The organism is Haladaptatus salinisoli (genome assembly GCF_020614375.1).
Taxonomy (GTDB): Archaea; Halobacteriota; Halobacteria; order Halobacteriales; family Haladaptataceae; genus Haladaptatus; species Haladaptatus salinisoli.
In genome coordinates this window covers 114788-345473 of record NZ_CP085329.1, presented here as the reverse complement: position 1 = coordinate 345473, position 230686 = coordinate 114788, and the positions used below count along the sequence as shown (strand labels likewise).

Here is a 230686-nt window from a genome sequence, read left to right as displayed (position 1 = left end):
ATAAATCGACTCCTACCGTTCGACACCGACTTCCCGAAGGTTGATACGGTCGCTCCCGATACGTAAAAACATGCCAAACTTTCGGCTGCGACGGAACGGATGGGCGACGATCGGTTTCGGGCTCTCCGTGGCATTCGCCGTTGTCGCATTCTCCTACTTCTCGTTCGCGGGGGCTCCGTTACGCGGCGCGTTACTAGGGCTCCTCATCTTGTTGGCTGGTGGATGGGAGTATCGACAGAAACTGCAGGATACCGTCATCGCCGAGTCGTACGAGGCGGAAGCAGAGGCACAGCAGCGAAAGAATCGCCGATAGTCGAGCCGACCTCCGTGCGTTCTCTCGTTCGAGCAACGATAAACCCGGTCGGCCTCCGGTGGTTTCATACCTCATTGATTGGTATCCTTTCGCATGACTGAGAACGACGACCCGATAGCGGCGATGGAATGGTTGCTCGACCGCTTCGAGGACGATGACGATGTCGCGTACGCCGAGGCGGGTGCCGTCTCGCAGACGAAGACGGACATCGTCGTGACCGAGGACGGTCCACGAGACGAACTCGTGTTCGACGAGACGGGCCTCTGGTGTCGCGTCTTCGCCAACGGCGCTGCCGACTATCGATACACGACGAATTTAAACGAGGAGGCGTTAGCCGACGTAGCGGACAGAGCGGTTCGCGGCGGCAAGTTCCTGGCGCAGGCTGACCCCGCCCGATTTGACCAGCTCACCACCCACAGAGCCGTCCACGACGGTTGGGCGAGCGATCGAATCGACGAGGTACCGCTAGAAACGAAACGTTCGACCATTGAAGCAGGTCTCACGGCGGCGGCAGATATCGATCTCGAACGACGGTGGGTCAACTACGCCGACGCGCACATCGAGGAAACCGCGGCGACGACGACCGGAAGCACCGTTCGAACGACGCTGGACCGCGCGAGCGTGGCGTTCACCTTCGCAGTCCGGAACGGGCCGACCATTCGACGCCACGCCGGGTCCACCCGAGGCGCAGCGTTCCTCGACGAGCTCCCAGACACGTTCGAGTCCGCAGCCGCCGACGCTCGGACGTTGACGCGAGCGGCGACGGCCGACGCGCCGACCGGCGAGACGACCGTCGTTCTAAGTCCGCGGGCGGCCGGGCAGTTGTTCGCGTTCGTCTCGCGATATCTCGAAGCGGACACGGTTGATATGGGATTAAGTCCGTACGACATCGGCGACGAACTCGGTCCCGAGTCGCTGTCGATAGAAGATACCGTTCACGCCGGCTCGTGGGCCGCTCGCAGCTATGACGCCGAACTCCGACCGACGACACCGGTGCAACTAGTCGAGAACGGAACCGTGACGAGATACCTCCACAACACCGTCACCGGAATCGAAGCGGACGAGTCCCCCGCCGGGAACGCCGTCCACAGTATCGGCTTCGGGCAGCCACCGCGAATCCATGCCCGCCATCTAGAGGTCGAACCCGGCGACACCGGCCGGGCGGCCCTCCGCGACGAGGCCGACGTACTCGTCGAGCGATTTGACGAACCGTGGCTTCGCGACGAGTTTGAACGCGTCCAGCGGTCGGGCGTCATGCCCGCCAGTGCCCTCTACGCGAGAGATATCGACCGAAAGGTCGATGATCGAACCGACCGAGGCTGCGCCGAGTTCCCCATCGCAGAGGGCTACCGACTTCGGAACAGCGAACGCGCCGGCCGCATCGAAGGGCTATCGCTAGCGTACGACCCCTCGACGCTCCGCAAGGTAACCGCCATCGGACGTGTTCGCGGAACTGTCACGGGCGTCGATAAGAAACACAAAACACAGATTCCGTACGCGGTGACCGCGCCCAGCGTTCGCCTCCGAACGAGGCTTCGCACTCGAGAGTAAGCCGCGGGGAGGAATTAGGCGGAGACTACGGAACTCGCTGTCGGTGACGATACGCAGCGAACGGAGCTTCCCGGAAATGCTTCCACCCGACGAACGTGTCGTCGACGACGGAATTCCCGATGGATTTACGATCCACCTCTACGGAGGTCTCAATTATCAGGATCGCCAGCGTCTCGATAACCAACGGGAGGCGCCAACCAACCGACTGACTAACGAAAATGACCAATTCACGACCAGCTACGTTTTGTCGGGATGCTGTAGAACGGCCGCGAGTTCGCCTCGCTACCCGACGGAAAATCGATCACGAAGGGCGGATTGCTCCCGTCGCATCGGCCGGATCACCCGGTCCGAACATCGGACCGCGACGCACGCCGGAAACATCGACTTACACGGATAGTCGCCGGAAAGACCCATGAAGCTTGGAACTGCAGAGTCGGACCCCGGCGAGGTTTCTACGGGCTATCTGTCCGTCACTGATTTGCCGACGGGGCAGCCCGAACACATTCCCGTCGTTATCGTCGAAGGAGAAAAACCCGGGCCGACGGTATGGGTGACCGGAACGATTCACGGCGACGAGCCGACCGGAATGGAGGCGATACACGAGTTTGTGGCCCGAATTCAGGACGAACCGCTCCGGGGAACCGTCGTCTGCGTTCCGGTGATGAACCCGTCTGGACTCCGAACGAATGCCCGAACGTCGTACTATCACGGTGACGACCCGAATCGGTACTTCGGCTTCGAGCGCGGAGACGGCGAGACGCCACCGAGCGTTCAGCAGTTGATCTGCGAGCGGCTGTACGAGGAGATCAGCGCGAGCGCGGATGTGGTCATCTCGCTTCACACGTCTTGGATCGCGACGTACCCGTACACGATTCGACCGCGCGTGAGCTACGGGGAAAATCGAGAGAAAGCCGAAGCCGTCGAGTTACGCGACCGTATCACCGAACTCGCCGACGCGTTCGGCCTCCCCGTGGTCAACCAGTTCAGTCACGAGGAAACCGAGCGACGGTCGCTCAAGCACACGTTGACCGGGACAGCCGTCGCAGACGGGATTCCGGCGTTCACTCCGGAACTCGGCGGTCGGTTCGTCGTGGAACAGGACGTCTGTGAGGCTGCTATCGTCGGGTTGTACAACGTGCTCCACGCCTCCGGGATGGTCACCGAATCGGCGTCGTTCCCGGTGGAGTTCGAGCTGTCCGCCGAGATCGACCTCAAACGGCTCGTCCACCCACACGCGGACACCGCTGGAATCGTTCAATATAGGGTGCAAGAGGGAGAGTGGGTCCAATCGGGACAGGTAGTTGCGGATATTGTCACACCCCACGGGGAGACGAAGACCCGAGTGAACGCGGATCACTCGGGGTACGTCCTCAGCCGTTACGAGCGCGTGGCAGTGTACGAAAACGATCCGCTCCTCGATATGGCCGTACCGGACGACGAACCGCTGCTACGAGAGCACCGAGACTGATTGGGTTCGCAGCGGTGCCCGGTGAGCGAGACGAAATGAATAGGTCAGTCGTCCGCCGGTGCCGACTCGGTATCGTCGCTCGCGGCGACTCCGTCCTCTCGACGTTCACCCGCTAACTCCTCGTAGGGGTTGTACCCCTCCGCGCTCTCGTAGAGGTGGCAGGCGATGTCCTGCTCTCCGTCGACGTCCGCCTTCTGTTCCAGCGGCGGGGTGACTTTGTCACAGACGTCGCCGATGTACTTCGGACAACGAGCCTTGAACCGACAGCCGGTCGGGATGTCGATGACGTCGCCCACTTCACCCTGTAGTTCGACTCGCTCACGTCCCACGCCCGGGTCGGGGACGGGAACCGCGTTGATGAGCGCCTGAGTGTAGGGATGCTGTGGATTCTCGATTACCTGGTCCGTCGGTCCCTTCTCGACGATTTTGCCCATGTACATGATCGCGAGGCGGTCGCACATGTGCCGGAGCAACGAGAGGTCGTGACTGATGTAGACGACCGAAAGTCCGAACTCGTCGGTCATCCGATCCAGCAGCGACAGAACTCCGGCCCGGAGACTAACGTCGAGCATCGACACCGGTTCGTCCGCGACGATAAAATCGGGATCGAGCACGAGGGCGCGCGCGATGGCGACGCGTTGGCGCTGACCCCCGGACAGCTCGTGGGGGTACTGATCGAAGTACTGCTCGGCCGGGAGGAGTTCCGCGAATTCTAGCGCGCGCTGGACCCGCGCAGTCTCGTTGCGGATGTCGTGGATGCGGAGCGGTTCGGCAACGGTGTCGTACACCGTCATCCGAGGATTCAGGCTCTCGAACGGGTCCTGGAATATCATCTGGGCGTTCTGCCGGAACTCTTCGAGTTCGTCGTCGCTGGCCTTCGAAAGCTCCTTGTCGTTGTAGATGATTTCACCGGCGGTCGGTTCGTGGAGCTTTACCAACGACATCCCCGTCGTGGTCTTGCCGCAGCCGGACTCGCCCGCCAGTCCGAGCGTTTCGCCCGCGTGAAGGTCGAAACTGACGCCGTCGACGGCGTGGACGTACTCCGGTTCCTCACCGGAGACCGACTGCATCAGACTTGCTATCCACCCCTGATCGACCTTGAAGTGTTTCTTGAGATCGTCGACTTTGAGGAGTACGTCGCTCATCTCAGTCACCTCCGACGTCTTGGGCTGCAACAGTCCGGTCCCACGTTCCTGCGTCGTCGGCGTACGGCCGTAGCTCCACGTCGATCTCGTCGGCGTAGTGGCAGTACGATCGCAGACTGTTGATGTACTGTGCTTCGGGTTCCTCCTCGCGACACCGGTCGGTTGCCATCGGACATCGCTCGGCGAAGCGACAGCCCTGAGGCGGGTCCACCAGTTCGGGTGGATACCCCGCTATGGACAGTAGGTCCTGGTCCGTCATCCGGATGTTCGGGAACGCCCGCTTCAGGCCGATAGTGTAGGGGTGATACGGTTGATCGAATATCTCTTCGACCGGCCCCTCTTCCGCCACTTTCCCGGCGTACATCACGAGGACACGGTCGCACGTCTCGGCGACAACGCTCACGTCGTGGGTGATGACCAGCATCGAGGAGTTGACCTCCTGTTGAATCGAGCTGATGCGTTTGAGGATCTGATCCTGCATGATGACATCCAGCGCCGTGGTCGGCTCATCGGCCAACATCAGCGACGGTTCGAGCACGAGCGCCATCGCGATCATGGCGCGCTGACGCATCCCGCCGGAGAACTGATGGGGATAATCGTCGGCCCGATCCGGGTCCAGTCCTACGAGTTCGAACATCTCAGTCACCATCTCGTCGGCCTCAACGCGTCCCGTGCCCGGTCGATGAGTCTCGACCGCCTCGACTATCTGTTCGCGGATGGTGTATACCGGGTCCAACGAGTTCATCGCCGACTGGGCGATCATCGATATCTCTTCCCACTTGAGGCGGCGGCGCTCGGGGCCTATCATTTCGGTGAGATCGTCGCCCTTGAACTCGATGCTGCCGCGGTTGACGTATCCAGCGTCGGGGAGGATGCCGATTATCGCCTTCGCGAGTGTGGTCTTCCCGCATCCCGACTCGCCGACGATGCCGAGGTTCTCTCCCTCTTCGAGTTCGAACGACACACCGTCGACCGCCTGTGCAGGACCGTCTTCGGTTTCGTAGTAGACTTCGAGGTCTTTGACTTTGAGTAGACTCATTGCAACTTGGGGTTAGTTATCTCTTCGTAGCCGCGGCCGATGAGGAAGCCGCTAATCACGAGTAGTCCGATACAGATGCCCGGCGGTACGAACCACCACCACGCACCGAACTGGAGCGCCGAGTACGCTCGCGATGCCTGGAGCATCGTACCCCACGAGACGGTGTTCGGATCGCCGAGACCGATGAACGAGACGCCCGCCTCGGCCAAGATCGCCCACGCGATGCCGAACGAACCGTACAGGAATGTTAGCGGCAGGACGTTGGGGGCGAGATGTCTACTGATGATATGCCAGTCGCCCGCACCCGCGACCTCCGCGGCCTTCACGAACGGCCGCTCGCGGAGCGAGAGCGCCTGCGATCGAATAACACGGGCGGTCGAACGCCACTGGAGGATGATCAACGCGAGGATGATGTTCCAGAGACTCGGCCCCAGCACTGCGACGAGGACGATGACGGTCGGCAACAACGGCATTCCGTACAGAAAGTCGACCAGCCGCATGAGCGCGTCGTCGACTTTCCCGCCGTAGTAGCCCGCGACAAGACCGACGAGCGTCCCTATTCCGGCGGTGAACACCGCTGCGATGAGCCCGACCATCAGCGCCGCACGCGTACCGTACACGAGTTGGCTGAAGATGTCGAACCCCTCTGCGGTCGTCCCGAGGATGTAGGAATTGTCGGCGCCGAGGAGCGACGGTTGTGCCCACTTTTGGATGATTATCTCGGCGTCACTCTGATACTGGCGCTGAAGGGGTTGATGGGTCGCGATGTACGGCGCGAATATGGCAACGAGTACGAACCCTGCCACGGTTATCAGCGAGAGCTTGACCGAGAGTTCACTGGTCAATTTTCCCCAGTGGTCGCGAAGCGTCTCGCGCCAGAGACGGGCCGTTCGTTGCCACTTGTTGATCTCGTGATCTGACGACTTGTCGTCGAGGTCGGTGAATATCGACCGACTGGTTTGTTCTTTTTGTGCCATCGTTCTAATCGTAGGTTACTCGCGGATCGAGATATCCGTACGCCAAATCGGCGATGAAGTTCAGAGTGATGATGGTTGCAGCGAGGACTATGAACGTCCCCTGTGCGACGGGGAAGTCCCGCCGGAGCACCGCTCGCACCATTTCCCGACCGAGACCGGGCCACGCGAACACCGTCTCGATGAGGACGCTCCCGCCGACGGCATAACCGAGGGCGATAGCCGCTGCGGTGACGATGGGCAGCAGCGCGTTCCGTGCGGCGTGTTTGAACATTATGGTCCGCTCTTTCAGGCCTTTCGCGCGGCAGACATCGATAAAGTCCTCCGAGAGCACTTCGAGCATACTGGAACGCATGATGAGCAGCGGGTAACCCATGAAATAGAATCCCAGCACCAGCGCCGGAGCGAGGAGGTGATGCAGGAAATCCAGGGAGAACACCATCTGCCAGAATCCCGTGCTTTGCGATCCCAGACTGGTCATCCCACTCATCGGGATGACGCCGAGGCCTGCGCCGAAAATCCACAGGACGATAAGGCCGACGTAGAACGTCGGAACGCTCCGAGCGGTCAGTGCGACGATGACCGCATTTTTCTCGAACCGGGAGCCGCGGTACCACCCCGATAAGATACCGAGCGTGATACCGATAGCGTAAGCCATGATGAACGCCGTCAGCATGAGCACGAGCGTGTTCGGTAGGTACGTCGCGATGACGTCCGTGACTGGTCGATCCGAGTGGAATGATTGACCGAAATTCAGCTGTATCAGATTCTCGAGGAACTTGATGTACTGAATGTGGAGCGGTTGGTCGAGGCCGTAGCTTGCGATAATCTTTCGACGCGCTTCCGGCGTCATTTGTGAGGAAACCACGTACGAGGTCGGGTCACCTGGCATGAGTCGAAACAGGCCGAATAGCACCGTCCCGACCGCCCAGAGTGTCACGACGAGTTGAAGCGTGCGTCTGATAACGAAACTCGCTTTTCCCATGATATTGTATTATATTAGTTTTCCGTTTTATTTAAGTGAGATCACGAACCGAAGTCGGTTCGTCCAGCTTAGTTACCGCTCGGCGCTTGAAGCATGTCGTTGTCATCCCACGTGTAGCCAGCCTCCTTGAGTCGACTTCGGGCGGCTTTTTTACTCTCCTTGTACTCGGTCACGTCATCGGTGTGGAGTTTCCCGAACGCCGACGAGATGACGTTGCTGCCGGGCTTCGGGAAGCCGTACAGGACCGATTCGACGATGGGCGTCCGAGGGATGGTCTCGACGAGCGCCTTCCGCAACTGTACATCGTCGAGGCCCTTTTGACGCTCGTTCGGTGTGAACATCCAAAACGTCGGCGCGGTCTGGAACTTCGTGCCGATGTTCTTGTGATTTTGGTTCTGGTCGAGACTGCGGTCGATGCGACCGAACGGCTCGTAATTGAGGTCGCCGTTCCTGAGGTTCTCCCACACTGTCGACGATTCGGGGATGACGCGCCAGAACCGCTTTTTGAAGGAAACGGGGGCGAAGTGCTTGTCGAACTTCTTCATTCCAAACTCGCTACCCTTCTCCCAGTAGTCGAACATCATGGGACCGCTACCGACCGGTTTCTGGATGTTTGCCTTACTCGGATTTTTCCTGTCGGCCCATTTGTGCTCGGGGATGATGGGAATGAGGTTCGCGACTGCGAGGTTGAACGGTCCCAGCGGTTTGGACATCTTGATTCGTACCGTCGACTCGTCGACGGCTTCGGCGCTCTTGAGGTACTCTATCTGCGTCGAGTACAGCGGTACCTCGTTCTCGATGATGTAGTTGTACGTGAACGCGACGTCCTTGGCGGTGAGGTCCTTGCCGTCGTGCCACGAGTGGTCGGTACGGATGGTGTATTCCATCGTGGTTTCATCGACCCGGTTCCAGTCCGTGGCGAGGCTGACCTTGGGGTCTGGTTCGGCTTTGTTATTGAGCTGAACCAGGAAGTCGTACATCATGTTGAACTGGTAGACGTGCTTGCTCTCGCCGTTGTGACCGAGCACGTTCATCGTCGAGAGCGTCTCGGGCCAATAGCCCTTGAGGGTGTCCTCGCCGCCCTTCATCTCCAGGTTTATCATCGTCCAGTAGGAGTTGAACCCGTTTGCGAGGTCCGCTTGCCAGTTGCCCACCTGGTTTTTGTTGTAGATGGCCGCCTGCGGCATTTGCGTGATCGGCATCATCGGCACTTCGTCCATCAGTGTCTTCTGTATCTGATGGGCCAGGTCGACTCGCTTGTCGGAATTCGGCTCGGCCAGATAGTTCTTCATTTTCTTGTCGAGATCAGGGTTCTTGTAGCCGGAGTAGTTACCCTGCCCCGGACCGGTGTTTTTAGAGTTGAAAAGAGTGTTCAGCTCCGTCACCGGTTCCGAGACGAAGAACGTGTGCCACGTTGCGAAACTGTAGTTGTACTCTTCGGACACTCGGCTGTACAAGGTACCCCATTCGAGCACGTCGACGTTCATGTCCAGTCCGAGGTTCTTGAACTGTTCCGCGATGATATTTATCGCGTCGTGTCTCGGTGGGTTGTAGCTTTTGGCGTTGTTAACGTAGGTGTAGGTCGAGAGGCCCTTGCCTGCGCTTGCATTGCCGTTCTTGCCGTCTTTTTTGTTATTAGAATTGCCACCAGAACAACCTGCTAAAGCCGTCATACCCGCGACACCTCCTGCAGTCGCCGCTTTTAGAAATTTCCGCCGCTCGACTTGGCTGTCATCCTCTGCCATGGGCACACCAACCCAAACCCACCTTAAAAATCTTTTTGACAGCGCTACTAGATTGAACTCTTTCGGTCGAGCGTGCGATCGGCGGGGCGGTCAGCACCGGCTGCGGTGAAAAAACTAAAAGCGGGTCTCCCTCACTGTGAGGAGCATTCGTGGGGGCCGGCCGTGATGCGTATGCGGTTACCGGTCTCGACGCCGAGCGAGAAGTCGCGCACGGAACAGCGCAACAGCGTCGCTACCCACCTCGCAGGCGCTCGTGGTCGGCGAGCTCGGTTCAATGCAGGTCGCATCGCGGCCGAGCTCGACGTCCATGATATCCTCGAAAGCGGGAAGTCGGGTCCGCTGCGCTGGCTCCGTCAAGATAACCAGTTGATCGCGTTCGCCAACCCGGAGAGTGACGAGGAGTCCGCGGATGAGGAAGTCGAGAACTGATGGCGTTCACACGTGATATCGAGAGTGCCGATGTGGCTGCGGTCGATAGTCTCCTTGTTCCGTCCGCCAGTGTTGTACTCAACGATACGCGCGAGTATCGCAGCGTCTTCGCTCATGCTATTTTAGCCTCACGTGGATGTCGAACTCATCATAGTTGACGACAGGGCGCTTCGACCGGCCCTCCTGAACGAACTCGAGGACATTCAGTTCCGTCAGCTCGTTCAGATTGCGACTGACGTCCTTGATGTCGCGCTCGACCAACCGCGCAGCTTCTCGCATACTCGTCGGGTTGTGCCGGCGAATCGTCCGCAACAGCTCGAGGTTCTTCTCGCCGAATAATCGCTGAAGGTCCGCCTCGTCCCGAAGACTGAGGACGTTGCGCTCCTCCGGTTCTTCGCCCCGTTCCAGTGCTTCGATTTCGGTCAGCGTGTCCTCGTGAAAGTCGTCAGTCGATTCAACCCGGATGTGGAGTGTTGTGCTCATTGCTTTGCCTTTGCCGTGTTTCTTTCACGACTCCGGACAGTGATGCGGACATGCCATTCCCGGTACCGGAACTACACGCTGACACGGCCCGGACTCGTCTCGACGCGGCCGCCCACAAATCGGTTCGCCGTGGTCGTTCCGCGGAGGGGCTTCGGATCTATTCATCCATCGTCCATCAAGACAGACATCCCGGATGGATCGGCATAAGTCTCGTGTTCTCGGCTCTCCGCTCTCCTCACTTCCACTCCGGACGGCCAGCGTTTCCCTCGACTGGCATCCACGCGAATCGCTAAGCGTTCTCCTCCCGTAGTAGACCTTGTACATGCGACCCACCGAACATGCCAGACAGACCGAGATCGTTCCGACTGTACTCGAATTTCGAATCCGTAGCGTCGTCTATTCGGAGAGGCCGGAAACTGACCGAAGCCGGACCACGGTAGGTTGAAATAAATGAGTAGTACCAACATCCATCCGTTCAGCATCGACATTCTCGAGAGTGAACTTGACGACCTAGACAACCGCTTAGAGTACCGATGACGGCGGACGTCCTTGACCGGCGGGCGCTCAACCGAGCCCTGCTGGAACGCCAACTGCTACTCCGACGCCGGAAACTGTCTGCCACAGAGGCGATCGAGCGACTCGTCGGAATGCAGGCTCAGAACCCCGACGACCCGTACATCGGGTTGTGGAGCAGACTAAACGATTTTCATCACGCCGAGTTAGCCGAGTTGATTACCGACCGACAGGCAGTGCGTGCGTCGATGATGCGCGCGACTATCCATCTACACACTGCACGCGATTATTTGAGACTGCGTCCCGTCGTGCAACCAGTTCTCGAACGCAGCGTGAACAATCACACCACGCGTCGGGAGTTCCTCGATGATGCGGATGTACCTGCCGTCTTGGCTACTGGACGGACTCTTCTGGAGTCCGAGCCTCGAACCCAAGCCGAATTGCGCGATTTACTGGAGCCACGGTGGCCGGACCACGACGCCGCGACGTTAGCCTATGCCGTCCGGACCCTGCTGCCGCTGGTGTACGTTCCACCCCGTGGCATCTGGGGGGAGAGCGGTCCGGTCGCAATGACGACGGCCGAGAACTGGCTCGGCGAGAGCGTGGATTCGGACCCCGAATTCGACGAGATTGCGGACGTGATCCGTCGGTACCTTGCTGCGTTCGGTCCGGCCACTGTCGCCGATGCACGGACGTGGTCGGGACTCACGGGTTTGCGCAGCGTGTTCGAACGACTCCGACCCGACTTGCGAACGTTCGTTGACGAAAACGGGAGGGAATTGTTCGACCTCCCCGAGGCAGCGTTGCCCGATCGAGATACCGACGCTCCGCCCCGGTTTCTCCCGGAGTTCGACAACGTGCTGCTTTCCCACGACGACCGCTCGCGAATTATTCCACCCGAGCATTACCAGCGGGTGATGGACGAATCCTACGCGAGAGGAGCCGTCCTCGTCGATGGTTTCGTAGCCGGATTCTGGAACGTTCGTCACCAGAGAGGCAACAACACCTTGCTCATTGACCCGTTCGAACCCTTGTCCGAACAAAATCGTGCCGCTCTAATTGACGAAGGAACTCGATTACTTACCTTCGCCGCAAACGACGCCAAGACACAAGGTATTGAATTTCAAGACTGAGGATTATCGTTTTTCGCTCAGCACTGCTGATTCCGCCACGATCATTTTGATGATTCGACCTTTAGCGCGATGGAGAGCACCGCTCACTGCCGACGAAGGCGTGGCTCCAGTCCTGAGAGAACGGACGATTCGCGCGAAGCCTAACGACGAACAACAGCTATCTCGTTGCCCGCCCTATAATACCTAAGGGTGCTTGACATGCAAGACGACGAGTCCGCTCGGTCCCGAAGACCGAACGATCAGATCACCGAGGTGGTCGCATCTTGGCCACACGTCGAATTGGGCGAAGGCCGGTTCAATTCAACGAGCTTCAACGTCGCTGGTAGCGAAATCGGTCATCTCCACCCGAGGCTGGCAGATATCGGGTATCCGAAGCCGCTTCGAGATCGGCTGATCGAGGAGGGTCAAACAAAGGAACACCATGTGGTTCCAAACTCGAATGCGACGACGTTCCATATCGAATCAGCTGATGACATCGACCACGTTGTCTGGCTGTTCCGACTCTCGTATCTCGCTCGACTGGCCGCCCTGCAACGGCGTGGGGAATTGGACTCGGACTTGGACATCCAACGTGAACTGGACGAACTCGCGCCGAGCGACGGGATTCGCGACGCCTTCGAGGCCGCCAATGCGGCGTAGCCGTCGTCTCCGAGAGGCTACTCGGGGTCGGACTTCAAACGAAATCCGCTTCCGAGGACGGCGACCCGTCGGATTTCACCCCCGATCGTCAAATATTTAAGCAGAGCTGCTGCCTCACGCTGTATCCGGGAGTAGTAAACAGAAAATTTGGCGTGATAATCTCGCCAGTCGAATCGGGAGACAACTCTTTACGAATCCGGGAGGTCGAGCATCGATTTCACGCTCGAAGTGGTTAAAATTCCGGTGGTTCTTCGATCCGTGGGACGCCGTCCACGGTAATCGTCTCACCGACTATATGGGACGACGAAGGACCTGCAAGGAACTGCGCAATATCAGCAATCTCTTCGGGGAGCGCAATCGAACGTTGAACGTCATTACGGTTGATCTCCGCCGCAGAAAATCCTAGCCCTGCTTCGACGGCTGGAGTGGCGACAAATCCTGGCGCGATGCAGTTGACGCGAACGTTATCACTCGCCCACTCGTAAGCGAGCGTCGTCGTGAGGTTGATAACGGCCGCCTTTGCGGCGCTGTAATGGCTCAAACCTGGAGTTCCGCGCTGACTAGCGGCGCTGGAAAGACCAATATTAATCACCGACCCACCTCCTTTCTTGAGATGTTCGCCTGCCGCCTGCGTGCAGTGGTACGTCCCGTGGAGATTAACGTCGATGACTGTCTTCCATTCGTCCTCCGAGATGGCATCGAAGTCGGTCATGAATCGCGTGCCCGCGTTGTTTATCAGTGTGTCCACCGAGCCGAACTCGTCAACTGTCGTGGTGACAAGCGCCTCCACCCCTTCGCGGTTAGTCACGTCACATTCGACAGCTACTGCTCTCCCTCCCGATTCCTCGATTTGCTCGGCGACGGAATCGACGTCGTTCTGTTCGCGCGAACAGATTACGACGTTGGCCCCGTCTTCCGCAAACCGCTTCGCGATTACTTCTCCGATTCCGCTCGATGCTCCCGTTACGATCGCCGTCGTTCCATCGAGACTGGATTTTAGGCTCGTCGTACGCTCTTCGCCGACGTTGTCATGCGTTTCGTCTCGGGTTTTCATTCTGAATACTCGTATTTGACGTGCGATTATCGTAGAATCACTCGGAAACCGGTTTCCGTGTTTAAGTATCAGGCGGTTAAGTTACAGTGACATGGCGCATCTACGGCTGAAACTTAACGCGGCGGCAACGGAGGATTGGTTGGCTACTCTCTCGACCGAATTTCCGGACACGACGTTCAACGTATCAGCAACGATTCCCACGGACAATGGCCTGCTCGGAATCGTTGAAGTACGGTTGCCAGACGGTGAAGGTATCGTGAGCGATATCAAGGCGATATCGGAGGTGGAGTCGTGCAAACTTCTCCACACGGACGATCAGATGGTAGTGTTCCAGTTCACGAGCCGAATGACGAAGTCATACAATGCATTAATATCATCGGAGATTGTGCCACAGTACCCCGTTCGCCTTCACGACGGGTGGTATTCGGCCCAATTAACGGCCTCACAAGAGCATCTATCGGGGTATTTGGACGAATTATCAGCGGTCGGCATACCGTACGAAATCGTCTCGCTGACTCACTCATACCATCCGAATGATGTACTCACGAAACGCCAATGGCAGGTCATCACCGAAGCAGTCGAATGCGGATACTACGAGGCGTCTCGTCGTTGTACGCTCGCCGAGTTAGCAGAGACGTTCGAGATTAACAAGTCGTCGATGAGTAAATTACTGCAACGGGCCGAAAAACGGATAGTCACGGAATTCGTCGCTGAAGCATCAACGTAGCAAGCGAAGTTCGGCAGCAGCGTTCGACCTAGTTAACAATCCTACTGACAAACGATCAAACGGGTAGCGCAAAAACAGAATACTCTCCCGAAATCATGACTCTTCCTGTCGTTCGAAGAAGAGTTGTGCTCACTAATCACGCTGGATGGTATCTCGAGTTAGTATTGGGAAATCCGATCTATGCGTCAGTGATACGGTGCTCTACTATTGCAGCAGATGAGTTCACGAGTTTTTCGCCAGTTCCAGCCATCGCCTCAGGCGTCACCGTAGTAAACGTACGCAATCAATCCGCCGACGAAGGCGGAAGTGAGACCGACTGCAAACGGTGGGAACACTGACTTGAAGATGGCAAAGAGCACGAGCGCGATCACCAACCCAAGGGCGAATTTTTTAATGGCGAGTACTGCATGCTTGTTATTCATTGCCATCCGTTCGCGCTTTCAGACCTTTAATCCATTGTTCGCGTGACTGTTCTAACTAATCGATACGTCAAACCAACGTACGCCATTATGGCGACACTCCCGAGGTGGTGAAGAAAAGATATCGAGCCCCTTTAGAACACGAGACTTGCAGCCATCCAGATGAGCACCAGGAGCCCGATCCAAGAGAGCAATTGAATCATCAACACCAGACGGAGGTACGCTGTTCGTTGAGTATCAGGCACGGTACCAATGAACACGGACGGCATATTAGTTATAATGCTCCGGATTCTCCGGCACACAGACACTACCCGTTATACTCTTCGTCTACGTCGATGGGCGTGGGCGATTAGAACCGGCGTGCATAAATTAGTACGATACCGCTTGACGGGTCTTCACCGGCACTTGTGGGTTCGATGTAGCGGGTGAAATCGACGGATATCACATACCACTCTTTAGGATCGAAACGGTACGAGAAATCTGCCCGGGACAATAAAGCGATGAGATGGTGACGCTGTGACCGGTGGGGTTCTTGGCGATGTAAGATCTGCTACCGTAGAAAAATCGATCTATAAGGTACGCGCCCTCTATTCAGTACGTTGTTTCTGCCAGTCACCGGGTGTGTTGGAGACGCCCACGGAAGACACACGCTCCGAACTTCTCATAAACACGGAGTCCATGTTCGTCGAGCCGTCTCCCACCCTAGTCGTTCCTTGACGGAGTTTCTCGCCCACGGTGGAAAGACGGATCACGCATCGTCAGTTGGCTCGTACGGGTGCGCGTCGTCGACCGACGGTGCCCCGATGGCGAGGATCCGCGTGGCCGTTTCGGCGGTTTCGGGATTGAACGCTCGCTGCGGGCTCCCAGGATCGACGAAGAGGACGTGATCGGATTCGACGACGTACGTCTCGTCGGGGGTTTCGACGTGAAGCGTCCCGTCGAGAACGTAGAATGCCTCGACTTGCTCGTCGTGGTAGTGGTAGCTCAGCCCGGACTGCTCACCGGGAGCGAGTTCGTAGACCCGAAGACCGAGCTTGGAGTTTTGATAGTCGTATCCTGCTGCAACGCTGAGCGATCGGACATCGGTCGGACGGTCGTCCCACTGGTCGAGATCGTTCGGGTCGATGAGATGGTAACCCATACCTATCGCTGTCGGTGACAGGTGATTAAATGCTCGGACTAGCAGCCTTCTACAGGCTGAACAGAGTGAGTGTCTCGGGGTCAAGTCCCGAGACGGTTCACTGAACGCCACGTACAACACTCCCGACGGTACCGTCACGGCTCACCGACAGCGGGAGGGAGCGATAGCTGGATATACGCTCTCCATATAGCACGTTAACTGCGAGCGTTAGGTTGGTGGTGCGGATGTCTCCCTGCGTGAGCGAATGTCCAGTTCGTGCCAGCTACTTTCGCCGTGACGAGTTGGTGCTGTTTCTTTTCGAGTATCGGATGAGGGCGAGCGGATCGTGATCGGCCAATCCGTGGTTTAACAGGGTCAGAGTGCCGCTAATCCATTCGAGTCCTGATCACCCGCCGTACTTCCGGCTTCTTCGTGCGAGTCTCACCCTCTTCGGTAAGCCCGTTCAAAACCCTATAGGCTGTCCGACGTGGCCACCCAAGGTTCTCTGCAATTTCACTCGTCATGGAGGGCTCCAGCGATTCCATGATCTCGGCATATCTGCTGGCTACCGTTCTTGAACGAACTCGCCTCCCTTTCGTCGCCATTTGGTACAGTTCTCATTGCCCTCACTCGTTCTACCGGATTCTGCTTTGATGATAAGCTAGTATCTTATACTAACGCCGAATCTCGCTGTTTCTGATTGCTCTCCCGAGCCCCCCGTCAATATGAGGGCCACCTATAGCTGAACGACCTCTTGGCGCTTTCCAACAATTACCGGAATATCGGTCGTGTATTCCTTTGCGGCAAACACGACTGTCACAGTCACGTGATTCGGTAGTTTTGTTACCAACTCTTTGCGTGTCATCGCCGGTCCGGTTGGAGACACAGTCACGTATGGCTGATCATCTTTGGATCCCAGTGCCGATGAAATGTCCTCGTCAGTGCCGAATTTGATTGGAATGTTCCGGTGGACTGTACGTGTTGCAATCGACCCCGCTTCGAATTCAGCCCACCATTCGAATGATCGTGTCGCAAACTCGACCGGACCATCAGCATTTCGTGCCGTTACAATACGAACCTCATCCGTGTCAGGCAGATACTCGACATCCCTGCTTGTAACTCGTTGACGGACAGTAAGCGGCTTTCCAGTCGCTCGGATCCCAGGGAGTGGCGATAGAACCGAGGTAATCCGTGCCTTTGTATATCCATCCGTTTGTGTGCCAACTAGGCCAACACCTACAGAAGCGCCGCCTACTGCGAGGAATTTCCGTCGCGAATAGCGAACCATACTAACTCATTCTTGCAGTTCTCATTAACTGTCTCGTACACTCAAATAGCGATTTAACCGATCACAGCGCTCAAGCACCGTCAACTGACGAAGAGCATCACCCTGTGGAAAGTCTCTACCGACTATTCTGACTGGAGTGCGCTCCACGCCAAGGCACCAAGCAGGACGGTAAGTCCTCCCGCGAAAAAGATGAGGCCTGGTGGTAGCCACAACAGAGGTTCTGGCTCGGTTGGTGCGCTTGTTGGACTTGCAAGGTTCAAGAACCCTGTCGAAACGGAACTAACGTCAAGCAATTCTTGCTTGGCCAACCATTCGACTACGAGACTGCCCACAACTAAGAGACCAACTCCGCCAAGAAGATCAGAGAGGCGGGAGCGTACTTTTTCGAGACGACTCTCCGAACCACTCACAATAATGAGTGGATCATCAGTTGCCGCATAGACGTTCATTTCGCTTCCTTTCGAGGAATACTCTGTATCAGCAACCTCAATCAACTCTGCCTCCATGAGTTTTTTGAGGTGATACTGTGCGTTCTGAATTGAGGTATCAACTTGGTCAGCAATTTCTGACGCAGTAGCGGTTGTATTCTGCAAATATAGATAAATCAACCGCGCTGTTTCCGACGACAGCACGCTGAAGACGCGTGCTCCAGAGTCCTCAGCGAGATTGCATAAGGTTCCCCGTTGTGTTGGTTGCGAGCGCGTTCCTGAAAGTTTCTGGATGAGGTCGTTCATTTGAAGGAATATACAGTGGCACTATCTTAAATAGCATATTGTTGTGGACGTTGCGTGTTATACTAATAGACGAAGGCAGTGAGCCAGGACGAAGCGCTGGCCCGTCCGACCATCCAATATGTACATTTTCACCCTTCTCGAAATCTACAATATACACTTCCACAAAGAAACTGTATGGAACTCGCCCGAGTCGAGGAGATTCACGTTGCTCCCGACAGCGGAGATCCGATGCAAGCGCGTAAGGACGTGGAAGCAGTCGCGGGACGAGGACTCCGTGGTGACCGGTACTTCGAGGAACGCGGCCTCTGGAACTTCCTTGACGAGGATCCGAATCGAGAAGTGAAGGAGGCGAGTGACGTTACTTTCATTGAAGCCGAGGCACTGGCAGCGGTCGAACGGGAGACAAGTATCGAAATCCCGTCGGGTGCGCATCGTCGAAACGTAACAACACGAAATGTACCACTCAATCACCTTGTGGGCCAAACATTCACCGTCGGCGAAGTCCTCTGTGAAGGTATCCAGCTCTGTGAACCATGTGGTTACATGCAGTCACTCGTCGGCGAAAAGGGACTTTCTGAAGCCCTTGTTCATCGTGGCGGGCTCAACGCGTCCGTTATTGAATCCGGACAGTTTGGTGTCGGCGATGAGGTGCGGTGGTAACAGTGGTAGTTATTGATTTGGATGAATCCTTGTCAGTCAAAATGACAACGGGGGCCTCGAAGCCATGCCGTTATACGGTTATCTATGAGGGAAAGGAAGTAGCCCAGTATGAGACGAGTGCGGATCCGCGAACGGCTGGTGGGCGTGTTGGTCTCCGAAATGTCGTCTGTAGACACGTGGAAGATTATGACAAGGGGATGGTTAATGAACAGCTCTCGACGGAAATCTCAGAGCACGCTGAGGCAGTAGCCAAAGAATTTGGATCGAGATAATATTTCCCGTTTACTCGATTTCTCACCGTACTACGTTCTCTGCAACACCTTCTGTAATCACATGGCTGCCGTCGAGAACGCGACCGACGGGACGCGCGTTCCCCTCGGAGGACAATAGAGCGAGGAGGAAGCTGAACCGGCCGAGTACGACCGTGACGGTCTCAACGGCTTCCCATCCTACGAGTGCGCGAAAACGGGTCGCAAAACGCTGCCGAACTAACCCCTCGCCCCTTCTCGGTGATGGCTTGTCGACAGAGCCGATGGAATAACAAAGTGAAATGTGCTGCGGGACTAGCCGCTGGTCGTGGCCGGTATTTCCATACGTTCGCCACCCATACCCTAGCGTGGCGATGACCACGAGACAAGCTGAAACGATTTGGCAAGGCGGAAAGGACGGGAGCGGTGACTTCGAGACCGAAAGCGGACAAATCGAAGGCACTTTCAAGTTTCCGACCCGGTTCGAAGACGAGCCTGGGACGAATCCCGAAGAGCTCATCGGTGCAGCCCACTCCGGCTGTTTCTCGATGCAACTAACGGCGTTCCTCGAAGACGAGGGATACACGCCCGATCGGCTCTCCACATCGGCAGATGTCCACCTCGAAAAAGCCGATGGCGGGGGATTCGAGATTCCGCGTATCGACTTGACGCTGGAGGCTGCGATTCCAGACATCGAACAGGACACTTTCGACGACCTCACCCAGCGTGCCAAGGAAAACTGTCCGGTTTCGAAGGCGTTGGCCGGGCCGGAAATCACACTAGACGCGACATTGGAGAGCTAAGCGAGAAGCATCGCTATTTTTCCACGGGCCTATCGTACTACTAGATGAAAACACGGCTGGGAGACTTCGGTTTAACGGTGCGCCACGAACGTGTTCGTGCACGGCAGTATCCTCGAGGCTGCAGGACTACTGTCGGAGCAAGAAAACGACCGCCGCTACTAATTCGATTCTAAACCGCCCTCGCTCACCCTAGCGACAGGCGGCGAGACGCGAACCATCACCGGCGGACTCGTGGATGCTGCGGCGCAGCGGGCGAAAAACGAGGATATCAACGTCCACATCGACCGGCATGGTATCGACGAGCTCGCAACCGCCCCGGAGTAGGTCCATCAGCACGTGGATGATTCCGTCAATCACCGAATCACGGCTCGTGAACTGAGTCTCACCACTCGAAGCAGGGGTCATCTTACAAGCTCTCGAACCCAGCCATCCCTGCTCACTCCGATGACGAACGACGACCCACATCGCAGATACCGGGGGCTTCGTCCGGTGTGGCGGTCCGGACAACGAAACGTATCATTTGGGGTGGAGCGCCCCGCCCCGCTTCACGTCGGTCGCGTGCATGCACTCGAAGCACCCGAATACCTTGTCGTCGTTGGTGCCGAACACACGCACGAAGTCTCGCGTAACGAATGCTCCGCAATTGCGACAGCGATGTTCGCCAGGATACGATCCGCTCGGGGTGTTCTGGGGGGTCTGTACCGTACTACCTCGCGCGATCATAGAGGTGGGCATGGTGGGAATCGGATGAATGCTCGGCGTTGCCGTGTTTCGATGCTAGCAAACTCCAATTAGAAAACCGATAGCAGGTAAAAAGTCGATTTTGACCAAGCTGTCAAAATGCTCCACTGGCATCGCTGTATACTACTTGTCTTCGCACCTGTTAGGGGTGGAATCCCGGAACCGCAGTAAAAATCACCGAGGGCACTGTCGGATTCTCCGTCTCGTGCTCATGTCTCTCGCTCCAAGTCCGCCTCCATGGCGCGATACGCCCGCACCCACAGGGCCTGTAACGGACCGATCAGCACTGGGGTCCAGTACGCCCACTGAAGGCTGACCAAGCTCACACCGATTGACAGGAGGAAGACCGCGGGAACGGTGAGACCTCGAATCGAGATCAGTTTAGCATGACGTGCGCTGATCTCGTCGGTCGTGAACCCGCGCCAGGCGGCATACCACCACGTCGCCGTCATGGTCACTCCGACGAATGCAAAGTTCGTCGCGTAGAGGGCCCACGCAAGTCGGGTCGAGTACGTGCCGATCAATTCGGTCGGAAACGGGAGGAATGAGATAGTGAGCAGAAAGAGGAGGTTCAGATAAAGCAGAATACGGTCGTGGCGTTCGATGGTCTGGAAGAGGTTCTGGTGGACGACCCAATACAGACCGACGGCGAAGAAACTCAGAAGATAGCTGAACAGCAGCGGTTGGAGCGCGAGCAGGCGGGGAAGCAAATTCGTCTCCGCTTGCTCTGAAGGGACGTCGGGAATTTCGAACTGAAGAACCAGCAGCGTGAGAACAATCGCAAATACGCCGTCGCTGATCGCCTCTAATCGATCGGTGCCCTCACCCTCCAACACCTGGGCGGCCATGTCGACTCGTTCAACACGCCGACAAGTAAGTGCACTCCTCGGTTTCTGGTCGGGTGACTGACGATTATCGGGAATACGTCGTCTCGATCGACGACGTGACAAAGGTGACCGATGGCCGACACCTCTCCGCAGTCCGGGTCTTCAGTTTGCGTGAAAGCGGTTCATAGTCGGGGATGTGCGAGGTAGACTAAAGACCGTTACAGGGCGATTTCCGATTCAGTTAGATCGTCTCGATTACGTACGAGTCGATCGTCTCGATTTTTGCGTCCTTCGCGTGTCCCTCGAATTTGAACACTTCGCAAAATGCGTGGGTTTCTCCACTCTCGGCGGTTATGACACCGGTCGCAGCTGCCATATCACCGTGGGTGATGATGTTGTCGACCGTTATCGTAGAGACACCGTCGAGGAAGAGATCCATCGAGTCCACGACGCTCTGTCTTCCGTCGAGCGTTTCCTCACCGATGATCGCCAACCGAACGTCGTCGGTGAGCATCGAAAGAATCGCCTCCTCGTCGCGCTCTGCGAACGCAACGTAAAAGTCCGAGAGGAACTGCGTTCTGGGCGAATTCCCACAGCTCTCTTCGATCGTGATTCCGGGCATGGCGCGTGTGGTTGTTCGATTCGGTTGGTCTTGATTTTTCGCAGCGTTCCAGTATGTGGTCGTCGCCGTACATCCATCTGACAAGCACCGAAACCACACATGGGATTGAAGACGTGATAGATCTGATCGAGTGTACCGCCTCGCTGAATGGAATCAGTCGCGCATACGTCGAATGACGTCCGAGAGCTTGACGGTTACGTCGTTGGCGTTCTCTTTCCCTTCGATGCCCTCTATCTCCACGAGTTTGGTGATCTACTCGATGTATAGGCCAATAATTGGAGAATCGAGTTAAGGTACCAATCGATTTTCCCGACTCTTCATCTTCGCCTTACTTGCTTGCGAGCGGTCTGCAGAAGATCTCCTCGGCCGTAATTCTTCGGTCGAACCCTTTCTCAAAGGACTCCTAAGTGGGGCGTGCGATCATATAGGATAACTTTCAAAACTATTTTTACCGTACCTATCTGCTACGGTAGAGATGACCGAAAATACGCCCAGAAACGTCACCGATGCTATCCGTTATCAAGGAAAGGCGATCGACGATCCGACATGGATACCTGAATTTCTCGCCGACCAAGAAACGGGTGTGCTCGGTCTCATAGATGGCGACATCCCTCATCTTGTGACACAGCTCTTCGTCTATAATCAAGATGAGGGTGTGATTTACCTCCACGGGGCACAGGCGGGACGTGCCCACGATCTCGTTGAGAGCGACGACCAGCCGCGCGCTTCCTTCACAACGAGTGAGAGAGGGCGGTATATTCCGGCTGACGAACCGGTAAACTTCACCGTCGAATACTCAAGCGTGGTCGCCTACGGAACCATTGATTTGCTCGCTGACAGAGAGGAAAAACGGGAGGTTCTTGAGCAGTTCATGGAGAAATTCGCACCGCAACTGACCGAAGGCGAGGATTATGAGCGAATCGCTCAGGAGTCCATCGATCGAACGGCCGTCTATCGTCTTGACGTCGAATCCTGGAGCGGCAAAGAGGGTTGGAAAGATCCTGATCACCCAGGCGCGTACAGTCTTGATTCCGCTCGGCAATCATAAAGTCCTCATCAAGGACTATGATTTGCATGAGTTACAAAAGATGCGTAAATCACTTCCAATTGGTCGACCGCACTTAGATTCGGTGCGTGCATCGTGATGTTCACCTAATACGTCTGCCGAGACGTTAGCACGCTCATCGGGTTTTCCTTAAGCCATTCTTCAGGCGATCTTACAGCCTTTCTCAGTCGTTACGACACTCTGGGCAGTAACCGTGCCCAAGTGTCATCAGTACTGGAGGGGTCACCAGATACTGATTTGATTCCAAATATCGATCGATTTCGGCTCTTGAGCGTGCGTCGCTTGCACCGAATGATTTGTTTCGATGTAATGTCCGATTGCTTGTACAGTCACCTCGTACTTTGACACTTTCTTCCTTGTACTTGCTCTCCAATCACATTTCGTACATCGAATCGTGTAGTCTTCCGGCATTTTTACAGCAATTACTCCTATTTGAAATAACAGAAATCGTTCGTCTCGGAAGGGCAGTCGACGCCCCGCAATTCGTGCGAGCGTGAGACTAGCGGTTCGTCAGTTCTATCGTCCATGATCATTTGGAGAGTGTTCCAATTCTTCTAATGCTGTCGCCGAGACTGTGACTGGATTTTCCCCCTCGATGACCACCCTGCATCCGCAGTATGTGAATTCTACGCGCTCCGGCGATATTGCTCGCCCGAGTTCATCTCGCTTGTATAGATCATTGAGCGCATCCGGCTCAATCACTTCGTAGAGTGGATCGAGGTCTATCGGGTTCGTGTCTTTTGTGGCAGCGACCGCCGTTATTACTCTCTCACTCATCACCGTCTCGTCCATCGAACGTTCGTCAACACCTAGACTTGCCATTGAATGGTCGTCCACATCTCCACTTGCCATCGAACTATCGAAGGGAACGTGAAGCTAAGGAAAGAACGGCTAATTAAATAAGCCACCGTCGAGATCCTGGTTATCTTTATCGGCCTTCCCTATCGAGTCGTCCTCTCCGCGATCCGCTAGTGCGTGATACCGACGAAAGAACGGTGGTTCAGCGAAATTTTACCGGATTCCGTTTTCGCCGATTAATCGATTAAGAGGAGATCGAGAATCTTGGATTGCGCCGTGCGAAGGTGTTCCGTTACGGTCGGCTGTGAGACGTCGAGAACCTCCGCAATGTCGCTTCCTGTGCTCTGGCGTGGCGAGGCGAAAAAGCCGCTGAAGTACGCAGTCTGTAATACCTCCAATTGCCGCTCGGTGAGCTGCTCCTCGAGTTTGGCTCGAACCCCTTGCCGTGTGTGCGCCGGGCGTTCGTGGCGACGTCGGGCCAGGAACTCTGTGCTTTCATATTCGGTCTGGAATTGTTCAATGAATCCTCGAATGTCCGCGTTCGATGGGAGAGCCACGACGACTCGGACTCCGTCCTCGGACACGGTGAGGGTTCGAAGCGATGCTCCGTGCTCTAAGAGCGTCAATGGGATAGTGGGACCCCCGACGACAGCCTCGAATAGGTGTCCATCATCCTGACTGGCGATCAACCGACTTGATTCAACTGTGACCGCCCGGTCGATCACTCCGCGAACGTCGTCTGGATTGGCGTCGTCGACTGTGAAAAACAACCGAGCTTGATTTCCCGACAACGGAACGGATCCCTCGAAGAAAATATCGCATTCGGCTTGCCTGGCGAGCCGCGAGAGGAAACTCATCGACTCGTCATAAAGACGGAACTCCAATTCCACCCACTCGTCGCTCACTAGCGACTGCCTCGTATCCACGGCATTCAACGTGTTGGCAATCGTCCCTCCTAGCTCGGCAAACACGGTTTGCTCCATTTCTTGGAACACCCCCGGCTGCTCGGCGTAGACTGTAAGGACGCCATGTGTCACCGACTCGTGCGTGAGTGGTATGCTAATAACCGACTGGAACTCCCGCATGAACGCTTCCTTCCGCCACCGACCACTTCGCAGATCGTCGGCGATGTTGGGGATGACCGTGACCTCGCCCGTTTGAGTGGTCCGAATCGCCGGGTCGGTCAGATTGTCACCCTCTGAAAGCAACACACTGTCGAGATACCCGTGGCCGTCTCCACTCCACGCCTCCGGGATAAGCCTTCCGTCGGCATCGTCAGTTCGCCCAATCCAGGCAAATCGGAATCGATCGCTATCGGTTAACCGCTCGCAGACGACGCGCTGAACTTCCTTGTGCGTCGTGGCCTGGATGAGCGCCTGATCCACTTCGCGAATAACCGTGTTGATCTGGTTCAACCGTTGGAGGCGCTGGTTGCGCTCCTGAAGGATCTCGTCGCGTTCGCGGAGGTTCATCTGGCTTTCAATGCGGTCGAACGCCGCCTCAGCGGTCGTCCCGATAAGTCCGGCGAGGTTCCGCGTTTGCTGGTCGAGTGTCTCTCCTCGGGTATTGACCATGACGAGTATCCCGCGGTTCCCCAACGGTATCGCTAGTAATTGTCTTTCGTCGAGCCTCGACGACAGCGTGATCGACATCGAAGATGCCTCGATAGTTTGGGGTTCACCGTCGACGAAGCTTTTCCAAATTGGGGAGTCATCCCCTACAGTGAGCGATTTTAGCTCGCTGTTATAGGAACTGAGCGGGAACGAGGCGCTCACTGGCTTGAGGTGATTCTCCGAGGTGTCGAAGAGGTAAACCAAGGCGTCGGCCAGCGCGAGATTCTCGGTGATGGCGTTGACGATTACGTCGCCTATCTCCTCCGGGGACTCGGTTTGAAGCAGGTCACGGGTGGACTCTTGCAAGGCAGTGAGCGTGCGTTCACGTTCCTTACGTCTGATCGCTGCGATAGTGTGACTGATCGTCTCCCCCATCTCGCTCAAGACCGCAATTTTTCGCTCGTCGAAAGCGGACTCATTTTCACCGTACACCGTCAGTATGCCGTACTCGACATCGTTGTGGACGAGCGGGATCATAATGGCCGACTCGAACCCCTCCGCGAGTGTTTCTTCATGCCACGCCTCGCTCGGGTTATTCTCGCGGATCCGACTAACGGACTGGATGCTCCGAGTGCGTAATGCGGTCGCACCTATCCCCCGCTCAGTCGGGTCTTCTAAGTTTACATCGGTGGTCTCGATGGCCTCAATATTCTCCTGGCTCAGGCCGGCCCGTGCCCCTAGGGTGACTTCTTCGTAATCTTCGTTGTACTCTCCGATCCACGCGGCCGAGTATGTATCCGAAGCCGCCAGACGCTCACAAACGGCCTGGCCGACCTCGCCCTGTGTCCTAGCGGTAACGAGGGCCTGATCGATGTCCCGAATGACCGTATTAATTTGGTTTAACTCGTTTAGCTCGTCACGCTGTTCGCGCAGGCGTTCCTCGTATTCGTGACGCTCGGTCATGTCCCGAGTGATTTTGGCGTAACCGCGGATATCACCATCGTCGTCGTGGAGGGCGGTGATGACAACGTTCGCCCAGAACGTGGTACCGTCCTTCCTGATGCGGATTCCCTCGTCTTCAACTCGTCCTTCCCTCGCGGCGTTGTCGAGATTCCGTTGAGGGATGCCGGCTTTCTGATCTTCCTCGGAGTAGAACGTCGAGAAGTGCTCGCCGAGTATCTCCTCTTCCGTATAACCCTTGATCTGCTTGGCCCCTTGGTTCCAGGATCGAACCGTCCCACTTGGCCCAAGCAAGAAGATCGCGTAGTCCTTGACTTCACTAATGAGCGCCTCGAAACGCTCTTTCTGCTTCATGAGGCGCTCTTCGTACATGTGGCGCTGGGTCATGTCGCGTGTTACCTTCACGAAGCCCTGCAAGTCGCCATCATCATTGTGGAGGGCGGTGATGACTACGTTCGCCCAGAACGTGGTACCGTCCTTCCTGATGCGGATTCCCTCGTCTTCAACTCGTCCTTCCCTCGCGGCGTTGTCGAGATTCCGTTGAGGGATGCCGGCTTTCTGATCTTCCTCGGAGTAGAACGTCGAGAAGTGCTCGCCGAGTATCTCCTCCTCCGTGTAACCCTTGATGCGCCTTGCGCCGGCGTTCCACGAACGGATACGGCCGTTGGCGTCGAGAACGAAGATAGCGTAATCAGTGACCGAATCGATGAATTCGTCGAGTTGCACTTGGTTGAGCGCGGATACGTCACTTCGTCCGACGGCCGTCGGCTCGGAGTTTGCTTGCCACCAGACTCGACCGCGCGCCCCTACTTTCTTGGTCTGGAGATCCCCCCTTTCCGCGAGTTCCTTGAGCTTCCCGTAGGCCGTCCTGCGGACACAGCCAAGCTCGTCGGCGACTTCGCTCGCTGTGAACGGTGTCCCGACATCGGCCGCCTCCTCGACCGCGCTCAGGGTATCGGCGAGTGTGACTCTCGACGTACTCTCTCCCATGCGCTCCCTTTGCCGCCCGTTCTCAATAAGCCATTCCCTTAACGGATCTCCTATTATGAGGTGTCCTCCTCGTTGGATCGCCCGTTTAGCCCTCAACGAAAACGCTGCTGGAGACTTCGAGCAGGGTAGTGAGCATCGCTAACTCCGAGGGCGGACGAGACAGTATCTCTCAAAGAAACCTTTATTACATTGTATTTACCAGTATATGATGCGAAAGTAATAAGGAATAAAAATGCTGCCACACTACGAATTGATCCCGTTCGTTGATTTTTTAGACCCTCTCGAATCGACGTTAAACAGCGACTATGTCGGTAATCCCAGCTGGCTTTTCCTTACTGTTGGAGCGCTCGCGGGGACAGCAATGGTCGTATGGAATTGGAGCCCTACTTCGCTCATTTCACCGCCGGAATCCGACCGGAATCCCGAGCGAAAAGAAACCCCTCCACTGGAGCAAGAACTTCCATCGGCGGATCGGAGCAGCCAACAAAATCCCCTGGAGTACATCTCCGACGATGTTCGGGTCCTCCAGCTCCTCGTGGCTAACGATGAAAAAATGTATCAAGGGGAGGTCGTTCAAGCAACGGGATGGTCAAAATCGAAGACGAGCCGCGTTCTCTCCGCGATGGAAGACGAAAAGCTCATCAGGAAGACGCAGATCGGACGGAAAAACATCATCACTATTGCCAAGAGGCCACTACAAAGGAAGACGTAAGCCGCCGGAAATCGGATACGTGCTCCTTAGTTCACCGGGAACCGAAGCAGTGCCCCGACACCACCGAAGGCAGTCGTAAACTGCGATCCGCGTTCGGTATCACTCGATATCACATAGCCCTCACCGCCCTGCTGTTCTACGGCCGTTTCCAACTCTTCGCGCTGGTCTCGTGATACTGGTGATGCAACGAGTACTGCCTCGACTGCCCCGAATTCGATCGCTCGCTCTACCTCCTCAACGCCGTACGCAACTCGATCACCGTCACGAAGCCGCGAGTAAAATTCATCGAGTCGTTCGCGTCCTTCGCGCTGTTCGGCATCGAAAAGTTGCTCCTCCGCTTTCTCGACAAGCTGGTGAAGGCCCTGAACGGTCGCATACTCGACTGAGTACGTTCCGAGTAGACGGTTGCGCAACCGATGATCAAGGTGGCCGTTGGAGACGAATCGCTTCGCAGTTGCAAGCGTGCCCCCAACGACAAGCCCGGTGACCGCCCCTTCGTCACCGGTGAATGCGTCAGTAGCGACGTTACTCACCTGTTGAAAGAACTCACGGACTTGCCGTTCACGGTCACGTTCGAACCGCTGGGCAGACTGCCCACCGGCTCTGGACTTTCCCATCACTTGACTTTCGAACGTCCTGATTGGGATGATCCGCTCCCCAACGAGTCGGCCGATGACGGCACCACCGCGTTCGATGACGATGAGTCCAAAGGTTTCGTCCGGAGTAACCGCTTCAGTCAATGGGGTGAGATCGAAGTGATCGTCACATCGGTACGTCGACTCGGCAACTGGAGTAGGCAAGTCGTCGAAGGCAGTCGAGATCAGGTCTCCGTCGACGATACCTGCGTAGACCACGAGTCCATTCTCCGGTGTGTCTTCGTATCGACGGAGGATCCGCTGGACGCGCTTGAGCGCTTGCTGGACGTGGTCTCGCGTCTGATCGGATTTGATGTTCTCCGCGCTGGCATATTCCTGGGCGATTCTTTCTCGAATCGAATTCAACGACTTACCGTTGGGGACGGTAACGGTGACGAGTTCAGTGCCGTCGCCCGCGAGCGGTTCGAGCTGCTCGATCTGTTCGCGGAGATCGTCTGTTTGTGACATCGTATACCGATGGCTTGTGAGTGGTCGATTGGCGATTCTGTGAGGCCGCTTTACCGACCCCTGCCACCAGCTATGAAAACAGAGAGATGCCGCTCATCGACTGCCCAGTCGTATTGATGCACGAATGCGAGCGGTGCATATCACATCGTAGGGTACGAGCAGCTAAAAGAATTCTGGAGAATTACGCCTCTGTATCGACCGACACTCGTTCGAATCCCATCGTTCGAAAATCACTGTCGACGCTAACGTACGCTCGACCGTGTACTCGTTCCCCGACGAACGCCCGACGCTCTTCTGTAGTGTGTGGTAAATATGCTTAGAAGATGTGGTTAAAAAACGAGGAGAAGTCGTTCCAAAGCTGATCGAAGAACGACGGTTCCGTATTCGTATTCTTCGGTGACTGTTGTTGGGTCGTCGTGGCTTTGCTATCGTTTTTATTCCGGGGCGTCTGCGCCGTCTGTCGTGTCGTCGTCTTCGATTGGCACGGTTTAGACGAGATCGTAATCGGTTTGCTCATGTCCAGTTTAGTGCGCGTAGGGTTACTCGCGTTTCCGGACAGGATTTGCCACAGTTTGATCTTCCCTTGGTTTTGACCCGATAGGATGGCCTGTTGGTTGAATTGGGGATGGATTGTGACCTCGAAATCGTTCCCGAGGCCGCGATAGACCATGCCGTCCGAGCGCCCTGCCGAATATGCCCAACTGATGCTGGCGGTCGCGGTCTTTTTTCCATTCCAGCTCCGGTGTGTCGAATAGTCCCATGTGTCCACGTTCGTCGAACCGTTGTAATCGTCGTCTTTGACGACGAATTTTCCATCAGCGGGGAGATTGGTGAGTCTAAACGTGACTGCGCCTCCGCTGCCCGCGTCAATTTTGTCGTGAATTGCGACGAGACTCAGCCCTTTTGGCCCCTTGTAGAGAAAGAGAATGCTAGTTTCCGACCGCTGAAGGTTTTCCGTTCCAAACGAGGCGTAATTGTACGAGCGTGGTTTCGTACTGGGCGTGCGATAGCCGTAAAACTGTTTGACGGGGAGTCCCGACATCGTGAGCGGCTCGATGGGAATGCATTTCCCATCCTGTATAACGGTGTACTGAGAGGAATTGGTGGACTGGCGGGCATCAACCGAAGAAACGCCGCCAAGCGCGGCAGTCGAAGTTAGAGTTGCCTGTACGAATCGACGACGACTGATGTCACGAAACTCTCCGGGCATGCTCTACTGAAGCTTCACACCCCATCCACCTTTGTTACAATGTGCCTGAATTACGCCAACCGATTGATAGCGCACCGATTAACAGATGCGAGTTTTTGAAACGCGCCGACCGGTAGAGCGCTCGGCACAGGTTCGTCACGGTCTGACTAAATCGTGGAGATCGAGGAACGCCTCGATGGAATCGGCATCGGATTCAGTTATCAGTCTCTTCCGTTACGGGCCGCTCGTGAGTTGAAGATGTGCCCGAGATCGCGTACATGCCAGCGCCGAGCAGCGTCCAAAAGAGAACGATACCCCATTCGAAGGGCCACGAGAGCGCCGAGGGTGCGCCCGGGAGGTACAACCCGACGAAGAAAACGGTCAAGAGGAACGCGAGTACGCCGAAAACACGGCCGTACGGGAGCGTGAGCGGACGGTCCAGATTTGGTTCGCGTCGACGCAATACGAAGAACGAAACGGTCACCAACACCCACGCGAGAACGAGACCAAGTCCGCTCGCGTTGACTATCCATACTAACATTTGCTCGCCGAACAGGGGCGCCAACACTGAGAGTCCGCCGATGAGAAGCAACGCGTTCTTGGGGGTGTTGTGCTCGGGATGAATTTCGCTCAGCGGCTCGGGCAGCATTCCGGACTCGGCGAGTGCGTACACGGCACGGCTGGCACCCATGAGGAACGAGTTCCAGCTCGTAAGAATTCCCGCGATACCAGCGATGGCCATGATACGTCCGATTAATAGACTATCGAACAGGCGTTCCATCGCAGCGGCGGCAGGTAGCGGACTTTCAACGAGCTGTGCGCCCGACATCGATTGTCCGGAGGCCCAGATGACGGCGATATAAAACAACGCCGCAACGCTGACGGCGACGGGAATGATGATTCCCAGCGTTCGGGGAGAGACGTCGGCCTCGCCAGCTGCTTGAGGGATTACGTCGAATCCGACGAACATGAACGGCGTCATAATAGCGACGGTAAACACGCCGCTCATTCCGACCCCACTCGATGGAGGCGTCGATGGAGAGGTGCCGTTCGTGACGGCTCCGATGACCAGCGTGATACCTGCAAGCCCGATAATAAGGGTGAGAATGGTCTGAAACTGCGCTGCAGGTCGGATACCGCGGTAATTCAGCGACGTCATCACGAGCGCACCGACACCGCCGACGAGCACCCAAGTGGCGTAAACCGGTTCGCCGGCGATCGTCCAGAGCTGAACCGCGTTGAACCCCGGGACGATGTACGCGAGCGCTGAAGGGAGCGCGACCACTTCGAAGACGACGACCCCGACGTAGCCCAATATCAGTGCCCACGTACAGACGAACGAGCCGAACGGACCGAGCGCACGGAGGCTATAGACGTGTTCACCGCCGACGTACGGCATCGCAGAGGCGAGCTCACCGTAGATGAGGCCGACGACGGATACCATGACACCGCCGAGGACGAACGCCAGTATCGCCCCGTCGACGCCCCCTTCGTCGATCCAGTACCCAGTTTGTATGATCCAGCCCCACCCTATCATCGCTCCGACGGCAAGGACGAACAGATCCCGCTTCGTCAGCACGCGGTCGAACTTATCCCGCGTTATCTCATCACTCATGCGTTCAACAACCAAACGCTATTATAAATATTAAGCGATCAAAACTCTCAATAACACGAATAATATCTTATATTAATCAATTCAGGCGACGATTAAGCTTGACAGAGCGTTTTCGAGAAATCGAAGCAAACGTGTGACGATTCGCTTCCGCGAGGGAACGGCAACACGCCCCCGACAACGATACTCGCCCGGTGCGCGAACGGTTCGAATCGTTATTCGCCCGAGATCGATGCGTTGAGGGTCCGAACCCACCGTTCGAGCTTCTCCGGTGCAGGCGGCCCGGACAGGATGCTAACGAAGACAAAGACGAAGACGCTGCTGAGAAGACCGAATATAATCGGCAAGTCCGAGGAGGTGCCGAGTAACAAAATAGTCGCGCCGACGACGCCCGCGCTGACGCAGATCGAAGAAAGGGCGCCTTGCCACGTCGCCCGCTTCCAAAAGAACGCCCCGAAGATCGGGACGAAGATACAACCGGTAAGTAGATCGTACGCCAGCGTGAGAGCGAGGACGACACTCCCGATTTCGATCGCCGCATACGTCATGATCGCCCCGAGTACGATAATAACGAGACGGGAGACGTTCGAATATGTCTCGTCCGACGCATCGGGATTGACGAATCGCGCGTAGATGTCTCGCGTAAGCAAGGTACTCGACGCGAGGAGTGCGGAGTCCGCCGTCGACATCATCGCGGAAACGAAGCCTGCGAGTATGATCCCCGAGAGACCCACCGGGACGATTTCGAGGACGAGGCGGGGTAAGGCGAGTTCTGAATCGCCAAGCGACGGGAGGAGGACGATCGCGATCATCCCGAGCAGCGCAGTCGCAATACCGTAGACGATCGCGTACACGCCGGCAGCGATGTTTCCGGTCCGGGCCGTTTCGGCGCTGTTCGCAGTAAATACGCGCTGCCAGATATCCTGTCCGATCATGATGCCGAGAACGTACAGGAGGAAGTAACTCGCGATCGTGTTCAACCCGATCGACGTAACGGAGAAATACGACGGGTCGAGTGATGCTGCGAGCCCCGAGATTCCGCCGACCGAGTCGAGACCGAGCGGGAGCGCGATACAGAAGATGCCGATGGTCATAATGCACCACTGAACGAAGTCGGTCATTGTCACCGTGAGCATGCCACCGAGGGCCGTGTAGGCGATGATGATGATTCCGGCGAGCAGAATCATCGTATTCTGCTCGAAGCCAAACAGAACGCTCAACACCTTCCCGACGGCGATGGTCTGCGTGATCGCGATGGTTAACGCGTAAATACCGGCGATCACGGCACCGATCGTGCCGGAGTACTTGTCGAACCGGCGTTCAAGCACCTCCCCCAGCGAGTACGCTTTGAGGTTCGCGAGGTTCGTCGAAATGAGGAACCCGAGCGCGATCGTTCCGATACCGAGCGTGACGACTAACCAAGCGCCGGAAATGCCGTATCTGTATCCCAGTCCCCCACCGCCGACGGTGGATGCACCGCCGAGGATGACGGCTGACATGACCGGGACGTACATCCACAGGGGGATGTTGCGACCGGCTACGAGGTAATCGTCTAACGTTTCCGACTTTTGGTATCCCCAGTAGCCGATACCGATCATACCGATTAAGTAGAGGACGAGTACGCCGGTGTCAATGGGTGACACAACCATGGCACTCCTTTGCCACCTTCGACACTAATAGATTACTGTTAATGATCCCTTCGATTGAGATAACGGGTACGCTTATCGGTCCACACCCTACTGTGGAAAATATGCCCGACCGCCTCAACGACCGGGAATACGATCTACTCCGTCTGATCGATGACTACGAACCCATCGGAAGTATCCGCCTCGTCGATCAACTCCGCCGCCGTGGCTACTCCATCAAGGGACGAACTGTTCGACTCCTCCTCTCAGAGTTGGACGAGGCCGGGCTGACGGAGAAGATACCGGGGAAAGGTCGCCGTTTGACCGAAAAAGGTCGTTCCGAATTGCGACTCGGCCACGTCAGTGGTCGACTCGAACAGGTCCGAGAACGAATTGCCGTTCTAACCGGGCAGGTGACGTACGATCCGTTCGAGGACACCGGCGAACTCGTCACCGCTTCTATCGATATCCCCGCTTCGATGGCGGAAGACGCTCTGGACGCGTTGAACGAATTAGACGATCTACCGCTCAATCCCATCCCCGTTGCAGTCGAGCACCCCTCGATCGAAACTGACGACGATGATTTCGTTCGCCTGTTCTTCCCGTCGAGTATCACCCTCGACGGAGTGTTGCTCTCACGGGGTATCAACGCTCAGTTGCAGGTTGCTGGAATCGTAGAGTATCATCCGAATCCAGCGTCGGTATCCGAACAGTTCGCTCACGAGGGGACGATTTCGAGCGAGCACGGCGGTGCCGTGCTCCGCTACACTGATGCCATCAGCGGGGAGGGGTCGACCGTCGACGTCGCGGATTTACTCATCGAGGCCGGGAGACCGTCGATCCGTCCGCTTCTCGACGGCGATGCTCCCGGCTTATTGGTCGTTGATAACCGAGAGCTACCCTTGATCCGATACGAGGAAGCGTTCGACATCGCCGGCGCGACCCGTGAGCAACTCGGAGGAGTTTTCGATCTTCGAAAACCACGGGAAAACGGGCCGTTCCCGTGTGGACAACCGGGATGGGACTTCGCTTCCTTAACCTACGGAGCGGTCGGTGAACTCGCCATCGCCTTCCTCGTCGAGGAGGGATTTAGTGACACGTGGGTAACGTTACACGGGTTGAAAGAACGGTCGGCATTTCAGCACGTAGCAATCGCGAGTCTCCCCGAAACGATCTGACGTTCGACGCTATTCGGCGAACCGTCGTTCGATGAGCGTGACGGCGAGGTACGCTCCGAGCGTCTGGGTCGATTCCGTTGGATCGTACTTCGGTGAGACTTCCATCAGATCGGCGGCACCGACGTCGTCGTGCGTTCCTAAAATCTCCATCACCCGCAACGCCTGGTGCGCGGTCAACCCGTCCGGTTCCGGCGTTCCGGTTCCGGGCGCAATACTCGGATCCACACCGTCGATATCGAAGGTCACGTAGACCGCGTCTGTGTCCGCTGCTGCGGCTTCGACGGCGTCTACGACCACATCAGCGATGCCTCGGTCGTGAACGTCGCGCATCGTGTAGAGATTGAGACCGGACTCCTCGACGAACTCGAAAAAGTTTGGACTCTCGTAGCCGCGGATGCCTACCTGGCTAACGTGCTCGAAATCGCTATACTGCGACTCGGCGATGAGTCGCGTGCTCGAGCCGTGATAGTGATTACCGAACGTGGTGCTCTCGGCGGCAGTGTCGGTGTGGGCATCGATCTGAACTAGTCCGACAGAGTCGACGTCCGCTCCTTCAGCGAACCCGCAAAACGCCGGGTACGTGCAGTAGTGATCGCCCCCAAACAGTAGCGGGAACGCTCGGTCGGCGATCGTTGCAACGTGCGCGCGGATGCTCTCTGCGGTCTGTTCGTAGTCCATCGGGAATACCGGGACATCACCGCAGTCAGCGACGCGGACGTCGGAGAAATCAACTTGCGCGCCAGTGTTCATGTTCGTAAGCCCTCCCTTATAGTTCGACAGGTAGGCCCACCATGCGCTTGCGCGACGTATCGCCTCGGGACCGTACCGAGCACCTGGTCGATTCGTGAGCGCACCGTCGTACGGTACACCGAGTACTCCGACGTCGATGTCATCGAGATCGTCGACATCGCGAGATTCTCCCTTCAGAAACGTGTTTCTGCCTGCGTACGCCATTTCCACGTCTGTACCCGCGTGCATCGCGCGGAACTCCGAAGCAGGAGTCGGATCGGATTCGCTCATCGACGGCTACCCGCTGGGTGCGTCGCTATTCTGTTCGTACGGAATGCATTCGAACGCATGTGTGGCAATGTATTGCCACCCAGATATTATACTAATTTCGGTCAGCCTCACAATCAGGATCGACGCTCCCGCTCTCGTCTTCGACATTCAGTACGCGGCGGGCTGGTTTGTGCCGAAGATCGCGAGAACGCGCTCAACATCGCCGATCGAAGTCGATCCGGCAACGTCGTCAGCTTGTCGAGTGGTGGCCGAATGCCTAAATCGGTCCGAGAGCACTCATCCCCTTCGTGGAAGGGGACAAATCGAATTTGAACGGCGATCTACGGAGTGACCGATTACTCGTATCGTACCGCTATTCGCCCTCGAACACTGCCGCTATCGATTCGTCGAGGGTGGTTATCGCCCGTTCGAGTTCGTCCTGGTTCGCGATGAGAGGCGGTGAGACTATAATCTGGAATCCCGGACGGCCACCGCCGAACAATACGCCTCGATCACGAGCTTCAGCGATTACGTTCGCGACCGGGTTTTCGTCATCGTCCACGCGCGGATCGTGAAACGCATCACCCGTCGCCGGATCCGCAAATTCGACTCCCCACAGGAATCCACGGCCGCGAACATCGCTCACGCAATCGTGGTTCGCGTCCACCTCCTCTAATGCTGATCGAAGGGTCCCTTCCCGCTCGGCGACGTTTTCAATCACGCCGTCCGAGTACGCGTCGAGGGCGGCGGAGCCCGCGGCGCAACTCACTGGGTGCCCGCCGAAGGTTTGGCCGATGTCGAAGCCGTTTGTCCGAACGAACGAGGCTACGTCGGGGGTTACAATGACCCCGGCCAGTGGAGCGTACGCGCTCGTAACCCCCTTTGCGAACGTGATCATATCGGGGTCAACGTTCTCAGTTTGCACTCCAAACCACTCCCCACACCGACCGAACCCGGTGATGACTTCGTCGGCGATGAGCAGTATATCGTATTCATTGCAGAGTTCCCTGACGCGGTCGAAGTATCCCGGCGGGGCGGGGAACGCCCCACTCGTTCCGGCGATCGGTTCCATCAGTATCGCCGCGATCGAATCCGGTCCTTCGTTTCGAATCACAAATTCGAGGTGGTCACCTGCTCGTCGCGCCAGTTCCTCGGGGTCGTCGGTATCGAACGCCTTCGGAATCGGCGGAAGGAATTTCGCGGCACCGGACGTCGCTGCGTGACGCTCGATCGTCGCCCGCGTCTCGGGGTCTCCTGTCAGGGCACCGGCTCCGTACGTCCCTCCGTGATAGGACCGCCATCGAGTGAGCACCGTTGGTGCATCTTGGCGTTCGCGGGCGAGTTGAACGGCGATCTCGTTGGCCTCACTTCCGGAAACTGAAAAGAACGTATGAGTAAGCGGCTCGGGTGCGATACGTGCGAGCTTCTCGGCGAGTCGGTCGCGAGCGGGCGATCGTTTTGCAGACGAGACGTACGGTATGGTTCGCGCCTGTTCTTCCATCGCCGTAATCACCGCGTCGTTACTGTGACCGAGGTTCGTACAGTACAACTGCGAACAGAAGTCGAGGTATTCGTTTCCGTCTTCGTCCCAAACGGTGATGCCGTCGCCTTTTGCGATGCTAATCGGCTCAGCGTCAGGATCGTACCAATGGTGAATCGAGATCGTTTTTCCGTTTCCAGCTTCCTGCCGGGACATATGTGGTGATTTTTCTCCAAAATAATAAACACTCGTTTGAGCATCGTTCGAATACGACTCTGAGCAGAGTTTCGTCGTGCACGGATGTACTCGATTCGATCGACGTCGCAGAGTACGTACGCGTCATGCTGGAGGAGAAAACGGCGGGCGGCCAGTCGCCGCGCGCACAGCAGGGAATCCCGCAGCGAGACCTCTTTACGGCGATCGAGATCTTTGCCGACCTCGATCGCGCGATGGCCGAGAAACTCGTCGAGCAACAGCGCCGGGACGGTGCTGTCGTGATCTACGCTTATCAGAATCCAGAGGATATCGTTCGGCTACCGGAGACGACCGAATGAGGGGGTATTTAGCATGAAAATCGCCTCCACGCTGAACGAACGCGACCAGTTGGAACTGTTCGTCCTCGTCGACGGCGAGGTCTACACCAGCAGACAGAACGGGACCGAAACGGAGTGGACCGAGTGGGACCGACTGGCGGGCGTCGACGGTGAATCCATCGCTGCCGGTCGTAACGGGGACGGCCGACCGACGAATCGTCGTCACCGACCCGGCGATGGACACGTACTGTAACCGCCGCGAAACCCCGCTGGCATCCGACGACGACGTGAGCGATTGGGAAGGCTGGCGACCGCTCGCGGAGGCTCCCCGGCCGGCCGAATCCGTCGCGGTCGCGTCCAACGGCGACGGCCGCCTCGAAGTCTTCGTCACCGATCCGGAAGCAGGTACGTTCCACGCGAGACAGACGTCGCGGAACAGTGCGGCGTGGTCAGACTGGAACCGGCGGGGAGACCAGATGGGCGACGAGATTCTCGTTAAACGACGGCGCGACGAACGCCTCCACGTCTTTTTCCTCAGATACGCCGATCAAACCGGGTCGACCAAGGCAGAACGAGAACTCACTGCGAGGGTTCACCACTTCTGGCAACTCGACCGCGATGGTGAGGCGTGGGGCGACTGGCATCGCCGGGGCAGAGTAGCCGGCCACTCGCTCGCCGTGGGGAACAACGAAGACGGCCGATTCGAAGCGTTCCTCGTCCGGGAGGACGACATGCCTGTTCACCTCCGACAGACTGGGTACGAGGACGCCGATTGGGACGAAACGTGGGACGAACTGAGCCATAAGGAGGATTTCGAGGTGTTCCACCGCCCGAAGGCGAAGTCCATGGCGGTCGGCCGGGACGCGACCGGTCGATTATCGGTCTTTATCACCGGTCGTCGGTTACACCGCCTTACGCAGACATCGCCGAACGGAGACTGGCCGCTATGGGAAAAGTTCGGGAACGTGCGTTGTTTCAGTCTCGATGTCGCGCGGACTACGGACGGCCGACTCGTCGTGTTCGGAATCGAAGACGCTACGAAGGGCGATCCGAAGATGCATCAGCGATGGGAGAAAACGACCGGTCGGTGGTCGAAGTGGTGGACTCGGAAGATATGACGTTCACCTCTCCTGACGACGGCCTCCATCGATTTCGAACGCATCGACGGTTCGACCGTAGATTACTGCCTGTCCATCTCTTTGTTATTTCTCGTTTCGCCCCTCAGCGTCCGTTGTGAAACCGATCTTGGCGTGCGTCCCGTCACAGAATGGTTTGGTCCCCGACCCACCACACCGACAGAGTGTCGCTTCTTCAAGTCGAGTAAGTTCTCCACCGTGTTGGAGTTCGAAAGCACCCTCGAGAATAATAGGCCCGTTCGGCGTCGGCGTCACGATTAACCGCCCGTCGGGTCGGTCGTCACCGCCTTCCTCATTGTTCACGTTCGCGGTGTCGCCTTCCTCAACGTCCCTGCCCTCAATATCTTCAGCAACGGTTGTATCTGCCGACTCGGCCCCATCTGCCTCGAAGACCCGCGCATGGTTGTTATCGCAGAGTGGCTCGTTCCTCGTATGCCCACAGCGACAGAGAGCGACTCGAGTATCCTCGAGGACGACTTCATCGTGTGATCGAATCACGATGTCACCGTGGAGATACAGCGGTCCATTAGCGGTGGCAGTGACTGTATTGCTAGAAGGAATGCGTTCAGGAGCGCCAGCGTCTGTTCGCTCGTAATGCAGAGCCCCTGTTGGGCACCGTTCGATCACCCTCGCCACCTCGTCAGCGTCAGCATTGTCGGCGTCGATCCACGGTCGCTTATTCGGATCAAAAACTCCGGGAAGCCCCTCGACACACTCCCGGACGTGAATGCATCGGTTGTGGTCGTAGCTAACTTCGATGTTCTTCCCGTGGTATTCGTGAAGATCTTCTTCCATGGCCCTCCTTAGCGAGGCACAGACTTACCAATTGAGATAGGTTGGTGGATGCCCCTCAACTCTCTCAATCCCATTAGACCGTCGTCCGAATGTCTGTGCGGGACCTACCACGTACCAACTTCAGTGCCGTCGTCCGTGAGCGATTCGAGGTGCTCGATCTGTTCGCGGAGATCGTCCGTTTGTGACGTTGTGCACTGGCTTGTGAGCGGTCGATTGGCGATTCCGTGAGGCCGATCCAGCGACCCTCACTTTGTGAGGAGTGAGCGTAATCAGACACGAAGACGATGACATGTACTCATTGAACTCCTACAATTCTGTGGTATTGAACGGGTTATCCGCCTATTTTCGTGCGATAGCCATTTATTCATGGAAGACCAATATCAATCACGGAGGTAATTCTATGTCAATGGGTACATTTGATGCGGAGGAGTACGAACGTCGCGAGAAGAAGATCAGCTCCGTCGACGCTGATTCGGACGATCGACGGACGACCTTCGAAGGTCGTATCGAATACACCGGCGACGACTCACTCGAAGAACTCCTCGCTCGACTTGAAGAATTGAAGGCAAAGTAGTCCACGACGTATTCGTTATTATCTCTGATCGTTGGGACAACACCGAATTGAGTAACATATCACTTTCCCAGCGGACAGCTCGTTTTTCGGCTGTTGGTTCCGCCCGCCTGTGTGCCGCCCTCTGCCGATACCGCAGTTAGAAGAATCGTAGCTGAAACCCCGTTCTCGCTCGATGTCTCCGACTGCCGGTGAGCGAACTCTTTTGGTGTCCTCTATGAATGGTAACACATGTCGGAACAAGAGTCCGAGTCCCTGAAGCAGACGCTGTTCGACACCATCGAAGCCGAACGCGGTCGACTGAAGACGATCGCACGAGATATCTGGGAGAATCCCGAGGTGGCGCTACAAGAGTCCGAATCAAGCGAACGGCTCCAATCTGCTCTCCGCGAAGAAGGATTCGAAGTAACGACTGGTGTTGGCGGCATCGAGACCGCCTTCGTTGCCCGATACGGAGAGGAAAACCCCGTCGTCGGCACTATGGGCGAATTCGACGCTCTGCCGGGGATGAGCCAGCAAGCGAAAGCCGAACGCGAACCGGTCGAGGTTGGTGCGCCTGGCCACGGATGTGGGCATAACCTCTTCGGCGTCGGCAGCCTCGCCGCAGCTATCGCCATCAAACGTTCGATAAGTCGCAATGACCTGTCCGGGTCGGTTGTCTTCTTCGGCACGCCAGCGGAGGAGGCCGGTGGCGGGAAGGTGTATATGGTTCGCGAGGGTGCCTTCGACGATGTGGACGCGGTCATCTCGTGGCATCCCGGCTGGTACAACGCGCCCGGAAAGGGGTCTTGTCTCGCTGTCGACGCTTTCGACTTTACTTTCCAGGGGGAGACCTCTCACGCCGCGGCCTCCCCTGAATCCGGACGGTCGGCGCTTGATGCGGTACAGCTTCTGAACACGGGCGTAGAGTTCATGCGCGAGCACATACCCGATGCCGCGCGCATCCACTACGTCATCCAAAACGGCGGCTCCGCAGCCAACGTCGTCCCGGGCGAGGCAAGTGTAGAGTACCTCGTGCGCGCTCCCGAGCGCGTGGAGGTCGAGCACATCTCCGAATGGGTCTGCGACATCGCTGCGGCAGCTGCCCAGATGAGTCGAACTGACCTTACCGCGACGAAAACCTCCGGAATGTATGGCGTCCTGCCGAACCACACCCTCGCCGACGCAATCCGTAAGAACATGGAGTATGCCGATTTTCCGCTCGACGACGAGCAGGCGACATTCGCCGCGGAGCTCCGCGAAACCCTCGGCGATATCGAAGATTCCCTCCAGTACATCCCCGAGTCCGAGCGCGAGGCCGCTCGCAAGGAGGCGATGTTCTCCCGACCCATCAATGCGCCTGACGAGGGACAGACTGGCTCCTATTCGACGGACTCAGGCGACGTCTCGTGGAATGTCCCGCTCGGCCGGTTCAGGGCTGCGACATGGCCTGTCGGGACACCCGCCCACTCCTGGCAAGCCGTGGCGGCTGGGAGGGATTTGGGAACCGTGGGGATGGAGTTCGCCGCAAAGACGATTGCGGCGACACTCGCAGATCTGCTCGAAGACTCCGAACTCCGCCGACAGGCCCGCGCGGAGTTCGGAGAGCGCTCGGCCAGCCATGAATACGAGAGCCCGCTTCCCGAAGGAGCTGACCCCTACGAACTCGTGAACCGCTAAGCGAGTCTCCGTACCTTTCCTCTGTTAAATAATTTGAAGCCCTTACGGCTGCCGAGACGGCACAGAAACGCGCACAGGCCGAACGATCCACCTTCGACGTCGAAGGGACCCGGACTCATCCAAGTCACCAACGAGAGCCACGAGAATCCCGCTGAGCACCGGTATACAGTCTCCATCGATGACGTGACCGAGGTATCGACCTATTCGACGAGCCGGAGACGAGTACTCGCCTCCTCTTCGTCTCCGTGATTGTCGTCGTAATCGTCGGCCTCCACCTCGTTTCTGGGGATCACTAACGGCGGCTCACCCGAGTGGGATTTGGCGAAGTCATCAGCCGTAGTCTTGGTGGATCTCGCGGCCCTCGTCGTTCAAAACGGGCCCAACTACCTCGCTGACGCCATCTAAGATTTCTGCGGAGCGGACTGAGGGTTCGCTTCTGGTGAAGGTCGCAATTTCATCACTTCCGACACTGTAGACGACGCGCCCGAAACCCGCAGTCGCCATCCCGCCAGCACACATCGGGCAGGGTTCGGTGCTCGTGTACATCACCATCTCAGCGCGCTCATCGGGGTCGTACTCTCGGCATGCACGGTACGCGAGGTGGAGTTCGGGATGTCGTCGAATATCTGATTCCGTTATTTCTCGGTTCGAATCGGTCATCACGACCGTATCGTCGTGGACGAGTACGGACCCGAACGGTTCATCGCCGCGGGCAGCAGCCTCACGCGCGAGTTCGAAGGCCTCGCGCATATGCGACTCGTGTTCGAAATTGTCGAATTGGGGAGTGGTCACGGCTGTATCTCGAGCTACGGGAACGGAGGAGTTAATTCTGGGTGCCGATTTATAACTCGATCGTAGTATCTTTGTTTCTTCCCGTCTCACTGATTTGTCGTACCATTATGATAGATGTATGCTGTAGGAAAAATTTACGTGGTTGGAGTAATATTACTAATATTATAGTACGGATATTATGGCCGAAGTTCGTACTCACGAATCCGGAACCCGTCGAACGATCAACAACCCGAAACGGACGACCTATGAGTTCAGAGGATATTCACGGAAGAGACGACACGAATCGCCTGCACGATACACTATCGCGACGCTCGGTACTACAAGGGATAGCCGCCGCCAGCCTTGGTACGTCGTTCGGAGCCGCAGCGGCCGACCAAGGAGCTGGGCCAGTTGGGGTCGATCCGGTATCGGCGGAGAAGCCCGTTGATTACGTCGACCCTTTCATCGGTACTGCGAGAGCAGAAGCCGCAGGATCCGGTGGCGGAGCCATGCCGTATCCTAACATGTTCCCAGGTTCGACGCGGCCGCACGGGATGGTTCAGCTCAGTCCCGACACAGGAAGGGGGAACATCGCCGGATATCACTACGAGGATGACGAGATTCTCGGCTTCAGCCACACACACGTCTCCGGAACGGGCTGTTTCGGCCTTGGGAACTTCCTAGCGACGCCGATGACTGCCCCGCTGGAGCGGTTTAAGAGTACGGCGTTGAATCCGACGGAGACGGTGTCGGCGTCGTTCTGGTTCAAAACGAACGGCGATATGCCCGGAGGGATTACGTCAGTCTTTCGCCATGATCGGCATATCACGCCACTCCAGCTCTGGGACGGGGGCGAAACGGGTACCCTCGTTTATTTCAGCGAGGATGCCGACGGCTTTCAGACGCTCTCGTTCGACTTTGGGACGTACGCTGATAATCAGTGGCACCACTACGCAATAACCTATGAAGCCGGCAGTCGAGCCGTTATCTACGTCGACGGTGATGAGGTCGCCGCAACCGCCGACAGCGTCGGGTCGTTGACGCCGAGTAGCCTCCCGTGGTCAATCGGAGCCGCTGTTGACAGAGGCGGAGAGTACTTCCAAGGGAATTTGGACGAGATCACGTTGTTCGACGCTGCCCTCACGGCCGACCAAGTGCAAATGCTCGCCAATGGGACAGCCGCTGCCAGCGAGAGTGCCATCTTCCAGTTCTCCTTCGAGGAGTCTGGCGTCGAACGAATTTCTGATCTCGCCGGTCACGATCATCCCGGCATCGTCCACGGTAATCCCACGTGGGAGAGCGGCGCGAGCGGAAAGTCACTCGCCTTTGACGGTGATGGCGACGCCGTCGGAGTCGAACTCCCGAGTGTGAGTTCAGCGTTCTCCCACGAGAGTGAGTCAGCTTCGCCGGGATATTACGCGGTCACGCTCGAGGACTACGATATCGACGTCGAACTCACCGCCACCGACCGAGTCGGCGTCCACCGGTACACGTTCCCAAGGACCGATACGGCGACCGTGGCGCTCGATGCATCGTATAATTTGGGTGATTCGGGGATCGACGATGCGAGCGTCGAAATTCGTGATGACCGGACTATCGTCGGAACGCAGACCGTCCCCGATCCGTTCTGTAGTGGTGCTGAGAGCTTCACGATACACTTCGCGGCCGCGTTCTCACGACCCTTCGACGAAGCGGGGACGTGGAGTGGATCGAGCGTTGACAACGGGTCGACCAGTGCCGCTGGCCAGGACGTCGGTGCGTACGCGAGATACGCGACCACGGCGGGTGACGAACTCATCGTGAAGGTCGGCATCTCGTACGTCAGCGTTGAGAACGCCCTTGCGAACATCGACGCCGAGGTGCCGAAGTGGGATTTCGAGGGTGTGCGCACGGATGCCAGTAAAACGTGGAACGAGCGCCTCTCGCGGATCCAAGTCGAGGGGGACGCCGAAAATAAGGTGAAATTCTACACATCTTTATATCACACCATGCTCGGCCCCACGATTTTCGAGGACGCTAACGGTGAGTACGTGGGAATGGACGATGCGGTGTACGTCGCCGAGCGGGAGGGTGAGCGTTACCACCACTATCAGATGTTTTCGTTGTGGGATACTTTCCGTGCTGAGCATCCGCTTCTAAACATCATCGAACCGGAGGTTCAGACCGACGCCATCCGCTCCTTGTTGGATATGTACGATCACGGCGGGTGGCTGCCGAAGTGGCAGTTCGTGAACCGGTACACGAACGTGATGATTGCCGACCACGCGACCTCTATCATCGCCGAATCCTACACGAAGGGGTTGCGGGACTACGACGTTGAAAAAGCCTATGAAGCGATGTACAAGAACTCCACGAAGATTCCCGGCGACGACACCTACTTCGTCGGTCGGCAGGGCCTACAACAGTACGGGGAACACGGCTATATCCCACACGACGATACCGGTGGTGCGTGGGGGTCGGTCTCAACGACGCTCGAGGACACCTACTGTGATTACGCCATCGCCCAAGTCGCAAAGGAGATGGACAAGACCGGCGACTACGAGCGGTTCATCGAGCGGGCCGGCTACTACAAGAACGTCTTCGACCCAGCGACGAAGTTCATGCGTCCGCGACTCTCCGACGGGTCATGGAAGACGCCATTCGATCCGGCGGACTGGGACGGATTCACCGAGGGGAATTCGTGGTCGTATACGTGGCACGTTCTTCAGGACATCGGCGGTCTCATCGACTTGATGGGCGAGGAGACGTTCATTGAGCGTCTCGACCACTATTTCTCGGAGTTCGTCTATCCGGGATGGGGCGAATCGTTCTCCCATTACTGGCAGGGGAACGAACCAGATCACCACTACCCCTACCTCTATAACTACGTTGGGCAGCCTTGGAAGACACAGGAAGTGGTACAGGATATCACGAACCAACTGTACACGACCGGTCCGGGCGGCATCCCTGGCAACGAAGATGTCGGGCAAATGTCGGCCTGGTTCGTACTGAGTGCGATGGGGTTCTACCCGGTCGCACCGGCGCAGGGAACGTACATTATCGGGAACCCACTTTTCGAGAGAATAGAGATCAACCTCCCCGAGTACCACTACGGTGGCGGGACGTTTACGGTGACGACCAACGGCCAAGATTTCAGCCACGACGATTACCGTTACATTGAGACCGCTCACTTGGATGGGAAACCGCATCGCGAAAGCTGGTTCACGCACGCGGATCTCGAAGATGGCGGCACACTCGAACTAACGATGGGTAGCGACCCCAATACGGACTGGGGTGTCGAGCCGCGCACGAGCGTCGACATGCCGCCGTCGATGAGCGACCGCTGACGAACCCGTCACTACTTCGGAATTACAACCGGCCTGTTTTCGCCAATCACCACTACTGACATTACGAAATATCCGCGCTCAGCCTTTCAAAATTTCTCACTCGTCACTTCCTCTCGGAATCGACTCGAACAAATCCACTGCAGTAATCGCCTCGGCATCACGCTTGGATGCTCGCATCGAGTTGGAACCATCGCCGACCTCAAGTGAGTAGACGCCTAAGCTGACTCGTCGGAGGTTTTCCGTACGTCGTGTCGTCGATCGTCCGCATCGGAACGGATCTCCGCTCTCCGTCTCGTTCTTCCGGTTTACCCCGTCGACTCATCGTTTCTGAGGCTGGTATCTCTTCGCTTCGTTATCCAACCCACGGATCGGTGCAGCTGATAGCGTCGGACCCGGCACATCGGCTACTCTTATTCCCTGAGGCGGAAAGTTACTTCCCTTCTTCGGGGTGGAGCAGGCGAATCGGGCGGATTTCTATGCAAGATCCGATATAGCCAAAAGATTAAAATCTAGACGATACGTCCGAAAAAATAAGGCGTGACGAATACCGATCTCCACTACGACGACTGGCGTGAACTGGACGTGATGGAACTGCTATCCGTCGTCTCTCCGAATCGGTGACTACATGAGAAAAAACGATCCTATACGGACCTCAGAACCTACGTTTGACGCACTTTTCGAGATTCTCGCTAACCAACAGCGTCGCCATTCCCTTTACCATCTCTCAAAATTGAACGGAGCAACAATCACGCTCTCGGCGCTCATTGACGTACTTCTGCAAAGCATCACTACAACTCGCACGCAACTTCGGTTGAATCTACACCACCGCCACCTGCCGAAGTTGGCCGATTACAACATTATCGAGTATGACCAGCGGAGTCAGACCATTCGTTATCACGGTAACGATCGACTTGAATCACTGTTGCGAGTCGGTCAGCAACACGAACGAGAGTGATCGCGTGGACGAGACACGGATTCTCCTTCCCCGGTGATCGATTTCGGTATTAAAAGGTATAACGTACCATAAGTTTTTTACTAATTGCTTCAGTTAGCCGAATCAGCAAGAGCGGTCACTTAAGAGGACCTTGCTATGGCAAAGTGACTGCTCTTAAGGAGAAACTGATGAAAATGGATTCACCCGGGATGGAGGATAGAACGGTAAGTAAAGGGACGTCGGATTTACTCACCGAACAAATTACCGCTATTATCGCGGAAACGGATGGTCAGTCGATATACGAACTCAAACCGTTGTACGATGTGATCGATCCTGAGGCACTTGATGCACTCTTTGCGCCTCACGTAGATGGCACATCGCGGCCAGTCGGTGAAGTCTCGTTTCACTATGAAGGGTACTGGGTAACGGTGTCGAGCGACGGTGTCGTTGAGCTCGAGACTGAAAATCGATAATTACGAGCTCGTTTTATAACGCGATAGCCGCCGGTTTCACTCGAAAACCAAGGTGGTTCTGGATGGTCGGAGGCTGAGCAATCGTTCGCGCTTGCGACCGGATCCGGTGCCGTTGTGTGGAGTCGGGAACTCACGGGGAAGATACTTGAGCGTCAGCGAGTCGATACCATCGGACGACATCACGCACTCGCGACGGTCAATTCAACGAACGGGGGTGGAATCGAACCACCGGGGCCACGAAGTGGCCGCCACCGACGGTGCAAGACCCGGCGTATATCGATGGTGCTTCTACCAACAAGCAACCCGTTCACGCCCCGGAAGTCCCCCTCGGAAAGCGGAACCGTGGGAAGCAGCAGCGGGGCATCCCACGTTACCAATGGATACGGCGTCAGACGTGACCAGACGTGCTTTTCTGTGCTCGAGCGTCCACCGTAAGGCACCGCGTTCAGTGCGACGCTCGCATTTGTCCCGTTGGCCGCCGCAGGCATTGTTATGCGGTGCCTGAAAATGAAAGAAAAGTAACGGGGAGGATCTAGCTGTCGTTGGTTAGCATCATGGTCTAACTTGTCCCTTACCCTGCGTTCAACGTGCTTCTTCTAACACGGTGCGACGCTGTAGTGAGTGACTAGCGGTTAGTCGCCTGATGGAGTGGGGACCGCGAAGAAGGGTGTACACCGGATCTTTCGTCCGGTTGGCGAGCGAGCGGATTTGGAGACCGATGGAGAGCAATAACACTCCAAATGAGCCTGTGACGCCCGCCCCAACAGCAGAATATGCCGTCTCCTAACGTTGCAAAAGTCACACCATAGACGAGCCCAATGAGTACCGAGGGAAACGCAGTTCCGAGGAGTACGGTCGCCATTTCGTCCCGAAGGGTGCGGACGGGGACGGTGAGCGAAAAGACGTCTACGGATGATGTCCCCTATCGCATACGTCGCGTCGTCGTTCGGCTTCCCGCGATTCGCTGGACAATCGACCACGATTCACCCGTCGCCGATAGCGCCTGTTCAGTCGCTGAGAAAGGAGGACTCGCCCCTCGTCTTTTTCTCGTCGGTTTGAGAGGAACCCTTCAACCAAGGACAGACGGACATCGCTAGGCGGGCGGTTTTCGATATCCAGGATGGGGATTCCGTCTTTCGTTGTATCACTGTAACGTGATCATCTATCTTCGCCAGTCGTTGCTCAACGTCTTCTTCAAAATGTGTCAGAGTATCTTGATCGATGTGCGGATTCTTTCGGAAGCGTTCCAAATCCGATCTAATACCGAGTAAAGTGCGCGCTCGGTCTTCTGGGTCTTGTATCGCCGCTCGATCCAACCGTCGTTTGACGTGATTAACTAAAGACTTCTTCATCGTTCCCCCACCCGGTGCTAATGCGGTGGCTAAGTGGTTAGCAGCAACCCGGTGCGACCGCATACCTGGTAAGCTACTATCCATTAAATTTCTACTGGTAGACTGGAGGGTTTTATCCTGATAGATGTGATTCTATATTCTCCAAAATTTCCGTGAGAACGATTACAACATATCTCCTACTCGCATTCTCATCGATACTAATTCTCTATTTTAACGATTTAACACGGTCTCACAATCGTTCATTCGATGCTGTCGCTCGTGTTTTCACTTTCAGCGGTTCGATTCTGGCACTACACGGTCGAATTATTCACGAGAAAAATATCCGAGATACATATATACGAAGTCATATGTGCGGGTATGGCTCACATTGTATTGAAATCGTTTTCTACTTTCCGCTGTTGACTCCGCGTACCACGCTAGAATTCGAGGAGCGATTCTTCGAATGACTCGTGAAAATCCTTATTCAATCATCGGATCTGTTTTTGTTGTCGGATTAGTCATCCAGCTCACCACAACGATCGTAATTGCCGCTATCGGCGCGGAAGCAATCACAGCATTCAGTTCGTATGGTTGTCCAAGAACCGTATCCCACAAAATCGTTATGATAAACCCGACGGACATACCAGTGACACCACCGATTTTAGTTAATCGGTCTCGCATGAGGAAGATCGCAAATAATGCTGGCGTGATTGTTGCTCCATATGCGGTATAGGCGAGGATTTGAATTGAGAGCACTGTTGGAAAATACTGTCCGAGAATAAACGCAAAGACGCCAAGTACGACAACGGTGATGCGTGTGAGCCAGAACACCTGCTTGTCCGATGCCTCTGGGTTGATGAATCCGCGATATAAATCCTGGGAGACATTTGTACTTGCAGAGAGAAGATAGGAGTTCCCAGTCGTAATGATGAATGCGGACGCCGCAGCAAGAAGTATTCCCCCTACCCAACGGGGAATCACAGTCGTCATCGAAATCATCGCCATTCCTGGATCAATATTTGGAAATCGAACGCGAGCGGCAAATGCGATTATCGGGATGACGATGCCGCCAACAGCAACACCAACGAACCATCCTATCATCCCTCGATTTGTTCCCTCGTCAGACCGGCCAGCGACGATCCGTTGGTACATATTCTGGTCTGCAAGAATTAAGAGAAGCACTGGCGCCCAGTAACCAAAGAATTGCAACGCAGTTAACGTTCCGAAGGGGTCCATTGCCGTTTGGGGGACTTGCGCCGTAATGGAGTCCCATCCCCCGACACTTCCAAGCACAAAGGGTAATCCGATGAAGAGACCAATGAGCATCAAAAATGCACTGATTGCATCGGTGTATGCAACAGACATCAGTCCTCCTAACATTGCGAGCCCGATAATCATGACGGCAGCAATGAGTGTTCCAGTCTCAACGGAGATCCCCGTGGTAACGTTCAGAATAAATCCGAAGCCAATGAACTGGTATGAAACGATACCAACGTACGCAACCGCGATAACAACAAGGCCGATAGCCTTGGCTTCTTTTCCAATTCCATCGTCTAAAATCTCTGGGATCGTATACGTGTCGTATCCTCGAATCTGTGACGCTAACACGCGTAGAACCCCGACCCCGATGAGTGCAGCAGTTCCAAGCAAAATCGCAGGCCAAATTCCAAATTGGTATGCGATTGAATTACCTCCACCTGTAATACTGCCCGAACCCATCCACGTCGCCAGTAGTGTCCCGGCAATGATTACGGATCCTAAACTTCTCCCCGCAAGAAGAAAATCATCGGCTGTATCTGCTTTCTCATAGGCCCAGATGCCAATTCCGCTCATAACTACCAAATATCCTATAACTGGATAGAGCAGTGTACTGTCTGGTTGAACAGGCATAAATCAATTCTCCATTGGAATTTCTTCTTCGTTGGGTTTTCCGTAGCATCTCTGTTCGATCATGTTTTTTCTGCTCACAGCATGCCATATCGCGGGGTTGAAAATAAGTTTACCGTGTCTCGTATCTTGCTCTCCGTATGGATAAACTCCGTATTTCTAAAGACGAGTACCAAGAACGAGTAGAATCACTGCTTACAACTGCGCACGGCGATGGCTACGATGGCGTTGTGTTGTTCAACGCACTAAACATCCAGTACGTGACTGGCATGTATCATCTCCCGACCGAGCGACCGTGCGCGGTCGGAGTGGTCGATGACCAGATCGAGATTGTCGTCCCGCGTTTAGAACAAGAGCACGCCGAGCGTGACGATTTCTTGATTGACGATGTTCACGTCTACTTCGATTATCCACAAGGTAATCCGATGGAACGGGTCGTCGAGATGTGTGATAATCTTGGGCTTACAGATGCGTTAATCGCTGTCGATAGCGATGGAAGCCCGAGTCGAAATGGCTATACTGGACCATCACTCTCGAGTCTCATTTCGGGTTCTGTTGGCGTCGAAGATTATGTGACGACAATGCGAGAGCGAAAGTCCGAGACTGAAATCGAACTCGTCCGTGAAGCAAGTACGTGGGCACACTATGGCCATCGATTGTTGCAAGAGAAGCTCGAGCCAGGAAGACGACCTGTTACGATCAGTGCTGAAGTCGAAGCCGAAGGCACCAAGGTACTGCTGGATACGCTCGGTGAGCGGTACGAGATGACAAGTTGGGCGAGTCCACTCCAATGCAACTTCACGACAGGCTCTGTTACTGCACGCCCTCACAGCGTCGATCAAACAACGCAGATTCAGGAGGGTGATAACATTGTCACCATCGTAAAACCAAATGTGGGTGGCTATACGACTGAACTCGAACGAACTCTCATCGTCGGCGAACCGTCGGATGACCAGCGAGATTATTTTGCAATTATGCGAGAGTCACAGGAAATCGCCATTGACACGATCGAACCTGGAATCGAATACAGTACCGTCGAAGAGGTCGTGATGAACTACTACGAGGAACAAGGCGTTCGGCAGTACACCCAGCACCATGTTGGGCATAACATCGGAATGGAGGGGCATGAACGTCCCTTCTTAGATCGCGAGTACGAGGGGACGATTTCGTCAGGTGAGCTGTATACTGTCGAACCTGGCTTTTATGTCCCGGAAATCGGTGGGTTTCGACACTCGGATACCGTTCTCGTAACTGATGACGGAACTGAAACCCTAACCTACTATCCCAGAGACATTGATGACCTGATTGTTTGAACAGCTCTAAAACGGAAATCGTTCTCTTCGGCTTCATTGATAATGCACTACGCGTAGCGAAACAAGCGTTAGGGAAGCACGGATCAGAGTTTGTCCGCTACGTTATCTCGGCGAATGCTCGGACGGGCATTGTGACGGTTTCGGCGGCTTTGATAGGAATCGCGTAGAACCGGAACCGACGATCACGGAGAGGCTTCAATCCACACAGGTTCTCCACGATGGGAATCTCCTCTTTGAGGAGAGTCGTGTGTGCGGGGCGGTCGGGATTCCGATCATCGTCGATGTTGATAGTATCGACCCCGACTAACGAAACGTCCTCGGCAACCAAGCGAGCAATCACCGACTCCGAGATGTACGGGTACTCGCGGTACTGATCGGTGCCCCAATGGGAGTCCCAACCGAACTCGAACAGCACAGCCTTTCCGGAGAGGTCAACATCGCGCGGGAGCACTGCTTCGTCGACCGGTTCGTACGGGTCCCGGTCGCGGACATCAACAACGACACCATCGGCGATAAGATCGGTCAAATCGAGTTCGGAGATGTCGCGTGCCTCGGGAAAACGGTGGCTGGGAGCATCGAGATACGTCCCGATCGAGGTCTGAAAGCGCATCTCGGTGATCTCAAATGAAGCCCGGCCATCGTACTTCGGACGGGTTTGCTCGTGTGTGAGAAACGGCTGGATCTCTGCGGTGAACTCAGTATAGCTTCCGTCTTCGTTCTGGAGCCTGAACCCCGGCATCCCGTCTCGAAACTCGTGAGTTAAGTCGACGTAGTCCGCCATTGGTAGGAATAGTGAAGCAAGAGAGCATAGCTCCATTGTTCTGCTCTATTGCAAACAGACGACGGCACGTCGATTGACCGTAATCAGAGGGGGACGATTCGGGACGCACGTCTAGATCACGTGCTGTGTCGATGAAACCGTCTAGCTTGATCAACTAATCAAGTATCCCTACAATTACTATGTCTCTATTTCGAAGGGAAATTCGTTCAAACTCTCCTCGTTCGATGTTGGAAGTAGATATTGTTTCCATTCCCGAGTGTTGGGGTCGCCGTAATCTCCAATGTCAGGATGCGGAGTGATATCATCATAGTCCTTCAACCGATCTCTGATGACCGAACGGGCATGCCGACCTTCCATCGTATCTCCACTGATATCATCAAGCGTTCTACGCGGCTGAATCGTTATTTCTAGTCCGTATGGCGTATACCTACTCTTGCGCTCCGTATAAAACGGAGCGCGGCCAACGATGAACATCGGTTCTCCAGCGAAGCAGAATTCCCACTCTGGATCGTTTGGATCCTCAGGGATGTCGCTAGGCCACGGTTCCGGATCTCGTTTGTTCAGGAATTCTATAACTTCCCAGAACTGATCACGATATTCCTGTTCGCTTTGATCCCTGTCCCCAGGCTTGAAAAATATCACTAAGGTCGTTCGTTTGGCTATTGACTGATACCGTTCGAGATATCGTCGTAATCCCTCTCTCACTTTAAAGAGAGCATCACGATCACGAGCGTCCCCGGCGAAGAGGTAACGAGCGGAATCGTTACGTTCAGCGTTCACTGCGAAATGACATGGATAACGAGTATCCCGCATCGTTTTCCTGAACTCGAGATATCTCTTTTTCTTCCACGCGATCAGCTCTCCCGTGTCTATCGCGTCTTGCAATTCGGATTGATCAAACAGTTGCCCTCCCCTATTCATGATTGAGATATGGTTGACGAATCACTCAATCCTCTAAGTGTTGCCCTGTGAGGAGTTCGCTCTTCTCGTACTCCTCGCGTGTCTCGGTTCCGCTGATCTCTGCGACCTCCTGGGGAACAGAAACGACCGAGTACCCGACGTCCCGTCCGATAGCGACGGTATCGATATCCGGAATAATCATCGTCTCGACGTTCGGATGGTCCTCGTAGACGTCCTCGATTAGCTTCCGGCGCTCCTGTGCGGTGAGTGGGTTCTTCTCGCTAAGTTCGGTGTCGCGGATAGCGATAATGACGTTCTTTCCGTTGTCAGCGGCTGAATCGATGATCGTCCGGTGGCCGTTGTGGAGCGGTTGCCAGCGACCGATGAAGATGTGGCTTGGGTTGAACTTGAGGTCCAGTTCTGCGTTAATCTCCTCAATACTCTTCTCCTTCGAGCGCGTCGCCGTTCGAACTTCGAGTTCGATATCTCCCTCTGGCTCCTCGAACGGCGCATCAATACCGGTAAAGCCCTCGATCTCGCCCTTACGAGCCTTCTCGTACATTCCCTTCACATCACGTTCCTCGCACACTTCGACGGGTGCGTTGACATAGATGAACGAGACATTCTCAATCTTCTCGGCGATCAGTTCTCGCTGGGAACGATACGGGGTGATGAACGACGCGACGACATCGAACCCCTGTTCGTTCAACGCTTGTGCAACTCCAGCGGCCCGTCTGAGGTTCTCAGTTCGATCCTCCTTCGAAAACCCGAGATCAGAGTTGAGGGTCTCCCGAAGATAATCTCCGTCCAAATGTACCGTACTCGGGCCGATTAATCCCTCGGCGAGCGTCGTCTTTCCAGAACATGGCAACCCGAAGAGCCATGTGGTTTCTCCCGGCATTAAGTTGCCCCCCCTGCGAGACAGGCGAGCCCACCTGCTTCTTTCCAAATCTCATCGACGGTGGTGATTTCGACATCACACGCCTCGGCCAGTTTCGACTCCGCATTCGGTGTGTCCTTGGGCATTAGTATCACCTCGTCAGCTATGATCGCGAAGTTCTTGTCGTCGATCTCCACGGTCGTCTTGACGTCGACGCGAGTCGTCCCGCTGCTGTCGTCCTTTGCTGCTTCGCTCAGATCCATTCCGATTCCTCCGTGTATTCCAGTTCCTCGACCACCTCGGTATACGTCTCGTCGGCTCGATTGAGTGCGCTCTTGACGAGGTCCTCCCTGTCTCGCCAGCGAGCGTGTCTCGGTTCCTTCGTCGTCATCACCTTATTGGGGTCCTCGACGTTCTCGGACAGCAGCGCCGACTCGCCGAGATCGGCGAACTCGACGATCTCTTTGATAGTGGAGCTGGTGTCGGTGAGAAGATCCTCGAACCGGACCCGAAGGACGTCCTCGAACGCGTCGCGGCCATCGAGGATATGGCGGTGGGCTTGGGCCCACTGGAGTAGGCAGACGTCGATGAGTTTCCCCTCGCTAACCCAGGCCGGCGGGAGATCGTAGCACCACAGCGAGCCGTTGTATCCTTCGAGATTAAGATCGCCTACGTTGTACGTCTGGAACCCCCTGTTCAGCCGCCACCCGTCGTAGAGACCGTTGATCGACGCTGCTGGATTCCGTGTGAGGTGAACGACTTTGACGTCAGTCTCGGGAAGTAGCTGCTCGCGTATCCATGGGAGTCGGTATGCATCGCCGCTCGCTTTCAAGACGAGCGTCCGCTCGAAGTCGTCCGCCGTGAGACCGCGCTTGTGACTGTGCGAGGAGACGAACGGTCGGTCCTCGATCGTTTCAGTTTCGAACGGACTGCTCGCGTCTTTCACCGCATATTCATCGTATTGCAGCGGTGGGATTCCGAACTCCTCGAGTATCTCATTGAGCGATTCTCCCGCGAGCAACCTTTCGTGTATCTGCTCGTATGGGAGCTCCCGATTGGGGAACTGCAACGGGAGCCGGACGAGCGCGTTATCCACACGATGCGTTCGGTCGCCGGATCGTTCGGTTGCACCGACTTCGGCGAGGAGATCCGTCAGGAGTTTTTCCCTATCGAACGACTCGAAGTCGGCCGGAAGGACGTCGGACTCGAACGCCGGATAACAGATCCCGTTCAGAGTGTACCATCGGTCGTGTTCGCCATCGAGGCTACATGTTCCTTCATGGTGTCGAAGGATATCGAAAAGAAGACTACTGCCCCCTCTCGGAGCCGTCACGATAAGCAGTACGCTATCAAAGTCGTCAACTTGGTACTTCGTCAGAATCGATTGTTTCCCCTCCGTGACAACCTCGTTTTTCACGTGTTCGTAGTTCTGCCTGGCCTGGTCTCGGAGATCGCTTGGCGGTTCTTCAAGACTCACTCACCATCACCTCCTAACGTGTTTACCGAATCAACCCGTAATCGGAACCGACGGTTCAGTTTCATCGATTGTGTTCTATCTGTCATGATTTGGTTATTCGTCGACCTTGACCCCCACAGCCTATAGACCGTGGAATTCGGTGTCCGGGTTTCGGCTATTCCGGCCTTCAAGGTTTTAACCCGCACCCGGAGGGAACCGGCGACACACCGGGGGGCTTTCGTTTCCCCCTCGTAGCACTGTGTCCCGGCCATTGAGGTCCCGTCGGAATCCGCGTTATCGCCGTGCGACAAACAGACCGCGTTCGTCGCCATCACCTGTTTATCCAGGGACGGACCCTCACCGACTCCATAGCAGTCTGAGTTACAGCGAGCCACACCAAAATGATTCTGGCAGGGAACGAGGCTCGATATCGCTTGACTCCGCCGACAGACGGGATACGCGCTTGAAATCCGCATCACCGTGGCAGCGACTGCAGCTTCCCATCGTGGGCTTCGGGGAGATCAAAGCTAGTGGGAACGAGCGATCAGTTGCGCGTCGAGTCAACGTACCATTGTTACCGTCCGCAATGCCGTTGATGGGACACTTCCGAGAAACGCCAAAGAACTCCGTAAGCTAATGGTGGTGGAATTCCAATACGGAGGCGGAAATTGACGAGCTATGGAAGGGTCTATCCATGCGGATTTGCATGTCCACACGACGAACTCGGACGGTGAACTCGCTCTCGATGAGATTCCGGCTGCAGCGACTGAGGTAGGCGTCGGCGCTGTCGCCGTCACCGACCACGATAAGATCCACCCCGAGTTGGACGCGCCGCTTTTGCAAATCGGGGGCATAGACGTTATCCACGGCATTGAACTTCGCGTCGAGGTGGAGTCGCTTTCCGAAAAAATCGACTTGCTCGGATACGGTGTGACGGAATCACCCGCACTCTGCGCCGAACTCGACCGCCTTCAGGCGAACCGTAAGACCCGTGGCGCACGCATCATCGAACTGGTCGAGCGTGAACTGGATATCGCGCTCGATATGGAGGCGCACGAGGGTATCGGTCGTCCACACATCGCCCGCGCGATTGACGCTCACTCTGAGACTGACTTTTCGTATCAGGACGCGTTCGACGAACTCATTGCCGACAATGGCCCTTGTCACGTGCCGCGTGAGGTTCCCTCGTTCGAGAGGGGCGTATCGCTCCTTTCTGAAGCATGCAGCGTAGTCAGCCTCGCACACCCTTACCGTTACAGCGATCCCGATGCAGTGCTCGAGCTGGCTACTCGACTCGACGCGGTGGAATATCGCTATCCGTATTCGGCCTCCAATACCGCCTACCGCTCCGATCGCGACGTACGAGCGGTCGAACGGCACGACCTCCTCATTACCGGCGGAAGCGACGCTCATAACAAGAACCTTGGACAGGCGGGGCTGACCAAGTCGGAGTACGAGCGATTCCTCGATGTGGGCGGATTCTGAGCATAAAATACCAGCACGTAAGATTCGGGAGAGAAACTTGAAAGAGAGCGACTCCCCGCAACTGCCGACTGGAGAGACAGCAGTTCCCGTACATCGATTTGGCCAGCGCTCCCCTCTCTCACAAAACCCAACGAACAAACCGCGCCTCAACCAAGTGACTCCATTGATGTCATCTCATGCGATGGCTCGTGTCGCTGCCCTCATTGATGACTATCTGTTGGTGTGGGTGCTGCTCTCGGTTGGTATTGGGTTAGCTCTTCCATCGATAGCTGCTCTCACACCTCTACCAACGCTGATTCTCGCAGTCATGATCGGCTCAGTTTCATTGGCGCTTGCACCCGACCGATTCCGTGACCTTGACGGGCGAGCGCTCGTCACGATTCTTATCGTTCAGACCGGGATGCCGCTGCTTGCGTTCGGTATCGCTCGGGGGCTTGGATTGTCGCCCGCACTCACGGCCGGATTCGTCGTTTTGGGTGCGGTAACGCCCGAACTCGTCACGCCGACGATGACCGAACTAAGCGGGGGTGATACGGTACTTGCGACGGTCGTCCTCATCGTTGTTGGTTTCGGGACGTTGGTGCTCGTCCCTGGAGTTGTCACCCTCTTCTTGGGTGCGTCCGTTGCAGTCGATCCAACAATCATCATCACACAACTGTTACTCGCCGTCGTGTTTCCTATGAGCCTCGCCGTCGCCGCTCGCTCTCAGTGGCCTGACCGCATTGGAGCGTATGACGAGATCTACCCGTCGATTGCGGGCCTGATGGTGATTATCATCATCGGAATCGTGACCGCGGCCAACGCGTCGCTCGTTCGCGATAGCGGCACGGTATTACTTCTCGTGATGGTCGGTGCATTCGTCCTCAACGGTATCGGTTACACTGGCGGTTGGCTCGTCAGTCGAAATTTCACTCGAGGTGAACGTATCGCTGCAACGCTGTCGGTCGGAATGCGTGACTTCGCCGTTGCCGCCGCCTTGCCCGTTGGTGCTGGTTTTCCGCCGTCAGCAACGCTTCCAGCGGTCGTCTTCGGCATTATTGAGATGACGACAAGCGCTGGCCTCGCGAAGTGGTTTCGTCGGCAGGCCTGACTACAGCTACGTCGTTTCCTGGTCCTCGACCCACTCGAGGAGTGGCTCTAACCGGTGACAGAGTTCCTCGCCAGTGTCCGTCAGTTCATACTCCACGCGAGGCGGGATTTCCGCGTACCGCTCTCGGGAGAGGTATTCCGCTTCGACTAATTCATCGAGTCGTGACGATAGCGTAGAGCTACTCACATCACCGAACGCGCCTTCGACCTCGTTGTATCTGACTGGCCCGATCGCGCCAACGGCGCAAATCAATTGCATCGCGTAGCGGCGACTGAGTAGCTCCATGACACCGCCTACGGGACAGTAACAAGTGGGTGCGTCGCGGGTCGAATCCGCTGTATTAGCGGGTATCTCTGGATTGTTCGCCATAACTGTTGTTCACCGCAGTTCGTTCGATACTTTGGACTTGACAGTATAATAACTTTGAGTCCCGAAGCAATGGTGGAGTATGACGAATTCACCCGAGACTGATAGCGACGAACGGCTCGACAAGCTACCGCTTGACGAATCGATCGACGGAGATTCGACGGCGATCACGTGTGCGCTCACGCCGGACCAAACCGAACAGCGAATGGCGTGGGTCAAGGAGAGTCTTCTCCCGCACCTTGAAAGCATTCAGGAACACGAAGACGGGTTCACATTCGTGTTTGACCGTAGCCCGGAGGCATATGCGGCCGTCGCGAAGGCGTCGTGGAAGGAGTCGCATTGCTGTGCGTGGGCGACGTCTGACGTCGAACTCCCGATGGGCGATGATAGTGTCAAGTGGCACGCTCGCTCCGACCGACGGGATGGTCTCGAGTTCTTTAGCGACGCTCTCCAAGAGACGCTTCAGAACTTCGAGAACGCACCGTCGTTGCGTTGAAGAAGTTTCCGCCGTGAGTCGATCCCTACTGGAAAATATTTTCATCGACGAGCGTCTAACGAAAACGGCCGAGGAAGGTACCGTCGTCAACGTCGGATTCGTCCGGGGACAAAGTTCAGCCTGACACGGGGTGCAATCGAAAGGCAGAGCAGCCCGAGTACGTCGGGTTTTGACCCCGACGCAGTTCACGGTCCGTCGGAGAGAACGGATGATTTAGTAACCAGTGCAATTCGTTCTTGTCGCGTTTTTGTTCGTACTGCTTTCCATTACGCTGCTGTGGCATCGGCGATGGTTCCTCGTCACCTACTGGCCACCGTCAGCGACTTCGCCGCCCCTCGTCGCGTCCTCGAAATCATCATCCGTCTCTTGGGTCGTCGGATCGATGTCAAGACCGGGCGTCAGTTCTTCACCGCGAAGTTGTGGGATAACGGTTTGGAGGAATTGGACGACGATGACCATTAGCAGCGGTCCAAGGAAGATGCCGTACCACCCGAACAAAATCGGACCGAGGAGATAGGCGAACATGACAAGCGAGAGATGGAACATCTTCCCCGACAGATAGGGCCGGATGTACGTTCGGACAACGTTATCGAACGCGAGCGTCATGAAGAGGAAAAACACGAGTGGGTACCAGAGTGCGGTTAGATCCTGTTGAATCGCCTCCACTGCGAGAACGGCGGCGATTGCAAGGTAGACGACGGATCGACCGACCAACGGCACCAGCGTAAAAATTCCCGTGATGACTGCCAGCAGTATCGTCACTGGAATGAGGAGGTTTCCCGGCGCGAAGAAATTGAATACGTTATAGATAATTGCGGTCAATATCATGATGACGAAGATGGTCAGCGTGTACCCGAAGTAGATCGAATTCAGGCCCTCATCGACTGCCGCGAGGTAGTCGATGGACAGCGCATCGTTCCCGAGAATTTGCTCTTTGCTCCACCGAGCCAGGCGCTCGTCGTTGACCAAGAGGAAAAATCCCAACAACAGCGACAGGAACATCATGAAAATGCTAGAGGCAACGGCACCAATGAAAGCCTGCACGCCAGTGAGCGCCGATTGTACCGAGGGGTCTTTGAGCGTTCTGCTCGCTGCGTTAAGCAACTGATTCGGATCGTTCGGTATCGTTTCGACGTTGATCGGTAACTGCTGTAGGAGTTGTGTTGCTGCGTTCGAGGTCGCGAAAGCGGCTAACTGGCTGATCGCGATCGAGAGGAATACTCCCAAGAAAAGGACAATCGGTACAACGATGAGAAGCAGGGAGATCGCCGCCGAAAGGTTTTCTCTCTTGACTCGGGTGCCAATACGTCGATTTATCGGACGTGCGACGTAGTAGATGAACAGCCCGAACACAATCCACGGTAAAAACGTAAACGCGACTCCGGCGATGATTCCGAACACAATCAGACCAGTGATCCACCATTTTAGCCCTGGTTGTACGATACGAATTCGTGTCGGTTCCGACCTCTCCCCACCCGTTGCCATACTGTGTAATAAACCCCCAATAGAGTTAGCGTTGCCGTCGGTATTCACGAGCTCACCCCCCGGAGAAAAACGGGTATCACAAACACACCGGGTCGCTCTGTTGCGGTAAATAACCGTGAAAGAGCTTCTGGAATGGGTGAAAACCTTCCTTCTCGAAACGAATTGCTAACAGATAAGTCGGTGCGAGTTATCTATAGTGGAGGCACCACAAAGGCACTGAAACCGTCGTCTTGTGGTCTCTATGGGGGAACAAGGGATGAGTCAATCGCTTCCAGAAGAATGGTTTATCAAAGATACACGAGTGAACGCGGTGATCGCGTGGGCTTTCGCAGTCATCTTCGTCGTACTTGCCATTGTAAGCTTCCTGAATATACTGCTTGTCGAAACGGTAATGGCCGCGATCGCAGCGTTCGTTGCCATCTCACCCGCTATCGCCTATCGGTCATGGACTTGGACGATTCCGTGGCCGCTACTGTTCGTCGCATCACTTCCGCTATTCGTTACGACAGCTCGGCCGGTATTCTACGATGAAATCGTGACCGGAATCAGCGTCGCGACCCTCGCGATGCTCGTTGTTGTCGCGCTCGAACTGACGACAGCAGTTCGGATGACACCACCGTTCGCTATTTTCTTCACCGTCATCGTGACGCTTGCGACCGCCGGGTTCTGGGCAGTGGGATCCGCAGCCTCGGCGGCGTATCTCGGAACGACGTTCCTCAAGACAAACACCGAGCTTATGACCATCTTCACCGCAACGCTCATCGCGGGCGCTATTGCTGGAGTGCTGTTCTGGTTGTACTTCCGGCGTCAGCTCGCTGCGAACGCCGAACGATCGGGGGAAATCAGCGCATGAGTTTTCACACACCCGTCCGCGTTTCGGCACGCCGAGAAGGGCAGCTAGTTCGACTCCTCCAGGGTGCGATGGTCGGCATCTTAGCGATCGGCATCTGGCAGGGAAACGCCGGTATCGCCGTAAATGCGAGCGTTGGCTTGCTCGTCACGTTTCTTCCTGCGTTTTTCGAGCGCAATTACCACATCACAATGAATGTGGGCATCGTCCTCTGGATCACCGTGGCGATGTTCCTGCACGCGTTCGGGACATTATCACTGCCCGAACTTGGTTTCCTTAGTCTATACAAGTCGACGTGGTGGTGGGATCACATAACTCACGCACTGTCCTCCTCACTCATCGCCGGCGTGGCATACGCCGTGACGCGAGCACTCGAAGAGCACACGGAGTACATCGTGATGCCACCGAAGTTCATGTTCGTCTATCTATTGCTATTCGTGATGGCATTCGGCGTCATCTGGGAGCTCATCGAATTCTACGTCGCTGTCGTGTCGAACTTCCTTGGCATCGGAAAGGTGCTCACCCAGTACGGCTTGGACGATACGATCCTCGACCTGTTCTACAATACGATCGGTGGAGTGCTCGTCGCAATCTTTGGAACCGCGCATTTGACCAATCTATCCGATCAGCTTCGAGTGCGAATGGAATCCGAGAATCGATAGCGGTTCCTGTTTGGATGTCTCTGGGATTGATTCCGTCGAGATCCGAGCGTGGCATATGGTGTCCCTTCGGAGTCCGAAACCGAATGCGTACTGACTGGAACTCTTCGTCGAACGACTATCGCTTGGGGTTTAACAATCCGCCTCGTCGTAGACCCGCATAGTGCGCACTTCGATAAAGAACGTCTTTTGGAACGCGGCGGACCGACGCCTGCGTCTCCCGTGGCGGTTCGTCGTCGCCGCAATCGCGTTCGGAATCGTCTCGCTCGCGGCGGCGTTTTCGCTTCGTCCGGTGTTAGCGTCCGTCTTCGTCGGATTCCAGTTCGCGTCGTTCGGACGTCTCGGCACGCTGCTGTTTCAAACGTCGCTCGAACTCGTCGTCGTGGTCCTGTTCACGTACCTCGTCGGGCGGTTCATCGACCGGCGTCGATTCGCCGACTTCGGCCTTCACCTGTCGCGGTCGTGGTGGCTTGATTTCGGGTTCGGTCTGGCCCTCGGCGCGGCGCTCATGACAGCGATTTTTCTGGTCGAACTCGCGCTCGGATGGATTCGCGTCACCGGAACCTTCCGGACGGTGTCGGGCCTATCGTTCGTCCTCGTCTTCTGCACGTCCGTCCTGCTCTTCCTCTTCGTCGGCATTAGCGAGGAGTTGTTGGTACGCGGTTACCTCCTCACGAACTTCGCCGAGGGATTCCGGTGGTTCCGATGGCTATCGGACGACGCGGCGGTTGCGGTTGCGACGCTCTGTTCGTCAGTTCTCTTCGGCATCGGGCACGTGTTCAACCCGAACGCGACGCTCACGAGCACGTTCGTCATCGTCCTCGCCGGAATCATGCTCGCCTCCGGCTACCTGCTGACCGGCGAACTGGGACTTTCCATCGGATTGCACGTCTCGTGGAACCTCTTTCAGACGAGCGTCTACGGCTTTTCGGTCAGCGGACTTCGTCTCCCCGTGACCATCGTCGCGACCGAACAGGTCGGTCCGCGCGCGTTTACCGGTGGACCGTTCGGCCCCGAAGCGGGTCTCCTCGGTGTCAGCGCTATCGTCGTCGGGACGGTCACCATCGCGTGGTGGGTCCGCTCCCGCGAAGCGCGGCTCTCGCTGTGTTCGTCCGTGTGGATCCCGGAACTCCGCTAACTACTGCTGAGTATCGCTGCTACAACGTCGACTTTTCTCGGGAGTTCCAGTATTGTCTTGAAGACTTGCATATACCGCATCCGATGCGGCTGAAGCGCTCGGTTCTGAGGACCGAGACATCATCACCGAAGAGAAGCTCGAACGCTCGTCTACTGACCCTAAGGAAAACGAGGTCACCGATCACGATACGGTATTCAACGCACGTCGACGAGAGCAATAATCTACGAACATCCTAAACGGATACGCTACGATTCTATCTCCGGCGGTCGGCTCCCCATATGTATCTCGGAACTCTTGGATTAGCTGGCCCGTATTGGCGTACCAGTCGTTGAGCATTCGTTGAAGTCCGTCCGCAATCGCGTCAGCGTCGTTGACTCTGTACACGTGGTGATAGCCACCGTGCTGACAGCTCTCTTGATCTTCCTTCACAACTCCCGTTTCTGGGTGTCCTTGTCGCCGAACGGTTCGGTGACAATGCAGAAATGGATACAATCTCTACGGAGCCCACTATCGACGAAGGGGCGCACGAGCAGTGAACGACCACCAAGCAGTCGAGTGGCATCGGACGCGAGCGACTCGTCGAGCCGACATATCGCCCGACTACATTCTGGCATTCGGCATCCGATGGAAGCGATATCTTAGGAAGGGTATCTCATTACGACCGCAAATTCACCCCCTCAGATAACACAGCCGTCTTCGTCCCTCTACCTCGTCGATCTCATCTATTCTCACTCCAGTGTCGGTAGCCGCGTCTGCACCGGTTCTGTTCCCCGTTCTCGCGCTTCGAGATTGAGCAACTGGCGCTTCGTGGCGACGCCGTCAGCAGCTGAATAGCCCCTGAGACCACCGTCGCTCCCAACGATGCGATGGCAAGGAACGATCAACGGAATAGGGTTGCGTGCGCATGCTTGTCCTATGGCGATGGGTGAGGTGTCGAGTTGATCAGCGATCTCACCATAGGTTCGAGTCTCTCCGTAAGGGATGTCGGTCATCGCGATCATTACCTCGCCGGTCACTCCCTCCGGAATGGTAACTGTCAGGTCGAACGTCTGGCGATCACCTCGCTCGTACTCGCGTATCTGCTCGCGAACGACAGTAGGTGATTCGGCGATGAGACCCTCGTCGATTTCGACGGTGGTTCCGAAAATGGTTATGTTCATACGTGGAAATCTCCTCTATCGGGTTAGCAGTCACTAGTACGCTACAAGAGCGTATAACGACCTTCCACAGAGTGAAACTGATCTCGGCGTTTCACGGGGTTTTCTGAATCTACTGTGAGCGTACCACCATCCACCGTACCTAATTCTACAGGGGTGAGTACAGGCGAGCGTGCGTACTACCTCCATGGCGATCTAGTGCGACTGAGCTGGGCACTCCAGTAGTTCGCTATGGGCTTGCTGATCGAGCGTGGCTATACACCTGTCCAATCCCCTTACTACCTGAACGAAGTACCGATGGAGGCCGTAGCAGAGTTAGACGACTTCCGAGAGCAACTTTACAAACTCAATCGGCATGACCGCTATCTGATCGCAACCTCAGAATAACCTCTTGCGGCCATCCAGTACGACGAGATCTTAGAGGCTGACAACCTCCCACTCGAGTACGCTGGATTCTCCACCAACTTCCGCCGCAAAGTCGGAAAGCACGGCACACAAACCCGCGGGATTTGGCGGGTACACCAGTTCGAGAAAACGAAACAGTTCATCTATACCGAGTCGGCAGACTCGTGGGAGCTTTATGATGAGCTACTGGAGAACGCTGAGGAGGTGATGCAAGCGCTTGAACTGCCGTATCGTGTGACCAATGTCTGCACTGGAGATATCGGCGATACGCCGGCTAAAAAGCCCAATATCGAGGTTTGGGGACAGACGCTTGGAGCGTACGGCGAGGTCGTCTCCGATGAGAGTGCAACGAACTGGTTGGAAAGTAGAAAACCATGCGGATACAACTAGAAAATATCCAAAAAAGGCCAATGGAGTATTATTCCTTGGAACTCATCGTCTCTCTATTAGCAGTAGACCGTCTGCATCAAAAATAAATAAAAATATTAATTTCAAATGGAAACGAGTAAAAAACCCATTATTGGTTTTGTCATAGCGGTGCTCATCCTTGCTGGAATTGGCTTTCTAACGATTAATAGTGGAGCGATACCAAAACCCTCCGCTGGCGTCCAGGATGTTGGTGACTGGGGAGCAGTCACCGAACAACACACAGAGATTATCACGACGTTCTGGACAAACAATCCCTATCCATTTGATTTCACAACTGGAAAAACACTCCACGTGCACTACTCACTCTCCCTCAATGGAATCACTGTTGCTGAAGGGACTCGAGACAGCGTCGATCTCCCACGTGGGAATACGACGCAGACTCAGTCTACATATCTCCAAAATAACCGGCTGAAGCTATGGTGGGTACAGTTCCTCAGAGCAAATGAGACAGTCCATGCAACTGCAGAAAGCCGCATTCGAATTACCACACCGATTAAGACTTGGAAGTACCAAGCGTCGAGGACCCATTCCCAGTTTGAAAATCAAACACCGATTCTCGACTCCCTCTCGCAGGCCACCGAGCAAACTGAAGGGAGATACGTCCGTACTCAAGATCTCAACATTGGCCCCATCCGCCGGAATGTCACGGTCGGGGCAGAGGTGCAGGACGCACGAGCGACATGGGGGCGCGTAAATCGGAACCAGACAACCGTGTTAGTTCGGTTCCGGATCCATAATCCAAGTGAGACGATCCCTATCATCGTTGACCCAACTGGCCTCAGGATGCGCGTTGACGTGAACGGTGTTCGAATGTTTCGCTCAGGACACGGTGTGCTTTCCGCAAACTCGACCGAACGGACACTTCTTCTCCCCGGCGAAACTCGGGAGATAGTCATCCCTGTCACGATGGACAACGACAAGGTCGACGATTGGTTCCGATCGCACGTTCAGAATGGTGAACACTCTACTATTGCTGTGTATACGCACCTCGTTGTTGATCCGCTTGGAAGTGGCACGCCAATTCGTGTTCCTAGTGGCGACGGTGTCACGTATCGATGCCACATGCAGACAGCGATTTTCGAAGATGATCAGACGGTAACAACAACATGTGGAAAACGTTAGTGATTGATCAGTGACTATTTATTGAGGAATATCTCCAACCGCAATTTGAACCTTGCCGAACAGACATTCCTTCAATCCACCGACGATCCTCTTGCAGAGGGAAATTTTGGGTCGCATTTCGATCACGCTGCGAACCGGTGGGATTCATTTTAGATATCGTGAAAAACGCCGATTGGGTGATCGACATCAGTCCGGAAGGTGGCAAACGTGGAGGCGAGATCGTCTTCGAAGGAACTCCAAGGCAACTCCTTGACGAAGAGCAATCGTTCACAGCAGAGTATTTGCGAAAAACGGTGCAATAACAGCCCGCTCCGCTCCCCTCGGTGCTGAAAGCCGCAGTGGGTGTGCGATCCGCTACAGAACGAGTAAATCACTAGTCCGACAGATAGACACAGGCAATACGAAGGTGGATTTCCGTTGTTCGTCGGGCGTGAGGGATCTATCTGCTCAACGTTAGGTCTTACGCACTTGGCTGCTTCTCGGTTGCTAGCTTGACTCCGAAGTCAATCAGTGCACTGCCGCTTAGAAATTTCGACCTCTTGTGAAGGGATTTTGCTTAGTCTTCTTCCGTCTCTGCCACCGTTGATGCCTTATCGCTTAGATCGAAAGTTCGCTTTCGAACGGCTCCACAACTGGGGCACAGATGCCGATAAAGGATTTGACTCCCGTTCGTCTTGGCTTTCCACTCGCCACCATTATCCTCGTATCCGCAGTCCGGACAGACCAGATCCTCGCCTTCCATATGCGACGTTAATCGTTCGAACGGGGTCGTTCCCTCGGCAGTGTGCGTCATATTCAAACAGATGTTGCGGAAGGATAAAAATGTACGGGGTTAAAATACGCAATACTTAATTTGACACCGAGCCTACTGCTGAATCAGTACCATCGATGGGGTGCCAGACTCTGGGAACAAGCTAGTACCACAACGTAATGAGGCGCATAGTGCCGAGTGAGTAGGGTGGGTAGTTTACCGAGAGCGAACACATTCGTGACGCAGTGAGCCGAAGTCGAGAATCTATTGATGGACTACCTCAGCAAACGACAGCATCACGTCGGCCTGCTCGGCACTGGCGACCGTCTCCCGACAGTATACCTCGGCTCAGTTCTGCTTCCAGAGTTGTGTGAGCCGAACGCGAACTCTCGCTGAATGTATTTACTTCCCCGTCTTGCTGGTATAACTGATTCGTCGGAGCCGACGATTCGCGGAGAAAAACCGATGACGAGCAGGGAGGCTGTTAAGACAGTCGGTTCGATGAATTCTATACTAATAGTTGCTTCTCTATAACTTATAGAATGCATTTGTAGTGGCATTAAGATGGTTGAACGTATCCATCTCGTATGGTACTTACTATGGTTTTAGCGCAAGCGGGGTCAATCCCACCAGTTACAACTAGCATGGTTGTTGTATTTGGTATCGTCCTTCTCGCGCTTGTTCTATTTATAACTGAACTATTACCAATTGATATCACAGCGATTCTCATAATGGTACTTCTTATGTTTCTAAATCCTTGGACACGAGTATCAGTTTCAGAAGGAATTTCGGGCTTTTCAAATACAGCCACTGTTGCCGTTCTCGCAATGCTTATTCTCTCGACAGGAATTAGCAAAACAGGACTTGTACAGATCATCGGACGAAAGATGGCTGCTTTCGCCGGCAACGACCCAACAAAACAACTCCTCGCGACGATAGGTGTTACTGGGCCTGTCTCCGGATTCATCAATAATACCCCAGTGGTTGCCATCCTCGTGCCAGTTATTTCTGATCTTGCTCATAAAGGGAATACGTCTCCCTCGAAACTACTTATCCCACTCTCGTATGCATCGATGTTTGGTGGGATGCTCACGCTTATCGGTACCTCGACGAACTTACTGGCATCCAGCGTTTCTGACCGACTGATCGGGCAGCCGTTTTCGATGTTCACCTTCACCGGTCTTGGCGTCATTGTGCTTTTTACAGGTACTATATATTTACTGACGGTCGGTCACAGACTTATTCCCAAACGCGTCCCAGCTCGAGAGGATTACATCGAGGAATACAATCTGCAGGGCTACGTGTTTGAAGTCATTGTTCGCGACGAATCGGGGATCGTTGGGAAAACTGTTCAATCTGCAATCGATGAATCACAGTTCGACGCGGACATTGTTCAACTCATTCGCGACGGTGAACAGTTTTTCGAGGGCATTGCAAGCAAACGAATCCGTCCAGATGACATCCTCACCGTACGCACAGATCGTAAGACGCTCGGAATACTCCGTGAACAGGAAGGACTTGATCTTGTTGGGACGCAACCTTCTAACTCGGAACTCGAACCGAGGGAGGAAAAGGCACAGACACTCGTTGAGATTGTCATCCAGTCTGGGTCTTCGTTGCTCGGTGAGACGATTTCCACGTCGTCGTTTCGTGAGCGATACGACGCAAGCGTGCTTGCGTTCCGATCCGGTGGGAAGACGATACGTAGTCGACTCAACGACATTGAACTACAGGTTGGTGACACGCTTCTCGTCCAAGCACCAAGTGATAGCATTGACCGACTCAGTCGCAACCCGGAATTCATCGTCGCTCACGAATCTGAATCGCCTGATTACCGTACGGAGAAAATCCCGTGGGCAGTGGGAATTCTCATCGGTGTTGTCGGTCTCGTCGGGATGCCGTGGGGTGCTCTCGCGAATGTTACTGGTGTCGGAGCACTCGCCGGTGTTGAATTTAGTATTGTCCAAACAGCGCTTGCAGGGGTCGTGCTGATGGTTGTTGCTGATGTAGTCAAACCTGGTGAGATATACGAAGGCGTCGATTGGAGTGTTATCTTCCTGCTTGCGGGAGTTATTCCACTGGGGGTTGCCTTGGAGCAGACGGGTGCGGCAAACCTCCTCGGCTCGCTTGTCGCTGCAACAGCGAGTTTTCTCCCGCTCATCGGCGTCCTTTGGGTGTTCTATATCGCAACGGGGCTTATCACGAGTATCATCAGCAACAATGCGAGCGTCGTCTTGATGATTCCTGTCGCTGTCGAAGCAGCCAAGGATATTGGTGCGAACCCGTTTGCATTCGTGCTCGCAGTGACGTTTGCAGCTTCGACGGCCTTTATTACACCTGTGGGGTATCAAACGAACCTATTTGTGTATGGCCCCGGGGGGTACAAATTCACGGATTATGCGAGAGTTGGTGCGCCGCTTCAGCTTCTTCTTTCAGTCGTGACCATCCTTGGGATCGCGTTCTTCTGGGGAGTTAGTGCGCCAGCGTGAACTCCTCTGTTCTGTTCGTACCTCCGGCACTCGCAGAGGAGAGGCGCTGAGCGCTTGCGTCCAGCTAATGCATGTGTGTTATTCGACGTCCATCGCATCGATCTGTTCTTTATAGCGATTGCGGATGGTGACCTCAGTCACCTGCGCATCCGACGCAATCACACGTTGAGTTTGTTGCTCATTGCATAGCAGTGAAGCGGCGTAAATCGCTGCAGCGGCGCAACTAGTGGGCGATTTTCCTGAAAGCAGTCCCTCTGCTATCGAGACATCGAGGATTTCGTTCGTTTTCGCTTTAACGGCATCACTGCTCCCGAGTTCAGAGCAAAATCGAGGGACGTATTGTTTCGGGTTAACCGGTTGTATTTCGAGATCGAGTTCCCGTCCAATATATGTGTATGATCGGCCGATTTCGGTTCGTCCCACACGCGATACATCCGAAACCTCTTCGAGACTTCGAGGGATATTCTCGCTGCGACACGCTGCATACAGACAACATGTGGCAATCCCCTCAATCGATCGGCCCTGGATCAGATTTTCATTCAGTGCACGGCGGTACATCACACAGGCAACTTCGCGAACAGTACGTGGGATGCCAAGTGCACTCGCCATCCGGTCGATCTCGCTGAGCGCAAACCGGAGGTTGCGCTCACCAGCATCCTTCGTTCGGATGCGCCCTTGCCATTTGCGCAGCCTATGTATCTGACTGCGTTTCTCGGCAGAAAGCGCGTTACCGGACGCATCCATATCTTTCCAATCGATGTTCGTGGTGAGGCCCTTATCATGCATCGTCTGGGTGATTGGCGCGCCGACCCGGGACTTGGTTTGTCGCTCTTGATGATTGAATGCCCGCCACTCAGGCCCCCGGTCGATAGTCTCTTCCTCAACAATTAACCCACAATCCTCACACGCGATTTCACTCCCGTCTTCGTTCGTGAGAAGAACACTTGATTCGCACTCAGGACAACTCTGTACGCCCTCTTGTTCATCCGAATTGTATTCCGTCTCAATATCGCGTTCTTGCCGACGGGTAGGACGTATCATTAGACATATAACATGTGCTATGCCAGAGCGGTTTAGCTCTCTGTCTGCTTTTCAGGTAGTACCGTCAAAAGCAGCGTTAGTTCCGTGTTCATCTCGACAGTACGTAATCTGATTCTCGTAATCGATATTTTGCACCCTCTTGAAGTGTAATATTCCACTCAATATATCACACCAGAGAAATACACGCCCTATTCGCCAGCGACCTCCTCTAATTGGTTTCGATGCCAGTACGTTGACGAAGTACTCTAGGAAGGTCACTGGCGAAGACGAGTACAAGGGCATCGAGTGTCGACAACGGAACACGCCGTCGTATATCGATAAGGCTCAGAAGGAACTCATTTGAGCGGTGGATGAATATCGCGACCCGGAAGCAGTTCGCGAGGAATTGCGGTCGTAGATTGGTCGACTTGAGCGTGGAGCGGTCGATCCGAGTGAGTACGTCCGGCCGTTGAATCTGGGATTCCCTCGGACTCATCAGGATTAGAGTGAATCATTGTCTTGGTCGGCCGGATCCTGCTGGTCGTCGACAGCCTGTGTAAACAAATTTTCAGCCAGCTCTTCGCTGGATTCGTCGCCTGTTTTCTGAGCTGACACACCGAGTGATAGAAGTTTTTCGATCGCTTGGTCTCGGTTCAGAAAATCACCCTGTTCGATAAGGCGGTCGATATCACTCTCAATACGGTCGGTCAATGCTACCTCGAACGTAACCATACACACTATTTTCTCTTTAGACATATTAGCACTCGGGCTATCCTCACAACGCATAGTAGCGCTATTCCACGGTTCTTGCTATTCTATGTTCTTCTCCATAAACAATTCCAAAATCGATGTCAACGAAAACTGTATAGGTCTATGTAACGGCCGAGACGGCATAGAGACACGTCCGATGGAAATACTTCATCGTCAACGTTGATGCCCCTAGAGTGATCGACGTCACCAATGGAAACCACGAGAAGCTTGTAGACCATTAGTACGTTGCCCCCATCGATGACGTGCTGACGAGCTAATGGCCTGCCTGTGTCCGCATCGCGTCCTCCGCACCCCGTACTGCAAACACATGGCTACTGTCGAAAACGCGACTGATGACGGGAAGCTCGATGCATTCCCCTCGAAGGACAACGAAGACAATCCCGAGATAGAGGCCTGTAACTGCGACGGCCTTGGTGGCTTCCCGTGCTGGCCGTGCGTTCGTGCGGGTCGCAAGGAACTGCCGAACTAATTTACGCTTCAGTCTTTTTATTCATGTTTCGTCAATTGCCGGTCTCGGATATCACCGACCAGCGACCGCTCACAGAGAGGATAGATGCAGCAACCGATGCTCACCCTGAGATACTGGCTCTGTCGAGTGATTGGTTGGGATGGCGAAGCGCGTATCACACTATTTCGTTGGTTCTATCTACTTAGTTCCCAACTGATCCCTGCCTTCTGACTGCTCGTAATCGAATGGTTAGTCGTACAATAATGATCGATTGCGATCACATTCAGTTTGTGCTGAGAATAGGTCGCTGAACTGGCGCTCCATGAACAGTCAACGCATTCGAGGACTTTCTCACCCTTCACACCTACGAGAAAACGCTAAAAGCAAATAAACCGGGATCTTTTTCCAGGTTTGATTCCACCCTAAAATGAAGGGTCGGCCGGTACGGAGTACTGAGTATTCGTCATAGTGGTTTCTCACAGGTGCCACTCTCCTACCGCAAACCAGGGGCATTAAACGAGCTAACGCTTATTCGTGTTGCGATTCAATCTCAGATCATGAGCTTGTTCAGTGGCGTCGGACGAAAAGTCGAGAAAACGAAACAGGCGTTCATCGACGGCAAGCAGGCGGAGTACGTCTGTGTGTCCTGTGAAGAACTGGTGGACGAAGACTACGAATACTGTCCCCACTGTGGCGAGAAGACAGTTGAGCCGGTTACGTGATTCTATCCGGGAATCTGTCCGTATCTGATCACCACGGAGGATTGTGGCAAATGGCGAACGAAACCGAAGTCAGCCCGTATCTCCAAGCACAGTATCCACCCCCTACAAGGCCCCCACACGGCAATGAGAAAGCATGGTAGATTTGATTTCCGTGGGCGGGTTGCTCCTCGCCTTCTTCCTCGTCGTCATGAACGGAGTATTTGTGGCCGCGGAATTCGCATTCGTCAAAGTCCGGCCGACCCGGGTGGACACACTCGTTGAACGAGGCAAGCCCGGTGCGACCCTAGTGAAGGATGCCATCGAGAACCTGGATGGCTATCTTGCAGTCAGTCAGCTTGGGATTACGCTCTCCTCACTTGGTCTCGGGTGGATCGGCGAACCCGCTGTGGCAGCGCTCATCGAACCCATTCTCGGCCAATTCCTCCCTACCGGAACGATTCATCTCGTCGCGTTCGCGCTGGGATTCGGCTTCATCACGTTCCTCCACGTCGTCTTTGGCGAACTCGCACCGAAGACGTTCGCCATCCAGGAAGCTGAACGAGTCGCACTCTTCGTTGCGCCGCTCATGAAGTTCTTCTACTACGTGTTCGTGCCAGGCATCATTGTCTTCAATGGCACTGCCAACTACTTCACCCGCCTCGCCGGTGTCTCGCCAGCAGCCGAAAGCGAGGAAACCCACTCCGAGGAAGAAATTCGGATGATCCTCACGCACTCGGAGGAGACAGGGCACATCGACCTCGACGAGGTCGAAATGATCGAGAGCGTCTTCGAACTCGGGGACACAATCGCCCGCGAAATCATGGTTCCCCGCCCGGACGTCGAAACCGTAGGTGCCTCGATGACCCTCTCGGAGCTTCGGTTCGTTGCTGCCAACGGAACCTACACCCGCTATATCGTGCTCGACGAGGATGGTGACAAACCGATTGGGTTTGTCCACGCGAAGGACATCCTTCGAGCGATTGAAACGGAGACGGATCACGACAGCTCGCTCACTGCTCGTGAGCTCGCACGGGACGTCCTTGTAATCCCAGAAACACGACGGATCGACGCAATCCTCGCCGAGTTTCAGACGCATGGTGGTGGACAGATAGCCGTCGTGATCGACGAATGGGGGGTGTTTGAAGGGATCGTGACCATCGAGGACATTCTTGAGGAGATCGTGGGCGACATTCGAGACGAATTCGACACGGCAACGCAGGATCCCTCGATCAAGAAACGAGACGACGGAGCGTACGTCGTCGACGGAGGGGTTTCAGTTCGAGAGGTGAATGATCGGCTCGGCGCCGAGTTCGAGACCGACGACGTCGAGACGATCGGTGGATTGGTCTTCAGTCGCCTCGGCAGAGTTCCTGAAGTGGGCGATCAGATCCAACAGAACGAGCACGACCTTCAGGTCGAGGCTGTCGATGACACCCGAATCGAACGGCTTGTGATTCAAGAGGCACAGGCAGTACGAGAGACGGACGACGAGTAGGGAATACCACTTACACCCTCCTAGCAGCCTCCAGTACCCGCGAACACGGACACCTGATAGAGACGGAGGTGTCCGTGGGGAAACCAGTCCTTTTCCCCCCGAGGTGTCTCCGTTCGGTGTGACGTTCTCTTCATCGCTTCTGGTCGTTCAGGGCTTGGCTTCGACGCCCGTGACGGCCGAGATGCTCGTCGTCTTCGCCCTCATTCTCCTCGCTCTCGTGTTCTTCGCGACTGAACAGTTCCCGATCGACGTCACCGCCATCTTTGTGATGGTGTTGTTGATGGTAGTTGAACCGTGGACGCAGATCTCTCAACGGGAGGAAATCTCGGGGTTTGCTAACCCGGCGACGATCACGGTGTTGGCAATGCCCATTCTGAGTACGGGGATCAACCGAACCGGCCTCGTCCAGTTGATCGGCCGGAAGATGACTATATTCGCCGGAGCTGACCGGCGCAAGCAACTCGCCACGACGGTCAACGTCACTGGGCCTGTCTCGGGATTCATCAATAACACGCGGTCGTCACGATTCTGGTCCCCGTCATCGCCGATCTCGCACACGAGGGGAAAACATCTCCCTCGAAGCTGCTGATGCCGCTATCGTTCGCTTCGATGCTCGGGGGGACGCTCACACTTGCAGTATCTTCATGAACACGGCCACGTTAGAAGGTTCACAGTTACATGCCTGAAAAGAAAGTTGCAGTAGTAACCGCTGCGGGAAGCGGTATCGGAGAAGCCTGTGCTCGGCGCCTAAACGAGGATGGATACGCGCCGGTTCTGTTATCACGGTCAGGGAGCGCCGTCGAAGTCGCGAAGGAACTCGGCGGAGACGGGTTCGAAGGGTCGGTGACGAATCCCGATGACTTGGCGGCGCTCGTCGAGACGACGTACGAACGCTACGGGCGTATCGACGCGGTGGTGAACAACACGGGGCACCCGGCGTCCGGCGACCTGCTCGAAATCTCGGACGAGGAGTGGCGCGAGGGGGTAGAGCTCGTGCTGTTGAATACGGTTCGGACGGCGCGACTCATCACGCCCATCATGGACGAACAGGGTGGCGGGGCGTTCGTGAACATCTCCACGTTCTCGGCGTTCGAGCCGTCGAGTGAGTTTCCGGTATCGTCGGTGCTTCGGGCGGGACTTGGAAGTTTCACCAAACTCTACGCCGACCAGTACGCAGCGAGCGGCATCCGGATGAACACGGTGCAGCCAGGATTCGTCGATAGTTACGAGATAGACGAGGAGACGAGAGCGCGAATCCCGATGGGACGACCGGCACAAACCGGGGAGATCGCGGACGCAGTGGCGTACCTGCTCTCCCCCGAGTCGAGTTACATCACCGGCCAGAACATCCGTGTCGATGGTGGTTTAACAGCGTCCATCTAGCCAGTACAGGCGCTTTTCTGTCCTATTTGTAGCCGTACCATCTAGCCATCCCATCTTCTCCACCGTGTATTATTTTCTCCCATCTGGTCAATCACAAATGAATCGGATATTAAATTACTACTATAGATATAATAATGTTTAACTCAGGCAATTGTGAGTTAACGATTGGCATAGGGCCACGGAACTCTACACATGAGTGAGACTAATCCGACCACTGACGATTCCACAGGACGCTCGACGCTCGACGTGACGCGTCGGACGTTCCTGACGACCGGTAGTATTGCACTCCTTCCCGGACTGAGCGACCGGGGGACGGCATCATCGACGACCTCGGAGATCGCGTCTATGACGCCCGGCGACGTTCCCCTTGACGAGTACATCGAGAACCCCGAGTTGGTCGAAGAGAACCAGGAGCCCGGGCACGTCCCCACGATTCCGTATCCCTCGGTTAAATCGGCGCTCAACCAGGACCGAGTGAACAAATCACCGCTCCAACGGTGGCGACAATCCCCGCATTTCAAGTCACTGAACGGTGACTGGAACTTCCACTGGGCGCTCAATCCAGCGAACGCGCCCAGCGAGTTCGACGGAGCGGACTTGTGGGACACCGTCACGGTTCCCCGAGTCTGGCAGGCCGACGGCTTCGGCCACGCGATGTACCGGAACATCACCCTCGACCTCTACCCGTACGACCCGCCGAACGTCCCCGACGACATCAACCCCGTCGGAACGTACCAACGGACGTTCACGGTGCCGGATAGCTGGGCGGAAGGCCGCCGGACGTTCCTCCGCTTCGACGGCGTGAAATCCGCGTACTTCGTGTGGATTAACGGCGAGTACGTCGGCTTCGACGAAGGGTCGATGACCGCCGCGGAGTTCGACGTAACTGACAACCTCAAGTCCGGCGAGAACGAAATCGGCGTACAGGTCTTCCGATGGTCCGACGGAAGCTACTTGGAGAATCAGGACATGTGGCACTTTGCGGGAATCTTCCGCGACGTCTCACTTTACTCGACGCCGAACGCTCACCTCCGCGATTACTTCCTCCAACCCGGTCTCGACAGTAACTACGAGAACGGGACGCTCCGCGTGGACGCCGAAGTCGCGAATTACGGCGACAACGCGGGAACGTACGAGCTTCGAACCCACCTCTTCGATCCCGACTATCACCGCGTGAAGACGACGTCGACCACCGTCGACGTACCGGCGGACGATAGCGCTGGCGTCTCCTTCTCGATCGACGTCGCATCGCCGATGAAATGGTCCGCAGAACACCCGAACCTGTACCGCATTGGGTTCGAACTCCGTCAGCCTAGATCGCGGTCGGCCATCGAAGCCCAGCTCGCGAAAGTCGGGTTCCGCGAGTACGAGATTCTCGACGGCCGGATCCACGTCAACGGCGAACCGGTCGACTTCAAGGGCGTCAATCACCACGAACACCATCCCAAACTCGGTCGCACCATGGCCGAGAACCTGCGGCGCGAGGAGTTTGAGCGTCTAAAGCAATTCAACGTCAACGCGCTCCGGAACTCGCATTATCCGCGCGGGCCCGAGTTCTACGAGTTCGCGGACGAACTCGGCTTTTACGTGTGTGACGAAGTCAACGCCGAGACCCACCAGAACCCCGAACTCGTCGACGAGTACCCGGCGTTCCACACGCAGTTCATGGATCGCTTCACGCGGATGATCCAGCAATGGAAGAACCAGGCCAGTATCTTCATGTGGAGTACGGGGAACGAAGCCGGCCTCGGCCCAGCGCACTTCGACATGGCCGAGTACGTCGATGGCGGCGATCCGGACGGCGATGGCGATACGGGCGCAGGCGTCGACCCGACCAGATTCTTGTACCATCAGGCGAACAACGGCGGCGTCGCCCCCTACGCGGACGTCATCGGCCCGCGATACGTCAGTCCGTCTGACTTCGTCGACATCGCCGAGGACGAAGACGAACAACGCCCGGCTGTCATGGGCGAGTACAATCATGCAATGGGTAACAGCCTCGGTCTCGTCGAGCGGTTCTGGGAGGTCATCGAGGAACACGACCAGTTGCAGGGTGGCTTCATATGGGATTGGGTGAACCAGCGGCTCGACGCGGAGTACACCGTCACGCCCGACGCCACCGAATACGGCAACGACGGCGTCTTCCACGGTAACCCGACGGTCGTCGACACGGACGCAGGTGACCCGGCAGTCGAGCTTTCGGGACTCGACGACTGGATCGAACTCTACCGGGATCCGAGCCTCGATATCACCGAACCGGGGCTAACGCTCGAGGTCGAGGTTCACCCCCGGCAGCCGTGGACTGGCTCGGACGCCTTCCTTACGAAGGGCGACTACCAGTACGCGTTGAAGATGAGCGACGAGTCGACGCTCCAGTTCTTCGTCTACGACCCTGAAGAGGAATGGATCACCGTCGAATCGACCGTCCCCGACGATTGGTACGGGAACTGGCATCACGTCGCTGGCGTTCACACCGGGAGTGAATTGCAGCTCTACGTGGACGGTACGCAGTTAGCCTCTACTCCACACGACGGCAGTATCGATCACAACCCACAACCGGTCAACGTCGGTCGGAACGCGGACAAACACCGGGCGAACTGGAACGGTTGGCTCTCGAACGCCCGGTATCGACGGGCGGCTATCCACGACCGCGGCCTCTCGGCCGCCGAACTCCGGTCGAACCGTTCCGCCCCCGGTGACGGTACCGTGCTCTGGCTCGACTTCGAGACGTTCGAAACCGACGGGACGTTCCGTTCGTACGGCGTCGACCCGTTCTGTTGTAACGGCCTCGTCGACGCGGATCGAGTCCCTCAGCCCGAACTCTGGCAATTGAAAAAAGCTCATCAGCCGGTTCGGTTGCGCGGGGCCGACCTTACCGCGGGCCTCGTAGAGGTCACGAATCGCTACAACTTCACGAACCTCTCCACACTCGACGCGCGCTGGGAGCTGCGCGAGGGCGGTGACGTTCTCCAACGGGGGTCGCTCGATGTCGCACTCGAACCGAACGACACGACCACGGTCGAAATTCCCTTCGACCGGCCGGAATTCGAACCCGGTGCGGACTACTGGCTCGTCGTCAGCTTCCACCTCGCCGAGGACACGTGGTACGCCGGTGCTGGCCACGAGGTCGCCTTCGAGCAGTTCGAAGTGCCGTTCGACGTTCCAGCTCCCGCACTTGAACAAGTCTCAGAGATGCCGACTATCTCGGTGAACGAATGACATCGCAGCCGACGATGAACGACACAGACAGCACACGGAGGAAGCCATGAGCGCAACAGACACGATTACGGTCAGTGGATCAGGATTCGAGTACACGTTCGACAAGGTGAAGGGGCGGCTCACGTCGATGAAACGCGACGAGGAGGAACTGCTCGCGAGCGGCCCCCGGTTGAATGTCTGGCGGACGCCGATCTCGAACGAGAACGTCAGCTGGGGGGCAGCCGAGGTCGAAGAGTGGCGTGATGCTGGACTCGACCGCCTCGAACAGACGGTCAATTCGGTTTCGGTCGAGTCGGTCGCCGACCAAGTGACGCGCATCCGGTTCGAGACGACGGTCTCCGCACCCGGCGAGGACGCGTCGTTCGCGACCGACTACCTCTATCACGTGCTCGGAACCGGCGACGTCCTGCTGGGAGTCCGTGCGACACCGAACGACGCCCTGAAGCAGGCGATTTCGAGCTGGATCGGTCGCGTGGGTGTTCAACTCGAGCTCCGGGATTCACTTCAACAGTTCAATTGGTACGGGCGTGGACCGCAGGAAACGTACCCCGATCGGAAGACCGGGACGAAAGTCGGCGTCCACGGTGGGACGGTTGCGGATCAGTACGTCCCCTACGTCCGTCCGCAGGACTACGGGAATAAGACGGACGTCCAGTGGGCGACCCTTACCGACGGGAGCGGTGGGCTCGCCGCGTTCGGACACCCGAGTCTGAACGTCAGCGCCCATCACATCTCTCCCGAGAATCTCGACCGCGCGTTGTTCGATTACCAAATCGAGGACGGGGACGCCGTGACGCTCAATCTCGACCACGCCGTCACTGGCGTGGGCGGAACGCCGATCCAGACGCTTCCCGAGTACCGAGTCGTTCCGGACGACTCGTTCTCGTTTGTGGTTGGTCTCCGTCCGCTAACTGATGAGGAGTCACCGATGGCGCTCTCGCGTCGCAATCTACCGTACGCGTTCGCAAGCGCGGATACGTTCGGCAACCTCACGGTCGACTTTGACGTAGACACCGGGCGGCTCGACGTGAGCGCGGTCGTTCGAAACACGGGCGGCGATCCGGCGGAAATCAACGCTCCGCTGAAAATCGACGGCGAGGTGGTCGCGACGGAGACGGTCTCGCTGCAACCCGGCACGAAAACCCGTGTCTCATTCGAGCGGAACATCGAAGTCGCCGGAATCTTCGAGGTGACCGTGGACGATCTCCCGCCGCGCTTGCTGACTATGCCACGGATTTCGCTCGCTGGCGAGTGGTTGTTCCATCGCAGTGACGATTTCTCGTGGAAAGCCCCGAGTCTCGACGACAGCGAGTGGGAGACGGTCACGCTGCCCGCTAACTGGGAAGACCACTCTGATTACACCGAGAATCCGGTCTACGGATGGTTCCGTAAGCACTTCACCGTGCCGGCGGAGTGGGAAGGGCACGCACTTAAAATTCCGGTCGGAAAGATCGATGACGCGGACGAGACGTTTCTCAACGGGGCGAAAATCGGGCAAACCGGGACGTTCCCGGAGAATGGTTACGAGACCGCTTGGTCGCAGGCCCGGCGCTACACGGTTCAGCCGGAGAACGTTAACTTCGGCGGCGAGAACGTGCTCGCGATTCGCGTCTACGACGGCGGCGGTGGGGGTGGCATCTACGGCGGCCCGCTCGGCCCGATAACTGCAGCGGACTGAGACCTGCCTCGAGAACGTGACAACGTACCACACATAATATTACTGTCTTTTGTCATCCACTGTCTCGAGGAGTGGAAGTAGTCGATTATACCATTGTAATAGAGGTGGATCACGAATGCGACCCACCTCCGTTTCGCTGAAAATGACGCACTCCACCGTAGCCAACCTAACTCGTACCACCATGGTTCACCGGCAGTGCAGTGTGAATCTCGTGTGGTGGTGCCGCCGAGTGGGGGTTCGGAGAACCCCCCGTGATTACAACGCTTTAATCACCGACCTCCGTTTTTCATCTCCGCGTTGGCTTCGTGGGCTCGCAGCTACCAGGCTAAGTCGAGATGTGCGCGATCGTGGTAAACGGTAGGGGCGTCAGCACCAAGCTGTAATGCAAACCTCGACAGTGGTTAGGCCTCTCTCACTGTGAAGATCGTTCGCGGGAAGTCGATCGCGATGCGAATACGGTTACCTGATCGGAAGTGTTCGCTAAGGAATTACTAACTGACCGCTTAATTTCGAACGATCGATAACTTATATGCTGATATTATTGTACTCGAGACGTTCGATCTGCATCGAGGTATGGAGCCACATCTACAACAGAGTTAGTTCTATGAGCCTCGTACGCAGCTTCAGTTAGCGCTACAACAATTCGACCAAATGATCCCGGTACCGTTGGCGGGTGCTCACCACGGACTGCTTCGATGAAATCCCGCAATTTTTTCGTGAGCAGCGTTTGGAAGTCAACTTTACCGTCGATCATTATTTCATCCGGCGATTCTCCGCGTTTGGTAACCGTCAATACGTCCTGTCCGTAGGTCAGGCGTCCTTTCGTGCCCCATATGTTTAATCCCTCATAGGTATTCGGGTCTTGGACACCATCCGCGGTGACGGTAACGCTAGCCGTTACCGGGCGTCCGTTACGCTCGAGTTGGAGCGCAAGCGAACTGTTTATATCGACACGGTGTTCTTGATAGTCCATCACAGCGGAGACAGAAACGGGTGTCGTTCCCGTCGTCCAGAGGAGAGTATCGAGAAGATGGGAACCGGAGTCGTACAGTTGACCACCCCCAGAGAGGGCAGGGTCGGTTCGCCATGCGTTAGGGAATTTCCGGATCCAGTTTTGCCCCATATAGCAGGAAACCGTATGGACTTCGCCAAGTTGTCCGCTATCGATCAGCTCTTTGATCTTAGAATAGGCCGGATGATAATGCCGTTGATAGCCCACAACAAGCACCCTGTTGCGTCGCTGTGCAGCAGTGACAAGAGTATGTGCCTCGTCGATATCCGTCACCAAAGGCTTTTCAAGAAAGACATGGAGGTCATTCTCCAAGCAAGCCATCGCCTGTTCGTAGTGAAGCGTGTGTGGGGTGACGATATTGACCGCATCTAGTTGCGAAGCGTGCTCTCTAAGCATCATCTCATAGCTGTCATAAGACGGTGCGTTGAATCGCGCCTCGAACTGGTCACGGCATTGGGGGGAAATATCCGCGCCGGCGATAATTTCAACTCCGTCCATCGAACGGTAGGTGTCTAATTCGTACATGCAGAGCTGTCCAAGCCCGATCGCAGCGAGCTTAACCGTCATGCAGTTTCACCCTCCAAGTTGGTGATCGTCGGGAGTTGTGTACTGTGGCGCTTGCAGTTGAGAAGCGCTTCTCCGGTTTCGGTCGCGAATATATGGACGCTTTCTTCCGGGAATTTGAGTGATACTTTTGCGCCCTCCTTGGCCTCGTATTCCCCCGAAACTGCCGCCGTCACTTCTTGTCCTCCGACAGTGAGATGAAGGAAGTTTTGATCACCCATCGGTTCAACCACTTGAATGGTACCGACGAAGGCGTTGAGATCGTCCGTTTCTATGATTTCGATATCCTCCGGGCGAATACCGAGTGTGACACGGCGATGATCCCCAACTGCTTCACGCATGCGATCAGAAAGGGCGTAATTAACTTCGTTTCCGATTAACTCGTCCCCGCTCACCTCGAGAGGGAACAAATTCATCGATGGTTCACCGATGAAGTTAGCTACGAACAGGTTCTCCGGTTCGTAGTAGCATTCCAGTGGAGTTCCTACCTGCTGTAGCTGACCGCCATCCAGAACGGCGATGCGGTCTCCCATCGTCATCGCTTCGGTCTGATCGTGAGTGACGTACACCGTTGTTATCCCGAGTTCTGACTGCAATTGTTGTATTTCAGTGCGCATCGTCGTACGGAGTTTGGCATCTAAATTCGATAGTGGTTCGTCCATCAAGAATACTTCAGGCTCGCGGACGATCGCGCGCCCGAGTGCTACTCGCTGCTGTTGTCCTCCTGAGAGTTCCTTCGGTTTATCGTCCAACAGATCCTCAATGTCGAGCATATTGGCGGTTTCTTGTACCCGTTTGTTTCGTTCCTCTTTTGAGAGCTTTGTCGTCATCTTTAATCCGAATCCGATATTTTGTTCTGCGGTCATATTGGGGTACAACGCATAGTTTTGGAACACCATCGCAATGTTGCGCTCTTCGGGAGTTTGATCGGTGACGTTTTCCCCGTCGAAATAGATCTGGCCTTTTGTCACTGATTCAAGCCCCGCCATACATCGGAGTGTGGTCGATTTGCCACACCCCGACGGGCCAACTAAGACGAGGAATTCTCCATCGGCGAGGTTGATATTCAGATCATCCACCGCAAGGATCCCATCATCGCTAGCATCTCGATACTTCTTCGTCAGGTGATCGATTTCTATCGTCGACATGTTTTCAGTTATCGTATGGTCCGGTTTTGCGATCGGTTTTCGAGTTTTTGCATCGCGCAAGAGTGATCGATTTGGGATTCATCCTTTGACTGCTCCCTCCACGAGGCCCTTGACGAAGTAGCGCTGTAAGCCGAGGAACATGATGAGAAGCGGCAACATTGCGATAACACTTGCTGCAGAAATAACTCTCCAGTCTGTCGAGTACTGACCTTGGAAGGAAAAGAGGCCGATAGAGACTGTATAGAGCTCCGACTCTCCGAGAACGGTAAATGCCATCACGAACTCCGCCCACGAAAAGACGAAGTTGAAGATGGCCACCACCGCGATACCGGGGCCCATCGATGGAAGGAGGATGTAAATCAGCGTTTGTAGCCTGTTGCAACCATCGACACGAGCAGCCTCATCGAGCCCGGATGGAATCGTATCGAAGTAGCTCTTCAAAAGCCATATCGAAAACGGCACTTGCAGACCGATGTACAACAGTATGAGTCCCACGTGTTTATTGAGTAGGTTCAACTCCGCCATCATATTGTAGAGCGGAATTACGATGACAACCGGTGAGATCATCTGGAACAGGAGAATCGCAAAGAGGGCGTGCTTTTTCCCCCTGAAATCGAATCGGGAAAATGCGTACGCTGCCGGCACTGCGATAAGGATGATACCGATCACCTCCAACACGGCAATTTTCAGCGAGTTAAAGATCCATGTCACCATCGCCGAGTCTTCTAGCACCTGCTGATACGGCTCGAACGTGATTTGCTGCGGAATCACTTGCACCGGGTAGGTAAGCACTTCACCGGGAAGGCGAACGCTCATCGAAATAACCCAGAAAACCGGGAACAGGAAGAAAATCATCCCGACAGCGAACACGATATAGGTGATCGTAGTGTAAGTCGATAATTCGTCAGCAGCCGAGCGTATTCGAGTTTCTGTGCTCATTTCAGAACTCCTCCTCGTCGATGAACAATCGCATATAGATGATCGTCATCACGACGTTTACCAGCAGCATCATAACTGCTACTGCAGCAGCCTGCCCCAGATTGAATCGATTGAAGCCTTCGAAATACATGAAGAGGGCGAGCACCTCGGTTGCGTGTCCGGGACCACCGCCCGTGAGGCTCATTATCATGTCAAAGGTGTTGAGCGTATAGATGGTGATGAGGACGAGATTGATGAACACAACCGGCTTTATTTGCGGCAGGGTAACGTACCGGAAGCGCTGTAGCGCTCTTGCCCCATCCACTCTGGCCGCGTCGTACAAATGTTGGGGCACTTGTTGGAGACCAGCGTATAGCATGATCATCGAAAATGCCGTCCCTCGCCACGTATTGGCAGCAATCGTCGAGAGGAGTGCCATTTGTGGATCTGAGAGGAATGAGACGACATGAAACCCGGATTGGACGAGAAAGTAATTCACGATCCCGTAATTCGTCTCGATGAGCATGATCTTCCAGAGGATACCGATTACGATACCCGGGATGACCCATGCAGAAAGCACCGCAACGCGAGTCGATACGCTTCCGTACAGATGCTTTTTAACGCCATAGTCAATCGCGAGGGCGAGTATCATTCCCAAAATAATCTGGAGAATGACGCTAATGGCAACGAAAATGACCGTCACCTTCGCCATCGTCCAAAACGACGGTGACGAAATCACCTGCTGAAAGGCCTCTAACCCGACGTATTGGTAATTATCTGGGTTCATGAGGCTCATATTCGTAAAGCTCATCCGAATCGCCTCGAGAAGCGGGTAGAGGCGGAAGGTCAGCAAGAACAATATCGCCGGGAGAATCCACGTAATTGGCGTATTTTGGATTGGCTCCAAACGTCCCATAATTGCTGATAATACATCGTGAGCACGTTCCGGGAGCCGTTTCGTCTGCACAGACATGAATCAGACCACTCTCCCTGGAGCGTTTGTACGGCCATTATCGGGTGATCGCCGCCATAAACCCAAATATTCTTTCAACATTGTTATGGTTATTGCTCCCTCTTAGCTGTTATATTGCGAATTGACGTTCCGGATCATCGTGTTCACCGCCTTTTCGGGAGATGCCTGTCCGGTGATGACTTTCCCGGCGGCAGTCTGCCATTCCGAAGAGATGGTGAGATAGATCGGATAACCAGGCCGAGCGCGGCCATTTTCGAGCAGTTTTTTATACACTTGCATATACGGATCTTCCGAGAAGAACTTGGTTCCCTCGTACACCGACTTTCGAGTCGGTAAATTACCCGCCGCTTTACAGTACGTTGCCATATTTTCCTTCTTGGCGTACAACCCAGCGAAGTCAGCAGCGGCTTTTCGTTCTTGTTCATTCGAAGTGAACACGCCCTCCGTCCATCCACCCGTTCCCGTGGAGGCCATATCCGCTCTCATCTGCGGGATTTTTGCAACCTTCCAGTTTTCCCAAGTCTTCTTATCCGTCTTCTGTTTCATCACTGCTATTTGCCAATTCCCCCCGAGGAACATCGCAGTTTCATCGTTCAATGCCGCTTGCCGGAGGAGCGCATAGTCGTTAATATTAGCGATGCGCTTCGGGGTTACTCCTGAGTCGATAGTTCGCTTGAAGAATTTAAAAACGTTGAGGAGTGCTTTTTTGTTTTTGCCATCTCCTAAAACAGGTTTTCCTTGGTCATTTACGAGGTCACCTCCTTGCGCCCAAAACATGGCTAAGTTATCGAAGGTGGTTGCCTCCCATTTTCCTCCGTTGTACATGTACCCGTTCATACCTTCCTTTTCTTTGATGGTTTTGCCTACGTTGATGAGTTCGTCCCACGTCTCTGGCGGCTTTCCATCATTGTACTTGTCTATCAGGTCTTGCCGATAGTACAACGCTCGGCAATCGGTGTTTTTCCAGACGGCTTTCCACTCTCCGCCTCGTACTACCACGTCTTTCACGAAGGGATACCAGTCGTCAGGATCTTCAATCGCGTCGGTCACCGGCTGGAGATCTTTGTAGAAGTTCGGCACCCAAAAGGAATCCACCTGTGACATTGACGGTGCGCCTCCTCTTGCGACTACTTGGAGCAATTTTGTTTTCATTTGCTCAAGATTCGTCTGGTACTCGATCTGCATGCCAGCATCCGAGTGATTCTTCGCCCACGTACGGAAGAATTTTTCAACGACTTTTGCTACTTTTTTGTTTTCTGTAGCAGTATGAGACTGATCGGGAAGCATCCAGTAGGTAAGTGACGTTTTAGCGTCACCCGATCCAATCTGATCTTTCGCCACTAACTTTCCGGATGACTTATCGGATTCACCGCCGAGACAACCGGCGAGACCGCCTAGAAGGGCACTCATCCCCGTGGCCGTACCTAGTTTTAATGCGCTTCGTCGTGTGAAATCATCGCTTGTGGCTTGTTTGCGCATGGCGTGAAGCTAGTTTCCAAATCTACATTATACTATATTAGTTTTTCCCCGGACTAATAACTCACCTAGTGAATTGATTCATTAGCCACTCTAAGAGTTAACCAGTTCCATCTTCACTGTAGTAGTAACCGATTTATTCACCGAATTGTTATTCCACGACACCAATGCAGCAGACGACACCCCTGCAGGCGCTACAGAATGCAGGTTTTACGCAGTATGAAGCGGAAGTTTATGTCGAAATTTTAAAACGTGGATCAGCCTCCGCTATCGAACTCGCTAACGCGAGCAACGTGCCAAAATCCCGCGTCTACGATGTCCTCAGGGGACTTGAATCCGACGGTCACATCGAGATTTACAAGCAAGATAACTTGCGGGCACGGGTTTTAGACCCTGATGCAGTCATTACAGATCTTCGCCAACGAGCCGAGTCATTTGCAGACACGGCTGATGAACTCGATGATCTGTGGGATGCACCCGAACTTACCGAGAACAATTTGACCGTGGTCAAACGACTTGAGACGGTAATTGAACGCGCTCAGCACTACATTCGGACCGCGGAAAATGAGGTGAGGTTAGCCGTCTTGCCCAAACAGTACCACGAACTCCGTCCCGTGCTCCACGAAGCTTATGATCGGGACATTTTTATTAAGCTCTCTCTTTCCCCGTCGAGAGATGGTTCTCTTCCCTCTGAACGTGAACTCGACTTCGAGAATACTACGTCAGAAGTGTGCTTTCGTGAGTTCCTTGCTCCGTTCGTTATCATCGTAGATCACTCGAAAGTTTGTTTTGCTCCACAACGCGGTGATGGAACTGAATTTGGTATCATCGCAGATAACAGATCGCTTACGTACGTTTTCCATTGGTACTACCAGACGACACTATGGGATTCCTTCGAAACGGTCTATTCCGTCCATGATACTTCGCCTCCGATCACGTATGTGAACATTCGGCAATGCGTTGCGGATATCGCACCACTGTTCCACGAAGGGGCGACTATTCAACTCTCCGCACAAGGATTTGATAGGATATCGGGCGAAAAGAGACGGATAGCTGGACAGATCACCGATGTAATTTTCTCTGGTCCTATTACTGACAACGCTTATCCGTCACTAAGCGAGGTTTCGGGCCAGGTTTCGATATTTGTTGATGATGGCGAGAACACTTACAGTATCGGTGGATGGCTTCCGCAAGTCGAGGATATTGAACTACAGCGGTTGACCATCGAATCGATCGAATTCTCTGAAGAAGCAGAATAGTTGTGGGACCGTTACCGTAATTCGCTCCGCAGATTCAGGCGGATGAAACCCCATAAGAATCCCAAAGATGGACATTATACTATATTAAGTGATTCCTGAGAAAATATTATATAGAAAGGGTTTTAACCATCAACTCGTCCACCATGGGAAAGAATCGATTTCTATCTTCACGAAGAGAGTTCATGAGGCAGAGCGTGACCGGAACGAGCGTTGCGACCTCTTTTGCATTACCACTGGTCGCCGGTAACGTCCGGGCGAGGGATTCAGCCGCAAAATCAGGCCATTCAAAGTCTGTAAGTCGATTAGAGAACGTTAACCGTGCGATAACCGCATACGATGCCCTTCAGCAGTACTTTTACGAGGAAGATTCCAAACTCTATTTAGAGGAGTATCCGAACCGAACCGATAATCCGTATAGCTACGTTTGGCCGTTCTCGCAAGCGATGGCGGGTACCATTGATTTATTTGGGATTCGGAATGGGAAAATCGGCGGGGACTACGCCGATGATGTGCAAGATCGTCTTGACGCATTAGAACTCTATTGGAACCCGAACAAAGATCCGAAAGGATATGATTCGTACGTCCGACCGCCCTACGGAGGTGGCGGGGACATCTTTTATGACGATAACGAGTGGATCGGTCTCGAGCTCATTCAGTTGTACCGAATGACGGATGACCGACGATTTCTGAAACGAGCGCGTCAAATTTTCGACTTAGTAGTCCACGGATGGGACGACGATCACTCGCATCCCAAGCCTGGCGGCGTATTCTGGACGCAGGCCGACTGGAGTGATGACCGTAACACCGTCTCGAACGCACCCGGAGCGGAACTTGGGTTGCATCTCTATCAATTATCGGATGATGACGAGCGGAAACAGTATTACTTGAGTTGGTCTAAGCGTATGTATAATTGGGTTAATGAACATCTACAGGCTCCGAATGGTCTGTATTGGGATCACGTCAATATGGACGGCACGATTACGAAGTGGATTTTCACTTATAACCAGGGAACGATGATCGGCGTAAACGTTCTTCTGTACGAAGTTACTAAAGATGAATATCATCTTGCTGAAGCCGAAAGGATTGCTGATCGAGCACTGGAATACTTCGGGAGAGAAAACCGTCTTTTTGAAGAAGACATGGCATTTAGCGCGATCTTTTTCAAGAATCTGCTTCTGCTACGGAACGTCAAAAACAATCCGAAATACCTCAAGGCCATGCAGAAATATGCTGATCAAATTTGGCAAACTGCTCGTGATCCAGCGACAAATCTGATTAAGCGGGGCGATGCTACGACCCATTTACTTCAACAATCTGCTTTCGTGCAGATTAACGCATCACTCGCCTGGGTCAGACCGGATTACGTCGACCTAGCATAAACTGTATTTTCGCTTTTTGTTTACTGTTGCCCCTTGTGGGTTTGGATGTGATCGTTGTGTAGTTGCGTGTAACCTGCTGAAGGCGACGGCTCGCAGGTGGGCGCCTGCCCCAGCTCAGCAGGGCGACTCGATGAAGATTGGGTTCGTGAGTGCTACCATATCTCCGCTTTGTTTACGGATCTCGACTCGTACGAAGTCGGTGGCTTTCGCGTTTGTGCTGTAGGTCGCTTTCTGTTGTTTGCTCTCTATCGGCACTATCTTCATAATGCTTTCTTGTGTGTGGAACGTCACTTCGGCGCCAGCGGCTCCGGTCACTTCAAGCGTTATTTCGACCGGCGTTTCCTGAGGTGTTTCAAGGGTCTCGCCAATCGAAGCCTCGCCGACCTTAGAATCGGCTGACAGTGTGACCGTTACATCGTCCGATTCGGCAATGTAGGCGTGGCCATCGGCAAGTGCAGTTATGATCCCGTCAGGCCCAAGTCGGTCTGCCCGCACGACCGTTTGTGGGAGGCCAACTACGTCGCCCGGATCGTGTGCATCGCTCGCACCGACAGCAGGGAGTGCTTGACCTTCACGAAGCATTCGATCCCAGGTTTGAACAGCAGCTTCGTCTTCCCAGGACCATGGTCCATTCCACACCTCGATTGCGTCCATGAGTTCATAGGTGAACCGCCAGTCACAGCCCTTGTACGGGCAGAATGGATGGTTAGCGACCGTGATGCCGCCGACATCGTGGACACTCTCGACGAATCGATCGAGGACGTCATCTTTCGGCTGATAGCGCCAATCGATCCATTGTCCGGGCTCCAAGCCGATAGCGTTGTAATGGCCCGCACGTGTCGTGACTTCCTCGCCATCGATAACGAGTGGTCGCTGGTCTGGACGGGTGTATTTTCCCCAAACCAGACTCGCAGTCGTCGTGCTGTGCTCGGTGGAAACAATGAAATCAAGCCCGCTGTCCCTCGCACCTTCGATGACGTCTTCTGGTGTATAATCGCCATCAGAATGAACGGTGTGAAGGTGAAGATCGCCTCGATACCATCCGGCGGTGTTGGTGAGTGGGTCGTTCGACGCAGGGGTTGGCTCGAACGTCGGCCCTGGTTCACCTTCCTTAAAGGTTATTTCAAGTGTATAGTCAATGCCTCCCGCACCAACGCGGTAGGGGCCGAGAATTACGTTCCAAGTGCCAGCATCAATTTCTCCGGGATAGTAGCCAGGTGTTGCCCCCGAGCGAGAGAGCATGAATTCGGTGCGCTCGCCGCCCGACCATCCGCGGAACCCGTCCGCATTGCCAAGGTCAAATCCACTCGGATCGAAGATACCGATGTCAAGCAAGTTCCTCTGGGACTTGTTATAATCGTAACTGACGTGAAGTTCGGTCACGCTCTCGGACACGTCGAATGGGACGTACACCCAATTTGGAGTATCAGGTTCGATGTGTCCTTTAATCCGCTTCTTGTGCTCGTTAGGTTTTGACGCAGTGACATCTTCGACGCTTACTGTTGCTAGGCTTAGTGCCCCAAGCCCACCCAGTGTCTGTAACATAGTTCGGCGTGTGTGCGAATTCTCACCAGGCATGTCTACTCTAAGTTTTTTATCCCCTTTAGTAATAATACTTTATAATATCTAAACATAGCAAACAAGTGTGGCGCTAAATACTGCTTTGGTACTACTGTGGTGCTGATAGGTGCGAGCCGCTGCATAGAGAGCGTTTATCCGATAGCGATGACTTGTGAGCGTAATCGGGTTGTCGTGATCAGGCGGATCACGCTCGTCTTGTGGCTTCCCACTTGAGAGTTTCGCGACGAATTTCATGGCTCGGTGCACGTGTTGCGATTCGTATTGAGCGCGTGTTCATCGATGGTGTTCCGAATTTGTGAAGACAAGCGTTCAACCCACAATCCAATTGACAAATGAAAACACCCGTCGAAATCTCGGATGTGGTCAGAGTGCGGTAGTCGCAAGCGCAGGAAGCCCAAAGCCCATCCATTCGAGGTAGACGATGCCGAAGACTTCGTACGTCGGTGGCACGGCAAGAAGATGGTGTCGACGGAGGCAGTCAACTAACTCCGCATCGGACAGTCGACCGGTCAGCGTCACCGTCTTCCCGAGACCCAACCGTTCAATTTGCAGAGTGGACGATCGAGACGATTGGGCAGTCACAATTAAGTCGTCGATTCAGTACGAGCAGTGACGGATGACAGAGTTCTACGAGTACATACGCTCGAAGCCAGCCTCTTCGCGGAATGCCATTGCTCGATCCATCAACTCGTGGCCGAAGCCTTGCCCGTGGAGTTCAGGTGCGAGGATGACCCAGTGACGGCGCGCCCTCCACATCGTCGGAGTGTCTCCCGTCGATCACGAGCGCTCCCATACTCTTCCGCTCGCCGGAGTTGTTGGGGATCACTCATCACCAACCAGAGCTGGCTGTCTGCGTTGTCGTATCGGCCGAGAACCTCTGCGAGTTCGCCAGCGACGTCACATGCGAATTCGTACCTACCGCCGAACGACTTTTCGTTCACCTGGTGATGATCCGTCGTACGCCGCCAGAGATCAGCGTAATCACGTGTACGAGCACAAGTGGAAACGTGAGACCGCCAGGACAGGCCAAGTACCTGGGCTCCCACTCTGGATCGAACTTTGCTTTATATGTGCGCAGCCCCCGATAGTTGTAGAAGTGTTCTCCATGTTGATACACTTGCGCACCGATCCGATCCCAAGCGGTCGTCGGCTGCCGGTTCGTGAACCCAGACAAGGGGGCCATTCCAAGGCTAAACCAGTCGTATCCGTTCTCAGATCCCCATAGCATGAGTTTCACGAAGAGGTAGTCCATAGTACGTCTAGGCGCATCGGAACCGTACCGCATGAGGTCAACCGACAATTCGTGTTTTCCGCCTCCTTCGAGGACATTCGCAAACGCAACGATATCACCGTTGCGTCGTATGATCGCAATCGGGAAGTTCTGCAAGTATCTCTCATCAAAGTAACCGAGCGAAAACCCAATCTCCCTGCCTCCTTTTATTTCCAACCACTCATCAGAAACGGCCCGTAGTCTGGGAAGGATGTTAGGAACGCTCTCACGTGGAATAATTTCGAACGTACAATCTTCCCCTTCGACCTTTCTGATCGTGCGCCTGAATTCCTTTCGTCGTTTTCCCTCAAGCGAAAACGGCAGTGGCACGCGGCCCTCTTCACCGAGCCTGAAAAACGACAATCCGAGATCCACCATGATTGGCAAATCATCATCACCGACCTGATAGAATACGGGCCGTCCCCCATTACGCGAAGCGAGTTCATGGAAGCGCCAGGCCAACTCTAAACGTTCCTCTTCTGGACCAACTGGTGGTCCCAGTGCAATCCAACTCCGCCCTTCGATGGCGTACATGATGAAAGCCGTCCCGTCGTCGTTGAACAGTAGCGATTTATCACCAAGAAGTGACAGATACGCATCAACTCGATGGGACTTCTCGGCGATCGAACGTGCACGTTCCAATTCCGTTTCGGTGGGTGGCAGTGGGTCGGGCATCGATGGGCTCAGAAGCCGCACTAGGGCGACAGCGAGGAGAACTACAGCCGTCCCGACAGATGCTCGCAGGAACCGTGGAGCATTGCCATCGAGCGAGAACTGCCACCAGAGTTGTTCTGAATACTCGAGATGCTGGAAGGCGAACAGCCCCAGCCAAACAGAGGTTCCGAAAACAATGAGGATCGTCGCGATCCAGCCGGTCGTAAACCACTCGCGCGTCAGTGATGCCCGGCGGTAAAAGAATCGGCGGGATGGGACGACGATCGCGAGCACCGCCGTGAGAACGAGCGCCTCTTCGACGTCGAACCCCTTTAATATTGACAGAACGATGCCGAGGAGGAGCATGGCGACAGTGAGGAGATACGCTGCGTCAAGCCGTAACTGGAGGCCGCGAGCGAGCACCAACAGTCCAACCCCGACGAGACTGGCGAGAAAGTGCGACAACTCAATGACCGAAAGCGGGAGGACGCGATTGAGCCAAACGAGCCGTGAGGAGTCGGCGGGAATAGCCCCAGTAATTAGAAGAGTTGCCCCTGCCAGTAGCGTGAGTACGGCGAGGACGGTTGGAACGAGTGGTGCAGCCCAGCGTTGTATCGTTTGTGCGGTAGTTCCCTCTTCCTCACGGTGTACAAGCGTTGTGCGGACGACGAGGACGGTCGCAGCCGCGAATAGAGGAAGCAGATAGTAGACGATGCGGTAAACGATGAGTGCTGCTGCGATCCCAGTCGTCGGAAGCATTCCGGAGAGGAGTACCAGGAACACACCCTCGAAGACACCCAACCCGCCAGGAATCTGGCTAGTAATCCCTGCCCACTGTGCGACGAAAAAGACGCCAAGGAATCCGATATATCCTATCTGGTTGCCAGTCGGCAAAAGGACATAGAGTACCACGCCAGCAACTGCCCAATCGAATATTCCCAAAGAGATCTGCGCGAATGAGAGTCGTAGCTCAGGTGTATCAATCGACCAGCCTCGAATCTCGATCGGCTTCCGTCGTAGGACACCCCAGAGGACGTACGCGACGACGCCGACAATAAGAATGACGCCGACGATCCTAACGGATACCGTGGGAATTCCGAGTGCCAAACTGAGAAGGGCAGGTTCGGCCACGAAGGCGAGACCGGAATCAACGACGAGGCCGAGCCAAATCGATAGTGTGCAGAAGCCAACGATTCGCGTCACGTCATCCGCTGTAACGCCCATCCCTGAGTAAAATCGGTATCTGACGGACCAACCGGTGAGCACCGAAACGCCGACGTTATTGCCGATTGCGTGCCCAACGAACGAGGACAAGGCGGTACGTCGGTACGGATCCGAGCGGTTGACGTATCGAAAGCCGAGCCAATCGTATCCCGTCATCAGTACGTACCCCAGTGCAGTCAACCCGGCGGCGAGAGCGATAGCCCATGGGGAGTACGCGTTGAGTTCTCCGATGATTTCGTGAATACTGAATTCATGCAGTTCTCGGTGGATAGCAAAGAGCGCGAGTGCGAAAACGACGCTTCCGAAAAGCGGCGTCAACTGCTTCAAGGTTAGTCGCTTCATACGAACCACGTCGGACTCGGTCTCAATTCTATCACAGCGGACTCGATCTCAGTTCTGTCGTTATTAATTGGCTCGTCTGTCTTTGGCATGAGTGGAGGCGGAGTGGAGAGTTAGGGCTTTACATCCACGGTTTTGCGTCCAATCTTAATATTCCACCGTATTATTTAGTTAACCATCATTGATCATCAGGATAGATACAAATTTTTCAAGTCTCTAGCCAAAATGGTTTAGGAACGTGACTCAAACTGTTTAGTGGGAGTGCTGATCGGCTCGGCTTCGACCAGCACACTGGTCGATATCATATCCCAGGACACCGACCCGTAACGCACTCTCAAGAGAGGTGGCGAACTGATAACTCTCCACTCCTCTCTTTGTGACGTGTCACGCTTACTATTTAGTGATAACTCTCGGCAGCGAGTTCGATTCGATTACGCGGTACCGACCACAGACACGGTGATAAGGACCACTTCACCCCCTCCCGCTGGTTAGTCGCCGATATACGCCAATACAACAACCATACGTACAAGAAATCGTTCGGTGTCAGTTCCGAAAGTGGTCGGAGAACACGATTATCCGCCCGAGATATACTTGACCAGATTTTTTGAAAAATAAACATCTACAGGAAATATTTTATGGCGTTGCTTGTAATCGGATAGCATGGCAGCAGACTTTGGAATCTTATCACTGGTACCGCCGCTGCTGGCAATCGCGCTGGCAATCGTCACACGTCGGGCGTTGCTGTCGTTGTTTATTGGTGTTTGGGTCGGAGGCATCATTTACTCCGGAAGCATCGGTATCGCACAGACGTTTACGTGGATTGTGAACTCAATCGGCAAGAGTACATTCAACGCGAAAATCCTCGTCTTCACACTTCTACTGGGTGCTGGGATTGCGCTCATCTGGCGGTTAGGTGGCGCGTTTGCGATCACCCGATTCGCTACCAGTCGGATCGACTCTCACCGCAAGGTTGGAACTGCGACGTGGCTGCTCGGAATCATCTGGAACTTCGACGATTACGCCAATAATGCAATCGTCGGGAGTTCGATGAAAGACCTTGCTGACGACATGAAGATGTCCCGTGAGAAGCTAGCGTATATTCTTGACTCGACTGCCGCGCCTGTGGCGACAATGGGAATCTCGAGTTGGGTTGCATTCGAGATTGGGCTGATTGCGAAACAGTATAAGGAACTCGGCATCACTGGGGAAACCCCCTCTGCCGCCGCGACGTTCCTCCATAGTATCCCCTACAATATGTATTCGCTGCTCGCAGTGGCGATGGTTGGAATCATCGTTCTATCGCAACGGGATTTTGGCGAAATGCTCGAGGCTGAAAATCGTGCCCAACGGACGGGAAACGTTATTCGTGAGGATGCTCGTCCACTGCAGAACATCAAGGAGGAGTTAGGTGAACCAGTACTTGATGACGCACCGCTTCGGATGTTTATTGCACCCGTGTCCGCGCTTGTCGTCGTTGTTGTCGGCGGGGCCGTGATGATGGGTTATGCCCCAGGACGAACAGCGGTAGAAATGGTCAATAATACAAATATCGCTACGGCACTCGTCTGGGGGTCGTTTGCGATGGTCGCGACAGCCATTGTACTCGCACTTATCGAGGACGCCATGACGCTTGGTGAGTCAATGGATACCGTAATCGATGGATTCGGCACGATGCTCACGGCCATTAGTATCCTCGTGCTGGCGTGGTCGATCGGCTCCGTTGCGTCTGCACTGGGCACCGGCTCGTACGTCACTTCATATGCGACGGGCGTCGTCTCGCCAACAGTACTTCCAATCGTTATTTTCCTCACCTCCGCGTTCATTTCCTTCGCCATCGGGACGTCTTGGGGAACGATGTCGATCATGACCCCGATCGTGATACCGTTGGCGTGGAACATCGGGGGTAGTTCACCGCAGTTCGTCTCACTCGCTATCGGTGCGATGTTCAGCGGTGCGATTTTCGGCGACAACTGTTCACCCATCTCCGATACGACCGTCCTCGCCTCAACGTTCGCAGGGTCAGATCACATCGATCATGTCCGTACCCAAATGTACTACGCTGTCACTGTCCTACTGGCAACAGCAGTCATGTATCTGCTGTATGGCCTCACAAACCTCAGCCCGCTCGTGCTGCTGCCCGGCGGCGTTTTGACACTGATCGTACTGGTGTACGTGTTTTCTGAGTGGGATGCAAAGCGCAAGAACCTCGCGGCAAAACCAACCTCGGGTCAGATGTCGAAAGCGAAGGCGAGCAGCGACGACTGATACCACGAAAACTTTCGGTTGTTTCACCGGATTCCAGGCGTACACGGCTAGTAGGGGGTTATCTCTCAACAACAGCAAGCCGAGTGTGCCAACGCGTAGTCTCCGCTATAGAGCGAGTACCCCCTGTAAGCGTGAAATCCACCATCCACTCGAACAGACTCCGGTAGGGGGTCCTCAGCGAGCGACTCCCACCGATAAGTTTTCAATTGACCAACGCGATAGAACCTCCATGACCCTAATCGACGAGCAGCACACGATTCGCGAAATCTTCCAGCCAAAACATTGCCAACATTTCAGTCCGACTGAAGATACCACCGATACCATCAGTATTCGGCTTTGTGAAGCCATGGGAACTGTTTTGGATACCGATCCCCGCACGCTTGATCCGCTCTACAACGTGATCAACCCCGAAGCTCTCAGCGAAATATTCACTCTTGATTCCGCTCACCGCTTTTCAACGGAAGTCATCTTCTCGTGGCATGATCACGTGATCCGAATTCAACAACCGGGTGACATCTACATCACCAACGAACCGCTCGTCCCAGAGCTCGACGCAGATCTTCCGTTGGCTACAGAATTCGCTGCCGCTCCGTTCGGCTCAACGGATGCAATCACATATGAGTATGCACCAACCGATGATCTCGGAACAGAGGTCGTTCTCGCAGTTACTCACGCTATCGGGATCGATTCTCAAGAGGTGACGGAACGACTCGCTGACCGGATCAATCCGGATGCGCTCAACGAGCTCTTTCAGCCATTGGCCGACGGCACACCACGGATCAATGGCTATGTTTCGTTCGGATTTGAGGGGTACTTCGTTACAGTATCAGGAAACGGCGTGATTACAATCCGTTCTGAACTTTCACAACTCAAGGAGAAGGGTGGGAACATTTTGATCGTTGGAGATGTTCCTAGTGAGATTTTCGACGCTGAACGGGCTTATCTCATGAAAGACTCCGATTCGACCCGCCACGATATACTTGCTTTACTCGATCGCTCTCCGACTGCGCTACAACGCCAAACAACACCAGCCCAGCCACTATCGGGCAACGTCGAAATCTTTGATTATCAAACAGCAGTACGATCAACGACTGCGGCAACAGGCAATCCACAAGAAAAAGCCCAGATCACTCCAATCAGTGGAACTCTGACCGATCTTCGAAATGCACTCGTTCAGTCGATAGCAATACAGGAAGAGTACATAAAGGATGATCGGTCGGTTGATGTTCAGCTCTACGTCGATACGCTTCAGCCGGTGATGAAAGCAGCATCGACAGACATTGGGACGTTTTTAGCCCCTATCTGTCGTGCTATCCGCGGTATTGAGGGACTCGGCTATTACACGCTTCCACAGGAGCGGGACTCGCTCTCGGTAAATGAAATCGAATCAGCGTTCGACGCAGTGATCGAGCTTCGTGTGAGTGAAAGCGGTCCTGAGCAACGGTGGGTCCTCCCAAAAACGAGATATACGACAGAGTGGTTCGCAATAATCGAGAGTAGGTAGCGAAACGAAAAGTACTCTATTCACCTGATTAGTCGCTGTTGTCTTCCTGTGCTTCGAGCGTGATTGCTATCGGACGGAGTAATTCGTCCTGGAATTCCTCTCTTAGTTCGTTATTCTCACGCTCCGCGATGGCCACCCCTCATCTCGTCAATACTTACAGTATCTTCGCATCGTAAATCCCGCTGTGAAGGCTACCGAAGTCAAGGCCACGGTACAGAGGTTATTGAGCATGTGAGAAAACTGGCTCGTAAGTGGGGTTACGACCATCTCACTCTCGGATCGCATCGACCGGCGAACGCTCATCGCGAGTGTAGGTGAAGCGATCGAAAGCGCACCCGAAACTCCAACTACAGTTTCTTATTGAGCGTGAACCCACCGGCGGACATCATCGTCGATTAGTTGCCAGATCGGCCGATCGAAGCGATCGATTGGGAGGTCTCGAAACAACCGCCTAGTTAAGAACGGGCCCCGCTCACGAGCAAACCGTACTCGATCGTTGATTGATGAGCCAAGTATCAGCTCGATCCTATCATCGGTTAAAATTCGTCCTCCCTCGACAGCGACGCCCCACGTATCGAATCGGAGGTATCCCCGAATTTCACCGGCGTGCGTATAGGGATCGATGTATTGGATCTGATATTCTGGAAACTCGCTCGCGGTGTGCGCTCGATCCGTGTCGGAATTTACATGACATCTGTATGTATTGGCCCAATCGTATTCGTACTCTGAGGGCGAGTTTCTATCTATGGGGTTGTATGACCGGATCAGGGATTTAGAATTCACCATCGAGAGTTACGATCTCCACTACAAAGAGCAAAATAGCACCGGCGATTTTGCCCGTGCAAGTGTCATACTCGATGTACAGGACGAAAAACCATCCTCCTCCGCTTTCACTCGCCCCTGTACCCAAATTTCCCTTTCCGGAAACGAATATAGAGGATGGGGAGAAGACGTGACATATGACGAAGTAGATCATCGTGCACTCATTGAGTCAACAACTTCGCTCCCTCTCGCAGGTGAGTATACGATAGACTCGTTTTCGGCTACACTCGATGGATTAGATCTCTTTCCTGATCGACCCCCCGAGCGAAAAGCCTCTCGAACCTATCGTCGGTGGGCATTCGAGAGTGCCGCCCTCGATCTCGCGCTCAAACAGGCTGAATTGAATCTCGCTACTGTCTTCAACCGTGATTACAACCCTGTTCGATTCGTCGTGAGCAACCGGCTAGGTGACCCCCCGACATTCGACCGGATAGCGACCTGGCTCGAATTAAATCCCGATCTGGAATTCAAACTCGATGCAACTTCTGATTGGTCGCGTGCTTTAATTGAGGAGCTTGCAGCGACCGACGCAGTCCGAATCCTGGATTTCAAAGGCCAGTATCGAGGTACAATGGTCGACCAACCAGCGGATCCAACGCTCTATCGTCACCTCGTTAATCAGTTTCCAGATGCACTCATCGAAGATCCGGTGTTGACCGATGAGACGCAGTCATTATTCGACGGGATTGACCATCGAATTACTTGGGATGCGCCGATAACGGACATCAGTAGCATTAAAGAACTACCCTTCGAACCCGACTGGCTCAATATCAAGCCGTCGCGCTTTGGGACGCTCAAACGCCTTTTTGAGACGATTGAGTATTGTCTCAACCACGATGTCAAAATGTATGGGGGAGGACAAACCGAGCTCGGCGTTGGACGCCAACACATTCATGCGATAGCATCGTTGTTCTACCCTTCCTCACCGAATGATATAGCGCCACGAGCGTACAACTATCCAGAACCGACGGCTGGTCTCCCAACGAGTCCGCTTTCACCTCCGTCGGATCCTTCCGGTCTTGAATGGCGCTGACCATGTAGTGTGCTAATGAACCGTAAGAGAGGCTCTACTTGAGGATTCGTCAGTCGTAGGGTATTTCCAGACGGGAAAACGCAAGCGGTGCTGACCCAGCATCGTGCATCGAGGCGAACCATCGTAGAATCTTCGCGTTGGAGAAGCCGTCCGGTGCATCTACATTGAATCGGTCAGTAAGACTATCGTTCTGTAACTGGGTCCAGTCGACGAGCGCCAGTTCAGAGAGCAACCTCTGTCTCCCACTCTACCTCATCCCTCGCGAAAATCGGTTCCTCGGATGAACAGAAGAGTACATCCTCCGACTCCGAGAAATCCCGACAGAGCTGCTGTAAAGAATGAATCCATCGTCACCCACGTGGTACTGAAGTTACTCGATGACAGTGCATGCCCGAGGATGCTGCTCTGTAAATTCGTCAGGCCATTTTACCGCAATCTCTTCCCACGAATTGCCGTAATCATCTGTTCTGAAAAGACCCTGATTAGCGATCGCGGTAAATCGACCGGACACCTGCTCGCTCGCGACCACCGTCGGAGGAGTAAGACCAACTTCATCTGGCATCCCCAACATACACTTTTCCCATGAACCGTCCGTCCTACGGCGGTAGACTGCCGATGAGAGCGCATCGAAATCATCGATGTGCTTCGGGGTTGTTGACGCGGACGCGATCACCCAGTCAGGATCTTTAACATCCACCGCAACGCTCGTTAAATACTGCTTTTCCATCCCTTCGTTCGGATAGTTCCACGTCTCACCGTGATCGTGGCTTTCAGCATAGCCCTTCCCAGGTCGCTCAGCCCCGTCTCCGGTTGCGGCATACAACCGACCAGGTGCCGCTGAATGCATCCGGAGTTGATGGACGTCTCGTGGTGCCTCTGGCACTCGATCGATCCACGTCTCTCCACCATCCGTGGTCTGCACCAGTGCGCCTTGTTCGATACAAATAGACGCTCGATCTGAGTCAGTTGGATCTGGTTCGATCCATCGAACGTTGTGCGTTTCTGGTCGTGGTGGGTAGCTCCATTCTGCGGCTGATGGCAACTCCGAGATACCAGACTTTTCCGTCCATGTTTCACCATCGTCATCGGACCGATAGATACTGCTTGGCTCTGTTCCTACCCAGATACGACCATCTCGATCTATTGCAAGTGCGGTAATGCGACTCGAATCGATCTCTCCGCCGACTGCTTCCCAAGACGCTCCACCGTCTGTGCTCCGAAAGAGACCATCGTCGAGCGTACCCACATAGACCGTGAGAGGGTCCTTAGGTTTAGAGACGATGCACAGCGGTAACGTATCTTCAAGATGGCGCTCAATTTGCCATCGTCCGTTCCGTTCAGAGATCTTAATCGCACAGCTTTCCATCGTCGCGAAATACGTCGTCATGAGCGGTACTCAGTTCACAGCATACTGGGATGGGAACAACGGCGAACATGTTTCACCCAGTACTACATGTTCGCCCCTAATGCGTGAATCATCGGATTCTGTGGTCGTCCATCACTGCCCGAAGATCTGCAGATCACAGACGAGACCTTGTTAGTGCTGTCTCGGGTTCGCTACGTTACAGGGTCGCCGATGAACTGGGTGATTATCTTTCCTTCGGCACGGTGTAGTATCCGACTCGCTGTGGATTTGCTGACGTCCATCGATTCCGCAAGTTCGGTGAGTGAGCAGCGGCGAGGTTGTTCGTAATAGCCCTGTGTGATCGCCGCAACGACGAATTCCCGTTGTTTGTCTGTTAGCAGGGTGGTCGGGTCGAACGATTGAGTGAGTGAGGTGATATCAAACGGGAGGTCATGCTTCTCGAAGGCCTGTTTGAGTTCGGAAAGGCGGTTATGCGAGGTGATCATTTCGCTAATCGCCCATCCATCGCGAACGACGAGTGGATACGTTGGTAGATTTCCCGAAGACAGCGTCGCCTGGTGAAGCTCGGGCTCGGGCACAGTAAATTCGATTAATCCACCTTGGTGTTCAACATCGAGTACTTCGTACGAGATCACCTTCGGCGTATCAGCGAAGTATTGGACAAAAGCTGCAATGTTCGCTGTTTCTGCTGCTACCAAGAGAGTCAAGCCATCTTCTGTTGGATGGCCAGAGAGTATCCAAAACTCCTCGTCTGGATGCTGCATCGAATATTCCGCGATTACATCGTCAGGGGGTTTGGCTTTCACCCGAGCTCGAGGCATACGGCATCTATCGATGGTAGAGGTTATACCTCTACATCATCGCTATCGGAGCAGTTTATCTTCGAACCGATAATGCACAGACCGCCGCTTCATTCCGACTGAATCCGCAACCCACCGAGTGGTCACACAGAACGTTCGCCCGTTGGACCGACGCGCTCGACACCTCGTAGTACGGCGAACGGTTCAAATCGCCGAATTGGTATACGCCATCCGCGCGGGGAGCGTCTTGAGGCCGCGAGGTCGAGATAGCTGTAAAACGGCGAGAGTGGTGCCCCGGTCAGGTTTTCGAGCACGAGCTGGGCGAGCGCATTGGAATTCCGAGTGAACCGTCGGTGGATGAGTTAGTAAGTGACGAAACGGAGGAACAATAGTCGCGATGGGGTATCGGCGTGAATGGTGCCTGTTACCGATTGGATAAGGGTTTTCCCCGCCGACATCGAGGAGAGGTTATGGACGGCATCCACGACCTCGGTGGGATGGACGGGTTCGACGACCTCCCACCGGACGAACCCGACGATGCGTCGCCGTTTCACCAAGACTGGGAGGGACGCGTCTACGCGCTGTTCGTCGCCGGTATCGCCAGTGGTGCGTTCAATCTGGACGAGTTCCGCTACGCGCTCGAACAGCACAACCCCGAATTTTATCTGGAGAAGCCGTATTACGAGCGCTGGCTCACAGGCATCGAGTCGCTCCTCCTCGACGCCGGCGTCGTCGACCGTGACGAACTCGCAGACCGAACAGCAGCGTTCGAGCGTGGGGAGGCCGAGATCTCCGACGAACCCGGCCCGTCGCTAGACGAGCTCGCTGAAGGAGTCGCTGAGGTCTACCAATCGGGACGCGAACCGGAAGACCCTGTGTTCGAACCCGGTGACGAAGTCGAAGTCCGCAATAACCATCCTAAGGGCCACACCCGGTGTCCGAGGTACGTTCGCGGCGTTCGGGGCACGATTCAGGCCCACCGGGGCACTCACGTCCTGCCGGACGCGAGTGCCCACGGCGAGGACCGCGCGGAACCACTCTACAACGTCAAATTCGACGCCGCCGACATCTGGGGTGCCGACCACACCGATGCCGACGCCGTCCACATCGAACTCTGGGAAAGTTACCTTACGGAACCATGACCGACACATCCGATTCCATCACCGAGACGAACGACCTTCGTGACCACGATCCCGAGGCCCGAGCCAGGGCACTCCAATCACTGCTGACCGAGAAAGGGTTGTTGAGCGCCGATGCCGTAGACGACGTGATTTCCGCTTATGAGGAGGAAGTCGGCCCGTTGATCGGCGCGAAAGTAGTCGCACGGGCTTGGACCGACCCCGAGTTCAAAGAGCGCCTCCTCGAGAACGGAATCGAGGCAGTAGCTCGACTCGACGTGGAGGTCAGCGACGAGGTGATGGAACTGCGAGTCGTCGAGAACACACCCAAGACGCACAATCTCGTGGTGTGTACGCTCTGTTCGTGCTATCCGTGGGCGGTTCTCGGACTCCCGCCGACCTGGTACAAAACGCCGGCTTACCGCTCGCGAGCCGTCGACGAACCCCGGTCGCTGCTCCGCGAGGAGTTCGACACCGAAATTCCCGACGATGTCGAGTTGGAAGTGTGGGACAGTAACTCCGAGATTCGGTATATGGTGTTACCCCAGCGCCCACCCGAAACCGATCGACTGAGCGAGACCGAACTCCGGGACCTCGTGACGCGCAACGCCATGTTAGGGGTGGAGCGGCTCGTATGACTGATTCCACACCCGAACCCGGAGACGGCGCACCGACGTTCGACGCCCCGTGGCAGGCCCGTGCGTTCGCCCTCGCGGTTGCCCTTACCGACGAACATGCCGATGAGACCCTTACGTGGCAGGAGTTCCAGACCAGTCTCGTCGAGGAAGTGAACGCCGACCGGGAGGACGGCGCGCCGGAGGCGGTCTACTACCGCCAATGGCTAACCGCGCTCGAACGGTCGTTGGTCGAGCGGGAGATTCTCGACTACGGCGATCTCGCGGCCCGCGTCGCGGCGTTCGAAAACGGAGACCGAGACGGCCACGAGTTCGTCGAGGGGGACCCCCACGCCCACGCAGACCGCCTGCCGGACGGCCACGCCGAAGGTACTCATCACGACCACGAGACTACCGAGAATAGCGGCGATAGGCAGCGACACTGAGGTTCGGGTTACGATGGTCTGATCGTGTTGATTCCGGGTTTCGGACGCGTTCGTGTAGGTGTATCAGACCTACGAGCACGAACTGGGTGACCGCGTTGGGATTCCGATTGAGTCGTCGGAAGTGAGTTCAAAGATTGATGGAACAGACCCTCTCTGGCTCCTTGTATTCCATATTCGATGTTGCACTCGTTTCGAGTTTCGGTATCGATTCCAGTCCTCATTCTGTTTCGGCAGGGATGATGGGACAGTCGTCTTCCTCTCGGAGTGGGGACCTTGTGTCGAAATCGTCGTCCCTCCTTCTATTCCATCTCGAGGAACTATTCGGGCTTCAATCCCGATTCCTTAATACGTATCACGGCCTCACCGTCGGGGAGGTTCGGCGCATCGACGAGCCGGACAATACGTTTGTTCCCTTTCGATTTCCGGAGGTAGATGCGAACCGTGCTGCTGTGTCCGAGGATGTGCCCGCCGATGGGCTGGGTGGGGTCGCCAAAGAACGAGTCAGGGTTGGAGGAGACCTGGTTCGTCACTACGATTGCCGCGTTATGCAGATTCGCGAGTCGCAACAGGTCGTGGAGGTGTTTGTTGAGCATCTGTTGCCGTTCGGCGAGTTTCCCTCGCCCAATATACTCGGCTCGGAAATGCGCGGTCAGCGAATCCACACAGACCAATCGAACGGGCCACTCGGTATCGGCGTACTCGCCGGCGACCTCCCGAGCCTTTTCGGCGAGGAGAATCTGGTGAGCCGAATTGAAGCCCTTTGCAACGTGAATCCGATCCAGCACGTGAGCAACCAACTCATCGAGCGCCGCTTCATCGGCGGCATCCCCCTCAATACCACGGTCAATCATCGTGGCCGTGATAACGTCGTCCGGCAACCCTCGGACGATGTCGTCGATACGGTCGGGGCGGAACGTATCTTCGGTATCGATGAAGATCGCTCGGCCGTGGAAGCCGCCGTCGTTCTCAGGAAGTTGCACGTTGACGCACAGTTGATGAGTGACCTGAGACTTGCCGGAGCTGAACGCGCCATAGAATTCAGTGATCGATTGCGTTTCGATACCGCCACCCAGCAGGTCATCGATCTCGTCGATCAGTAAGCTGAGCTTCCCAATCTGGTCCCGTTGTCGTCGAACCGCGACGCCAGTTTCGAAGTTGCCAATGTTGGCGGCCTCCCGTGCCGCCTGAATGATGGCAGTGGCGGTGCTCTCACCGACGTCAGCAGTGTTGGTGAGCTCGCCGGGACTCGCAACGGCTAGGGCCTCGTAGGAGTCGAATCCAGCTTTGAGGAGTTTGTCGGCTGTCGTTGGCCCAACACCCGGTAGCTGTTCGAGTTTTACTGCCATATGTGACCAATGCACATGCACTCGCATAAACCCTCCTTGACAGGCTAGTGGAAGTGATCGTCAAGGGTGATGCTACTATCCACCGCCTCCATATCGAATGCAGACGACACCTGCGAGCGACCAACATTATTCAGGCAATAGTTGATTGCGTCAGTCGATCACAGCGAGTACGATTATCTCGCTGAAAATCGATGTCGGGCCTCTCGCAGCAGGCTGGAATCGCCATTCGTCATGAACATCGAACACTGCCGATAATTCGTCCGTTCGATGTGATCCTTGCGTCGATACACCAACGTCGTTTCGTTTCATTTGCCGTTATCTAAGCGGAGATTTCGATCGGTTACGTACCGATCTTGATCCCACTGCAGCAACCGCTGTATTCGGGCATTCTCACTTATCCGCATCCGTTTCGGCACTCGCGTCCGGAGAAGGGTTATAGACGTGAGACACCTTTCCCGAACCATGGATCCGATATTCTTTGACTCTCGCGACGAGTTCCGCGACTGGCTGGAGGAGCACCACGACACGGCTTAGGAGCTGTGGATCGGGTACTGCAAAGCCGACGCCGAGCGGTCGGGCATCGAATACGGTGAATCGGTCGAGGAGGCCCTCTGCTTCGGGTGGATCGACGGCCTGATCAAGGGCATCGACGACGAGACGTACGAGCGTCGGTTCACGCCCCGGAAGCCCGACAGCAAGTGGTCGAAGGCGAACAAGGAGCGCGTCGAGGCGATGATCGAGGCGGGCAAGATGACCCCGGCCGGAATGGAACTCGTCGAGGCGGCCAGGGAATCGGGCGAGTGGGACGCGGCGTACCGGTTGGCCGACGAGCACGAGATTCCAGCTGTACTTGAGGCGGCACTGCTGAAGAACGAAACCGCGTGGGAGAACTTTCAGCGCTACTCAAATACGGATCAGTACGCATTCATCGCGCTATTCGAGGAGGCCAAGACGGACGAGACGAAGCGAAAGCGCATCGAACGAACGGTCGAACTCGCAGAGCAGAACCTTCGAGCGTACGACGAGGACAACAAGCGGCGGCTGTGACGGGATTCCACGCCGAGCAGTACTTCGCTGGTCGATTCGGGTTATAGAGTGAGATTTTCAGTTCAGAAGGTCAGTGAGGCCTGCCGCTGCTTCTTCGTTTACCGCTCCCGTCAGTGCCTCAGCGAGTGCGTCGCTGGCAATCCGGTGTTGCTCGATTGCTCCATGAATACGATAGCACGTGGATACTCCGTTGTCGCCATCGGAGCAGGCGTCTGTTCTGTCACAGTGGCCGATTGTCATGCCATTTCGTTTCGTGGCAAAATCCGCTCGATTTCGCTGAGTGCCATTACCTATGTTATAAATAATGGCCGTGGTAGATCTTGATCGACTTGGATAACGTTACGTCGGTGGAAAGTCGATGACACCGAGTTGGTGCAAGGGACTGAGGCCATCCGGCAAGAACCATCGTCCAGTGATCATCCGCATCTCGTAAGTCATATCATCATTCGCTTTCTCCACAAATCGTTTCTACTTACTGCTCGGTTTGCTTCCCGTTCAGTCGTTGATGGAGTGGTGGAGCGGAATACGGCGCATACGGTGGGAAATCCGTGATCACTCGTCGTAGAAGAAAGTAGAATATACACAACGGACCCTACTACCAGTAGCTCTATGACACAAACCGTCGACGAACTCCGAAACGAAATCCGTCAGGCAGTCGGGAGATACGAACGCATCGAATCGACGGCTTTCACCAAAGAAGCCCTTGCTGCGATCTGTACGACCGTAAGTTACGATATCGACACACACAATTTGCCCTCCAAACCCCAGATGCGGGCCGGTATCCTCTGGAAAATCGGCGAACTTGACGACGATACTCCGGAACAGGCTACCCATCCCTTCCGAAAGGCAGAGCTAGAAGCGATCGCCGCCGTGCTACAAGACGAGAAGTGACCGTGAAAAACCAAGTGCTGTTCATCCACGGTGCCGGTGAGGGAGCGTACGAGGAAGATAGGAAACTGGCGGCAAGCCTCCGGGAAGCACTGGGGGCGGGGTACAACGTGCGGTATCCGAAGATGCCAAATACGGATGATCCCGAAGCGTGGAAAAGTCGGGTAGCAAAAGAACTCGCCGCGCCGGATAGCGAGGTGAGACTCGTCGGGCACTCTGTAGGCGGTTCGATCCTGTTGAAATACCTCTCCGAAGAAAAAATGGAAAAGGCCGTTACTGGGTTATTCCTGATCGCGCCACCTTACTTTGGTTCTGAAGGTTGGAACGTCGACGAGGACGTGCTGCAAAAAGAATTCGCATCGAAACTCCCCAAAGAACTGCCAGCGTTCTTTTACCATAGCCGGGATGACAAGGTGGTGCCGTTCGAACATCTCGTACTGTATGCTGAACAACTCCCTCAGGCGGTCATCCACGAGTTCGAAAACCGTGGGCACCAATTTGGCAACAATTTGTCTGAAGTTGCTCGAGATATCAAAATGCTTTAGTGAAGAGTTTCTGCTCAAAGTGCTTTCGAGCGACGGCACCGCGATCGCGTTCAGGCGAGTTTTCTCGGCCCGCCGATTCTCTGAAAAGTTGTTTTAAGTAGTTGTCAGAAATGACGATGCCTTCGAGCGTGTGGAAACGCGCCGGTGTGCAAGCACCCGACACCGGTTTTCCAAAATGGCACTCGAAAGACCGTGAGTACAAACCCATCCGCAGCCCGTGACGCTGCCGAGACGGCACAGAAACGCGCACAGTGGGAGCAATTCGCCTTCGACGTCGAAGCCCCCGGGCTCGTCGAAGTCACCAACGAAAGTCACGAGACGCTCGCAGACTACCAGTACACCGTCTCCATCGACGACGTGACCGACGACCTGAGGCCTGTACCTGCCCGCATTACGTTCACCGCAACGCTTTCTATAGATACAGGTCGCGTACTCCGCAAGGCCAGTAGAAGCGAATCTCTGGTAACGGTAGCCGCACCAGTATTACTATCGAGGCACGGGGCGGTCTATCCCTCGATTAGTCCTCTCTTCGCTTTTCCTGACTGACGATGGAGCGGAAGCCGCCGTAGGCCATGCGCTCCGAATCGAAAGGCATCTCCTCGTCGAAATTGTCCGAGTCCATCGCCGGATCTTCCATCACCTTCGCGTTTACCTCGTCGCGATGCTCGTGCGACTCGAACACGATAAATGAGAAGGCGACCGTTTCGTCGTCCCCGACTTCGGCGAGCTGTGGGAAGGTCCGTACCTGCATGTCCCCCATGTCGGGCTCCATGTCGTCTCCAACCCCCTCGAAGTACTCGAGAGCGCCGTGTTTGATCCAAAGCTCGCCGGCCTCGTCGGCTATTTCGCGGTACGCTTCGAGCTTATCGTTTGGGATCGGGATAACGAATCCGTCGACGTATCGTCCCATACACGAATATAGGGCGCAATAGGTGATGAACTTACCGTTGATTCCGGATCTGCCGAGATCTATCTCACTTTAGATACCGCTCTGCTGAATGCACCCTCCGTATCTTCCACTCCGCTCCTACCAACCACAGAGGGAGATCACGCCCCACCTCAGCAATCGCCTCCTACACCCGGTCGACGCTACGTTAGGTCAGGAATTCGTGAAATCATGGCCTCGGAATTCCGATACCAAACGGCAACCCCTCGCCGATGAGTTACCCTGCACATGCCGTCCCGCCGTCGCGCAGCGGATCGAACCAGCAGCGAGGATCATCGCGGGTGCCATCCCAACGAGGTCACCGATGCGTATCGGATCCCGTTCGTGAATCTCGCTTCCGCAGTAACGACGATGTTCGTGCCTCACCACCTATTACGTGTCATCAGTCCAACTGCCACGAGGAAGAGCCGGACACAGGGCTTGAATAGATACGAGGAAGACTTCCCCGGACTGCTGCTTTCTGCGTGAGTTATTTCCATCGCTCCTATTTCAGACAGCGAGGGGACCGTGGTTAGTACGAGCTACTAACCACAAACAATCCTCGTTAGGAACCGTTCGACATCGTTTACAGTAGTTCCAGGCGCAAGACAGTAGTCGCACCCGACGAGTTGCTCGTACATGGTGCGAGTCTGTGGTGACCACGGATTTTTTATGGGCGAAGCGTGCTCTGTCTGTGGTGATGCGGGACGGCAGATTCTCGACGAGAATCAGCGTATACGCCTCTCGAAGTTCATGAGTGGTGTGCTACGTCATTTCCCGACCGACGTGGGGCTCACGCTCGACGAGAAAGGATGGACCAATTACGACGCGTTTGTTGACGCGGTCACGGACAACTATTCATGGGCTAAGTCCGAGCACGTCGCGGCGGTGATCGCTACTGACCCGAAAGGTCGGTTTGAGCGTCAGGACGAACAGATTCGGGCTGTGTACGGCCATTCGGTGGACGTCAACCTCGAACCGACGGAAACGACCATCCCAAACCAGCTCTATCACGGGACGGCCCCTCGGAACCTGGACAGTATCGCTGAAGAAGGGCTCAAACCGATGAGTCGCCAGCAAGTTCATCTTTCGAAAACACCACAGGAGGCCCGTACTGTCGGTATGCGTCACGTCAGTGACCCTGTGGTTCTCGTAATCGATTCTGGAACGATGGTACAGGACGGCTTTGAGATCGATAAGCGTGGTCGCACTACCTTCACTGTCGACTCCGTTCCGCCAGAATACATTGAGCGACGAGATGACGTATCCTCTCCCGATCAGTAGTTGGCATCGCCCTCTTTCGTTTATTTTCTCACGCTTATGAATCCCATACGAAACCTCACTCACCGCCTCTCCCGTTCTCTGTTAGTCCTCTCAATTCCCGCGCGAAGAACGTCATTCGCTACAGTCGAACGACGACTGATCCGCACGCGGGACGAGATTACCTCAAAATGCGATCAAGGTTTAAATATTATTCGCGCAATGGTTTCGACCGTCATGGGTACCCACACCACGGAACGACGGTGGCAATCGACGAACGGGCGCCGGCAATCGAAGAGGGTGTCGTAAGATGCTTCCTGTATTGTGGCTCTTGGGCTTTCCATCGCCCGTTATCGAGTTCTTCATCCTTGGCGTCACCATCTTCCTCGTCGGAGCACTGACGCTCGCAGCGAAGATCGAGGACGTCAAAGGTATCGAAGGAACGAGCCTGCGACAGCGCCGACGCGAACGTGAGCCTGAACCCACCTTGATGGAGGACTGACCCGTGGAGTGGATCATCCTGCAGTCGTGGGGAGAAAATCTCGGCGTTCAGTACAGTTCGACCACGGCGATAATTTTCTTCGTCCTCTTCTCGCTCTTGATGCTCGGCATCGGTTTCGTTGCGAGTCGCCACATGGAGAGCGAGGAGGATTACTACGTCGCCGGGCGAAGCGCCGGGATTTTCGTCATCGCCCTATCCATCTTTGCGTCGACGCAGAGCGGTTGGGGGATCGTTGGCCTCTCCGGCACCGTCTACGCCATCGGCACCGAGTTCATGATGTGGGCGACCACGGTCATCATCTTCTCGTTCGTCATCTCCTATTGGCTGGTCGGCCGGAAGATGCGCGTCCTCGGTGCCACGGTCAACGCGATTACGGTGCCCGACGCGATGTACCATCGATTCGAAGACGAGCGCGTTCGGTTACTCGGCACCATCGCCGTCTTCCTCGGGTCGATGGGGTACCTCGCAGCCCAATACGCGGCCTTAGGAATCATCATGGCCGTCATCTTCCCGGTCGACTTCATCACCGGCCTGATCATCGGCCTCCTCATCGTCGGGATCTACACGGTCGTCGGCGGTATCCTCGCGGCGATCTGGTCCGATGCGATTCAGGGTGCGATCATGGCGGTGTCCGGCGTATTGACGTTCTTTTTCATCGTGACGTCCAATCCCGGCGGCGTCGGAGCGATGATTAACACCGTCCGGACCGACTTCCCACAGTACTTCCAGTTCACGTTGCTCGGGCAGGACGGACTGGCACCCATCGGGTTGTTACTGTCCATCCTCATCATCAACCTCACCCACGCCGGGCAACCCCACGCCATCACGAAGTTCTACATGATACGGCGCGTGTCCCTCCTGAAGTGGGGCGCGTTCATCTCCGGGGCGGCGTATCTCATGACGACGCTGTTCTGGTGGGCCGGGCCGTACGTCCGAGCGGCCGTCGCGCGCGGCGACATCCAGAGCTTCGAGAACCCGGATCTGGTACTGCCGCTCGCGCTCATCAACTTCGCACCCGACGTGGTGACGGCGTTCGTCCTCACGGGCATCGTCGCCGCGATCATGTCCACGAGCAATGCGTTCCTCAACGTCGGTGCCTCGGCCATCACGCACGACTTCATGAAGGAGTACCGGGAGACCCGGATGACCGATCAACAGGAGGTGCGCTACGGACGGATCGCGACCGCAGCAATCCTCGTCATCGCGGGCGTGATCGCGGCGACGTTCCCCGGACTCATCTTCGTTCTCGGTGCCGCCGGGTGGGCCATCTTCGCAACGGTCATCTTCCCTGGCGTCGCTCTCGCGTACAACTGGAAGGGCGCGACCACCGAGGGGATTCTCTGGGGCGGCGGCGTCGGCCTGGCGTTGACGCTGCTGCTCGCATACGGTGGTCAGTACATCGACTTCTCCATTCCGCTGGGCTTCCTCGGCGGTCAAGTCGCCCAGATCGCCGGTGTCGCGGTGTTCGTCGTCGTCTCGCTGGTCACGTCGACCGCCACCTACGAGGATCTGAAACCCGAAGTAAAGGCGGTCCTCGATACCGGACGGCTGAAGGGCGGTCGCCTTCCCCAGAGCGTCGCCGCCGACGGCGGTGAGGAACTGATCGACGAGTAATCCACTCCCATTCACCCATACATTCGATGACGAACGACACAACCGATTTCGCAATCCTGCACGACGACGATCCGAACGACTACCGGTACGAGCACCTGTTCGAACCGACGAGCATCGGGAACGTCGAACTACGCAATCGCCTGATGATGACCGGGCACACAACGAACTACGCCCGGGATACCGAAATCACCGACACCCTCGTCGACTACTACGTCGAACGCGGCGAGGGCGGGATCGGACTCATCGTCATGGCGTATCTCGCCAATCACCCGAGCTCGGTGTCCGGCAGCGCCATCCGCGGCTGGGACGACGACCTCGTCCCCCAACTCCGGCGGTTGACTAACGCCGTCCACGAGACGGGCGCGAAGATCGTCTGCCAGAACCTCCACTACGGCCGCCAGATGACCAGCCTCGTTAGCGAGCGCCCCGTATTATCGTCCTCAGACGTTCCCGGGCCGGTGAACCGCGAGATGCCGCGCCAGATGAGCCGCGAGGAGATCCGTGAGGTGGTCGAAGGGTACGCGACCACCGCCGGCGTCATCCGGCGGAGCGGGTTCGACGGCGTCGAGATTCACTCCGGGTACGGCGGCTACCTGCTCTCGCAGTTTCTCTCCCCGTACTCGAACGAGCGAACGGACGAGTACGGCGGGTCGCTCGAGAACCGCCTCCGCATCGTCTACGAGACGCTGGACGCGGTTCGCGACGAGGTCGGTGAGGGGTTCGTCGTCGGACTGCAGGTCAACGCTACCGACGATGCTCCCCACGGCATGGGCGTCGAGGAATACGAAGAGGTCGCCCGTCTGCTGGCGGCGACGGGGCAGGTCGATTACCTCGTCGTGAAGGCGGGGACGTACGAAAAGCAGGATTACATCGTTCCGGACATGCAGCGCGAGCGCGCCCTGCTCGCCCCGCTCGCCAAGCGCGTTCGCGCCGCCGTCAAAGCGGAGAATCCGGACGTTACCGTCGCCACGACGGGACGTATCACCGATCCGCGCGAGGCGGATCGGATCTTACAGGAGGGTGCTGCAGACGTCGTCTCGATGACGCGAGGACACATCGCCGACCCCCATATCGCGCGGAAAGCACAGGAGGGCCGTCTCGACGAACTCATCGAGTGTATGGGGTGCAATCAGGGCTGTATTCAGCGCATCTACGAGGGTGCCGCCTGTCGATGCGTGCTGAACCCGGCGACGGGGTTCGAAACCGACCTCGGCGTTGGAACGCTCGTGGAGACCGCCGAACCCAAGGACGTCCTCGTAGTCGGTGGCGGCCCTGCCGGAATGAAGGCCGCGGAAGTGGCGGCCCGCGCCGGCCATCGGGTTACCCTCTGCGAACGGGACGAAACCCTCGGCGGGCAGGTGCGATTCGCCAAGGAGATACCGAAGAAAGCGGAGTTCGAGAAACCCGTCCTGTGGCTCCGCGAAGCGCTCGACCGTGAAGACGTCGACGTCAGAACCGGGGTCGAAGTGACGACCGAGTACGTCGAACGCGAATCCCCGGACGTCGTGATCCTCGCCACCGGTTCCTCGCAACCGTCGTTTCCCCGCGGCTATCACGGCCTCGGCATTCGCGAGGCGGACGTGTCCGGATGGGCGGAGGCCGGCGTGTTGACGAGTACGCAAGTGCTCGCCCAATCCGTCGCGACCGAAACCGGATACACGGATCCGGGTGACCACGTCCTCGTGATAGACGACGGGGAGCACCATTGGAAGGGAGTCGGCACCGCCAAGTTCCTTGCGGAAGAGGGGCGGACGGTGCAGTTCGCGCAACCGGGTGGCGACCCCGGCGGTGACCTCACCGGCCCGACGAAGGCGAAACTCCACCGCGACGTCTTCGCGATGGACAACCCGATCGAGATGCACACGTTCGCGACCGTGGAGCGCGTCGACTGGCCGACCGTCACGCTCCGCAAACGCGGGCGAGCCGTCGAACTCTCGAACCTCGATAGTATCGTCCTTGCCGGCTTCCACCGCGCCGAGCACGGCCTCGAAAAAGCGCTCTCGGACGTCGTTCCGGAGGTCCGTGTCGTCGGGGATGCGGTCGCTGCTCGAACGATCAAGGAAGCCATCCACGAGGGAGAACGCGCCGTTCGAGACCTCTGACCGACGGGGGAGAACCGCGGCACGCGATGGAGTACGGATTTCTCCGAGCGTTTCGACGGGCATCGATACGGAGACCGACGAGGCTATTCCGTTGGCGAGTACTCCGGGGACTGGGCTTCGATGACCGCCGCGATGGCGTCCAGTTCTTCCCCGACCGTCGCTACCACGTCGTCGAGCGTGACGACGCCTTGTAACTTCCCGTCCTCGTCGACGACGGGAATCCGTCGTACTCTGTGCTCGGCCATCTTCTTCGGGAGCTCGACCGCCTCGGCGTCCGCCCGAATCGTGGCGAGATCCTCGGCCATCAGATCGGCCGCCGTCATCGCCGAGATGTCATCGTGTTGTCCGACCGCGAGCGCGATGTCGCGATCCGTGACGATGCCGACGGGGGTCTCGTCCTCGACGATAACGAAATCGCCAATTCCTTCGTCGCCCATCCGCTGCGCGAGGTCGGTAACGGTCGCGTCTTTCCGTGCCGTTTGTGCTTCGACTGCAAGGTCTCCTACGGGCATGGGTCGTCGTACTCTCGACGGGAGAACCAATAGGCACTCTGGCCAACCCGCCGCAACGGTGGCCCGAAGGAACGGTCGGATTCGCCGACGACGCGACTACTGCTCGCGTCGCGGGGTCGACGTGTGGCGGTATCTCCGGCGGTCGGTACTACTCTCGCGGCGGTTCTCCGCCCTCGAGGTAGGTCATCGCCTCCGCGTCGCTCACCTGGCCGAAATCTCGGTAGTACTGACCGACCGCACGGAAATCCTGCGGCGTCCGCAGAGCGACGACCTCGTCGGCCTCCGATTCGAGTTGCCGAACCGAATCCGGCGATCCGACCGGTATCGCGAGTACGACGCGGGAAGCGTCGGCTTCTCGAACCTGACGAAGGCAGGCCATGGCGGTCGCGCCGGTCGCCACGCCGTCGTCGACGACCACGACTCGTTTGCCGCTCAACTCGGGCAGTCTCCCGTCTTCGCGGTACTGGTCGGCCTTTTGGCGTGCAGCTTCCGCTTCGAGGTCGCGTCGTTCCTCGACGTAGTCGTCGTCGATCCCCAATCGTTCGACGAGGTCGTCGTTGAGCCAGAGGCTTCCGTCGCTGGCGACGGAACCGATCGCCAGCTCCGGATTCGTCGGGGCACCGATCTTCGAGGCCACGACGATATCGAGCGGCACGTCGAGCGCGTCAGCGACTGGCCGCGCGACCGGCAGCGCTCCTCGCGGAATTCCGAGCACGAGGTCGGCGTCGACGTCCGTCTCCGCCAATCGTGCGCCGAGGCGTTCGCCAGCCTCCGTGCGATTCTCGAACATGCTTTTCCCCGACGAACGTACCGGTTCCACGCCTTTGTGGCTGTCGTCCTTCGTCCGGTGAAGGTGATTTCTCCCCTTCGAACGACGCGCGCTCGCGAAGCGGCGACGGTCACGCGAGATGGGTGGTGAACCAACGACCGGCGCGGTCGGCGACTTCTTCGAGTTCCCCGGGGCCTTCGAAGAGGTGGCCCGCACCCCCGACCACGTGCAGTTCCTTTTCGCAATCCAGCCGTTCGTAGGCCTCTTCGTTGCGTTCGAGAATTTGCTCGTCTTCCCCACCGACGATGAAGAGCGTCGGCGCGGCCACCTCGTCGAGCACCTCCGTCGCCATATCCGCTCGGCCGCCGCGCGAGACCACGGCACCGGTGTCCGCCCGGCGGCGTGCCGCCCCCCGGAGTGCTGCCGCCGCGCCGGTACTGGATCCGAAGTAGCCGATCGCGAGATCGGCCGTGTCCGCCCGCTCTCGGAGCCACCGAGTGACGGCGACGAGTCGGTCGGTCAACAGCGGAATGTCGAACCGGTTTTCGCGCTTTTGGTCCTCCCGTTCGGTGAGCAGATCGAAGAGGAGCGTTCCGAGTCCCCGCTCCCGTAGCGTTTCGGCCACGAAATTATTGCGCGGGCTGTGCCGACTGCTGCCGCTCCCGTGTGCGAAGACGACCAGACCGGTCGCCCCGTCGGGAACGACGAGTTCCCCCTCGAGAGCTACGTCGTCGACCGGAATCGAACGTACGTTCTCGATATCGTCCATCCCGCCTAGCCGTTGGTGGCCGAGGTCATTGATGGTTTCGCGGCGTCGATTGACGCGGTTCGCTACGGTCGAAACCCTCCCGAGCCGACGGACAGCGTCGACAGTAACGGAGACGCCGACGGAGCCTTCGGAGGAGCCGCGATAGCCCGTCCGGGAAATCGGCCACGACCGGTGAGTGGGTCCGACACCGCTCCGTCTCGCTGCTAGCCGAGGGCGTTCGGAATCGAAAAGAGCGTACTCGGTCAGCGCGTCGCGTTGTACGTCACCTGCACTCGCGCCGTGACCGACACCGGCCCGAACTCGAAGTCCGTTCCACCGCCGTTCGCGGCCACGTTCGCTTCGGTTCGATACGGCCGGACGGTCCCGGTATCGATGGTCACGGCATCCGCGTCGGAGACGGTGAGATTCGCGTTGGCGGCGAGTATCTCGGCGTCGTCCCGAGCGTTGTTCATCGCGTTCGTGAGCGCCTTCTCGCGGAGTTCCGAGCGAGTCGCCTCCGAGAGGGTGAACTGAACTCCTCCGACGCCGGTCGCACCGTTGCTCGTCGCCGTCTCGATCACCGTTCCGACCCGGTCGACGTTCTCGATTTCGACTTCGAAGGCGTGAATCGCGCGATAGGTCGTCTTCGTCGCTTCGTCGCGTTTCGGCTCGTACGCCTCCCGAACCGCGTAGTGGCGGGTCGTCACTTGCTCGTCTCCGAGACCGATGCCGGCGAGCGCTTCTCGCATGGAGGTGGCGTTTCGGGCGACCGCCCTTCGAGCGGTCTCCGGGTCGGCGGCGGTCGCTTCGACGCTAACGGACAGGACCGCACGATCCGGTTCGGCGGTCGCTTCGCCCGTCGCGCTCACGCTGATTTTCGAAGGCGTCTCGTTCGTGTTCCCGTCGTCGCTCGGTTCCCCCGCGGTCGGATTCCCGTCGCCGAGTCCGGTGACGCCACCGAGGCATCCGGCCGTCACGAGCAACGCGGCGACCGCGAGCGGAGCGATAAGTCGTTTTTGTGCCATACACCCGTCACAGTGTCGAGGAGGGGCAAATAGGTAGCGTAGAGTGAAATACCAGTTTGAGTTACTACGACGGTCGCTTCGAAACGAGACCGGAGGCCGCGGTCCGTCCGCGGAAGCGGTGTCGATCAGTTACTTCGCGGCCGATGGTGCGGACACGCTCGACCGGGAAACGGGACGACGCATTGGCACGGGTCGTCGGACGTGCGGTCGGTGCGGCCGCAGATCGGTTGTCCGAGCGAGTTCGTTGGAGGGTCACTGCTAGACATGTTCTCTATATACCGACAACGGTGATATGTATATTTTCGAATTTCATTGAAATATGTCCGACGCTCGTCGAACTCATCTCGGAGAGGGCACATGTAATAGGCTGTATTTCCCCGACGATGTTGGAATTCGCCAGTTATCGAACTCGGGTCGAGACGGGTACGTCGTCGCGGAACCGACCTTGCGGCGTCATTCACTCACCGCCCGCTTCTCTACGAGTTCGAATGGCGGTCGGCGAGCTGCCAGCGGTTCGAACGCTGTTACGATCAGCATCGCCCGTATCAGACACGAGACCGTCAAACGCCAATAGAATCACCCGGCTAAAAAGTGACAATTACCACCCATATATCGAAATCTAGTTGAAATATAAACCTCAGACCACTTTAATACCACGTATGTCATTTTCACCCCCAGGGGAGGGGTAAGCCCGATCGAGAAAAGCTGATAGTATCGCACGAAATCGGTCAATTACGTTACCAAGCGCCGAGGACCACCCTTCCGGTCCGCGGTAGCGTCGACCCGGTCACGCGTCGCCTCCCCTCAGACGAGAAGGGCACGGAAACGCGGCGGCGGGTGGGAAAACTCAGCGTTCGGCCAAAGCCGACACGATCCATTCCTTCTGCCGCCGTTTCCACCAATCCAAGGAATAAGAACCATGTCCACTGTAACCGAAGTCGAATCCTTCAGCATCGACGTTCCCGAAGAGGAACTCGACGACCTCCGCCGGCGCATCGCCGCCACGCGGTGGCCCGACGAGGAAACGGTCACGGATCACTCGCAAGGCGTCCAACTCGCTACGATCCAAGAACTCGCGCGCTATTGGGAGACGGAGCACGATTGGCGCGAGTGCGAGGAGAAACTGAACGACCTACCGCAGTTCACGACCGAGATCGACGGGCTGGACATCCATTTCATTCACGTTCGTTCAGAGCACGAAGACGCGTTGCCGCTCATCATCACGCACGGATGGCCCGGCACGATCATCGAGCAGCTGAAGATCATCGATCCACTTACCGATCCCACGGCACACGGCGGCGACGCATCGGACGCGTTCCACCTGGTGATTCCGTCTATGCCGGGCTACGGGTTTTCGGGCAAGCCGACCGAGACCGGCTGGGACCTCGCCCGCATCGGACGTGCCTGGGTTGAGCTGATGAAGCGCCTGGGATACGAGCAGTTTGTGGCGCAGGGCGGCGATTGGGGTGCGGTCATCTGCGACGTGATGGGCCAACAGGAACCTCCGGAACTGCTCGGCATTCACTCCAACATGCCGTCTACCGTTCCACCCGAAGTGTCAAAGGCGCTTGTGCGCGGCGATCCGGCACCGTCCGATCTCTCGGACGACGAAAGCCGCGCGTACGAGCGGCTGAACGAGTTCTTTACGAAGGACATCGGCTATGCGATCGAGATGGGAACGCATCCACAGACGCTATACGGACTGGCGGATTCTCCCGTCGACCTGGCGGCGTGGATGATCGACCACGACATCCGTAGTTACGAGCGAATCGCGGGCCTCTTCGACGGGCAACCGTTCGGCGACATCACCCGAGACGACATCCTCGACAACATCACGCTCTACTGGCTGACGAACACGGGGGTTTCGTCGGCTCGTCTCTATTGGGAAGCTCTCCACGAAGGAGACGTCCGCTTCTATGAGGCTGTCGACGTCTCCATCCCGGCCGCCGTGAGCATCTTTCCTGACGAGATCCATCCAGCCCCGCGGAGTTGGACGGAGCAGGCGTATCACGACCTGATCTACTACAACGAACTCGACGAAGGCGGGCACTTTGCGGCTTGGGAAGTGCCGGAGCTGTTCGCGTCCGAGGTTCGGGCGGCATTCAGACCACTCCGCTAGTCGGAGAGAACGGCGGGCGCGCGTTGTGCCCGTATTCTTCTGCCGGACACGACAACGTCGACGTCGCCATTCAGCTGGTGATTCCACCGAACTTCGGGACGAACGCCGGTCGAGGAGGTGCTAAACTAGACGGTGTCACCGAGAGAGTGGCCTCAGGAGAATCGAACGGGAAAACGCGGTCGCGAACCGAGCGACGCGTCGAGAACCGAGCGACGGACGTCGCCGTCTCGGCGGGCCGTTTCCGACGTTCACTCCCGAAGGTATGTCTACTCCGGCCGCAAACGTACTCAGTATGGCGGAGATCACCATCACGACGACGGACAGTCTCGAGGATAGAGAGGTGACGGAGTACCTCGGCGTCGTCTCGGGGGAAGCGGTCATCGGCGCGAACGTCGTGAGCGACATCGCCGCGGGAATCCGAGACGTCGTCGGCGGTCGGAGCGGGTCGTACGAGAAGAAAATCGAGTCCGGTCGCACGGAAGCCATCGACGACATCCGAGCGGCGGCGGAAGAACTCGGCGCCGACGCCGTCATCGGTGCCGGATTCGACTACGAGGAATTGGCGGAAGGCATGCTGTGGGTCAACGTTTCGGGAACCGCAGTCAGGACGCGCGGCCAGTAGAACTCGATCCGCGGAAATTTTACCAGTATATTTATACGATGCGTGTCGAAAGATACGGGGAGATGCCGCCCTCCACTCCCTTCGTCGATCCGGCAACGGGAACGCTGGACACGAGTCGGATTCTCGCGGAAGCGATTCCGCTCGCCAAACTCATCGGGCTGTTCGTCGGGATCGCACTCGTTCCGTTCTCCTTCGTGTTTCTGATCGGTGGGCACTCGGTGCTCGGCGTGCTCCTCACGATAGCGGCGCAGTTCGTCCTCGCGGTTGGCTCCGGCATCGTGCTGCTCTACATCGTCGTTCGTGCGATTCGACTCGCTGACGAGGGATAGACGCGAAGAACTACTCGCCGGCTGCACACCACTCGGTACTAGCTGACCGACGGCGCTTCGACGAAGCTAGGAGAACGGCGGTTTACCCTTTGACCGCCGAAAGCGGGTCGAGATACCCCGAGCCGTAGTAGGTTTTCTCGTAGCCGTCGGGCACGGCGGCGGCGCGCTTCAGCGCCGACGCGACTTGATTTGGGGTGTACTCGGGATTGACGCTCTTGACCAGCGCCGCCGCGGCGGTGACCTGCGGGGCCGCCATCGACGTGCCGGCGAGCCAATCGTAGCCGTAGGTGACGCCGAGATACTCGCCGGACTCGCTGAAGGACGGAACCGCGATACAGTTCAACACGAGATCGCGGTACCATCCGTCGGGGCGTTCCTCCGCGGGGAGTTCCAAGAGTTCCTCGTCGACGTCACCGCCGGGGGCGGCCAGGTCGATCGCGTTCGTCCCGTAGTTAGTGTAGAACGCGGGGCTGTGGAACGGCTCTTCGAGGCCCGAATCGCCCCACTCGAACCCGACCGGGCCGGTCGCACTCACACCGACGCCCTGTGCGCTTTCGCTCGAATCGACGTAGTTTTTGTCGTGCTGGAGGTCGGTGCTCGCGTTCCCGGCGGCGTGAACCAAGACCGTTCCACGACGATTCGCGTACGTCGTCGTGCGATTGAGCAACTTCCCGTAGAACGAACCGAGCCCCTGCCGAGGAAGGTACGCACCGAGGCTGAGATTCGCCGCGTCGGCCCCGATTTCCGCGCTGTAGACGATAGCGGCGAGAACGTCCCCGAAGAACGCCGCGAGCGTCTCCTGCGGTGCCGTCGTCGAGAACACCCGACAATCGACGAGTTCGGTGCCGGGAGCGCTTCCCGCGACGCCGGTCTCGTTTCGGTCGTTCGCAGCGACGATTCCCGCCACGTGCGTACCGTGATAGCCCCCGTACGGTCCCGCTGCACCGAAGGAGTCGTCGGTGAAGTTCCGGGATAGCTCGACGTTCACCGCGTGCTGAAGATCCGGGTGCCCCGCTGCGACGCCGGTATCGATGATCGCGACGCGCGTTCCCTCCCCGCGGGTGATTTCGTGAACGGCCGGAATCCGCTGGTCGCGTTTGTCCCACTGGAGATCGTACAGGGGTTCGTCTTTCGCACCAACGTTTCCACCGACCGACTCGGGCTCGACGGGGTGGTCGAGCGAGTAGGTGAGGTCCGCCGCGTACTTCGCCCCGAGCTTTCGGACGTCGCGTTCCGTCCCGCGGACGACCGACAGGCCGACTCGGTCGAGTCGATGCACGATTTCCACGTCACCTTTCGGTCGTACTCGTGCCGAATCGACTATGAACCGATTACGCGCTCGCCCCGCGGTAACCGTGGTTCCGGTCGTCGCCCCGCCGAGTAGCGCGGCACCCGTCTTAACAAACGCCCGTCGTGAAGGTTCGTACATCGACCGTAGTATTACGTGTTTTTAGATAAAAATTTTGCTCGATATATTATAGTATTGTGCGTGCCTAAAAACCGGCCTCGGGGACTCAGTTCGGTGCCCGCGTTCTAAATCCGGGCTCGGCGCGACCGCACCCGTTCCGCGACCTCCGCCATCGTCTCGACCCGAAGATCGCTCTCCAGACGTCGACGGTGGAGATACTCGAGGATCGCGTCGATCCGCTCGAAATCTCGGTCGGTTCTGAGGTTGTGCGGGTGACACCACATGTGGAACACGCCGTCGTTTTCGACCGCGTTGTCGATTCCCCTCGTCGCCTGTTTGACGACGGGGTCGCGGCCGACCGAGGTCACCGCCGACCGCGCGACGCCTTCGAAGTTGAAGAGAAACAGCGAGGCGGGCACGTCGACGAGGCCGTACTCGTCCACCCTCGGTTCGACGAGGGGCGGTGCCGGCGTTCCGATCGTCGCGCTCGCGAGCTTCGCCAAGCGTCCCGATTTCGCCGGCGACGCGCCCCGATAGCAGGTAAAGCCGTGTTCGGCGAGTAACTCCGTGTGATCGATCCGGTTCACCGGAAAGACGAACGACGAAAGCTCGATGCCGCAATCGGCCGCCGCCTCGACGCTCGCTTCGAGTTCCCGCGCCGCGAACTCCTCGCTCATCTTCTCGTGGCGAAAATGGACGTGCGTGAACCCGTGGCTCCCGATTTCGTGGTCGACCGCACTCGCGCGAACCGCCTCGATACGGTCCCGCGCGAACCAGATCCGCTCCGGGGTGAGCGAGGCCGTTTCGCGGGTACAACATCGGCGTCCCGCCGGATGGCCGCGATGGGACGACCGGCACGATTCCAGAAACAGGTGACCCGTGATGGCCCACGTCGCTTTGATATCGAGCCTGTCGAACGACTCGCGGAGGTAGGTCCACGCGCGGCGGCCGGATTCGATGTGGTGCTCCGGGAGTTCCGGGCGGTCGTGGAACCCCCACCCGAGTTCCGCGTCCAACGAGATGACGACCGACCCCATGCTCAGCGTCGACCTCCGAGACGGGATGCGGCCCGTCCGGCCGCCGAATAGGGCGTCGCTCGCGGTTCGTCGAAGTCGATTCCAGGTTGGCCGATCGATGTCTGTGTGTTCATCGATGATAGGGATTCTCGTGCGTAGTCTCGGCGACGGTTCTCGGCGTGTTCATCCGTGACTGACTCACTGCGGTGTCGATATCTCGACGGACACCGGCTCCGATCGCTGGCGGCGGTCGGTGCACCGTTCGTACACTCGCCGTAGCTGAGCGCCCATGTCCGCGACGTCGTACGCGACGACCTTGTGACGCCCGTCGGCGCGAGCGTTCGCGTCGAGAACGGTTTCGAGGGCCGCTCGGAGTTCTTCCGCGGACTTCCCCGTGGACGAGTTCGCCACGCCGTCGAGCACGTCGGAAACGAATCCGACGGGCGTGGAAACGACCGGGACGTTGCAGGCCACGGCCTCTTTGACCACCATCGGTCCCGTCTCGTACGTCGAGGTCACGAGAACCGCGTCGCTCGCGTTCATCAGCAGCGGCATCCGCTCGTAGGGTTCGTCGATGCAGGGATAGAGTCGAACCGGTTGCGCTACTCCCTCGACCACCCGCTCCGCGAGGCGATAGTTCTTCTCCGGTCGTCCCGGAGCGGAGGGGAACAGCACCACGGGTTCGTCGGCGTCCCAACCGAGTTTCGAACGCGCCTCCGCCTTGGACATCGGGGAAAACAGGTCTCCGTCGATCGGATACGGGATGTAGTGATTATCTCGACGGACGCACCGGCGCATCATCTGCGACGGGACGATCACTTCGTCCGCTCGTTTCGTGGCCGACGCGATGAGCGCCTCGTACTTGTTTTCGTGGAACTCGCTGCCCCAGAGCGAGACGACGACCGGAAGTCTGGGTTGCGCGACCGCGAACGGCGCCGTCAACCCGAAGTTCGCGTGAACGATATCGTACTCGGAGAGTGACTTCCGGAGAACCGTCGGATAGAACCGAAGGTAGTCCCAGACGGAACGTTGCTCCACGCCGTCCTCGTGGCCGCGGTGCGTTCCCGGCACCGTGACGGTCGTGTACTCGATGTTCGCCGCGTCGAGCGCGGCCTCCTGCGCTCGATAGAAACTTCGTCGAGTGGTCACCAGCTTCAGTATTCTCATCAGTACGAACTACTGTGAAATTGGTAGACATATTATAATAAATGACATAATATCCGTCAGGATCGGTTATCACCGTCGATAGTGGCGGTACGGACCCCTTGAAGGGCGGTGCAATGGATCTCTCCGACCCGACGCTCGGGTCACCGACGGTCGATATCTTCGACGAGCGCCTCGGTCGCGTCGAGCAAACTGTCGGCGAGTTCGTCGTCGGTGGCGTCCGTCGGTCCCTCCCAGAAGACGACGCGGTCGAGGCGGTTCAACAGTCGAACGAAGTGGGAGAACATCCCGTCGAACGGCTCGTCGGTCGGATCGTCCAGATCGACGTAATCGCGCTTGAGCACGCGTATCTTATCCCGATACGCTTCGTGGTCGAGATAGCCCGCCTCCCACTCGTGGCCGCCGTCCGTGTGCTCGTACACCCCCACGATGTGGTCCGCCCGGTTCGCTAGCACCTTGAATTTCGTCGTCCAGAACTCCCACGCTTCGGGCACGTCGTCCATGAGAAAGGCGTGTCCTTCCCGGTCGAGGCGGTTTTTCACGGCGGTGAGCCGCTCGCGTTCGTTTTCTCCGTAGCTCCCGAGCACGAAAAAGGAGCGACCGCTCAGCAGGAACGTCTCGAGGTCGCTATCGAGAGCGCGGTTTATCCGCCGATACTGTTCGCGGGAGAGCGTGTCCTTCGCCGAGTACCGTTTCGTCTCGTCGACGATGCTTCCCATTTCGACGCGCTTGTCCGGCATTGCATGAACTTCGTTCGGTTCCTAATTGTATCATCGGAATCGCGCCTCCCGTCCGCCGCACGTTCCGGGACGTTGATGTTGGCGCTGACCAACATCATTATTACGCTTGCCGCCCTATCTTCACGCGAACCATGTCGCAGGGTGCCGGCGTACGACCGAACGACGAATCGAACCACTTCGACGTCTTCGAGGTGTTCGACGTCATCACGCAGCAGACGCGGAAGGACCTCATCGCGGACATCGTCGGCCATCCGAAGGGGATGCCGAGCATGAAGGAACTCCAGTACCTCAATCCCGACGTCGACCGCACGACGATTCTCGGGCATCTCCGAAAACTGATGGACGCCAACGTCGTCGATAGCGTCGCCTTCCCCGACGGTCAGCGACCGGACGAAGGACCGTACAAGTTTTACTACATCACCGAACGGGCGCGCGAACTGTTCGACAAAAACGGTATCTTCGACCCCGACGTCCGCCGACCTCTCTACGCCCAAGTCGAAAAGCCGGCGGACGTGAAGCACGCGGAGGAACTCGCTCGACCGCAGCTCGAGTGACCGGAGCCGTTTCTTCCGGTGCCGTCGCCGGCAACGCGTATCGTTGTCGAACCCGACTCTGCTCGTCGTCGGCGTCCGTCTTCGAACCGTCCCTCGTTCGACGCGCTCTGTAGCGAGCGAGTACAGCGTCCGCAACCCGCCGTCGATTCGACGGAGCCAACTGCGCGTTACTCCCCGACCGATCGCCGTACGTCGGTGGTCGGATTCTCGCGCGGAGAACGTCGCAATTCAGCGCGAGGTCGATGCCGCTCTTCGACAGTAGGTGCGAGAACGAAGACGACGCATTCGATGTTCGTTTCTTTATGTTTCCGCGGATTTCCGTCGGGGTGGAAACACAACTACCAAAATTTGGTAACTTAAAGACTGGAGATACTAATCCGCAGAGATTAGGTACGGCGGTTAGTACCGCTTTCTCGATGACCGCAGAGCGGCGGGGAGACAAACATATCATCGAAACGTAGTTCGGCGTCTCTGTCGGGACATTATGAAACAAAAGACAACTGAGTTTCCAAAATGAAAAACGAAATCGACACATTCGAAGCGGCCAGCAGCGACGCACCGAACGAGGAGACGACGCGACGGCGCTTCCTGAAAGGGGTCGGCGTCGCCGGCCTCTGCGCCGCCGGCGCACGGGGCATGACCGGACGAGCGAGCGCGGAGTGGAGTCCGCCGGTCCTCGACAACTACGGGACGATCATCGACATGGTCGAGGACGCCGGCGCCGACCCCGACGGTAACGAACCCATCGGTCCGCAACTGCGCGAGTACGCGGACGACGATACGCTGCTGGTGTTCCCGCCCGGCCGCTATCGCATGAACCGCCAGTTCCGGTTCTCCGGCTTCGAGAACTTCGGTATCTACGGGATGTGGAACGTCACCATCGTCCCCGATAATTACTACGATTTCGACGACGGCGGCGACTGGAACTACCGCCTCTTCCGACTCGGCGTCAGCTACGCGCCGGGGAAGGACCTCCTTTTCAAGAACATCTTCGTCGACCAGACCGCCTCCGATACCGGCATCCGCGTGCTCGACGCCGCGGTCAGCGACGGTCTACACGTCCAGAACGTCAACGTCCAGGGCCGTCACGACAGCGGGACGTGGGGGCCGCTTCGCACCGTCATCACCGACCCCGACGGTTCCGGCGTCGTCCGGGGCTTCCGCGCGCCGGACGGCGGTGACTGGACGGAGGACACCCCGGGCGATAGGCTCTGGCGCGGCCCGACGGGCATCATCTGCAACAGCTACAACAAGGGCACCATCACGTTCAAGGACTGCGAACTCGGCGGCTTCCCGGACAACGGTCTCTATGCCGCGAACGGGTCGGGGAAAATCATCGTGGACGGCGGTTTCTACAAGAACAGCCAGACCGCGAGCGTCCGCGTCGGCGGAAGAAACAGCATCGTCAAGAACGCGAAAATCGTCGTGGACGAGAGCAGCGGGCGGGGGAACCAGCACGCCATCCGCGTCGAGAACAGCAACTACGTCCGCGTGGTGAACTGCGACGTCGAAGTGAGCGACCCGAACGGCGACGCCATCAAGACGATGAACGTGGGTCTCTTCCGACTCGAAGACTCCACCGTCAGAACGGCGGGGGACGAGGTGGTGCACGGACTGCGGATTCAGGACAAGACGGAGATGGCACGGATAAAGCGCTCGACGTTCGTCCACGAGACACCCGGCGGTTTCTCCGTCTTCATCGAAGACGGTCCGAATCCGGTGTACGTCGAAGACACCGCGTTCACGGGCGCAGGCGGTCACGAGAGCGCGCGGGCGGCCATTCGCTGCGACCGCGACGACTGCCAGTTCCGCAACCTCGACGTCGAACAGACCGGCTCGTGGCGTCGCCGCGCCATCGAGATACACGGCAACGAGTGCCTGCTGTACGAGGGTCGGTACGTCGGTCGGATGACGCCGCTTCTCAACTACGGCGACGACACGTGGGTCGAGAGCGTCTACGCCGAGTCGGTCGACGACGACGAGGCGGTCAGGCTCTACGAGAACGGCTCCGGCGTGTACCTCAAGAAGAACACGCTCGTCAACGGTATCGACGACCGCGGCTGCGACGGTCTCAGGCTCTACGACAACAGCTACTGAGGAAACCGGCTCTATCGAATCTTATTTGACGTGGTAAATCGGCGACGGCGAAGTGTCGTTGAAGAGGGCGGGCGTGGCGGGAACGAGACCGGTGCCGTTCGGTATCGCGGTGGTTCTCGTAAGCGGAGTCGCTCTCGCTCACCGCCTGCTCCGATACGGAAGCGAACGCGGACCGAGTACCGAATTTTACTCAAACCGGCGCGATAGCCGACCGCGTCAGCAACGTTTTCGGACCGGTACTCGGTGCTTCCGCCGGGAGATCCTCGGTGCGAAGAAGGCCGGGAGAGGGGGAGTCAGACGGAGTCGAAAATCGCTGATACGGAGGTTGTGTCTTTCCGCGGGCAAAAACGAGGAGAACGGCGGTACTGATCGGTCGATTTAGGCCTTCGCTCCCGCGACGCCGCCACCGATCGCCGCGCCGCAGTTACCGCAGGCGACGAGGTAGAATCGCTTCGACGCCGCGAAAAACCCCGTTTTTGCGTCCATCTCAACGAACTCGACGTCGGATTTCTCGGAGAGCGTTTCTTCGCATTCAGGGCAGTGTACCATGCCCGCTCAGAGTGATAGATACGTTATAAGTTTTGTTCTCCCCGGCGACATCGCCGACCGTACTCCCGCGACGCCGTTCCCGATAAACGTCCTGCGGGCGACACGGTTCACGACGCGGAGTACTCCTTTCGGCGGCGAGCACTCGCTTTCCGAGTCCGCGAAGGTTTCGATACGGAAAATCTCGGCTGCAAGTAATGCGGGGTCAGAAAGGATTAATAGTGACAAACTCGTTGGGGTGACTGCACGCCATGTACAAGATACTGTGTGAAACCTGTGGACAGATCGGATTCCATGCGTCGCGCATCGGGGCGGAATCACGGGCGGAATCGCACATCGACGACACCGACCACACGTGCACCATAGAGGCCATGGAGGCCGCGTGATACCGTCCCAGGAGTGACGCAGCGGTCCCCGACGAGGAGAACAGTTACGGGTCTTTATCGAGAGGGCGAGTTCGGTGACTCGACGAGGTGGTTCGCGCGTCAACGACGAGTAAAACGGCTACTCAGCCGGCTCGAGGTTCGAGCCGGCTGAGGTGCGCTCGAACGGGGTTGACGGGGACCGGGCGGGGGGGCCGACCGAACGACCGGCGTCACGACAAGACTTATGCGGGTGTTGGCAGTTCGAATACGGTATGCGTCGCCGCGCTCTCCTCGCGTCCGGTACCTCCGTCCTCGCTACGACCGTGGCGGGTTGTACCGGCCTCGGTCTAAACCCGTCGGCCGGCTCTTCGAGCTTAGTCGGCACGGCTCCCGCCGCTCGGCTTTCGATGCAGGCCGTGACCCCCGCCGAACTCCCCTCGAAACTCCTCTACGCCGTCCAGGCGAGCGAAAAAGCCCGGCTCCTCGACCGAATTCTCGACGGAGGTGCCGCCGTCGACGGAACCCGACCGCCGCTTCCGGCGGATCGACACCTCCTCCACGACGGGACGGTCTATCAACTTGCTCACGACGTAACCGCACGGACGCCAGCGACGCGATACTCCGTGAAAGTGGATATCGTCGAGGGACCCGTGGACGAATCCGAGACGGTTCGGTTCTCCGACCTGCCGAAGGTCGACCGCGAAACGTTCGCCGAGAAGGGACTCGCGAACGGCGAAACCGTCGGCATCGGGACGGCGTTTCTCTACACGGACGCCGAACGAAACCGATCGGCGCTCGTTCCCGAGTCGGACTATTCGGTCATCAGGTGGAAAGACGGTTCGCGGGCGAAGTGGGTCGTCGACGAGGCGCACTCCGCGACGGTCGACACGTATCAGTACACCGGCGAGCGAATCGCCCCCGCCGCCGAGTACGGCCGACGAGTGCGCGAGCGGTTCGCGTTCGAACTCTCGGGACTGTCGGAGGCCCAGCGGGAAATCGTTACGACGGCCGTGGAGGAATCGCACTACCTCGTCGATTCGGGCGAAACACCTCCGCCCGCGCTGGTTTCGTTGGCGCGTCGGTTTCGGAGGCACGAACACCCGACCGCGCTCGGAGAAGACGGAGAGGGGGCTCGAAACGGGGCGTACCTCGTCCGGTTCGACGGAACACTTTACTGGACGGTTTTGATGGTTCACGACGAATCGACGCGGACCGAAACGCGGACGGCGTAAGTGGTACCGTCAGCAGGAGTTAGCTGAGTACCCGCGTCGAAGCTCCGGGGGCCGCGAATCTCCCGTCCGCTCCTCGTCGCTCGGAAACCTGTCGTTTTTATGTACTAACGCGAACGATATTTCCCCATGGGTGAGTTCCCACCGACGACGGTCATCCTGCCCACAACCGAATGGACGACGGCCTGCGCGGAGGTCGCCGAACAACTCGGCCGAGCGGACGAACTCCTCCTGGTTTGCGACGACGATTCGGACTCCATCGCCGACCGAGTCGACGACCTCCCGAGCGGCGTCAGACTCGTCTTCGCGGGTGACCCGGAGGGGTGCTCGGGGAAGGCGAACGCGATCGCCGCCGGAATGCGCGCCGCGGATCGCGACCGAATCGTGTGGACGGACGACGACTTTCACCATCCGCCCGACTGGCTCGCCCGGCTACGCGCCGGTTACGAGGAAAACGGTCCCGTCACCGAAGTTCCGTTCTTCGTCGGACGCGACCCGCTCTCGACGTTACTGGAGCCGATATACGCCCTCGGCGGCACGCTCGGAGTGTACGCCGGGGGTATCGTCTGGGGCGGCGCAGTGATGTTCGACCGCGCCGATTTGGACGAAGCGGCGTTTCTTCGCGATCTCCGCCGGTCGGTGAGCGACGACGGTACCCTCACCGAGCACCTCGACGTGACCCCGCTCCGGCGAACGCGACTCGTTCCGGTCGGCGGAACCGTGCGCGAGAGCGCCGAGCGCCACGTCCGGTTCACGCAGATCGTTAGACGGCACGACCCCGCCGGGTTCGCGTTCATGAGCATCGTCGCAGCCCTATCCGCGGCCGGTGCGCTGCTCTTCCCGCTTCCCGCGATGGCGCTCTTGACGCTGCTCCAACTCGGAATCTACGGCGCGTTCGGAATCCGCCGGTGGACGTTTCTGCTGGCGTATCCCGCGACGCTCGCGCAAGTCCCGCTGACGGTTTACGCGGTCGCCCGCCGAACCTTCGTCTGGGGCGGACGTCGCTACCGCTGGCGCGGGAAGTTCGACGTCGAGGTCGTCGAATCGGGGTAGCTCGAGTTCGGTACTGCAGTTCGTTTCTCGGGGTCTCTGGACCGAGAGCGAACCTTCGCGCCCGAGAGACGGCTTCCTACTTACGACCGTTCCACGCCGAGATCGCCTCCACGATATCCACGTCGACGCACCCCTCTCCCGAACCGTTCAGACGAACGATTTTTGTCTTTTTACGCGAATCTCGAGATGAATGGTCAACGGCAGCGGGAGAGAACCGACCGACGAACGCGAATGGGTGGCGCCGCCGTCGTCGTTCGTCGACGAGGCGAACATCACGGCGACGGACCGCGAGGCGCTCCGCGAGAAGGGGTGGCCGACGTGCTGGGAGGTTGCCGCCGAACTACTGGACTGGGAGCGCCCGTACGACGCGGTGCTCGACGACGCCGGGACGACGCGCTGGTTCCCCGGCGGACGGTTGAACGCCTCCTACAACTGCGTCGACCGCCACGTGGAGGACGGTCGCGGCGACGAGGCGGCGCTCACCTGGGAGGGAAAGCTCGGAGAGACCAGAACGCACACGTATCGAGAACTCTACGACGAGGTGAACGCGTTCGCGGCGTCCCTGCGCGACCTCGGCGTCGGCGAAGGCGACGTCGTCACGCTTTACATGCCGATGGTGCCCGAACTGCCCGTCGTCATGCTGGCGTGTGCCCGCATCGGGGCACCGCACAGCGTCGTCTTCGCCGGCTTCTCGGCGGACGCGCTGGCGACGCGACTGGCCGGCGCGAACTCGGAGTACCTCGTGACCTGCGACGGCTACTACCGCCGCGGCACCGCGCTGGACCTCAAGAGCAAGGCCGATAACGCCTGCCACGACGTCGAGCAAGCGGTCGAGCAGATCGTGGTCGACCGTCTCGACGACGCCCGCGCGGTCGGCGACCACCACTCCTACGCCGACCTCGTCGCCGACCGCGCGGGCGTCGAGGTCGATCCCGTCGAGCGCGACGCCGACGACCCGCTCTTTCTCATCTACACCTCGGGAACGACCGGCGAGCCGACGCTGGTCGGGCACGCGACCGGCGGCTACCTCGCCCACGTGACCTGGACGAGTCACGCGGTGCTCGACCTGAGGCCGGACGACACCCACTGGTGTTCGGCCGACGTCGGCTGGATCACCGGCCACTCGTACGCCGTCTACGGACCGCTCGCGCTCGGAGCGACCACCGTCCTGTACGAGGGGACGCTCGACCATCCGGAGAAGGACCGTCTCTGGGAGGTCATCGAGCGCAACGAGGTCGACGTCTTCTACACGGCGCCGACGTCCATCCGGGCGTTCATGAAGTGGGGGAGCGAGTATCCCGACCGGCACGACCTCTCCTCGCTGCGCCTGCTCGGCACGGTCGGGGAATCGATCGACGAAACGACGTGGCACTGGTACCGCGAACACGTGGGGGAAGGCGAGTGTCCCATCGTGGACACGTGGTGGCAGACCGAGACGGGAGGTATCGTCCTCTCGACGATACCCGGCGTCGACCGGATGCGCCCCGGCGCAGTCGGTCGGAGCCTGCCCGGAATCGGTGCGGCGGTCGTCGACGGGACGGGCGAGCGGGTTGCCGCCGGCGAGTCGGGTCGGCTGGTTCTCACTCGACCGTGGCCGGGGATGGCGCGGTCGCTCCGCGAGGGAACCGACTGGGGGGCGCGGCGGACGAGAACCGTCGACGGCGAGTGGCGGTACGACACCGGCGACAACGCCGTCCGCGACGGGGACGGCTACTTTCACCTCCTCGGACGGGCCGACGACGTGCTCAACGTCTCGGGTCGCCGGTTGAGCACCGCGGAGATAGAGAGCGCCATCGTCGGCGTCGAGGGCGTCGCCGAAGCCGCCGTCGTCGGAAGCGCGGACGCGGTGAGGGGGTCGAAGATCCACGCGTTCGTCAGCCCCGAGTCGAACGTCGGAGGCGACGAGGCGCTCCGCGAGAGCGTTCGAGCGGCCGTCGAGTCCGCCATCGGTTCCATCGCGGTTCCCGACACCGTCACCTTCGCACCGTCGCTCCCGAAGACGCGGTCGGGCAAGGTCGTCCGACGCTACCTCGAGGCCATCGCGAACGGCGAAGACCTCGGCGACACGAGCGCGCTTCGAAACCCGGAGGTCGTCGGCGAACTCGAATCGCTCCTCGATCGGTAGCGGTTCGCTCGTTTCTAACGAAGCGAACCGCGAAATCAGCCGGTGGGGCGCTCGATCGACGGTCGAAGCGGTTCGACGCGAACGTTCGCCGGCCTTTTACCGAACCTTTATTCGTCTCTTCGAGAAAAGACGAAACGTCATGGGCGGCGAAGAGAACGACGGGTTTCTGACGACGGCGGAGTACGAGCGACTCCGTCGGGGAACCGAAACCTACCGCGAAGACATTGTGGTGGCGCTGGCGGGGCGGGTCGGCCTCCGCCCCTCGGAGCTGACCCGAGTTCGTCCCGCCGACCTCCGCCCGCACGAGCGCGGCGACGAGCGCTTCTACCTCCTCGCGATCCCCGAGGGAGACGGTGAAACGCGGGACGCGTACGTCCCGGCCGACGTCGCCCACGACCTCCGAAAGTTCGCCGCCGCGAACGACGTCGGCCGGGACGACCCCTTCATCGCCGTCTCGCCCCGGCGCGTCCAGATGCTGGTCGGCGACGTGGCGGACCGGGTCGACGGCCTCGGTGACGTCACCTGCCGCGACCTCCGCAAGCACTTCGCCTGGCGGCACCTCGTCGAGGAGGGAATCGATCCCCGGGCGGTTCAGGCCGTCGGCGGGTGGAAGAGCCTCGATAGCCTCGCTCCGTACCTCGACGCGCCGACCGCGGCCGAGATCGTCGACGCCTTCGCAAGCCGGACGCGGGGTCGAGGACGCGGCCGTGGCGGCCGCGCCGCCCGAGACTCGCGCAGCGCCGAGCTCCTCGCGTGCGCGGAGGCGCTGGGGCGGGCGTTCGAGGAGGCGTCGACGAACGAGGACGTGGAGCGGGCCGCCTGTGAGCAGCTCGCGGACGTGTACCGCGCCGTCTGGATCTGCGACGAGAGCGGCGCTCCCCGAGCGAGCGCCGCGCCGGAGCGAACCGACGACGTTCCTAGCACCGTCCTCCGCGAAACCGACGCGGTAGCGGAGGGCGAAACGGCCGACGTGACGATTCTCGCAGGCCCGTCCGACGGACCGTTGTCGCGGTGTTCGTTCGCCGTCGCGCCCCTCCGGTCGAGCGAGACCGTCCACGGTCTGCTGTGCGTCGCCGCCGACTCGTTTCGGTCGGCGGATCGAACGCTGCTCGCGGACGTCGGCCGCCGCGTCGGTCGAACCGCCACGTCCATCGCGCGCAAGCGACTGCTCTTGGCGGACACCGGCGTGGTGCTTTCGCTGCGAAGTACCGACAGCGACGAGTTCCTCGTGTCCGCTTCGGCCGAACTCGGCTGTCGCTTCGCGCTTCAAGGAGTCGTTCCGGTCGAGGATCGCTCGCTGCTCTACTTCGTCACGGCCCGCGGGGCCGCCGTCGGGGACGTTCTCGACAGGGTGACGGCGGCGGACGCCGTCGAGGACGCTCGCCTCGTCCGCGACTACGGTGACGACGCTCTCTTCGAGTTCGTCGTCTCCGGCGAGTCGCTGGCGACGGTTCTCGCCGAGCGCGGCGGAACCGTCCGCGAACTCTCGGTCGAGGCGGGCGTCCTCGAGGTTTCGGGGGTCTTCTCGCAGCGCGTCGACGTCCGCCGCGTCGTCGAGGCCGTCGAGGCGGCGTTCCCCGAGACGAACTTGCTGTCCAAGGGTGAGATAGAAGAACCCGCACGGAGCGCGGTAAGCGTCAGGCAGACGGTACGCGACGAGCTGACGGAGCGCCAACAGACGGTTCTCCGGGCCGCCTATCTCGCGGGGTACTTCGAGTGGCCCCGCGGGAGTACGGCCGAGGAACTCGCGGCGTCGATGGGCGTCTCCTCGCCGACGCTCCACAACCACCTCCGGAAGGCGCAACAGAAGGTGTTCGACACCGTGTTCGAGGAGGTCGACCGCCGGTCGTCGGACGTGAGTCGACACTAATTACTTAATTTCGCGGACGGGGACGACGTCGGGAGTGCGCCGTCCGTCGACGTTCGCACCGATAACCGGCGGTTCTGACGCCGCTGCGCCGCGTACGGGGCGGTTTGGTATAGTTAGCTCCACCACTTATATAGAAAAATGGGGGTTGTGAACTTGGCGCATGACCCAAGGAGACGACATCGAACTCGAGGCGCGATTGGAAGATCGAGAGCGGTTCGAACCGCCCAAGTCGTTCGTCGAGCAGGCGAACGTCGCGGACGAGGGAATCTACGACGAGTTCGAGGAGAACTGGCCGGAGTGCTGGGAGCGCGCGGCGGACCTGCTCGACTGGGACGAGGAGTACGACACCGTGCTGGACGACGGCGACGCGCCGTTCTACGAGTGGTTCACGGGCGGGTCACTCAACGCCTCCGCGAACTGCCTCGACCGCCACCTGGACGAGCGCGGCGACGAAACCGCCATCGAGTGGATCGGCGAACCGGTCGACGAGGACGACCGCACGTACACCTACGAGGAGCTCCACCGCGAGGTCAACGAGTGCGCGGCGGCGCTCCGCGAGTTGGGCGTCGGCGAGGACGACGTCGTCACGCTCTACATGCCGATGGTGCCCGAACTCCCCGTCGCCATGCTGGCGTGTGCCCGCATCGGCGCGCCGCACTCGGTGGTGTTCGCCGGCTTCTCCGCCGACGCGTTAGCGACTCGAATGAACGCGGCCGCTTCGGAGTACCTCGTGACCTGCGACGGCTACTACCGCCGCGGCGACTCGCTCGAACACAAGGAGAAGGCGGACGAAGGGCTAGAGGGGGTCGAGCACGACGTGGCGGGCGTCGTGGTCGTCGACCGACTCGGCGACGAGTACGACCACCCGATGGCCGAGAACCACCACGATTACGACGACCTCGTCGCCGAACAGGAGGGTGCGACGGTCGATCCGGTCGAGCGCGACGCCGAGGATATGCTCTTTTTGATGTACACCTCGGGGACGACCGGCGAGCCGAAAGGCGTCAAACACACCACTGCCGGGTATCTCTCCTACGTGGCGTGGACCTCGCGAGCGGTCTTGGACATCAAGCCGGAGGACACGTACTGGTGTTCTGCGGACATCGGCTGGATTACGGGTCACTCGTACATCGTCTACGGGCCGCTCGCGCTCGGGACGACCAGCGTCATGTACGAAGGGACGCCCGATTACCCCGAGAAGGACCGCCTCTGGGAGATCGTCGAAGAGTACGACGTGAACCAACTCTACACGGCGCCGACGGCGATCCGCGCGTTCATGAAGTGGGGGAGCGAGTATCCGGAACAGCACGACCTCTCCTCGCTGCGCCTGCTCGGCACGGTCGGCGAGCCCATCAACCCCCGCGCGTGGAAGTGGTACTACAAGCACATCGGCGGGGAGGACTGTCCCATCGTGGACACGTGGTGGCAGACCGAGACCGGCGGCATGATGGTCACGACACTGCCCGGCGTCGGAACGATGAAACCCGGCAGCGCCGGCCCGCCGCTCCCCGGCGTCGACGTCCGCGTGGTCGACGCCCAAGGAACCGAAGTCGACCGCGGAAAGGCCGGCTACCTCACCGTCGATAAACCGTGGCCGGGGATGTTACGAACGCTCTACGACAACGACGACCGCTACATCAGCGAGTACTGGGCCGAGTACTCCGACACCGAAAGCGACGACCCCGACGAGTGGGTGTACTTCCCCGAGGACGGGGCGAAGTTGGACGAGGACGGCTACATCACCGTCCTCGGGCGCGTCGACGACGTGCTCAACGTCTCGGGCCACCGCCTCGGAACGATGGAAATCGAATCCGCCATCGTCGGCGTCGAGGGCGTCGCCGAAGCCGCCGTCGTCGGCGGCGACCACGAGGTGAAAGGCGAGGCGGTGTACGCCTACGTCATCACCGAGGAGGGCTCCGACGGCGACGAGACGCTCCGTTCGCGCATCGTCGAGGGCGTCGAGAGCGCCATCGGCCCCATCGCGCGCCCCGAGGAGGTCGTCTTCACGCCCGAACTGCCGAAGACGCGCTCCGGCAAGATCATGCGCCGACTGCTGGAGGACGTCGCCAACGGCGACGAGTTGGGCGACACATCGACCCTGCGGAACCCCGACGTCGTCCGCGAAATAGCGGCGGCGGGAGACGACTGAACAGATTCGAAACAGACCGAGTTCAACGATTACCAATGTCAGACAACGATTCGCGAACCCGAGAGGCGACCGCCGACGTCGAGACGGACGGCGGCGTCGAGACCGATCGAGAATCCGTCGATTACCTGGATGCTCGAATCAACATCTTCAAACCGGCGACCCCCTTCATGCGGGACCACCTCAAGCTCATCTGGACGATGTTCATCGCGTGGGCGGTGCTCATCTTCGGTCCCGTGACAGCGACGTACCTCGCGCCCGACTTCATGACGAGCGTCACCGTCCTCCACTTTCCGCTGCACTACTTGCTGACCGCTATCGGCGCCCCCTTGGGGGCGCTCATCCTCTCGTACGTCTACGCCCGCAAGCGCGACCAACTGGACGTGAAGTACGGTATCGACCACGCGACGAAACGATCGACGCCCGACGGTGAGACTGTCTCGACCGACGGAGGTGTCGAGCGATGACGTTCGTCCCCCTTCCGCTCCTTCCGGACGCGCTCAACGCATCGTTCAAAATCGTCCCCGCCGTCATGGTATCGGGGATGTTGCTGCTGTTCCTGGGAATCGGGTACGCGTTCCGCGTCGCGGACACGGAGGGGCTGTGGGTCGCCGGTCGCTCCATCGGAAACGTCGAGAACGGGATGGCGATCGGGTCGAACTGGATGTCGGCCGCGTCGTACCTCGGCATGGCCGCGCTCATCGCGCTGTCGGGCTACTACGGTCTGGCGTTCGTGGTCGGCTGGTCGACGGGCTACTTCGTCCTGCTCATCTTCATGGCCGCGCAGATGCGCCGGTTCGGGAAGTACACCGCACCCGACTTCGTCGGCGATCGGTTCAACTCCGATACGGCGCGCGCCATCGGGGCGCTGACGACGATCCTCATCGGATTCGTCTACTCGGTCGGACAGGCCCGCGGGATGGGGCTGGTCGGCCTGTACGTCTTCGGCGGCGACTACGCCACGATGGTCATCCTCATGATGGGCATCACCGTCGGCTACCTGGCGCTCTCCGGGATGCTCGGCGCGACGAAGAACATGGCCGTCCAGTACGTCATCCTCATCGTGGCGTTCCTTGCGGGCCTGTACGCCGTCGGATACACACAGGGGTACTCGACGTTCCTACCGCAGATCGAGTACGGAGCGCTACTGAGTTCGCTCGACTCGGAGTTCACCGCGCCCTTCCGCGGCAACAGCTACTACCTGTGGATCGCGACGGCGTTCTCGCTCATCGTCGGCACCTGCGGGCTTCCGCACGTGCTGGTGCGGTTCTACACGGTCAAGAGCGAGCGAACCGCCCGCTGGTCGACGGTCTGGGGGCTGTTTTTCATCTGCCTGCTGTACCTGAGCGCCCCCGCGTTCGCGGCGTTCGGAACCGACCTCTACGCGAACAAGGTCGGCCCCGTCTACGGAGCTAACGGCATGAGCGGGGCGGAGGGCGACGTCATCGTCGTCCTCGCGGCGCAACTCGCGAACCTCCCGACGTGGTTCGTCGGTCTCGTCGCGGCGGGCGGCATCGCCGCGGCCATCGCGACCACCGCCGGCCTGTTCATCGCCGCCTCGTCGGCGGCCGCCCACGACATCTACACGAACATCGTCAACCCCGACGCGACCCAACGCCAACAGCTCATCGTCGGTCGCGCCACCATCGTCGCGCTGGGCGCTATCGTGACGGTCACCGCGCTCGACCCGCCGGCGCTGGTCGGCGAACTGGTCGCGCTCGCCTTCTCGCTGGCCGGTCTCGTGCTGTTTCCGATGTTCTTCCTCGGTCTGTGGTGGGAGAACACCAACCGCCAGGGCGCCCTCGCCGGGATGACGACCGGCCTCCTCATCTGGACGGCCGCCGTCTTCAACGAACTCATCCTCGCCACCGAGGCCGGCCCGCTCGTGCCGGCCTACGCAGAGATCTTCCCGGCGGTCGGGGCCGCGCTCGCCGGCACGCCGATCGTGTTCGCCGTCACCATCGGCGTCTCGCTGGTGACCGACGAACCGCCGGAGCGAATCAAGCGCATCGTCCGACAGTGCCACAGCCCCGAACCGATGGGACAACAACAGAGCGCCGAGGACGTCGTCTCGACGGACGGCGGTCGAGTGTCGGGGGACGACTGACGTGAACGAGCGACCCCCCGTTCCGACGACCGGGAGCGACCTCACGACGCGAGCGGTCGACCGCTCCTCCTCGGTCTCGGCGGCGGACGAATCGGAGGACGGGTAGCGTGCCGGTCGTCGGAACCCTCCTCGACCACGTCCGCGAGCACCGGTCCGGTATGGTCGTCGACCTCGCGTTCGCCGTCGTCTGGGTCGCGGCCGTCTCAGCCCTGTTCGACCTGTTACGCGGGCCGACGTGGGCGTACCACCTGTCGCTGTTCGCCGGCGTCGTCGCGTATTTCGGTTTTTTCGCGTCGCTGGAGGTGGCGCGCGACTCGTCGTGACCGGGTCCGCGGCGGTCGTGACGAGTTCCCGACCGCCGCGCTCGGTCGGCCGTCGCACGACCGCGGCGACCCTCGACGTTTCGGTTAAAAATCAAAAGAAACACTACCATTCGATGCGTCGCCCGACCTACAGTATGGACAGCGAACGCCGTAACGAGGTGCGGGCCGCCGTTCGAGAGCGGGCGGAGGAGACCATCCTGAGCGTCGAGCACCGCTGGGAGGACGTGACTCGACTCGACCCGGTTACCGTCTCGCTGTTACCGCACCAGGAGGAGACGTTTCCGGAGAGCGCCGCGGCGTTCTACGACGAGTTGTATCCCTACGCGGCCGGCGCGGCGGTGACCGACGACGCGGGCCGCCTGCTGTGCGTCTCCAGTTCGATTCGCGACGAGTGGGAGACGCCGGGGGGTGCCGGAGAGCCGGGCGAGACGCCCGCGGAGACCGCCCGCCGCGAAACGCTGGAGGAGACCGGCGTGGAGTGCGATATCACCGGAGTGCTGTTCGTCAAGGTGATGGAAGTCGCGTTGGACGCCCCGGAGACGTTGCCGATTCCCGTGATAGGGTTCACCGCCCGACCTACCGGCGGTGACGCGTTCACGGTGGACGAACTCGAGACGCACGACGAGATCACGGATATCGCGTGGTTCGGCCCCGACGAACTCCCGACCGAGATGCGAGAGTACGAGCGGAAGCGCGCACACCTCCGGTCGCTGGTCGGCGGTACGTAGCCCGGAGACGGGCGGCCGCATCGACGGTCGAAGGGCGACCGATTTCGGTTCGTTCAGGACGACGGAGGCGCGGAGATTCCGTCCGCGAACGGGTCCGTCGGTTTCGAGAGGTCGGTCAAAACTATTAGGCCCGTATCGCGGAAACCATCGTCGTGGCGGTTACGAGCGACCGTTCGAGCCACCCCATGGATCTCGTTTCAACCGGCCGCTCATCGTCCGAGTCGCGTTCGGGCCGCCGAAAGCTCGTAACCGCCCGCCACCGTACGTCGGAAGCGACGAAAACTGGACGAAGGATCGCGAAGTGATTCCGACGTTCCGCCGGACCGACGAGTTTGACTGCTTCGTAACACTGACCGGTAATACTGACTGACGCGTGTCGACGAGAATCGACGGAACGCGATACTCGCCTTCCGCGGACGCGCGAGTTCGCTGCGCCCTCCACACGTCCGCCGTCACGATTCCCGTTACCGCTTTCCCTTCCGAAACGCCGCTATCGAACCCCGCGACGCGACGGTCGATACGTCGACTACGGGGAATCGGTATCGGACGAGGCGGCGGCCTCGTACACCGTCCGGCGGTCGTCGAAGTAGGCCGGCGCGTCGTGTTGCGACTCGAATCGGACGACGCGTTTCATCGCCTCGCGGCCGTCGTCCGCGTCCGACCGAAGTTCCTCGACGAGGTCGGTGTAACCGGCGGCCAACTCCTGAAAGGCGGCTATCCGCGCTTGCTTGGCTTCGACGAGCGTCTGTTTCTCCTCGACGTCCGCCTCCAGTTCTTCCAGTTCCGCGACGTCGATTTCGGTTCCGTCTCGGTCGTTCGGTGACGGTGTTACGGGTCCCTCGACGTCGTCCGTCCGACCTTCGAGGCGCTGCCGAATCGCCGCCGTCTCCTCGTCGATGTCGTCCAGCAGTTCGTCGGCTTCGGCGGCCATCGTCGCGACGCTCCCCGAGAGGAGCCCGGCCTGCGTTCGGCAGTACTCGACGAACTCGCCGACCGATAGCTCCGGTTCGTCTTCGTCCATGGCCGAGAGTTGGGTCTTCCGACCGAAATCAGTTGGGACGGTCGGAAGGCGCGGAGCGGCCCGTCTCCGCCGGGTTGCGATCACCCGAGCGCCACCGAAACCCGGTCGCGTATCTCCCGCGCGGAGCGACCGACGAGGAGCGTAAACCGCCCCTCCGAAACGACCCACCCTTCGTCCTGGTCGTAGTACGCGAACGCGTCGCGGTCGAGCGTCACCGAGGCGCGCCGTCGTTCCCCGGGGTCGAGGCGCACCGTCTCGAAGCCCTTCAGTTCGCGCGGGGGACGGGGGACGGGTGGGTCTTCGTCGCGGACGTACACTTGGACGACTTCCTTTCCCGGACGGTTTCCGACGTTGCGAACGGGGACGGTCACCGTCACCTCGTCGCCGTCGCGCTCGACGGACGACTCGCCGTACTCGAACGACGCGTACGAGCGACCGTGGCCGAAGGGGAACAGCGGCGCGATGTCCTCCCGGTCGAAGTACCGGTATCCGACGAAGACGCCTTCGGAGTAGTCGACCTCGTCGTTCGCTCCGGGGAACCGTTCCGGAGCGGCCGTCGGGTAGTCGTCCGCGCGACGCCCGAACGTGAGCGGGAGCCGACCGCCCGGGTCCGCGTCGCCGTAGAGCACCGCCGCGAGCGCCTCGCCTTCGGCCTGCCCGGCGTACCACGTTTCGAGCACCGCGTCCACCTCGTCGACCCACGGGAGTTGGACCGGCCCGCCGGTTCGGAGGACGACGACGGTTCGGTCGGCCGCGTCGGCGACGGCCGAGACGAGTTCGTCCTGCCGGCCGGGGAGGCGGAGGTCGTCGCGGTCTTCGCTCTCGGTCGTATCGTCCTGCACGACGACCACCGCGCAGTCGGCTTCGGCGGCCGCTTCGAGGGCGGCGTCGAGGCTCGCATCGTCGTCGGCGTCGTCGGCGTCGGCCGTCGATTCTCCCCCGTCTCCGGCGCCGAACGCGTCGAACAGCGAGGACTCGGTGATGCGCGGTACCCCCCGTTCGAACCGGCACTCGGCCGCGCGCTCGCGGAGTCCGTCGACGGGTGACGTCCGGGCGACCGGGGTGACCTCCGAGGAGCCGCCCCCGCCGAGTTTGGCGGCGTCGGCGTTCGGACCGACGAGCGCGACGGCGGCGGCCTCGTCCAGCGGAAGCGCGCCCTCGTTTTTCAACAGCACGGTTCCCTCGACGGCGATGCGACGCGCCAGTTGGCGATGCCGGGGCGTGTCGAGTTCGCCGCCCCGCCGCCCGCCGTCGGAGTCGGCACCGAGGAGTCCGAATCGCGCCATCGTTTCGAGGACTCGACGAACCTTCCCGTCGACGACGGACTCGTCGACCGCGCCGGACTCGATCGCGTCGCGGAGCGGTTCGCCGAACAGTCCGCCCTCGTGCATGTCCGGCAGCGTCTCGGGGAACTCCACGTCCGCCGGGTCGACGTCCTCCGGGAGTCGTTCGGCCGTCGCCCGCTCCTCGAACGTGACGCCCGGCATCTCCACGTCGAGACCGGCGCGGGCCGCGCCGACCGAACTCTCGGTCCCCCACCAGTCGGACATAACGAACCCGTCGAAGCCGAACTCGTCTTTCAGCACGTCGCGCAGGAGGGGTCGGTGGTCGCTCATGTGCGTCCCGTTGACCCGGTTGTACGCGGTCATCACCGCGCCGACGTCGGCCTCTTCGACCGCCGCGCGGAACGCCGGGAGGTAGATCTCCCGCAGCGCCCGCTCGGAGACGGCGGCGCTCACCCGATAGCGGTTCGTCTCCTGGTTGTTGGCGACGTAGTGCTTGACGGTCGCGACGACGTCCTCGGACTGAATTCCGCGGACGGACGCCGCGGCGAACCGCGCGGACAGGTGCGGGTCCTCGCTGTAGTACTCGAAGTTCCGCCCGCAGTGGGGAACGCGGACGACGTTCGTCCCCGGCGCGAGTAGGACGTTCTGTCCGTGCGCCCGCGCCTCCCGAGCCATCGATGCGCCCTGTTCGCGCGCGAGTCGAGGGTTCCACGTCGCGGCGAGCGCGACCGACGCCGGAAACGCCGTCGCGGAACCGCCTACCGCGCGAACGCCCATCGGCCCGTCCACCATGCGGAGCGCGGGGATTCCGACCCGCGGAATCGGCGGGACGTAGCCGACCGACGAGTCGTCGGGGTCCGTCGCGCCGTGCAGCAGTCGGAGCTTTTCGTCGAGCGATAGCGACGCCACCAACGACGAAACTCGTTTCCGCGTCACCGGTGTCGCCTCCCGAATCCAGCCATCGTCACCGTGCGTACTCGGCGGAGGGGAATAAAATCCCGGTCCGCCTTCGAGCGGAGAGCGACGGTTCGACGCTCAGCCGAGTTCGGCGTCGAACTCCTCGCTTCCGGGCGTCACCGTGACGGACCACGGACCGAGGTCTTCGAGCGCGAGTTCGAACGTCCCGCCGCTTTCGAACGCGTGTTCGAACGCGACGGTCGCACTCGCGCCGGGTTCGAGGTCGACCTTCTTCGCTGAGACGACGCGCGCGTCGACGGTCAGTTTGAGTATCTGTATCGTCTCCTCGCTCCCCGTGTTCGTCACCGTTCCCGAGATTTCGACGGGGTCCCCCGCGGTCGCGGTCTCGGGAGCGTCGAAACCGTCGAAGGCGAGCCACCCGAACTCGGCGGATTTCGGCGTCACGTCGACCGTCGCGGAGGCGATGACCTCGCCCGGTGCGCGGCCGACGGTCACCTCGCGCTCGCCGACCTCGGCGAAGGCGACGGGGAAGTCGATCTGCTCCTCGCCACCGCCGGGGACGCGAGCTAAACGCGTCTCGACCGGTTCTCCGTCGACGAACAGGTGGAGTTCCTCGCCGCCGACGACGTTGCCCTCGTTCGTCGCCTCGATGGTCGCCACGACGGGTTCGCTCGCCGCCACCTCCTCCTGGATTCCGAACGCGTCGTAGGAGTACGTCGGGGGCTCGTACCGTCGGAGGGTTCGTTGCTCGCCCCTCGCCGGTCTGAGTCGAATCGCCTGTCCGCCGCCTTCGACCATCGAAGCGACGAGGGTATCGTCGGACGTCACGACGACCTCGTCGATCGCCACGGACGTCGGGTTCGTCTCGAAGTCGGCGTCCTCGCCGTCGGAGTAGACGGTGGCGACGTACGGGCGGCCGTCGTCGAGGAAATCGAGCGGAACGTCGAGCGTCCGCGGCCGGTCGTCGGTGCCGCTCCCGACGTACCACTCCTCGCCCTTGCGTCGGGCGATGGTGAGATACCGGCCGATCTCCCCCTGGACGACGGTCGTCTCGTCCCACGACGCCGGGACGTTCTCGATGAACTCGAACTCGGTGAGGTCGTCGTAGTTCTCGGGGAGGTCGGCGACCATCTGGAGCCCCGAGAAGATGATGGGGTACAGCGCGAGCTGTCGCGCGCGAGTGCTGTGAACCCGCGTCTCGCCGTACTCCTCGTAGGTGACGTCGAAGATACCGGGGGTGTAATCGAACGGTCCGCCGAGCAACCGCGTGAACGGGAGGACGAGCGTGTGCGAGGGCGGGTTCCCCTGCGGTCGGAAGTTCTCGTACTCGAGGCCGCTCGCGCCCTCCCGGGTCAGCAGGTTCGGCCACGTTCGGCGAACGCCCGTCGGTTTGATGGGTTCGTGGACGTCGAGCATGATCTCGTGGTCGGCCGCCTTCTTCGTCACCCATCGGTAGTGGTTCACCATCCGCTGGCCGTGGTGGTGGTAGAACGTCCCGTCGATGAGCAGACCGTCCTCGCTCACGTAGCCGAGTTTCGCCGAGTGGATGCCGAGTTCCTCGTAGTACTCGTACGCCTCCTCCAGTTGGTCGATGTAGTTCCCGACGCCGCCGCCGGTCTCGTTGTGGATGGTGATGCCGACGCTCGGGTCCTTGCTTTGACCGTACTCGACCACCTCTTCGAGGTCGTACTGGTCGATGGATTCCGTGAAATCGAACGAGTACGGCGGCTCGCTCCACGCGTCGAAGCCGCCGTCCCACCCGACGTTCCACCCCTCGACCAGCAGGCTATCGATACCGTGTTCGCTGGCGAAATCGATGTAGCGCTTGGCGTTCGCGGTCGTCGCGCCCACGTCCGGCCCGGACGCCCACGTCGATTTGCCGATGTGTATCTCCCACCAGATGCCCACGTACTTGCCCGGGTTTATCCAGGAGGTGTCCTCTATCTCGTTGGGTTCGTTGAGGTTGAGAATGAGCTTCGATTCGACGAGGTCGCCCGGCGTCGCCCCGAGCGTGAACGTCCGCCACGGCGAGGCGTGGGGCGACTCGGCTTTCACCTTCGCCCCGTCCGGCCACGGGACGAGCGCGCTCTCGAAGCGGGTCGGGTGGTCCCCGTCCCGCGCGAGCGTCATCGCGGCGTAGTCGGTCAGCGCCGCCTCGTGGACGCTCAGGTACCGCTCGTCGTCGACCTTCATCGTGACCGGCGTGTTCGCGGCGTCGACGTCCGTTAGCCCGACCGAGGACGAGGTCGAAATCTCCGACAGCGGCGTCTCCTCGTACAGATACTCGTAGTTCTCCCAGTTATCGGGCGTCCACCACGACGTGTAGTCCCCCCCGAACCGGAAGCCGGTTTTCTCGTCGGTGATGACGAAGTCGCCGAGGTTCTCCTGCTCAGGGAGCACGTACCGGAAGGCCGCGCCGTCGTCGTACGCTCTGAAGACGAGGGTCAGCGACCGGGACGGCGATTTCGATTCGACGAGTCCGACGACGAGTTCGTTGTACCGATTCCGCACCTCGGCGGTCTCGCCCCAGACGGGTTCCCACGTCGCGTCCTCCTCGCGCCGTCGAACGCCGGCGATTTCGAAGCCGCCGTCGAGCGGGTCGGCGTCGCGGAACTCGAACCCGAGCGGCGACGGTTCGACCAACGTCGCTCCCTCGAACGACAGCGAGTATCGCGGTCGGCCGTCCGCCAACTCGAACGTCACCCGTACCGCCCCGTCCGGCGATTCGACTACCTGCGTCGACTCGACGTCGGTCGCCGCGTTCGCCACCGGCGTCCGGTTCGCGTCGGCGATGGTCGGGGACACGCCCACCGTCGCCGCGCCGGCCGCCGTCAGAAAGTCCCGCCGCGGGAGAAGATTCGATTCGGCACCGTGTTTGTTGTTATCTTTCTTCATCCAGTAATAACTGGCATAATCCGTAATTAAAACTGATGGCCGCCGTTGTTATTGCGGAACATCTCCGAAATATGTCGCTCGTCGCGACGATACTGACCGGTATCAGGTTTCGCGGTCCCGCGGAGTACTTGTCAATCGTACGGGTGTGACCGATACCGTTACTTTCCTCGCTCGAAATCGATCATCACCCGGTCTCGGACCGCCGGTGGTGTTTTCACATCTCGTAAATCGTAACCGTATTTATCGTCGAAATTACTATCGTAATTCGGTTAACGGCCGCAAATTAACGAATACTGCGGATTTATTGGTGGGGTCTGCAGACTTCCGTTCGAGGTTGTCAGTAACGCAATGACGAGAACAGCTATTTCGATTTTGCTCGTCGTTTGTTTGGTGTTATCGGGTTGCGCGTCGCTCGGCGGTAACACCGAACAAACGCCCGATCAGACTCACACGACATCGGCAGCTACCTCGACCGCCGCCGCGACGACGTCCGCCGACACGGCCACGACCACGGCCGCGACCACGACCGCGGCCACGAGTACGCCGACCACGACCGCGACGACCACCACGACCGGCGGAACGACCACCACCGCGACGGAGGCGTGGTCGGAACCCACGCCTCCGAACACGCCGCTCCAGAACAAGATGGAGTCGGAGGAGCGCGACCGAATCGAGAGCGTCTCGTTCGTGGACAAGACCGAAGCGAGCGGCGGCGGCTACTCGGATTTCGACTTGCGGATTACCGCCGACACGCAGATGGAGAACATCGACCCCGCGGACCACGGCGACGTGGTGGGTGAGCCGTACTTCCTCGTCTACATCGGCGGGTCGCTCGACAACGGGTCGCGGTTCAGCTACACCAACGGGACGCTCGGCGCGCGATCGAACGTCTCGCAAGAGAAGAGCGGCGAGTACACCATCGACGTCCACCCGAAAGCGTTCGAGAAGGCGAACGTCGAGGACGGCGAGGTCGAAATCATGGTACTGCTGATGGACAGGGACAGCGACTGGGACGACATCTACGCCGTCAGAACGGTCACCGTCGAGTACTCGTCCGGGAGCTGAGAACTGGATTTCCCGTTTCGACGAATTCTACGGTCCTTTACCGACTCGTCGCCACTACCATCCGGGCGTTCGCGGGGCCGTCCAGACGAGTTGGAAGTTCGGCGCCTTCTGCGTCGGCAGCTGTTAGGGCCCTGTTCGCGTTCGTGTGGTCGCGGGCTCGATGAACATCCTCTGGACGGCGGTCATCACGGTGGTGCTATCGCTCGAACGGGTAGTTGGTTGGGGCGATCGGCTGGTCCGTGCGACCGGTATCGTCGCCGGAACGACCGGGATCGCCTTCATCGCGGTCCCGGTGGTCCAGTGCGGTTCGGTTGCGAGGACGACTCCGACGAGTTCCGCGTTCGCCACGACGGAGGTCGCGATCGCTCGGCGTCGCGGAAATCGAAAATCCGGAGCAGCACCCGGAGAGTCGGCAGAAATCGGTTCGGCGGTCGCCCCGGATTCCGATGCTCCCCCTCGCGCGTCGGGTACCCCCTGACTGGTACGTGATACCCAGTACCCGACGAAGGAGGATACCGGCCGTCGAACCTAATCTGTTGTGACCGAATCATCAAAATAGCTCGCTGAAAGGAGAGCCCCGCCGGGACGACGGAACGGCGACGCTCGCTTCTCCCTCTCCGTTCTCCGTCGGACGTCGAACACGACGTCCTCTCGATGGTTCATTTTTATTAACACGGTCGTGGTATTCGAGCGCGAAAGGTATGCCCAGTGTTAACCAGTTACAGGAAATGTACGAGCAGATGGTGACCGCGCGGTACTACGAGGAACGCCTCCAAGAGGAGTACCTGGAGGGCAAACAGCCGGCGTTCGACATCTCCGCCGGGCCGATACCGGGTGAACTCCACCTCGCCGCCGGGCAGGAGGCGGCCGCGGCGGGGGTGTGCGCCCACCTCCGAGACGACGACACCGTCACCGCGCCGCACCGACCGCACCACGTCGCCATCGCCAAAGGCGTCGACCTGAAGCGGATGACCGCGGAGATATTCGGCCGCGAAACCGGGCTCTGCAAGGGGAAGGGCGGTCACATGCACCTGTTCGACCCGGACGTGAACTTCGCGTGCTCGGGCATCATCGCGGAGGGGTGTCCGCCCGCGGTCGGGGCCGCGCTCGCGGCGAAAAAGCGCGCCACCCACGACGTGGCCGTGGCCTTCCTCGGCGAGGGCGCCGTCAGTCAAGGGGGCTTCCTCGAATCGCTCAACCTCGCCAGCGTCCACGACCTGCCGATCGTGTTCGTCGTCGAGGACAACGACTGGGCCATCAGCATGCCCAAGGGGCGGGTGACGGACGTCGAGAACTGCGCGCAGCGCGCCGACGGGTTCGACCTGCCCGGCGTTCGAGTGGACTACGACGACGCAATCGCGGTGTACGACGCCGCGGCGGACGCCGTCGGCCGAGCCCGCACCGGCAACGGTCCGACGCTGCTCGACGTGCAGGTACACCGCCGGATGGGTCACTTCATGGGCGACGCCGAAGCCTACCGCCCGGAAGAGGACGCCGAGCGCGCCCGGCGTCTTGATTCCATCGAGCGTCTGGCCGACGACCTTCGCCAGCGAGACGTCGAAGACGACGACCTCGACGCGATTCGCCGGCGCGCCGAGGAGCGCGTCGACGACGCCATCGAGTGGGCCAAAGAGCAGCCAGAACCCGACCCGGAGGCGGCGTACGAGGACGTGTTCGCGAACCCGCCGGAGAACTGGCCGCGGAGGCCGGCGACTTCCACGGGGGGTGACGACTGATGGCGCAAGCGCAGGAGGCGACCGAGCGCGAACTCACGATGAGTCGGGCGATGGTCGAGGCCATCGCGGCGGAGATGGAGGCGAGCGACGACGTGTTCGTCATGGGCGAGGACGTCGCCGACTACGGCGGCATCTTCGACAGCACCGACGGGCTGTTGGAGGAGTTCGGCCGCGACCGCGTGATGGACGTGCCGATAAGCGAGACGAGCTTCATCGGCGCGGCCGTCGGCGCGGCGCAGGCCGGAATGCGTCCGATTGCCGAACTGATGTTCGTCGACTTCTTCGGCGTCTGTATGGACCAGATATACAACCAGATGGCGAAGAACACGTACATGAGCGGCGGCGCGGTCAACGTCCCGATGGTTCTCATGACGGCCGTCGGCGGCACGTACAACGACGCCGCCCAGCACTCGCAGACGCTGTACGGAACCTTCGCCCACCTTCCGGGCATGAAGGTGGTCGTCCCGTCGACCGCCTACGACGCCAAGGGGCTGATGCACGCCGCCATCCGCGACGACGACCCGGTGGTCTACCTCTTCCACAAGCGGCTGATGGGCATCGGTTGGATGCCCGCGCCCGAGGGGCCGAAGACGCCGGTGCCCGAGGACGACTACACCGTCGAGTTCGGCGAGGCCGACGTGAAACGCGAGGGCGAGGACGTCACCGTCGTCACGCTCGGCCTGCACGTCCACCGGGCGCTCGCGGCCGCCGAGGAACTGGCCGACGAGGGAATCGACGCCGAGGTCGTCGACTTGCGAACGCTCGTGCCCCTCGACACCGACACCGTCGAGTCGTCGGTGAAGAAGACCGGGCGACTGGTCGTCGTGGACGAGGACTACCGCTCGTTCGGCGTCTCCGGCGAGATAATCGCCCAGGCGACCGAGTGCGCCCTCGACGATCTGGAGGGCGTCCGACGGGTCACGATGCCCGACGCGCCGATTCCGTACGCCCGGCCGCTCGAACGGGAAGTCAACCCCGACGCGGACGACATCGCCGACGCGATCCGAGAGCTACAGGGATGAGCGGGGGAACGGTCGACGTCGACTCCGCCGACGTGTGGCCCGAGGACGCCGAGGACGTCGAGGAGGCGGTCGTTTCCAACTGGTTCGTCCGCGAGGGCGGGCGCGTGGAAGAAGGAAGTACCATCGCCGAGATTCAGATCGAGAAGGTGAGCGTCGACGTTCCCGCGCCGGCGGGCGGCGAGGTGGTCGACGTGCTCGTTCCCGAAGGGGGCGAGTTCGCGCGGGGGGACGTATTGGGGCGCATCCGAGCGGAGTAACGCGTTCCGTTTTCTCACTCCGCCGGCTCTGCGAAGAACTCCTTGATGATCGTCTCCTCGGCGCGGTGGAGTACGACGCTCGCCGTCGATTTGCTGACTTCCAGCGCGGTCGCGAGGTCGGTGAGCGAACACCGACGCGGCGTATCGTAGTACCCGCGTTCGACGGCTTCGGTAAGAAACCGCCGCTGGCGGTCGGTCAAGAGCTCGGTCGGGTCGAGCGACTGGGTGACCCAGACGACCTCGAAGGCGAATCCCGTCCCCTCCAACTCGTCTCGGAACCGCGACAGTCGTTCCTGCGAAGTGGTGAGCTCGCAGACTAGCCAGCCGTCATCGAGGACGTAGGGAAACTGCGGCAGATTTCCCGAGGCCAGAAGCGCCCGGTACGGAGGGGGGACGAACGGAAGTTGAAACTGCAGCAGGACCGTCCGCTCGTCGGCGTGGAGCACCTCGTAGGAGGAGACCCTCGACCTCGGCGCACCCTCGAACATATCGAGAACGACCGACGTATCCGCCATCGTCGCCTCCAACACGACGAACAACCCTTTCTCGGTCGGGTAGGCGCTCAGAATTCGAAACTCGTCGTTCGGGCGCTCGCTCGACAACCGAAACGGACCGCCGCGCGCGTTCCCCGGCGGTTTGAACTTCACTCGTGCCCTGGGCATATCCGTATCGTCGACGGCCGGCCTTATCCGCGTACCTGCGAACACGTTCGAGCGAACGACTACGGTGCGTTCCCGCTTCCTCTGTGGCATGAGACGATCCGATACCGACGCGGTCGAAAGCACGTTCGACGCACCGACGCACACGAAGACGGCACGCCGTCGATTCCTTCGGTTGCTCGGAGCCGGGAGCGCCATCTCCGTCGCGGGTTGTTCGAGTATCACCGGAAAGGCATCGAAAGCGCAGGTGAACTATCGAAATCGTCCGAAAGGTGACCAGCGGTGCTCGAACTGTCGGTTTTACGATCCGCCGGAAAACGGTGACGGCGCGGGCACGTGCAGCCGCGTCGAGGGGGAGATAGCCCCGGATGCGTGGTGTAACGTGTACTCCAAGGGGTGATTCCTCCCCGCCCTACCGGGCGGACTTCCCGTTTCGACGGCGCGCTCTGTGGATGCGTTACCATCGTCCGCGAGCGCGAGAACGGTCTCCGACGACGACGGCACCGCCGGCGTCCCTTCGAATCATCGACCGGTCGACGGTTCGATCGCCCGTCGGATGCCGCGAACATCTTCGCGCGAACGACGACGGCGGGTGGCGGCCTACTAGACGCCGTGAGCACGACCATGCAACCTCCTCGACGCACGACCGAAATCGGCCGCGAGCGAGCGAAAGCCATCGAAGCGACCGACATCGGGCTGACGTACTCGAACGGTACCGAAGCGGTATCCGACGTCACGCTCGACATCCCGAGCGGCGAGTTCTTCGGAGGCGATCGGTAACATGGCTCAAGAGACGAGCATCGACCCGGCGCTCACCGTCCGCGAGAACCTCCGGTTCGCCTGTCGCGCCTACGGCGTTCCCGCCGACGACCGGAGGGACCGGATCGACGACCTCCTCGAATTCGCCGGCCTCGCCGAGACGCGCGACGAATCTCGTCCAGTTCCCGTTACTCTTCGCGAGCACGGCGTTCGTCCCGGAGCGTGCGCTGCCGGGATGGCTTCGAGCGGTCAGTTCGGCGAACCCGGTCACGTACGGGGCGGACGCCACCCGAACGATCACGCTTTCCGGGTGGGAATGGGGGCGTCATCGTCCCGTCGCTCGTCGTGCTCGTCGCGCTCGATTTACTGCTCGCCGCGGTGGTCGTGTACTGCCTCGATCGAGCGTCGAGTTCGGCCGTTCGGTAGACGGTCGGCGTCGTCGAATCGGCCGGTTCGTCGTTAGTAGCGCGGATTCGGCGGGAACTCTCCGACGACCGTTGCGAAACGTCGAACGTGTTCGACTAAACGGTCAACGTGTCCGCCCCCGTCTTAGACGGCATGGAAACGTCGACTAACCGGGTGAAACGGAGAGAGTCCACGAAACGGACGATGCGCGCGCTGCTGGGTGCGGAGGGCGTCTCGTTCCTCCTCGCCGCCGCAGTTCACGCGGGGATCCTCCTCTCCGGATACGAGCACCGCGAGGCGATGCTCGCCGAAAGCGTGCTCGGTACCGTGCTGCTCGTGGGCTTGGCGGTGACGCTGGTTCGTCCGCGCTCGCTGTTCGCCGTCGCCGCGGGCGTACAGGCGTTCGCGCTGCTCGGTACGCTCGTCGGAATTTGGACGATCATCGTCGGCATCGGCCCCCGAACCCTCCCGGACGTCGTGTACCACGCGGTCGTCGTGGTCGCGCTGGTGGCGGGCCTCGTCTTGGCGTGGCGAAATCGCGGCGCGAAGCTCTGAACTTTTTTGGAACGGCCGCCTTCCCCGTCACTTTCACTCCCCGCCGTCCACTCTTACCGCTCCGCGCCCTAGCGTCGGCTATCGATGACTCGACGCGCCAGCGCCGACCTCCCTCTGCACACGGGTTCCACGCCGCGGTGGCTCTTCGACCGGATGGTCGACCTCGGCGGAGCCATCTCGGAGGCGGTCGTCGAGGAGTACGGCCGGGACGAACTCGTCAGGAGACTTTCCGACCCGTACTGGTTCCAGGCGCTCGGGTGCGTCCTCGGATTCGACTGGCACTCCTCGGGCGTCACCACGACGACGATGGGGGCGCTAAAAACGGCGCTCTCCCCGCAGAAACACGGCATCGCCGTGGTCGGGGGGAAGGGTGCGACGTCCAGAAAGACGCCGGACGAGATAGACGCCAGCGGACTCGATATCTCGGCGGAAACCCGCGACGAACTGAAGCGAATCTCGCGGATGAGCGCGGCGGTGGACAACGGCTGCGTCCAGGATTCCCACGTCCTGTACCACCACACCATGGCGATTTCGGAGACGGGGACGTGGTGCGTCGTCCAGCAGGGGATGAGCGATTCGACGGCGCGGCGGTACCACTGGCTGGCCGACGACGTCCGGAGCTTCGTCGAGGAACCCCAGACGGCCATCTGCGCGCAGGAGCGCCGCTCCGACCCGCTGGATCTCACGGCCGAGTCGTCCGGGGAGACCCGCGCCGTGTCGGTGGACCTAGTGCGGGACGACCCGGCCCACCTCAAGCGCGAACTGCGAGGACAGCGCTCGTTGGCCGATTTCGGTTCCGACGCGTCGACCGGCGAAGCGGCCGGAGACGCGAGCGAGGGCGAGCGCACCCGAATCGACCTGACCGCCGGTTCCGACCTGACGATGCCCGATCATCACCGACTCCGTCGGGTGGACGTCTCCGAGAGGGCGCTCGACCAGCTTCAGCGAGCCTACGAGTACCAACCCGACGATTACGAGGAACTCGTGGAACTGGAGGGAATCGGACCGGGCTCGCTCCGAGCGCTGGCGCTGATCGCGGAGTTGGTCTACGACACCGAGAGTTCCCGGGAGGACCCGGCGAAGTACGCCTTCGCCCACGGCGGGAAGGACGGAACGCCGCACCCGGTCAAGCGCGAGCGATACGACCGGTCGATAGAGTACATGCGTTCGATGCTGGAGGGCGCGGATATCGACCGCGAAACCGAACAGAGTTCGCTCGAACGGCTCGCAAAACTGGAGCAGTGAACCGCCGAGCGGGGTGGCCTTTCGTCACCGCCTCATTCGCGCCGCGTTTCGACGATTTCGATGCCGCGCTCCCGGAGTTCGTCGATGAACAGTTCGGGGTCGAGGAGTTGTTCGGGCGGCTTAGCTCCGGTGTCGAGCACGTCACCGCGGCCGACGAGTTCCGCCGCGATGCCCATCGGCACACCCGTCCAGACCGCGGTCGCCTTCAACCCCCAGTCGTCGAGTCGAGACTCGACGACGGTGGTAAGCTGATAGCGAGCGGGGTCGCCGTCTTCCTCGCCGACCACGTCCACCCGGAACGACTTCCACTCCTCCACCGCGCCGGGTTTCGGCTGTTGGTCGAGGTGCCAGTCCAGGAACTCGCGGGGACTGAACTCGGCCCCCGCGAACTCGACTTCTTCCTCGCTGGTGAGGTTCAACCCGATGAGCACGTCGCAGATGTTCACGAGGTCGGGCGAGAACGCGACCCGGAAATCCACGGTTTCGACCCCTTCGAAGGTGTCGGGCATCGTCGCCAGTTCCGAGTGGATACTGTGGAACCCCTCCACTTCGCCGACGGGTTCCGGCATCGTGTAGGTTTCGCGGCCGGAGAGCGGTTCGAGCTCCTCGAACTCGCCGTCATGGAAGACGACGGGGTTCATGGTGAGTTCGTCCAGTATCGTCTTGGCCGAGTAAGCGAACCCGTCGCCGCCGCCTTTCGCCCCGGTTCGGATGTGAACTTCGTCCACGCGATCGAGACGGCTGGCACCCCGCGCGGCCGCGACGTTCGTCAGTCCCGGGCTGGCACCGATGCCGAGGACCGCCGTGAGTCCGGCGTCGTCGAACGCTCCGTCGAGTTCGAGTTGTTCTCGCGTCTTGTGGTACAGTCCGCCGAGGTCAAGGTAGTGAGCGTCCGCCTCCAGACACGCTTCCATCACGTCGACGTTGAAGGAGTAGGGAAGCGCGTTCGCCACCACGTCCGCGTCGACGAGTACGTCGACCAGTCGGTCGCGGTCGGTCACGTCGACCCTCGTCGCGTCGACCTCGCCGGGGAGTTCGGCGGCGAGGTCCTCGGCGGCGTCGCGGTCGGCGTCCGCGATGATCAGTTCGACGTCACCGTTCTCCGCGAGTTCGTGGGACGTCGCGCGACCCATCGCACCGCACCCGCCGAGCGAAATCACCTTCATATCAGTAATTCTTATAGTTCATCATGACCGCCTTCGTTTGCGTCATCGCTTCGAGGTGCCACTTGCTTCCGTACCGGCCGCCGGAACCGCTCTCGCCGTATCCGCCGAACGGGAGCAACCGCTCCCAGTAGTTGTTGGTCTCGTTGACGAAGACGCCGCCCGCCTTCAGGCGATTGGCGGCGTCGTGAGCCCGTTCGAGCGAATCGGTGAAGATGGCCGCTTGAAGGCCGTACCGCGAACGATTGGCGACTTCGATGGCCGCCTCGTAATCGTCGACGCGGACGACCGGCGTCACCGGGCCGAACGTCTCCTCGGTGGCGATGTCCATCTGCTCGGTCACGTCGTCCAGCACCGCCGGGTCGTAGAACAGACCGTCGGTGTCGCCGCCGGTCAACAGTCGTGCGCCCTGCTCGACCGCACCGTCGACGTGGTCTTTGACTTTTCGCTGGATTCGTTCGCTCACCATCGGTCCCACGTCGGTTCCCTCCTCGAAGGGGTCGCCGAGCGTGAGGGCCTCGGTCTTCTCCACCACCGCATCGACCAACTCGTCGTGGATTCCTTCGGTCGTGATGACGCGCTCGGTACCGCAGCAGACCTGGCCGGCGTTCCAGTTGCTCCCCATCACGATGCTCTCGGCGGCGTGGTCCACGTCGGCGTCGTCGAGGACGAGAATCGGGTCCTTCCCGCCCATCTCCAGCAGGCACTGGGCGTTGCGCTCCGCGGCAGTCTTCGCGATCTGCTGGCCGACCGCGGTGCTACCGGTGAAGGCGATGAGCCGAACGTCCTCGTGACCGACCAACTCCGCGCCGGTCTCGCCCGCGCCCGTGACGAGGTTGAAAGCACCGTCCGGGAGGCTCGACCGCTCGAACGCCTTCGCGATGTGGTAGGCCGTCAGCGGCGTCTCCTCCGCCGGTTTGAACACCACCGGGTTGGCGGTGGCGATCGCCGAGTAGATGCTGCCGCCGGGGACTTCGAGCGGGAAGTTCCACGGGCTGATAACCGCGCACGGACCGTACGGCTCGCGTTGGGTGTACGCGAACCGCCCCCGGAACTCCGAGGGGACGACGTCGCCGAACAGGCGGATGGCGTCGTGCGCGTAGTCGTCGCTCGATTCGATGACGTACTCGGTCTCCTCGTAGGACTCGTGGAGCGGTTTCCCCTCTTCGCGGGTGATGAGTTCGGCGATTTCGTCCTCGTGTTCCTCGAAGTAGTCGGTCACCTCGTCGAGCACCGCCGCCCGCTCGAACGCGGTCATCTCCTCGAGTTCGCGCTGTGCGCGACGGGCCGCTTCGACCGCTCTCCGCACGTCGTGCGGGGACGCGTCGGGGACGGTGTCGATGACCTCGCCCGTGACGGGCGAATCGACGTCGATACCTTCGTTTGACTCGGCGTCGACCCACTCTCCGCCTATGTAAAGCTGTCTCATGTGAGTCACCCTATCAAATGAGGAGGTGTGCCAAAAATCTTTCTGGGATTTGGGCCCGACAGCGTAAAGATTTCGTCTGAATCGCCGGGTTATCGAATCTGTCGATGGTTGGTCCGCCGCGCGGGGCGGTTGGCCAACGGTTACGGGGAGGGCGTCAAAGCGACGGGTCGCCGAGCGAAAGGTGGACGGACTTGCTCTGCGTGTACTCCGAGAGCGCCTCTTTTCCGCACTCGCGGCCGATACCGGACTGCTTGAATCCGCCGAACGGCGTTCCCGGGACGGTGCCGAAGTACTGGTTCACCCAGACGCTCCCCGCCTCGATGTCCGCGGCCGCCCGGTGCGCGCGCGAGGCGTCCCGCGTGAACACGCCGGCCGTGAGTCCGTACGTCACCCCGTTCGCCACGTCGACGGCCTCCTCGTACGTCGAGAACTCCGAGACGAACTGAACCGGGCCGAACACCTCCTCCTGCGCGATTCGCATCCCCGGTTCCACGTCGCCGAACACCGTCGGTTCGAAGAAGTATCCGTTCTCGAGTTCCGCGTCGGCGGGACGATTTCCACCCGCGAGAACGGTCGCTCCCTCTTTTTCGCCGAGTTCGACGTATTCTTCGACTTTCTTCCGGTGCGTCGCGTAACAGAGCGGTCCCTGATTCGCGTCTCGAAGCGGGTCGCCGACCGTCCGGGCCTCCACGGCGTCGAGGTAGCGATCGAGAAACTCCTCTTTCACGTCTCGGTGGACGACGAGGCGGGTCCCCGAGTCGCAGGACTGGCCGTTGTTGTAGAGACCGGCGACGACCGCCGTCCGCGCCGCCGCTTCCACGTCCGCGTCGGGAAACACCACGAACGGGTTCTTCCCGCCGAGTTCCAGCGTGACGGGGGTCACGTCGTTCGCAGCAGCCCGCATGACTTCCTGGCCGACGGGAACCGACCCCGTGAACGATACTTTTCGGATGCCGTCGTGGCCGGCGACCGCAGCGCCCGCCTCGTCGCCGAACCCCGGAACGACGTTCAACGCGCCGTCCGGTAGGATACCCTCCGCGAGTTGAGCCGCCCGTATCACCGCCAGAGGGGCCTGTTCCGCCGGTTTCGTCACCGACGTGTTCCCCGCCGCGAGGGCCGCGCCGACCTTCCAGCCCATCAGGAGGACGGGATAGTTCCACGGGAGAATCTGGCCGGTCACGCCGTACGGTTCCCGCCTGACGTACGCGAACGAGTCCTCGCCGACGGGCGGCACCGACCCTTCCTCGCCGACCGCCGCCGCCGCGTAGTACTCGAAGAAGTCCAGACCCGTCGAAACGTCCGCACGCGCGGCCGATAACGGCTTTCCGACTTCGAGGGTTTCGAGGAGGGCGAGCTCGTCGAGATGGTCGCGAAGCACGTCCGTCCACTCCCGAATGGCGTCGCCGCGTTCCATCGGCGTCGTCCGGCCCCACTCGCCCTCGTACGCCGCCGTCGCCGCGGCTACCGCGTCGTCGACGTCTTTCCTGCGGCCGCGCGCCACGTCCGCGATGGGCGCTGCGATCGCGGGGTCGTCGGGCGCGAACGTCTCGTCGGCTGCCGCCGCTCTGCTCGCACCGTCGACGACGACGCCGAACGTGACGCCGTCGGTCGCGTCTTCTATCGCCGATTCGTGATTCGCTCCGAGTGAGTCGGTGTAGTCTGTCATTGGAAAACGGGTATCGTGTTCGAAATCGTCCCCTGCACGGTCGGTCCCTCACCGCGTCAGCACGACGGCGTTGTCGGCCGACCACCCGACCGTCACGGTTCGACCGGTCGAGAGATACTCGCCGCGGTCGGTTATCTGCATGTCGACGGTGAGCTCCAGGCCGTTCGGCAGTTCCACGACGAACTTGCCGAGGTTCCCTTTGTATATCTCCTCCGTCACTTCGGCCTCGAACGCGTTGTCCAGTCCTCGCGCGTCCGCTCCTAATCTGATCTTCTCCGGTCGAACGGCGAACGACACCTCCCCGTCGGCGTCGGGTTCGTGCGGCACGCGAAACGAGAATCCGTCTCGCTCGACGACCGCGCCCTCCGGCGTCTCGGCGTAGGCACCCCTGATGAGGTTGGTCTCGCCGATGAAGTCGGCGACGAACTCCGTCTCCGGCTCCTCGTATATCTCCGTCGCGGATCCGAGCTGTTCGAGGCGACCGTCGTTCATGACCGCGATTTCGTCGCTCATCGTCAGCGCCTCCTCCTGGTCGTGCGTGACGTAGACGAACGTGGTATCGAGGTCCTCCTGAAGGTTCTTCAGCTCGACCTGCATGTTCTTTCGAAGCTTCAGGTCGAGCGCGCCGAGCGGTTCGTCGAGCAACAGCACGGTCGGTTGGGTGATCAACGCGCGGGCGAGCGCCACTCGTTGCTGCTGGCCGCCCGAAAGCTCGCTCACCCTCCGGTCCTGGTACCCGGGAAGTTCGACCAGTTCGAGCGCTTCGGCGACGCGGGCGTCTATCTCTTCGGTTCCGCTTCGACCGACGAGCCGCTTGAAGGCCGCGCCGAACCCGCGGTTCGTCGTGACACCGCCGTCGGTCGCCCGGTCGCGGTCGGGGAGCCCCTGCATTTCGAGGCCGAACGAGACGTTTTCGCCGACGGTCATGTGCGGAAACAGCGCGTAGGACTGGAACACCATGCTCGTGTCGCGCTCGAACGGCGGAATGTCGTTGACTCGCTCGCCGCGGATGAACACGTCACCGCTCGTGGGGGTCTCGAACCCGTCGATACACCGCAGTAGCGTCGTCTTCCCGCACCCCGAGGGGCCGAGTAAGGTGAGGAACTTTCCGGCTTCGATGTCGAGACTTACGTCGTCGACCGCGACCACGTCGTCGAACCGCTTCGTGATTCCGTCGAGTCGAACGTCGTATCTCACCATGTGTCAGGCGTTCTTGATTTCGGTCCACGCACGGCTGTAGGCCTGCGTCGCCTGGCCGATGTTCTGGATGTATTCGAGTTTCTTCATCGTCTTCGGGTCGGGATAGATGCTCTTGTTGTTCAGAATGTCCTCGCTGATGTGCTTCTCGGCCGTCTCGTTCGGGCTGCCGTAGTACGTCCAATTGGTGATGCGCGCGCCGATCTTCGCGTTCAGGTAGTAGTTGATGAACGCGTGAGCGGCGTTCGGATGGGTCGCTTGCTTGGTAATCGCGCCGTTGTCCACCCAGATGACGCCGCCCTCCTTCGGCACCGTGTACCCGATGGGCGAGGAGCCGTTCTTGTGCGTCTCCCAGTACGCCTGGAACACGCCGCCGGACCACGCGTGAACCGGGCTCGCCTGTTTGTTGATGAGGTTGGTGGTGAAGTTCGAGGAGTCGTACGTTTTGAGCAGGCTCTTCTGGTTGACGAGCATCTCTTTCGCTTCCTCGATCTTCGCCTCGTCCTTCGTGTTCAGCGAGTACCCGAGCCGTTTCAGGGCCGCGCCGATGGTCTCGCGCATGTCGTCGAGCATCGTCATCTGGCCCTTCCACTTCTGGTTCCACATCGCGTCCCAGGAGTTGATGTTCGCGTTCCCGCCGAGCATCTCCTTGTTGTACCCGATGCCGGAAGTTCCCCACTGGTACGGCGCGGAGTAGGTACCGGGGTCGGGGTCGTACGGCGTGTCGGTGAACTTCTTACCGAGATTCCCGTAATTGGGAATCTTCTTCTTGTTCAATTTTCGAACCATCCCCTGGTTCACCAGGACGTTGATCATGTAGTCGCTGGGGAACACGAGGTCGTACTGGCTGGTTCCGCCGGCCTTGAGTTTGCTGAACATCTCCTCGTTGGAGGCGTAGTTCGAGACGTTGACCTTCACGCCGTAGGCCTTCTCGAAGTCCTGAACCGTCCCGTCGGGCCAGTAGTCGCCCCACTGGAAGATGTTCAGCTGGTTTTCGAGGTCGTAGTCGAGCTCCTTCAGATCGTACTTCTGCCTGGGATTGGCGCTCCCCGCGGTCGTACCGGACGTCGTGGTCGTACCGCCGGTCTGGTCGTTCTGACCGCTCCCGCCCGTACAGCCGGCGAGCCCCGTCAGTCCGACCGCGGCGAGGGTGCCGGTCGTCTTGAGGAATCGCCGCCTACCGTCCCGGGACGTGCTGTGTTTGTCCATGTGTATCACACCCGCTCTTTTCGGGTAGAAGGGTGTATATGACATAAAGTTTGGGGAAGTGGGGACCAATATCCGAAGGTTTTTCTACCATATCGGTCCCTCGAACCATTGGGCGACCGCGACGACCGCCATCGTGACGACGATTATGAGCGCGGCGACGACGTTGACGCCCGGCGTGATGCCCTGCCGAACCATCGAGAAGAAGAATATCGGCAGGGTGTTCTGGTTGCCGATGATGAAGAAGGTGACCACGAAGTCGTCGAAGCTCATGGCGAACGCGAGTAACGCACCGGCCACGATGCCGGGTTTCAACAGCGGGAGCGTGACGTACCGGAACGTCTCGAGTTCGTTTGCGCCGAGGTCCTTGGCCGCCTCCTCCAGCGTCCGGTCGAACCGCTGGAGACGCGCGAGGACGACGATGGCGACGAAGCTAATGTCGAACGCGATGTGTCCGATGGTGGCGGTGTGCAGTCCGAGCGACATCCCGACGATGTTGAAGAACAGCAGCAGCGAGATACCCATCACGATGCTCGGGATGATGATGGGCATGTAGACGACGCCGGTGAACAACCCCTTGCCGGGGAACTCGTAGCGGTCGAGCGCGAACGCCAGCATCGTCCCGAAGACGGTGCTGACGACGACGGTGGCGACCGCGATTTCGACCGAGTGGACGAGCGCCGAGAACGCCGCGTCGGGGTTGACGCGGGCGACGGTCTCGCCCGCGAGCAGCGCCTCGTACCACTCGGTCGTGAACCCCTGCCACACCAACGCGTATCGAGAGTCGTTGAACGAAAGGGCGATGAGGACGGCGATGGGGACGTAGAGGAACAGGTAGACCAGGGCGGCTTCGACCGCCAGTAGCGCGCCGCCGTGTCGAAAGAGTCGCGAGCGCACGCGAGCGAACCAGCCGCGACCGGGCGTTTCCGCGCTCACGCGAGATCAGCGCTCCCGTACCGCTGATAGACGGCTATCGCGAGCAGCATGATCCCCATCAGGGTGAACGAACCCGCCGCGCCGAGCGGCCAGTTGCCCGCCGCGCCGAACTGCTCCGCGATGAAGTTGCCGATCATCTGACTGTCGGTGCCGCCGAGCAGGTCGGGGATGACGTACGCCCCCGTGCTCGGGATGAACACCAACAGGCTCCCGGCGACGACGCCGGGCATCGACAGCGGGAACACGACCCGCCGAAACGCCTGCAGTCGGTTCGCCCCCAAATCCATGGCGGCTTCCTGAAGCGTGAAGTCGATCTCCTCGATGCTCGCGTACACGGGCAGTATCATGAAGGGAATCCAGATGTACACCAACCCGACCATGACCGCGAACCGCGAGTTCATCAGCGACTGCCCGGCCTCGAAGAAGGGGAGAATCCCCAGCGCGTTCGTCAGGACGCTGTTTCCCGACAGGAGGATCTGTATCGCGTAGATGCGGACGAGGAACGACGCCCAGAAGGGGAGGATTATCAGCACCAACAACAGGTCCTGATACTCCTCGGGCGCGATGCGTCCCACGTAGTAGGCGACGGGATAGCCGACGACGAACGAGATCACGGTCGCCACCACCCCGAAGCCGATGCTTTTCAGCGTCAGTTGCACGTAGGGCGTCGGCTCGCCCGCCGCGAGTTCGACGCCGAAGGGGAGCAGCGCCTCCACCACCCACGCGACGGAGTACCACGCCGCTTCCGGCACGGTCGCGTCGTCGGGGACGAAGAACAGGCGGTACTGTTGGAGGCCGAGGTACTCGGGTGCGATGAGCACCTCGCCGAACGCTCCTCGCTGTCCGAAACTGTAGTAGAACATCACGGCCAGTGGAACGAGGAAGAACGTGACCAGCCAGAAGGTGCTGGGGGCGATGTTCACGACCAGCCCGGTCCAGCGGTTCCCGCGCAGCCGGCGGACGAGGCCCGTCTCCGCCTCGACTTCCTGCTCCCGCGTTGTGGTTTCGCTTGCCATGCGTTTCCTTGCCATGTCATCGGCCCCCCACGAAATAAGTTTTGTTCTGATTCGGTTTCGGTCGAGCATCTCTCGGTGCAGGTGCCGAAACGCGGACAAAGTTTTTGACTCCCTCCCGCATATCTCAGGAGGCACATGGACGGCGGCGAAACTTTCGTGATCGCTCTCTGCCAGTACGAACTCCGCGGCGTGGAGTCGCTCGACGGGCTGTTACGGCGCGTCGAGGCGTCCTTCGACCGCGCGGGCGACGCCGACCTGTACGTCCTCCCGGAACTGTTCGCGAACGATCGCCTCGAAGAGGCGGGGGACGCCGACGCGACGGGAATCGACCCGGGGGAGCGAGCGCGCCTGCACGAATTCCTCTCGTCGGCCGCGAACGAGCGCGACGCCGTCGTCGTCGGCGGGTCCTACGACGCCACCGACGAGGGCTCGACCTACAACCGGTGCCCAATCGCGGTTCCGGGTTCGAGCGTCCGCACGTACGATAAGCTCCACCCGACTCCGGAGGAACGGCGACGAGGGAAACGACCGGGGGACGGGCCGGCACCGGTCGTCGAGCACGAGGGCGTCGGCATCGGCGTCGCGGTGTGTTACGACGTGGAGTTCCCGAATCTCGTCCGCGGTCTCGCGGACCGCGGTGCCGAGGTCGTCGCCGTGCCGTCGTGGACGGCCGACGAAGCGGGGTACCAGCGCGTTCGCCGCTGTTCCGCGGCGCGCGCGGTCGAGAACCAGTTGTACGTCGCGCAGGTCAGCGTCGTGGGGAACCGACCGGGCGGCGACCTCACTGGAACCGGACGGTCGGCGGTGTTCGCGCCCTGCGACGACGTCGTGGGGGCGCACGGAACGCGGCTCTCGCTGCCGCGGGACGAATCGGCCGCGGCGACCTATTCGGTCGACGTGACCGCGCTCCGGAAGTCGCGAACGGACGCCGCCGTTAGGCCGTACGCCGACGCGAACCGGCGAGAAGACTGAACATCGTACGAGGAAACGGAACGAATAGGAGAACGCAGCAGAAAAATGAACGATATGACCCTCGATGAAATCGATCGGAAGATACTCAAAATACTCCAAGCCGACGGGCGAACCGCGCTGTCCGAAATCGCCCGTCGGCTCGACATGGGAAGCGCCACGATTCACGAGCGCGTGAACACGCTCGAAGCGGAGGGGTACATCCAGGACTACCGGGCGGTCCTCGACCCCGAACTGCTCGGCTTGAACGACGTCGCGTTCATCCGCGTCCGAACCGAGGCCGGGCACTTCTCGGAGGTCGCCGAACGCCTCGCCGAGGAGACCGCGATTCAGGAGATACACGAACTCACCGGCGAGGCCGACCTCTTACTGAAAGTGCGGGTCGGCGAGCGATCGGCGCTCACAGACCTTCTGAGCCGCATCGGTCGGTACGAAGGGGTACTTTCGACGTCGACCGACGTGGCCCTCCGGAGCGTGAAAGAAGAGCAGCGACTCGACCTCCCCGGATGATGTCCCGTTGGGACCTCTCGCCGTCGGTGAGAACCGAAGTCGGTCGATTGGAGAGCGTGCTCGTTCACGAACCCGGCCCGGAGTTCAGCACCGTGGTCGACCCCGACGAATGGGACTGGGACGGCCTGCCCCGCCAGGAGAGCGCGGCGAGCGAACACGCGGCGCTGGTCGAAGAGCTGGAGGGACGCGGCGTGACGGTTCATCGGCTCGACGACGCTTGCGAGGGTTTGGCGGAGTCCCTGTTCGTCCGCGACGTCGGGTTCGCGATCGAGGGCGGACTGGTCGTCGGAAAGATGGTCGAAGAGACCCGTCACGGCGAGGAACGCCGAGTGACCGAGCGCGCGGTCGAACTCGGCATCCCGATCTATCACACCGTTCACGGATCGGGGGGATTCGAGGCCGGAAACATGGTGTGGATCGGGGAGGAGACAGTCGCCATCGGGCGGTCGCGGACGACCAACGCCGAGGGCATCCGGCAGGTTCGGAACGTGTTCGAAACGTACGACATCGACGTGGTCGACGTTCCCATCTTCGGTAGCACGGAGAGCACCGGACAGACGCACCTCGCGCTCGTGTTCGGCATGGTCGACGCCGACCTCGCGCTCGTGTACCCGCAGGCGGTTCCCGCCGAGTTCGTCGAACTCCTGCACGACCGGGGAATCGAAACCATCGAAGTGCCGATGCGCGAGCAGCGCAATCGGGCGACGAGCACCATCGTGGTCGAACCGGGGGAGGTGCTGGTGCCGTCCGGAAATCCGTACGTCCGGAACGCGCTCGTCGAACGGGGTGTGGAGGTCGTCGAACTCGACGTCCGCGAGATTCGGAAGACGGGCGGAGGATTGAAGGGACTGATACTCCCCCTCGATCGCACCCCGTAGTCGTATTATTTCCCCCTACTCCGTAACTACACCGCATCATTTTCGTAGTGGGGCATCTTTTGCCAAAGATTTATTGGGTACTCCTCCGTCGTATGGTGCAATGAGCCTCGGTGACAAAGAGCAAGAACCGGATCACGCGGACCGACTCCGAGACCGAACGCCAGAAAGCGAGCGATTCCACGACCGAGCGTCGAAGGTCACGCCCCTCGGAGTCGAGTCGAACGTCCGGTCGTTCGACCCCTACCCGTTCTACGTCGAGGAAGCCGACGGATCGTATCTCTACGACATCGACGGCAACGAGTATCTCGACTTCCTGCTCGCGCTCGGCCCGATCATCCTCGGCCACGGCCATCCCGAAGTGCGCGAGGCCGTCAAGAAGCAGGTCGATACCTGCGACCTGACCGCCACTCCTCAACCGGTCGCCATCGAATTCATGGAGAAGGTCGCGGAGATGACCCCGAGCATCGAGAAGGTGCGGCTGTCGAACAGCGGGAGCGAAGCCACGATGCACGCGATGCGGGTCGCGCGCTCGTACACGGGGAGGGATAAGATCGCCAAACCCGAGGGCGGCTACGCGGGAGCGCACGACTACGCGCTTCAGAGCGTTTACGCCAGCGAGGATGCCCTCGGGCCGGCCGACGCGCCCAACACCGTCTCCTACGGAACCGGCATTCCGGACGCGGTGAGCGACACCGTGGTCGCCTTCCCCTTCAACGACGAGGAGGCGACCGAACGCATCCTGCGTTCGCAGGCCGACGACATCGCGGCGGTTATCATCGAACCCGTCATGTTCTCGTGCGGCTGTCTCCTTCCCCGCGACGGCTACCACGAGTTCCTCCGCGACCTCACGGAAGAGCTGGGAATCGTCCTCATCTGGGACGAAGTGATGACCGGATTCCGACTCGGCCCGGACAGCGCGCAGGGGAGATTCGGCATCTCGCCCGACATGACGACGTTCGCCAAAGCCGCGGGCGGCGGGTATCAGATGGCCGGATTCGGCGGCAAGGCCGAGATAATGGACGAGATCATCCCGCCGAAGAAGAAGGAGGCCTCGAAGTGGAACTCCTCTACGTTCCACGGCGGCACCTACAACGGCCACCCGGTTTCGACCGCCGCGGGGCTGAAGACGCTCGAAATCCTCGACGAGCGCGACGTGTACGACCGCATCGACCGACTCGGCGACCGGCTCTTCTCCGGACTCCAAGAAGTCGCGGACGACGTCGGCGTCGACGCGAACGTCCAACACATCGGCTCGATGGGACAGGTGTACATGACCGACCACGACATCCGCTTCTACCGGGATTCGTGGCGCGCGAACGAAGACCAGTTCGCCGACTGGTGGCTGGAAGCCGCCGCCAGCGGCGTCCTGTTCGGCAATCCGATGCAGGGCGAACGATTCTTCACCACCTACACCCACACGGAAGAGGAAATCGACCGCGCGCTCGAAGTCGCGGAAGAGGCGTTCCGCGCCGTGAACCACGAGTACGAGTGACTCATGAGCGAACAGGAGCGCGGCTCGGCCGATAAAGGCGACCGCGTGACGCCCGTCGCGGGGGGCGACGAGCCGTTCACAGCCGCCCGCGGGAACGTCGAGCGAGCGGTCGGGACACCGTCCGACGCCGTCGAATCGGTCGATCGATAGCATGTCGTGCGCGAATCACGACGTCGTCGTCGTTGGCGGCGGCGTCATCGGCTGCGCCGTCGCTCGGGAGCTCGCCGCTACCCACGACGTGGTCGTCGTCGAACGGGAGCGAATCGCCGCGGAGGCGACCGCGCTCGCCGCGGGCGAGATTACGATGGCACCGTCCTACACCGACAACCCGCCCATCGCCGACTTCGCCACCGGATTCTTCCGGAGGTACGACGGAACGGGACGGTTCGAGTTCACCGAACGGCCGAGCCTCGAACTCGTCCCGCCCGACCGCGAGCGCGAAGCGCGCAGGCGCGTCGAGCGACTCGCCGCAGACGGCGTCGCCGTTTCGTTTTCGGAACCGGACGCCGTCGAAGCTGCGTTCCCTCGGTTCGATCTCCGGGAATTCGCCGGTGCGGTCGAACACCGGGACACGGGGTTCGTCGACCCCTACGCGTTCGCGATGACGCTCAAAGAAGACGCCGAGTCCCGAGGCGCGACGTTCCTGACCGACACCGAAGTAACGGGCCTTCGCATCGCGGACGAGCGCGTGAGAGGCGTCGAAACGGCGGCGGGAACGTTCGACGCCCCGCACGTCGTGGTCGCCGCGGGGTGGCGAACCGAACGTCTCCTCCGCGACCACGTTCGACTCCCCGTCCGGCCGTATCGGACTCAGTGCGTGGTGCTCGATCCCCTCGAAACCGTCGGTGACGCGTTCCCTATGGGATGGATTCCCGGCGAACACGTCTACTTCCGGCCGGAGCACAACGGCGACCTACTGGTCGGCGGCTGGTCGTTCGCCGAGGACGATCCGGAGGGCGCGAGCGAGAGCGAAGACGAGGCGTTTCGCGACCACGTCGCCGACCTCGTACCGAGATTTCTCCGGGGGTTCGATCGGGCTCGATTCGTCAACGGGTGGGCCGGCGTAGACGGAGCCACGCCGGACACCCGCCCGATAATCGACGCGCCGAGCGACGCCCCCGGTGGGCTCGTCGTGGCGACGGGCTTCCACGGTCGCGGGGTGATGACCGCACCCGTCGCCGCGAGGGTCGTGCGGACGCTCGTCGTCGGAGAACGGTGTCCGTTCTCGCGAGCCCCGTTCGTTCTGGATCGATTCGACTCGCGGTCGCCGGACTTCGAGTTTCACAGCATCAGCGCCGGGGACTGACCGTCGCGTCGCGACGCCGAGTCGACGGCGCGACCGAGGACTCAGTTCGAGGCGTCGTCGAAGAACGCGGCCGCGAGTTTCCCCTGTGCCTTCCGCAGGTGTTGATGGAACGTCGCCGACGAGATGCCCATCGAGTCGGCGACTGCTTCGGCCGTACTCGCCCGCGGCCAGTCGAAGTAACCCGCGAGGTGGGCCGACCGGAGCGCCGCCTGCTGGCGGGTCGTCAACCCCTCCTTCAACTGCCCTCGAAACTCGCTGGCCGTCCGAATCGGACGCTCGATTTCCCGCTTCGCGACGAGGTCGGCGTCCGGATTGTGGAGGCGGAACGTCGACGCGAACGATCGAACGTCGGCGTCGTGCGGCACCTCTACGACGACCCGCTCCTCCCCGCGCTCCGCCCGCGTCGACAGGACGTTCGCACCCGCGTCGGTGAGCGCCTCCACCAGCGACGACGAGACCGTGAGCGCGACGACCCCCTCGTCGCCGTGCGACGACACCAGCCGACAGCCGCCGACGTCAGGAACGTCGGCGACCAGTTCGACGATGCGTTCGGGCGGAGCGTCGGTCACCTGAACGTAGTAGAGGTAGGCACCGTCCGAGGTCGAGATGGTTCCTTCCAGCGCGAGCGTGCAGTCGGCGCGCTGCGAGAGGTCGGCGAGGAGGGCGTTCGGTCCGGTCACTCGGAAGGTCAGTTCCACCACCGAGTCGGCCGCCAACAGCTTCTTGCGCTCGATGGCGTTGATGGCGAACCCGCTCGTCTCACCCAACACGTCGAATCCCGCCGCCTCCCGCTCGCTGAACGCGTCGGGTCGGGTCGCGTAGACGACCAGCACGCCGTAGTTGGTCCCCCCGTACACCAGCGGAACGGCGATACCGGAGCGAATGCCGCGTTCGCGGGCGGCGGAACGTACCGATTCGGGGACGGTTTCGTCCTCCGGGATATCTCGGACGACGCGACACTCCCCGTCTCGGAGCGCCACGGTCGCCGGGCGTTCCCACCCCGCTTCGTCGACGGCCGACGCGACGATTTCGTGGAACCCCGCGTCGTCGCCCGTCCGCGTGCGCGCGACGACGCGGCCGTTCAGGTCGCGCTCCGCGACCAACGCGAACTGGTAGAGGTTCGTCTCCGCGAGTCGAGTGCAGACGGTCTCCTCTACGTCCTCGCGCGACGCCGCGGAGACGAGCGCCCGAACGAGTTCGTGGATGACGACGTTGATGCGGTTCAGCGTCGCCAGTTCGTCGCGTTGCCGGGCGAGTTTCCGTTCGTGCTCCCGGCGTTCGGTCAGGTCGCGGGTCACCTTCGCGAATCCGCGGAGACTTCCGTCTTCGGTTCGGAGCGCCGTGATGACGACGTTCGCCCAGAAGAGCGACCCGTCAGCGCGCACCCGCCAGCCCTCGTCCTCGGCGGAACCGCGCTCGACGGCGTCCGCGAGGTTTCGCTCCGGGACGTCGCGCGCGGCGTCCTCCTCGGTGTAAAAGGCCGAAAAGTGGTCGCCGACGATCTCCTCGCGCTCGTATCCTTTCATCTGCTCCGCCCCGGCGTTCCAACTCCGAACGTTGCCCTCCGGGTCGAGCATGAAGATGGCGTACTCCTCGACGCCCTGAACGAGCGACCGGAGCTGCTCTTTCTCGCGGCGGAGCGCCTGCTTGGCTTTTCGACGGTCGGTCACGTCCGTGATGAGTCCCTCCAGCGCGGCGAGGTCGTTCGCCCGCGGCGTCTTCCCGTCCGTCCCGTCCGCACCGTCGGCGTCTTCGCCTGCGCTCAGCGCGTCCTCGGACACGCCGCGACCCTGTTCCCACACCCACCGCGTCTCGCCGTCGGCGCTTCGGATCCGGTACGTGAGTTCGAAGCTCTCGCCGTCCGCCAGTGCATCTTGCACCTCCGCACCCACTCGCTCGCGGTCGTCCGGATGAATCAGGTCGTCCCACGACACCGCCCCCGACGCGAGTCGGTCCGGGTCGTACCCCGTCAAATCGCGGCAGCCCTCGCTGACGAACGTCATCGGCCGGTTCGGTTCGTTCGCGCACCGGTAGGCTATCCCCGGCAGATTCGAGACGAGCGTCGACCGTATCCGCTCGCTCTCTCGGAGTTCCCGCTCGGCGGCCTCCCGTTCGACGACGTTCCGCCCCGTCCCGACGAATCCGACCGCGTTCTCCTCGGCGTCCGCGAGGCGCGACGCGTTGAACTCGTACGGGATGCGCTTTCCCGCCTTCGTCACCAGCGCCGACCGGCGCGTCTCGATTCGCTCGCCCCCGAGCACGTCCTCGATGGCGTCGGCTATCATCTCGCGGTCGTCACGGGGCACGAAATCGAGCGGCGTCATCGACGCGAGTTCGGCATCGTCGTACCCGGTCACGGCCGACAAGCGGTCGTTCCACTCGAGCAACGTGCTGTCCGCGTCGAAGGCGTAGAACACGTCCGGCAGCGCGTCGATGACGTTCTCGACGCGCAGCGAATCGCGCTCGCGGAGGAACGCCGCGAACTGCGTTCCGCCGTCGTCGACGGCGCGCACCGAACACGACAGCGGGATTTCCTCACCGTTCGCGAGGCGACCCGTCAGATCGAGCGACGATCCGTCCGCCGCCGACCGCAGCAGGCTCGACGCGTCCGTCCATCCCGAGAACAGCGAGTTCGCGCGCGCTCCCAGCATCGCGTTCGGGGCGAGACCGAGCAGTTCGCCTATCGCGCGGTTGGCGTAGGTAACCTCGCCTTCGCTATCGACGACCATGACCGGGTCCGGTGATTCGTCGACGACGTACCGTAGAACGGATGAATCCATGCTTCTGACGACCGAAGTTGGGTGGAGGATCGTATTAGAGCGCCAAGTAATTTCGGACTTCCCCAAGTTCAATCGCGTTCGATGGAAATTCCCAGTTCTGCATCGAATGCGATAGAATCGATCCGTCGCCGAAAGGCGGGGTTCGCGTCGCCGCGCGGCGATCGCACATCCGCCGCGCTCCCAAACACCGTCTCCTCCCGCCGTCTCCCCTCGGTCGGCGCTAGCGCGTCGAACGGAACGAACCCATCGACGGTGACCTGACTCCCGTTTCTCGGCGACTCTATCCACCGAAACGGAGGTTCATCGATACTCCCTCAGGGGCGGGTTCTCGACGGGAGCGAGTTCGCGAGTTTGGCCTCGGCGTCTTCGGCTGTTACGTACCCGGACTCCGTGGCTTCCAGAACGGCGTGTCGCGCTAGATGCGTCAGATGTGCGGACGCTTCCCCCGGCCCGTGGAGGACGTGAATTCCCTCCAACTCGCCGAACAGTTCGGCGCTCACCGTCCACGCGTCGACCGGTTGCTTCTCTCGGACGACCCCGAGGACCCGCTCGGCCCGGTCGCGGTGGTGCTCGACGATCTCCGCGGCTCGAGCCGCCGGCGCGGAAATCGGGTCGCGATGGCCGGGATAGACCCGGCCGTACCCCCGACTCGCGAGCGTCCGCAGCGTATCGAGGTAGGTCGCTAACGGCGCCTCCACGCGGACGTCCGCTCCGCCGATGTTCGGCGTGTACTTCGGGAGGAGGACGTCGCCCCCGAACAGGATGCGTCCCTCCGCCACCTCGAAGTCGAGGCCGGCGAGTCCGGCGGTGTGTCCCGGGAGGTGCGCGACGGTTCCCGCGACGCCGTCCGCGACGAACGCGTCACCGTCGGCGACGGGAGTCACGTCGACCGGTCTTCCACGAACGCGTCTGTGTTCTTCGAAAAAGGTGCGGAGTTCGGTGCGTTTGGCCGCGGGCATTCCCCACGCGTCGTACAGCGGGTCGTGCCGCGCTACCTGCGCCTCCCAGCCGGCGGCTCCCTGGGCGACGAGCGAGGCGTCACCTTCGTGGGCGTACACCTCGGCACCGCTTATCTCCTGCAGTTCGCCGGCGAGTCCGGCGTGGTCGGCGTGCCAGTGAGTGAGAAAAATCCGATCGACGTCCCGGAACTCGAGGTCGTGATCGGCGAGACCGGCGGCGAGTTGCTCGCGCGTCGCGTCGGTCGCCACCCCGGGGTCTATCAAAACGGGGTCCGTATCGCCGAGCAGATACGCGTTGTTGTTGCCTTCGAATTCTGTGTTCTGGAGTGATATCCGATGGATGTGCATGCGGTTATCCCGTTGGTGCGTAGTGGCAAGGCGCGTCCCGGTTGTATACGTTTCTCCTTCGGCGATTTCCTCCCTCTCCGCTCGATACAGGCGCGACTCCCGTAGCGGGGTCGGAACCGCCGCTCGGTCCCGAAATTATTTACACGATATCCTCGTTGTATCACGCGATGACCCATCTGGAGAACACCTCGGTAAGCGAACTCCGCGAGGCGCTCGACGACGCGGAGGAGGTCCGGGCGACGAAGCGGCTCATGGTCGCCATCGCGTACAAGCAGGGCGTCACGCAGACGGACTTGGCCGAGTGGTACGGCCTCTCCCGGAAGACCGTGTACAACTGGCTTCGACGGTTCGAAGAGGACGCGATTCGAAGCGCGGCCAGCGACGAGTCGCGTCCGGGTCGCCCGCCGAAGCTCGGTCCCGAGGAGCGAGCGGAAGTTCGCCAATTGCTGGCGGAATCGCCCGAGAACGCCGGGTACGACGCCGAAGAGTGGAGCTCGCCGCTCGTCCAACGGCTGCTGGAAGAACGGTTCGGCGTGGAGTACTCGCGCACGAGCGCGTACCGCATCCTCACACAAGACGGGTAATTTATTATGTATCTCACCCCGGGCGGGACGTGTCACGAATTTCACCGAGCGCCTCGATACGTCCGCGGGCGCGAACTCCGAACGCTGCCGTCGTTTCTCACGGGAGACAGTTCGGTCTCCGTCGGTGGGGGCGAATCCCTTTCTAACCGGCCGCGCGGCGTAACGAGGACGATTTCTGACGACTCCGAAAAGAGTTGTCGGGTGCCGGAGGTGTTCGATCTCACGGCGCGCCGGCGAGGACGAACAGCGACTCGCCGTCTCCGTTTTCGATTTGACGGGTGGCTTCCGGCGGAATTCGGAGCGCGTCACCGCTCTCCATCGACACGTCCTCGCCGTCGACCGTCACGGTCGCCGACCCGTCGACGAGGAGGTACACCTCCTCGTGCTCGCGGTCGACGTGCGTGTGTTCTTTCCCGGTCCAGCCCGGTTCGCACTCGAGCACCGAAATCCCGAACTGCTCGCATCCGAGCGGCTCTCGAAGGAAGTGCAGTCCGTCCGCGGCCGCCTCGACGTCCCGATAGTTGACTTTCGTGTGCACCATGCGCAGTGGAGTACCATCTCGTGCGGTAAAATCGCCTCGGCCATCGGGGCGAGACAACGGCGGTCGGAATCGTCTCGTGCGGTTCGAGAGTTCGAGTATCGACCGGGGATTCGTTCGGCGGAGTCACGGAATCCGGAACGGCGGGAAACGATCGAGGAGAAGGCCGGGACGCTTCGTTTCGCCGGCGACGAGGTCCGCCGTCGCCCCCTCGACTCTCGAGGCGTTCGACCACCGACTGAGCTGAACAGGATTGTGCATAACTCGAGCCAGTAACTCCGACAAACCGTCATCCATTTGTAGGTCGGGTATAAACAAGGGGGCGGTATGACTGTCACTATCGTCGGATCGCAGTTCGGGGACGAAGGCAAGGGTGGTGCCGTCGACCTCTACGGTGAGGCCGCCGACATCGTCGTCCGCTATCAGGGCGGCGACAACGCCGGGCACACCGTCGTTCACGAGGGCGAAGAGTACAAACTCTCTCTCCTCCCGTCGGGCGTCGTTCGCGGGAAAGAGTGCATCATCGGCAACGGCTGCGTCGTCAACCCCGAGACGCTGTTCGACGAACTCGATACGCTCCGCGAGCGCGGACTCGACCCGAGCGTTCGCGTCGCCGAACGGGCGCACGTCATCTTCCCCTACCACCGCGTTATCGACGGTATCGAGGAGGACGACAAGGACGAGAAGGGTGACCTCACCGTGGGTACCACCGGACGCGGCATCGGGCCGACCTACGAGGATAAGGCGGGTCGGCGGGGCATCCGCGTCGGCGAGTTGCTCGATTCCGAGCTTCTCCGCTCCCGACTGGAGTACGTCGTTCCGCAGAAGCGGGCGCTCGTCGAGGACGTCTTCGGCGTGGAGGCGGGTTCGGAGTTCGACGTCGACCGACTCTTCGAGACCTACCGCGATTACGGCGAACGTCTCGCCGAGGAAGGGATGACCGTCGACTGCGGCACCTACCTCCAACGGCGGATCGACGACGGCGACGAGGTGATGTTCGAGGGAGCGCAGGGGACCCTGATCGACATCGACCACGGAACGTATCCCTACGTCACTTCCTCGAATCCGACGGCGGGGGCCGCCAGCGTCGGGAGCGGTCTCGGCCCCACCGTCGTCGGGCGAGGGGACGTGATCGGCGTCGTGAAGGCGTACCTGACGCGCGTCGGAACCGGCCCGCTCCCGACGGAACTGGGCGGCGTCGAGGGACAGACGCCCGGATACGGCGACGGAACCGCGGACGAGGAGGAAGAGGAGCTTGCGACCTACATCCGCGACGAGGGCGGCGAGTACGGAACCGTCACCGGTCGTCCGCGACGCGTCGGATGGCTCGACATGCCGATTCTCCGCCACGCCGCCCGCGCGAGCGGCTTTACGGGCATCGTGGTCGGCCACATCGACGTACTGGCCGGCCTCGACGAGGTCCGGGTCGGTCACAGCTACGAGGTCGACGGCGAGGAAGTGACGACCGTTCCCCCGATCACCGAAGCGTGGAGTCGCTGTACGGTCAACTACCGGCGGTTCGACGGCTGGTCCGACGTCGACTGGAGTGCGGTCGCCCGCGACGGGTACGAGGCGATTCCGGAGAACGCTCGCACCTATCTCGAGTACGTTCAGGAGGAACTCGACACGCCGATCTACGCCGTCGGCGTCGGCCCGGGGCGCGAGGACACCGTGGTTCTCGAAGACCCCTTCGACGGGTCGACGGAGTAGTTCCCGGCGCGACTCGGAGTTGGGGGTTTCCGCGTCGGTGAGAGAAACGCCGGTGCAATCCGCGAAGCGGGAGACGATAGCTGGGTGACGATTCACTGCGATAAGCCGGCCGTCGGACGGAATCGACGATCGGTAGGGAGGAGTGTATACCGACGGTAAACGCCGCAGGAATACGGTACCGTTAATGTTCGCCGCCGCGAAGACCTCGACGAGAGTTGCTTCTATACGCCCACTCGAAACGCGTCGCGGTCGCATCGGAGGCGCGGTCACGAAAAACGCTCTCCCCCGTCGTGGAGGACGGTTTCTACTCGCTGTCGACCGGTCGGCGCTGGTAGCGGCTCGGCGTCTTCGTCGGCACTCGCGGCCAGCCGCCTCGCCACTGCAGGGGGTCGACGAGGAGCGGGCGGCGCGGTACGCCGTGAACGAAGCCCGGTTCGTCGCGGTCGTAGGCGTGGTACAGCATCCAGTCCCTCCCGGCATCGTCCTTCACGACGGCGTTGTGCCCCGGGGCTCCGAACTGCTCGTCGTCGTCGACGACCAGCGTTCCCGGCGCATCGGTCAGTTTCTCGCCTCTTTTGTTCACGTACGGGCCGTCCAGAGTGCGAGAGCGCCCGACTTCGACCTGGTACGTATCGTCGGGGCCGCCGCAGCACCCGCCGCTCGAAACGAACAGGTAGTACCAGCCCTTTCGTTCGACGACGTACGGCCCCTCGAAACGGTCGCTCGCGATTCGAGTCGGCGTTCCGACGTACTCCCACCCGTCGCCGTCGCGGGCCAGTTCGACGAGGTAAATCCCGTCGAAGCTCCCCCAAACGAGGTGCGGCGACCCGTCGTCCACGAAGAACATCGGGTCGATGGAGTTTCCGACGCCGACGTCGGAGCCCTGAAGGACCTCCCCCCGGTCCTCGAACGGGCCCGCGGGGGATTCCGCCGTCGCGACGCCGATGCTCTGGTGCTCCCAATTGTACTCGGGCGAGAAGTCCACCAGCGAGTAGAACAGGTGGTACTCGCCGTCGTACTCGGCGATATCGGGGGCCCAGACGAATTCGGCGGTTCCGTTCTCGTACCACCCCGGCACCGAATCGAAGGCGTCGCCGACGTACTCCCAGTTTACGAGGTCGGTCGAGCGGATGATGGGGACGACGTGCCAGCCGCCCATGTCGGAACCCCAGTTGTCCATGGTTCCGTACGCGTAGTACCGTCCGTCGTCGGTTCGAATCGCGGAGGGGTCGGCGAAAATCGGCTCGAACACCGGGTTTCGGTACTGGCCCTTTCTCTTACCGGTCCGTTTCGCGCTGCTGCTCGTCAGTCCGGCGGCGAGTCCGATACTACCCGTCGCGACACCCGCGAGTAACTTACGTCTCTGCATCGTTCCGCATAAATACAGGTATGGCTCGGATATAAAATTTTTGCCGACCGAGATGTATCGAGTGACGTCGCCCCAGGACGGGAGTTCGAAACCGACCGTACCGTCGTCGGGTCTCCCGGCCGCGCGTTTCGGTTCCGGCTACGAGGTTCCGCCGTCGGCCGAACGACGGCGAGGCGTCCGGTCGCCGAACGATTACGACTCGTCCAGTCGCGCGCGATAATCCGGTAACGTATCGTCCTGCATCACCGCACTGCGTCCGCCGTCCGCGAGGAGGCTCGCTCCGGTGACGAACGCCGCGTCGTCGCTGGCCAAGAACGCGACGACCCCCGCGATATCGGCGGGCGTGCCGAGTCGACCGACCGGGTGGATCGACTCCAGTTCGCGGCGTCGCTCCCGGGACATCTCGTCGGTCGTGCGCTCGATGGCGACCCAGCCCGGATTGACGGTGTTGACGCGAACGGCGGGGCCGAAATCGAGCGCCATCGCCCGCGTCATGCCGTTGATTCCCGCTTTCACGGCGTTGTACGGGAACATCTCGGGCATCGTCAGGAACGCGTGGTTCGAGGAGACGTTGACGATGGCCCCCTCGTCCATCTCGGCGACCGCGCGTTTCGCGCAGAGCCAGTAGGCTCGAAAGTCGGTTTCGAGGACTAACCCCCAGTCGTCCATCGTTGCCTCGTCCGCCGCCGTGTTCGTCTCCACCCCGGCGTTGTTGACGAGTACGTCGACGCCGTCGAAACGCTCGGCCGCGGCCTCGAACAGGGCCGCGATGTCGTCCGGGTCGCGCATGTCCGCTCGCACGAACGTCGCGTCGCCACCCGCTTCGACGATTTCGTCGACGGTGGCTTCCCCGTCCGCCGGGGTTCGTCCGGTGACGACGACGCTCGCCCCCTCGGCGGCGAACCGCTCGGCGACGCCCGCCCCGATGCCGCGGGTCGAACCGGTGACGACGACGGTCTGGTCGTCGAACCGTCCCGGAAGTGGTCGGCCGCTCATCGGTCACCACTCCGCGATGGAACCGTCGTCGTGCCGCCAGATGGGGTTGTGCCAGTTGACCTCGTGCTCGGCGTTCGACCGAACCGTCGACTCGTCGATTTCGATGCTGAGCCCCGGTTCGGTCGGGAGTTCGACGTACCCCTGCCGATACTCGAAGACGTCGGGGTCGGCGAGGTAGTCGAGGACGTCACTCGTCTCGTTGTAGTGGATGTCGAGGCTCTGTTCCTGGATGAGCGTGTTCGACGAGCAGGCGTCGACCTGAATGCACGACGCGAGCGCGATGGGGCCGAGCGGGCAGTGCGGCGCCATCGCCACGTCGTACGCTTCGGCCATCGCGGCTATCTTCTTCACTTCGGTGATGCCGCCGGCGTGCGAGAGGTCCGGCTGGATGATGTCGACCGACCCGTCCTCGAACACCCGCTTGAAGTCCCACCGCGAGTACATGCGCTCGCCCGTCGCGATGGGGATGGTCGTGTGGGCGGCGATGTCGCCGAGTTCGTCGTTGTGTTCCGCGAGCACCGGCTCCTCGATGAAGAAGGGGTCGTGCGGTTCGAGCGCCTTCGCCAACCGTTTGGCCATCGGCTTCGAGACGCGGCCGTGAAAGTCGACGCCGATATCTATCTCGTCGCCGACCTCCTCGCGCACCTGCGCGATTCGGTCGACCGCGGATTGGACGGCCGCCGAGGTGTCCACGCGCCGAAGCTCCGACGTCGCGTTCATCTTCAGCGCCGTAAAGCCGGCGGCGACCTTCTCGGCGGCAGCCTTGCCGACGTCGGCCGGACGGTCGCCGCCGATCCACTGGTAGACGCGGATGCGATTCCGCGCCTTTCCGCCGAGCAGTTCGTACACCGGCGCGCCGTAGTGTTTGCCCTTGATGTCCCAGAGCGCCTGGTCGATGCCGGCGATGGCGCTCATGAGGATCGGACCGCCGCGGTAGAAACCGCCGCGATACATCGTCTGCCAGTGATTCTCGATGGGCAGCGGGTCTTCGCCCATCAGGTAGTTATCCATCAGTTCTTCGACGGCGGCGCGAACCGTCTTCGCGCGCCCTTCGACGACCGGTTCGCCCCAGCCGACGATGCCGTCGCTCGTGGTGACCTTCAGGAAGAGCCACCGCGGCGGTACTTCGAACAGCTCGTAGTCGACGATTCTCATTCGTTCGTAACCTTCTCGATGACGTTACTCATAAGTATCGTTGCCGTCGGATGTTTCCCGTAAGCGTCGGTGAGCCGAAACGTGCACGCAGTGATGGTCCCCGCACCGAGCGGGCGCGTCACGAGCGGGCTCCCCTCGTTGACGAGCCACCCCTCGACGTAGCCGACGTGAACGTCGTCGGACGCCTCGATGTCCGTCGCGACCGCGTACGGATAGAGACCGTCGAACGCCCACCCCAGTCGCCTGTCGGTGACCATGTCGGCCAGCAGCTCCGAATCGCTGTAGAACAACGAGGAGACGAGGTTCCAGCTCTCCGTGGCCGGGAGTTCGCGGAACTCGAAGGGAGCCTCGTCCGACATCGAGCCGTCGGAGCCGGGGACGAGGAGAACCGCTCCCCCTTCTTCGGCGAACGCGCGAATCGATTCGTCTAACTCCGTGACGACGGCGACGTCGGTGTTCGCGTCTAGTTCGTGCTGGGCGGTGATACCGTTGTCCGCCGCCGCCATACGGGGGCTTACCGCTCCCCGAACGAGCGCCACCACGCCGTCATCCCCGTCGTCCCCGCTCGCTCCGTGCTCGTAGACCCAGAGACGTTCGGCCGCCGTGACCGCGCCGGACGGGGTTTCGAGCGTCGCGGTCACCTCCTCCGAGGAGGCGCCGGTCGCGCCGGACGTGTCGACGGTGAACGCCTCGTCGATGCGCGCCACGCTCGCGCCGTCGACGGTGACGGCGACGGTTCCGGCGTCGTCGAACGCCTCCCACGGGACGTCGGCGTCGATCGCCTCGGTGGTGTCGTTGACGACCACGACGTCGACGGGAACGTCGTCGCCGCGCCACGCGGACCGCGAGCGCGGTTCGAGCCGAAGCATCACGGGACCGTTCACCGAGGCGAACTCGTCGCAGAACGCCTTCTTCTCGCGGTAGTAGTCGAGCAGCCCGTTGAACTCCCACTCGATGTCGGAGAACTCGGTTATGACGTACCCCGCGATGTCCTCGCGGGTGCGCATCCGACCGACGATATCGGCTATCGAGACGAACTCGCGCTCCTGCCAGACGGTCGCGAGGTCGTCGTAGCCGTCGAACGCGGACGAGAGCCGCGACGTCCGGTACCGGTCGTCCACGCCGGCCGGGCGCTTGATGGGGTCGTCGAAGAAGTCGTGGTCGAACCACGGCGGTTCGCCGCCGTAGCGCTCCCGAAACGCGTCCACGTCGAAGAGGCCCCACGTTCCGAACTCCGAGATGACGATCGGCGACTCGTCCGGATCGGTCTCCGTCGCTCCGTAGTTGTCCGCGGGGTGCGTGACGATGTGTTCGAGGTCGTCGGCCCACGCGTCGGCGCGGTCCGGGCTGACGAAGTAACGGTGGTAGTCGTTGATATCGGTGGCGACGTGCGCCCACCCGGAGTTGTCGCAGATGGGGCGCGTCGAGTCCCACTCGCGGGCGGTCTCGTACAGTTCCGCGAGGTACCGCTGTTTTTCCTCGTCGGTCCAGAGCGACTCCTCGCCCTCCTCGTAGTGGCCGCCGATACCCCACTCCTCGTTGTAGAGGCTCCAAACGACGACGCTCGGGGAGTTGTAGTCGCGTTCGATGAGCCCCTTCACCTGTTCGCGCACCTCGCGCTTCGAGCGGTCGGTGTAGACCGACGGATTCGCCGGCTCCTCCCAGACGAGGATGCCGAGTCGGTCGGCCGCCTCGACGAAATCCGGGTGGGCGGGTTTGATGTGCTTCCGGAGCATGTTGAACCCCATTTCCTTCGCGATTCGAATCTCGCGCTCGAAGAGTCCCTCTTCGAAGGGGCGATACAGCGTCTCGGGGTAGTACCCCTGGTCGAGCGCACCGCGGAGCCGAATCGGCTCGCCGTTGAGAAGGAATCGGTCCTCGGTCACCTCGAAGCTCCGCATGCCGAAGTAATCCTCGTAGCGGTCGACGGTCTCGCCGTCCGCGCTGAGGCGAACCGTGAGGTCGTAGAGGTGCGGCGACTCCGGCGTCCAGTAGTTCGGGTCCTCCACGTCGAGTTCGACCCGCGCCGAGTCGTCGGCGTCGAGTTCGACCTCCGCCTCGGCGACCGTCTCGCCGTCGAACGCGGCGGCGACGGTGGCCGTCAGGTCGCGCGACTCGCCGGCAGCCTCGACCGACAGTTCGACTTCCGCCGCGTCCGCGTCGAGGTTCGGGGTGACGCGCGCGTTCGTCGTCCGCGTCGCCGGTCGCGTGCGGAGTTCGACGTCCCCCCAGATGCCGCTCACGCGCGTGTACCACGGTTCGCCTTGCTTGCCGTGCGGAATCTCCTCGATATCCTCCGGGTCTTCGACCCGAACGACCACCGTGTTCTCGCCCGCGCGCGATTCGTCGGTGATGTCGAACTCGAACGGGAGGTAGCCGTCGCGGTGACTTCCCACCTCGTCGCCGTTGACCCAGACGGTGGCCTCGTAGTCGACGGCGCCGAACGAGATGGCGACGCGTTCGTTCGCCCCTATCTCGGGAACTTCGACGCGGCGGCGGTACCACGCGACGCCCGCGTAGTCCAGATGCTCGTCGTCCTCCTGCCACGCGTGCGGGACGTCGACCGTCGTCTCCGACGGCCAGGCGGCGTCGGATTCGAACCACCCGGCGTCTCGCCCCTCGTCGTCGGGGTCGAGCGCGAACGTCCACGGTCCGTTGAGCGACTGCTGGGTTCGGTACGGCTGCGAGTCGGTGTGCGCTTTCGGTCTATCTATTTCGTTCATGTAGTGCGTTTAGCTATCGGTCGGAAATCGATTCAAGCGGCGGACTCGGTCCGCGGTTTCACGCTCCTGCTCCGCCGATTCGGGGTCGAAGCCGAAGAGGAACAGGTGCAGCGTGAAAGCGAGCGCGGGGAACAGTAGCACGAATCCGACGGTAGACGCCGCGGTCACGACGAGTATCGCCGCGGTCAGCAGTCCCGTCGTGAGCGCGAGCGTCGGGTGTCCCGTGAGTTGCTTTCGCCCCTTCCGGAGCGCCTCGACGACCCCGGCCCCGCCCGAAAGCGAGACGAACGTCGGGACGAGGAGCAACACCGCGTACAGGGCCGCGTAGGCGCAGACGACCGCCAGCGCGGCGCTCGCCGTCGACCGCGACCCGAGGTAGGAGTCCGCGTACAAACCGGCGGCCAGCGCGGGAATCAACGGCAGCGCGCTGAGCAACGTCGCGTGGACGCCGTTCGTCCGCAACCGCTCGACGAGAACGCCGCGGTCGATCCGCCCGCTCTCGCGCAACGACCGGATCGCCGCGTACGCGCAGAGCGTCGCCGGTCCGACGGTGACGAGCGGAACGGAGGCGAGAAACCACACGACGCTCACGCCGACGAGAGCGGTGATGTGGCGGTAGACGAACCGTCCCGTCTTTGAGATGGCGGTTCGAAATCGCTCGATGTCGGGTTCGTCGCTCGTCATCCCTTCGTCCCCTGGATCTGAATCGCGTTTATCAGGTGATCCTGGAGCAGCAGGAACACGACGAACAGCGGAAGCGACGCGATGAACGTCGCGGCCATCATCAGTCCGGGTTGGAAGACCTGACTGCTCGACAGCGTCACCAGTCCGATGGGGAGCGTGTACGACCCCTCCGACTGGAGGACGATGAGCGGCCAGAGGAACTGATTCCAACTGCTGACGAAGGTGAAAAGCGCCAGGGCCGTCAGCGGCGACTTCATCATCGGGAGCATCAGCCGCGAGTAAATCTTGAACGTCGAGAAGCCGTCGAGGCGGGCCGCTTCCTCCAGCTCGTCGGGGAAGTCCCGGAAGAACTGCACGAGCAGGAAGACGCCGAGCGGTCCCGCGGTCAACGGCAGGATGACGCCCGCGTAGTTGCTGATGAGTCCGAGATCCGACACGAGGGTGTACAGCGGGACGATGTTCACGTACGCCGGTACCATGAAACTGGCGATGATGACGCTCAGCACGAACTTTCTCCCCGGCCACTCGAGTCGCGTGAGGGAGAAGGCGATGAGCGAATCGAAGAACAACACCAAGAGCGTCGTTATCCCGGCGATGAGGAACGTGTTTATCGTCCACTGGACGATGGGCGATTCCGAGAGGACGTACTGGTACCACTGGAGCGTCGGATTCGACGGAATCCAGTGCGGCACCCGCGAGAACATCGCCGACCGCGGTTTCAGGGACAGCGATATCATCCACAGGTACGGAACGAGGAACAGAATCGCCGTCCCGTAGAGGGCGACGTACACGCCCGCCGTCCGAAGCGAGGCGTTCTCGATGCGTCCCCACAGGCCGTCGGTCGTTCGCGCGCTCATGCGGAATCACCCGCTAGCTTGTAATTAGCCAGCGAGACGGCGATGAGCACCACGAAGAGGAAGTAGCCCACCGCGGCCGCGTAGCCGAACTCGTGCTGGTTGAACGCCGCCTTGTAGAGGTACATCACGATGGTCTCCGTCGCGTCGCCCGGTCCGCCGCCGGTCATGATGAACACCTGCCCGAATATCTGGAACGAGGCGATGAACTGAACGACGGTGACGAACAGCAGCGCCGGCTTTATCTGCGGCAGCGTGATGTCCTTGAACGCCCGCCAGCCGTGGGCACCGTCCAGTCGCGCCGCTTCGTACAGTCGTTCGGGGATGCCCTGCCGCGCCGACAGGAGGATGACGAAGTTGAATCCGACGGTCCACCAGACGGTCGCGATGGCGACCGCGGGCATCCCGAACGTCGCCGAGTTCAGCCAGTTCGGCGGTTCGATACCTAGCTGTGCGATGTAGTAGTTGAACACGCCGTAACTGGGCGCGTACAGTTCGATCCAGATGAGCGCGACGACGGCGACCGTGAGCACGTACGGGCTGAAGAACACCATCCGAAGGAACCGGCGACCCTTCACCCGGCGGTTGACGCCGAGCGCGAGCGCCAGTCCGAGCACGACGAGCGGCGGCACCGTGAGCACGACGAAGTACACCGTGTTCCAGAGCGCGTTCCAGAACAGCGGGTCGTTCATCATCCGGACGTAGTTCTCGAGGAAGATGAACTCCGACTGCGACGGGTAGATGGCGTTCCAGTCGAACAAACTCATGTACAGCCCCTTCAGCAGGGGGTACAGGAGGAAGACGGAGAACACCAGCAGGTACGGAAGCGCGAACAGCACGCCTTCCACCGTCTCTCGATTTCGCATCGCGGTAGTGTCCTCCCTCGCCGACCGGAGTCGGCTGAAGAGTCGGTTTGCGACGGACATGGTTCACTTCTTGTTCTTCTTCAGTGCTTTGTTGACACCGTTGGCGGCCTGCTCGATGCCTTTCTGCGGCGACACCTGTTGGCTGTAAATCTGCGCGAGGTTGTCCGAGATTCGCTCCTGATACGTGTCGACCGTCGACGTCCGCGGAACGTACGCGAGGGCGTCGTTGTTGGCCATCTCGTAGAACGTCGAGAGCGTCTTGTTCCACACCTTCGATTTCCGAAGCGCGTCGGATTCGAGGATGGACTTGCTCGCCGGGAGGTGGCCCGCCTCGGTGCCCCAGATATTCGTCTCCTGCGTGAGCCAGCGCGCGGCCTCCAGCGCCGCCTGCTGTTTTTCGTCGCTGCGCTTCGGATTCATCGGAATCGCGAGCGTGTGGCTGTCCGCCCACGTGTACTGCTGATTTCCGCCGGGGTAGACGAACGGTTTGAACATGCCGAACTCGAAGTCCTGCTCGGCGGCGGGGCCGTAGAACCACGTCCCGTTGGCGAGGATTGCGAGGTCGCCCGCGTAAAACGCCTTCTCCCAGCGGTTGTCGGACATCTTCGGTTTGTCCCAGTTCCACTTGCCGGTGATGTTCGAGAAGTACTCCGCGACGGCGAGGCCCGTCTCGTTGTTGAACGCGGCCTCGCTCTTGTCGTCGGTGAGCAACTGACCGCCCGACTGGCGGAGGAACGCGAGGTACACGCGGAGCAGCTCTCCGGGTCCGTACGGCGTCGGACTGAACGCCAACTTGTTCGTCTTGCTGGCGATGGTGTCGCACGCGTTCTTGAACGCCTTCGGCGACGTCGGCGGCTTCTCGGGGTCGAGTCCCGCCTCCTCGAAGATGGACTTGTTGTAGTAGAAGGCGATGGGGTGCGTGTCCAGCGGGAGCGACAGTCGCTTACCGTCCAACTGCACCTGCTTCCAGATGGAGTTCACGTACCCTTTCGCGGTCTCGTCGTTGACGAGGTCCCCCAGCGGTTGGAGCACGTCCTGGTACACCGCCAACTGCGAGGCGTGAACGACCGCCAAGTCCGGCGCGTTCCCGCCGGTGAGCGCGGTGTACAGTTTATCGTAGTACTGGTCCCACGGGAGACGTTGGCGCTTGACGGTAATCTTGTCGTGGCTCTTGTTGAACTTGTTGACCATCTTCTCCATCGCCTTCCCGTCGCCGCCGCCGAACAGCGTCCAGTACTTGATGGTCGTCTTTCCGCCCTTGGAACCGCCGCCACCGCCGAGGCCGCCGATTCCGGTACAACCGGCTAGCCCAGTGATGCCGGCCGCCCCGGCCGCGGTTACGAAGCTTCGCCTATCGAAACGGGGCTTACTGTTGCTATTATCTAGCATCCCACGACTATAGAATTAGCCCCACCACATAAACATTCCCCATGATTCTTGTACAAGAACGAGCAGACGGCCGGGAAGTAATCGTCGAAAAGGGCGAGTTATCCGCCGAACGTCGACGCACCACCGGAATCGGCGTTTTTTCCCGTCGATTCGTGTCTGTCTATACTAGGTAATGACGCATATTTTTATATACGACGGGCTTCACGTGATATACAGTCTCATGAGCACCGTGAGCTTCAACGACGTGCGGAAAGAGTACGACAGTTCCATCGTGGCCGTGGACGGATTCAGTATGGACATCGAGGACGGGGAGTTCGTGTCCATCGTCGGTCCGTCGGGATCCGGCAAATCGACGTTGCTTCGGATGCTCGCCGGTCTCGAAGACGTCTCCGACGGAGAAATATCGATCAAGGATCGCATCGTGAACGACGTTCCTCCGCAAGACCGCGGAATCGCGATGGTGTTCCAGAACTACGCGCTCTACCCGCACATGACCGTTCGGAAGAACATGTCGTACGGTCTGAAACTCACGAGCGACCTCTCCGACGACCAGATCGACCGCCGGGTCGAAGAGGCCGCCGAGATGATGGGAATCGAGGAACTCCTCGACACGCGCCCGGGGAACCTCTCCGGCGGTCAACAGCAGCGCGTGGCGACCGGTCGCGCCATCGTCCGCGACCCGGAAGCGTTCCTGATGGACGAGCCGTTATCCAATCTCGACGCGAAGCTGAAGATTCACATGCGCACGGAACTCCAACGGATTCAGGAGGAGTTGAACACGACGACGATATACGTCACGCACGACCAGGAGGAGGCGATGACGATGTCCGACCGCATCGTCGTGCTCGCCGACGGAAAGCTCCAACAGGCCGGAACGCCGGACGAGGTGTACCACCGGCCGGCGAACCGGTTCGTGGCCGATTTCATCGGGAGTCCCTCGATGAACTTCTTCGACGTCGAACTCCGCGACGGTGTTCTCGTCGGGGCCGAGTTCAGTTACGCGCTCTCCGAGACGTTCGTCGACACCCTCGACGCCGCGAACGGGGATAAACTCGTGCTCGGAGTCCGTCCAGAACACATCGCTCTCGACGGAGGAGGGGGCGACGATAGCGTCCGCGCGACCGTCGACGTGGTCGAACCGGTCGGGAGCGACAACTACGTCTACCTCCACATCGGCGAGAACGAGTGCATCCTCCGCACTCCGAGCGGAGTTCGCCCCGACGCCGGTTCTACCGTGGACGTTTCCTTCGACGAATCGAATCTTCATCTCTTCGACGCGGAGACCGACGAGAGCGTGTACGAGCGCCGAACCGAGTATCTTCCCACCTCCGATTAACGGCTCTCCGCTCCGCGAACGTCGTGACTCACGGCCCGCGACGCACCTCGCCAGAGATATCGGTGGCTGCTCGCGGTTCTACGTCCCCTCCGTTTCCCGGCCGGAAACGCGAAGTAGGAGCTTTGCGAACCCCGAGTACGGCTCTTCCGAGAAAGAACGAATCGAACGCGTTTCCGCAGCGAGCGCTTCTTTCGGGAGACGTCGACGCCATCGACGATCGGAGAGTACGCCCCTGAGCGCTTCCGCGGGAGCGTTTCTAGATGGGAAAAATTATGTAGGTTCTCGTGAACGGTGAAGACACGATGGGAACGGAAACGGAGTATCCGGTTCGAACGACGGCGAAGGCGTTCCGGGTAGTGGAGGGGTTGACGGAGCTTGGGTCGGCCGGCGTCACGGAGCTCGCGACCCACTTGGATTTGTCGAAGAGTTCCGTCTACAAACACCTCGACACCCTCCGCCGGCTCGGCTACGTCACGAAAGAGGGGAACGAGTACCGGCCGGGACTCCGGTTTTTCGAGATAGGAAACGAAGTGCGCGAGAGAAACGGACTCTACAGGGTCGCGAAACCGTTCGTGGATAACCTCGCCATGACGACCGGCGAGACGGTGTCACTGGCGGTCGAAGAGTCCGAAAAAGTGGTCTACCTCTACTCCGTTCGCGCCGGTTCGACCGACGACGGTAAGCAGGGTACCCGCGCTCCACTCGCCACCGACGTCGCGGGAAAGGCGATTCTCGCCTACAAACCGACGGCCGAACGGGACGCTCTCGTCTCGAACGCCGAGTGGATGGACGACTCGCTCGTCGCCGAACTCAGAACGATTCGAGATCACCGTCTCGCCATCGAACGAAGCGCTCGAGAGGACGGCCAAAATTGCGTCGCCGTGCCCATCCGAGACAAACGGGATTACCCGCTCGGAGCGCTCACGGTGTGTGGTTCCACGGCGAGTCTGTCGGGGAAGCGGTTGGAGGAGGACATCACCGGCCTCGTGGTCGGTGCGGCAAAGAGTATCGAAGTGGAGTTGGGATCCTGACGACCGAAGAACCGCGGTCGGGTTTCGAACGCGCTCGCTCCGTCGTTCGACGAAAACCCGACCGACGCGGTAACGAGTTCGACCGTTTCCCTCTAAGAAACACCGTCCGTAAGGGCGAGCTTGCCGGCTGATATCTATTACGGTACTAGATATGTAATGGGACGCGGCGGGTCTCGTTCGAGAACCGAGATATCGCAGTCGCGCAGGCGAGCGAGCCGAGTGGAACGCTCGGAAATATCCTAAAAATAGTTACCCGAATCTCTCGAACACCCAGCGGACCGATCGGAGAGCACCTCGGTTGACGAACGTCGGGCGGCGTTCGACAGTGGGGCAGGGCGTCGCTCGGGCTTAACCGAGCAGCGCGGATTCTCACGGACAGCGGTCGTTAACCGCTCGAGCCGTTCGAGAATCCGATCGACGACGCCCTCGTCAAATCGTCGCTGTCGTCGGCGACGCTCCGTCGAGGAGAGCGAGCGGAGCCGTCCGACCATCTGATAATCGTCCGATGAGTCGGACGTGCGACCCAAGGACGGAGCGCGTGAGTTCTTCCGCGTCCCGGCGGAGAATTCGACGCGGTGTTTTCCATGCACCGACGCGTGCGCCTTCTCCGAACAATCCGAGTATTCTTTTTCGGAACGAAAGTCGATCCGCGAGTACAAAATCCGTTTCGCGATCGACGCGGGCCGACGGTGGCGATCTTCCACGACGCGGCGGTGCCGTTCTCCTCCACCTTCGCCCTTTCAATGACAACCGGTAACTTACCACGCGCCAAGCATACGATTCCTGGGGACCTAGGTCAAAATAGAATGACTACCGATGAACACGTCGATTGGAGGTGCGTGGAGTGTCGCGAACCATTTACCGCGCCCGATGCGCAGACCGCGACGTGTCCTTACTGTGACACCGTGCTGAAGATCCCCGACGAAGCGTGGGACTACTATCGTTCGAAGGAGAACCGGGAGTAGCGCGATCCGTTTGGTCTCTCTTGGTGGCGTCTCGTTTGATCTCTCGCTCGAGAGTCTTCATTGGCCCGTTCGTCACCCGATTAGCCAATGGCCATGAGAGAATACAATGAGAATCTGTCGCGTTCGTCGGCAACGGAACTGCCGCCACACTTTCTACCCCGGCTCTGGTACCGTTCCCACGGGCTCAGTCAGAAATGGTCATGAGTAGTTCCTCGAAAGATGTCCGAGAAAACCCTGCAAAACTGCCATTCGCGCGCCCGGTCAGATGGATACTTCTCACCGGAAATCGGCTGGTTGTGGCAGCAGGCCTACTCCTATTCATTCTCTGTGTAGTAACAGTTCTGAATTGGTGGATTAATGGAATTCGAGTCGGAACGCCACTCTTGTACCTGTTCGGCGGTTTTATCGGTGGGAATCTCACGCTGATCACCGTCGTCCTGACCATCAATCAACTCGTCCTCTCGCGACAACTCCGATCACCCGGTGAGCTGCGTACGCAAATCCAGCAGATAAAGGAGTATCGAGCGGAGATCGAAGAACGAACCGACGCTGGAATCGCACCCGCGATGCCGGCGGCGTTCCTCGCGTTTCTGCTTCAATCTACGCGTCAACAGGCACAAGCACTCGAAGAGATGACTGCAAATCCTGATAGTCAGCGATTGCAAACCGATATCGAGGATCTCACCGCTCCGATAACCGAGCAAATCGATCAGATACTCGACCGTATTGACGATCCAGAACTCGGGATTTTCGAGGTTCTATTGCCTCTCTTGATGACGAACTATGCGGAGGCGATCTACGACGCCCGACAGATACGGCAGACGTATCAAGAGGCGCTTTCGAATGAGACTGCTACTACGATTAACGGACTGATTGAGGATTTAGAGCAGATTGATGTCGCCCGCCAGTACTTTAAAACTGTTTACATTCAACAAGAGTTAGCTATCCTTTCTCGTTTCATCCTCTACGTCGGGATTCCGGCCGAACTCACTACGGTCGCTATGCTACTTCTCTTCCTCCAACCAGCCAACGCAGCAGTCGCCCTCCAGCTTCCGTCATTTCTTATCGTCGCCGCCATAGCCGTCGGATTTGCACCGCTGTCTCTTCTCGTAACCTTCGTGCTTCGGATCGCAACGGTCGCGTACCGAACAGCGGCGATCACACCGTTTACGACACCGGGACAAGAGTCGTGAACTCCCGTCAATCGTCATCTTTTGATTGTTGCTGATCACCGTGAATCGTTGCAGTACTCTTCGCGAACGGTTGCCGACCGGTTACAGTCAAAGATACCGATTTCCGTTACGTGGACGAAAAGAATCGACGTTAGTTCGGTAGTTCCTTACACCTCGCTCTCACGCGTTCCCAACAGGGGAAGCCACTGAGGCCGCCACTGTCGCAGTCCTCCGGCCTAGCAGCGTCTTTCGTCGGGAAGACGTTGAACGTCCAGTCGGTAGTTGCATGCTAGCCTGCGTATCTTCACCCCGAGAACCCGCCGTATGCACGGCTGTTGTCCGCGCGGCCGGTGCTTATGAGTGAGGAACTACATCACTCTGAGGACTTCTCTCTCCTTCTAAACTGTCGAGCAGGCGGTGTTCACATGGGGGCGTTACTCAGACGGTATCTCGTCATCAGCTTCTGGGTTCGAATCCGGCTGAAGAAGATCATCTTCGAGCGACGACGGCAACCGCGGTATCCTCGCCGTTTCCGACGAACAGTAATATCCCAACGTCAGTTCACGAATCCGTCAGCCGTAGGCGTTCGCTGGCGCAAACGACAGCATCCGCTTCGCCGAGGGCACCGACCCGGTCAGTTTTACTTCCGCTTAGGGTTCTATGCGGAAGTAGATGGTCGAAATCATGAAGTGGCGAATTCAACCGAGTGACGGCTCGAAACCCACGAAGTAACTGTTTATAAATTATATGTCGCTATATTAAATCTAAACGACCGAAACAGGGGAGTGCGCGAGGTGCGAAGGCACGAAGGGCGGCGTCTCCGGACGTTAGCGGGACGTTTCTTTCGGGGAGGCCGCTCGAATCGCCGACTCGCGTCGTCTTCTCTGGCGACGATGCGGAGCACGTAATCGGGGAGTCGCCGTACGTCGACGGCGGTCGACAAACGGTCTGATCACCCATACTGATTTACTGCGCCGCCACGAACGACCCGACGATGCAAGCCCTCGTGCTGAATGGAGAGTGGGATCCATCCGACAGCTACGACGTATCGGAGCGAGAGCGCCGAACCGGCACGGCGATGGACGGTTCGTCGGTCTGGAAACACCCCGAACTGCGCGTCGAGGAGCAGGATCGACCGGAACCCGACGAAGACGAAGTGCTCGTTCGCGTCCGCTACGTCGGCGTCTGCGGCAGCGACCTATCGATGACCGCGGCGGACGGCGACGGGTACATGCACTACTCGGCGTACGCGAACCTCCCGAACGTCGTCGGCCACGAGTTCTCCGGGGAAGTGGTCGAGACGGGTACCGACGCCCGCCTGTTCGAAGCGGGCGACCTCGTTACCGGCGAGGTGACCGACTACTGTTGTCGGTGTCGAATGTGCCGGCAAGGATTTCACGGTCACTGCGAGAACTTCGAACAGGTCGGTTTCACGGTTCCCGGCGCGATGGCCGAGTACGTCGCGGTGCCGGAGAAGATACTGTGGGACGTCTCCTCGCTTTCGCGCGCGTACGACACGACGGAGGAGGTCCTGCGCGCGGCGGCGACGGTCGAGCCCAGCACCATCTGTTACTACGGTATGTACGGTCGCGCCGAGGGTGTCGTTCCCGGCGATTACTACGTCTTTCACGGCGCTGGCCCCATCGGGCTGACCGGGATGAACGTCGCCCGCGCCGCGGGCGCGGGGATGGTCGTGGCGTTCGAACCGTCCGACGAACGCCGGGCCATCGCCCGTGACCTCGGCTTCGAGCACGTGTACGACCCCCTCGACCGCGACCCCGTCGAAACCGTCCGAGACGCGACCGGCGGCGAGGGTGCGGACGTCCACGTCGAGACGTCGGGCGCCGTCGAGGCGACGTACCCGGTCATCGAGGACACCCTCGCCGAGCGCTCGAACGTCGTCCACATCAGCAACGCGGGGTCGAATCCGTCGATCGCCCTGCGCAAATACCAGGGTAACGCGGCCCAGATATACGGTTCGGAGGGTCACACCGGACAACAGGTGTTCCCTCGCGTCGTCCGCCTGATGGCGGCCGGCCGGCTCGACAATCTCCCCCTGATTACGTCGACGTTCGACCTTTCCGACGCGGAAGCGGCGTTCGACCGGGCGCGGGAGCGCGTCGACGGAAAGGTTCTGGTCGAGGTCTGAGCGGCGTCCCGACGCCGCGGTATCGCGACCGCGTCGACGCTCGCAGACAGCGAGGTACGCATCGCGCGGCCGCACCGTACGTTCCGGCGTCGCCGCTGTGACCTGACGGGGCGACGAACGTCGGCGGCGAACGGCGGCGGACGTGAAACGGACGTTACGCGGCGGTCACCCCGAAAACGCGGTGAACGACCCGCGATACGTCGGAAGGCCCGGTTCCGCCCCTCGCTACCAGTCCACGAATTCCTCGTCTTCGAGCCGTTTCTCCCGGTCGATGGCGTCGATTCGAGCGACGTCTTCGTCGTCGAGTTCGAGGTCGGTCGCCGCGAAGTTATCGCGGACGTGCGCCTCGCTGCTCGCCTTCGGAATCGGGACGACGCCCTTCGTCGAAAGCCACGCGAGACAGACCTGCGCGGGGGAGACGGTGTGTTTCTCGGCGACCTCGCGCAGTTCGGGGAGATCGAACACCGCTCCCTGGGCCAGCGGCGAGTACGCGACGAGCGTCAAATCGTGTTCGTCGGCGTAAGCGACGAGCTCCTCCTGTTGGAGCAGCGGGTGCATCTCCACTTGGAGGGGCGAGCGGCGGTTCGTCGGAGAGGGCGCGCGTCTCGTCGAGCATCGGCGGCGTGAAATTCGAGACGCCGAGGTGACGCACCCACCCGTCGCGGACCAGTTCGTTCAGGGTCGGAAGGTGGGCCTCGGCGTCGAAGCTGTACGGCCAGTGGACGTAGAGCAGGTCGATGGTCTCGACGCCGAGGTTCTCGCGGCTTTCGGCGACGCTCTCGCGGATGTACTCGGACGAGAGGTTCGGTTCCGTGAAGTGACCGACTTTCGTGGCCACGAACACCTCCTCGCGCGGCACCTCCGACCGGTCGAGCGCCTCGCCGACGACCGCCTCGTTTTCGTACATTCGGGCCGTGTCGACGTGGCGATAGCCGACGTCGAGCGCCGCGCGAACCGCCTCGACGCCTGACTCGCCGTGTAGGTCGTACGTGCCGAAGCCGGGGCTGGAAATCGAAGAACCCGTCATGGGTGGACGCACGCACCGGGAGGTCAAAGAGACCGGGGATTTTCGGCGCGGAGTTACGTCTCCTCCAAGTCCGCGAGGTCCCACTCGCCGGTGATGATGGCGCCGGAGTCGGGGTTGTCCGGTTCGACGACGGCCTCGACGATGGCCGGCCCGTCGTGTTCGATGGCCGCCTCCAGCGTCTCCTGAAGGTTCTCGGGTTTGACCACGCGCTCCGCGTAACCGACGTTGAACGCGTCCGCGAACGTCATGTAGTCGACGTCCGTCTCCTCGTCGAACGGCGTGTCGAGCACCCGGTCCCAGCCGTACTTGTCCACCTGCAGGTTCCGGATGGACTTCCAGCCGTGGTTGTTGAGGATGAGGTACGTTACGTCCACGTCGTGCTGGACGGCGCAGGCCACCTCCTGGTTGTTCATGAGGAACGAGCCGTCGCCTTCGACGTCGACGACGGGTCGGTCGGGTTGCGCCAGTTTCGCACCGATGGCCGCCGAGACGCCGAATCCCATCGTCGAGAAGCCGCCGCAGGAGATGTTGCTGCGGGGCTCGTAGACGGGGAACTCGGGATTCGTCGTCTCCTGGGGCTGCCCGGCGCTGGAGACGACGATGCCCTCGCGCGGGAGCGCGTCGCGCAGCCCCGCGATTACGCGCGAGATGCTCATCGGCACGTCGTCGGTGTGGCGCTCCTCGACCATCTCCTGCCACTCCGCCCAGCGCTCCCGAATCTCGGCGTAGTACTCGTTGTCCTCGGGCGAGACGGGGTCGGTGCGGTCTTCGACGGCCTCGTACAGTTGGCGCGTGGTCACCTTCGCGTCGCCCTGAATGCCCACCTCGACGGGGTAGTTCTTCCCGATTTCCTCGGGGTCGATGTCGACGTGAATCAGCTTCGACGGCGGAATCTCGAAGCTCACCCCCGGTTCGAACGAGGAGGTGTGGAGGTCGGAGAACCGACAGCCAACCGCCAGCACCACGTCGGCGTTGCTCGCGAGTTCGTTGCCCGCGGTGGAGCCGATCCAGCCCGCGTAGCCGACGAACAGGTCGTGATCTTCGGGGATGATACCCTTCGCCTGAAACGTCGGGATTACGGGTGCCTGGAGGTGTTCGGCGAGCGCCCGCACATCGTCCCACGCCTCCGCGAGCATCGTGCCCCCTCCGGGAACGAGCACCGGTCTCTCGGCCTCGGCGAGCAGTTCCGCGGCTTCCGCGACCCTCTCGGGGTCACCGCCGGGGCGACTGTGCGACCGCCACGCCGCGGGGTCGGGAATCTCGACGTCGGCCGCCGCACCCTGGACGTCCATCGGTACGTCGACGTGGACGGGGCCGGGGCGGCCCTCCATCGCTATCTGGAACGCCCGGCGGAGAATCCGCGGCAGGCGCTCGACGTCGTCCACGACGAACGACCGCTTCGTCACCGGTTCTATCACGCTCGGAAAATCGCCGGGCTTCTGGCGGTCTATCTCCTGTAAGATGCCCTGCCCGTACTCGTGGGTCTGGGGCGCGCCCGTGAAGACGACCATCGGAATGGAGTCGACGTACGCCGTGGCCACGCCCGTGACCGTGTTCGTCGCCCCCGGGCCGATCGACGTGAACACGGCGAGGGGCTTCCCGCAAGCGCGCGCGTACCCGTCCGCGAGGTGGGCCGCACCCTGTTCGTGCCGGGGTTGGATCACTTCCACGTCGGAGTCATTGAACGCGTCGAGGAGGTTCGTGCTCCCGTGGCCGGGGATTCCGACTAGATACTCGACGCCTTCCCTCTCGAGGTATCTGGCGATGATTTCGCCGCCGTTGAGTCTCGGCATATCTCGTTACGAGCATTGTCACGGTGTGGCATAAACATTCGGCATCGGACCGTAGCGCGAACCGTCACCGACGCCGACCGACGAGCGCGCGTGGGCGGGGATCCGTCGAGGGAGCGCAGATACCGCCGCCCGGCCCTCACAGCGACGGCACCACTTCGTCGCCCATCACCTCGAAGAACCGCTCCGGGTCGGGGCTGGTGTTGGCCAGCGCCACCCTGTCGAATCCCATCTCGGACCATCCCTCTATCTTCGCGGCGACCTCCTCCGGGGAGTCCGCGATAAGGAACTTCGACTCGACCTGCTCGCGCGTCGCCTTCTCGCCCTCGCGCTCGATGTCGCGGGGGTTGGCCATCGCCCGGTCGAAGACGTTCTGGGTGGTCGCCCACCACGGGCGAGTCGCCTCGTAGGCGTCCTCGTAGTCGTCGGCGTAGGAGGCGATGACGAGTAGCGTCGTCTCGATGGCGTCGGGGTCGTTGCCCGCTTCCTCCGCGTATCGGCGCACCGCCGGGTGGAGTCGGTCGGTGAACTCCTCGTCTTTGATGACCGTGATGAACCCGTCTGCGTACCGGGCGGCGAGACGGGCCGTGCTGGGACCGTTCGCGGCGACGTGAATCTCGGGGCGCGTCTCGGGTTTCGTGTAGAGGCGCGCGTCGTTCAGTCGGAAGCGGTCGCCGTCGTAGTCGACGAACTCGTCCTCGTCCCAGAGTCTCGTGATTATCTCCAAGGACTCCTCCAGTCGGTCGCGGCGTTCGGGATACTCCGGCCAGTCGAACCCGAGGGGCGTTTCGTTCATCGCCTCGCCCGTGCTCAGGCCGAGTATCACCCGTTCGTCGTTCATCTCCTGTAACGTGGCGAACGCCTGTGCGACGACGCCCGGGTGGTAGTGGCCCGTCGCCGGCGTCACGCACGTTCCGAGCGGAACGTCCACCCGCTCGCCCGCGGCGCCCATCCACGACCACGCGAACCCGGCCTCGGCGTCCGTGTGAAACCACGGGTGGAAATGGTCGGACGTCCAGACGAGGTCGAAGCCCGCGTCGGCGGCCAGTTCCGCGTAGTCCAGTAGTTCGCTGGGGCTGTACTGCTCTTGGTGGGCCATGTAGTCAACGCTCACCATCGTACGAATACAGTCTCGGAGCAGCCCCATACATATTTCCCCGCCGCGCGGACGCCGCCGAACTGCGTCGTGGGAGTCGTCCGATGCGAACGGCGGTTACTGGGGCGTTCGCTCGGTCTCGGGCGACCCCTGCATGCGCTGGACGCGGTCGGTGTCGCCGATGCGGTCGCCGGTCTGAACGTCGAACCCGTGGACGAGTTCGTCCTGTAGCGTCAACCAGATATCGTCCTTCCGCTCGAAATCCATCGTGTTCGGCGCCTTCACCGTCAGTTCGACGTGGTCGCCGTCCTCGTCGCCGACGATCACGTCGAGGATCTGTTCGTCGCCGAGGGGTTCGGTCACTTGGACGGTGCCCTCGATGGCGTTCTCGGTGCGCGACGTGTGCGCCTCGAAGTACGACGGTCGCACGCCGAGTTCGAACCGGTCGTGTTCGCGGTAGCGCCGAGCGACGCGGTCCGTCAGTTCCACTTCGAATCCGTCGACGTCGGACGCCTCGCGGATGCGACCGTCGTCGTCGATGGTGACGGTGACGAAGTTCATGCTGGGCGATCCGATGAACCCGGCGACGAAGCGATTCGCCGGTTCGTGATACACCTCGTCGGGCGACCCGATCTGCTGGACGTTCGCGTTGTTCATGATGATGAGCTTATCGCCCAGCGTCATCGCCTCCTCCTGGTCGTGCGTGACGTACAGGGTCGTGATGCCGAGGTCCTTCTGGAGCACCTTGATTCGGCTGCGCATGCTGATTTTCAGCTTCGCGTCGAGGCTCGCCAGCGGTTCGTCCATCAGGAACACCGCCGGTCGGCGGATGATGGCACGGCCGAGCGCGACGCGCTGGCGCTGGCCCCCCGAGAGGTGCCCGATTTCCCGGTCGAGCAGCTCCTCGATTTCGAGCATCTCGGCCGTCTCTTTAACGCGCTCGCGGCGGGTCTGTTTGTCCTCTCCGGCCACCTTCAGCGGGTATCCGATGTTCTCGCGCACGTTCATGTGCGGGTACAGCGCGAACTGCTGGAACACCATAGCGATGTTTCGATTCTTCGGGTGGACGTCGGTCACGTCGTAGCCGTCGAGCGTGATCGTCCCGGACGTCGGTTCGGTCAGTCCTGCCAGGCACCGCAGCGTCGTCGTTTTGCCGCATCCGGACGGCCCCAGCAGAACCGCGAACTCGCCGTCCTCAACGGTTATGTCGACGCCTTCGACGGCGAGGGTGTCACCATACTGCTTCACGATGGAGTCGTAATCTACGCGAGCCATTTGTAACACTCAGGTGTGGTTGTCGTAAACACCGTCGCGCAGCTACTTATATCCACAGGACTGGTACCAATACCCGTGCGAAACGCCGGCGGGCGGTTACGCCACCGCCTACAGTCCGAGGCGCTCGTACTGCTCGTCGGGCGCTCGGAGTTCGTCCAGCGCGTCCACTAGCAGGTCGCGCATCTCGCCGTGCACGCCGGGGGCGTCCGCCGCGAGGTCGGCGGTCTGGTCGGGGTCGTCGCGAACGTCGAACAGCAGCGGTTTCTCCCGCCGTTCGACCGAGGGCGCCTCGTACCGCCACACGGGCGTGTCGGTGTACGGGAGGTAGCGACCGGCCTGCGCCTCCTTCTTCGGAGTCGTCGGCGTAAACCACCCGTACGCGTTCATCATGGTCGTCGAGTACACCGCGGACGAAACCTCCGGTCGACACGGCCGCAGGTACGTTCGTTCGCCGTCGGTGACGTTGACCGACGACCCCCAGTAGCCGTAGAGCGCCCAGTCCCTGACGCCGTTCGTCTCGCCGAGGACGAGGGGAAGCAAACTGCGACTGTGGTTCCGGTTCGGGTCGTCGACACCGAACGCGTCGAGAACGGTCGCGTGGAGGTCGACCGCCGAGGTGAGCGCGGACGTTCGACCCCCCGTTCGCGGGGAGTCGGGGTGCCACACCATCAACGGCGTGTGGACGAGCGTGTCGTACATGGGCGACCGGCCGGGTTTGCCGACCCACCCGTGCTCGCCGAGTAAGAATCCGTGATCCGAAGTGACGACCACCATCGTTTCGTCCCACAGTTCCCGGTCGTCCAGCGCCTCGAGCACCCTCCTGAACCATCGGTCGACCATCGTCACCTTCCCCGCGAACTGCGACCGGACGAACGCGAGTTCGTCGTCGCTCAACTCGCTCTGCCCGGCGTCGGTGCGGCCGTAGTACGGCCAGACCGTCTTCGAGGGGTCGCGCGGGTCTTGCTCCGTGTACATCGACGCGTACGGTTCGGGGTTGTGGAACGGTTCGTGGACGTCGAAGCTATCGACGTACAGGAACCAATCGTCCCACGCGGCGTTGTCCTCCAGCCACGACTCGACGCGCGAGAACACGCGGGGAGCGAAGAAGTCCTCCTCGTCCTCGAACGCCGCGGCGTTTCTGGCGTACTGCGCGCGGTTCTGGAACCGCAGGTCGGTCGGCGTTCGACCCGCCGACAGTTCGTTGAGGGCCACGTCGTCCGCCTCCTTCGGGGCACCGTCGAGCACCTGGGAGAGGAGCCACCCCTCCGGCTCCGGTGGGTGGGTTCGCCACGCGTCCACCTCGTGGCCGCGGACGAAGTCGAAACCGTTGTAGTCCTCGTAGTACCCGTCGCTCCCGTGCTGGAAGTAGTGGAAGTGGTCCGTGATCAGCTGGCTAAGCACCCCGTTCTCCCGCGCCGCCAGCGGCAGCGTCGTGTCGAAGGGTTCGATGGGACCCCACGGACGCCAGAGGAACTCCTGGACGCCGGTCAACCACTCGCGTCGCGCCGGCATGCAGGGGAGACTGCCCGCGTAGTGGGTGTCGAACACCAGCGACCGCTCCGCGAACCGGTCGAGATTCGGCGTCGCCACGTCCAGACCCATCGACCGGTCGTACGTCGAGAGGACGTCCCGACGCAAACTGTCGATGGAGACGAACAGAACGTTCATCGAATCACCCGTTCGCCTCCGCGAGACGGCGTAGCGTCCGCTCGTGGTCCCCGCGGACGAGAACCCCGTCGACGACGAGGAACGACGTGCTGAAGCAGTCGCCGCACCGCTGGAGGCATCGCTCCTCCGTCGTCTCGAACTCGCAGGCGGCGAGCCGCGCCCGGGTTTCCGTCGATACGTTGGACAGACAGTACTCTACCGTGTCCACCATGTCGTGTGTGCACACGCGACGAAAGGATAAAAATACCGAAGCCGCCCGCCGGTTCGCTACCGGCGCAAGATTACTTCTCGACTCCGCCCATGCTGAACCCGCGGACGAGGTGGTCGCGGGCGACGAACGCGAACACGAGCACCGGCAGCAGCGCGATGGTTCCCGCGACGCTCATGTTCACCCACTGCACCGAGTACTTCGTGATGAACGACGCGAGTCCGACCGGGACGGTCATCGCCTCGGTGCTCTGAGCCAGGATGATGGCGAACAGCAACTCGTTCCAGGTGACGATCATCGTGAAGATGGCCGCCGCGATGATACCGGGTTTCACCAGCGGGAGCGCGATCTTGAAGAACGCGCCGACGTGCGTATGCCCGTCTATCATCGCCGATTCGATGAGGCTGTCCGGCACCTCCTCGAAGAACCCCTTCATCATCCACACGGAGAAGGGGATGTTGAACATCACGTACACGAGGATGAGCCCGTACAGCGTGTTCACCAGCCGGAGGTCCCGGAAGATGACGAACAGCGGGATGATGGTGACGATGGGCGGCATGAACCTCGTCGATAGGATGTAGAACGGCAGGTGGAAATCGAGGTTGTACGGGAATTCGAACTTCGTGAACCCGTACGCCGCGCACGCGCCGATGAACGTCGCGACGACCGTCGTGACGACGGTGATGATGACGCTGTTCGTGATGAACGTCACGAACTCCGGCCGCTGAGCGAACAGCGCGGCGTAATTGGCGAACTGCATGTCCCACGGAATCCAGTGGGGCGGGAACGACAGCAGCGTTCTCCTCGTCTTCAGCGACGCGGTCACGAGCCAGTACACCGGGAACAGCGACCAGACGAGGAACAGGCCGATGCCGAGGTAGACGAACGCAGTTGCCAATCCGGTCTTCCGGACGCGTTCGTACAGCTGCTCCGTTCGGGACTGTTCCTCGTAGGGTTGCGGGGTGTGTGTCTCAGTTGCCATGGTTCAGAACTCCACCTTCGCGACTTTGACGAACGTCATCGCCAGTATCAGCACGAACACGAGGAGCGTCAGCGCCATCGCCGACGCCTCGCCGTAGTTGCTGAACCGGAACGCGATGCGGTACAGCTCCATGCTGATGACGTTGGTCGAACTGGCGGGGCCGCCGCGCGTGAGGATGTACACCTTCGCGAACACGCGCAGGGCGTCCACCAGCCGGATGATGAGCACCAGCACGATGAGCGATTTCAGATACGGGAGCGTGATGTCGACGAAGCGCTGCCGGCGCGACGCACCGTCCATGACCGCCGCCTCCTTGACGTGGTCGGGGATGGACTGCAGACCCGCGAACATCACGAGCACTACGAGCGGCGTCCACTGCCAGACGTCGGCGATGATGACGGAGTAGAGCGCGATGTTCGGCTCCGAAATCCAGCCGACGTTGTGCCCGATTATGGGTTGCGCCATGAAGTCGAGCAGTCCGTTCGGCGCGTACAGCAAGCGCCAGATGAGCCCGATCACCGTCGGCGAGAGGATCATCGGAATGAGGATGAACGTCTGCCAGAGCCCTCGAAGTTTGATCTTCTTGTTGAGCAGGAGCGCGATGCCGAATCCGAGGAGGAATTCGACGACGACGGCGGTGGTGACGAACTTCGCCGTCACCCACAGCGAGTGGTGGAACGTCTGATTACTCAGCAGGTCGGTGAAGTTCCCGATTCCGACGTAGTTCCGTCCCAATCCCGTCGGGAGGTAGTTGTACATCGACATCTCGACGGCACGCAACAGCGGGTAGAACGTGAGCGCGAACAGGATGATGACGGCCGGGAGCGTCAACAACCACTTGAGGTGGTCGTCGACCCAGAGCAAAACGCGCTCCGTCGTCGCTTCGGTGCCGGTGACGTACTCGGGAGGTTCCCCGTGCGGAAGGTCTTCGGTTGTCTCAGTTCCCATTGTGGGTATTGTGTGCGAATTTGACGTCTATCGATCGATTCATCCCTCGTAGTAGCCGGACTCTTTGAGCAGGTTCTCGACCTCCTTGTTCACGTTGGTAAGCGCCTTCTTCGGCGTGGTGCTCCCGGTCAGCGCGCTGTTGAGATACTTCCCCTGCGTGATTTCGATTTCGGTCCACAGCGGCGTGCGCGGCCGCCACACCGCGTTCTGGAGGCTCTTGTACAGCGCGTCGAACCACGGCTGGGCGTCCATGTTGTTTTTGAACGTGTCGTGACGGAACGGGACGCCGCCCAGTTTGACGTACTTGTCCTGTGCCTTCTTCGAGATGAACGAGTTGATGACCTTGCCCGCTGCCTTCTTCTTCTCGTCGCCCACGTACCGGTTGATGCCGGCGATCCAGTTACCCTGCTGCGGTGCGCGGCGGGTGCCTTCGGGTATCATCGTGAACTCCAGATCGTTCGCCACCTTCGCCTTCTTCGGGTCCAGCAGGAGCGACGAGGCCGCCGGCCACGCCGGCGATTGGGCGGCGGAGCCGTCGCCAACGCTGCTCAGAACCTGGTCGGAGTCGAACGCGGTGACGCCGTCCGGGCTGATGGACTTCAGGTCGTTGACGTAAAAGTTCAGCGCGTCGACGCCCTGTTGCTCGTCCCACTTGTACTTCCAGTTCTTGTCGAACATGTCTCCCGCTTTCGACATGCCCAGGCTGAAGAAGTTGGCGTTGATGGGATTCCCGCGCTTGCCGCGGATGACGTACCCGTGGGCACCGTCGACCTGTTGCGAGATTTTCTTCCCCGCGGCGAGAACGTCGTCCCACGTCTTGGGCGGCGTCTTCGCACCGACCTGTTCGTAGTACTTCTTGTTGTAGACGAACAGTTGCGTGTTCCCGACGACGACCTGTCCGCGAATCGCTTGCTCCATTCCCTGGGCGGACGGAACCTTCGGCCCCTTGGGCGCGGGCCACGTTCCGATGTCGACGCAGGTGTCGATTATTTGGTCCTTCGGAAGGGACTGTGGCATCCACTGTTCGAGCGGTTCGCAGTGACCCGCGAACTGCGGGAACCACGGGTCGTCCATGAAGAGGATGTCGTACGCCTTGCCTTTCGTACCCAGAACGCTGTTGATCTTCTCGAAGAGGTTCGCGTACGGGAACTTGGAGATGTTCACCGTGACGCCGGTGGCCTCCTCGACGTGGTCCTTCACGAGACGCTGGAACAGGTCGCCTTCACCCGACACGGCGGCGACCTTGATACTCTTCGCGGGTTTGACGTTCTTCGGTTTGCTGCCACCGCCACCGCCAAAACTGGTACAGCCGGCGAGGGAGAGGGTCGCGGCCCCGCTCGCGGCACCTGCGAGGAAGTGTCTCCGGGAGCGACTTTCGCTGCCGCCGCCCCCGACTGAGTCGGTACGCTGCTCCGAGTGATCGGTCTTGCCACCAACTGGCATAGTCAGATGCTATTTCTATGGAATAATAAATCATTGGGTCGAACTCGAGAGAACGAATAGCTCCAGTCCGGCCGAACAGCGGATCGTTCCAGAACGTATTTATCTCGGGTGACGCTCACTCGAACCATGGGAGTTGGTTACACGACAATCATGTACGATGCCGAATCGCTCGAAATGGGCATCAGCGACGTTGCGGCCTGTCGGTACGACGGCGTCGAAATCGGGCTGGAGAAGGTCAGGCACGTCGGCGAAGAGCGACTCGCATCGTGGCTCGACGAGTACGACCTCGACCTGTACCTCGTGATGAGCGAGTGGCTGGAAACCGAGGACGCCGTCGAACGGGTCGCCGGCGACGCCCGGATGGTGGCGGACCTCGGCGCCGAGTTCCTCGGCATGTTGCCGCCCCAACGGGGTCGACGGGACGACGAGACGGTCGAAGAGTGGTTCGAGACCATCGCGGACGCCGCGGCGGACGCGGGCGTGACGCCGCTCATCCACCACCACGGCGCGACGCACGTCGAGCAACCGAACGAGATCGAGACGTGGTTGGACCGTACCCCGGACAACGTCCGACTGGTGTGGGACACCGCCCACCAGTACCCGTACGGCGAGCACTACCCCGACGGCGACGTCACCGACGGCGTCGAACGGTTCGCCGACGATATCGCGTACGTCCACCTCAAGGACGTGGCACCGCCCACGGCGTTCACCGAACACCGGGAGGCGCTCTCCAGCGGAACCTTCCACCTCGACGACGTCATCAACTACTTCCGCTCGTTCACCGATCTCGGGCGGGGCGTCCTCGACTTCGAGGGGGTGTACGACGCGCTCGAAGCGGCGGGGTACGACGGGCACTACACCATCGAGATAGAGAACCGAACCGAGAAGCCGCTGGTGCACGCGAAGGAGAACGTCGACTACTGGCGGGACGTCGCGGACGGTTCGTGACCGTCCCACCCGGCCGACCCCCGTCGAATCGGTCGACCGCGACGTGACCGGTGCGCCGAACGGCCCGCGTCGGTTCGCTCAGCGGGAAAACTCGACCGCCGTCTTGATCCGTCCGTCGTCGTCCGCGAGCGCACTCGCCGCGTCGTCCGGCCCGTAGACGCCGGTAACGACGTCCTCGAACACCCACTCCGGGAGCGACTCGAGCGTCTCGACCGCGGCCTCGAAGTGACTCGGCCGCGAGTTCACGTTACCGACCAGCGCCTTATTGTGCACGACCATGTCGCGGTGGAGACTCCCTCCGTCCACCGTCAACGACCGTGAGTTCGGAACCCCTTGTAACGCGCCGACGCCGTTGGGCGCGAGCGCCGACACCGTCTCGAAGGCGTGGGGAGCGTGCCCCGTCGCCTCGTAGACGAAGTCCGCCGGTTCGTGTGCGTCCGGAATCTCGGGGACGGGCGTCTCGCGCGAATCGACGTACGTCGCGCCGACGCGCTCCACGAACGCGACGGAGGGGTCCGGCCGATCCCGCCGACCCAGACAGTAGGTGCGCTCGAACTCCTCGCCGAACGCCAGCCGAGCGAGGCCGAGTAACCCGAGGCTCCCGTTGCCGAGCACCAGCGCGCTCTCGGGTCGCCACTCGAACGCCGACCGACTGGCGAAGGCGACCTCGAGGGCTTTCTCACAGATGCTCATCGGTTCGACGAGGAAACCGTACGCCGCGAGTTCGTCGGGGATTGGAACGAGGGTTTCGACGGGACTGGTGAAGTACTCCGCCATGAAGCCGTGTGCGCCGACGATACCTCGTTCGACGAACCGGCCGTCGAGCGCCATGTCGGGTTCGCCGCGCTCGAAGTGCGCGCTCCTCCCGGTCGGTCGGCGAACCGTCCCCTCGTCCGGGAAGAGCGCCACTGCTCGCATGGTTCGAGTAAACGAGCACGGCCGACCGATAAAACGGTATCGCTCCGAGCGGGGAAAACGAGGTGGACGCTAGTCGACTTTCTCGTGCGCCTCGACCGCGTCCCAGTCGAGTTCGATACCGAGTCCGGGGCCGTCGGGCACCTCGATGCGGCCGTCGACGATGAGGTCGTCGCCCGTCACGAGGTCCTCCCACCACGGAACTTCCCGCGCGTGGTACTCCAAGGCGACGAAGTTCGGCACCGTGGCACCGACGTGGGCGGTGGCGACGGTCGCGACCGGGCTGCCGATGTTGTGCGGAACGACCGCCTGATAGTACGTCTCGGCCATGTCGGCGATCTTTTTGGTCTCGGCGATACCGCCGACCTTGGGAACGTCGGGTGCGAGGAAGTCGACGGCTTGTTCCTCGACGAGGTCACGGAAGCCGTGGCGACCGTAGCGGTTCTCGCCGGTCAACAGCGTCACGTCGACTCGTCGCTTGAGTTCGCGCATCGCGTCGGTGTTCTCCGGCGGAAGCGGGTCCTCGACCCACGCCAAGTCGTACGGTTCGATGGCGCGACAGAGTCGCTCGGCCGTCTCGGGGCTGAAGTTCCAGTGCAGGTCCACCGCGACCTCCGCGTCGTCGCCCACCTCGTCGGTGACCGCTTCGACGATCCGCCGCTTGTGCTCTATCTCGGGCGAGTCGAAGTGGCGCGATTTGCGGTTCAGGGTCCGCCCCGAGGGGACGTCGAGGTCGAATTTCACCGCGTCGAAGCCGTCGTCGACGGCCATCCGGGCCGCCTGCGCGTACGCCTCCGGCTCGTACGTCGACTCCTCCTGTCCCTCCTCGGCGGAGGAGACCATCGCTTCGCCGGCGTGGCAGTCCGCGTACACTTGTACCGAGTCGCGCATCTTCCCGCCCAGTAGTTGCCATATCGGCTGGTCGAGCAACTTGCCGGCGAGGTCCCAGAGGGCGATTTCGACGCCACTGATGGCTATCGTGCCGACGCCCCACTGCGACCCGCGCCCGGAGAGACTCTCGCGCATCAGGTAATAGAGCCTCTCGACGTCGGTCGGCGTTTCGCCGACGAGGACGGGGCGTAGGTAGTCGGTGACGATTTCGTGGACGCCCGGCGACGGGTACGCTTCGCCGACGCCGACGGTACCGTCGGCGGCTTCGACGGTGACGATGGTCCACGGGAAGTTTCCGTCGATGACGACCGTATCGAGGTCCGTGATTTCGGGGGTCGAGCCGTCGCGGTCGGGCGTCTCGTCGAAGTCCGCCCACATCGTTACTGCGAGGTTGGATGCGAAGTCTTCGTACATGTATGTTATCTCTCGTCGTGGGGTCTTGAGTGTCGGGGGTCAGTAGCCGCCCAGCGTAACGGCGCCCTCGTAGGTTCGAAACAGGTCGGCGATCAGACGAACGTCGTCGCGCGCTTCCGCGAACGTCGTGCGCACTTCGGCTTCGCCCCGGGTGCAACGGACGAAGTGTTTCACCTCGCGCTTGAACGCTTCGTCGTACGAGGCGACGTGCGTGCGCTCCTCCAGTTCTTCGATTCCTCGCTTGACCGTCAGCTCCGTGGGCGTGTTCTTGATGAACGGGTTGGAGAACTCGACGTTCACCATCCGGTCGGGCGCGTCGACGCGGATGAACTGCTCGAACCACTTGCGCTCCGAGAGGCCGGAGTCGAGGATGCATCGAACCCCGCCCTCGTAGACGAGGTGGGCGGTGGCGTACCGGCCGTCCGCGAACACGTCGACGTGGTCGATTCGCTCGACGTCGCCGAACAGCCCTCGCAGTGCGTTCACGTCGTGACAAACGTGTTCGAGGTGCCAGTCGTAGTCGTCGGCGAGCGCGTCGTCGTCCGTGCCGATAGCCGAGAGGGCGTCCGCGTGACGCTTGGCCGCGCTCTCCTCGACGAACTGGTCGGGGAGCGTACCGCCGACGATGTCGTACACTTCGTCGAGGATGCGCACGTGGTCGGGATCGACGTCGTACGCCGTCACGAGGTCGATATCCTCCACCGCCGCGAGTTCCTCCTGCGCCCGTTCGTAAGAGGGGTCGTACCGTTTCATGTACGCGACCATCGACGTCGCATCGGACGCCTCCGCGATTTCGACCATCCGATCCGCGTCCTCCGGGGAGACGGTGAGCGGTTTTTCGACGAGCGTGTGGATGCCCGCGCCGAGCGTCTGCTCCACCACGTCCGCGTGGGTGTGCGGCGGCGTCAACACGATGACCGCGTCCAACTCCTCGCCGACGCCGGCGAGGAGTTCTTCGACGGACGCGAACCCGTGCTGGACGTTGTACCGGTCTGCGAGTATCTCGACGCGGTCCTCGGCGGGGTCGCTCAGCGCGTAGAGTTCTATCTCGGGGAGTTCCGTCACGTACGGAATGTGCATCACTTGGGCGATGGTGCCACATCCCACGATAGCGAATCGCATCACAAAAACCCACTTTAGCAGGGACTGTTATAGTTTCCGGTGCTTACGGTCGGGGGGCCCGGTCATCGCGGCGACGGACGCCGGTTACCGCTACCGGGCCGATGGCCGGAGGTTTCCCGGAGACACCCGACCCTCAAATTTTTATAGCGGTGCGCCATTACCACGAACGTTCGTACAATGAGCGCAGAACCGACTGCGGCTAGAGGCACGGAGAGACGCCGTTCGACCGCTTCCGACGGGGAGACGAAATCAGCCCTCCCTCGTCTCTCTACTCCCCCACTATAACAACCATGTCGAATCACTTGAAGCGTTCACTCGAAGAACGTACCGACCCGACCGGAACCTGGCTCTCCATCGGCCACCCCGCCGTGGCCGAAGTGTGCGCCTCGCTCGACCTCGAGTTCGTCCTCATCGACACGGAACACACGTCGATGCACCTGGAGACGGTCGAAAACATGGTGCGTGCGGTCGACGCGACCGACGGTCGAACCGAAACGGTGGTGCGAGTGCCGTGGAACGACCCGGTGCGTTTGAAGCGCGTCCTCGACCTCGGCGTTCAGGGCGTTATGGTACCGATGATAGAGACGGCCGAGGAGGCGCGAACGTTGGTCGATGCGACCCGATACCCGCCGCAAGGTAGTCGCGGTATCGCCGGCGGCCGGGCGGCGAACTACGGACTGAACTTCGAGGATTACGTCAAAAGCGCGAACGGTTCCGTCCTCACCGTCGTCCAGATAGAGACGGAGCGAGGACTCGAGAACGTCGGGGACATCGCGTCCGTCGACGGGGTCGACGCCCTGTTCGTCGGCCCCGCCGACCTCTCGGGATCGCTCGGCGTGTTCGCCGAGTGGGAGTCCGAGCGGCTCGCTTCCGCCATCGACCGGGTGGTCTCGGCAGGCCAAACGACCGACACGCCAGTCGGAACGCTCGTCATCGACCCCGCCGACGTGGAGATGCGGGTCGGTCAAGGGTTCGACTACCTCATCGTCGGCAAGGACACCGCGTCGCTGGCGTCCGCGACGCGCGACGCGAAGGCGACGTACGACGCGGCGTTGACCGAGTCCGTCGACCGACCCGTCGAAAACGAGTGAGTTCGATTCTCCCGACCGGACTCGACCGGGACGGCGAGCGACGCGGGCGTTCGGCGACTCCGAACGACTACGCGACGGCGGTTAGCTGTACCAGCGTTCTATCTGAATCGTCTTGTCGGTGTAGAAGTTCACGGCGTCCTCGCCTTGCGCGTGGAGGTCCCCGAAGAACGACTCCTTGCGCCCGCCGAAGTGGAAAAATCCCATCGGCGCACAGACGCCGACGTTGACGCCGATGTTGCCCGCGTCGACCTCGTAGCGGTACTTGCGGGCGTCGGTTCCGCGCTCCGTGTAGATGGTGGAGGCGTTGCCGTACCGCGTCGAATTGACCATCTCGATGGCCTCGTCCAAGTCGGCGGTCTTCGCGAGACAGAGAACCGGTCCAAATATCTCGTCCTGCGCGATGGCCATGTCGGCCGTCACCCCTTCGAGGAGCGTGGGACCGACGAAGGTACCGTCGAGTTCCGGGTGGTCGTAGTTCCGGCCGTCGACGACCACCTCCGCACCCGCGTCGAGCGCTTCGTCGATGACGTCCAAGATACGCTCCCGGGAGTCCGGCGTGATGACCGGCCCGACGTCGGTCGTCTCGTCGAGTCCGTCGCCGACCGCGAGATCCTCGGTGGCCGCGACGAGTTCCGCCTTGAGGTCGTCGTATACGTCCCCGACTCCGACGACCACGTCGTTCGCGAGACAACGCTGCCCGGCGTTTCCGTACACCGAACCGATAACGTTGGGCACGGCGTCGTCCAGTTCCGCGCTCTCGGTCACGACGGCGTAATTCTTCGCCCCGCCCTGCGCCTGTACCCGTTTGCCGCGTTGGGCGGCGGTTTCGTAGACGTACTTGGCGACGTGGGAACTGCCGACGAACGAGACTCCCTCGACGTCCGGATGTTCGAGGAGCGCGTTGACGGTCTCGGCCGAACCGTTGACGAGGTTGACGACGCCGTCGGGGAAGTCGACGCCGTCGACGGCCTCGTAGATGAGCTGCGAACTCAGGGGGACCTTCTCGCTGGGTTTGAGGACGAAGGTGTTGCCCGTCGCGACGGCGTACGGAAGGAACCACAGCGGTATCATCGCCGGGAAGTTGAACGGAGTTATCGCGCCGAACACCCCCAACGGCTGTCTGACGGCGTACTCGTCCACGTCCCGTGCGACGTCCTCCACGAGGCCGGACTGCTCGCGGAGCATGTTCGGGACGCCCGCCGCCACCTCGACGTTCTCGATGCCGCGCCTGATTTCGCCGCGCGCCTCGGCGAGCGTCTTTCCGTGCTCACGGGTGAGCGCCTGCGCGATATCCTCCTGTCTGTCCTCCAGTTCGTATTTTAGGTCGAAGAGGTACTGGACGCGGTCGACGGCCGGGGTTCGACGCCAGTTATCGAACGCCTCGGCGGCGGCCCGGACGGCCAGGTCGACGTCCTCTCCCGTCGAGAACGGCACCTCCCCCAGTTCGTCGTTGGTGGCCGGATTAACGACGGGGTGCGATTCATCTCCCCCGGACTCGATCCACTCGCCGCCGACGTAGTTCCTGATCGGATCGGGGAGAGAGCCAGCGCCTGCTGTCTGCTCCTGTTTGCTAACCATACACGTAGTACCTCCTGCGCAGGCGGACAAAGGTGTTACGCTCGAACGACGATTCGGTATCGAACCGAGGGCGTTCGGCGATTGCGAACGGGAAGCGCGTTCATTTTGCTGCCCTTCCGGGCGACTCACCCCTCTTCGCGTTAATTCCACCCTTCCACACCCCGTCCGGTGGACGCGGTCGGTCGGCTCCCTCTCACCCACCCGTTCGGCGATTGCAAACAATTATGTGTTATTAGCTAGCACGTTCACGCATGTCGCGCGAAACAGGCCGAACGGTAAAGGCGGTTCAAACGACCCTCGATATCGTGGAGTACCTCCGAGAAAACGAAGGGGGGAAGATTACGGACATCGCCGACGACCTCCACCGCTCGAAGGGGACGGTTCACAGCCACCTCGCAACGCTGCTCGAAAACGAGTACGTCGTGAAGGACGGCGAGGCGTATCGGTTAAGCCTCAGGTACATGGACTTCGGGCAGTTCGTTCAGGAGCGCCTCGGGATCTACGACGTGGTTCAGGACGAACTCGACGACCTCGCGGCGGAGACCGGCGAACTCGCGCAGTTCGCGACGGAAGAGCACGGGCGCGCGGTGTACATTTACAAGGCCCACGGTGAGAAGGCGGTTCAAACCGCGTCGACGGTCGGCAAACGGGAGAACCTCCACTGCATTTCGCTCGGCAAGGCGATGCTCGCTCACATGCCGCGCTCTCGAGTCGAGGAAATCGTCGACCGTCACGGCCTCCCCGCGTACACGGCGGCGACCATCACCGAGCGCGAGAAGTTGTTCGCCGACCTGGAGAGGGTTCGAGAGCGAGGGTACGCCGTCGACAACGAGGAGAAAATCGAAGGGCTTCGGTGCATCGCCGCGCCGGTGAAGGGCACCGACGGTGGCGTACTCGGCGCGGTGAGCATCTCCGGGCCATCGAGCCGAATGGACGGCAAGCGATTCGAGGAGGAACTGCCGAACAACGTGAAGCGCTCGGCGAACGTCATCGAAATCAACGCGAAGTTCTCCTAATTACGGTCCATTCCGTTCGTAATCGCCGAACGACCGTCCGGTTGCGCGAATTCGATTTCCCTCTCGGTCGCACCAACGCTACCGGGTCCTCTTCCTCGAGTTCCGACCGCTTCTCTTTACAAACCTATATCTGTAACCCTGTTCGTCAGAGCGCATTCACCGATTCCGCCGCGACGGTACCGAAATCCGTCGACACGGTCGGTTGCGTCCCGGGCCGACCTCCGAGTCGCCCCCGCCACTCGCTTTCGTCCTTCTCGGTGCGAAATTACCGTCTCCGTTGAAGCAGGGTTACAGGACTACCTCTGTAATGGTGATCGAAGGGTTCGAAGCGGAACGTCGACCGCATCGGCTATCGAACCGGTAACTGCGAGGCGGCGTCTCGCTCGAACTGGTCGATACCGAGTTCGTCGTCTCGGAAATTCCAGACTATTGTTACAAAATTAATTACTCTATTTTGCCGCGCTTCGTGGTGTCGACCCGGTGAACGGTTCGACGAACGAACGGCGGCGTGTCCGTGACGGCGTGGACGTTCGGGTGATAAATCGGGTTACGGTCGGAGTCGATGTTCGAGCGAGATGCAGCGATAGGGAGTGATCCATCGGTGGGGGTCCTGCCGAGGGATCCTTTACGAACGACGCCGTCAGCCCGAAAGAAAGCGGATGCGTGATGCGGTCGGCGGCGCGTCCCGGTCGACCGCCGAAACTCGCCGCCACGAACGGGAGCTTCGAGCGGTTCGAAACGGGTGAAAGCGCCGCCACGGCGCTGAGAGACGTAGTGTGCGATCCTCCACTCGGTTGTTAGAAGTTCACCTATCTCGTATTTTATCTCGGAGCGCAGCGGGCGGTTACGGATGTCGAGTAATTAATTCCGTAACATCAGGGCGTCGCGAGCGGAAACGACCGAAGATCGTTCACTTTCCCGACCGCCACCTCTTCCGGAAAATGTCCGATACCGGCGACTCCGCTCCACGGCGACGCATCGAGTGTCGAGAGCGAGCGGAATCGGCGGTGACGGATGGTCGAACACGCAACGCTTCCGGTCGTCCGCTTCGACGTTTCTCGAGTCTCCCCGTCGAGCCAGTACGAAAAAGTTCGTCGTGAACCGAGGCTCGCGCGATCGAATTCAGCGCGTCGGCCTGGGAATTGTACCGCGGGATTCGTCGGGTCCGGGCCTTCGTAGGACGGCGGCCGTCACCTTCTCGTTTCGGAAGTGCGCCGATAGGACGGGGGCGCGCTACGAACCGCTGGTCACGCTCTGGCGGATTCGATCGGCGATTTCGTTTCTGGATACTTCGGAACTGTCCTCCTTCCACACCCTCGTGAGGACGAGATCTAGCAGATTTAGCCGCTCCAGCAGTTGGCGGGCTTCGTCCCGGCCGATGTCCAGTTCTCGCGTAACTTCGTGGATCGTTATCGAAGACTCGACCGCGTCGGCGAGACGATCGAGAGTCACCCCGTCTGGGAGTCCGATTCCGTCGGCGATGAGCGGCTGATTTTCGACGTCTTCCACGGGGTCGTCCGAATCCCAACCCTCCGCCGGTTCGTCCGACCGCCGGTCGACGGTAGCCGACTCGGAATCTCCGTTCGAACCCTCGGTACCGTCTTCGCCTCGCGCCGTCGCGGCAGCACTTTCGTCCCGTTCCGGCGACGGTGCGCTATCGCCATCGGAACTCGACACGGTGTTGTACGTAGCCGGTTCGTGGACGCCCGCTTCGGTCATGTAACGGCGCACGGTCTCCGCCGAGACGTCCATCTCGATCACGTCGGCCATCTCGATGAAGGTATCGCACGCTTCGTAGATCCGTCGAAGGTAGTCCGTATCTTCGAACGGCGGGAGCCCCTCGGATCGCACCGCATCGAACTCGTCCTCGCGGTTCGGTTCGTTCCCGACTGCCGGGGAACGCGCGGACTTCGGGGACGTTTCGCCGTTTTGTTCGTCCGCGGATTCCTCGACCGTCTCCGCACTCGATTCAGCATCTCCGGCCGCCTCCGAAGCGTTCTCGCGGGGTTGCCGTACCGCGTTTTTCTCCTCGGCGTCCGCCGGTCGTTCCGTCCCACCGTCGGGGTCGACGGTCACGATGGACGTCACCAGAATCGTCCCGCCCTCGACGCGCACGCTGTCCGCTTCTTCGACCGACACTCGTTCGTTTTCGATTCGGTTCGCCGTCGGGAGAGACGACGGCGGGAAGTCGACTCGTAAACCACCGTCCTCTCGAATCGTCGCGGCCGTCGGCGAGAGATCGTCCGCCGAATCGCCGGTCAGCGTCGCACACAGCGGAACGGCGATGTCGACGGTCGCTCGTAGTTCCCCGTTCGACCGAGGGTCGTCGGGTCGAGTGGCCTCGACGCGCTGTATCTCCGCCCGCCCCGACTCGTAGCGTTCGAGCGCTTGGGAGAGCCACCAAAAAGTGTTACTAGTTCCCATGGGACTGGTTAACTTGACGATGCACCCACGGGGGGAAATAGGTGCATCATGAATTATCCGCATATTTAAATAGCGCCTTCGGTTCGCGTCATCGGCGACGGCGTCCGTTCTACCGGAGTCGGGGCGAGGGGGCGGGCGCGACCCGCGTTGGTTTTCGGAACCGCCGAGCGGTATCGGAGACGGACCGCGCGGTGAGCGGGCCGCGTATCCCGCCAGCCTTCGTCGATTTGAGGCCATCTAGTCGGTGTATGTAAACCTTCTTGAGGGCTTGCGAGGTATGACCCGATACGAACGAGATGACTAACCGAACGGGAACACCGATGCGACCGCGTTCGAGATGGAGTACACAACACCGATATGTCTATCATCGTTAGATCGTACATCGAGCACGAACAGCTCGCGCTCGTCCCCACGTTGAGAGAGCTAGAGGGGATCAAAATCAGAGTCGTCGCGCAGGGAACCACCAGTCCGGGGACCACCGTCTTCCCGTTTCTTATCGAGTACGACGACCGCGCGGAACTCGAGAGGATACTCGACGACGACCCGACGGTCAACGAATACAAGCTCGTGGACTGGACCAACGGAGCGGGAATCTATTATATCGAGCACACGCCCGAGACGAAACTCATCAGCACCGTGGTGACGAACGTGAGCGGTCTCTTAGTGCACACGGAGACGAAGGGGAACGGCTGGCTCATCCGACTGCTCCTGCCCGACAGGGAGGCCCTCAACAGCATCTGGAAGTACGCGAACGAGAACGACATCACGCTCGACATCATCGAGATATACAGTAACGACGACGCGGGGACCGAGATGTCGTACGGACTGACCGAAGAACAGATGATCGCGCTGAAAACCGCGTACGACAAGGGGTACTTCCAAGAACCGCGCGACATCTCGCTCAGTCAGGTCGCCGACGAAATCGGCGTGTCGTCGACGGCGATGAGTGGCCGATTACGCCGCGGCGTGCGGAACCTCATCGCCGCGACGATTTCGGAGGACGACGGCGAGGAGTGACCGTCGAGGGTCGCGGCCGGAACGAGCGAGCCTATCCCCCACAGTTCGCGGGCGACGATGGAAAAGTCGAACCGTAGCGAGGGCGAAGAACCGTCGACGGCGGCCCCGTTCCGAGCGGGATTAGTCGATGCTCTCGGGGTCGGCACCTCCTTTGCCGTCCGCTACCACATCGCCGCCGGTGACCACGTTGCTATCGGTCCCCGAGGATCGGTCCTGGATGCGTTCGGCGAACTGCTGCGACTGCATGATTTCGTACTCGTTGCTGAGTCCCTGGTAGACCGTGAAGCACATCACGACGAGGATGAGCGCTAACGGGAAGCCGGTCGCGATCGCCGCGGTCTGGAGCGCGTTGAGACCGCCACCCCACAGCAGGAGGGCAGCGACGACGCCTTCGGTGACCGCCCAGAAGACACGCTGCGTCTTGGGTACGTCGTGCTTACCGCCGGAGGTCAGGTGGTCCACGACCAGCGACCCCGAGTCGGACGACGTAACGAAGAACGTGATGACGAGGAGCGTCGCCAGACCGCCGGAGATGGCGCCCAGCGGGAACTGCTCCAGGAGAGCGAACATCGCAACCGTCTGTCCGGCTTCGTTGTAGATGGCGAGAGCCTGACCGTTACCCCTGAGCGCGTTGAACAGCGCGCTCCCGCCGAACGTCGACAGCCAGATGGTCGAAAACAGCGACGGGAGGAACAGCACGCCGATGACGAACTCCCGGACCGTCCGACCCTTGGAGATACGCGCGATGAACATCCCGACGAACGGGGACCACGCGATCCACCAAGCCCAGTAGAACACCGTCCAGCCGGAGACGGTAGCCGAGCCGGCGCCCTGCGTGGCGGTGAAGAACGATAGCGAGAGGAAGTTACCGAAGTAGGTACCCAGACCCTGCACCCACGTGCCGAAGATGTAGACCGTCGGGCCGACGAGAATCATGAACGTCAACAGGGTAAACATCAGGTAGAGGTTCACCGTGCTCAGGCGCTTGATACCGGCGTCGAGGCCCGCGGCGACGGAGGCCGTCGCGATGGCCGTGATGACGGCGATGAGGATCATCTGCGGAACCGTCCCCGTCGGCACGTTCGCGATGCCGAGGATGTTACCGCCGACGTACGAGAGCCCGGTGTTGATCTGAGCGACCCCGAGACCGAGCGAGGTCGAGAGGCCGAACAGGGTTGCGAACACCGTTACCAGGTCGATGACGTGGCCCGGCCATCCGTAAATCCGCTCGCCGAGTAAGGGCCAGAATATCGACCGAAACGTCAGCGGCAGGCCGCGATTGAACGAGAAGAAAGCGAGGCCGAGACCGACCAATCCGTAGATAGCCCACGGATGGAACCCCCAGTGGAAGAAGGTCTGCGCTATCGCGGCCGACGCCGCTTCGCCGGTCTGGGCGCTGTAACCGAAGAACCCCGGCACGTTCCCGTAGTAGTACAGCGGTTCGGAGACGCTGTAGAACATGAGGCCGATCCCCATGCCGGCGCTGAACAGCATGGCCATCCACGAGAAGTCGCTGAACTCCTTTTCCGCATCGACGCCGCCGATCCGAATCGACCCGTACTTCCCGAGGGCGAAGTACAGAATCGTCAGCATGAAGATGTTCACGGACAGGAGGAAGAACCACCCGAAGTTCCCCTCGAAGAAGCTACGAATCGACGAGTAGACGTTGGTCGCCTCTTTACCGAGGAGCAGGGTTACGACGGTGAACAACGCGATCAACCCCAACGCGACCGGGAATATGATCGGATGGATGTCGAATCCGAATCGCTGAATGTTTCTATCGCCGGGTTCCCGGTCGGACTCGGGGTGGAACAGCTCTACCTGCAGTCCGCTCGATACTCCCTTCGCGGTCTCCTCATTTTCTGCCATACGTTACCCCTGTTACGCGGAGTAGCTGTCGTTCATTCGCCATCATGATTCTTGCCCTGTTTGACTGGGATGTTAGGCACTTTGGTACCTCGTAGCGTTCTATCGTGGATTACATCCGTTTACTTCCGTCCTGTCGTTCTGTAGCGAGTGGTGCACAGTCCCACTATCGATCAGGTCACACGGTCTCCGGTTGTGGCGTGTTACACTACCTCACTCCCGTAATCTAATCGAAAACAGATAAAACTTCGGCACGTCCCGAATGTGTACCCCTTCGTGCCGGCCGTTCTGGCGCGAAAATAGACCGCAGGCGGTTCGGTGCGCGACGACCGTCGCCGAATTTTCGACGCGGACGCGCTAGTGGTCCGTTCGAAACAGATACAGACAGATCATCTAGATATCGTGTTTGTCGCTTCGTGCGCGTCTTCGGCGGTAATCGGCCGCCGCGGGGTCGAGCCGATGAGTCGGACGGTCGAAGCCGGGAGCGGTCGCGACCTTCGACACCGCCGAGAGCGCTCCCCACGGTATCGAGGTGGGCGCGGAAAATCCCGGCGGCAGTATTTTCTTTCCCGACCGAGTCACCGTCGATATGGTAAACGTACCCGCGGCGGGGGCCGTCGTTCTCGTGCTGCTTCTGTTCGGCATCGCGCTGCTGGCGATGTCGTCGGGAGACTTCCGGGTGGCCGGCCTCTGTTTCCTGAGCGCCATGGTGGTGATATACTTCAGAGAGACGCGCCTCGTCGACACGTGACGAGGTCGGGTTCGAGCGTCGCGGTCGTTCGATGGTGGCGTAGTCACTCGACCGTACGGTGTCTCCTCTCCGCTCTGTCGCCGAACGAGTCCGCCCCTTCCAGTTATCGGACGCGTCGGAAGCCGGACGGTCTTTCGAGAAGCGCGAGTACGGTCATATGGTTTTCGTGATGTCTTCGACCGCGTAGCCGGCCGCCTCGACGGCGTCGATGATGGAGTCCGCGTGTTCCGCGCCGCTGGCTTCGACCCTGAACACGAGGTACGCTTCGCCGATCTCCAGGTCGTCGACGGACCGGTCGTGTCTGACGTCGCGGATATTCGCACCCTTGTCCGCGATGATTCCGGATATCTCCTCCATCTTTCCGGGGCGGTCGTTGATGCGAACGCGGAGTCGGAGGAGTTGCTGGCGTTCGGTCAACGCGTGAACCAGCACGGTTTGGAGTCCGGTCATGTCGAGGTTCCCGCCGCAGAGTAGCGGCATCACCGTTTCGCCCGAGACGTCGAGGTCGTCGCTCAAGATGGCGGCCACGGACGCCGCCCCAGCGCCTTCGACGACCTGCTTCGCGCGCTCCAGCAACAGGAGTATCGCCCGGGCGATTTCGGTGTCCGTGACGGTCACCACGTCGTCGACGTTTTGCCGGATGATACGCAACGTCGTCTCGGAGACGCCCCCGGTCGCGATACCGTCCGCGATGGTGTCCACCTCGTCTAACGTCACCGGCATTCCCTTGTCCAGGCTCTTGTGAACCGTCTCGGCCCCGGTCGCCTGGACGCCGACCACGCGGGTCTCCGGGGAGAGGTGCTTGATCGCCGTCGAGACGCCGCCGATGAGGCCGCCGCCGCCGATCGGCACGACGACCGTGTCGACGTTGGGATTATCGTGGTACATCTCGATTCCGAGCGTCCCCTGTCCGGCGATGATGTCCTCGTCGTCGTAGGCGTGAACGAACTCGGCGTCGGTCTCCTCGACCGTCGATTTGGCGTGGGCCATCGTCTCCTGGAAGTCCCTGCCGACGAGTTCGACGGTCGCGCCGTACTCCCGCGTCGCGTCGACCTTCGCCTGCGGGGCGTTCTCCGGCATGTAGATGGTCGAGTCCGCCCCGCACTTCGTCGCGGCGAGCGCGACTCCTTGCGCGTGATTCCCCGCGCTCGCGGCGACGAACCGGTCGACGCCGCGCTCGACGTCCTGTCGTATCTTGTTGTACGCGCCCCTGGTTTTGAACGACCCGGTCCATTGAAGGTGCTCCATCTTCAGGTACACCTCCCCGCCGACGAACTCGTCCAAGGACGAACTTCGCTCTATCGGCGTCCGTTTGACGACGGTGTCGTCGTCGAGGCGTTCGCGGGCGCACTCGATGTCCGCGTACTGTACGGGTAGTTCGTCTGAGTCGGTCGTCATAGGTCGTGGTGAATCCAGTTTGTCGGGTGGGTCGTTTCGGAGACGGTCATCGTGCGAGACGAGCGCCGGGTCGCTTACCGCAGTATCTTCTCCCGCCCGGGGTCGAACAGCGGTTCGTCGCGAACCGTCGCGTCGTAGAGTTCGCCCTCGCACCGTATCCGAACCGACGTGCCGGCCGCGGCGTATTCGCTCGGAACGTACGTGTAGGCGATGGATTCGCCGATGGAGTACCCGAAGTCGCCCGCCTGTACGTAGCCGATGGGCTCACCGTCTTTGAGGACGGGACGGCCGCTCAACACGATGTCCGTAGAGTCGTCGAGCGTGAGCGGGACGATTCGCGTATCGATTCCCTCCGCTTTGGCCGCTTCCAGCGCCTCCTTCCCGATGAACTCGGTGTCCATGTCGACGGCGAACGACAGGCCCGCCTCGAACGGGTTCGCGTCGGTGTCGATATCGGTACCCCAGAGCCGGAAGCCTTTCTCCAAGCGCATCGACTCGAGGGTGCCGCCGCCCATCGGCCGCACGTCGAGGTCACGTCCGGCGTCCCACAGCGTCTCCCAGAGACGCTGGCCGTACTCGCTCGGGGCCCACAGCTCCCAGCCGAGTTCGCCGACGTAGGAGACGCGGAGCGCGACGACGGGCACTTCGCCGACGTACATCCGCTTGGCGCTGAAGTACGGGAAGCCGTCGTCGGTGACGTCGGCGTCGGTACACCGCTGAAGTAGGAGCCGGGAGTCCGGCCCCCACAACCCGATGGTGGACTTCGCGCCCTCCTCGACGGTGACCGAAACCGTCGCCGGAGCGCGGTCTTCGAGCCAGCCGCCGTGGATACGCGGCGAGTTCCCGCCGCCGGTGGTGACCATGTATCGGTCCTCGTCGAGACGGACGACGGTGACGTCCGCGAGGATGCCGCCCCCCTCGTTCAACAGCAGCGAGTAACGGACCTGACCGACGTCGACTTCGACATCGTTGCTGCAGACCCGCTGGAGGAACTCGCCGCTGCCCTCGCCCTCGACCACGATGGAACTGAACGTGGTCATGTCGAACATCGACACTTTGTCGCGAGTGTGGAGGTGTTCGGCGCCCTCGATCGGCGAGCGGTTTATCGACCGCCAGCCGTCCTGTTCGGGAATCCGGTCCCCGTATCGCTCCACCAGGTCCGCGTTGGACTCGTACCACTGCGGCGTCTCCCAGCCGCCCGCCTGGTAGAACTCCGCGCCCAGTTCCTTCTGCTGCTGGTAGAAGGGGCTGGTGCGCAGGCCGCGGTGGTCGTCGGGCTGCCAGCGCGGTTCGACGATGCTGTAGACCTGCTCGTACCGCTTCGCCCCGCGGTCGACGAAGTAATCTTTCTCGCCGGCGTGGGGCGCGAATCGACGGACGTGGATACCGCCCGTGTCGACCGGCCCCGACGGGAGCCGCGGGACGCCGTTCTCCATCCACTCCGCGAGGATGCGACCGTAGCCGCCGGAGTGAGTCCACCAGATGGCGAGCGCGGTCCAGAGCCCGTCGACCGCCGCCGTCTCGCCGACCGCCGGCATCCCGTCCGGCGTGAAGACGAAGACGCCGTTTTCGGTGACGGCGTACTCCCGGTCCTTCGTCGCCGGGAGGAGTTCGTCGAACGCCTGTTTGGCGGACTTATCGCGGTTGGGATGGGTCGGGCGCTCCCAGTGTTTCCTCGAAAAGTCCCTGACCGACGCTTGGCGGTTTTCGCCGTTCTTCCCCATCGCCTCCGGGTCGACGGACAGCGATTCGTGGTTGTACGAACCCATGCCGAGGGCGTCCCCGTGGGTTCGGAAGTACAGCGAGTGATCCTGATCGCGACCGACCGGTCGGTGCGGCGCCTCGCTCATGTACTCCTGGATATCGCGGTTGCCCGGCACCTCGAGGCCGGTCGTGTTGTCGCCGACGGAGGTTCCGGCGTCGGCCAGTTCGTCCATCGGTTCGGTGACGACGTACTGGTGTTCGACGGGCGCTATCGGGAGGTCGATGCCGGCCAACCGTCCGGTCCGGTACCCCCAGTTGTTCGTCGCGATGACGCAGCGGTCGCACTCGATGCGGCCTTTGTCGGTGACGACCGCCCGTATCTCGCCGCCCGTCACCTCCAAGTCCGTCACCTCGACATCGCCGAAGAAGTCCGCCCGCGTGTTCTCGATGTACCACCGAAGGGCTCCGATGCCGTCGACGCGGCCGTCGGTCGGCGAGTAGTAGCCCCCGAGAATCTCGTCCTCGTTCACGAGCGGGAGGTGTTCGGTCACCTCCTCGGGCGAGAGCAACTGCGGATCAGGCAGTCCGTACGAGGTCGCCCACTCGACGCGCCGCCGGAGGAAGTCCATGCGCTCCTCGCTTCGGGCCACCTCGATGCCGCCCACTTCGTCGTACACCCCGGCGTCGGAGAACAACCGACTCGTGTAGTAGGCCGCCTTCGTCTGAATCTTCGACGGCGACGTCTGGAACACGATGCCCGGCGCGTGAACCGACGAACCGCCGGTCACCGGCAGCGGGCCTTGGTCGACGACGGTGACGTCGTCGTTGCCGAGTTCCGTGAGGTGGTACGCGACGCTACACCCGACGGCACCGGCTCCGATGATGACGGTATCCGACCGCGATGGAAGGTCCGTTGTACTCATTCTTTCGTGCTGGTGTGGAACTGTCACTATCTTAAATACACCGGTGGGAGGAGGTCGGATTCGTCGAGATTTCGCGCCAGACGGCCCATACTCCGCGATTTTCCCCATATCGAGATTCGGTCGTTCGAACGCCGAATCCGCGATCGCTCGCGGGCGCGAACCACAACGCGACAGAAGAGGAACACGAGTTGCCGACCTACCGGGAGTCGGCGACCGTTAGGACACCAGCGGTTCTTCCCGGACGGTCGCGCCGTACCGGTCACCTTCGTAGAGTATCTCGACCTCCGTTCCGGGTTCGGCGTACTCAGGGGGCAGGTACGTGTACGCGACGCAGGCCCCGACGGTGTAGCCGTACTCCGCGCTGTGGACGTACCCGATGGTCTCGTCGCCGTCGAGCACCGGCCGGTCCGCCAGCACCACCGCGTCCTCGTCGTCCAGGGTCAGGCAGGCGACTCTGTGGTCGATGTTGTCGCCTTCGGCGGCCGCGGCGACGGCCTCCTTGCCGATGAAGTCGGTGTCGAGGTCGACCGCCCAGTCGAGGCCGGCCTCGGACGGGTTGTGCTCGGTGTGGAGGTCCTCGCCCCAAAGCCGGAACCCCTTCTCGATGCGCAGCGCGTCCAGCGCGCCGTTTCCGTACGGTCGGATGTCGTACTCCTCGCCGGCCGCCAGAACGTGATTCCAGAGCGTCTCGCCGTACTCGGAGGGCGTGTACAGCTCCCAGCCGAGTTCGCCGGCGTAGGAGACGCGCAGCGCGGTGACGGGCACGTTCTTCACGAAGAACCGCTGGCTCGTGAAGAACGGGAAGGCGTCGTCCGATAGGTCGGCGGTGGCGACCTTCGAGAGCACTTTGCGGGCGTTCGGCCCGGTACAGACCATCGCGGCCAAACTGGAGGTGACGTCGTTGACGACGACGTTCTCCGGAGCGCGGTCGCGGACCCACGCGACGTGGTTGTTTCCGACCTCGCGGCCGGTCGTGAGCAGGAGGTAGCGATTCTCGTCGGTGCGCGTGACGGTGATGTCCGCGCGGACGCCGCCGCCCTCGTTGCACATCAGCGTGTACTTGACGTCGCCGACGTCGATGTCCACGTCGTTCGTACAGAGGTGCTGGACGAACCGACCGGCGTCGCTCCCGACGACCTCCATCTTGTTGAACGAGGTCATGTCGTGGAGGCCGACCTCGTTGCGGACGTGCAACGCCTCCGCCCCCTCGATGGGCGACCAGTACTTGCCCTCCCACCCGTCGCGGTCGGGGATTCGGTCGCCGTACTCGGCCAGCAGGTCGGCGTTCGACTCGAACCACTGCGGCTCCTCCCAGCCGGCCTCGGCCCACAACTCGGCGCCGTACTCCTCGTGCGTGTGGTACATCGGCGTCCGGCGGATGTCCCGCTGTTTATCGGTCCACACCCACTTCGGGTGCACGACGTTGTAGACGATGCGGTACTCCTCCCCGCCGATGTCGCGGGTGAAATCCCAGCTTCCCTCGTGGGCGTCGAACCGGTTGACGTCGGCGTGCGCGAGGTCGATGGGACCGTCGGGGAGCCGCGGGACGCCGTTCTCCATCCACTCCGCGAGGGCTTTCCCGGCACCGCCGGCGTGCGTGACCCAGATGGCCGCCGCGGTCCAAAGGCCGTCGTACTCCTCGACCGGACCCATCACGGGCAGGCCGTTCGGCGATTCGGCGAACATCCCGTTGTACTTGTATTCGAGGTCCTTGCCGGCCGTGGCGGGGATGAACTCGTCGCTTGCCTGTCGCGGGGGTTTGTCCGGTCGGTCCGGGTGCGTCGCGTTGTTCATGTGGTAGTCGGTGAACTCGTGAACCGACCCCTGCTCGCCGTCCGGGTCGTTATCGCCCAGCTCCTGCGGGTTCGGAACGATCGGCTCGTGGTTGTACGAGCCGATGCCGTAGGCGTCACCGTGCGTCCGGTAGTACATCGCGTTGTCCTGGTCGCGCAGGATGGGCCGGTCGGGTCCGACGAGCAGGCGCTTCGCCTTCTCGCCGGAGACGTTGCGGTAGTTCTCGAACAGCGGGTGGTCGCCGACGTCGACCGCGCCGTCCGCCATTTCGTCGAGCGGTTCGGTTATCGTGTACTGGTGCTCGACGGGAGCGACCGGCAGGTGAACCCCGAGTTTCTCGCCGAGTTGTCGGGCCCAGATGTTCGTCGCGATGACGACCTCGTCGCACTCGATGGTGCCGTTCTCCGTGACGACCGCCCGCACCGAGTCGTTCTCGACCTCGACGTCCTCGGTGCGGGTGTGCGGGACGAACTCGGCACCGCGCTCCATCGCCTCCCGAGCGAGCGCGTCGCAGGCGACGACGCCGGAGACCTGTCCGTCGGTCGGCGAGTAGTAGCCCCCGAGAATCACGTCCTCGCTCACGAGCGGGAGGTGCTCGGTCACCTCCTCGGGCGAGAGGAGTCGGGGCGCTTCGATGCCCCACGCTTTCCCCCACTCGACGCGACGTTGGAGGAAGTCCATGCGCTCCTCGCTTCGGGCCACCTCGATGCCGCCGACCTCGTTGTAGGCCCGCTCGCCGTCTTTCCCCTCGAGCGAGGAGTACAGCTCCCGGCTGTAGTTCGCGAACTTGGTGAGTATCTTCGAGTCGGCGGTTTGGAACATGATGCCGGGTGCGTGAGACGAGGACCCACCGGTGGTCGGCATCGGCCCCTGGTCGACCACCACGACGTCGTCTCGGCCGAGCGCTGTCAGGTGATACGCGATGTTGCAGCCGACGATGCCGGCACCGACGATGACGGTGTCGGCCCGGGTCGGCAAGCTGTCGGTCGTATCCATGAGTCTGATTCACAAGTGGCCGCGGTGCGCAAATATAGTTATCGTCCGGAGGAGTTACGTCCCTCCGAATGTTCGAAACGTGTCACTTCGAGTTTCCGTCGTGTGGCGAGGCGCTCGCTTCGGCGAACGGGGCGCGGTTCGACGGTTTCGGGGGTGGCGAAATCGCGCCGTCGAGCCCTGCGAAAGCGTCGTTGATGCGATTTCCGCCGCTCGCCACTTGAATACGTTTTCAGCGACACCCACAGACAAAAGTACCTCCGCCGTCATCTCTGCGTAAGATATGTCCCTCGGACTGCGTACCGACACGGAACGGGAGGGCGTCGAGGAACTCCTGACGGGCGCACGGTACGAACTGATGCCGTTCGACAGTTTCGACGACGAAGTAACCCACCTGCCCGACGACGCGAGCGTCGCCATCACCACGTCGCCCCAACTCGGCATCGAGCGGACGGTCGAGCGCGCGGAACAGGCGGCCGAGCGGGGGTTCGACGTCGTTCCCCACATCGCCGCGCGCTACGTCACCGACCGGGAACACCTCGAAGACATCGCGCGACGGCTCACCGTCGCCGGCGTCACGGATATCTTCGTGCCGGGCGGCGACCGCGACGAACCCGCCGGGGAGTTCGAGTCGGCCCACGACCTGCTCTCGACGCTCGACGAGACGGAGTACTCCTTCGACGAGGTCGGTATCACCGGCTATCCGGAGGGGCACGCCTTCCTCGACGAGAAGACGCTGACGGATTCGATGGCCGAGAAAGAACCGTACGCGACCTACATCGTCACCCAGCTCTGTTACGACCCGGAGACCGTCATCGAGTGGATCGAGACGATCCGCGACCGGAACGTCGACCTCCCCGTCGAAATCGGCATTCCGGGCGTGATGAAGTATCAGCGTCTGATCGACATCTCCCAGAAGGTCGGCGTCGGCGACTCGATCAAGTTCCTCAGCAAGACGACCGGCATCCTCGGGTTCGTCCGCCAACTCGTCACCTCGCGGGGGAAGTACAAGCCGAACGAACTCGTCGACGGACTCGCGCCGTACGTCGACGACGAGGCGTACGGAATTCGCGGAATCCACGTCTACACCTTCAACCAGACGGCCGACACCGAATCGTGGCGGCGCGCGCGAATCCGGGAGTAGTCGCAGGCACGACGAGCGGTGGACGAGCGACGGTCGCGGTAGACCGCCTCACCTGCGATTGCGAACAGCGGTAGGCCTGTCATACTGTGGTACCGTGGAACACAGATGGTCGGTCGTCCGTCATCTTCCGTCGAAGGATAAATTATTCCGTTCCGAGCCCGGTACGTTACTCATGACGTACGATACCGTCCGCGAAACGGACGCGACCGTCGCCGAGTTCCTGGAAGCCGAACGCGCCCGACAGGAGGGCACGCTGGCGATGATCGCGAGCGAGAACCACGTCTCGGAAGCGGTCATGGAGGCCCAGAGTTCGGAGCTGACCAACAACTACGCCGAAGGATACCCCGGCGAGCGCTACTACGGCGGCTGTGAGTACGCCGACGAAATCGAACGGGTGGCCATCGACCGCGCCGAGGAACTGTGGGGAGCCGACCACGTCAACGTCCAACCCCACTCGGGTTCGCAGGCGAACATGGGGGTGTATCTGGCGATTCTGGAACCGGGCGACAAGATTCTGTCCCTGGACTTGACCCACGGCGGCCACCTCTCGCACGGTCACCCTGCGAACTTCGCAGGGCAGGTCTACGACGTCGAACAGTACGAAATCGATCCCGAAACGGGCTACGTCGACTACGAGGGGTTGCGCGAGACGGCCGAGAGATTCGACCCGGACGTCATCGTCTCCGGGTACTCCGCGTATCCCCGGGAGGTCGACTTCGAGCGCGTTCAGGCGGCCGCGGACGCCGTCGACGCCTACCACGTGGCCGACATCGCGCACGTCACCGGGCTGGTCGCCGCGGGCGTTCACGAGTCGCCCGTGGGCGTGGCGGACTTCGTCACCGGGTCGACGCACAAGACCATCCGCGCCGGTCGCGGCGGTATCATCATGTGCGGCGAAGAGCACGCCGACGCCGTCGACAGCGCGGTGTTCCCCGGTGCGCAGGGCGGGCCGGCGATGCACAACATCGCGGGGAAAGCGGTCGGGTTCGGCGAGGCCCTCGACCCCGCGTTCGACGAGTACGCGGAGCGGACCGTCGCCAACGCGAAGGCGCTCGGCCGCCGTCTTCGGGAACGCGGCCTCGACCTCGTCTCCGGCGGCACGGACAACCACCTCGTGCTGGTGGACCTCAGGCCGTCCCATCCCGACACGACGGGAAAGGAGGTCGAATCGGCGCTGGAGAACGCCGGCATCGTCTTGAACGCGAACACTGTTCCGGGCGAGACGCGTTCGCCGTTCAATCCCTCGGGGATTCGCGCCGGTACGCCCGCGCTCACGACCCGCGGCTTCGATGAGGCGGCGTGCCGCGAAGTCGCCGACCTCATCTACGAAGTCGTCGACGCCCCCCACGACGAGGCCGTCGTCGCCGACGTCAGCGCCCGGGTCGACGAACTCGCGGACGAGTACCCGCTCTACGACTGACGGATCCGTCCGGAGTACCGCTCCCGTCGCGCTATTTTCGCTGCGTTTCGGCGGGTCGAGCGTCGATCCTCGTATGCGTTCGGCCCGACGGTGAGGCGGATTCGGCTACCGGACCCTCGAATCGCCGCTCCGGTACGACGTCGAAAAGAGATACCGCGGGCGACTCCGCGTGACCGCTCAGTCGTCGTTGGCTTCCGCTTCTTTCCTGGCGTTCAGCTTGGCCTGTTCGCGGGCGCTCGGGTTGACCGACTCCTTGAACGGAACCCTCGCCACCGTGGCGTACACCGGTTCGCCCTCCTCCTCGGCGTACTCGTCCGGCAGGTGCACCTCGAACTCGATGTCGAGGTCGGCCTCGTAGATTTCGTCGTCGAGCGGGACGTCGGCCTCAGACTGGAGTTTGTCCGCCGGTACGAAACCGAGCCCGATGTTCGTCTCCAGGTCGGGGTTCCACCACGGCGACGTCATGTAACCGCACTCCTCGCCCGACTCGGGGTCGGAGATTATCCAGAAGTCGGGGGCGTAATCCCGAATCGGCTCGCCGGCCATCTTCAGGCCGACCAGCTTGTGGTTGAACGGGTACTCGCCGTCCTCTATCAACTCCTTCTGGCGTTCGAGTGCCTCCTTGCCGATGTAGTCGGCGTCCTTGTCGTCCGGCACCTGATAGCCGAGGTTGACCTGGAACGGGGACGTTTCGTGGTCCATGTCCTGGCCCCACGAGAGGATGCCCGCCGCGATTCGACGGTGGTGTCCGGGCGCGATCTGCATCCCGCCGTGAGCCTTGACGGTCTCCATGACCGGGTCCCAGACGCGCTCGGCGTTTTCCATCGCGTCTTTCACGTAGATTTCGAACCCCTTCTCGCCGGAGAAGCCCGTCTGGCTCACCAGCACCGGACAGCCGTTGATTTCGGCGCCCATGAGGCCGTAGTACGGGATTTCGCTGACCTCCTCGCCGACGACGTCTATCATCACGTCCTCGGACAGCGGGCCCTGTATCTGCATCGGTGCGACGTCGATTTCGTCTATCTCGACGTCGAAGTCCTTCCCGACGTTGACGCCCTGCAACCACTGCATGAGCGTGGAGTCGGAGAGGGAGAACCAGAACTCGTCCTCCGCGACCCGCAACAGGACCGGGTCGTTCAGGATTCCGCCGTCCTCGTTACAGAGGATGGCGTACTTCCCGCGCATCGGTTCGATTTCGGTCGCGTCCCGGGTGATGACGTAGTTGGTGAGCGCCTCCGCGTCCGGTCCCTTCACGCGAATCTGGCGCTCGACGGCGACGTCCCAAAGCGTCACCTTCTCGGTTAGCGCCTCGTACTCGGCCATCGCGCCGCCGTCCTCCGGTTCGACGAGGCCGCGAGGGTGGTAGATTCGGTTGTACACCGTACACCGCCAAGCGCCCTCCTCGTTGAAGGATTTGTCGAAGAAAGGCGATTTACGAACGCGCGTGGAGACCAACATCTCGATGCCGGGGTCGCCAGTCTGACGCAGGTTCCTCGGTAGTACGCGATCCGACTGGTCGACACCAGGGTGATTTGGATGTTCGCTGCTCTCTGGCATACCTGTGGATTAGGTTTACAGAAAGTAATAAAAGACGGTGTTAATAACTCCTGCCGTTTATATGGTAGCGCGTAAGGAGTCGAAAACGCGGCGCGAGTTCGACCGGCGGGCGACGGTCGGGAAGGCCGGACCGTCGAACCGGTCGGCGAGAAGGCGCAAAACCACGGGAGTCCCGCCCGAACCGACCGTGAGAATTCGATTACGAGTCGTTCGCTGCGGCGACCGTCCGAACCACCGCCGCGTTCTCCGCGACGTCGTGCACCCGGACCACGTCGGCCCCTCGTTCGGCCGCCAGAGCCGTCACCGCTAGCGTCGGGGGGAGTCGCTCCCCGCCCCGGCAGCCGACTCGCTCGAACATGGACTTCCGGGAGTGTCCGACCATCACGGGACAGCCGAGCGCCCGGAACTCCGAGAGGCGGTCGACCAGTTCGAACGACTCGGCCGCGTCCTTGCCGAATCCGCACCCCGGGTCGACGACGATTCGCTCTCGGTCGACGCCCGCCCGCTCCGCGAGCAGGATTCGTTCGGAGAGGTCGCGGAGGACGTCCTCGACCACGTCGTCGTACGGCCCGGTCCGGTCGGGGTCGACGGGGGCCGACAGGCTGTGCATGAGGACTAGCGACGCGTCGTGGTCTGCGACGACGAACCGCATCTCCGGGTCGGAAAGTCCGGAGACGTCGTTGACGATGTCGGCCCCGGCGTCGAGCGCGGCCTCCGCGACGGCGGCCTTCCGCGTGTCGACCGAGACGGGGACGCCGAGCGACGATATCGATTCGATAACGGGGACGACGCGGTCGACCTCCTCGCCGACGGGAACCGGCTCGGCACCCGGCCGCGTGCTCTCCCCGCCGACGTCCACGATGTCCGCACCGGCGGCGACCATCCGTTCGGCGCGCTCGACCGCCGCGTCGAGTCGGTCGTACTCGCCGCCGTCGTGGAAACTGTCCGGCGTGACGTTCAGAATCCCCATCACGGCCGTCCGCTCCGCGTCGAAGGGGGCGTCCGGCGACGGTCCGTCGAGGGCGGTCCCGAACTGCCGCGCGAGGTGTCGCAATCCGAGGCCGTCGGTTTGGATGGCGTCGGCCAGTTCGCGGAACTCCGTAACCGTCCCCGAGAGGACCGTCTCGACGAGCTTTCCGGGCGCGCCGGCGTCGGAGCGCACGCACGTGCCGCCGACGGCCTCGAAACGTCGGCCGACGCGTTCGGCCTGGTCGCGCCGTAAGGAAGTCGCGAGAACTCGATGGTCGATATCGTCGGCGGTCGCCTCGGGGACCCCCGGCCGCGAACGCACGGTATCTTCGTTCGTTCGCCGGGGTCCTTTCGGGACGACCAGCCGCGTCCACCGGTCCCGCGCTTCCGCGACGGCGTACAGCGAGCCGGTGACGAGCACGAAGTCGGTTTCGTCCGCCGCGGCGAGCGCTCGCTCCGCGGCTTCCGGCACGGACTCGACCCGATGGACCCTCTCCGCCCGCCCGCCGAAGGCGTCCGCCAGCGCGTCGACGTCCTCCGCGCGCTCGACGTCGGGGCGCGTGACGAACGCGGTATCGACGGCCGGAAGTTCCGCGACCATCCCCTCGTAATCCTTGTCCGCCATCGCGGCGAAGACGACGTGCAGGTCGTCGTAGTCGTAGCGTCCGAGCAGGTCGCCCAGTTTCGCGGCGGCACCCGGGTTGTGGGAACCGTCGAGCACGACCATCGGTTCGGTGGAGACGATTTCGAACCGGCCCGGCCAGGTCGCCTTCCGCAGACCGTCGGCCATCGTGGAGGCGTCGACCCCGGCGACCTGTCGGGCGAGGACAGCGGCGACGCCTGCGTTCGTCGCTTGGTACTGGCCGAGCAGCGAAAGGTTGGTTTCCAGCGTCCACTCGGACGCCGTAACGGAGACGCTACTCTCGACGTGGGACCGCATCCCGTTCTCGACCGCGATGACGTCCGCGTCCGCCGCGCCGACCGTGATGGCGTCCGTCTCCGACCGGATGGCCTCCAACGCCGCCCCGTCCGCCCCCGTGACGAGCGGTCTGCCGGTCGGAGCGACCTGCGCCTTGTCGCGCGCGATTTCTTCCACCGTGTCTCCGAGCAGGTCGGTGTGTTCCAGGCTCACGCTCGTGACCGCACTCGCGACCGGGTCGACCGCGCTGGTCGCGTCGTAGCGCCCCCCGATACCGACCTCCAGAATGCCGACGTCGACGCCCTCGACGCCGAAGTGGTGGACGGCGAGCGCGGTGAGGACCTCGAAGTGCGTCGGCATGTCGTCGTCCGCCCGAAGTCGCTCGAGGCAGGGACGGATGCGCTCGACGTACTCCGCGACCCGCTCTTTCGGGACGGGTCGACCGCCGACGCGAATCTGTTCGCGAAAGTCGTTCAAACACGGGGACGTAAACACCCCGACCTCCAGGCCGGCGGTCCGTAGCACGCTCTCCAGCAGACACGTCGTGCTTCCTTTGCCGTTGGAACCGGCGACCTGCACGAAGTCGACGTCGGCCTGCGGATGTCCGAAGTGAGAGAGCATCCGGGCCGTCGTCTCCGTCCCGAACTCGGGACGGCGCCGCTGCAGGGACGTCAGAAAGTCGGCCGCTTCGTGATACTCCATGGTACATATCCACAGGGGCGACCTGATTAACTTACCGACGAGTTCGGCGGTGAGTTCGACGACGGTTGCGACCGAATCCTCCCGAGAGGCGGTCTCGGTGCCGATTCGTCGGGCGTCGAGTACCGCCGCGAAACCCTCGACCGGTCGGCGAAACCGCTCGGCCGGACCGGGTGCGGTCGCACGTCGAACCTCTATACATTATCGTGACTACACGATGTGCGACGCGGCGCGTCGCGTCGGCGACCGCAAACATATCGTATCCCGCTTTTATCAGATATGACAATATTCTTACGGTGATGCGATAAACCTCCGGGTAAGATGCCAGTATCCGACGAGAGCCACGAGCCGATTCCGACGGACTACAGGATAGCGCAGTCGACCGAGATGGAGCCCATCTGGGAGCTGGTCGAACCGTGGGGACTGGGCCTCGACGACCTGCAGTACTTCGGCGAGTACACGGCGAAGGTCAAACACCACGCCATCGACCGCCTCCGCGAACGGGCGGAGAGCAAGGACCGGAACCTCGTGCTCGTAACGGGGATGACGCCGACCCCGAAGGGCGAAGGGAAGACCGTCACGACGGTCGGACTGGGTCAGACGCTGAATCACCTCGGCGAGGACGCGATGATCGCCATCCGCGAACCGTCGCTCGGGCCGGTGTTCGGCGTCAAGGGCGGCGCGGCCGGCGGCGGCCACTCGCAGGTGCTGCCGATGGAGGACATCAACCTCCACTTCACCGGCGACCTGCACGCGCTCACGTCGGCGCACAACCTCATCGCGGCGATGCTCGACGCAAAAATATCGCAGGGGGACGAGTTGAACATCAACGTCAACGACGTCTCCTGGAAACGCGCGCTCGACATGAACGACCGCGTGCTTCGGGAGACGGTGATCGGTCTCGGCGGGGAAACCGGCGGGACGCCGCGCGAGGACGGATTCCTCCTCACCGCGGCGTCAGAGCTGATGGCCGTCCTCTGCTTGGCCACCGACCTCGCCGACCTCAAAGAGCGGGTCGCTCGCATCATCGTCGCCTACGACGAGGACGGCGAGCCGATTACGGTCGACGACATCGACGCGACCGGAGCCGTCACGATGCTGCTCCAGGACGCGATGAAACCCAACATCGTTCAGACCATCGAAGGAACGCCGGCGTTCGTCCACGGCGGACCGTTCGCGAACATCGCCCACGGGACGAACTCGCTCATCGCGGACAAGGCCGCGTTCGGGATGGGCGACTACCTCGTCACCGAGGCCGGTTTCGGCTCCGACCTCGGGGCGGAGAAGTTCATGGACATCGTCTGCCGACTGGGCGATATGACCCCGAACGCGGTCGTGCTCGTCGCCTCCGTTCGCGCGCTCAAATACCACGGGCTGGACATGTGGCCGGTCGACTACGACGAAATCGACGCGGCCGGCGTCGACGCCGTCGAGGGTGGCTTCGAGAACCTCGACAAGCACGTCTCGAACCTCCAGAAGTTCGGCGTTCCGGTCGTCGTCGCCGTCAACAGGTTCCCCGACGACACCGACGAGGAGGTTCGGGTTATCCTCGACCACTGTCGGGACGACCTCGGCGTGAACGCCGCCGAGTCGACCGTCT

Annotated in this window: 196 protein-coding genes and 3 pseudogenes (1 of these 199 only partly in view); 98 read left to right on the top strand and 101 right to left on the bottom strand. The window is 60.0% G+C overall.

The window, feature by feature from the left end; all coding sequences use genetic code 11:
- Positions 1–70 precede the first annotated feature (70 nt).
- The 3 genes from LIX00_RS19550 (at position 71) to LIX00_RS19540 (ending at position 3332) form a co-directional block, all read left to right on the top strand.
- Complete coding sequence (locus tag LIX00_RS19550; protein WP_227356232.1) at positions 71–313, top strand: hypothetical protein; 243 nt, start codon at positions 71–73, stop codon at positions 311–313.
- 93 nt (positions 314–406) lie between these two features.
- Complete coding sequence (locus tag LIX00_RS19545) at positions 407–1864, top strand: metallopeptidase TldD-related protein (RefSeq protein WP_227356231.1); 1458 nt, start codon at positions 407–409, stop codon at positions 1862–1864.
- A gap of 412 nt (positions 1865–2276) precedes the next feature.
- Positions 2277–3332, top strand: coding sequence for a succinylglutamate desuccinylase/aspartoacylase family protein (locus LIX00_RS19540; RefSeq protein WP_227356230.1), 1056 nt, complete (start codon positions 2277–2279; stop codon positions 3330–3332).
- Positions 3333–3376: 44 nt separating this feature from the next.
- Here the strand turns inward: LIX00_RS19540 and LIX00_RS19535 are convergent, their stop codons facing one another.
- The 5 genes from LIX00_RS19535 to LIX00_RS19515 form a co-directional block, all read right to left on the bottom strand.
- On the bottom strand, positions 3377–4477 hold the full coding sequence (locus LIX00_RS19535; protein WP_227356229.1) for an ABC transporter ATP-binding protein: 1101 nt from the start codon (positions 4475–4477) through the stop codon (positions 3377–3379).
- Position 4478: 1 nt separating this feature from the next.
- On the bottom strand, positions 4479–5516 hold the full coding sequence (locus LIX00_RS19530) for an ABC transporter ATP-binding protein (RefSeq protein ID WP_227356228.1): 1038 nt from the start codon (positions 5514–5516) through the stop codon (positions 4479–4481).
- On the bottom strand, positions 5513–6493 hold the full coding sequence (locus LIX00_RS19525; protein WP_227356227.1) for an ABC transporter permease: 981 nt from the start codon (positions 6491–6493) through the stop codon (positions 5513–5515). Before LIX00_RS19525 ends, LIX00_RS19530 begins: the two co-directional genes overlap by 4 nt.
- Before the next feature lie 4 nt (positions 6494–6497).
- Positions 6498–7475 (bottom strand): ABC transporter permease, encoded by a 978-nt coding sequence (locus tag LIX00_RS19520; RefSeq protein ID WP_227356226.1) that lies wholly within the window; start codon positions 7473–7475, stop codon positions 6498–6500.
- A gap of 68 nt (positions 7476–7543) precedes the next feature.
- The gene (locus LIX00_RS19515) at positions 7544–9220 is read right to left on the bottom strand and encodes an ABC transporter substrate-binding protein (protein ID WP_227356225.1); all 1677 of its coding nucleotides are present in this window, start codon (positions 9218–9220) and stop codon (positions 7544–7546) included.
- A gap of 171 nt (positions 9221–9391) precedes the next feature.
- On the opposite strand from LIX00_RS19515, the gene LIX00_RS19510 reads away from it, so the two are divergent.
- Entirely contained in the window at positions 9392–9649 is a 258-nt protein-coding gene (locus LIX00_RS19510) for a hypothetical protein (RefSeq protein ID WP_227356224.1), read from the top strand.
- 117 nt (positions 9650–9766) lie between these two features.
- Here LIX00_RS19510 and LIX00_RS19505 read toward each other — a convergent pair whose 3' ends face one another.
- Positions 9767–10132 carry an HVO_A0114 family putative DNA-binding protein gene (locus tag LIX00_RS19505; protein ID WP_227356223.1) on the bottom strand — a complete coding sequence of 122 codons (366 nt, stop codon included), beginning with the start codon at positions 10130–10132 and terminating at the stop codon, positions 9767–9769.
- Positions 10133–10665: 533 nt separating this feature from the next.
- Between LIX00_RS19505 and LIX00_RS19500 the strand changes: the two genes are divergently transcribed.
- Together LIX00_RS19500 and LIX00_RS19495 are read left to right on the top strand one after the other, a co-directional pair.
- Positions 10666–11778, top strand: a complete 1113-nt coding sequence (locus LIX00_RS19500; RefSeq protein ID WP_227356222.1) for a winged helix DNA-binding domain-containing protein — start codon at positions 10666–10668, stop codon at positions 11776–11778.
- Between the two features lie 198 nt (positions 11779–11976).
- Positions 11977–12417: a luciferase domain-containing protein gene (locus LIX00_RS19495; protein WP_227356221.1), complete on the top strand. Its 441-nt coding sequence runs from the start codon at positions 11977–11979 to the stop codon at positions 12415–12417.
- A 232-nt stretch (positions 12418–12649) separates the two neighbouring features.
- Here the strand turns inward: LIX00_RS19495 and LIX00_RS19490 are convergent, their stop codons facing one another.
- Complete coding sequence (locus tag LIX00_RS19490) at positions 12650–13471, bottom strand: SDR family NAD(P)-dependent oxidoreductase (RefSeq protein ID WP_227356220.1); 822 nt, start codon at positions 13469–13471, stop codon at positions 12650–12652.
- A 91-nt stretch (positions 13472–13562) separates the two neighbouring features.
- Between LIX00_RS19490 and LIX00_RS19485 the strand changes: the two genes are divergently transcribed.
- Entirely contained in the window at positions 13563–14198 is a 636-nt protein-coding gene (locus LIX00_RS19485) for a helix-turn-helix domain-containing protein (protein WP_227356219.1), read from the top strand.
- A gap of 254 nt (positions 14199–14452) precedes the next feature.
- Here LIX00_RS19485 and LIX00_RS19480 read toward each other — a convergent pair whose 3' ends face one another.
- The 4 genes from LIX00_RS19480 to LIX00_RS19465 all read right to left on the bottom strand — a co-directional run bounded on the left by LIX00_RS19480 (position 14453) and on the right by LIX00_RS19465 (position 17759).
- Complete coding sequence (locus LIX00_RS19480; protein ID WP_227356218.1) at positions 14453–14626, bottom strand: hypothetical protein; 174 nt, start codon at positions 14624–14626, stop codon at positions 14453–14455.
- Positions 14627–15365: 739 nt separating this feature from the next.
- The gene (locus LIX00_RS19475) at positions 15366–15758 is read right to left on the bottom strand and encodes a cupin domain-containing protein (protein ID WP_227356217.1); all 393 of its coding nucleotides are present in this window, start codon (positions 15756–15758) and stop codon (positions 15366–15368) included.
- Positions 15759–16123: 365 nt separating this feature from the next.
- Entirely contained in the window at positions 16124–16342 is a 219-nt protein-coding gene (locus tag LIX00_RS26380) for a helix-turn-helix domain-containing protein (RefSeq protein WP_438267098.1), read from the bottom strand.
- 805 nt (positions 16343–17147) lie between these two features.
- Positions 17148–17759, bottom strand: a complete 612-nt coding sequence (locus tag LIX00_RS19465) for an ArsR/SmtB family transcription factor (RefSeq protein WP_227356215.1) — start codon at positions 17757–17759, stop codon at positions 17148–17150.
- A 228-nt stretch (positions 17760–17987) separates the two neighbouring features.
- Between LIX00_RS19465 and LIX00_RS19460 the strand changes: the two genes are divergently transcribed.
- Positions 17988–18419 (top strand): MOSC domain-containing protein, encoded by a 432-nt coding sequence (locus LIX00_RS19460; RefSeq protein WP_227356634.1) that lies wholly within the window; start codon positions 17988–17990, stop codon positions 18417–18419.
- Between the two features lie 622 nt (positions 18420–19041).
- On the top strand, positions 19042–19470 hold the full coding sequence (locus tag LIX00_RS19455; RefSeq protein WP_227356214.1) for an OsmC family protein: 429 nt from the start codon (positions 19042–19044) through the stop codon (positions 19468–19470).
- Positions 19471–19659: 189 nt separating this feature from the next.
- Here LIX00_RS19455 and LIX00_RS19450 read toward each other — a convergent pair whose 3' ends face one another.
- The 4 genes from LIX00_RS19450 to LIX00_RS19440 form a co-directional block, all read right to left on the bottom strand.
- Entirely contained in the window at positions 19660–19827 is a 168-nt protein-coding gene (locus LIX00_RS19450) for a hypothetical protein (RefSeq protein WP_227356213.1), read from the bottom strand.
- Between the two features lie 159 nt (positions 19828–19986).
- Positions 19987–20193: a DUF7563 family protein gene (locus LIX00_RS26375; RefSeq protein WP_438267097.1), complete on the bottom strand. Its 207-nt coding sequence runs from the start codon at positions 20191–20193 to the stop codon at positions 19987–19989.
- A 227-nt stretch (positions 20194–20420) separates the two neighbouring features.
- Complete coding sequence (locus tag LIX00_RS19445; protein ID WP_227356212.1) at positions 20421–21059, bottom strand: TMEM175 family protein; 639 nt, start codon at positions 21057–21059, stop codon at positions 20421–20423.
- 220 nt (positions 21060–21279) lie between these two features.
- A complete protein-coding gene (locus LIX00_RS19440) occupies positions 21280–21660 on the bottom strand; it encodes a nuclear transport factor 2 family protein (protein ID WP_227356211.1) in 381 nt (126 codons plus the stop codon).
- 475 nt (positions 21661–22135) lie between these two features.
- On the opposite strand from LIX00_RS19440, the gene LIX00_RS19435 reads away from it, so the two are divergent.
- Complete coding sequence (locus LIX00_RS19435; RefSeq protein ID WP_227356210.1) at positions 22136–22708, top strand: pyridoxamine 5'-phosphate oxidase family protein; 573 nt, start codon at positions 22136–22138, stop codon at positions 22706–22708.
- A 534-nt stretch (positions 22709–23242) separates the two neighbouring features.
- Here LIX00_RS19435 and ddfA (LIX00_RS19430) read toward each other — a convergent pair.
- Positions 23243–23578: a DdfA family disk-determining factor gene (gene ddfA, locus LIX00_RS19430; protein ID WP_227356209.1), complete on the bottom strand. Its 336-nt coding sequence runs from the start codon at positions 23576–23578 to the stop codon at positions 23243–23245.
- Positions 23579–23760: 182 nt separating this feature from the next.
- Positions 23761–27027 carry a PAS domain S-box protein gene (locus tag LIX00_RS19425; RefSeq protein WP_227356208.1) on the bottom strand — a complete coding sequence of 1089 codons (3267 nt, stop codon included), beginning with the start codon at positions 27025–27027 and terminating at the stop codon, positions 23761–23763.
- A 232-nt stretch (positions 27028–27259) separates the two neighbouring features.
- On the opposite strand from LIX00_RS19425, the gene LIX00_RS19420 reads away from it, so the two are divergent.
- On the top strand, positions 27260–27739 hold the full coding sequence (locus tag LIX00_RS19420; RefSeq protein ID WP_227356207.1) for a helix-turn-helix transcriptional regulator: 480 nt from the start codon (positions 27260–27262) through the stop codon (positions 27737–27739).
- Between the two features lie 26 nt (positions 27740–27765).
- Here LIX00_RS19420 and prf1 read toward each other — a convergent pair whose 3' ends face one another.
- From prf1 to LIX00_RS19400, 4 genes are all read right to left on the bottom strand, one after another.
- Complete coding sequence (prf1, locus tag LIX00_RS19415) at positions 27766–28842, bottom strand: peptide chain release factor aRF-1 (RefSeq protein WP_227356206.1); 1077 nt, start codon at positions 28840–28842, stop codon at positions 27766–27768.
- Positions 28843–29158: 316 nt separating this feature from the next.
- Positions 29159–30052 carry a hypothetical protein gene (locus LIX00_RS19410; RefSeq protein ID WP_227356205.1) on the bottom strand — a complete coding sequence of 298 codons (894 nt, stop codon included), beginning with the start codon at positions 30050–30052 and terminating at the stop codon, positions 29159–29161.
- Between the two features lie 193 nt (positions 30053–30245).
- A complete protein-coding gene (locus LIX00_RS19405; RefSeq protein ID WP_227356204.1) occupies positions 30246–31646 on the bottom strand; it encodes an APC family permease in 1401 nt (466 codons plus the stop codon).
- Between the two features lie 212 nt (positions 31647–31858).
- On the bottom strand, positions 31859–33292 hold the full coding sequence (locus LIX00_RS19400; RefSeq protein WP_227356203.1) for a sodium:solute symporter family transporter: 1434 nt from the start codon (positions 33290–33292) through the stop codon (positions 31859–31861).
- A gap of 101 nt (positions 33293–33393) precedes the next feature.
- Here LIX00_RS19400 and LIX00_RS19395 point away from each other — a divergent pair, with 101 nt between their 5' ends.
- Entirely contained in the window at positions 33394–34446 is a 1053-nt protein-coding gene (locus LIX00_RS19395; protein WP_227356202.1) for an NrpR regulatory domain-containing protein, read from the top strand.
- A 9-nt stretch (positions 34447–34455) separates the two neighbouring features.
- On the opposite strand, the gene LIX00_RS19390 is transcribed toward LIX00_RS19395, so the two are convergent.
- Entirely contained in the window at positions 34456–35466 is a 1011-nt protein-coding gene (locus tag LIX00_RS19390; RefSeq protein ID WP_227356201.1) for an agmatinase family protein, read from the bottom strand.
- 352 nt (positions 35467–35818) lie between these two features.
- Positions 35819–37141: an aminotransferase family protein gene (locus LIX00_RS19385; protein ID WP_227356200.1), complete on the bottom strand. Its 1323-nt coding sequence runs from the start codon at positions 37139–37141 to the stop codon at positions 35819–35821.
- A gap of 125 nt (positions 37142–37266) precedes the next feature.
- On the opposite strand from LIX00_RS19385, the gene LIX00_RS19380 reads away from it, so the two are divergent.
- Genes LIX00_RS19380 through LIX00_RS19370 form a run of 3 tightly spaced genes read left to right on the top strand, consistent with a single transcriptional unit; the run spans position 37267 to position 38576 of the window.
- On the top strand, positions 37267–37479 hold the full coding sequence (locus LIX00_RS19380; protein WP_227356199.1) for a hypothetical protein: 213 nt from the start codon (positions 37267–37269) through the stop codon (positions 37477–37479).
- A gap of 13 nt (positions 37480–37492) precedes the next feature.
- Positions 37493–37711, top strand: coding sequence for a hypothetical protein (locus LIX00_RS19375; protein ID WP_227356198.1), 219 nt, complete (start codon positions 37493–37495; stop codon positions 37709–37711).
- A complete protein-coding gene (locus tag LIX00_RS19370; RefSeq protein WP_227356197.1) occupies positions 37629–38576 on the top strand; it encodes a DUF8189 domain-containing protein in 948 nt (315 codons plus the stop codon). Before LIX00_RS19375 ends, LIX00_RS19370 begins: the two co-directional genes overlap by 83 nt.
- Positions 38577–38660: 84 nt before the next feature.
- On the opposite strand, the gene LIX00_RS19365 is transcribed toward LIX00_RS19370, so the two are convergent.
- Positions 38661–39389 (bottom strand): CDGSH iron-sulfur domain-containing protein, encoded by a 729-nt coding sequence (locus tag LIX00_RS19365; RefSeq protein ID WP_227356196.1) that lies wholly within the window; start codon positions 39387–39389, stop codon positions 38661–38663.
- Between the two features lie 400 nt (positions 39390–39789).
- Here LIX00_RS19365 and LIX00_RS19360 point away from each other — a divergent pair, with 400 nt between their 5' ends.
- From LIX00_RS19360 to LIX00_RS19350, 3 genes and pseudogenes are all read left to right on the top strand, one after another.
- The gene (locus LIX00_RS19360) at positions 39790–39963 is read left to right on the top strand and encodes a DUF5786 family protein (RefSeq protein WP_227356195.1); all 174 of its coding nucleotides are present in this window, start codon (positions 39790–39792) and stop codon (positions 39961–39963) included.
- A 228-nt stretch (positions 39964–40191) separates the two neighbouring features.
- Complete coding sequence (locus tag LIX00_RS19355; protein WP_227356194.1) at positions 40192–41619, top strand: amidohydrolase; 1428 nt, start codon at positions 40192–40194, stop codon at positions 41617–41619.
- A gap of 191 nt (positions 41620–41810) precedes the next feature.
- Positions 41811–41915 (top strand): annotated as a pseudogene (locus LIX00_RS19350) (ligand-binding protein SH3); the annotation flags it as partial.
- Positions 41916–41949: 34 nt separating this feature from the next.
- Here LIX00_RS19350 and LIX00_RS19345 read toward each other — a convergent pair.
- Complete coding sequence (locus LIX00_RS19345) at positions 41950–42411, bottom strand: nucleoside deaminase (RefSeq protein ID WP_227356193.1); 462 nt, start codon at positions 42409–42411, stop codon at positions 41950–41952.
- A 245-nt stretch (positions 42412–42656) separates the two neighbouring features.
- Here LIX00_RS19345 and LIX00_RS19340 point away from each other — a divergent pair, with 245 nt between their 5' ends.
- The 3 genes from LIX00_RS19340 (at position 42657) to ddfA (LIX00_RS19335) (ending at position 47123) form a co-directional block, all read left to right on the top strand.
- Positions 42657–45716: a GH92 family glycosyl hydrolase gene (locus tag LIX00_RS19340; RefSeq protein ID WP_227356192.1), complete on the top strand. Its 3060-nt coding sequence runs from the start codon at positions 42657–42659 to the stop codon at positions 45714–45716.
- Positions 45717–46341: 625 nt separating this feature from the next.
- A complete protein-coding gene (locus LIX00_RS26370) occupies positions 46342–46671 on the top strand; it encodes a DUF7344 domain-containing protein (RefSeq protein WP_438267096.1) in 330 nt (109 codons plus the stop codon).
- A gap of 167 nt (positions 46672–46838) precedes the next feature.
- The gene (ddfA, locus tag LIX00_RS19335) at positions 46839–47123 is read left to right on the top strand and encodes a DdfA family disk-determining factor (RefSeq protein WP_368410771.1); all 285 of its coding nucleotides are present in this window, start codon (positions 46839–46841) and stop codon (positions 47121–47123) included.
- 1811 nt (positions 47124–48934) lie between these two features.
- Here the strand turns inward: ddfA (LIX00_RS19335) and LIX00_RS19330 are convergent.
- Complete coding sequence (locus LIX00_RS19330; RefSeq protein ID WP_227356191.1) at positions 48935–50344, bottom strand: sodium:solute symporter family protein; 1410 nt, start codon at positions 50342–50344, stop codon at positions 48935–48937.
- A gap of 137 nt (positions 50345–50481) precedes the next feature.
- On the opposite strand from LIX00_RS19330, the gene LIX00_RS19325 reads away from it, so the two are divergent.
- A complete protein-coding gene (locus tag LIX00_RS19325; protein WP_227356190.1) occupies positions 50482–51654 on the top strand; it encodes a M24 family metallopeptidase in 1173 nt (390 codons plus the stop codon).
- Between the two features lie 97 nt (positions 51655–51751).
- Here the strand turns inward: LIX00_RS19325 and LIX00_RS19320 are convergent, their stop codons facing one another.
- The 5 genes from LIX00_RS19320 to LIX00_RS19300 all read right to left on the bottom strand — a co-directional run bounded on the left by LIX00_RS19320 (position 51752) and on the right by LIX00_RS19300 (position 55692).
- Entirely contained in the window at positions 51752–52435 is a 684-nt protein-coding gene (locus LIX00_RS19320; protein ID WP_227356189.1) for a cyclase family protein, read from the bottom strand.
- 177 nt (positions 52436–52612) lie between these two features.
- Entirely contained in the window at positions 52613–53356 is a 744-nt protein-coding gene (locus LIX00_RS19315) for a YqcI/YcgG family protein (RefSeq protein WP_227356188.1), read from the bottom strand.
- Between the two features lie 25 nt (positions 53357–53381).
- Positions 53382–54236: an adenylyl-sulfate kinase gene (gene cysC, locus LIX00_RS19310; RefSeq protein WP_227356187.1), complete on the bottom strand. Its 855-nt coding sequence runs from the start codon at positions 54234–54236 to the stop codon at positions 53382–53384.
- Positions 54236–54478: a hypothetical protein gene (locus LIX00_RS19305; protein ID WP_227356186.1), complete on the bottom strand. Its 243-nt coding sequence runs from the start codon at positions 54476–54478 to the stop codon at positions 54236–54238. The genes cysC and LIX00_RS19305 overlap by 1 nt, the downstream gene beginning before the upstream one ends.
- The gene (locus tag LIX00_RS19300) at positions 54469–55692 is read right to left on the bottom strand and encodes a sulfotransferase family protein (protein WP_227356185.1); all 1224 of its coding nucleotides are present in this window, start codon (positions 55690–55692) and stop codon (positions 54469–54471) included. Before LIX00_RS19300 ends, LIX00_RS19305 begins: the two co-directional genes overlap by 10 nt.
- Positions 55693–56349: 657 nt before the next feature.
- Between LIX00_RS19300 and LIX00_RS19295 the strand changes: the two genes are divergently transcribed.
- Complete coding sequence (locus tag LIX00_RS19295) at positions 56350–57156, top strand: PHP domain-containing protein (RefSeq protein ID WP_227356184.1); 807 nt, start codon at positions 56350–56352, stop codon at positions 57154–57156.
- A gap of 166 nt (positions 57157–57322) precedes the next feature.
- Complete coding sequence (locus LIX00_RS19290; RefSeq protein WP_227356183.1) at positions 57323–58246, top strand: bile acid:sodium symporter family protein; 924 nt, start codon at positions 57323–57325, stop codon at positions 58244–58246.
- 6 nt (positions 58247–58252) lie between these two features.
- Here the strand turns inward: LIX00_RS19290 and LIX00_RS19285 are convergent, their stop codons facing one another.
- A complete protein-coding gene (locus tag LIX00_RS19285; protein WP_227356182.1) occupies positions 58253–58531 on the bottom strand; it encodes a winged helix-turn-helix transcriptional regulator in 279 nt (92 codons plus the stop codon).
- A gap of 163 nt (positions 58532–58694) precedes the next feature.
- On the opposite strand from LIX00_RS19285, the gene LIX00_RS19280 reads away from it, so the two are divergent.
- Positions 58695–59108 (top strand): hypothetical protein, encoded by a 414-nt coding sequence (locus LIX00_RS19280; protein WP_227356181.1) that lies wholly within the window; start codon positions 58695–58697, stop codon positions 59106–59108.
- A 303-nt stretch (positions 59109–59411) separates the two neighbouring features.
- Here LIX00_RS19280 and LIX00_RS19275 read toward each other — a convergent pair whose 3' ends face one another.
- Entirely contained in the window at positions 59412–60593 is a 1182-nt protein-coding gene (locus LIX00_RS19275; protein ID WP_227356180.1) for an AI-2E family transporter, read from the bottom strand.
- A gap of 256 nt (positions 60594–60849) precedes the next feature.
- On the opposite strand from LIX00_RS19275, the gene LIX00_RS19270 reads away from it, so the two are divergent.
- The 3 genes from LIX00_RS19270 to LIX00_RS19260 all read left to right on the top strand — a co-directional run bounded on the left by LIX00_RS19270 (position 60850) and on the right by LIX00_RS19260 (position 63240).
- Positions 60850–61446 (top strand): hypothetical protein, encoded by a 597-nt coding sequence (locus tag LIX00_RS19270; protein WP_227356179.1) that lies wholly within the window; start codon positions 60850–60852, stop codon positions 61444–61446.
- The gene (locus tag LIX00_RS19265; RefSeq protein WP_227356178.1) at positions 61443–62105 is read left to right on the top strand and encodes a DUF2238 domain-containing protein; all 663 of its coding nucleotides are present in this window, start codon (positions 61443–61445) and stop codon (positions 62103–62105) included. Before LIX00_RS19270 ends, LIX00_RS19265 begins: the two co-directional genes overlap by 4 nt.
- 160 nt (positions 62106–62265) lie before the next feature.
- Positions 62266–63240, top strand: a complete 975-nt coding sequence (locus tag LIX00_RS19260; protein WP_227356177.1) for a CPBP family intramembrane glutamic endopeptidase — start codon at positions 62266–62268, stop codon at positions 63238–63240.
- Positions 63241–63968: 728 nt separating this feature from the next.
- Here the strand turns inward: LIX00_RS19260 and LIX00_RS19255 are convergent.
- The gene (locus LIX00_RS19255; protein ID WP_227356176.1) at positions 63969–64400 is read right to left on the bottom strand and encodes a methylated-DNA--[protein]-cysteine S-methyltransferase; all 432 of its coding nucleotides are present in this window, start codon (positions 64398–64400) and stop codon (positions 63969–63971) included.
- Between the two features lie 396 nt (positions 64401–64796).
- On the opposite strand from LIX00_RS19255, the gene LIX00_RS19250 reads away from it, so the two are divergent.
- Together LIX00_RS19250 and LIX00_RS19245 are read left to right on the top strand one after the other, a co-directional pair.
- Positions 64797–65192 (top strand): aminoacyl--tRNA ligase-related protein, encoded by a 396-nt coding sequence (locus LIX00_RS19250; RefSeq protein WP_227356631.1) that lies wholly within the window; start codon positions 64797–64799, stop codon positions 65190–65192.
- A gap of 105 nt (positions 65193–65297) precedes the next feature.
- Complete coding sequence (locus tag LIX00_RS19245; RefSeq protein ID WP_227356628.1) at positions 65298–66353, top strand: hypothetical protein; 1056 nt, start codon at positions 65298–65300, stop codon at positions 66351–66353.
- Positions 66354–66909: 556 nt separating this feature from the next.
- On the opposite strand, the gene LIX00_RS19240 is transcribed toward LIX00_RS19245, so the two are convergent.
- The gene (locus tag LIX00_RS19240; RefSeq protein WP_303659904.1) at positions 66910–67146 is read right to left on the bottom strand and encodes an HVO_0649 family zinc finger protein; all 237 of its coding nucleotides are present in this window, start codon (positions 67144–67146) and stop codon (positions 66910–66912) included.
- A 545-nt stretch (positions 67147–67691) separates the two neighbouring features.
- Here LIX00_RS19240 and LIX00_RS19235 point away from each other — a divergent pair.
- Positions 67692–69593: an SLC13 family permease gene (locus LIX00_RS19235; protein ID WP_227356627.1), complete on the top strand. Its 1902-nt coding sequence runs from the start codon at positions 67692–67694 to the stop codon at positions 69591–69593.
- Positions 69594–69671: 78 nt separating this feature from the next.
- Here the strand turns inward: LIX00_RS19235 and LIX00_RS19230 are convergent, their stop codons facing one another.
- Together LIX00_RS19230 and LIX00_RS19225 are read right to left on the bottom strand one after the other, a co-directional pair.
- Entirely contained in the window at positions 69672–70634 is a 963-nt protein-coding gene (locus tag LIX00_RS19230) for a transcription initiation factor IIB (protein ID WP_227356626.1), read from the bottom strand.
- Between the two features lie 480 nt (positions 70635–71114).
- Entirely contained in the window at positions 71115–71345 is a 231-nt protein-coding gene (locus tag LIX00_RS19225; RefSeq protein WP_227356624.1) for a DUF7120 family protein, read from the bottom strand.
- 346 nt (positions 71346–71691) lie between these two features.
- On the opposite strand from LIX00_RS19225, the gene LIX00_RS19220 reads away from it, so the two are divergent.
- From LIX00_RS19220 to LIX00_RS19190, 7 genes and pseudogenes are all read left to right on the top strand, one after another.
- Entirely contained in the window at positions 71692–71853 is a 162-nt protein-coding gene (locus LIX00_RS19220; protein ID WP_227356623.1) for a hypothetical protein, read from the top strand.
- Between the two features lie 536 nt (positions 71854–72389).
- Positions 72390–72554 carry a hypothetical protein gene (locus tag LIX00_RS19215; RefSeq protein WP_227356622.1) on the top strand — a complete coding sequence of 55 codons (165 nt, stop codon included), beginning with the start codon at positions 72390–72392 and terminating at the stop codon, positions 72552–72554.
- A 133-nt stretch (positions 72555–72687) separates the two neighbouring features.
- Positions 72688–74028 carry a hemolysin family protein gene (locus LIX00_RS19210; protein ID WP_227356621.1) on the top strand — a complete coding sequence of 447 codons (1341 nt, stop codon included), beginning with the start codon at positions 72688–72690 and terminating at the stop codon, positions 74026–74028.
- Positions 74029–74209: 181 nt separating this feature from the next.
- Positions 74210–74673 (top strand): annotated as a pseudogene (locus LIX00_RS19205) (SLC13 family permease); the annotation flags it as partial.
- A 33-nt stretch (positions 74674–74706) separates the two neighbouring features.
- Positions 74707–75411 carry an SDR family oxidoreductase gene (locus tag LIX00_RS19200; RefSeq protein ID WP_227356620.1) on the top strand — a complete coding sequence of 235 codons (705 nt, stop codon included), beginning with the start codon at positions 74707–74709 and terminating at the stop codon, positions 75409–75411.
- Positions 75412–75603: 192 nt separating this feature from the next.
- The gene (locus LIX00_RS19195) at positions 75604–78630 is read left to right on the top strand and encodes a glycoside hydrolase family 2 TIM barrel-domain containing protein (RefSeq protein WP_227356619.1); all 3027 of its coding nucleotides are present in this window, start codon (positions 75604–75606) and stop codon (positions 78628–78630) included.
- A gap of 46 nt (positions 78631–78676) precedes the next feature.
- Positions 78677–80308 carry a beta-galactosidase small subunit-related protein gene (locus tag LIX00_RS19190; RefSeq protein WP_227356618.1) on the top strand — a complete coding sequence of 544 codons (1632 nt, stop codon included), beginning with the start codon at positions 78677–78679 and terminating at the stop codon, positions 80306–80308.
- A 538-nt stretch (positions 80309–80846) separates the two neighbouring features.
- On the opposite strand, the gene LIX00_RS19185 is transcribed toward LIX00_RS19190, so the two are convergent.
- The 5 genes from LIX00_RS19185 to LIX00_RS19165 form a co-directional block, all read right to left on the bottom strand.
- Positions 80847–81887, bottom strand: coding sequence for a Gfo/Idh/MocA family protein (locus LIX00_RS19185; RefSeq protein ID WP_227356616.1), 1041 nt, complete (start codon positions 81885–81887; stop codon positions 80847–80849).
- Positions 81884–83032 (bottom strand): ABC transporter ATP-binding protein, encoded by a 1149-nt coding sequence (locus LIX00_RS19180; protein ID WP_227356615.1) that lies wholly within the window; start codon positions 83030–83032, stop codon positions 81884–81886. Before LIX00_RS19180 ends, LIX00_RS19185 begins: the two co-directional genes overlap by 4 nt.
- 78 nt (positions 83033–83110) lie before the next feature.
- Positions 83111–83971 carry a carbohydrate ABC transporter permease gene (locus LIX00_RS19175; protein ID WP_227356614.1) on the bottom strand — a complete coding sequence of 287 codons (861 nt, stop codon included), beginning with the start codon at positions 83969–83971 and terminating at the stop codon, positions 83111–83113.
- Between the two features lies 1 nt (position 83972).
- The gene (locus tag LIX00_RS19170; RefSeq protein ID WP_227356613.1) at positions 83973–84923 is read right to left on the bottom strand and encodes a carbohydrate ABC transporter permease; all 951 of its coding nucleotides are present in this window, start codon (positions 84921–84923) and stop codon (positions 83973–83975) included.
- A gap of 102 nt (positions 84924–85025) precedes the next feature.
- On the bottom strand, positions 85026–86402 hold the full coding sequence (locus LIX00_RS19165; RefSeq protein WP_227356612.1) for an extracellular solute-binding protein: 1377 nt from the start codon (positions 86400–86402) through the stop codon (positions 85026–85028).
- A 164-nt stretch (positions 86403–86566) separates the two neighbouring features.
- Here LIX00_RS19165 and LIX00_RS19160 point away from each other — a divergent pair, with 164 nt between their 5' ends.
- Positions 86567–87658: a TrmB family transcriptional regulator gene (locus tag LIX00_RS19160; RefSeq protein ID WP_227356611.1), complete on the top strand. Its 1092-nt coding sequence runs from the start codon at positions 86567–86569 to the stop codon at positions 87656–87658.
- A gap of 182 nt (positions 87659–87840) precedes the next feature.
- The gene (locus LIX00_RS19155) at positions 87841–89037 is read left to right on the top strand and encodes a glycoside hydrolase family 76 protein (RefSeq protein WP_227356610.1); all 1197 of its coding nucleotides are present in this window, start codon (positions 87841–87843) and stop codon (positions 89035–89037) included.
- Positions 89038–89151: 114 nt separating this feature from the next.
- Here the strand turns inward: LIX00_RS19155 and LIX00_RS19150 are convergent, their stop codons facing one another.
- From LIX00_RS19150 to mprF, 3 genes are all read right to left on the bottom strand, one after another.
- Positions 89152–90420 (bottom strand): CehA/McbA family metallohydrolase, encoded by a 1269-nt coding sequence (locus tag LIX00_RS19150; protein ID WP_227356609.1) that lies wholly within the window; start codon positions 90418–90420, stop codon positions 89152–89154.
- Positions 90421–90981: 561 nt separating this feature from the next.
- Positions 90982–91200 (bottom strand): glycosyltransferase, encoded by a 219-nt coding sequence (locus tag LIX00_RS26015; RefSeq protein ID WP_438267108.1) that lies wholly within the window; start codon positions 91198–91200, stop codon positions 90982–90984.
- A 355-nt stretch (positions 91201–91555) separates the two neighbouring features.
- Positions 91556–94108 carry a bifunctional lysylphosphatidylglycerol flippase/synthetase MprF gene (gene mprF / locus LIX00_RS19140; RefSeq protein ID WP_227356608.1) on the bottom strand — a complete coding sequence of 851 codons (2553 nt, stop codon included), beginning with the start codon at positions 94106–94108 and terminating at the stop codon, positions 91556–91558.
- 657 nt (positions 94109–94765) lie between these two features.
- On the opposite strand from mprF, the gene LIX00_RS19135 reads away from it, so the two are divergent.
- Positions 94766–96370, top strand: coding sequence for a Na+/H+ antiporter NhaC family protein (locus LIX00_RS19135; RefSeq protein ID WP_227356607.1), 1605 nt, complete (start codon positions 94766–94768; stop codon positions 96368–96370).
- A gap of 229 nt (positions 96371–96599) precedes the next feature.
- A complete protein-coding gene (locus tag LIX00_RS19130) occupies positions 96600–97874 on the top strand; it encodes a DUF7504 family protein (RefSeq protein WP_227356606.1) in 1275 nt (424 codons plus the stop codon).
- A 357-nt stretch (positions 97875–98231) separates the two neighbouring features.
- On the opposite strand, the gene LIX00_RS26365 is transcribed toward LIX00_RS19130, so the two are convergent.
- The gene (locus tag LIX00_RS26365; RefSeq protein WP_438267107.1) at positions 98232–98660 is read right to left on the bottom strand and encodes a DUF7532 family protein; all 429 of its coding nucleotides are present in this window, start codon (positions 98658–98660) and stop codon (positions 98232–98234) included.
- On the opposite strand from LIX00_RS26365, the gene LIX00_RS19120 reads away from it, so the two are divergent.
- Positions 98620–99729, top strand: coding sequence for an enolase-like domain-containing protein (locus tag LIX00_RS19120; RefSeq protein WP_227356605.1), 1110 nt, complete (start codon positions 98620–98622; stop codon positions 99727–99729). The genes LIX00_RS26365 and LIX00_RS19120 overlap by 41 nt on opposite strands.
- 370 nt (positions 99730–100099) lie before the next feature.
- Here the strand turns inward: LIX00_RS19120 and LIX00_RS19115 are convergent, their stop codons facing one another.
- Together LIX00_RS19115 and LIX00_RS19110 are read right to left on the bottom strand one after the other, a co-directional pair.
- The gene (locus LIX00_RS19115; protein WP_227356604.1) at positions 100100–101116 is read right to left on the bottom strand and encodes a WD40/YVTN/BNR-like repeat-containing protein; all 1017 of its coding nucleotides are present in this window, start codon (positions 101114–101116) and stop codon (positions 100100–100102) included.
- A 170-nt stretch (positions 101117–101286) separates the two neighbouring features.
- Positions 101287–101901: a helix-turn-helix domain-containing protein gene (locus LIX00_RS19110; protein WP_227356603.1), complete on the bottom strand. Its 615-nt coding sequence runs from the start codon at positions 101899–101901 to the stop codon at positions 101287–101289.
- A gap of 464 nt (positions 101902–102365) precedes the next feature.
- Between LIX00_RS19110 and nthB the strand changes: the two genes are divergently transcribed.
- The 3 genes from nthB to LIX00_RS19095 are packed head-to-tail and all read left to right on the top strand — an operon-like array spanning position 102366 to position 104073.
- Positions 102366–103037, top strand: a complete 672-nt coding sequence (gene nthB, locus LIX00_RS19105; protein WP_227356602.1) for a nitrile hydratase subunit beta — start codon at positions 102366–102368, stop codon at positions 103035–103037.
- Complete coding sequence (gene nthA, locus LIX00_RS19100) at positions 103034–103651, top strand: nitrile hydratase subunit alpha (protein WP_227356601.1); 618 nt, start codon at positions 103034–103036, stop codon at positions 103649–103651. The genes nthB and nthA overlap by 4 nt, the downstream gene beginning before the upstream one ends.
- A complete protein-coding gene (locus tag LIX00_RS19095) occupies positions 103648–104073 on the top strand; it encodes a nitrile hydratase accessory protein (RefSeq protein ID WP_227356600.1) in 426 nt (141 codons plus the stop codon). Before nthA ends, LIX00_RS19095 begins: the two co-directional genes overlap by 4 nt.
- A gap of 317 nt (positions 104074–104390) precedes the next feature.
- Here LIX00_RS19095 and radA read toward each other — a convergent pair whose 3' ends face one another.
- Positions 104391–105419, bottom strand: coding sequence for a DNA repair and recombination protein RadA (gene radA, locus LIX00_RS19090; protein ID WP_227356599.1), 1029 nt, complete (start codon positions 105417–105419; stop codon positions 104391–104393).
- 537 nt (positions 105420–105956) lie between these two features.
- Between radA and LIX00_RS26545 the strand changes: the two genes are divergently transcribed.
- The 4 genes from LIX00_RS26545 (at position 105957) to LIX00_RS19070 (ending at position 108445) form a co-directional block, all read left to right on the top strand.
- Positions 105957–106466 (top strand): YdeI/OmpD-associated family protein, encoded by a 510-nt coding sequence (locus LIX00_RS26545; protein WP_497007353.1) that lies wholly within the window; start codon positions 105957–105959, stop codon positions 106464–106466.
- Positions 106467–107075: 609 nt separating this feature from the next.
- Positions 107076–107357, top strand: coding sequence for a hypothetical protein (locus LIX00_RS19080; RefSeq protein WP_227356597.1), 282 nt, complete (start codon positions 107076–107078; stop codon positions 107355–107357).
- A gap of 2 nt (positions 107358–107359) precedes the next feature.
- The gene (locus LIX00_RS19075) at positions 107360–107899 is read left to right on the top strand and encodes an alpha/beta fold hydrolase (RefSeq protein ID WP_227356596.1); all 540 of its coding nucleotides are present in this window, start codon (positions 107360–107362) and stop codon (positions 107897–107899) included.
- A 192-nt stretch (positions 107900–108091) separates the two neighbouring features.
- On the top strand, positions 108092–108445 hold the full coding sequence (locus tag LIX00_RS19070) for a hypothetical protein (RefSeq protein WP_227356595.1): 354 nt from the start codon (positions 108092–108094) through the stop codon (positions 108443–108445).
- Here the strand turns inward: LIX00_RS19070 and LIX00_RS19065 are convergent.
- On the bottom strand, positions 108417–108809 hold the full coding sequence (locus tag LIX00_RS19065; RefSeq protein ID WP_227356594.1) for a DUF1428 domain-containing protein: 393 nt from the start codon (positions 108807–108809) through the stop codon (positions 108417–108419). The two genes, LIX00_RS19070 and LIX00_RS19065, sit on opposite strands and share 29 nt — an antisense overlap.
- A gap of 654 nt (positions 108810–109463) precedes the next feature.
- Between LIX00_RS19065 and LIX00_RS19060 the strand changes: the two genes are divergently transcribed.
- The 4 genes from LIX00_RS19060 (at position 109464) to LIX00_RS19045 (ending at position 114302) form a co-directional block, all read left to right on the top strand.
- Positions 109464–110108 (top strand): RNA 2'-phosphotransferase, encoded by a 645-nt coding sequence (locus tag LIX00_RS19060; protein WP_227356593.1) that lies wholly within the window; start codon positions 109464–109466, stop codon positions 110106–110108.
- Between the two features lie 286 nt (positions 110109–110394).
- Positions 110395–110586, top strand: coding sequence for a hypothetical protein (locus LIX00_RS19055; RefSeq protein ID WP_227356592.1), 192 nt, complete (start codon positions 110395–110397; stop codon positions 110584–110586).
- 3 nt (positions 110587–110589) lie between these two features.
- Positions 110590–112200, top strand: coding sequence for a sodium:solute symporter family transporter (locus LIX00_RS19050; protein WP_227356591.1), 1611 nt, complete (start codon positions 110590–110592; stop codon positions 112198–112200).
- 26 nt (positions 112201–112226) lie between these two features.
- Positions 112227–114302, top strand: coding sequence for an oxidoreductase (locus LIX00_RS19045; protein WP_227356590.1), 2076 nt, complete (start codon positions 112227–112229; stop codon positions 114300–114302).
- An 83-nt stretch (positions 114303–114385) separates the two neighbouring features.
- Here LIX00_RS19045 and LIX00_RS19040 read toward each other — a convergent pair whose 3' ends face one another.
- From LIX00_RS19040 to LIX00_RS19025, 4 genes are all read right to left on the bottom strand, one after another.
- Positions 114386–114814, bottom strand: coding sequence for a CBS domain-containing protein (locus tag LIX00_RS19040; protein ID WP_227356589.1), 429 nt, complete (start codon positions 114812–114814; stop codon positions 114386–114388).
- Positions 114815–114962: 148 nt separating this feature from the next.
- Entirely contained in the window at positions 114963–115604 is a 642-nt protein-coding gene (locus tag LIX00_RS19035) for a phosphoribosyltransferase (RefSeq protein ID WP_227356588.1), read from the bottom strand.
- 109 nt (positions 115605–115713) lie between these two features.
- Positions 115714–116352 carry a dienelactone hydrolase family protein gene (locus tag LIX00_RS19030; protein WP_227356587.1) on the bottom strand — a complete coding sequence of 213 codons (639 nt, stop codon included), beginning with the start codon at positions 116350–116352 and terminating at the stop codon, positions 115714–115716.
- A gap of 242 nt (positions 116353–116594) precedes the next feature.
- The gene (locus tag LIX00_RS19025) at positions 116595–117356 is read right to left on the bottom strand and encodes an SIMPL domain-containing protein (protein WP_227356586.1); all 762 of its coding nucleotides are present in this window, start codon (positions 117354–117356) and stop codon (positions 116595–116597) included.
- Between the two features lie 919 nt (positions 117357–118275).
- Here LIX00_RS19025 and LIX00_RS19020 point away from each other — a divergent pair.
- From LIX00_RS19020 to LIX00_RS19010, 3 genes are all read left to right on the top strand, one after another.
- Positions 118276–119475, top strand: a complete 1200-nt coding sequence (locus LIX00_RS19020; RefSeq protein WP_227356585.1) for an epoxide hydrolase family protein — start codon at positions 118276–118278, stop codon at positions 119473–119475.
- A gap of 292 nt (positions 119476–119767) precedes the next feature.
- Positions 119768–120097 (top strand): YbjQ family protein, encoded by a 330-nt coding sequence (locus LIX00_RS19015; protein ID WP_227356584.1) that lies wholly within the window; start codon positions 119768–119770, stop codon positions 120095–120097.
- Positions 120098–120159: 62 nt separating this feature from the next.
- A complete protein-coding gene (locus LIX00_RS19010; RefSeq protein ID WP_227356583.1) occupies positions 120160–120426 on the top strand; it encodes a hypothetical protein in 267 nt (88 codons plus the stop codon).
- 82 nt (positions 120427–120508) lie between these two features.
- Here the strand turns inward: LIX00_RS19010 and LIX00_RS19005 are convergent, their stop codons facing one another.
- The 4 genes from LIX00_RS19005 to LIX00_RS18990 all read right to left on the bottom strand — a co-directional run bounded on the left by LIX00_RS19005 (position 120509) and on the right by LIX00_RS18990 (position 124754).
- Positions 120509–121855: a S8 family peptidase gene (locus LIX00_RS19005; protein WP_227356582.1), complete on the bottom strand. Its 1347-nt coding sequence runs from the start codon at positions 121853–121855 to the stop codon at positions 120509–120511.
- Positions 121856–121959: 104 nt separating this feature from the next.
- Positions 121960–122871 (bottom strand): polysaccharide deacetylase family protein, encoded by a 912-nt coding sequence (locus LIX00_RS19000; protein ID WP_227356581.1) that lies wholly within the window; start codon positions 122869–122871, stop codon positions 121960–121962.
- A gap of 177 nt (positions 122872–123048) precedes the next feature.
- Positions 123049–124017: a glycosyltransferase family 4 protein gene (locus LIX00_RS18995; protein ID WP_227356580.1), complete on the bottom strand. Its 969-nt coding sequence runs from the start codon at positions 124015–124017 to the stop codon at positions 123049–123051.
- 140 nt (positions 124018–124157) lie between these two features.
- Entirely contained in the window at positions 124158–124754 is a 597-nt protein-coding gene (locus tag LIX00_RS18990; protein WP_227356579.1) for a DUF8170 family protein, read from the bottom strand.
- Positions 124755–124885: 131 nt separating this feature from the next.
- Between LIX00_RS18990 and LIX00_RS18985 the strand changes: the two genes are divergently transcribed.
- Both LIX00_RS18985 and LIX00_RS18980 read left to right on the top strand, forming a co-directional pair.
- On the top strand, positions 124886–125308 hold the full coding sequence (locus LIX00_RS18985) for an ArsR family transcriptional regulator (protein ID WP_227356578.1): 423 nt from the start codon (positions 124886–124888) through the stop codon (positions 125306–125308).
- Positions 125309–125821: 513 nt separating this feature from the next.
- Positions 125822–127405, top strand: coding sequence for a twin-arginine translocation signal domain-containing protein (locus LIX00_RS18980; RefSeq protein ID WP_227356577.1), 1584 nt, complete (start codon positions 125822–125824; stop codon positions 127403–127405).
- A gap of 378 nt (positions 127406–127783) precedes the next feature.
- Here LIX00_RS18980 and LIX00_RS18975 read toward each other — a convergent pair whose 3' ends face one another.
- On the bottom strand, positions 127784–127954 hold the full coding sequence (locus LIX00_RS18975) for a hypothetical protein (RefSeq protein WP_227356576.1): 171 nt from the start codon (positions 127952–127954) through the stop codon (positions 127784–127786).
- A gap of 634 nt (positions 127955–128588) precedes the next feature.
- Here LIX00_RS18975 and LIX00_RS18970 point away from each other — a divergent pair.
- The 9 genes from LIX00_RS18970 to LIX00_RS18930 all read left to right on the top strand — a co-directional run bounded on the left by LIX00_RS18970 (position 128589) and on the right by LIX00_RS18930 (position 139897).
- Positions 128589–129548 carry a hypothetical protein gene (locus LIX00_RS18970; RefSeq protein ID WP_227356575.1) on the top strand — a complete coding sequence of 320 codons (960 nt, stop codon included), beginning with the start codon at positions 128589–128591 and terminating at the stop codon, positions 129546–129548.
- Between the two features lie 126 nt (positions 129549–129674).
- The gene (locus LIX00_RS18965) at positions 129675–130598 is read left to right on the top strand and encodes a glycosyltransferase (protein WP_227356574.1); all 924 of its coding nucleotides are present in this window, start codon (positions 129675–129677) and stop codon (positions 130596–130598) included.
- A 190-nt stretch (positions 130599–130788) separates the two neighbouring features.
- Positions 130789–132723 (top strand): acetate--CoA ligase, encoded by a 1935-nt coding sequence (gene acs, locus LIX00_RS18960; protein ID WP_227356573.1) that lies wholly within the window; start codon positions 130789–130791, stop codon positions 132721–132723.
- 139 nt (positions 132724–132862) lie between these two features.
- Positions 132863–134593 (top strand): bacterio-opsin activator domain-containing protein, encoded by a 1731-nt coding sequence (locus LIX00_RS18955; protein WP_227356572.1) that lies wholly within the window; start codon positions 132863–132865, stop codon positions 134591–134593.
- A gap of 160 nt (positions 134594–134753) precedes the next feature.
- Complete coding sequence (acs, locus tag LIX00_RS18950) at positions 134754–136742, top strand: acetate--CoA ligase (RefSeq protein WP_227356571.1); 1989 nt, start codon at positions 134754–134756, stop codon at positions 136740–136742.
- A gap of 35 nt (positions 136743–136777) precedes the next feature.
- A complete protein-coding gene (locus tag LIX00_RS18945; protein ID WP_227356570.1) occupies positions 136778–137206 on the top strand; it encodes a DUF4212 domain-containing protein in 429 nt (142 codons plus the stop codon).
- Complete coding sequence (locus tag LIX00_RS18940) at positions 137203–138846, top strand: VC_2705 family sodium/solute symporter (RefSeq protein ID WP_227356569.1); 1644 nt, start codon at positions 137203–137205, stop codon at positions 138844–138846. Before LIX00_RS18945 ends, LIX00_RS18940 begins: the two co-directional genes overlap by 4 nt.
- Positions 138847–138953: 107 nt before the next feature.
- Complete coding sequence (locus tag LIX00_RS18935; RefSeq protein WP_227356568.1) at positions 138954–139169, top strand: DUF8119 family protein; 216 nt, start codon at positions 138954–138956, stop codon at positions 139167–139169.
- Positions 139166–139897: an NUDIX domain-containing protein gene (locus LIX00_RS18930; RefSeq protein ID WP_227356567.1), complete on the top strand. Its 732-nt coding sequence runs from the start codon at positions 139166–139168 to the stop codon at positions 139895–139897. The genes LIX00_RS18935 and LIX00_RS18930 overlap by 4 nt, the downstream gene beginning before the upstream one ends.
- A gap of 526 nt (positions 139898–140423) precedes the next feature.
- On the opposite strand, the gene LIX00_RS18925 is transcribed toward LIX00_RS18930, so the two are convergent.
- The 3 genes from LIX00_RS18925 to LIX00_RS18915 form a co-directional block, all read right to left on the bottom strand.
- The gene (locus LIX00_RS18925; protein ID WP_227356566.1) at positions 140424–140918 is read right to left on the bottom strand and encodes a hypothetical protein; all 495 of its coding nucleotides are present in this window, start codon (positions 140916–140918) and stop codon (positions 140424–140426) included.
- An 80-nt stretch (positions 140919–140998) separates the two neighbouring features.
- On the bottom strand, positions 140999–143140 hold the full coding sequence (locus LIX00_RS18920) for a beta-glucosidase family protein (protein ID WP_227356565.1): 2142 nt from the start codon (positions 143138–143140) through the stop codon (positions 140999–141001).
- Positions 143141–143239: 99 nt separating this feature from the next.
- Positions 143240–146017 (bottom strand): glycoside hydrolase family 97 protein, encoded by a 2778-nt coding sequence (locus LIX00_RS18915; RefSeq protein ID WP_227356564.1) that lies wholly within the window; start codon positions 146015–146017, stop codon positions 143240–143242.
- Between the two features lie 390 nt (positions 146018–146407).
- Between LIX00_RS18915 and LIX00_RS18910 the strand changes: the two genes are divergently transcribed.
- From LIX00_RS18910 to LIX00_RS18890, 5 genes are all read left to right on the top strand, one after another.
- Complete coding sequence (locus tag LIX00_RS18910; protein WP_227356563.1) at positions 146408–147082, top strand: hypothetical protein; 675 nt, start codon at positions 146408–146410, stop codon at positions 147080–147082.
- 145 nt (positions 147083–147227) lie between these two features.
- Entirely contained in the window at positions 147228–147560 is a 333-nt protein-coding gene (locus LIX00_RS18905; RefSeq protein WP_227356562.1) for a DUF2182 domain-containing protein, read from the top strand.
- 250 nt (positions 147561–147810) lie between these two features.
- The gene (locus tag LIX00_RS18900) at positions 147811–148818 is read left to right on the top strand and encodes a thiamine pyrophosphate-dependent dehydrogenase E1 component subunit alpha (RefSeq protein WP_227356629.1); all 1008 of its coding nucleotides are present in this window, start codon (positions 147811–147813) and stop codon (positions 148816–148818) included.
- On the top strand, positions 148818–149840 hold the full coding sequence (locus LIX00_RS18895) for an alpha-ketoacid dehydrogenase subunit beta (protein WP_227356561.1): 1023 nt from the start codon (positions 148818–148820) through the stop codon (positions 149838–149840). The genes LIX00_RS18900 and LIX00_RS18895 overlap by 1 nt, the downstream gene beginning before the upstream one ends.
- Positions 149837–150097, top strand: a complete 261-nt coding sequence (locus LIX00_RS18890; RefSeq protein WP_227356560.1) for a lipoyl domain-containing protein — start codon at positions 149837–149839, stop codon at positions 150095–150097. Before LIX00_RS18895 ends, LIX00_RS18890 begins: the two co-directional genes overlap by 4 nt.
- A gap of 14 nt (positions 150098–150111) precedes the next feature.
- On the opposite strand, the gene LIX00_RS26010 is transcribed toward LIX00_RS18890, so the two are convergent.
- Complete coding sequence (locus LIX00_RS26010; protein ID WP_303659903.1) at positions 150112–150759, bottom strand: helix-turn-helix domain-containing protein; 648 nt, start codon at positions 150757–150759, stop codon at positions 150112–150114.
- Positions 150760–150847: 88 nt separating this feature from the next.
- On the opposite strand from LIX00_RS26010, the gene LIX00_RS18880 reads away from it, so the two are divergent.
- The 5 genes from LIX00_RS18880 to LIX00_RS18865 all read left to right on the top strand — a co-directional run bounded on the left by LIX00_RS18880 (position 150848) and on the right by LIX00_RS18865 (position 153720).
- The gene (locus LIX00_RS18880; RefSeq protein WP_227356559.1) at positions 150848–151156 is read left to right on the top strand and encodes a high-potential iron-sulfur protein; all 309 of its coding nucleotides are present in this window, start codon (positions 150848–150850) and stop codon (positions 151154–151156) included.
- Between the two features lie 212 nt (positions 151157–151368).
- Positions 151369–151536 carry a hypothetical protein gene (locus tag LIX00_RS26170; RefSeq protein WP_368410775.1) on the top strand — a complete coding sequence of 56 codons (168 nt, stop codon included), beginning with the start codon at positions 151369–151371 and terminating at the stop codon, positions 151534–151536.
- A 1-nt stretch (position 151537) separates the two neighbouring features.
- Positions 151538–151978 carry a P-loop NTPase family protein gene (locus LIX00_RS26165; protein ID WP_368410774.1) on the top strand — a complete coding sequence of 147 codons (441 nt, stop codon included), beginning with the start codon at positions 151538–151540 and terminating at the stop codon, positions 151976–151978.
- Between the two features lie 95 nt (positions 151979–152073).
- Positions 152074–152475: a hypothetical protein gene (locus LIX00_RS18870; RefSeq protein ID WP_227356558.1), complete on the top strand. Its 402-nt coding sequence runs from the start codon at positions 152074–152076 to the stop codon at positions 152473–152475.
- An 84-nt stretch (positions 152476–152559) separates the two neighbouring features.
- The gene (locus tag LIX00_RS18865) at positions 152560–153720 is read left to right on the top strand and encodes a DUF763 domain-containing protein (RefSeq protein WP_227356557.1); all 1161 of its coding nucleotides are present in this window, start codon (positions 152560–152562) and stop codon (positions 153718–153720) included.
- 32 nt (positions 153721–153752) lie between these two features.
- Here LIX00_RS18865 and LIX00_RS18860 read toward each other — a convergent pair whose 3' ends face one another.
- The 7 genes from LIX00_RS18860 to LIX00_RS18830 form a co-directional block, all read right to left on the bottom strand.
- Complete coding sequence (locus LIX00_RS18860) at positions 153753–154886, bottom strand: saccharopine dehydrogenase family protein (RefSeq protein ID WP_227356556.1); 1134 nt, start codon at positions 154884–154886, stop codon at positions 153753–153755.
- Between the two features lies 1 nt (position 154887).
- Positions 154888–156312 carry an aldehyde dehydrogenase family protein gene (locus tag LIX00_RS18855; protein ID WP_227356555.1) on the bottom strand — a complete coding sequence of 475 codons (1425 nt, stop codon included), beginning with the start codon at positions 156310–156312 and terminating at the stop codon, positions 154888–154890.
- 154 nt (positions 156313–156466) lie between these two features.
- Entirely contained in the window at positions 156467–157978 is a 1512-nt protein-coding gene (locus LIX00_RS18850) for an aldehyde dehydrogenase family protein (RefSeq protein ID WP_227356554.1), read from the bottom strand.
- A 48-nt stretch (positions 157979–158026) separates the two neighbouring features.
- Positions 158027–159178, bottom strand: a complete 1152-nt coding sequence (locus tag LIX00_RS18845) for an ABC transporter ATP-binding protein (protein ID WP_227356553.1) — start codon at positions 159176–159178, stop codon at positions 158027–158029.
- A gap of 3 nt (positions 159179–159181) precedes the next feature.
- Positions 159182–160384 (bottom strand): polyamine ABC transporter substrate-binding protein, encoded by a 1203-nt coding sequence (locus tag LIX00_RS18840; protein ID WP_227356552.1) that lies wholly within the window; start codon positions 160382–160384, stop codon positions 159182–159184.
- An 84-nt stretch (positions 160385–160468) separates the two neighbouring features.
- Positions 160469–161317 (bottom strand): ABC transporter permease, encoded by an 849-nt coding sequence (locus tag LIX00_RS18835; RefSeq protein ID WP_227356551.1) that lies wholly within the window; start codon positions 161315–161317, stop codon positions 160469–160471.
- On the bottom strand, positions 161314–162333 hold the full coding sequence (locus LIX00_RS18830; RefSeq protein WP_227356550.1) for an ABC transporter permease: 1020 nt from the start codon (positions 162331–162333) through the stop codon (positions 161314–161316). The genes LIX00_RS18835 and LIX00_RS18830 overlap by 4 nt, the downstream gene beginning before the upstream one ends.
- Before the next feature lie 135 nt (positions 162334–162468).
- Between LIX00_RS18830 and LIX00_RS18825 the strand changes: the two genes are divergently transcribed.
- The 6 genes from LIX00_RS18825 to LIX00_RS18800 all read left to right on the top strand — a co-directional run bounded on the left by LIX00_RS18825 (position 162469) and on the right by LIX00_RS18800 (position 167488).
- Entirely contained in the window at positions 162469–163305 is an 837-nt protein-coding gene (locus LIX00_RS18825; protein WP_227356549.1) for a nitrilase-related carbon-nitrogen hydrolase, read from the top strand.
- A gap of 54 nt (positions 163306–163359) precedes the next feature.
- Positions 163360–163812: an Lrp/AsnC family transcriptional regulator gene (locus LIX00_RS18820; RefSeq protein ID WP_227356548.1), complete on the top strand. Its 453-nt coding sequence runs from the start codon at positions 163360–163362 to the stop codon at positions 163810–163812.
- Positions 163813–163838: 26 nt separating this feature from the next.
- Positions 163839–164690, top strand: coding sequence for a dimethylarginine dimethylaminohydrolase family protein (locus LIX00_RS18815; RefSeq protein ID WP_227356547.1), 852 nt, complete (start codon positions 163839–163841; stop codon positions 164688–164690).
- A 100-nt stretch (positions 164691–164790) separates the two neighbouring features.
- Complete coding sequence (locus LIX00_RS18810) at positions 164791–166182, top strand: aspartate aminotransferase family protein (RefSeq protein ID WP_227356546.1); 1392 nt, start codon at positions 164791–164793, stop codon at positions 166180–166182.
- A 3-nt stretch (positions 166183–166185) separates the two neighbouring features.
- Positions 166186–166332 carry a hypothetical protein gene (locus LIX00_RS18805; RefSeq protein WP_227356545.1) on the top strand — a complete coding sequence of 49 codons (147 nt, stop codon included), beginning with the start codon at positions 166186–166188 and terminating at the stop codon, positions 166330–166332.
- Position 166333: 1 nt separating this feature from the next.
- Complete coding sequence (locus tag LIX00_RS18800) at positions 166334–167488, top strand: NAD(P)/FAD-dependent oxidoreductase (protein ID WP_227356544.1); 1155 nt, start codon at positions 166334–166336, stop codon at positions 167486–167488.
- Positions 167489–167529: 41 nt separating this feature from the next.
- Here the strand turns inward: LIX00_RS18800 and LIX00_RS18795 are convergent, their stop codons facing one another.
- Positions 167530–170268 carry a PAS domain S-box protein gene (locus LIX00_RS18795; protein ID WP_227356543.1) on the bottom strand — a complete coding sequence of 913 codons (2739 nt, stop codon included), beginning with the start codon at positions 170266–170268 and terminating at the stop codon, positions 167530–167532.
- Between the two features lie 314 nt (positions 170269–170582).
- Complete coding sequence (locus LIX00_RS18790; RefSeq protein WP_438267109.1) at positions 170583–171569, bottom strand: MBL fold metallo-hydrolase; 987 nt, start codon at positions 171567–171569, stop codon at positions 170583–170585.
- 173 nt (positions 171570–171742) lie between these two features.
- Between LIX00_RS18790 and LIX00_RS18785 the strand changes: the two genes are divergently transcribed.
- Positions 171743–172159, top strand: a complete 417-nt coding sequence (locus LIX00_RS18785; RefSeq protein ID WP_227356541.1) for a helix-turn-helix domain-containing protein — start codon at positions 171743–171745, stop codon at positions 172157–172159.
- 220 nt (positions 172160–172379) lie between these two features.
- Here LIX00_RS18785 and LIX00_RS18780 read toward each other — a convergent pair whose 3' ends face one another.
- Positions 172380–172700, bottom strand: coding sequence for a cupin domain-containing protein (locus LIX00_RS18780; RefSeq protein WP_227356540.1), 321 nt, complete (start codon positions 172698–172700; stop codon positions 172380–172382).
- A 324-nt stretch (positions 172701–173024) separates the two neighbouring features.
- Here LIX00_RS18780 and LIX00_RS18775 point away from each other — a divergent pair, with 324 nt between their 5' ends.
- Positions 173025–174407 (top strand): adenylosuccinate synthase, encoded by a 1383-nt coding sequence (locus LIX00_RS18775; protein WP_227356539.1) that lies wholly within the window; start codon positions 173025–173027, stop codon positions 174405–174407.
- Between the two features lie 304 nt (positions 174408–174711).
- Here LIX00_RS18775 and LIX00_RS18770 read toward each other — a convergent pair whose 3' ends face one another.
- The 8 genes from LIX00_RS18770 to LIX00_RS18735 all read right to left on the bottom strand — a co-directional run bounded on the left by LIX00_RS18770 (position 174712) and on the right by LIX00_RS18735 (position 184443).
- Positions 174712–175776: a family 43 glycosylhydrolase gene (locus tag LIX00_RS18770; RefSeq protein WP_227356538.1), complete on the bottom strand. Its 1065-nt coding sequence runs from the start codon at positions 175774–175776 to the stop codon at positions 174712–174714.
- A gap of 192 nt (positions 175777–175968) precedes the next feature.
- Positions 175969–176772 (bottom strand): SDR family NAD(P)-dependent oxidoreductase, encoded by an 804-nt coding sequence (locus tag LIX00_RS18765; RefSeq protein WP_227356537.1) that lies wholly within the window; start codon positions 176770–176772, stop codon positions 175969–175971.
- A gap of 3 nt (positions 176773–176775) precedes the next feature.
- Positions 176776–177927 (bottom strand): galactonate dehydratase, encoded by a 1152-nt coding sequence (dgoD, locus tag LIX00_RS18760; protein WP_227356536.1) that lies wholly within the window; start codon positions 177925–177927, stop codon positions 176776–176778.
- A complete protein-coding gene (locus LIX00_RS18755; RefSeq protein ID WP_227356535.1) occupies positions 177924–180650 on the bottom strand; it encodes a glycoside hydrolase family 2 protein in 2727 nt (908 codons plus the stop codon). Before LIX00_RS18755 ends, dgoD begins: the two co-directional genes overlap by 4 nt.
- Before the next feature lie 9 nt (positions 180651–180659).
- A complete protein-coding gene (locus LIX00_RS18750) occupies positions 180660–181334 on the bottom strand; it encodes a hypothetical protein (RefSeq protein ID WP_227356534.1) in 675 nt (224 codons plus the stop codon).
- Positions 181331–182191, bottom strand: coding sequence for a carbohydrate ABC transporter permease (locus LIX00_RS18745; protein WP_227356533.1), 861 nt, complete (start codon positions 182189–182191; stop codon positions 181331–181333). Before LIX00_RS18745 ends, LIX00_RS18750 begins: the two co-directional genes overlap by 4 nt.
- Complete coding sequence (locus tag LIX00_RS18740; RefSeq protein ID WP_227356532.1) at positions 182188–183054, bottom strand: carbohydrate ABC transporter permease; 867 nt, start codon at positions 183052–183054, stop codon at positions 182188–182190. Before LIX00_RS18740 ends, LIX00_RS18745 begins: the two co-directional genes overlap by 4 nt.
- Positions 183055–183117: 63 nt before the next feature.
- Positions 183118–184443 (bottom strand): ABC transporter substrate-binding protein, encoded by a 1326-nt coding sequence (locus tag LIX00_RS18735; protein WP_227356531.1) that lies wholly within the window; start codon positions 184441–184443, stop codon positions 183118–183120.
- Between the two features lie 220 nt (positions 184444–184663).
- On the opposite strand from LIX00_RS18735, the gene LIX00_RS18730 reads away from it, so the two are divergent.
- The 4 genes from LIX00_RS18730 (at position 184664) to iolM (ending at position 191096) form a co-directional block, all read left to right on the top strand.
- Positions 184664–185779: an ABC transporter ATP-binding protein gene (locus LIX00_RS18730; protein ID WP_227356530.1), complete on the top strand. Its 1116-nt coding sequence runs from the start codon at positions 184664–184666 to the stop codon at positions 185777–185779.
- 302 nt (positions 185780–186081) lie between these two features.
- Entirely contained in the window at positions 186082–186810 is a 729-nt protein-coding gene (locus LIX00_RS18725) for an IclR family transcriptional regulator (protein WP_227356529.1), read from the top strand.
- A 1159-nt stretch (positions 186811–187969) separates the two neighbouring features.
- Positions 187970–188968, top strand: a complete 999-nt coding sequence (locus LIX00_RS18720) for a DUF7972 family membrane protein (protein ID WP_497007352.1) — start codon at positions 187970–187972, stop codon at positions 188966–188968.
- 973 nt (positions 188969–189941) lie between these two features.
- Positions 189942–191096: a scyllo-inosose 3-dehydrogenase gene (iolM, locus tag LIX00_RS18715; protein ID WP_227356527.1), complete on the top strand. Its 1155-nt coding sequence runs from the start codon at positions 189942–189944 to the stop codon at positions 191094–191096.
- A gap of 225 nt (positions 191097–191321) precedes the next feature.
- Here the strand turns inward: iolM and LIX00_RS26360 are convergent.
- The 9 genes and pseudogenes from LIX00_RS26360 to LIX00_RS18670 form a co-directional block, all read right to left on the bottom strand.
- A pseudogene (locus LIX00_RS26360) lies at positions 191322–192123 on the bottom strand (aldo/keto reductase).
- A 53-nt stretch (positions 192124–192176) separates the two neighbouring features.
- Complete coding sequence (locus LIX00_RS18705; RefSeq protein WP_227356526.1) at positions 192177–193916, bottom strand: thiamine pyrophosphate-binding protein; 1740 nt, start codon at positions 193914–193916, stop codon at positions 192177–192179.
- A 136-nt stretch (positions 193917–194052) separates the two neighbouring features.
- Positions 194053–195030 (bottom strand): TIGR03557 family F420-dependent LLM class oxidoreductase, encoded by a 978-nt coding sequence (locus LIX00_RS18700; RefSeq protein ID WP_227356525.1) that lies wholly within the window; start codon positions 195028–195030, stop codon positions 194053–194055.
- Positions 195031–195126: 96 nt separating this feature from the next.
- Positions 195127–196284, bottom strand: a complete 1158-nt coding sequence (locus LIX00_RS18695; protein WP_227356524.1) for an ABC transporter ATP-binding protein — start codon at positions 196282–196284, stop codon at positions 195127–195129.
- Between the two features lie 108 nt (positions 196285–196392).
- On the bottom strand, positions 196393–197952 hold the full coding sequence (locus LIX00_RS18690) for a sulfatase family protein (protein WP_227356523.1): 1560 nt from the start codon (positions 197950–197952) through the stop codon (positions 196393–196395).
- Positions 197953–197956: 4 nt separating this feature from the next.
- A complete protein-coding gene (locus tag LIX00_RS18685; RefSeq protein ID WP_227356522.1) occupies positions 197957–198163 on the bottom strand; it encodes a DUF1450 domain-containing protein in 207 nt (68 codons plus the stop codon).
- 70 nt (positions 198164–198233) lie between these two features.
- Positions 198234–199142: a carbohydrate ABC transporter permease gene (locus LIX00_RS18680; protein ID WP_227356521.1), complete on the bottom strand. Its 909-nt coding sequence runs from the start codon at positions 199140–199142 to the stop codon at positions 198234–198236.
- A gap of 3 nt (positions 199143–199145) precedes the next feature.
- Positions 199146–200090, bottom strand: a complete 945-nt coding sequence (locus LIX00_RS18675; RefSeq protein WP_227356520.1) for a carbohydrate ABC transporter permease — start codon at positions 200088–200090, stop codon at positions 199146–199148.
- 39 nt (positions 200091–200129) lie between these two features.
- Complete coding sequence (locus LIX00_RS18670) at positions 200130–201533, bottom strand: substrate-binding domain-containing protein (RefSeq protein ID WP_227356519.1); 1404 nt, start codon at positions 201531–201533, stop codon at positions 200130–200132.
- Between the two features lie 126 nt (positions 201534–201659).
- Between LIX00_RS18670 and LIX00_RS18665 the strand changes: the two genes are divergently transcribed.
- Positions 201660–202481 carry a sugar phosphate isomerase/epimerase family protein gene (locus LIX00_RS18665; RefSeq protein WP_227356518.1) on the top strand — a complete coding sequence of 274 codons (822 nt, stop codon included), beginning with the start codon at positions 201660–201662 and terminating at the stop codon, positions 202479–202481.
- Between the two features lie 78 nt (positions 202482–202559).
- Here the strand turns inward: LIX00_RS18665 and LIX00_RS18660 are convergent, their stop codons facing one another.
- From LIX00_RS18660 to LIX00_RS18650, 3 genes are all read right to left on the bottom strand, one after another.
- Complete coding sequence (locus LIX00_RS18660) at positions 202560–203399, bottom strand: MDR/zinc-dependent alcohol dehydrogenase-like family protein (protein WP_227356517.1); 840 nt, start codon at positions 203397–203399, stop codon at positions 202560–202562.
- Between the two features lie 69 nt (positions 203400–203468).
- Positions 203469–204701 (bottom strand): mandelate racemase/muconate lactonizing enzyme family protein, encoded by a 1233-nt coding sequence (locus LIX00_RS18655; protein ID WP_227356516.1) that lies wholly within the window; start codon positions 204699–204701, stop codon positions 203469–203471.
- 39 nt (positions 204702–204740) lie between these two features.
- Positions 204741–205823, bottom strand: a complete 1083-nt coding sequence (locus LIX00_RS18650; RefSeq protein ID WP_227356515.1) for a Gfo/Idh/MocA family protein — start codon at positions 205821–205823, stop codon at positions 204741–204743.
- Positions 205824–206113: 290 nt separating this feature from the next.
- Between LIX00_RS18650 and LIX00_RS18645 the strand changes: the two genes are divergently transcribed.
- Positions 206114–206914: an HpcH/HpaI aldolase family protein gene (locus tag LIX00_RS18645; protein WP_227356514.1), complete on the top strand. Its 801-nt coding sequence runs from the start codon at positions 206114–206116 to the stop codon at positions 206912–206914.
- Between the two features lie 81 nt (positions 206915–206995).
- On the opposite strand, the gene LIX00_RS18640 is transcribed toward LIX00_RS18645, so the two are convergent.
- Positions 206996–208492, bottom strand: a complete 1497-nt coding sequence (locus tag LIX00_RS18640; protein WP_227356513.1) for a CoA-acylating methylmalonate-semialdehyde dehydrogenase — start codon at positions 208490–208492, stop codon at positions 206996–206998.
- 251 nt (positions 208493–208743) lie between these two features.
- On the opposite strand from LIX00_RS18640, the gene LIX00_RS18635 reads away from it, so the two are divergent.
- The gene (locus LIX00_RS18635) at positions 208744–209508 is read left to right on the top strand and encodes an IclR family transcriptional regulator (protein WP_227356512.1); all 765 of its coding nucleotides are present in this window, start codon (positions 208744–208746) and stop codon (positions 209506–209508) included.
- A gap of 1233 nt (positions 209509–210741) precedes the next feature.
- Here LIX00_RS18635 and LIX00_RS18630 read toward each other — a convergent pair.
- Positions 210742–211932, bottom strand: coding sequence for a DUF8073 domain-containing protein (locus tag LIX00_RS18630; protein ID WP_227356511.1), 1191 nt, complete (start codon positions 211930–211932; stop codon positions 210742–210744).
- A gap of 357 nt (positions 211933–212289) precedes the next feature.
- Between LIX00_RS18630 and LIX00_RS18625 the strand changes: the two genes are divergently transcribed.
- Positions 212290–212949: a helix-turn-helix domain-containing protein gene (locus LIX00_RS18625; RefSeq protein WP_227356510.1), complete on the top strand. Its 660-nt coding sequence runs from the start codon at positions 212290–212292 to the stop codon at positions 212947–212949.
- Positions 212950–213069: 120 nt separating this feature from the next.
- Here LIX00_RS18625 and LIX00_RS18620 read toward each other — a convergent pair whose 3' ends face one another.
- Positions 213070–214818 carry a BCCT family transporter gene (locus LIX00_RS18620; protein WP_227356509.1) on the bottom strand — a complete coding sequence of 583 codons (1749 nt, stop codon included), beginning with the start codon at positions 214816–214818 and terminating at the stop codon, positions 213070–213072.
- Between the two features lie 586 nt (positions 214819–215404).
- Between LIX00_RS18620 and LIX00_RS18615 the strand changes: the two genes are divergently transcribed.
- Positions 215405–215566 (top strand): hypothetical protein, encoded by a 162-nt coding sequence (locus tag LIX00_RS18615; RefSeq protein WP_227356508.1) that lies wholly within the window; start codon positions 215405–215407, stop codon positions 215564–215566.
- Between the two features lie 153 nt (positions 215567–215719).
- Here the strand turns inward: LIX00_RS18615 and ilvA are convergent, their stop codons facing one another.
- From ilvA to LIX00_RS18600, 3 genes are all read right to left on the bottom strand, one after another.
- Positions 215720–216964, bottom strand: a complete 1245-nt coding sequence (gene ilvA / locus LIX00_RS18610) for a threonine ammonia-lyase (RefSeq protein ID WP_227356507.1) — start codon at positions 216962–216964, stop codon at positions 215720–215722.
- A gap of 74 nt (positions 216965–217038) precedes the next feature.
- Complete coding sequence (locus LIX00_RS18605; RefSeq protein WP_227356506.1) at positions 217039–219591, bottom strand: GcvT family protein; 2553 nt, start codon at positions 219589–219591, stop codon at positions 217039–217041.
- 216 nt (positions 219592–219807) lie between these two features.
- Positions 219808–222381 carry a GcvT family protein gene (locus LIX00_RS18600; protein ID WP_227356505.1) on the bottom strand — a complete coding sequence of 858 codons (2574 nt, stop codon included), beginning with the start codon at positions 222379–222381 and terminating at the stop codon, positions 219808–219810.
- Between the two features lie 280 nt (positions 222382–222661).
- Between LIX00_RS18600 and LIX00_RS18595 the strand changes: the two genes are divergently transcribed.
- Together LIX00_RS18595 and glyA are read left to right on the top strand one after the other, a co-directional pair.
- Entirely contained in the window at positions 222662–223522 is an 861-nt protein-coding gene (locus LIX00_RS18595) for a methylenetetrahydrofolate reductase (RefSeq protein ID WP_227356504.1), read from the top strand.
- Positions 223523–223694: 172 nt separating this feature from the next.
- The gene (gene glyA, locus LIX00_RS18590) at positions 223695–224942 is read left to right on the top strand and encodes a serine hydroxymethyltransferase (RefSeq protein WP_227356503.1); all 1248 of its coding nucleotides are present in this window, start codon (positions 223695–223697) and stop codon (positions 224940–224942) included.
- A gap of 177 nt (positions 224943–225119) precedes the next feature.
- Here the strand turns inward: glyA and LIX00_RS18585 are convergent, their stop codons facing one another.
- Both LIX00_RS18585 and folP read right to left on the bottom strand, forming a co-directional pair.
- On the bottom strand, positions 225120–226499 hold the full coding sequence (locus LIX00_RS18585) for an aminomethyltransferase family protein (protein WP_227356502.1): 1380 nt from the start codon (positions 226497–226499) through the stop codon (positions 225120–225122).
- A 199-nt stretch (positions 226500–226698) separates the two neighbouring features.
- Positions 226699–229089 (bottom strand): dihydropteroate synthase, encoded by a 2391-nt coding sequence (folP, locus tag LIX00_RS18580; RefSeq protein ID WP_227356501.1) that lies wholly within the window; start codon positions 229087–229089, stop codon positions 226699–226701.
- Between the two features lie 318 nt (positions 229090–229407).
- Between folP and LIX00_RS18575 the strand changes: the two genes are divergently transcribed.
- Positions 229408–230686 carry the 5' portion of a formate--tetrahydrofolate ligase gene (locus LIX00_RS18575; protein ID WP_227356500.1) on the top strand. Its footprint extends 449 nt past the window's final position, so the window shows 1279 of its 1728 coding nt (coding positions 1–1279); it begins with the start codon at positions 229408–229410; the stop codon falls past the right edge of the window.

Bases quoted from the DNA above. Each gene is read 5' to 3' on its own strand.
- LIX00_RS18620 (WP_227356509.1), bottom strand. From the start codon at position 214,818: ATGGCAGAAAATGAGGAGACCGCGAAGGGAGTATCGAGCGGACTGCAG.
- LIX00_RS18645 (WP_227356514.1), top strand. From the start codon at position 206,114: ATGTCGAATCACTTGAAGCGTTCACTCGAAGAACGTACCGACCCGACC.
- radA (WP_227356599.1), bottom strand. From the start codon at position 105,419: ATGGCAGTAAAACTCGAACAGCTACCGGGTGTTGGGCCAACGACAGCC.
- LIX00_RS19195 (WP_227356619.1), top strand. From the start codon at position 75,604: ATGAGTGAGACTAATCCGACCACTGACGATTCCACAGGACGCTCGACG.
- LIX00_RS18775 (WP_227356539.1), top strand. From the start codon at position 173,025: ATGACTGTCACTATCGTCGGATCGCAGTTCGGGGACGAAGGCAAGGGT.
- LIX00_RS19420 (WP_227356207.1), top strand. From the start codon at position 27,260: ATGCTGCCACACTACGAATTGATCCCGTTCGTTGATTTTTTAGACCCT.
- LIX00_RS19270 (WP_227356179.1), top strand. From the start codon at position 60,850: ATGAGTCAATCGCTTCCAGAAGAATGGTTTATCAAAGATACACGAGTG.
- LIX00_RS19025 (WP_227356586.1), bottom strand. From the start codon at position 117,356: ATGGCACAAAAACGACTTATCGCTCCGCTCGCGGTCGCCGCGTTGCTC.
- LIX00_RS19360 (WP_227356195.1), top strand. From the start codon at position 39,790: ATGTCAATGGGTACATTTGATGCGGAGGAGTACGAACGTCGCGAGAAG.
- LIX00_RS18880 (WP_227356559.1), top strand. From the start codon at position 150,848: ATGAGACGATCCGATACCGACGCGGTCGAAAGCACGTTCGACGCACCG.
- LIX00_RS19510 (WP_227356224.1), top strand. From the start codon at position 9,392: ATGCGGTTACCGGTCTCGACGCCGAGCGAGAAGTCGCGCACGGAACAG.
- LIX00_RS19320 (WP_227356189.1), bottom strand. From the start codon at position 52,435: ATGGCGGACTACGTCGACTTAACTCACGAGTTTCGAGACGGGATGCCG.
- LIX00_RS18865 (WP_227356557.1), top strand. From the start codon at position 152,560: ATGACTCGACGCGCCAGCGCCGACCTCCCTCTGCACACGGGTTCCACG.
- LIX00_RS19410 (WP_227356205.1), bottom strand. From the start codon at position 30,052: ATGCCCGGAGAGTTTCGTGACATCAGTCGTCGTCGATTCGTACAGGCA.
- LIX00_RS26365 (WP_438267107.1), bottom strand. From the start codon at position 98,660: ATGGTGAATTCTAAATCCCTGATCCGGTCATACAACCCCATAGATAGA.
- LIX00_RS18600 (WP_227356505.1), bottom strand. From the start codon at position 222,381: ATGGATACGACCGACAGCTTGCCGACCCGGGCCGACACCGTCATCGTC.
- LIX00_RS18695 (WP_227356524.1), bottom strand. From the start codon at position 196,284: ATGGCTCGCGTAGATTACGACTCCATCGTGAAGCAGTATGGTGACACC.
- LIX00_RS19115 (WP_227356604.1), bottom strand. From the start codon at position 101,116: ATGACGACGTATTTCGCGACGATGGAAAGCTGTGCGATTAAGATCTCT.
- LIX00_RS19500 (WP_227356222.1), top strand. From the start codon at position 10,666: ATGACGGCGGACGTCCTTGACCGGCGGGCGCTCAACCGAGCCCTGCTG.
- prf1 (WP_227356206.1), bottom strand. From the start codon at position 28,842: ATGTCACAAACAGACGATCTCCGCGAACAGATCGAGCAGCTCGAACCG.
- LIX00_RS18870 (WP_227356558.1), top strand. From the start codon at position 152,074: ATGGAAACGTCGACTAACCGGGTGAAACGGAGAGAGTCCACGAAACGG.
- acs (WP_227356571.1), top strand. From the start codon at position 134,754: ATGACCCAAGGAGACGACATCGAACTCGAGGCGCGATTGGAAGATCGA.
- LIX00_RS19095 (WP_227356600.1), top strand. From the start codon at position 103,648: ATGACTGATTCCACACCCGAACCCGGAGACGGCGCACCGACGTTCGAC.
- LIX00_RS19515 (WP_227356225.1), bottom strand. From the start codon at position 9,220: ATGGCAGAGGATGACAGCCAAGTCGAGCGGCGGAAATTTCTAAAAGCG.
- LIX00_RS19030 (WP_227356587.1), bottom strand. From the start codon at position 116,352: ATGGACGATATCGAGAACGTACGTTCGATTCCGGTCGACGACGTAGCT.
- LIX00_RS19185 (WP_227356616.1), bottom strand. From the start codon at position 81,887: ATGACGGTTAAGCTCGCTGCGATCGGGCTTGGACAGCTCTGCATGTAC.
- LIX00_RS26375 (WP_438267097.1), bottom strand. From the start codon at position 20,193: ATGATCGCGCGAGGTAGTACGGTACAGACCCCCCAGAACACCCCGAGC.
- LIX00_RS18985 (WP_227356578.1), top strand. From the start codon at position 124,886: ATGTCGCAGGGTGCCGGCGTACGACCGAACGACGAATCGAACCACTTC.
- LIX00_RS19305 (WP_227356186.1), bottom strand. From the start codon at position 54,478: ATGGATCTGAGCGAAGCAGCAAAGGACGACAGCAGCGGGACGACTCGC.
- LIX00_RS19495 (WP_227356221.1), top strand. From the start codon at position 11,977: ATGCAAGACGACGAGTCCGCTCGGTCCCGAAGACCGAACGATCAGATC.
- LIX00_RS19275 (WP_227356180.1), bottom strand. From the start codon at position 60,593: ATGGCAACGGGTGGGGAGAGGTCGGAACCGACACGAATTCGTATCGTA.
- LIX00_RS19525 (WP_227356227.1), bottom strand. From the start codon at position 6,493: ATGGCACAAAAAGAACAAACCAGTCGGTCGATATTCACCGACCTCGAC.
- LIX00_RS19465 (WP_227356215.1), bottom strand. From the start codon at position 17,759: ATGAACGACCTCATCCAGAAACTTTCAGGAACGCGCTCGCAACCAACA.
- LIX00_RS18625 (WP_227356510.1), top strand. From the start codon at position 212,290: ATGTCTATCATCGTTAGATCGTACATCGAGCACGAACAGCTCGCGCTC.
- LIX00_RS18925 (WP_227356566.1), bottom strand. From the start codon at position 140,918: ATGGACGAAGACGAACCGGAGCTATCGGTCGGCGAGTTCGTCGAGTAC.
- LIX00_RS18830 (WP_227356550.1), bottom strand. From the start codon at position 162,333: ATGGCAAGCGAAACCACAACGCGGGAGCAGGAAGTCGAGGCGGAGACG.
- LIX00_RS18640 (WP_227356513.1), bottom strand. From the start codon at position 208,492: ATGGTTAGCAAACAGGAGCAGACAGCAGGCGCTGGCTCTCTCCCCGAT.
- LIX00_RS18615 (WP_227356508.1), top strand. From the start codon at position 215,405: ATGGTAAACGTACCCGCGGCGGGGGCCGTCGTTCTCGTGCTGCTTCTG.
- LIX00_RS19485 (WP_227356219.1), top strand. From the start codon at position 13,563: ATGGCGCATCTACGGCTGAAACTTAACGCGGCGGCAACGGAGGATTGG.
- LIX00_RS19245 (WP_227356628.1), top strand. From the start codon at position 65,298: ATGGAAACGAGTAAAAAACCCATTATTGGTTTTGTCATAGCGGTGCTC.
- LIX00_RS19520 (WP_227356226.1), bottom strand. From the start codon at position 7,475: ATGGGAAAAGCGAGTTTCGTTATCAGACGCACGCTTCAACTCGTCGTG.
- LIX00_RS19460 (WP_227356634.1), top strand. From the start codon at position 17,988: ATGCAAGCGCGTAAGGACGTGGAAGCAGTCGCGGGACGAGGACTCCGT.
- LIX00_RS18680 (WP_227356521.1), bottom strand. From the start codon at position 199,142: ATGGCAACTGAGACACACACCCCGCAACCCTACGAGGAACAGTCCCGA.
- LIX00_RS19020 (WP_227356585.1), top strand. From the start codon at position 118,276: ATGTCCACTGTAACCGAAGTCGAATCCTTCAGCATCGACGTTCCCGAA.
- LIX00_RS18900 (WP_227356629.1), top strand. From the start codon at position 147,811: ATGTACGAGCAGATGGTGACCGCGCGGTACTACGAGGAACGCCTCCAA.
- LIX00_RS19060 (WP_227356593.1), top strand. From the start codon at position 109,464: ATGGTGCGAGTCTGTGGTGACCACGGATTTTTTATGGGCGAAGCGTGC.
- LIX00_RS18895 (WP_227356561.1), top strand. From the start codon at position 148,818: ATGGCGCAAGCGCAGGAGGCGACCGAGCGCGAACTCACGATGAGTCGG.
- LIX00_RS19535 (WP_227356229.1), bottom strand. From the start codon at position 4,477: ATGAGCGACGTACTCCTCAAAGTCGACGATCTCAAGAAACACTTCAAG.
- LIX00_RS18605 (WP_227356506.1), bottom strand. From the start codon at position 219,591: ATGAGTACAACGGACCTTCCATCGCGGTCGGATACCGTCATCATCGGA.
- LIX00_RS19130 (WP_227356606.1), top strand. From the start codon at position 96,600: ATGACCCTAATCGACGAGCAGCACACGATTCGCGAAATCTTCCAGCCA.
- LIX00_RS18800 (WP_227356544.1), top strand. From the start codon at position 166,334: ATGTCGTGCGCGAATCACGACGTCGTCGTCGTTGGCGGCGGCGTCATC.
- ddfA (WP_368410771.1), top strand. From the start codon at position 46,839: ATGAAAATGGATTCACCCGGGATGGAGGATAGAACGGTAAGTAAAGGG.
- LIX00_RS19265 (WP_227356178.1), top strand. From the start codon at position 61,443: ATGAGTTTTCACACACCCGTCCGCGTTTCGGCACGCCGAGAAGGGCAG.
- LIX00_RS19385 (WP_227356200.1), bottom strand. From the start codon at position 37,141: ATGTCCCGGCAGGAAGCTGGAAACGGAAAAACGATCTCGATTCACCAT.
- LIX00_RS19400 (WP_227356203.1), bottom strand. From the start codon at position 33,292: ATGGTTGTGTCACCCATTGACACCGGCGTACTCGTCCTCTACTTAATC.
- LIX00_RS19445 (WP_227356212.1), bottom strand. From the start codon at position 21,059: ATGGCCGCCCAGGTGTTGGAGGGTGAGGGCACCGATCGATTAGAGGCG.
- iolM (WP_227356527.1), top strand. From the start codon at position 189,942: ATGCAAGCCCTCGTGCTGAATGGAGAGTGGGATCCATCCGACAGCTAC.
- LIX00_RS18690 (WP_227356523.1), bottom strand. From the start codon at position 197,952: ATGAACGTTCTGTTCGTCTCCATCGACAGTTTGCGTCGGGACGTCCTC.
- cysC (WP_227356187.1), bottom strand. From the start codon at position 54,236: ATGCCGGGAGAAACCACATGGCTCTTCGGGTTGCCATGTTCTGGAAAG.
- ddfA (WP_227356209.1), bottom strand. From the start codon at position 23,578: ATGGCAAGTGGAGATGTGGACGACCATTCAATGGCAAGTCTAGGTGTT.
- LIX00_RS18595 (WP_227356504.1), top strand. From the start codon at position 222,662: ATGTCCCTCGGACTGCGTACCGACACGGAACGGGAGGGCGTCGAGGAA.
- LIX00_RS19035 (WP_227356588.1), bottom strand. From the start codon at position 115,604: ATGTTCGAGAATCGCACGGAGGCTGGCGAACGCCTCGGCGCACGATTG.
- acs (WP_227356573.1), top strand. From the start codon at position 130,789: ATGGTCAACGGCAGCGGGAGAGAACCGACCGACGAACGCGAATGGGTG.
- LIX00_RS19280 (WP_227356181.1), top strand. From the start codon at position 58,695: ATGACGAATTCACCCGAGACTGATAGCGACGAACGGCTCGACAAGCTA.
- LIX00_RS19055 (WP_227356592.1), top strand. From the start codon at position 110,395: ATGCTTCCTGTATTGTGGCTCTTGGGCTTTCCATCGCCCGTTATCGAG.
- LIX00_RS18730 (WP_227356530.1), top strand. From the start codon at position 184,664: ATGAGCACCGTGAGCTTCAACGACGTGCGGAAAGAGTACGACAGTTCC.
- LIX00_RS18745 (WP_227356533.1), bottom strand. From the start codon at position 182,191: ATGAGCGCGCGAACGACCGACGGCCTGTGGGGACGCATCGAGAACGCC.
- LIX00_RS19375 (WP_227356198.1), top strand. From the start codon at position 37,493: ATGAAAATCGCCTCCACGCTGAACGAACGCGACCAGTTGGAACTGTTC.
- LIX00_RS19340 (WP_227356192.1), top strand. From the start codon at position 42,657: ATGAGTTCAGAGGATATTCACGGAAGAGACGACACGAATCGCCTGCAC.
- LIX00_RS26010 (WP_303659903.1), bottom strand. From the start codon at position 150,759: ATGCCCAGGGCACGAGTGAAGTTCAAACCGCCGGGGAACGCGCGCGGC.
- LIX00_RS19330 (WP_227356191.1), bottom strand. From the start codon at position 50,344: ATGCCTGTTCAACCAGACAGTACACTGCTCTATCCAGTTATAGGATAT.
- LIX00_RS18650 (WP_227356515.1), bottom strand. From the start codon at position 205,823: ATGCGATTCGCTATCGTGGGATGTGGCACCATCGCCCAAGTGATGCAC.
- LIX00_RS18825 (WP_227356549.1), top strand. From the start codon at position 162,469: ATGGACGGCGGCGAAACTTTCGTGATCGCTCTCTGCCAGTACGAACTC.
- LIX00_RS19290 (WP_227356183.1), top strand. From the start codon at position 57,323: ATGTCATCTCATGCGATGGCTCGTGTCGCTGCCCTCATTGATGACTAT.
- LIX00_RS19255 (WP_227356176.1), bottom strand. From the start codon at position 64,400: ATGAACATAACCATTTTCGGAACCACCGTCGAAATCGACGAGGGTCTC.
- LIX00_RS19440 (WP_227356211.1), bottom strand. From the start codon at position 21,660: ATGCCCGGAATCACGATCGAAGAGAGCTGTGGGAATTCGCCCAGAACG.
- LIX00_RS18670 (WP_227356519.1), bottom strand. From the start codon at position 201,533: ATGCCAGTTGGTGGCAAGACCGATCACTCGGAGCAGCGTACCGACTCA.
- LIX00_RS18940 (WP_227356569.1), top strand. From the start codon at position 137,203: ATGACGTTCGTCCCCCTTCCGCTCCTTCCGGACGCGCTCAACGCATCG.
- LIX00_RS18585 (WP_227356502.1), bottom strand. From the start codon at position 226,499: ATGCCAGAGAGCAGCGAACATCCAAATCACCCTGGTGTCGACCAGTCG.
- LIX00_RS18855 (WP_227356555.1), bottom strand. From the start codon at position 156,312: ATGAGACAGCTTTACATAGGCGGAGAGTGGGTCGACGCCGAGTCAAAC.
- LIX00_RS18805 (WP_227356545.1), top strand. From the start codon at position 166,186: ATGAGCGAACAGGAGCGCGGCTCGGCCGATAAAGGCGACCGCGTGACG.
- LIX00_RS26370 (WP_438267096.1), top strand. From the start codon at position 46,342: ATGAGAAAAAACGATCCTATACGGACCTCAGAACCTACGTTTGACGCA.
- LIX00_RS19220 (WP_227356623.1), top strand. From the start codon at position 71,692: ATGGCTACTGTCGAAAACGCGACTGATGACGGGAAGCTCGATGCATTC.
- LIX00_RS18675 (WP_227356520.1), bottom strand. From the start codon at position 200,090: ATGGGAACTGAGACAACCGAAGACCTTCCGCACGGGGAACCTCCCGAG.
- LIX00_RS19010 (WP_227356583.1), top strand. From the start codon at position 120,160: ATGCCGCCCTCCACTCCCTTCGTCGATCCGGCAACGGGAACGCTGGAC.
- LIX00_RS19080 (WP_227356597.1), top strand. From the start codon at position 107,076: ATGACACAAACCGTCGACGAACTCCGAAACGAAATCCGTCAGGCAGTC.
- LIX00_RS18765 (WP_227356537.1), bottom strand. From the start codon at position 176,772: ATGAGCGGCCGACCACTTCCGGGACGGTTCGACGACCAGACCGTCGTC.
- LIX00_RS18700 (WP_227356525.1), bottom strand. From the start codon at position 195,030: ATGGTGAGCGTTGACTACATGGCCCACCAAGAGCAGTACAGCCCCAGC.
- LIX00_RS19425 (WP_227356208.1), bottom strand. From the start codon at position 27,027: ATGGGAGAGAGTACGTCGAGAGTCACACTCGCCGATACCCTGAGCGCG.
- LIX00_RS18740 (WP_227356532.1), bottom strand. From the start codon at position 183,054: ATGCGAAATCGAGAGACGGTGGAAGGCGTGCTGTTCGCGCTTCCGTAC.
- LIX00_RS19210 (WP_227356621.1), top strand. From the start codon at position 72,688: ATGGTAGATTTGATTTCCGTGGGCGGGTTGCTCCTCGCCTTCTTCCTC.
- LIX00_RS18635 (WP_227356512.1), top strand. From the start codon at position 208,744: ATGTCGCGCGAAACAGGCCGAACGGTAAAGGCGGTTCAAACGACCCTC.
- LIX00_RS19225 (WP_227356624.1), bottom strand. From the start codon at position 71,345: ATGGTTACGTTCGAGGTAGCATTGACCGACCGTATTGAGAGTGATATC.
- LIX00_RS19235 (WP_227356627.1), top strand. From the start codon at position 67,692: ATGGTACTTACTATGGTTTTAGCGCAAGCGGGGTCAATCCCACCAGTT.
- LIX00_RS18840 (WP_227356552.1), bottom strand. From the start codon at position 160,384: ATGGACAAACACAGCACGTCCCGGGACGGTAGGCGGCGATTCCTCAAG.
- LIX00_RS19180 (WP_227356615.1), bottom strand. From the start codon at position 83,032: ATGTCGACGATAGAAATCGATCACCTGACGAAGAAGTATCGAGATGCT.
- LIX00_RS18980 (WP_227356577.1), top strand. From the start codon at position 125,822: ATGAAAAACGAAATCGACACATTCGAAGCGGCCAGCAGCGACGCACCG.
- LIX00_RS18630 (WP_227356511.1), bottom strand. From the start codon at position 211,932: ATGGGAACTAGTAACACTTTTTGGTGGCTCTCCCAAGCGCTCGAACGC.
- LIX00_RS18945 (WP_227356570.1), top strand. From the start codon at position 136,778: ATGTCAGACAACGATTCGCGAACCCGAGAGGCGACCGCCGACGTCGAG.
- LIX00_RS18685 (WP_227356522.1), bottom strand. From the start codon at position 198,163: ATGGTGGACACGGTAGAGTACTGTCTGTCCAACGTATCGACGGAAACC.
- LIX00_RS18660 (WP_227356517.1), bottom strand. From the start codon at position 203,399: ATGCGAGCAGTGGCGCTCTTCCCGGACGAGGGGACGGTTCGCCGACCG.
- LIX00_RS18915 (WP_227356564.1), bottom strand. From the start codon at position 146,017: ATGAAGAAAGATAACAACAAACACGGTGCCGAATCGAATCTTCTCCCG.
- LIX00_RS19160 (WP_227356611.1), top strand. From the start codon at position 86,567: ATGCAGCAGACGACACCCCTGCAGGCGCTACAGAATGCAGGTTTTACG.
- LIX00_RS19315 (WP_227356188.1), bottom strand. From the start codon at position 53,356: ATGAATAGGGGAGGGCAACTGTTTGATCAATCCGAATTGCAAGACGCG.
- dgoD (WP_227356536.1), bottom strand. From the start codon at position 177,927: ATGAGAATCGTCGACTACGAGCTGTTCGAAGTACCGCCGCGGTGGCTC.
- LIX00_RS19325 (WP_227356190.1), top strand. From the start codon at position 50,482: ATGGATAAACTCCGTATTTCTAAAGACGAGTACCAAGAACGAGTAGAA.
- LIX00_RS19175 (WP_227356614.1), bottom strand. From the start codon at position 83,971: ATGAGCACAGAAACTCGAATACGCTCGGCTGCTGACGAATTATCGACT.
- LIX00_RS19540 (WP_227356230.1), top strand. From the start codon at position 2,277: ATGAAGCTTGGAACTGCAGAGTCGGACCCCGGCGAGGTTTCTACGGGC.
- LIX00_RS19550 (WP_227356232.1), top strand. From the start codon at position 71: ATGCCAAACTTTCGGCTGCGACGGAACGGATGGGCGACGATCGGTTTC.
- LIX00_RS19230 (WP_227356626.1), bottom strand. From the start codon at position 70,634: ATGATACGTCCTACCCGTCGGCAAGAACGCGATATTGAGACGGAATAC.
- LIX00_RS18755 (WP_227356535.1), bottom strand. From the start codon at position 180,650: ATGAACGAAATAGATAGACCGAAAGCGCACACCGACTCGCAGCCGTAC.
- LIX00_RS26165 (WP_368410774.1), top strand. From the start codon at position 151,538: ATGGCTCAAGAGACGAGCATCGACCCGGCGCTCACCGTCCGCGAGAAC.
- LIX00_RS18785 (WP_227356541.1), top strand. From the start codon at position 171,743: ATGACCCATCTGGAGAACACCTCGGTAAGCGAACTCCGCGAGGCGCTC.
- LIX00_RS18780 (WP_227356540.1), bottom strand. From the start codon at position 172,700: ATGGTGCACACGAAAGTCAACTATCGGGACGTCGAGGCGGCCGCGGAC.
- LIX00_RS19000 (WP_227356581.1), bottom strand. From the start codon at position 122,871: ATGGGGTCGGTCGTCATCTCGTTGGACGCGGAACTCGGGTGGGGGTTC.
- LIX00_RS18725 (WP_227356529.1), top strand. From the start codon at position 186,082: ATGGGAACGGAAACGGAGTATCCGGTTCGAACGACGGCGAAGGCGTTC.
- ilvA (WP_227356507.1), bottom strand. From the start codon at position 216,964: ATGACGACCGACTCAGACGAACTACCCGTACAGTACGCGGACATCGAG.
- LIX00_RS19200 (WP_227356620.1), top strand. From the start codon at position 74,707: ATGCCTGAAAAGAAAGTTGCAGTAGTAACCGCTGCGGGAAGCGGTATC.
- LIX00_RS19480 (WP_227356218.1), bottom strand. From the start codon at position 14,626: ATGGCAATGAATAACAAGCATGCAGTACTCGCCATTAAAAAATTCGCC.
- LIX00_RS19490 (WP_227356220.1), bottom strand. From the start codon at position 13,471: ATGAAAACCCGAGACGAAACGCATGACAACGTCGGCGAAGAGCGTACG.
- LIX00_RS19190 (WP_227356618.1), top strand. From the start codon at position 78,677: ATGAGCGCAACAGACACGATTACGGTCAGTGGATCAGGATTCGAGTAC.
- LIX00_RS18655 (WP_227356516.1), bottom strand. From the start codon at position 204,701: ATGTACGAAGACTTCGCATCCAACCTCGCAGTAACGATGTGGGCGGAC.
- LIX00_RS19015 (WP_227356584.1), top strand. From the start codon at position 119,768: ATGGCGGAGATCACCATCACGACGACGGACAGTCTCGAGGATAGAGAG.
- LIX00_RS18665 (WP_227356518.1), top strand. From the start codon at position 201,660: ATGGGAGTTGGTTACACGACAATCATGTACGATGCCGAATCGCTCGAA.
- LIX00_RS18720 (WP_497007352.1), top strand. From the start codon at position 187,970: ATGGTCATGAGTAGTTCCTCGAAAGATGTCCGAGAAAACCCTGCAAAA.
- LIX00_RS19215 (WP_227356622.1), top strand. From the start codon at position 72,390: ATGAGCTTGTTCAGTGGCGTCGGACGAAAAGTCGAGAAAACGAAACAG.
- LIX00_RS18770 (WP_227356538.1), bottom strand. From the start codon at position 175,776: ATGCAGAGACGTAAGTTACTCGCGGGTGTCGCGACGGGTAGTATCGGA.
- LIX00_RS19475 (WP_227356217.1), bottom strand. From the start codon at position 15,758: ATGGGTTACCATCTCATCGACCCGAACGATCTCGACCAGTGGGACGAC.
- LIX00_RS18750 (WP_227356534.1), bottom strand. From the start codon at position 181,334: ATGACGAGCGACGAACCCGACATCGAGCGATTTCGAACCGCCATCTCA.
- LIX00_RS19505 (WP_227356223.1), bottom strand. From the start codon at position 10,132: ATGAGCACAACACTCCACATCCGGGTTGAATCGACTGACGACTTTCAC.
- nthB (WP_227356602.1), top strand. From the start codon at position 102,366: ATGGACGGCATCCACGACCTCGGTGGGATGGACGGGTTCGACGACCTC.
- LIX00_RS18995 (WP_227356580.1), bottom strand. From the start codon at position 124,017: ATGAGAATACTGAAGCTGGTGACCACTCGACGAAGTTTCTATCGAGCG.
- LIX00_RS19435 (WP_227356210.1), top strand. From the start codon at position 22,136: ATGACCGAAAATACGCCCAGAAACGTCACCGATGCTATCCGTTATCAA.
- LIX00_RS19380 (WP_227356199.1), top strand. From the start codon at position 37,267: ATGCTGGAGGAGAAAACGGCGGGCGGCCAGTCGCCGCGCGCACAGCAG.
- LIX00_RS19135 (WP_227356607.1), top strand. From the start codon at position 94,766: ATGGCAGCAGACTTTGGAATCTTATCACTGGTACCGCCGCTGCTGGCA.
- LIX00_RS18810 (WP_227356546.1), top strand. From the start codon at position 164,791: ATGAGCCTCGGTGACAAAGAGCAAGAACCGGATCACGCGGACCGACTC.
- LIX00_RS19005 (WP_227356582.1), bottom strand. From the start codon at position 121,855: ATGTACGAACCTTCACGACGGGCGTTTGTTAAGACGGGTGCCGCGCTA.
- LIX00_RS19545 (WP_227356231.1), top strand. From the start codon at position 407: ATGACTGAGAACGACGACCCGATAGCGGCGATGGAATGGTTGCTCGAC.
- glyA (WP_227356503.1), top strand. From the start codon at position 223,695: ATGACGTACGATACCGTCCGCGAAACGGACGCGACCGTCGCCGAGTTC.
- LIX00_RS18990 (WP_227356579.1), bottom strand. From the start codon at position 124,754: ATGCCGGACAAGCGCGTCGAAATGGGAAGCATCGTCGACGAGACGAAA.
- LIX00_RS19285 (WP_227356182.1), bottom strand. From the start codon at position 58,531: ATGGAGCTACTCAGTCGCCGCTACGCGATGCAATTGATTTGCGCCGTT.
- LIX00_RS18850 (WP_227356554.1), bottom strand. From the start codon at position 157,978: ATGACAGACTACACCGACTCACTCGGAGCGAATCACGAATCGGCGATA.
- LIX00_RS18860 (WP_227356556.1), bottom strand. From the start codon at position 154,886: ATGAAGGTGATTTCGCTCGGCGGGTGCGGTGCGATGGGTCGCGCGACG.
- LIX00_RS18820 (WP_227356548.1), top strand. From the start codon at position 163,360: ATGACCCTCGATGAAATCGATCGGAAGATACTCAAAATACTCCAAGCC.
- LIX00_RS19040 (WP_227356589.1), bottom strand. From the start codon at position 114,814: ATGCCCGTAGGAGACCTTGCAGTCGAAGCACAAACGGCACGGAAAGAC.
- LIX00_RS19530 (WP_227356228.1), bottom strand. From the start codon at position 5,516: ATGAGTCTACTCAAAGTCAAAGACCTCGAAGTCTACTACGAAACCGAA.
- LIX00_RS18705 (WP_227356526.1), bottom strand. From the start codon at position 193,916: ATGCCGAGACTCAACGGCGGCGAAATCATCGCCAGATACCTCGAGAGG.
- LIX00_RS19165 (WP_227356612.1), bottom strand. From the start codon at position 86,402: ATGCGCAAACAAGCCACAAGCGATGATTTCACACGACGAAGCGCATTA.
- LIX00_RS19390 (WP_227356201.1), bottom strand. From the start codon at position 35,466: ATGAGCGAATCCGATCCGACTCCTGCTTCGGAGTTCCGCGCGATGCAC.
- LIX00_RS18955 (WP_227356572.1), top strand. From the start codon at position 132,863: ATGGGCGGCGAAGAGAACGACGGGTTTCTGACGACGGCGGAGTACGAG.
- LIX00_RS18970 (WP_227356575.1), top strand. From the start codon at position 128,589: ATGCGTCGCCGCGCTCTCCTCGCGTCCGGTACCTCCGTCCTCGCTACG.
- LIX00_RS19365 (WP_227356196.1), bottom strand. From the start codon at position 39,389: ATGGAAGAAGATCTTCACGAATACCACGGGAAGAACATCGAAGTTAGC.
- LIX00_RS19240 (WP_303659904.1), bottom strand. From the start codon at position 67,146: ATGACGCACACTGCCGAGGGAACGACCCCGTTCGAACGATTAACGTCG.
- LIX00_RS19120 (WP_227356605.1), top strand. From the start codon at position 98,620: ATGGGGTTGTATGACCGGATCAGGGATTTAGAATTCACCATCGAGAGT.
- LIX00_RS18845 (WP_227356553.1), bottom strand. From the start codon at position 159,178: ATGGTGAGATACGACGTTCGACTCGACGGAATCACGAAGCGGTTCGAC.
- LIX00_RS19405 (WP_227356204.1), bottom strand. From the start codon at position 31,646: ATGAGTGATGAGATAACGCGGGATAAGTTCGACCGCGTGCTGACGAAG.
- LIX00_RS18735 (WP_227356531.1), bottom strand. From the start codon at position 184,443: ATGCTAGATAATAGCAACAGTAAGCCCCGTTTCGATAGGCGAAGCTTC.
- LIX00_RS19355 (WP_227356194.1), top strand. From the start codon at position 40,192: ATGTCGGAACAAGAGTCCGAGTCCCTGAAGCAGACGCTGTTCGACACC.
- folP (WP_227356501.1), bottom strand. From the start codon at position 229,089: ATGGAGTATCACGAAGCGGCCGACTTTCTGACGTCCCTGCAGCGGCGC.
- LIX00_RS19295 (WP_227356184.1), top strand. From the start codon at position 56,350: ATGGAAGGGTCTATCCATGCGGATTTGCATGTCCACACGACGAACTCG.
- LIX00_RS18795 (WP_227356543.1), bottom strand. From the start codon at position 170,268: ATGGATTCATCCGTTCTACGGTACGTCGTCGACGAATCACCGGACCCG.
- LIX00_RS26380 (WP_438267098.1), bottom strand. From the start codon at position 16,342: ATGGCGACGAAAGGGAGGCGAGTTCGTTCAAGAACGGTAGCCAGCAGA.
- LIX00_RS19045 (WP_227356590.1), top strand. From the start codon at position 112,227: ATGACGAACGACACAACCGATTTCGCAATCCTGCACGACGACGATCCG.
- LIX00_RS18975 (WP_227356576.1), bottom strand. From the start codon at position 127,954: ATGGTACACTGCCCTGAATGCGAAGAAACGCTCTCCGAGAAATCCGAC.
- LIX00_RS18965 (WP_227356574.1), top strand. From the start codon at position 129,675: ATGGGTGAGTTCCCACCGACGACGGTCATCCTGCCCACAACCGAATGG.
- LIX00_RS19395 (WP_227356202.1), top strand. From the start codon at position 33,394: ATGCCCGACCGCCTCAACGACCGGGAATACGATCTACTCCGTCTGATC.
- LIX00_RS19455 (WP_227356214.1), top strand. From the start codon at position 19,042: ATGACCACGAGACAAGCTGAAACGATTTGGCAAGGCGGAAAGGACGGG.
- LIX00_RS19065 (WP_227356594.1), bottom strand. From the start codon at position 108,809: ATGGGACGATACGTCGACGGATTCGTTATCCCGATCCCAAACGATAAG.
- LIX00_RS19170 (WP_227356613.1), bottom strand. From the start codon at position 84,923: ATGTCTGTGCAGACGAAACGGCTCCCGGAACGTGCTCACGATGTATTA.
- mprF (WP_227356608.1), bottom strand. From the start codon at position 94,108: ATGAAGCGACTAACCTTGAAGCAGTTGACGCCGCTTTTCGGAAGCGTC.
- nthA (WP_227356601.1), top strand. From the start codon at position 103,034: ATGACCGACACATCCGATTCCATCACCGAGACGAACGACCTTCGTGAC.
- LIX00_RS19155 (WP_227356610.1), top strand. From the start codon at position 87,841: ATGAGGCAGAGCGTGACCGGAACGAGCGTTGCGACCTCTTTTGCATTA.
- LIX00_RS18890 (WP_227356560.1), top strand. From the start codon at position 149,837: ATGAGCGGGGGAACGGTCGACGTCGACTCCGCCGACGTGTGGCCCGAG.